A 171,660-nucleotide genomic window follows, 5' to 3' on the forward strand; every position below is an offset into this window, starting at 1 on the left:
GCAATTATAGGTGCTACTATATACAGAGATTATAAAGATAATGCACATAGTGTTCTTTACAGTTATCCTATAAAAAAGAAAGATTACTTATTTAGCAAGTTCTTAAGTAGTTTTTTACTGGTATGTTTCATTACGCTTTGTGTTGGCATTGCTTTATTAATTGCTGAACATATTCCAGGTCTAGACACTAATAAAATAGGCCCATTTAATCTACTAGGTTATATCCAAGTATTTCTAGTGTACACTATACCAAATATGTTATTCTTTGGTGCTATCGTTTTTGCTACTGTTAGCTACTTTAGAAATATCTATGCTGGATTTGTAGTCATCATCATTCTATTTCTTATACAGAATATTACGCAAAATCTTTTTAGTGGTTATTTAATTGCACTATTAGATCCATTTGGTCAAAATGCAACGATTTATGAAACTCAATATTGGACCTTACAAGACAAAAACACTAAATTAATTCCTACAATTGGAGCTGTACTATTTAATCGCTTATTGTGGTTTACTATAGCGTCTTTCATTTATATATATGTATACAAAAAATTTGCTTTCATTGAGTTACCAATACAAACGTTTTCTTTAAAAAGAAATAAGGCAAAAAGACAAAAAAAGACATTTAAAAACCATATAAATATGTCTTTACCAAAAGTAAATTATGTCTTTTCTATAAAACAACATTTAATTAATTGCTGGAAACTTTCGCATGTAAACTTTCTTTTTATTATTAAAAATTGGATGTTTTATATCATTGTAGTTCTTGGTTTATTATCTGTATTATTTACTATTGGCAGAGTTACAAATAATGAAGAGATAACTATTTTACCAGTCACTAATATTGTACTAACTATTCCTGCGTTCTTTTTTACAACTATAATCATGTTACTAACCTTTATTTATAGCGGTATGTTGATTCATAGAGACAGAACCTGTAATATAAACCAACTAATAGATACAACAGCAACAACCAATTGGACACTTTTATTATCTAGGGTTATTGCCATACTTAAAATGCAATTATTCTTATTACTAATTATGATGGCAGCAGGAATTATTATTCAACTATTTAATAATTATCATAATTTAGAAATAGGACTATATTTTGTTGATTTATTTGCAATTAAGTTTATTGGATTACTCATATGGGCCTTTGTTTCAGTATTAGTACATACTGTTTTTAAAAACACCTATTTAGGAATTTTTATTTTATTAATTGGGTGGTTTGGAATTTCTGGCATTAAACAAATAGGAATAGATAGTAGATTATTACTTTTTAATTTTACAGAACCAATGCAATATTCTGATGTCAATAAATATGGAGATCAGTTAATTCCATATTTCCTAGTTAAATTATATTGGTTTGCTTTTTCTTCATTATGTCTGGTAGTAACTTATTTTTTATGGAACCGAGGATTTGTAGAATCATTTAAAGAACGTTTACAATTCATTAAGTCTCGACTTAGTACTTCAATAAAAATTATAACTAGCTTACTTCTAATAACATTTGTCATTTCGGGTTTTACTATTTATACTGAAGAGCAAAAAAACGATGAATTGTCTTCAAGTGAACGTAATAAGGCTTTTTCTAAATTTGAAAAGGATTATGCTAAATATAAATCTATTGAGAATCAACCAAAAATCACCAATATAGATTTAAACATTTCTATTTTTCCAAAACCAAATGATTTATTAGTAAAAGGAAATTATACGCTAGTTAATAAATCATTAATACCTATCGACACTTTACTAATAAAAACAGGGTTTGATGAAACTACAACCTTTAAATTAGATAAAGCCTCTTCCGTTATAGACGAAGATACTTATGTTAAATTTACTGTATTAAAACTAGAAGAAAGTCTATTACCAAATGATAGTATTCAACTTGAGTTTTCAATAAAAAATAAACCTAAAACTCTTTTCGAGAATCACACTAATATTTTAAATAATGGTACTTTTTTTAAAAATGATATTTTCCCTAGGATTGGTTATTTCTTAAATTCTGGAAATAAACATCCAAACGATAGTACTGCGCATTACTATCATTATTATTCTAAAGATTCAGACCAAATAAATCTTAACACTATAATTAGCACTTCTAATAATCAAGTAGCTATTGCTCCTGGATATTTAAAAAAGCAATGGGAAAAGAATAATCGTAATTATTTTGAATACAAAACAGATTCTAAAATAAAAAATTCATTAAGTTTTAGTTCCGGTAACTATGAAGTATTAAAAGAACATTATAAAAACATTAATCTTGAGATTTACCATCACAACACACACACATATAACTTAAACCAAATGAAAGCTGGTTTAAAAGCTGCTATAGATTATAATACAAATCATTTTGGAGCTTATCAATTTAATGAAGCGCGTATTATAGAATTCCCCATAACCGAAGGCACTTTTGCTTCTGTAATGGCTAATAGTATTCCCACTTCTGAAATGCGTTTTATAGCAAATAATTCTAATGAAACTATAGATATTTCTTTTTATACAATTGCTCACGAACTCACCCATCAATGGTTTGGTAATCAAATTGTACCTGCAGATGCTCTAGGAGCTGTAATGTTAAGTGAAAGTATTACAGAATACATTTCTTTAAATATTTATGGAAATAAATATGGTAAAGAAAAAGCTTTAGACTTTTTAAAAATGCAACACAAACGTTACTTAAGCGGAAGAACACAAGAGCAAAAGCAAGAAACACCTTTATATTTAGTGAAGAGTGGACAACAATACCTGGCTTACGGAAAAGGAAGTATTGCTTTTAATACATTAAGCCATTATATAGGAATTAACAAAATGCACGACATTTTAAAGTCCTTTTTAAATGATTATAAATTTAAAGAAGCGCCATATCCAACATCAATTAACTTTCTTAACCGAATAAAAAAAGAAACTCCAAATACATTACACTATTTAATTGAAGATTATTTTGAAACAATAACGTTTCATGACACAAAAATTAATACAGTAAATGTAATTACAGCGCATGAAAGCTATAATACATCTATAAACTTTCAATATTCTAAATCAAGGGTACATGATAAAAGTGTTTTAAAACTAAATGATACTATAGAGATTGGGTTTTATAATTCTCAAAATAAGCTCATTTCTATAAAAACTATTTTGATATCAAAAAAAGATAATACTAAAACATTTAATCTAAAAGAAAAGCCTACTAAGGTAGTAATAGACCCTAATTATTTATTAATCGAAAAGGATAGAAATGATAATGAATATAATTTATAACATCAGAACAAATTTAATTATATTAAAAAAGCATCCTATTTAGGATGCTTTTTGTTTAATTCATTGGAAGAAATCCCATTTTACCCATTTGATAATCTCTCATAGCTTCCATAATTTCTGTTTGGCTATTCATAACATAAGGTCCATAAGTTTTAACCTTTTCATGAAAAGGAGCTCCAGATAAAAAGAGTAATTTACTTCCTTTATGAGCTTCAATATTAAAACCATCTCCATCTTGATTGAATTCTATAAGTTGATATTCATCTTGAATTAACCTATGGTTATCATTTACACTTACATTACCGTTAAGTAAGTACAATAATGATTGATGGGACTTATCTATTTCAATATTGTGTTTTCCTCCTTCTTCTATATTAATCATATAAGCATTTACAGATGTTTGGGTTCCAATTTTTCCATGTACTCCTTCAAGAGATCCAGCAATAATTTGAATATTTACTTTTTTATCTTCAGAGACAACAATATTAAACTCATCATTTTTTACATGTTGATAATTAGGTTGCATCATTTTTTTCTCCGCTGGAAGATTTAACCATAATTGTATACCTTCTAATTCTCCTCCCTTTTGCACAAATTCTTTAGATGGTCCTTCTGCATGGATAATACCTCTTCCAGCAGTTGTCCATTGGACATCACCAGATTTAACTAAACTTTCATTGCCTAATGAATCCCTATGTAGTTGTTCTCCTTGAATTAAGAAGGTAATAGGCTCAAATCCTCTATGCGGATGTGGTCCCAAATCAAATGGATTATTTTGTTCATCTATTTTATATGGACCATAATGATGTAACAGTATAAATGGATCTATCATTTCTATTTGTCTTGTAGGTAATGGTTGCCTTAATTGAATTGGCCCCATATTTACAAAATCACTTCTTCCTATTTCTTTTATTGTGTTATGTTTCATAATTAAAAATATATTTTAGTTTCCATGGAAACTATTCTAATAAAAAAATACACTAACGTATTTTGTCCAGAAGATCACTTAGTTGTTTTGCTTCTGCTTCTGAAAGGTTTGCTAATAATTTACCTTCAAAATTTTTATCAATTTCTCTAATTAAACTTAGTCCTTTCTCAGTAATTAATATATTAACTACACGTCTATCATGAGTACATGTTGTTCTTTCTATTAAAGATTTTGCACAAAGTTTATCCATTAATCTAGTAACATTAGGAGACCGTTGAACCATTCTATTTTTAACAGTCTGTACACTAATGGCTTTTTTTGCCCCTTTTAAAATCCTTAAAATATTGTATTGTTGTGGTGAAATATTAAATGGCTTAAAAAATATTATCTGCTTACTATTAATCCAACTAGCAGTAAAAAGTATATTAATATATGCTTTTAAATCATTGTCTGGAAAAGTAGAATTTATTTCTTTAGCGAGATCTCCCATTTATAATGCCTTTTTAAAATTATCTATAGCTTCGTTTAATATAATATTTAAATTGTCGTCTTTTATTCCATTTTCAGAAAAATTTTCATTGAATGATGGTAATGAAAAAGTAGAAATTAAATTTGCATTATGCCTTGGAAAACGATCACTAGCTATTTCTAAAACTGTAGTTCCACCTCTACCTCCTGGAGAAGTAGCCATTAATAACATAGGTTTATCTGACCAAAACTTTCCTTCAATACGAGATAACCAATCTATTAAATTTTTAAATACAGAGCTGTAAGCACCATTATGTTCTGCTAATGATAAAACAATGCCTTTAGATTCTTTTATAAGATTATAAAAAGCATTTGCCGTATCTGGAATACCTTCTTTTACTTCTAAATCAATTCCATATAAAGGTAAAGTATAATCATTAAGATCTACAATTTTCATCTCTTCATCATGTATTTTATTAGCTGCATAACTAGCTAATTGTTTATTAATTGATGCTTTACTATTACTACCTGCAAAGGTTAATATATATGACATAGTTTTTTTATCTTTTTATAAAGATAAGCAAAATTATATACCATGGTATATAATACGATTGTTTTTAATAAAAAATTAACTAAAATAGTTATAATGAAACTTTGTATTTTAGCTCAAAATTTAATTTAATGGACATAAACTTCAACAAAAACGAAGATCATAATAAATTACTACTCTCAGATTTACGTAAACGCTTTGCTAAAGTAAAATTAGGTGGAGGACAAAAGCGTATAGATAAACATCATGCAAAGGGGAAATTAACAGCAAGAGAGCGTATAGACTATTTGCTTGATAAAAAATCTAAGAGCATTGAAATTGGAGCTTTTGTAGGTGACGATATGTATCAAGAACATGGTGGTTGTCCATCTGGTGGCGTTGTTGTTAAAATAGGCTATGTTAGTGGTAAACAATGTATTGTTGTTGCTAACGATGCCACTGTAAAAGCTGGTGCTTGGTTTCCTATTACTGGTAAAAAGAATTTACGAGCTCAAGAAATAGCTATTGAAAATAAATTACCTATTATATATTTAGTAGATAGTGCTGGTGTTTATTTACCTCTTCAAGATGAAATTTTTCCAGATAAAGAGCATTTTGGTCGTATTTTTAGAAACAATGCAGTCATGAGTAGTATGGGAATTACTCAAATTGCTGCAGTTATGGGTAGCTGTGTTGCTGGTGGTGCTTATTTACCTATTATGAGTGATGAAGCTTTAATTGTAGACAAAACAGGAAGTATATTTTTAGCTGGAAGTTACCTAGTAAAGGCAGCTATTGGAGAGAGTATAGACAATGAAACACTTGGTGGAGCAACAACACATTGTGAAATCTCTGGTGTAACTGATTATAAGGCAAAAGATGATAAAGATGCTTTAGATACTATAAAACGTTTAGTAGATAAAATTGGTGATTATGATAAAGCTGGCTTTAATAGAATTGAGTCAAAAAAACCAAAAGAAAACCCTGAAGATATTTATGGTATACTCCCTAAATCACGTGCTGATCAATATGATATGTTAGATATTATATCTAGACTAGTTGATAATGGAGATTATGATGAATATAAAGCTGGTTATGGGCAAACTATAATCACTGCTTATGCAAGAATAGATGGTTGGGCTGTTGGTATTGTAGCAAACCAAAGAAAGTTAGTAAAAACTAAAAAAGGCGAGATGCAATTTGGTGGTGTTATTTATAATGACAGTGCAGATAAAGCCACTCGTTTTATAGCTAATTGTAATCAGAAAAAAATTCCTTTAGTCTTTTTACAAGATGTTACTGGTTTTATGGTTGGTAGTAAAAGTGAACATGGTGGTATTATAAAAGATGGCGCCAAAATGGTAAATGCCGTTAGTAATAGTGTTGTTCCAAAATTTACTATTGTAATAGGAAACAGTTATGGTGCAGGGAATTATGCAATGTGCGGAAAAGCATACGATCCAAGATTAATTGCTGCGTGGCCAAGTGCCGAATTAGCTGTTATGAGCGGTAATAGTGCTGCAAAAGTATTATTGCAAATTGAAAAAGCTTCACTACTTAAAAAAGGGGAAGAAATTACTCCTGAAAAAGAAGAAGCGCTTTTTAGTAAAATAAAAAACAGGTATGATAATCAAGTATCTCCATATTATGCTGCCGCTAGATTATGGACAGATGCTATAATAGATCCTTTAGATACTAGAACATGGATTAGTATGGGTATTGAAGCTGCTAATCATGCACCTATTGAAAAACCTTTTAACATGGGCGTCTTACAGGTTTAACAGAATTCACATTTTTTTCGTATCTTAATACTTGATAATCAACACGTTTAAGATCATGGGAACAGTTAAATCATTGAATAAATGGGCTAATACGCATACGTATTATCCAATAGATATTTTACGAATTGCTTTAGGTGTATTTTTATTTATAAAAGGCTTTCAGTTCATGCAAAACATACAAGCTTTAAATGCTATTTGTGCTCCATTAGAAAAAATAACTGGAGGTATGCTAGCCTTACATTTAATAATTCCCGCTCATCTCATTGGTGGGCTTTTAATTGTTTTTGGGCTTCTAACACGATGGGCTATGGCTGTTCAAATTCCTTTATTAATTGGAGCTATTATTCTTAATTTTATTGGTGATATGAATACTAGTAATTTAATACTTGCTTCTATTACATTACTGGTTTGTATTTTTTTCTTGTTCTATGGCTCTGGTAAACATTCTGCAGATTATTACTTGAAAATGCAACAATAGAACGCTGCTCAAAACCCATATATAAAAAAGGAGACACACTATTATGTTCCTCCTTTTTTATACCTAATATATAGAATTTCTATTTATTTTTTATTTAACATATTTACTTCTTCAATACGATCATCCAAATCATCTAAATACTTTAAAGCCAATTTATTTTCATATTCTGTATAAGCTTTAGTTGCCCATTCTTTTGCTCTATTATAGTCGCCCTTAATTTCATTATAAAAAGCCATATTATAACAAGCCTGTCCAGCAATGTCTTTATCTTTGTTATTAGTTTCTTTTTCCCACAAAACAGAAGCTTCTTCCCATTTTCCAGTTTCTACATATCGTTTAGCAATTTCAAAATTTGGGGTATCACTAGTATAATATTTGCGGTATATCTTTCCTTTATATGGTAATAACCGTGATGCGTAATCTTGAGCTATTTTTTGACTTATTTGCAATACCGATTGTTTTCTATTTTTAGCAGCTTCTATTGCTTTTACAGGGTTTATACCTCTTCCCGTTGTTCTTACTTTTTGTGAAACCTCTAACTCATCACTTATAACTCTTTTAATAGGATCGTAAATACGCCACCCTGTTTTTATTATTGTATTAATTACAACACTATGATGAATAGCAGGTACTTCTATACCTAATGGTCCTTTTACTTTAGTATTGAATGTATCGTAAGTTGCGGTTGCATCTGTATCGTATAAAGACAATACAAAAAGACCATCTATATTATTATTTGCACATATAATGCTTATCTCATCCCAAGACAATGCCGCAGGAAATACGCTACCACCAGGATTATTCTTAGCATCAATGTTTATTAATTTTACTTCAGAAAATGTATTGCTTTTAGAGACTTCAGATTTTAAAGACAAAACTGCTTGCTTTGCGCCTTCTCTATCTAAATTTGCACCTTCAATTGATAATATTTTATCTAGTTCATCTAAAAACGACTCATTTTTTGAAACAATACTTCTATCTAATATCCCTATTCTTTTAATATCTTGATGTAAATTCACTAATGCAGGCTTAGTAACTTCTGTAGAAATAGATTTTTTACTTCCACATGACGTAATTACAGAACATAATATTATACTAACGATTAAACTATTAAATTTAATTCTCATGCTTTTTGTTTTTTGGATTAATTAATAGCTAATTAAAAACAAAAAACTAGTCATGATTTCATTATGTGGACGACTAACCGATTCTTGTGGATGAATATTTCAATCAAAAAAACAGAGTCCTATTATGCTGATTGTTCTTTTGTATTTATTTTTTCTGTTTCCAGAATATCATTTTCTGAAAGAGGAAAATTTAAATTAAACTTAGTACCTACTCTTTTTTCTGAAGATACCTTTATCGTACCTCCATTCATCTTAACAAAACGATAGACTAAGCTAAGACCTAATCCAGTTCCTTTTTCTCCTTTTGTGCCTATAGTTGATTCTTTTGTATCTAGAGTAAATATATTATCTAGTTGCGCTTTTGACATACCAATACCTGTATCTGTTAAGATACAGGTAAGAGTATTTAAATCTCTTTTAAATTCTATTCTAATAATACCATTCTCTGTATATTTCAATGCATTACCTATAAGGTTTCTAAAGATGATATGAAATGCACCTTTGTCTATATTTATAGCTATTTCTTCTGAATTAACAATATTTATTTTAGTGTCTTTAAATTCCGACTGTTGTGAGAAGGTCGTTTTTATTTCATTAATTTCTTTAGTAACATACAGTAACTCTGGATTCATTTTATAACCATTCATTTGCTCTATAGACCAGCTTAATAAGTTATCTAACATTGTAGACAATCCTTGAGAGTTCTTTTGTAGCTCTTTAGAAAAAGTAATAGTCTTATCGTAATTTTTTTCTTCAATATAATGCTCTAAAATACGCCCTGAACGCTGAAAAGGAATAATCATACCTCTTAAATCATGTGCTATAATTGAAAACAATCTATTCTTGACTTTGTTTGTTGTATCTAATTCTTCTTTTTGTTTCTTTAATTTTCTAAATAACCAGTATCCTAAAATTAATAACGATAATAATATTATAGCAGTAATTAAATATAAATTCTGTTTTGTTTTTGCTTTAGCAGTTAATTGTTCTTGTTCTACTTTAGCTTTATCTAATTTTACAATTTGTAATTCTTTACTTGTAGTATTATATTGCTTTTCCAATTTAGCAACTTGAGTTTTTACATTATCACTAGAGATAGAATCTTTTATTTTATATTCTTCTCTAAGATATTTTATAGCTTTTCCTGGTTGCCCAATGGCTTCATAATAATTACTAGAATATTTATTAAAAATTTCTTTATACATTAATAAACCACTTTTATTAGCCTCATCTTCTAGAACATTTAAAAAAATCTTAGCTTTTTTGTAATTCTTTTTTTGCATATAAACATTGAGCATTCCTTGAATAGAAGAAAATTTTAAAAGGTCGTCAGATTTTTTTGAAGAGTTTGCTTTTAAAGAACTTTCATAAGATTTAGTATAATATAACTCTGCTTTCTCATAATCTTTTATATGCTTAAAATATGCAGATCCTTTATTATTATATGCATTTCCTAAAATTCCGTTATCATTGTATTTTTTTGCTAGAATTATAGCAGAATCGATAGAAACCATAGCATCATCAATCAAATTTAAAGCTAGAAGAGATCTAGATTCTCTTGAATAATTGTACATAAGTATATAATTATTACTTGCTTTTTTTGCTCTATCTCTAGCTTTCTTATAATATGTAAGAGCTGTTTCGTGTTGTTCCCATCTAGTGTAACAAAAACCTACCATATGATAATAACTCTCTAGACCATCAGCTTTTCCACTTTTTTCTGATAATTCTATTCCTTTTAGAAAACTTGCTGCTGCTGCTTCATAGTCAGATTTTCTAAGTAAGTAAGTCCCTCTATTTACATAGCCATTTTGTTCAAAAGTATTTGACTTTATTCTTTTTGAAAACACTATAGAAGAGTCCATATAAGCTATAGCATCATCATAGTTGGAACTAATGTCTGCTAAATATGCTCTTGCTTGAAAATATAAATTCCAATCCTTATTATCTGGTGTTTTATCTAATGCTGCCTTTGCTTCTTTTAGTAAAGTATTAGCTTCTTTTATTTTATTCGTTTGAGCAAAAACATAAGCTTTATTTGTATATGCGGGTATAATCTCTTTAGTTAGATTTAATTCTTTTCCAATTTTTATTGCATTAGAAAAATTAGATATCGCCGAATCATTTTTTTGTTGCTTTTGATAAATAAAACCATTGGTAATAAAAATATCTACTTTACACTTTGAGCCAACCTTAGTTAGCATACTGTAGTTATAATCAAGATAATTATTATAATTATTAATTGTATCACTTACTTTTTCCCATTCTTTACATAAATCGTCTTTGCCTTGAGCATAAAGTTGTGTAGAAATAATTAAAAATAAAATAAGGGAGGTTTTTAATGGATTTAATTTCATTTTGATATTAATTTACAAGCAAATTAAAGCTTAAAAATGAAATTAAATTCTTACTTCGTTATAAGGCGAAAATACTCGCTAAAAAAAAGGAACACTTTTGTGCTCCTTTTATACTCATTAGTGTTTAGAAAGTAATACTTCCAATCTGTAATTCATCTTCTTCTTTTTCAAGGCGATAAATTCTAATCTCTTTAGTTTCATTGTCTTTACCATAGTTTTTGAATATTGTAATCTTTACTATTGTTGGCCCAGATATTTTTTGTACTTCATCTGAAAAATAATCTAATTCTACTTCATACTCGCCTTTTAAAGCATCTTTTATTAAGTATTCTTCTGGTCCATAACCTTCTGTCATATCTTCAGATAGTCTATCTCCATAATTAGTAGATCTATTTTTATAACTTATAGCTATCTCCTTTGGATTATTTACATATAAGTCTAAATCTGTGTTATTATGATTCCAATCTGCCACAACCCTTAAACCAATTGTTATTGGTTTAATAATTTCTTTTTGAGTTTCATTTAATATTAATTTTTCTTTATGTAGCTTATATAAATGTCCTGCTTCTATAAATGCAAGATGTTCTATACCATCAAAGCGCTCATCTAAATCTTTTTCAACTAAATCCCCATTAATTATTTTAAATAATAAATCGAATGCTTTTTGATAATCACCAACATTTTCATGAGCCAATGCTAAATCTCTTGTAGACTGTGGTTCTTCTGGTCTTAGTCTTAATACTTCCTTATAGATATATAAAGCTAAATCGTATGCTCTAAAATATTCTAATTTATAGGCTAAAGCTCGTAAAACTTCATGATTGTCTAAATCTATTTCTGCAAGATTTGATGCTATTTTGATGGCTAGTGCTTTTTCTTTTTTCGCTTCAAAAAAATCAGCAACGTCTATAAAAAAAGTAGGTGTATTATAATACTCTTTACGTATGTCTAAATATAAATTATAAGCTTCTTCTACTGTTTTAGTGGTTGATAATTGTTTTAAGTAATTAGCATCTGGTGTCCATTGTTTAAATGCTACAGCTTCTTTTATTTCCTCGTTTAATTTTTGAATCTGTTCTCCATTCTTTTTTAAACCTTCTTTAGTTGTAATCACTACCGCTCCATTTACTCCTCTATTACCATATATAGCTGTAGTCGCTGAGTCTTTCAATACAGATAACGATCCTATATTATTTGAATTTATACTCCTAAAATCACTTTCACTAACAGGAACTCCATCAACAATATATAGCGGTTTCGTATTACCAGATATGGAATTTGCTCCTCGTAAGTTAATATTAGTATTTGCTATAGGTTGTACACCACCAGAATTAATCTTAATGCCAGCTACTTGTCCCTGTAATGTTTGCGTAATAGATTCTGAAGTTACTGAAGTTACTGAGGCCGTTATTGATTCTTTTTTAGTTGCTCTATAAGCTGTAATCACAACTTCATCTATTGCAGTAGAATCTATTTCCATATTAAAATTAATAACATCATTAGTATTAACAACAACTTCTTTATTTATATAACCAATAAAAGAAAAACTTAAAGCATCTCCTGTTTCTGCATTAATAGAATAATTACCATCAAAATCTGTTTGACTACCTTTAGAAGTACCACTAATTACAATATTTACTCCTGGAATTGGCAATCCTTCTTCATCTAATATGGTTCCAGAAACAATTCTTTTATTTGGATCTAAATTTACGATAGAAGTGCTTTCATTAGTATTAGACGCATTATTTACTACTGATACAGGATTTTGATTTGTTATATTATTATTAGAAGTTGCTGTTGTATTTGTTTGATTTATTGATGAAGGTTGAGTAATATTAGCTATAGCTGTTGTATCTTTTTTAGGTTTAATTATAGCTATTGGATACTTAGTATTATACCATTTTATTAAATTTTCATAGTCCTCAAAAAGCTTATTCTTTCTATCTTTAATATCTTCTAATCTGTCTTCATCTTCTTCAACTATTTGTTCCATTCTTCTTTTAAAATCTTGTCTAAGCTCTTTTGGTGGTTCTATTTTATATCTCACATAATCTTCAATTCTATCCAAAATAATCATAGATGTATACGCTGTTATTAAATGATTTTTTTTAGCTAGTTTAATAATCGCTTTCTTATTCTCTTCCTTATTTTTATTTAGATAGTTTAATTTCTTTTTTGCCCAAAGTCGTTTTGCTAGTTTATTTTGTAATGATTTATTAATATTAACTATTATAGTGTCTGTAGTCACATTACCATAACCAAATAGCAATTCTATTGGAGTTGATTCTTTAAATTTTCCTGATATAGAGAAATCTGAATTTACATTTACTCTTGTTCTTGGATATACTTCACTTATTAAATTATTGTCTTTAACACCTAAAAACTGATAGGTTTCTTGTTTAAGCGATTCTAATGCTTGTTTTGCTCCTGTTAGTCTTAGATTTATATATTTACCTCCTAACTCTATAGCCTTGTTTTGTAAAAACTCATGATTTGCAGAATTCACTGTATTAATAGTATAAATAGGTGTCTTAAAGTTAGTATTTAAATCACCTAGATTAAACATTCCATCTGTGAAGAATAAAACCTCATTAGTTTTTATATTGGTTAAATTTAAATTAGAATGACTACCAAATTTGCTATATAATTTTGAATACGATGTTCCTCCATCATAAACAATAGTCTTAATTTCCTTTTTTAAAGCTTTCCAATTCCCATTTTTTACTACAAACGTTTTTGACTTTTCTATAGTGTTACTAAAACTTATAAAGTTTACCGTTACTGTATCTAAATAATTAAAATACTTATCTAATAATTTAATTTCAGAATCTAAGTCTCTGTATTGCATAGAATATGAAGCATCCCAAAAAATAGTAATGCGTTCTGGTTTTTGTTTTAATCTTGTTTTTGCATTTAAAACTTTATATAGACTAAAGTAATTTGAATATGTAATTATATTTTCATCATTATTTACTGGTAATTCAATTATAAAAGGTGTGTTAGCAATCCAATTAGTCTTATTAACTTTTGCGCTATGAACGCCTTGTTGTGATTTAAATTTAAGTCCTATGTTTTTGCCTTCAATAATATTATACTTTTGTTTGTCTCCATAAATAACCATTTGGAATGTAAAATCTAAGGCAGTATTGAAATTAAATGGAATTTCGTAAATATGTTTTCCATTAGAGCAGTATAATTCTTGTTCAAATTCTATACGCAATTCTTTATACCCTTTTGCTGGAATAGGATATACTCTTGCTTTATAATTATTCCCTTTTGTAACTTCTAATAATCCAGGATCTATACGTTGTCTAATAGTACTTTCATAGGCGATACGCCCTAACTCTTTTTCAACAATAACCGCATCTCTCATTTTACCATTTACATCCATTGAAAACTTTGTAACAGCCTGACCTTGACCTAACGGAAAAGCTAATTCTCCTTCAAGTATTCTATTAGAGCCGTTATAAAATTTCATTGTATAACTTGTTGTTGCGATGTTTCCAATAATTTCAGATTCTACTTTAAGTGTTTTTAACTCTAAAGTAGTTGAATCATTGATTTTTACTTGTGGTATCTCTTGTGCAAAAGACTTAAAAACAAGAAGAAAAAAGATAATAAACGGAATGTTTTTCATGATGATTAGTATTTATATTCAATACTAAACTATAACCAAAGTATATGTTATAAAATGAAGAATGAGTAAACGCTTATTTTGAATGAGTAAACACTACTTTTTTTAGTAATTGTAATGTTTTTTGACGTTGAATTTTCCCTGAAGTTGCTTCTATAAATTTAGATAGATAAAGTGGTTTAAATACATTCAAAAAATGAATTTAAACCACTTTATTAACTACTATTTTTACTATAATTACTTAATCTCTGTAGCAAAAGGAAACATAAGTTGTACTCCTTTTTGCTTAGTCATTGCTTTAACTTCTTGAAGTATTTTATAATTTTCTTCTCCTAACTCTTCTTTCATTAGATCTTCTTTAGATTGGATTAATCCAAAACCTTTTAACATATCATCTAAATCTTTTTCAAAAACTGGATACTGAATTATTTTATAATCTTCTATTTCTGTAAGTTCTGCAGCATGAGCCAAAGCTGTGTCTAGACCACCTAATTCATCAACCAAGCCATTACTTAAAGCATCTTTACCTGTCCAAACTCTACCCTGCGCAATTTCATGTACAGCTTCTTGCGTCATATTACGGCCTTGAGCGACTCTATTGGTAAACAAATCGTAAATAGAATTTATGCCTTCTTTAACAAAAGCACGTTGGTTATCGCTCATTGGTTCAAATAAACTATAAGTCACAGCATTTTTATTGGTAACAACTTGCTCAGCATTTATTCCCCATTTATTTGCTAATCCTTCTATATTAGGTAGTGTTCCAAATACACCAATACTTCCAGTAATTGTTGTTGCTTCTGCAAATATCTTATTAGCATTACAAGCTATATAATAACCTCCGGAAGCAGCAACGTCTCCCATTGATACAATAACTGGTTTTACTCTTTTAGTCAATTCAATCTCTCTCCAAATTAACTCGCTTGCTAAAGCACTTCCTCCAGGTGAATTTACTCGTAAAACTATTGCTTTTATATTATCGTCATTACGCGCTTTTTCTAAAGATTTATTAACCGCACCTTGTCCAACAGAATTTTCGTCTCCTTCTCCATAGAAAATTTGACCTTCGGTATAAATTACAGCTATTTTAGCTTTTGCTTTATATGGCTTTTTGCTATACGCATATTCTGCATAATCTTCTATTTCTATAGTATTTATTTCTTTTTCATCACTTAGTCCAATTGCTTTTTTTATGTCTTTTAAATACTCATCATGGTAGGCTATTTTATCTATTAATCCAGAGTTTAAAGCAAGTTCTGGTGTTCTTGAAAGTAATTCATCTGCAATTTTATCTAGTTGCTCTGTTGAAATATTTCTGCTTTGAGAAACTTCCTCTTTTATTTCGCTCCAAATACCATTTAAATACGTGCTTATTTGCTCGCGATTATTATCACTCATTTTGTTTTCTAGATATGGTTCTACAGCACTTTTATATTTTCCTAATCTAACCACTTCCATTTTTATCCCTGATTTTTCTTGAAAATCTTTAAAATACAAACGCTCAGTAGATAAACCTTTAAATTCCATAACCCCAACAGGGTTTATATATATAGTATCTGCTATAGAATTTAAATAATAATCTTTTTGAGAATAAACATCTCCATAAGACACTATAAACTTACCAGATTCTTTAAATTTTAAAAGTGCATCTCTTAATGCTTTTGTTTGCGAAACACCAGCCATTATATAGTTGTTATCTATAGAAATACCTTTAATATTTTCGTCAGTTGTAGCGTAATCTATAGCATAAATTAAGTCGAAAAGACCATTTTTTTTGTTTTGGTCTAAATAAGAATATTCCTTAAAAGTTGTTTCTGCTGCATAATCTTTTATTGGGAAATCTAATTTTAATTCTAATACGGTATCGTTTTCAACAACTACTTTATCCTTTGAAGAAGACCCTAAAAGCAGCCCGATAATTATTAAAAATCCAAAACAAATAAATAGAAAGACAAATATACCAGTAACTGTTGATAATACACGTTTTAAAAAACTCATAAGATTATTTTTTCTTTTATTAGTATCTATTTTAAATAAATAGTTACACTTAACTCAATAACTTTAATGTTTCTCCTCTATTAATTTTATTAGAATTAGTTTCGATAAACATAGGTAAGTAATATATTTTTTTAGGTATAGAATATCTATTTAAGCTTTTAAAAATAGAATTATCTAAACTGTTTTTTTCTCCTTCGACTACAAGAATAATACGTTCTCCAAGAATTCCATCTTTTTCTGAAGCAATAAAAAACCGATAAGCGATTTTATCATGTAATTGATTTTCAATCTGCTCAGGAAAGATTTTTATGCCTCCAGAGTTAATAACATTATCTTGTCTTCCTAACCACTCAAAAGTAGTTTTAGAGTGTATTTTAACAACATCATTAGTCATTACTGTTTCTTTAGAAAGTAATGGAGCATTAATTATTAAGCATTCATTTTTATCTTGAGAAATAGAAACATTAGGTAAAGTTTTAAAGTAATTACCTTCGAGTTTTGAAGGCAATTTATTGAGATGTTTAATAGCAATATGCGATACTGTTTCTGTCATACCATAGGTTTCAAAAACTGAGGTGCTAATACCTTTAATTTTTGAAATTAAATTATTAGACACTTTCGCTCCGCCTACGATTACAATATCAATATTTTTGAGGTTTTCTATATTCGCATTTAGTTGCATTGGCACCATTGCAGAAAAATGGTAATGTTTACTTTTATTAAGAACTAGATTTGTTTTAGGTTCAATACAATCTAATTCTAAACCCAAAACTATAGCGCGAACTAACATCATTTTTCCTGCTATATAACTAGCTGGTAAACATAGGAGAGCTTTAGATGATGGTTTTAAATTAAAGAAAGTACCAGTCGCAATGGCTGAGTTTACCATTGACTGTTTATTTATAGTTATAGTTTTTGGAATACCTGTAGAACCGGATGTTTTTACTTCTATAGCATCATTACCATCTAACCAACATAATAGAAACTCACCAATTTCTTGTTCAAAAGGATTTTCTATTTTTACTAAACTATAGGCAAATGCTTTAAGCTCATTAAAATTATAATACTTTTCATTGAGCTTAAATTTATTGTGGACTTTATTATATTCTGGTGTCAACTATTCAATAACTTTATAGTCTTCGTTTGGTGGTTGTTCTACTTTTCCAAATAATTTATCTTTCCAGTTAGTCCATTTATAGACACGACTAAATATAAAAAGTATGATAGGAAATATAATAAATACTGGCAGTATTAAGTCTATAAAACCTAATTCTGGTTCGGCCACATCTTTAAAAACTGAATGTGTTTGAAACGCTGTCCAATTGGCAGTAACTAATAAAGCTGTAAATAAATTATTAGCGGCATGAAAACCTAATGCCAACTCCATACCTTCATCCATTAAAGTTAATATACCTAAAAACAATCCTGTTCCTATGTAATACACCATTATAGAATAACCTAACTTATCAACTTCAGGGTTTGCAATATGAAGCAGACCAAATACCACTGAAGTAATGATAAGTGGTACCCATTTATTTTTAGCAAGTACACCAATCCCTTGCATTAAATACCCTCTAAACATATATTCTTCGAAACTGGTTTGCAATGGAATAAGTAGTATTGCTAATACAGCTAAGACTAAGAATCTATTTAATTCAAAATTATTTAAATAGTTTTCAGGAGATAAAAAATAATCTAACATCACCATTCCTGAAGATATAATGCCCCAGAAAAAGAATGAAAACCAAATACGTTTCCAATCTACTTTAGCTCGAGACGTCGTTAATAACCTTATAGATTGTTTGTGTATAAATTTTACTGCTAAAAGTAAAAACAATAATCCTCCAGCAAAGGGTAACAGTATATATACTAGGTTTTCATTAGAATCAAATAAACTCATGAGGTAATTAACATCTTCAAGTCTTGTTAAATCTACTTCAGCATTCATCCTTTTCATAAAAACTGCAATAAGATGAGGAGCAGAAAAAATAAAAACACCTATTATTGCTATTATAACTCCTACTATATAACGCCAGAAATCGTGTAAAACTTTATAAGTTTGGGCTATGTACATAATCTATATATTAAAATTCCAATGTAAGTTTGTATTGTGTTGCAATGTACCATTTTTTACTTGTAATGGCGAATCAAAATTATTAGTAAATAAACTTCCAGTACCAAGACCTTGCGGCAATAATGATTTCTTATTATAGGTATATTGTGCTATAGCGTTTAAACCTACATTACTTTCTAAAGCGCTAGTAATCCACCAGCCAATAGTTTCTTGTTCTGCTAAAGAAATCCATTCATTACTACCTTTAAAACCACCTATAAAACTTGGTTTTAAAATAATATATTGAGGTTTTATAGTTTTAAGTAACTTTTGTTTTTCTTCTTTAGAAAAAACACCTATTAACTCTTCATCTAAAGCAATTGGCAATGGTGTATGTTCACACAAATTAGCCATATTTTCAAACTGTTTAACAGCAATAGGTTGTTCTATAGAATGCAATTTAAATTCAGATAAACGTTTTAATTTCTCTAAGGCTTCATTAGCTTTAAAAGCACCATTAGCATCAACCCTTAACTCTATATCACTTTCACTAAACTGTTGTCTAATTCCTTTTAGTAAATTAAGTTCTGTTTCAAAATCTATAGCACCAATTTTTAGTTTAATACATTTAAAGCCAGCTTCAATCTTATCTTGAATTTGTTGCTTCATGAAATGCTCTGTTCCCATCCAAATTAATCCATTAATAGGAATTGAATCTTTACCTTTTGTAAAATTTGAAGGGTCTAATACAAAATCATCATCGGCTTCAAGAGATTTAAAAGCCATTTCTAATCCAATTTGAATACTAGGAAACTCAATATTTTTTGATAAAAGATACATTAAGCCTTTCTCAATATTATTACAAGTAAATTCTAGTTGTTTCTCGTAATCTGGCCTATCGTCAATAGACAATCCTCTAAGAATTCCGCACTCACCTATTCCTCTCTTCCCTTCTTCATTTAAAATAATAAACCAAGTTTCTTTTGTTTTTAAAACACCTCTAGAGGTTCCGCTTGGTTGTTTAAAATTTAGGCAATATTTGTAGTAAGTAGCTTTCATAATTTAAAATCAAAAATACTTATTTATTTTTGTAATTTGCTTTTTGAATTAATTTATAGATATGACAGATTTCCCCAATATTATCCTATTCGCAATTCCTTTTTTTATAGTTTCTATGGCATTAGAAATTTATGTTGTTTCAAAACAAAAGGTAAAAGGCTATGAAGCAAAGGATTCCATATCTTCTATTAGTATGGGAATTGGAAATGTGATTTTAGGTTTTTTAAGTAAGACCATTGTTTTAGTCTCTTTCTTCTATATTTATGATAATTTCAGGTTATTTACTGTACCTATTGTATGGTGGAGTTTTATCCTTCTACTTTTTTTAGATGATTTTAGCTATTACTGGTTTCATAGAATCTCACATGAGTGTAGATTATTTTGGGCTTCGCACGTGGTACATCATTCTTCTGAATATTATAATTTAAGTACTGCATTACGCCAAACTTGGTCTGGTGGATTTTACACTTTTGTTTTTTGGTTATGGCTTCCATTATTAGGTTTTCATCCAGGAATGATTTTATTGCAAATGTCTATAAGTTTAATTTACCAGTTTTGGATTCATACTGAAGCTATTGATAAACTCCCTAAGTGGTTTGAAGCTATAATGAATACACCTTCGCATCACAGAGTACATCATGGCAGTAATCCTATATACCTAGACAGAAATCATGCTGGCATTTTTATAATTTGGGATAAACTATTTCATACTTTTCAACCAGAATTAAAAGAAGAAAAAGTAGTTTATGGATTAACTGCAAACATTAATACTTATAATCCAATTAAAATTGCTTTTATAGAATGGGTAGTATTATTTAAAGAAGCATTATCGGGAAAAAAGTCACTTTATAATAGATTAAGATACCTATTAAAACCACCTGGCTGGAAACATGATGGCACTGGAAAAGTATCTAACGACCTACGTAATGAATGGTTAGAGAATAATAAATTAAAATAAGTGTCCTATTCCTAAAAGTAAGGCTAAAAGCACTGTTGATAAAGCTAGTTTTTTTAATTCAGGATCAAAATCTTTAGGATCAGATATATTTTTCACACGTTTTAAATGTAGAAATAATGGTATATATGCTATAAAAAACAATAAGTTAAATGGTGATACATAATATAAAACGCCAAATACAAACGAAGCAATAATACCTCCAATTATTAAAAAATAATGATAAAATTTTGCCTTTTTAGATCCAAATTTTACTGCTAATGTAATTTTATTAGATTTTAAGTCTCCGTGAATATCCCTCATGTTATTAAGGTTCAATACACCCGCACTTAGCAAACCAATTGTAACTGCTGGCAAAATAGTAACGTGATCAAATTGTTTTGCAAATAATATATAACAGCCTATAACACTTAGTAAGCCAAAAAATATAAATACATATACATCTCCTAAACCACGATATCCATAAGCATTATTACCTACAGTATATTTCATTGCAGCTCTTACAGATAGGAAAGCTAAAAAGAAAAATAATAATGCAAGTAAAAGGTGTTTAGAGCCAAAGGCAGTAAAAATTAAAAGGACTGTAAGTACAATACAAATTAAAATATTCATACGGATAGCATGAAACATTTGGTCTTGAGAAATTTTACCACTTTGTAAAGCTCGTTCAGGTCCTATTCTGTCTTCATTATCTGTTCCTTTTTCATAATCGCCAAAATCATTAGCCAAATTAGAAAGTATTTGATAGCTAATAGTAGCTGCAATAGCTAAAATAAAAATTAATGGTTCAAATAGTCCATTATATTCGGCCAAGCAACCAGCAACTATAATTCCAGAAATAGATAAAGGTAAAGTTCTTAATCTAATGGCAGAGATCCAAACCGAAATATTTTTCATAACATCACCTGTTTATGGAATCCACTGCTTAGGAAAGTTAGGTTTACGTTTTTCTAAAAACGCATCTCTACCTTCTTTAGCTTCATCTGTCATGTAAGCTAATCTAGTCGCTTCACCTGCAAAGACTTGTTGCCCAACCATACCATCATCTGTTAAATTCATTGCGAATTTCAACATTTTAATAGATGTTGGTGATTTTTCTAATATCTCTTGAGCCCATTGGTAAGCAGTAGTTTCTAACTCATCATGAGGAATGACAGCATTTACCATTCCCATTTCGTATGCTTCTTGCGCTGAGTAATTTCTTCCTAAAAAGAATATTTCTCTAGCTTTTTTCTGCCCAACCATTTTTGCTAAATAAGCAGAACCATATCCACCATCAAAACTTGTAACATCTGCATCTGTTTGCTTAAAAATAGCATGTTCTTTACTAGCCAGCGTTAAATCGCAAACCACATGTAAACTGTGTCCTCCACCAACAGCCCAACCAGGAACAACAGCTATTACAGCTTTAGGCATAAAACGAATAAGTCGTTGAACTTCTAAAATATTTAATCTATGGTAACCATCATCACCAACATAACCTTGATGACCTCTAGCTTTTTGGTCGCCTCCAGAACAAAAAGAATACACACCATCTTTAGTAGATGGGCCTTCAGCAGATAATAAAACTACTCCAATTGACGTATCTTCTTGAGCATCATAAAATGCATCGTATAATTCTTTTGTTGTTTTTGGTCTAAATGCATTTCTAACATTTGGTCTGTTAAATGCTATTCTAGCTACTCCATTACATTTATTATATGTAATATCTTCGTATTCTTTGGCTTTAACCCATTTTATCTCACTCATTATGCTTCTATTAATCGGCGATAAAAATACACAAAATTAGGCTTTCGAATGGTTAATATTATAAAATAATCATTAAAAAGATATAGCGCTATATATAAATATATTGAAGCCTTTATAATTTATAAAATTTACTAACTTTACTTTAAAATAAAATATTATGTTAGAACAGTTTATGCAATTTGAAATTAGAAATTCTAAAGATATATATGGTGGTCTAGACCATGGAGATAATGGTGGTATCCCACCAGATAATGAGAAATAATTAATTTCTATAAGAACCTATCTTGATTCGCTTTCCTATTCTTTTTTTATTACATGGGTAACATATTCAATATCCAGTTGATATAATACTATAAATCATAAAACATTATATCATGAAAAAAAAGAATCTTAAATCATTAAAACTGAATAAAAAATCAGTTTCAAATTTACAAGGCGGTCTATCTAGTTTTCCTTCAAGAATTCCATGGGATCCGCAAACAAGAATTGCAGTGTGTCCAACTGACACTTTAAATCATACTGAATGTTGGTGTGACATTATTTAAAAATTGAAGCGAACTTAGGTTCGCTTCTTTTTTTTAAACCTAATTATTAAATTAACATTAAAGACTCTATAATTAATAACAGCATAAAACTAGAGTTTTATTAACAGCCTACTTTTATTCCATAAATAAGATAATTTAAGGTAATGAAATTTGCATATACTTTTTAATATGATTTTATTTGAATTATTAATTTTCAAACTAATAATTTAATGCTAAAAATAAAATCAAAAATTCTATCTACATTACTCATTTTATCGACCGTCTCTATTATATTTATTTCCTGTAAAAGCGATGATGATAATGATGACATTACTACTTCTAAGACCTTAACTAATGAAAATTTAGCAGGCAATTGGATTGTTAAAAATTATAACAATACTCAAGTCGTGAATACAACCGATAATTCTAATGGCCAAACAACCACTGAATCTTCAGAAACTTTGGGTCATAATTTTTCATTAACATATGATTTCTCATCTAGTTCAAATACAGTTCTCTCTTCAGGTTTTTATACGGCATCTACTTCTTTAGAAAATGGAACTACAGTTGAGTCAGATCTTAATGAAATAACAGGAATTAAATCTAATTCTAATTGGAATGTATCTAATAATATCATTTCATTAACAAATCCAGATTTCATACAAAATTTAACTGTTATAAGTTTCATTGGGAACAAATTAGAATTAGAGTTTATATACTCTTATAACCTTGATGATTCACTATATAATCATGAATATACTTTTAATTCCTCATTAGTTTTAGAGAAATTATGATGAAATAAATATTTTACTTGGTATTTTTTATCTAACCATTAGAAATTAAAAAACGGTCATTATATTGGCCGTTATTTTATTCATTTATTATGTTAGAAAAAAACAAAGAATACCAAATCAACAATATCGGTTGTATCTATGGTGTTTATTCTAATGAAGGTACAGGAGAAAGCCGTAGCTAATTAAAAGGTGAACTTTTTTAGTTGCTTTTATTATTATTATTATTCATAATCAACGTTTTAACGGTTACAAGTAGGGTTTAAAGTATCTTAACTGTTTTTTATATACTCATCAACATTATTATATAAATGAAGTGGTACGATATTATTATGATCATTATGATTATTTCTCTTTTAGTTCTAACAATCCAACAATACCTGTATTCACGAAAAAATCATTTTTAATATCTTGATGTCTTATTAATTCTTTTTTATTCAATTAACAACTGTGTTATAAATTATATATATTTATAACTATGCAGTCATATAGACATCCTATACACAAAGAACCAATTACAGATATAGAAATAAATATTTATATATATCTAATTATAATTATTCTAGTTACTTTAATTATTGCTTTCATTAAATCTTATTTTCCAAATAGTAATAATGGGGATGATTAGGAACCAATGGATTTTGATGATTTTCATTAGTACTTTCCCAAAGTCTTATTCTTTTTACAACTCTCTAAAAATCAATAATTAAAATTATAAAATTTGGTAAACGTTTAATTTTAGAAAGAATAAACTTACACATTATTGTATTTCAACATAAAAGAAATGCATTTAATCGATATGTAATTTTGGAACTTGAATATTTTTCTATTTAACTATGCTTGCATAGTACTTTTGTAGAGCAATTAATCTTAGAATATATGAAATTACGTGATAGTGAGTTATTTAGAGACTCAATAGAAAGCTACCAACTTGAAATAGGAAACTTATACTTATTTGAAAATATAGCCATTTCAGAAATTAATGAAGGAAAGCATTTATGTGTAGATACTGCAGATGATTATGTAAGTATTCTATCTGATTTCTACGGTACAGCAAAGCCTTTTGCTTACATTTCAAATAGAGTAAACTCTTTTTCTATTGCTGCAATCGATTTTCCAAAGTTTGTTAATGTATTAAAAAACTTAAAAGCGTTCTCTACTGTAAGTTATAGACGTTTTGATGAAATGAACATACAGGTAGAGAAACAATTTTGCAAATTACCTTATAAAAAATTTAAAAGCTTAATTGATGCTTACAAAATCATGAATGATTATATCATAAATGATTTATCTAGCAAAACATTAAAAACTATTTAAATTTTATAAAAAATTACCCTAAGTAAATTTACTAATTAGATTAAAGTCGTTAGCAACATCGCTTGTTAACGGCTTTTGTTTTAGTTAAAAATTAACTCATGTTAATATTGTAAGAAAAAAACTTCATTTAATGTTTTTAATCAGAAAAAACATGTATTTAATCGTGTTTTAAACTCATATTCGTCTAATTTTCAATTATTTATAAAAATCAAAATAACTTTACTGTATATTAATTTATCTATTATATCCCTTAAAATGAAAATCATTGAATCTCCTCTTTATAATCTAGTTCTGGAAACGCATAATTTAGATATAGGTATTTTTTATTTCTTTAATAATATAATTATTTCTGAAATTAAAGAAGGTGTACATATTGACTTAAAAAATTCAAAATCCTTTTTTGAAACTACAAATAAATTTTATCAAGATAGGCCTTTTGTTTACATATCGAATAGAATAAACAAATTCTCGATTTCTCCTTTAGATTTTGCAAAATTTAGTTTCGAACTAAATAATGTTAAAGCTTATTCTGCTATAGTTTATAATAGTTTTTTTGATAAAATGAATGCGGAAATTGAAAAACGTTTTTCTCACATACCGTTCTATATTGCTATAAATTTAGAAGATGCTTTTAATTGGTCTAATAATATAGTAAATGATAGGAATAGGCCACTAACTGCTTAATATTCCACTTAATTAATTAGCTAATAGTAGCTAGAATTATGAATAAAATATTCTTTTTCTAGCTGCTATTTTTTTTAACATTACTTAAACCCGTTTATTACATAAACGCTTACAATTATGACAATGATTTATTTTATCGTGATAAAGTCAACTTACTTTGTATCACAATAAACCCCAATCGCTATGCAAACTATAAGTATAAACCAAACACCATTAGCAAGTAACATTTTGTCAACTTATAAGCACAAAAAAGGAACTATATTTTTCTTTGAGAATCTTATTGTTTCAGAAATAAATGATGGTGTACATTTAGATTACGAGTCTTTAAAAGAAGTAATAGATATCATTAAATTATATTTTAATGACAAGAATTTTGGTTATATTTCTAATAGAATTAATAATTTCTCTGCATCACCACTAGATTTCTCAAAACTTGATAGTTTTACATTAAATCTAAAACACTATTGTTCTGTGACCTATAGTCAATTAGGAACAATGAATTCTCGACTTGAACAACAGTTTTGTAAACTACCATTTAAAAACTTTGACAATATTATAGATGCTTACAAATGGACAGAGTCAATGTTATTTACAGAAAATAAAACAGTCTAAACACTTCATAAAAAGAGTCATATCTCTAAAAAAATCATTAAATTTAAGAGACTTTTACTTTGTGGCTAAATAAACTATATTGATAAAGCGGTTAAAAACTCATTTTTAGCGATATAAATTTCGCTTTATCGAAGAGATATATAATATACTACTGTTTTAATGCTATAAATATTCAGAATAAGTAATTTTGATTAACCTAATCAATACCTATCGAAATGAGAATCGCAGACTCTAACCTTGCAGATTTAATTGAAGATATACATGTCTCAGAATATGGAAATTATTATTTCTTTGACGATTTTATAATCTCTGAAATCAATGAAGGCGTTTTATACAATTGGGCTGCCGCACAAGATGCCATTGAAGCGGCTTATAAGCATTATGGAGAAAATCCATCTATATGCTATATCACAAATAGAGTAAATAATTACTCGGTAAAACCTTTAGATTGGATTAAGTTTTTTAGTAGTAAAAATAAGTTGAATGGATACGCAATTGTATCTTATACAGAAAGAGGTTGGGTAAATGCTGTAGTAGAAAAGTTATTTCTAAAAACTAGAGTTGAACGTTTTTTTGATTTATACGATGCAATAAGTTGGGCAAAAAAGGTGAACTCTAGTATAAAAAACACAGAAGAAAATAATGCTGCAAATAAAGAGAAATAGTCCTTCTATTTAACTATACGAACTATTTAACTATACGAATGCCATCATTTTCAATTGAAATTTGTTTTTGTTTATACAAAGTTCCTATTGCTTTTTTAAAATTCTTCTTACTCATTTCTAAAGTCTCTTTTATAGCTTCTGGTGAAGATTTATCATGTAACGGTAAAAAGCCAGAATTATCTTGAAGTAGCTCTAAGATTTTCTTTGCATTAGGCTCTATATTTCTATATCCAATTTGTCCTAAAGAGATATCTAATTTGTTTCCTGGTCTTACTTTCTTGACAATTCCTTTTAAGGTATCACCAATGCTTAGTTCTTGAAAAATATTGTCTTTATAAATTAAACCAGAATGTTTATTGTTAACAATTACATTCATCCCAATATCACTTGGATGAGAAACAATTAAATTTACTTGATCAAACTCAGAGACTGTTAATTCTGTATTATCTAAAAATCTATTGGTTTTACTAGAAGCCACTAGCCTTTCTGTTTTATCATCTAAGTAGCAATGCACTAAATACCAACCACCTTTTTTCATAGCAAAAGCTTGTTCTTTAAAAGGGCAAAACAGTTCTTTAACCATACCCCAATCTAAAAAAGCACCATAATCATTTACCGCATTACATCTTAATACTGCAAAAGTACCTTCTGTTATATAAGGCTCATCTGTTACTGCCACCAAACGCTCTTCGTTATCTAAATAAATAAAAACGTCTATTTTATCTCCTAACTCAAAACTTTCTGGCTTATATCGGTTTGGCAAAAGCACTTCATTATCATCTGTATCACCAAGAAATAAACCAGGTTCTGTATCTCTTAAAATTTCTAAGGTATTATATCGTCCAATATTAATCATGCCGCAAAGGTAAGTATATAAAAAAAGCGTTACAACTTAAGTTATAACGCTTTTTTATATTTTTTAAAACAGATTCTATTTATAAACAGACTCTTTTTTAAAGTGTTTAGCTAGTAAATAATATACTACAGCTCTGTATTTATTTTTGTTAGAACGACCGTAAGTTTCCATAACAGAATCGATAGCTTTATCTAAATCTGCACTATCTTTTAAACCTAATTTTTTGATTAAAAAATTATTTTTCACAGTATCTAGTTCACTTTGGTCAGAACCAGAAACAGTTGCAGCATCTTTATTATAAATAGATGGTCCACAACCAATTGTAACTTTAGTTAAAAAATCCATATCAGGATTTGTACCACACTTGTCTTTAAGATCTGAAGCGTATTTAGCAATAAGATCGTCTCTTTTACTCATAATTAATAGTTTTAAGTTTTTTTATTTACCCTTAAATATACAATATTTTTGAACTAATAAATTTCTAGGGCAAAAACAATATGTTAAAAATATCGACAAAGAACCAAATACATCGTTAAACTACTTAATATAGCTAAAATACTTCAATAGAATATCATCATTATCTTGACTAGGTGTAAAAATTTCTAGCAATTTTGGTTTATCATTTTTTGAATAAAATGTGTTTAATATTAAGGCTAATTCTTCTTCATTTGAAGCACTCTCATAATTAAAATTATACATTTTACATAAATGCTCTGCCGTTAAATTATGTTTAGTTTCAAAGTAAGTATCAAAATTATTAGTGTTTTTATGTCCTGGTAAGATTCTAAAAATACCACCGCCTTGATTATTAACTATAACCACTCTAAAATTATTAGGGATATAATTATTCCATAACGCATTACTGTCGTAGAAAAAACTTAAATCACCCGTAATAAAAACTGTTGGTTTATTAGTTGAAGCTAATGCTGCTCCAATTGCTGTACTTGTACTACCATCTATACCACTTGTTCCTCTATTACAAAACACATTTAAAGATGTATTTAAGTCGAAAAGTTGAGTGTAGCGTATCGCAGAACTATTACCAACTTGTAACTGAGAAAAGTCTGGGATGCTTTTTAAGACTATGTCGAAAACTTTAAAATCACTATAAGGAATTATATTAATATAATCTTTATGCTTTTCTCTACGAGTAGCAAAGATATTAGACCAAAAATTATTATAGTTACTTTGAATGTTATCAGTTTTTGATAATAAATTAGCAAAGAATACATTTACGGGCATTTTAAATACTTTATTTAAAATAAAAAAAGTATCGTTTGCGGTATATTCTCCAATATGCCAATGTTCTTTAGGCTTAAACTCACGCAAAAACTTCTTAATCTTTTTAGAAACTACTAAACCTCCAAAAGTTAATAATACGTCTGGTTTTAATTGTTCAAATTCTTCCGTATTTAATGCGCCTATTAATTTATCTATACTTGGTATAAATCTATCGTGGTGTATATTTGAAGTTGTCTCAGTTAGTACCAAAACACTATCATCTTTAGCTAAAAGATCTAAATATTCTTGTTCTACATCATTTGGTTGGTTTACTCCTACTAAAATAAGTTTTCGTTTAGCATTACTCCATATTTCTGATAAAGCATTAAAATCTTCACTGTCATTATCTTTAGTTGCTAATGGTATAACTTTTGGACTAACAGAAAGTTCTTCAACCATTTCATACAAAGGTTCACTAAATGGCGCATTTATATGTACTGGCCCTTTTTGTATAATTGAAATATTTATAGCCTTATTTATTTGCTCTTCGTTACTCTGTTGAATTGTTTTTTGCAAGCCTAAATACTTCTCGAGTTTATTCTCGATACTTTTCATTATTGGCAATGCTTCTTCTTCATCCAATTTATTTTCTTCACTTAAATCTTGTTTTAAGTTGGCAGAATATAGAATATGATTTTTATATACATTTTCTTGGTTTATAGTTTGTCCGTCTCCAATACCAATTAAATATTTTGGTCTATCTGCACTTAAAACCACTAAAGGTATATTACTATAAAAAGCTTCACTAATTGCAGGATAATAATTAAGTAATGCGCTACCTGAAGTACAAACTACTACTACTGGGTGTTTAATTTGTTGTGCAATTCCCATTGCAAAAAATGCGGCACAACGTTCATCAACAATACTGTAGCATTTAAAAAAAGAATCGTGAGTAAAACCTATAGTTAACGGTGCATTTCTACTACCTGGGGATAGCACAATATGTTTAATATTTTTAGCCTTACAAAGCTGAATTAAGGTTTGAGCAAGTGGAATTTTTGGGTATAGCATATCTATTACAAAAATACGACATACAGTTTTTAATTGGAATTAAAACAAGACCTTTTTCATTGTAGAGGTTTTATTTACTGTTTCTTTCCATTCATTCCCAGGATTAGAATCTTTAGTAATTCCACCACCAATGTATAGGCTTGCTTTACTATCTGTTAATTGCATACAGCGTAGATTAACATATAAATTTGATACCGTTTTTATAGAAGTATATACATTATTTTCTACATTACGTCTATTAGTATTTCTAGTCGCTTTCTCTTTTATATTTAATTCTCCTAAGTAGCCTGTATAATATTCTCTATTATAATTTTCATTTTTTAAAATAAATTGTTTGCTCTCTTCTTTTGGGAATCCGCAAACTGCTGGTGTTGGATGTAACGCCTTAATAAGAGATTCTAGATTTGAATTTATAGTACCAGAAATTCTAGTTTTTATATGTAGTAAGTTACCAGCTTTAATAGTTTCTGCTGCTCCAATAATAATATTTTGTACTAGAGGTTTTAAATTATTTTCTATAAAACTAGTAACTAATTCCTGCTCTTCTATCTCTTTAGCTTCCCAATTTATTGTATTATGTCCTTCATCTTTTTGAGTACCAGCCAATGCCATAGTTGTAAACCTATTTCCTGTGATACTTATCAAAGTTTCTGGAGTAGCACCAAGCCATAATCCTACTTTTGGATGATACCAACAGTATACAAAAGCCTTAGAATATACTTTTAATAAACGTTGAAATAGTTTAATTGGATTAGCTTCAGATAGATTTATCGTTTCCTTTCTAGAAAGTACTACTTTCTTGAATTCATTATTATTTATAGCATTTATTGCTTTAGTAACTAATTGTACATGAAATGCTTTTGCATCAATTGAATTTTCGTCTTGTTCCTTATAAACATTTTCTTGTTCTTGAAAAGTAAAATTAGTTTCTATAGAAGAAGAATTTTCAATAGGAATTAATACTGTTTGCTCTTCGGTATTAAAAGGCGCAAAAACAAATCCACTATCTTTTAAGTGTTTTGAAGTATGAATATTATTATCATTTTGAAATAATCCCTTTATAGCATTTGTATTAGGTTTTCTATATAATACAAATGGTAATGCTTCGTCAAAATGAGTGTTGGCTATCTCAAAAAATTGGTCTTGCAACATGTATTACTTTTTTTTGGGCAATGTAATGGTAGATAACCGACAAATAGAAACTAAATTATCTGCTTCGTCTGTTACTTTAATATCTATTAATTGAGTGGTTCTGCCTTTATGTAAAAATGTAGCTTTTGCATAAATTAGACCTTCTTTTACACTTTTTAAATGGTTAGCCGTGATTTCTAATCCGCGCACAAACATATTTTCTGTATCTGTAAAAAGATGAGACGCGAAACTTCCAACACTTTCTGCTAATGCTGCAGTTGCACCACCATGCAATACTCCATCTGGTTGATAAACACGTGAATTAACCGGCATACTTGCTATTAAAAAATCGTCACCAAAATCTACAATTTTAATGTCTAATGTTTCCATTAATGTATTTTTCGACGCTGCATTTGCTTGCTCTAGCATTTCGGCTTTAGATAGTTTCATTAAATAAGATTATTTTAGTGCTGTAAAAATACGAAACAAAGCGAGCAATGCTAGAAAAAGAGATAACTTATACTACCAAAAAATCATATTCTACATTAAATACATTAACCGAAAAAACAGAAAATGTATGGTTTGTATGCCATGGCATGGGTTATTTAAGTCGTTATTTTATCAAGTATTTTTCTGAGTTAAATACAGACAAAAATTACATTATAGCACCACAAGCTCCAAGTTTATATTATCAAAAAAACTTTAGACATGTTGGTGCCAGTTGGTTAACTAAAGAGAATACAGTTAAAGAAACTGAAAACATAATGCAATATTTTGATGCTGTTTTAGAAGAAGAGCAAATACCAAAAAATAAAAACCTTATTATTTTAGGGTATTCTCAAGGTGTAAGCGTTTCAACAAGATATATAAAGACTAGACAATTACAATGCTCCCAGTTAGTATTACATTCTGGTGGCATACCAAAAGAATTAGTTCCTGAAGACTTTTCATTCTTAAAAGCTAAAGTATCTCTAGTTTATGGTACCGAAGACGAATACCTCAACGCAGATCGTATTATGTATGAAACAAAAAGAGCTAATGAGCTATTTGGAAACGAAGTTAATATCATACCTTTTGAAGGTAAACATGTTGTAAATGTTGATATTATAAAACAACTTACTTAATACATTTAAATAACCTTATTCCTTTTCCTAAGTATAATTACTTGTTTTAAACATTAAGAAATTATACGCTTAATAAACACCTTCTTTATAAATAATTTTGATCTATTATCAAGAACATTCTAGATAAAAGATAGATCGCTACTATCCTATTTCTTGATTTTTGGCGGTATCCGAAAAGCCATATAAAGAGTAGGTACTCACATTAAAAAACTTTTAAAATGTCAAAATTATCTAAAAAAGAGCTTGCTGCATTAGACCTGTTAATTGCTCATGTAGAAGAAAATGGAACTCAAGATCTAGCTTTTATTGGTAGTATTGTTAACGCTGCTAGTAAAGCTGTTAATGCTGTTACTAATGTTGTTTCTAACCCTGCTGTAACCAGTGCTTTAAATGTTGCTACGGCAGTTTGTCCAGTAGCGGTTGCTGCAATATTAGCAGCTAGACCAGCAGAAACTAGCAAGTTAGAATCTGTAGATGCCAAAACTACTTTAAATGAGTTAATTCAATTAAGAAAAGAGAATTCTTAATTATGTTAGTTTTTGTATTAATAGTACTTGCCATTTTTATGGTGGCAAGTACTTTATATCAGATTAAGTATTTTCAGAAATACTTAAATAAGTACGACAAACTTCAATTATTACCAAACTATTCTTTCTTTGCTCCTAAACCATATGCAAATGATTTTAGATTAGTTTATAAAATAGAAGAAGACCCAAATTCTAATTGGGAAGAACTTGATATGTATAAAGAATTTGCTTTAAAAAGAATTTTCTGGAATCCATTTAAATATTATAATAAAGGCATGATAGATATTTGCCAGCAATTGCTTGAAGAACAACATATCATACAAAATAAAGAGCAACTAAAATCATCAACTAATCACATAAATATTATTTTATCAATTTATAGATTTTTAAAACAACGAAATATTAAAGCTAGCGCTCTAAAGTTTGCTATTGTAACTTCTGAAGGTGTAAAAAACCTAAAAATTAAGAGCGTTGTATTTGATTCTAACTTACAAATTATATAATTATGGAATATTCAAATTTAATAAATATAGGTTATGCAATAAGTTTATACTTAATTTTATTCTCTACATTAATGTCTGTGCTAGAGTTAAGTTCTACGCCAAATCATTATTTCAATTTTATCTATCCAAAAATAAATACTATATCACTAAACAAAAGGAAGTGGTTAAAAATTCATAAACTACAAGTTATATCTTTACTGTTTACTGGTACTTTTTTCTTTTTAAACATGGAAGTTTTATTTAAAATTTTCTTCTTATCGCTTACTGCTCTAACGCTATATTCTTATATAAATAGAACCGCTGGAAAAGATGGTGCAGATCAATTAAGAATATTAGCGTTATTATCCTTTAGTTTATGTTTTTTATTAGATACTAATTTTGAAAAAATTGTTGCATTAGGTTTCTTAGGAGCACAAGTAGTTTTAGGATACACAACTTCGGGTATCGCGAAACTATTGTCTCCATACTGGAGAAAAGGAAATGTATTACATCTTATTTTTGGAACTTATTCTTATGGAATACCTAAAATTGCCAAATACATTAAAGCTTTCCCAAAAATAGAAAGGTTTATGTCTCATTCAGCAATATTTATTATGCTTGCAGTGCCAATAACATTTTTTATACCTAATCAATATGCTATTCTTTTTGCGCTGGCTGGTATTTTTATTTTCCATTTTGGTACAGCTGTTTTAATGGGTTTAAATGACTTTTTATACACATTTCCACTAGCATATCCTGGAATTATTTTACTACATGGATTAATGCATAATTATATTACAATATGAAAACTAATATTGTTTTTTTCGATGGTGAATGTGCTATGTGTAATGGTTTAGTTCTTTTTATATTAGAAAAGGATAAAAGTTTAAAAATGAATTTTATTTCTTTACAAACTAAAAAGGCTGAAGATCTACTTTTAAAAAATGACATTGTTATAAATAATAAAAAGATTACTACAATTTATTATTTGAGTAATGGAAAAATTAAAAGTCATTCGGATGCTATTATATCTATATTTTATGATTTGGGATCATTGTGGAAAGTATTTATAACACTTAAAATAATACCAAAAAAAATTAGAGATTTAGTATATAGGTTTATTTCTAAAAACCGTTATCTGTTTTTTGGAAAACAAGAGAGCTGTAAACTACTTTCAATTGAAAACAGAAATAGAATTATTGAATAAAAAAAATTCATCTTTTATTATATTATGATAAAGAAAAGCTGTTGAAAAAACTGGAGCTATTCTTAAAAAGATATTAATATAAGATAGATTTAAACGAAGCACCAGTTGTTATTATATTTAAAAAGTGAATCGATAAACAACTAAATTATTAAGTAAAAATGAGCTGCTATTTTAAAGGTTTTATTTAGTATTTAAATATAAACTTCTTTTTCTAAAGCTAATAGATGAGTAAGTTTACCTTCCTTATTTTTTAAAGGAAATATTTCGATGTCGCAAATATATTCCTCTCCATTTTTTCTATAATTAATTATACGCTCTTTAAAATGGATTTCTTTTTTTATGTTTTCTCTTACCGTTTTTAAAGACGCTTGACATGATTTTTCCCCTTGTAAAAATTTAGGTGATTTGCCTTTAGAAAATTTTGCAGGATAACCTGTCATTTTTACAAAACCTTTATTTACCCATTGAATTTCTTGAGTATCATTCGTTAGAACTATAGCTTCAAATGTCGTTTCATTTAAGGTTTTTTCTATATTAAAAGACCAATTGTATTGCTCTTTATACTCTTTTAATATTTCTATTTCTGTATTTTTAACAAATTCTTTTGCTTGCCTTTGAAGAAATAAGGCATAAAAATCCCAACTTTTTAAAGGTGCTCTAAGTGGTTCTTTTTTCATTTGTTTCATTTTAAAATACTTTTCTTTTATTATGAAACACGAATAGCTAAAAATCTAATATATAGAGAGCTACTAACAGGCTTCAAATCGCGAAAGCATTATTGTTATATATTAATAAAGGCAAGTAATCTGGCTTATAATAAATTAAATTATTAATTACAGTTGCGCGACAGCTTGAGATTTTAACACAATTCCTTTTATTGCTTAAAAGCAGCCTTTACCACATCAAAGATAGTTTTTATGCTATTAACTTTAATCTAAAGTGGTCAATTTTTCTTTAATCCATTCAGAAATATCTTTATAATAATTCTCACTGACTTCAGATTTTTGTTCTTCCAATAATTTCTGTGTTTTCTTAAAAAAAGTTTTAGCAACCTTTTTATCTCCCATTTTATCATAAATATCGCAAAGGTTAACATACACCCTAACGCTATTAGGTTTTTTGTCTAAAGCCATATTATAGATAGCCAAAGCTGTTTCGTAATCATCTCTATCTCTAAAATCGTTAGCTATAAAATTTAAATAACCAGCACTGGCTTTATGAACATAACCAAAGACCTTTTCTTTATCATCATAGAAATCGTCAATTCTTTGTTTTAAATTATTTTTCGAAATTTTCGAGAAGTCTTCAATTACCTTTTGATCTGCAAAGTAATTTCTACTCATACTAATTAAACCATCGCAAATAGAAGGCCCAACAATTTGCCAATGTCCAACACGCTCAATTAAACGAGGTTGCCAAGCTATTGTATTATTTGGGTATTTTTTTATTAGAGAATCTATAGTATTAACATAGCCACCAAACTCTGCTTCTCTTCTACCAACATCACCATGTGAAAAGTAGAGATATTTTCCAAAATCAGTTTTGTTTTTCAACAAAGTGTCTGCATTTTTTACAATTATATTATCTGTATCTCCAAAAGAAGGACTAATACCAATATAAGCATCAAACATATCTCTATTATCACTAAATAAAGTATTACCAACAAAAGCGCCACCCCAAGAATGACCTATAATGGTTTTAAAACCATCTGTTCTGTAATTCTTCTCTATAAAAGGAAAAATTTCTTTTTTAAAGTGCTCTTTTAGTTTAGAAGATTCTGGGTTAAACTCACTACCGCGATTGTCTGAAACAACACCAACAACTATCATTGGTATTACAGAATAATTATATACCATATAACCTATATTTCCTTTAGCAGCATCCCAAAATACTTTATGTTGTGCATCTAAAACATAAGTTACTGCATATGTAGCAGTAGAATCTTTAGAGTAAGACTTAGGCAAAAGGACTTTTACTTTTCTTTCTTTACCAAAAACCTTAGAATTAATCGTGTGTTCTATTTCTAATTTGTCTTGCGCATGTGCTGTAAATACAGATACAACCACATATAAAATACTAATAGCTTTAAAAAATCTCATGATATTAAATTTTATTTAAAATGTACAGTAAGCTTATTTAACTAAATATAAATGTTTTATATTTTAGTATATAGATTATAGTATTTAGAAAATGTTACAGTTAAAAGAAAATTAAGCACTTCTATAAGTTATTTATACATAGTAACAATTATAAATTATATTGAGTAAATAGAAGAAGTAACATCTGTTTTTAAGGGTGTTTGGTTTAACGATTGGGCTATGGTTTCGTTGTAGAATTGTCCGCTAGAACCAAGCGATTATATAAAGACAGGAATTTTCCGTAGAAAATTCTGCAACAATGAATTATAAAGGTTGTTATACACAGTTTTTTATTTATATAAATCTCCGTTTAAGTACTTTAATCCTGAATCACAAACAACAGTTACAATTGTTTTTCCTCTTCCAATAATTTTAGCTCTTTGTAAAGCTGCCCACACGTTGGAGCCAGATGTAGTACCTCCAAACACTCCTTCAATTCTTGCTAATTTTCTAGCAGTTTCATATGCGTCTTCATCTTTTACGGAAATTATTTCATCTGCTAAATCCAATCGACAAATTTCTGGAATAAATCCAGCTCCCATTCCGTCGAGCCTATGAGTTCCTGATGTATCTCCTCCAGATAATGTTCTCACATTAAATGGTTCTATAGGAATACATCTAATTCCAGAGATTTCCTTTTTGAATACTTCCGAATTTCCAGAAAAGCATCCACCAGTACCCACACCTGTTATAAACTCATCAATATTGCTTCCTAAAACATCCATTATTTCGTATGCCATTTTATGGTAGGCATTACGATTGTCAATGTTTTTAAATTGGTCAGTGTAAAACGTATTCGGTTGTTTCGCAATTTCTCGAACTCTTTCGAGTGCTTTATCAATAATTCTAGCTATTATTTTTCCATTTTCACTCGGAATCAGTTCAAGTTTTGCTCCAAACGCTCTCATAGTTTGAAGTTTTTCCTCGGCAAAAGCATCAGATGAAACAAAATGTGCTTTATAGCCTTTTGCAGAACAAATCATTGCCAAGGAACTTCCAGTACTTCCGCCAGTATAGTCAACTACAGTTCCGCCAGATTTTAATTCGCCTCTTCTTTCAGCACCTTCAATCATAGCCAGTGCCATTCTATCTTTCATACTCCCGGTTGGATTTGCTCCTTCAATCTTTACATAAATATCTGCAGAATTAGAATTGGTAAGATGTTTTAGTTTGACAAGTGGTGTATTTCCTATTCCTTCCATTTTAGTTTTCTCAAATTGCGTACAATGTTTCATCGATAAAAAGCGTTTTAATGTTTCTTATCGGATGCTAAACGAAGTTCGGCTATTTTTATAACCAAGTCAAGTTATCAAAAAATATGTATTAGTTAATCTACTTTACTTTTTACTGAAACTATAACATTAATTTCTACACCTTACGTATAGTGCAAAAATGTATTTTAGACATGAATACCTATACTATTTTTATCGCAAAATCTTCTCCATCTTACGCCCTTTTGCTAATTCATCAACTAATTTATCTAAATATCTACATTGTCTATACACTTCAAATTCATCATCTATTTCTTCTATTCGATATCCACAAACAACGCCTTTAATAAGATGCGCATTTGGATGTAATTCTGCTTTTTGAAAAAATGTTTCAAATGTTACCTTCTCTTCAATAAGTACTTGTAATTTATCTTCATCAAATCCAGTTAACCACTCTATTACTTGGTTTAGTTCTTTCTTGGTTCTTCCATTCTTCTCCAACCTATTCAAATAAAGTGGATAAATAGATGCAAAAATCATTTTTGCAACTTTTTCATTTTTTTCTGCTGTGACTTTCATTTGTATTGAATTTTGAATTAATAAGTCTACTAATTAATATAAAATGATTGCGTCTTAAATACATGCTAATTGCCTATTTAGACAATCACATTATAAGATACTTTGGAGTTCTTTCAAAATTAATTTCTGCGACTCTTCATCTAAATTGTTATTCATGCCGTCTAAAGCATATTGAATGATATGATTTTCTCTCTTGCACCAATTTATCAATCTAACGACTCCACTCTTCGTAATAATTCCATCCTTATTTTCAAATTTTGTAGGAGAAAATATGTGAACTAACTTTATATTGTCTCTAAGTGAAATAACAATTTTTCGATTATTTTCAATTTGCTGTAATCCGTATTTTAGAAACATCGATTGGTCAGAACTGACAGCCTTAATTTGAATTCCATCAAATTCTGTTTGGTCTGTTTCGTCAAAAACCCACCAGAGATATTCTTTCCCTTCCACATTCACCCGTTTTTTTCTCTTTTTACTAATTGTCATTTTATTTATCAATTAAACATAACAATATAATAAAAGTGAAAATCTTAAAAAAACGAATAAATGAAATCGTAAATTAAAATAGAAGTATTATTAATTCACCAATTTAGCAACTATATCTTTTACAGGAAGTATAGCTTTAGTATGTTCTATGCTTGGCCCTGCAACCCATACTGTTTTATAAGTGGCTTTAGTTGCTGCATTTTCGGCCGCTTTCATACCAATAGAAAAACGAATCATTTTAACCCATTTTTTTAGCTTCTTATTTTTATTTAATACAGATTCTAACCACGTTTGTTTAGTACCAATTTTCTTAACATAAGGTGTATTTATTACTGTGCATGGTGTACCAGAAATGCGTTCTGTCATCACTATATCGTCTGCCCCATAATCCACACAAGCTTGTTTGTATTCTTCTGTTACACCTGCTTCTATTGAAGCTATAAAAGGACTTCCTACAGAAACTCCTTCTGCTCCATAACTTAGCATATTATCAATATCTGCCTTACAGCCAACACCTCCAGCAGAAATAACAGGAATACTTAGCTTTTCGCTTAATTGGTTAGTTAACTCTTGCGGTGTTAAATTACCTCTATGTCCACCAGCTTCATTATTTACTGCAATAGCTGCATCTGCTCCTAATTGTTCTACTTTTTGCGCGAAACGCAAATCGGTAACATCACAAAACACTTTTATACCAACTTTATGAGCTTGCCTAATAGTTTCTTCAGGACTACCCAAAGACGTTATTATAAAATCACATCCTTCTTCACATAGCACCTCTAATTGCCCTTTATATTTAATATTTGATTTATTAACAATTAAGTTAAAACCAAACGATCCGCCTTCTACTTTATTAGCCTTTAATTCTTTAATAGCAGCTCTTAATTCTTCTAATGTTCTATAATTAAGTGCTGGAATACAACCTGCAATGCCTCCTTTCATTGCTTCTGTAACCATAGCTACATTTGAAACCAAAAACATTGGTGCTTGAATTATTGGGTATTTTATATTTAAAAGTTCTGTGAGTTTGGTATTCATCTTTATATTAAAATTAGTCATACAAATATAAGTATTAATTTATTATGCATGCATAGTTTATTATTATGCTTTTAAATAAAAAATGTAATCGAATAAATAATTATGTTTAAATAACTGAGTTAACTAAAGCTATAATTGGTTTGAGTTAAAGACATAAGGAATTATGTTTTTAAAAATAAAGCGTTAAAAAGTGCCTAAGAATACACTTAAATAAAATTATTAAAGATTAAATTTAATATTGTTTCTTAATATAAGTTTCTCGAAAAATAATAATTTCATTATCACTGACTTCTTCAAACTCTATAATTAAAGACGAAGGCTCTGTAATAAAGAGTTGTTGAATGGTAATTTCTGTACCATCTTCTTCAGTTATAATGTTATCTCTTAACGTGTAACTTTTGTTTAGTGTTTGTACACTACATTTATTACCTTTTCCACTTTTATTATAAACATAAATAATATTAGTCTCATCAAATATTATAAGATCTAATAAGTCACATTCGGTAAGTTTATAATTAATTCCATTTTGAGAAGAAGCAGTCAATTTCCATACACCTAGTAAGGAACCTATATTTAAAGTAGTATCATCGTCTATAGAATTATCTTTAGAACAAGAAAAAGAAATACTAATAAAAAGTATTATAAGTAGGTTTGTGGTTAGTTTTTTCATGAGTAAATTTGGGATTTACAGATTTTACTAATAGTTAAATATACTATTTTTTTTTAAATTAACATTTTACTCACTTTTCATAAGGTGTTGATTATAAATTTTTTACATAGAAACATCATATATTATTTGCTATATTAAAAGAAAAAACGCAATCAAATAAATGATTGCGTTTTTTATAATTTAATTCTTTCTAAAGATCCCAAAATGAATTTTAGGATAAGTAATTCTTACCATTTCTCTATTAAAAAATTGGTCTTCTTCTTACTTAACTTCTTCGAAGTCTACGTCTTCAACATTATCACCTTCAGGCTGTGCTTCTGCATTACCAGCTTCTGGTCCTGCTCCTGCTCCACCTTGAGCCTCTTGTTGTGCTTTGTACATTTCTTCACTAGCTACTTTCCAAGCTTCGTTAATTTTCTCTAACGCAGGCTCTATAACAGCTATATCTTTAGTTTCGTATGCTTTCTTTAGTTCTTCTAAAGCTTCTTCAATTGGTGCCTTTTTATCATCCGATAATTTATCACCAAATTCTTTTAATTGCTTTTCCGTTTGGAAAATCATTGAATCTGCTTCATTTAATTTCTTAGCATTTTCTGCCGCTTTTGCATCTGCTTCTGCATTTGCTTCTGCATCTGCTTTCATTTTTTGGATTTCTTCATCAGTTAAACCAGAAGACGCTTCAATACGAATATCTTGTGTCTTATTTGTTGCTTTATCTGTTGCAGAAACCTTAATAATACCATTAGCATCAATATCAAAAGTCACTTCAATTTGTGGTACTCCTCTTTGTGCTGGTGGAATCCCATCTAAGTGAAAACGTCCAATAGTTTTGTTATCTCCAGCCATTGCTCTTTCACCTTGTAATACGTGAATCTCTACAGATGGTTGATTATCTGCTGCTGTTGAAAATACTTGAGATTTTTTTGTTGGAATGGTAGTATTTGCTTCAATAAGTTTTGTCATTACATTACCCATTGTTTCAATACCTAATGATAAAGGTGTTACATCTAAAAGTAATACATCTTTAACATCTCCAGTTAAAACTCCACCTTGAATTCCTGCTCCTAATGATACTACTTCATCTGGGTTTACGCCTTTACTTGGTGCTTTACCAAAAAACTTCTCTACAGCAGTTTGTACAGCTGGAATACGAGTAGAACCACCTACTAAAATTACTTCATCAATATCATTAATTGATAATCCTGCAGATTTTAATGCTGTTTGGCAAGGTTCTATTGTTCTCTTTACTAAATCGTCAATTAACTGCTCAAATTTAGAACGTGTTAAAGTACGCACTAAGTGCTTTGGCCCACTAGCTGTAGCTGTAATATATGGTAAGTTAATCTCTGTTTGTTCAGATGATGATAATTCAATCTTAGCTTTTTCTGCTGCTTCTTTTAAACGTTGTAAAGACATTGGATCTTTTCTTAAATCCATAGACTCTTCAGCATTAAATTCATCAGCTAACCAATTAATAATTTTTTCATCTACATCATCACCTCCTAAGTGTGTATCACCATCTGTAGATAGTACTTCAAATACACCATCTCCTAATTCAAGGATAGATACATCATGTGTTCCTCCACCAAAATCAAATACAACTATTTTTTGGTCTGTTCCTTTTTTGTCCATACCATAAGCTAAAGCTGCTGCTGTTGGCTCATTGATAATACGACGTACTTTTAATCCAGCAATCTCACCAGCTTCTTTAGTTGCTTGACGTTGTGCATCGTTAAAATATGCTGGTACAGTAATTACTGCTTCTGCTACTGAAGTACCTAAGTAATCTTCAGCAGTTTTTTTCATTTTTTGTAATACCATTGCCGATAATTCTTGTGGTGTATATAAACGACCATCAATATCAACACGTGGTGTATCATTATCTCCTTTTACTACTTTATAAGGTACACGTTCTGCTTCTTTTTTAGATTCAGAATACTTATTACCCATAAAACGTTTTATAGAATAAACTGTTTTTGTTGGATTTGTTACTGCTTGACGTTTTGCAGGATCTCCAACTTTAATTTCACCGCCTTCAACAAAAGCGATAACTGAAGGTGTTGTTCTTTTTCCTTCAGCATTTGGGATAACTACTGGCTCGTTACCTTCCATTACAGAAACGCAAGAGTTGGTAGTTCCTAAATCGATTCCAATAATCTTACTCATAGTATATGTGTGTGTTTAATTTTATTAATTATTTACGAGAGGAATAAGTCAATGATTGTGCCAACACAAAATGACTGACACGATGTCATAAAACAAAAAAAGACTCATTTTAAATGAGTCCTTATATATTTCAATACGGTTTTTAATTAAGACTAATTTGCAGTTATAAATACATCAAAGAAAAATTGTCCTGCCCAACAACTAGCAGATGTGTCACCTAAACTATCTGTTCTTGTAATATTCATAGTTATAGAAGCCGCAGATTTATTAGCATAATTTAAACTAAAAGTATCTGGATAAGAACTATTATTATTTGCAGAAAAAATCATGCCTTCAGGGTTAAAGGGCAATGCAGGCGCAAAATCATACCTCACTTGTAATCTTTCAGGGTGAAATGGTGCCAATAACACTTCTTGTCCACTTATAGTTGCTGTTGAACCTATATTATCTTGAAGGTCTAATATTTCCCAAGACACAGTAGTAGGTACTCCTTTTATAGTTAAATTAAAACTACCTGTACTACCCACACTATTAGTATTACATATTGGAATTTCCATTCCGTTTACAGTTGCAATGCTTGGCACATCAGAAATTACATCGGTAGATAATGTAGTCCATTTTGCATTCCCATTTGCATCACTAATTAAAACTTTACCAACAGCTTGATTACCATCTACTATTCGTAAAGCTGCAGGTGCACTAGATACTAACGAAATGTCATCTATTCTTGCAAGGTCATCTCCTCCATCATCTGTAAAATCTTTAAAATACCTCCAACGTAATGTATGAGTTCCTGCACTTGCAAAATTATAAACATAATTAGTCCAACCTATAGTACCAGACCATGATTCTATAACTGCTCCATCTACAGAAAATTCAAGAAAGTCAAAAGTAGCTTCAGAACTTACTTCATAAAAGAAACTAAGTGTAGCGCCTCCAGCAGGTACTGCTGCGGTATATTCCATTATAGATTCTTGATCATCTGCTATATTACCAGACTCAGCGGCTTGAGTTCCCCCATTAACACTTGTACTTTGCAAAAACCAATTAGAATCACCGCTTGTTGTTAGTGGCGTTAAAGCACCTTCAAAATCTTGATTTAAAATAGTAGTAGCTGTCCCAGTACTCTCTATATGAAGTTGTGTTGATGGTGCATTGGTTCCAATACCTACATTACCAGAATTTGCATTATATATATCATTTCCATTAATTGTCCAATCATTATCAACTCCACCTCCAAAAGGTTGCCATGTAGTACCATCATAATAATAAAAACCAGGTGTATTATTAGTTTGATATATTAACAAACCTATCGCTGGTGTTGTAATTGCATTACGTTCAGTTTGCGTAAGTCTTGGTATTAAAATCCCTGATGTTGTGGACTCAATTTCTAATGCTGCACTAGAATCTGGAGTAGTAGTACCAATACCTACTTGTGCAAATAATAAAATAGGAAATAATACTATAATAATTAGTGGGGCAGTTTTCATAAAATATGACACTTTAATTAATATGATATCAATTTATCCTTTTTGTTCGTATTTTCTTATAGAACCCTACATTTTTAGTGTTTTTTTTCGTCGTAAACATAAAAAAAATCGATAATTAGCAACAAACTAATTAACGTTCGTTTGTTATTATAAAGAAACAATTTAACACATAAAATTACAATCATTTATTAGCAATAAAAACTATATTTGTTTAACAAATTAATTGAAATTCTATGGAGTTTATTTCGGTTTTCGATATGCTAAAAATTGGTGTTGGACCATCAAGTTCTCATACTCTAGGCCCTTGGCGTGCTGCTGAACGCTGGCTAAAAGAATTAAAAGATGATACTGTATTTAATGATGTTACGAGAATACAAATAGATTTATATGGTTCATTATCGTTAACAGGAAAGGGGCATGCCACAGATTTAGCCGTTATGCTAGGTTTAAGTGGAAGAGACCCTGAAACAATTCCTACTGAAACGATTGACATTATTATTGCTTCTATTGATAATACTGAAAAATTAGTTTTAGGTAATGAACGTATTATTGATTTTGATAGACCTTCAGAAATCGTTTTTAATCGTGTATTTCTTCCTTTTCATTCTAATGCAATAACCTTTACAGCTTTTAGCTTAAATACAGAAATTCATCAATCTACCTTCTACTCTATTGGTGGTGGTTTTGTTATAAAAGAAGAACCTACAAATAATGATAGCAATAAAACTACAGAACAGGAATTTCCTTATCCTGTTGAAAAGGCTTCAGATTTATTAGAGTTCTGTTTAAATAATAATAAATCTATTTCTGAAATAGTTATAGAAAACGAAAAAGTACTGCGTAAAGAAGATGCTATAGATTATGAGTTACAACGTGTATGGCAAACCATGCTTGACTGTATGTTTACAGGTTGTCATACTGAAGGAACATTACCTGGAGGACTTAATGTAAGACGTCGTGCTTTTGATATGCATAAAGGCTTAAATGTAGAAGTACCATATGTGACTCCTCAAGATTGGCTAGAAAGTATAAGACAAAGTGAAGTTAAATTTCGTCAAATTTTAAAGTGGGTAAGTTGTTTTGCATTAAGTGTAAATGAAGTAAATGCCTCACTTGGACGTGTAGTAACAGCTCCAACTAATGGTAGCGCAGGTGTTATACCATCTGTTTTAATGTACTATTTGGTTATTGAGAATCATGATGCCGATTTTAAACACATTAAACAATTTTTATTAGTTGCTGGAGAAATAGGTAGCATTTTTAAAAAAGGAGCTACTATTAGTGCAGCAATGGGTGGTTGTCAAGCTGAAATAGGAGTGTCTTCTGCGATGGCAGCAGGTGCTTTATGTGAATTACTTGGAGGCACTCCAGAACAAGTTATGATTGCTGCAGAAATAGCAATGGAGCATCACCTAGGGTTAACATGTGATCCTATTGGAGGTTTAGTACAAATACCATGTATAGAACGCAACTCAATGGGCGCCATAAAAGCAATTAATGCAGCTGAACTGGCTTTAGAAACTAATCCAGAAAATGCAAAAGTACCTTTAGATAAAGTTGTAGATACTATGTGGGAAACTGCAAAAGATATGAATACAAAGTATAAAGAAACTAGTGAAGGCGGATTAGCTATTAGAGTAAATATGGCCGATTGTTAGATTATTATTCTTGGCAGCCTTTTCTTCTACGAGTATCTACTAAGTAGAAAATTTTCCAATTATCGTCTTCTTTAATTAATTGAAAAGAATTTACACCACAATGGCTAAATTGTTCGTTAAACCAAAATTCATATTTAGTCCATACGTTAGCCATATTGCCATCTATTTGAATATTAAAACTTAATAGTTTCTCTTCAAACTTTTGATCTTTAGGAATAGAAGCTATAGATTTTATAAAATCTGATGTTTTGGTTGTAATTAACTGTACAATCCCTTCTTTATTTTTTCCAATAGATTGTAATTTCATTTCTTTATAAATCAATGATTTCATAATTGTAGTATCTTGTTTATGAAATCCTTCAAAAAAACGTTCTATAGTTTGTTTAACTTGTGTTTCGGCTTCAGTTTGGGCATTAGTATTTGTAATAAAAAGGAATACAAATGCAAAAAATAAATATTTCATAATTAAAGGATTTGACTGCAATGTATTGTTTTTCAGCAGGAAATAAAAATCAAATTATCATTTGTAAATTTAGTATTTTTACAGTCTTATCTTAATTTATAATAAATGTCTGTAGCAAAAAAAGAATATAAAAGAGTAACTGTAAAGTCATTGGTAGATATGAAGAAAAATGGTGAGAAGATTTCTATGCTCACTGCTTATGATTATACCATGGCAAAAATTGTAGACGGCGCTGGAATAGATGTTATTCTTGTTGGTGATTCAGCTAGTAATGTAATGGCTGGTCATGAAACCACTCTACCAATTACTTTAGATCAAATGATTTATCATGCTTCTTCAGTTATTAGAGCTATTCATCGTGCTTTGGTTGTTGTAGATTTACCATTTGGAAGCTACCAAAGTGACCCAAAAGAAGCGTTACGATCTGCAATTCGTATTATGAAAGAATCTGGTGGTCATGCTGTAAAAATGGAAGGTGGCAAGGAAGTTAAAGATTCTATTAAACGTATACTTCATGCTGGTATTCCTGTTATGGGCCATTTAGGTTTAACACCGCAATCTATTTATAAGTTTGGCACCTATACTGTTCGTGCTAAAGAAGAAGAAGAAGCTACTAGATTAAAAGAAGATGCATTAATGTTAGAAAAAGCAGGTTGCTTTGCTATTGTATTAGAAAAAATACCTGCAAAATTAGCTCAAGAAGTTGCTAAAAGTGTTTCTATTCCTGTTATTGGTATTGGAGCGGGTTCTGGTGTAGATGGCCAAGTTTTGGTTACTCATGACATGGTAGGAATGACACATGAATTTAATCCTAGGTTTTTACGTCGTTATATGAACTTATATGAGGAGATGACTAATGCTTTTACTCAATACGGTGAGGATGTAAAAAGTGGTGATTTCCCTAATGAAAGTGAGCAGTATTAAAATAGTTGTATCATAAATGGTAAATAACTTTCCTATATTAGAATCTGAAAGATTAATACTAAGACAATTCAACAGTTCTGATTTAGAAAATGTTTTTCAAGGACTTTCGCATCCAGATATTATAAAATATTACGGTATTAGTTTTAAAACTATAGAAGCTACAAAAGAACAGATGACATGGTTTTCTGATCTTGAAAAAAATGGTACAGGCATTTGGTGGGCTGTTTGCTCAAAAACTGATGGAGCATTTCTTGGGGCCGGAGGATTAAATAACTTAAATACAGAAAATAAAAAAGCAGAAATTGGTTTTTGGTTGCTTCCAGAGAATTGGGGTAAAGGGTTCATGTCTGAGGCTATGCTTTTAATATTTAATTATGCTTTTAATACTATAGGGTTACATAGAATTGAAGGATTTGTCGAGACAGAAAATATAAATTGTAAAAAAGCATTAGCCAAACTTGATTTTAACCTTGAAGGAACTATGCTTGACTGTGAAATAAAAAACGAAAAATTTATTAGTTTAGATATCTATTCAAAATTCAAATAAATATAATTAAAAACATTATCCAATTTTACAAAAAACCATCTATGGTTTACTACTAGAATAGTAATTAAATGTCTAAAACGCTTTCAAATAAGAATAATCTTCAAGTTATCTACGAAGATAATCACATAATTGTAGTTAATAAACGAGCTGGAGATATAGTACAAGGTGATAAAACTGGTGACAAACCATTAAGTGATGTTGTAAAAGAATATATAGCAGAAAAATATAATAAACCTGGAAATGTATATTTAGGTACAGTTCATAGATTAGATAGGCCGACAACAGGTTTAGTTATTTTTTCTAAAACAAGTAAGGCATTACCTCGATTAAATAAACTATTTGTATCCAAAGACATCTCTAAAACTTATTGGGCTTTAGTTAAAAATAAGCCTCAAAAAGAGAGTGACACTTTAATACATTGGTTAAAGAAAAACCCAAAAAACAATAAATCTACAGCTTATATTAAAGAAGTACCAGATAGTAAAAAAGCTATTTTACATTACAAAATTCTAAAATCTTTAGATAATTATTATTTACTAGAAGTAAACCTTGAAACTGGAAGGCATCACCAAATACGTTCTCAACTGTCTAATATTGGTTCTCCAATAAAAGGAGATTTAAAATATGGTTTTAATCGAAGTAATAAAGATGCAAGTATTAGTTTACATGCTAGAAACATTAAGTTTATTCATCCTGTTTCTAAAATAACACTTAATATAACTGCTCCTTTACCTAAAGATCCTATTTGGGATGCTTGTGTAAATTAATTATGAATCATATTAATTTAATTCACTTGATGCTTAGTATATCTATTACTTTAACTAGTGGGATTGTAGGCTTTGGGATTGCTGAAAAGTTAAATAAAAAAGGAGTCTTTTTTAATTTTATAAAATCTTTTATTTTAACTAAAAATATAAATTTTTATACCCTTATAGGTTTAAAGCCTTTTACTTGGATTGTAAAAAACACATTTTTTAAACATCTAAATCAAAAAATTAAAATTACTAATCATTTAAATATTGAAAAGGCTAAATATTTATTAGATGAAATTACTATTTCAGAAATATGCCACCTCATTGGATTTATAATTGTAATAATAGTTCAAATAATAATATTGTTGTTTTTTGGCTTCAACAATTTATTTGTTTTTCTTCTAATCTTAAATATATCATTAAATTTATATCCCTTCTTTCTACAAGAAAGAAATAAATTAAGAATTACAAAACTGATATCTATATACAATAAAAAGTATGATTTCTAATCTATTACAATTGCAAAAGGAGTATTTTAAAACTGGTGAGACAAAATCTGTTTCATATAGAAAACAAGTTTTAAAAAAGCTAAAAACTGAATTAATAAAACGAGAAAGTGATATTATACAAGCTTTATCAAAAGATTTTAAAAAACCAGTTTTCGAATCTGTTTTAACAGAAACTGCAGTTGTTCTTTCAGATTTAGATTTAATGATTAAAAACATTAATAAGTGGGCTAAACCTAAACGTATTACACCTGCTTTATTAAATTTCCCTTCTACAGATAAACTTTATTCTGAGCCTTATGGGCAAACATTAATTATTGCGCCTTGGAATTACCCGTATCAATTAGCTATTGCTCCATTAGTAGCTGCTATTGCTGCAGGAAATACAGTTATTTTAAAACCTAGTGAATTAACGCCACATACTTCCTCTTTATTAAAAGATATTATAAGTAATGTTTTTAAACCAGAACATGTTAATGTTGTTGAAGGTGGTGTAGATATTTCCACCAAATTATTAGCCCAACGTTGGGATTACATTTTTTTTACAGGAAGTGTTTTTGTAGGTAAAATTGTCGCAAAAGCGGCCGCAGAACATTTAACTCCTGTTACATTAGAATTAGGTGGTAAAAATCCATGCATTATTGATGAAACTGCAAATATAAAATTAACAGCTAAACGTATTGTTTGGGGTAAGTTTTTAAATGCTGGCCAAACATGTATTGCTCCAGATTATATATTAATTCATCAATCTAAAAAAGATGCTTTTTATAAAGCTTTAAAAATAGAAATTGAAAAGGCCTATACTAATACTCCAGAAACCTCTAATGATTTTGCTCGTATAGTAAATGAAAAGAACTATAACCGCTTGGCAAAAATGCTAACGAACGAAAAATGTATTATTGGAGGTAACACAAATTCTGAAACTTATTATATTTCTCCAACTGTAATAGATGAACCTAGTATAGATAGCGAAGTTATGAAAGATGAAATATTTGGTCCTATTCTTCCTGTTTTATCTTACAAAAACGAACACGAAATTGAAACGGTTATTTCTAATTATGAAAAACCATTATCACTTTATGTGTTTAGTACTAATTCTGAAAAAGCAAGACAAACAGTAGAAAAATTTTCTTTTGGAGGTGGTTGTATAAATGATACCGTAGTACATTTTGCAAATCATAGGTTACCATTTGGAGGTGTTGGCAATAGTGGTATTGGTGCTTATCATGGTAAGCAATCTTATATAACGTTCTCTCACCAAAAAGCAGTTGTAAAAAAAGGGAATTGGCTAGATCTTCCTGTACGTTATGCTCCCTATACAGGTAAACTAAACCAAGTAAAAAAAATTCTGAAATGGTTATAAAAAAGGCTCTCAAAATGAGAGCCTTTTTTGTTTAATATACTTTAATAATCTTTTTAGTGGTTTTCTTTTTGGCAGAATAGACATTAAGAATATAAACCGATTCTTGTAAATGTTCAATATTAAAAGTGGTTTGTTTTGTATCCAAATTATTTTGTTGAATCACTTTTCTACCTCTTATATCAAACAATTCAATTTTAGTAATATTATTATTTTCAGAATTTACAAAGACATCTCCATTAGACGGATTTGGATAAATACTAATAGCACTATCTTGACCATTAAAGTCTTCTACAGAAAGATTACTATCTATAGTCACTAAATAATCTTCTACTTCACCAAAAAACGTTCCGCATGGATCTGTATTATTATTATAAATATTGCTTACTCGTAATCTAATAGTTTCATTTAATACAGCATCATTAGGTACTGTAAAACTACCGGTTGAAACATTAGCAACATAATTTGACATTGTTATTGCTTCTGAAGGTTCAAATTCTGCATTATTATTAAAATCTATCCAAGCAGCAGCCACATCCTCAAGAAAAGCGTTAGATAATCTAGATGTTAATTGATATGTTGTTCCAGTATTAAGAACAATTGGTGACAAATTATCGTAAAGTGTATAAGTTGACTGCCCAGAATTATTTACAAAACTATCTAAAGTAACTTGATCTATATAATCTGCTCCTGTTCCAGATATTCCTTGAGAATTACAATAGACAAAATCTCTTTGTTCATACATAAACTTATATGTTTCAGATATATCTGCACTAGAGCCAGTAGCAATAACTTTAAAATATACTTTTGCTCCTACTGCTACATCTGGCAATGCTTGATCTGAAACCCAAATATTTCCACTAGAATTTGACATACTTATAGTATTATCAAATAATAAGTTATCTACAGAATATTTGACTTCTACTGTACTTAAAACACCTCCATAATTAATAGTAGAAGTAACAAATTGTGGCACCCCTATTTTTGGTGTATTAAGTGTTGGAGCATTAGAAATTATAGTTGTCTCAATCGATGGATAATTTTCTCTTCCAACTAAATCATACTCCCATAAACCACGACCCCATGTTACTGCTTTTATAGTATTAGCTCCATAGTTTATTTCCAACTCCTGCACTGCTACATATGGTAAATCTGTATTATATAGTAACCAATTCGTTCCATTTAATGGCTTATAGTATACACCAACTTCAGTACCAATATATATATTGGGATTAGATGTATTATCTACAACTACAGAATGAACAGGAATATCTCCCAAGTTATATGTAATATTGGACCAAGTTGTCCCTCCATCTGTTGTTCTATATACTTTTTGACTATTATTTTGATATGCAGCATTTACAATAATAAAGTCATCATCATTATTAGGATTAAATGCTATATCTTCTATATCATGATTTGGAAGAGCGCCTTGAATATCAAAAAAAGAGACACCTCCATTTATTGATTTTTCAATATCGCCTCCTTTTGTAACCACAATTATATTTGTGTTGTTTTGAGCGATTTCTGCATTTCTAATTTGACTCCAATAATTACCTGGATTAGCTGCTAAAAAATTTGGTGTACCTACATAATTATAATTCAATCCAAAATCTGTGCTAACATATACACCGTTTCGAAAATCGTATATTTTAAAATGGTCATTAGGATCATATAATAATGGAGCTTCCCACCATCCATCGGTAGCGTTAGAATCTACAATAGAGTTAGAAACGCCAGCATCTAGTGTTCTTATTCTTCCTCCAAATTGATAACTACCAATCATATAGTTTGGATTTAAAGGTAAAATAAGACCTTCCATACCATCTGCTCCATAAGCTTCAACCCATTCTGTTTCATTTTTAATTGTAGTTCCATTATCCTGAGAACCGCATATTACCACTTTGTTATTAGATTGGCTAATTCCTAGTTTATAATTTTCTCTAACTGCTGGCGATGCAGATTGCATCAAGTTCTCCCAATTAACACCTCCATTACTGCTTTTAGCTAAAAACCCATCTGTTCCAACATAAAATACTCCATTAATAGATTTCGCAACTCTTAAATCTGCATGCACATAAGAATTACTATTAAAATAATTATCTTCTAAAGTTCCAGAACCATTACTAAAATCATAAAGACTCCAATCTGTTCTTTTTACAAAATTTGCACCTCCATTTGTAGAATTAGCTATATTTAGTGCTCCTATAATTAAATTTTGGCTATTGGTATCATTTACAGCAAAACCATCAGTGCCAAAAGTTGATGCTCCAACTGAGGCAAAGGAACTTGCTTGATTTACAGATTTCCAAATCCCAGAAGATGATGCAAAAAACACAGCATCGGGCTCGTTTTCTGTTACATCAATAAGTCCGCGTGAATTGTTATTTCCTGGTATTAAAGTAGTAGAGAAAGTATCTCCTGTATTGTTTGATATATAAACAAAATCTCTTTCCTGCGAACCTCCATCATTAATATGGTTAACAGCATAAACTATAGTGCTATTTGTTGGATGAAATTTAATTTGAGTAAAATTACCTTGAGGAATAATACTAGTCCAATTTGTAAAATTACCTGTAACTTTATACAACCCTTCTGATGTACCAATAAATAACACACCAGCAATAGTTGGATGATGAACAATACTGTAGATTCTAAAATCTGATCCTAATCCTCCAAATCCTAAATTAGTTGGGTTAAATGCAGTTTCACTAAAAGTAACTCCAGCATCTAATGATTCATATATTCCATAAGAATAACCATTGCTAGCATTTCTTAAGGCTATATATACATGATTAGTATTTGCAGGGTTTACTGCTATCGAATTTACCCCGGAAGCTGGTAATATTTCTGTTCCACTTTTACTCCAAGTATTTCCTTCGTCTAGAGTACTCCAAAAACCACCACTTCTTGATCCAATATATATTTTCTGATCATTGTTAGGGTCGACATAAAGATCTTCTATGCGTCCCATTCCTGCTGCATAATGACCTGTTATATTTTCTACTACAAAAGGCCCTAACTCTCTCCAACCGCCTACTCTATTAGATTTATTAGTAATAGTATTATTCGACTTTAAGTATTTATTAAATGCCTCTGTAGCAAATGCAGGATTTACATTCATTCTATTTCCAGTTGGGTAATATTTATGTTCATTATTATTAGCCCAACGCATAAAATTTTTATAACCAGAGCCTTTTGCTTTAGCATTTATCGTTTTAAAATAAGCTTCAGCTTCTTGAACAACATCATAAAAATTAATAGCATTATCTGCCATCATCTCTTTATATTTTTGTCCAAATGAAATGAAATGAAAAGAAAAAAACACTGCGCAAAGAAGCGCAAGGTTAAGTTTATATTTAGCTTTCATAAAATTGTTTTTTTTACAAATTTATGAAAGTCCTTAGATGAAATTGCGAAATAATTACATAAAATGCATTATTTAGATAAAATAAGCATACTATTTAATAATATATTACAACTCTTTTTGACATTTAATCATTTTCATGCTTATATGGATATTCTAATTCTAAGTTAGTACCTTCTCCTATTTTAGAGCTTAGATTGTAAGACATATTAATAAGTTCTGCTCTACTCTTCATATTTAACAAGCCAGAACCTTTCTTTATAGTTTCAATATCAAAACCTTTACCATCATCACTAGCAGTGATTATTAATTTATCATTGTCATAGTTAAGCTTTACTGCTAGATTTTTTGCTTCAGAATATTTTACTGTGTTAGAAAAAAACTCTTGAAGTATTCTAAAAACTATTACTTCATGTTTTTTATTTTGAAAAGGAATGACTTCGCCCTTAACATTTAATTCAGCAGAGGCGAATTTCATTTTCTTTAATCTATTCAATTCATTTGTAATAGATTGTTCAAAACCAATATTAAGTATAACTTCATTATTTAAAGAACGAGATAATAATCTAACTTCTTTAAGGCTTTGTTTTACTGTATTAGATGCCTCAGAAAAATTTTCTTTTACATCATCACTTATTTGTGTCTTTAAAATATTTAATTGCATACTGGCTGCTGCTAAAAGTTGCCCTACATTATCATGTAACTCCCATCCAATATTTTTTAATGTTTGTTCCTGTATTTCGGTTTGCGCATTAGATAATTCTTCTTCAAAGGCCTGCTGTTGCTTAATCTTGTCTATTAACAGCTTGTTTTTTCTTTTTTGAAAAACTATAAAAAACAAAATAACTAAGGTGGTAACTATTATCAAAACACCAATCATATACACTAATAAATAGCGTTCTGCAGCTGTAGACACTTTTGGGTCTTGAAGTAATATTAATAAGTTATTCATTTTTATATTTTGGTTTAGAAACAATTAGGCCAATAGCAAAACAAGTATACATAAAGATATTTGCAAATACAAAAACACGTCGTTTTAAATACACAAAATCCCAATCTGAGTCTGTATTATAAACATCAAACAACAAAATTGGAGTTACTAATAACCACCATATAAGTAAGGCACTTAAAGCGTAAAAACTAAAAGTATTAAATGCTTTTGAAATAACGTCAGATTTAATAAACTCTAAAAGATAAAGTGCTACACAAATTAGCATTACAAGCGCTCCTGACAATTGATAAATTGCATGATGTTCTTTAAAGAATACTTGTGGGTAAATAAAAAAATGACCAAGTATTATTAAAACAAAAAGAACGGAAATCGCTTTTAGAATGATTTTAGTTTTTTTATTATTTAATAAATTATAGATATAATACATCATAAATAATATACTTCCAAACATCCAAAATAGGTTATACCATGCAGTACTATTAAAACCTATATTAATTAAAAAACGTGTAACCAAAAAGGATCTGTAGTAGAAAAACGTTGCGCCTATAGCTTCTACAAAAACAACATATATTATATAATAAACAAAAATAATTGTAGAAGTACCTCTATATTTTCTTATTGAGAAAAGGGCTGTAATCATAGCAAATAGCTCAAAACCATAAGAAATAAAATTAAAATATTTGGTTATAAATTCTAGCACATCTTAGATTTTAATTATTCTTCATTTTCTGGTTTAGAAACAATAAATCCAACTGTAAAACAACTATATAAAAATACATTTGCAAAAAACAATATGATAGTACGTGTGCATACATAACTCCAATCTTCTTTATTAAAGTACATTGAAAAAAATACTAAAGGAGCTATTATTACTGTCCATAGTAAAATAGATAGGCTTATATAAACATTAACAGATCTATAAAAATTTAAAATTTTTTCACTTTTTAAAATTTCTATTAAATAGAATAAAATACTTATTATAATTAGTATTGTACTGCATAAACTTATCCCGATTAGATTCGTTGTAAAAAAAGCATCCCATTGAGCAGCAATACTTATTATAGAAAAGATTATAAAAATAAAAGAGAGGTATTTAAGTATTATTTTAAAACTTTTATTGATTATTAATTTTGTAAAATAAAAAGCATAAAACAATGCACTTCCAATTGTCCATGTAATAGTATACCACCAATTATTACTACGCATCCAAGTGGTACTTAAATACTCCTTTATATGTGATAAAGAATCTAATCTATGTACATATACAGTATAGCCTCCAATACATTCAATAATAAATACATACCAAAGAAAATATATAAAGTACTTAACTGGAGTATTTTTATACTTAGGAAACAACAAAGCAGCAGTTATAGCAGCCATCAACTCTAATAACTTTGTTAGAGTTCCGGAAAAATCATATAAAAAATTGCACATTACAAGGCGTAATGTAGTGATTATTTAGATTCTTCTGGTTTTGAAACTATTAAACCAATGGTAAAAGTGGTATACATGAAAATATTGGCAAATAAATATATTTGCCATTTTAAAAACACAAAATCCAAATCAGACTTTGAAAAGTAAATATCAAAAAAGATTAATGGAGTTATAATCAACCACCATAATAATATAGCAGAACTAATATAAAAATTTAATGACTTATAAAAATCTAGTATTCTTTCACTTTTTAACATCTGCATAAAATATAAAACTGCACATGTTAAAATTACTATAGCACCTAGTACACTAATAATAGGAAAAAATTGAGTAAAGAATGCCTTAAAATTTAAAATTATATACAATAAAGAAAATAACAAAAATCCGATTCTACTATATTTAACAATATACTTATCTCTTTCTCTTTTTAAAATTTTCTGGTATAAAAAGGAAAAGAATACAACAGCTCCTATTTTCCATGTTAATGTAGACCACCAATGGTTAGTTTGAAATACTGTCCCTTCCAAAAAGTTTAAAAACCCCTCATTATTAATATATTTAACATATCTCGCTATGTAAGCGCAAAATACAATATACACTAAAAAATAGATGAAATATTTAGCAGCTGTATATCTATATTTTTTAAATAATAATAATCCAGTTACAGCTGCTAATACTTCAACTCCTAGTGTAATTTTCGAGTAGTTAAGTCTTAAAAATTCTTCCACTCAAACTTAATTTATTGAGGATAATTAGCACTCGGAGGATTGCCGCCGTACCCATCATTTAAACCATCTGCGCCACTAACATCACCTCCTGCTCTATAAGCAGCACCACTACCGCCTTTTATATTAAGTTTACTTGATGTTGGTACCATAAACATGGTTGTATAACCAACCACAGTTGTTGAATCTACTTTTGTATCTGGGTAAGCTCCTAAATACACACGTACACCATCCATTGGAAAACCTAAACTATCTGTTTGATGTTTAGCATATGCCAAATAATTTTCTATATCATCTAATGACCACCAAGACGATCTATTATCTGGTCGCTTTACTATTGAATCACTAATTAATTTATGTCTTGAATTAAATAAAGCATCTAAAGCTATAGCTTCTTTAGGAGTAATAATTCCACTTGGTTTAGTGATATCTGGATCTACCACATCTGGTGTTCCAAGTTTACAGCAATAAAAATACATTACTAGTGCTCCAATGATTAGGCCTAATATTAGGCTACCTAAGTTTTTCATTTTGTTTCGGTTTAAATGTTAGTAATAAGTTATTGTAAAAGGTTTTGCTATAAATAATTAGTATCATAGGGAAAAATTGATACTATGGTTTAAATCATATAAGATAAGTTTTAGTTAATAGCTTATATTAAATGTAGTAAAAAAAAACGACTATGCTTTAACTTCTGGTTTTGAAACTATTAAACCTATGGCAAAAGTTAAATACATAAACATATTTGAGAATATATAAATCCCTCTCTTTAAAAGAATAAAACTTTTATCTTCTAAAATATAATACATATCATAAAACACCAAAGGTGTTATAATTAGCCACCAAAGAAAAATAGCTGTACTAATATAAAAATAAAGAGATCTTGAAAATGTTAATAGGTTTTCATCTTTTAAAATTTGAATAAAATAAAAGCCTGAGCAGCAAATAATTAAAATAGCCCCTAATATATATAAAGTAGGAAAAGAGCTTTTAAATAAAGTCTCTGTATTATATAAAATTAAAACAGTAGCAATTACAAAATAAATTGAAGCTCCATATTTTAAAATCAATTTATGTCTTTCATTTTTTAAGATTTTTTGATAAAGAATAACAAATAAAATAACGGCTATAATATCAAAAAATATTGTAAACCACCAATAGTTTAAATAAAAAACTGATTCCTTATTAGTTGTGAAAAAAAGAAAATTATTATAATACGTCCCAATAATATCTACAAAAAATAAATAAACTAGAATAATAATAAAAAAAACAGCAGCTGTTCCTTGATGTTTCCTAATATAAAAAACACCAATTACAGCTGCTATAAATTCTATACAATGAGTTATATAAAGGCTATTTTTAAATAAAAACTCAAACATTAAATCTTCTATTGAGGATAACCCGATTGTGGTGGCTCACCATTTCCTCCTCTATCCATTCCATTAGCTCCAATTATATCTTGGTTATTTCCTTTTCCATCATCTTGAGTAGGAACCATAAAAATTGTTGTTAATCCTTTTGGATCTTCTTTTGTAGTTTCAACCCCTAAATAAAAACGAACACCATTTGCTTTTGGATTCTCTTTTTGCATTAAAGTTAAAAAATCTTGCATGTCTTGAAGTGAATACCAAGATGATCTGTTATCTGGTTGACCAGCAGCAGAATTGTTAGCGCTTTGTCTTAAGTTTGTCCAGTTATCGTTTAATTCTTGTGCTTCTGTTGAATTGATAATTCCTCTAGGTGTAGGCATAATATTATGTTATTGGTTAATAATTTAGGAAGTCTAAAATAGTAAAAAAAAGTTTACAAACCTTTTAATTTACCTAGGAAGATAAAATAAAAAACTCCAATAACACAGGATAAAAACGCATATTGGAGTTTAAAAAAGACTTTTAAGTTATTCTGAATAAGAACTTAATTATTAATTTTCTATTATATTTTAGTTAATGTAAACTCTGCTGCTGTAGGAACTCCACAAGAAGCTGTTGTATCATCTAGAACAATAATATTAAAGACACTATCATTGCCAACATTATAAGTGCCTTTAGATGGATCTGGTCCTAATAATAGTGAAGGTCCACAACCTAAGCCGGTAATTTGGTTATCTACTACATTCACTTCATCACATTTTAAGGTGAAATTGAATTCCATTGGTAGCTGACCAATAGCTAAATCTGGTAAGTAAACAGCAGAAAACTTACGTTCACCAGTACTAGATCCTAATTGAAGCGTAACTGTTACACCATCTCCAAAAACAGAACCATTAAATGCATTTGTTACATTAGAAATAAGATAATCTCCAACAAATAAAGTATCTGGTACATCGACTGCTCCTGAACAGGTTGTTATAATTGTGACTTCATTACCATATCCTGTACCTTCACTATTAGTTGCATAAGCTCTTACATAGTATGTTGTGTTTTCTGTTAGAGTATTAAGAGCAACTGTATAGTTATTTCCTGTACCTGTATTATTAATTACAGTATCGGCTGTAGTTGGGTTTGGATTTGTACCATAGACAACACCTTTGGCTGATACAGCAAAACCACCATCATTAGTAATAATACCATTAATTATTGCGGTAGTATCGCCAACAGATACAATATTAGTATTCAACATAGGGACACAAGCACCAAATCGAGGAATTCCTCCACACATATTTAATACCTCTCCTTGCTGTCCAGCTGCTATTGGCTCCCAACTATTTCCATCCCAATACAACATATCACCAAGCGTATTTCCATTAGATACGCCATTATCCGCTCTTGTTGCATGTAAAGCAAATGGTACACTTAATAATTGACTAGTATTAGTTAGTGTGTAGTTTGTTCCTCCTGTAGGGTCTATTTCTATTTTTAAAAAAAAATCGAAACCATTCCATATTACGGTAGTAAGATCTCCAGATTCTATAATTCCATTACCAATAATCAAATTTAATACACCAGTATCTCCAGTTGTTACAGTGTGTGTTTCTGTATATAATGATGATCCTGTTTCACTTCCAAAAAGTATGCTAGCTTTTACACCTATACTTTGATTAGCTATTACTCCATTACTAGCATCACGAACAACTGCTTGGTAATTAAATTTTGATGGCGATTGCCCATAAGAAGTTATTGTAGCCACAACTACAAAAATTAAGGTAAGTAGATTTTTCATTGATTAATGTTTATTTGAGGTTATTTAGTTTAGAACAAATATATTTATTTTAATAGCATTTACAAATCATGTATTTTAATAAGTTTATGATTTGACCTAGCCAACCTTCGCAATCTAGACTTCTATATTGTATAGTTACACTTATATGATTGCCATTTATAGATTCTGACTGTTCTAAATCTACAATAATACGCGAGGCTTTGGTCATTCATTATCACATATAGCATAAATGAAATTATAGAAAAAGTCAATAGAAACTACTATTAAAAACAACAATAAACAATTAAATAAAGTCTAACTTTTTTCATAACATAATTCTTCTCCATAGAACTGCAGTATCTATTATTACTAAACTAATCAATTAGCAGAAGACGTTGATGTAGCAATACCTGCATTGGCATTATGCTCTGGTATTAAGGGTGGTAAAAACTACCCTTTTACTTTAGATTTACTCATAAATAAGTTATTTATTTGTTATTTGATGACAATTGCTATCTAAATATAAGCTCTCATTATTATTGAGTATTAAATTATAAATTTCATGAACCTTTATCGATTATATATTTTCTTCCTTCTAAGTGCTACTTTAGCAATTGGTCAAAATGATGAAATAAATGAATCCTATGAATATTATATTGATATAGCCGATAAGTTAAATAGGAACTATCAATTTTCTGAAAGTATAGAAGCAATTGAAAAAGCAATACTTATATCTAAAAAAGAGAATAATCTTTATAAAAGATTAAGTTCTGAGATATCACTTGCTGAATTAATGCGAAGAACAAAAAACTATAAAAAAGGTCTTGAGATTCTATATACACAAAAAGATATAAAACAATTTCCATTACTGCAAGTTCGTAGGTTAGATCGTATGTCTGCCCTTTATTCCGAGGGTAGTTATTACAAAGAAACATTCTCAAATAATGTAAATGTTACTGATTCTGTTCAGGCTTTTCTCGAAAAAGCAATTTCAATTTCAATTAAGAATAAATTTGAAAATCATGAGGCAAGTTTGAGAAATCAAATGGGTTTATTCTTAATGCGAAAAGAAAAAAGATTACAATCAAGACCTCATTTACTAAGATCTGCAGAGTTGTTTAAAAAAATAGGTGATACGGCTAATTATTTACGACCAATGATGCATATTATGGAAAATAATATAATGTTTAATAATATGCAATCTTTCGATTCAATAGGCAAACACTTATTAACATTAACAAAAGGTAAGAAATGGTATTCTGTAGAAGCAGAATTATTTAAAAAAATTGGAGCTGGATACTTGCATCGTGGCGATTCTATTACTTATTATAAATGGTTAGATCGCGCTGGGAATAATTATATTGAATATTACAAACGTATAAATTCTGAACAAATGGCCGCGTTTAAGGTTCGTTTCGAGACAGATAAATTTAAAAGAGAAGCTTTAGAATCTAATTTAATTTCAAGTCAGAAATCAAAAAAATTGGATCAAGAAAAAAAAGAAAAAAAGAACATAATTTATTTTTCAGGAATTTTACTATTAATACTTTTTAGTGCAGGTGTTTTTATCATTCGAGAGCGTAAATTAAAACAAAAAGTACACCGTATAAATACAGACCTTGAATTTGCTAATGAGAAATATGAATTATTAATGATAGAAAGTAATCATAGAATAAAAAATAATCTTCAAATGATTATATCACTTCTTGATTATAGTAATAATGACTTTATAAATAATGGTCCAAAAGCTTTAAAACGTGTTTCAAGTAAGGTTGAAACAATAGCATCTTTGCACAAGCACCTTAACGAAAATGTGCATTTTGAAAAAGTTAGAATAGATTTGTTTTTTGAAGAAGTCATAGCCCTCTATAAAAATATTACAACATATCAATTGGTTATTAAAAGAGATATTCTGCCTTTAGAAATAAAAAATGAACGAATCGTTTATTTTGGTTTGATATTAAACGAATTGCTTTCAAATACAATAGAACACAATATATCTGATATTAAGAATGTAAACGTTGAAATTTCTATCGAAGGGGATTCATGTGTCTTTGTATATTGTGATTTTTCTCAATTAGTAGAAACAGAATCTATTGGAATGGGTATTACATTAATAAAAAAACTAATAAGGCGTGTTGGAGGTAATAATCTTTGTGTTGATAAATTAACTGGTTCGTATAAATTTAAATTCAATGTCTAAAATTGTTATTATAGAAGATGAGTTGTTTGCTGTAGAACACTTAATAAAAGTTGTAAAATCTCTAGAACACATTGTTGTAGGAGACTTTTATAGCGGAGAAGAATTTTTGGAGAACACAGATTGGAATTTCGATATTGCCATTATTGATGTTTTTTTAGCTGAAAAATTAACAGGACTTGATGTTGCTAAAGAAATGAATAAACGGTTTAAGTCATTTATTTTTCTAACAGCAAACAAAGATACTAATACACTTAAAGAAGCTGCAAGATTGAGACCTTCAGGATATTTAACTAAACCTTTTCAGGTTAATGATGTTGCCGCTGCCTTAGAAATTGTAAGTGCCAATACCGCAATACAAAAAAGTAAATCATACCTACAATTTTTAACTAAAAATGATCTTTTTATAGAACCACTTACTCAGCGTGAATTAGATATATTAAAATGTCTTTTAGAGGATTACTCAAATATAGAAATTGGTGACAAACTGTTTATTTCTTCAAACACAGTAAAATATCATGTTCGCAATATTTACCAAAAAACAATGGTTAATTCTAGAGATAAACTGCGTGAAAAAATAACGTTTTTTTTCAATCACAATAGATCCTAGATCTTGGTTATATATTACAAAGGTGGAAAAAACTACCCTAGTAAGAATAGTACGTGAGGTATTTAGTCTAAATACAGGCTTATCAATCATTTATTGGCGGTTTTAGACCACTTAATTACGCATATTGGTTAGCAACAGAAAATATTGCAGGACAAGCTAGTGGTAGAGTCATGATTCAAAACTAATGTGACAAAGGTTCTTTTTGTTTAAAAAGAGATTTCAAATTAATCTTTATTATAAGAGTTAGATTACGGAAAACCTCAAAATTGACAAAATCACCAATACATTTTAAGATTGAGATAAACCGTAATTATAATAATAATAAATACCATAATCGTTTATTATTCATTACTAATAGTAAGGTTATATCGTAAAATGTATGCAAAATAAAAGCCCTTTAAAAGGGCTTTTATTTATTGTTTTGTTAATATTAAATCTTTGGGGATTTTAAATGGCCACACGTCAGAATCTTTACTTTTAGTCCAATGTAAATCCCATTTCAACTGAGGATTACAACCTAAACTAGAACACGCAAGATATTTTAACTCTAGTCTTTGATATAAACTACGCCTATAAGTAATATCTGTTGGCTCAAAATAACCTAATGATATTTCTTTTCCACTCAAAGAAATCGAAGATCCTAAAATATAATGCTCACTAGATTCAGAATTATCGTTTAATGTATTATAAATTATTGTACCGTTATCTGTATATTTAAATTTAGCATATATTTCATCATAGTAATCACCACCTGATTCTTTATGCGTTTTTAATTCAAAAGTAACTATTAGTTCTTTTGTAACGTCTTGATATTTCCAAGTACCAATAAATTTATTTAAATCTAGGTTTAAATCTTTATAGTAATAGTATTTATTTTCATCTTCATCAAAAGAACCTAATTCACGTAATGGCACTATTGCATCTTCTTGTGCTTGATTAACACTAATATTTAATATCAAAATTAATGCTATTATTATTGTTTTCTTCATTGTGTTCAATTTTATAATTTATTCCAAAAAACTATTTGATTTTCAAATATACTCGCCTGATAAATACTTATACCTAATTTTTGACCATTAATTTTGTACTTTTTAATGAATTTGTTTATTTTTTTTATTAAACAAGCATTATCACAATTATTATTCCTCCATTCTTTTAATACTTTCTTTTCAAAATCTAATTCAAATTTTGTTTTAGTTTCTGCATTTTGTAATGCATTATTCGCATCAATAGCTAATTGTTTATCCTCTACAACTAATGCAAATGCACCTATCTCACTTAATAGAATAGAAGTTACATCTTCTGTTAAATCTGAATTAGAATTTTCTATAAACTTAATATTTCCTAAAAACTCTTTAATATCACCATCTGAAAATACAGGTGAGTTCTTATATGGCTGATCACTAGTTTCTAAATCATAAAATAATTGCTGATGTATGTGCACAGAAACAATTTCATTATCTAAATAATCTGGTGTGTAATTGACACCATTATTTAATCTTTCATTTGGTTCTCTAGGTGGGTTTTGGTATTCGTTCTCTCCTATTAATTTAAAACGTGCTCCATCTTCTTGATAATTATTACTTTGGACAGAATTAATACCAAGAACCAATTCTCCAATTTTATTTTTTATTACAGGGTTATCAGATATTTCTTGAAGTTTTTGCCTTCTTTTAATTACCGCTTTATCTATAAATGGGCTTGTAACAGTACTAGTAGTTGTTTGCGGACTACTAGTTGTTGTTCCTCCACTACCTCCACCGCCAGTTGTAATAACTGTACCATTAGTCCATCCCCCAGTTCCGCCGCCAGTAGGACTAGCAGATATAAAATTATATTGATATGTACACGAAGTAGTAACATTATCGATAACTAATTCTTGACAAGGTCCATCTGGACAATCTCCAACGTTAAAATTCCACTCAATATGATAAGTTACAGTTGTAGTACATTGATAAGAAAATGTACCTCTAGATAAATAATCAGAAGCATCAATACTTAAACTTGCTTTACGTATTTCCATATCATTATCACCAGTAAATCTATACTCAACTATTTCTGTATTATAACTACCATCTGGTTGAAGAGTAAAAACAAGATTCTCTGCAGTATCATCATCAACTGTGCCAATTACAGGAAAAGTATAAGAATGCGTATTCCCATCAATAGATTCTACATATTTTGCAAAATCAGTATCTACTGTAAAATCATATTCCGAATTATACACATCTCTGTTTTGAGAATTAGATTTAGCCTTATTAAATCTTTTTAAGTGTTTTGATAAATCAAGGTTTTTATTATAATCACTTTCTGGAATGACTTGTACTGTATAATTATTATCATTAATTATATTATTATCTTCAATAAACTTGTCATCATCATTTTGACAAGAATTAAAGAATAACAATATTCCGCAGAATAATGCTCCTAACTTCAAATAAAATTTAATGTTTTCTTTCATAGACTAGTTATAAATATGTAGGGTTAAAATTAATACGGTTATCAAATTAAAAGATTGTAAAGGTAAATCTAAATACTTTGATCATAATATTAAAACTAAATTAATCCTGTTTTATTATTTTTTAACTTAAGCAAACTTTGTTAAATTAAAATTTGATTATGTAGTAACTTGACACTATAATTAATTATATATAATCCATGTTGAATTTTAATATTTTAATTTAACCACCAACAAAAGCTCTAACTCCTTCAATTAACAAATAACCAATTCCAGCATCTATACCAACATTTGTTATTCTTTTTAAAACACCTACTCCTCTATAGATCATTTTTGCAAAAGTAAAGCTTACATGGTTCTTTATCTGTAGTTGAGTTAGTTATGATATGTTTTCATTTAAAACTTTTAATTCACCTATAATCTCATCTTCAACTTCTTCATCGTTTTCAAAATTCTCTATTAATAATACTAAAAACTTTGATAATTCTTCTTGTTTTTGGGGCTCAAGAGGTTTGTCATCATTTTCATCATTCATAAATGAAAACGATTCAAATAATTTTTCTTGATAATGATTAATATTTTTAGTAGTTGGGTGTATTTTTTGTCTTGTAGAATGAATATTTTTCACCAAATTCATACAATTTTTTAATTCATTTATAAGTCTATTATCTGTGGATGTATTCCTAGTGCTTTTAGTCGAATTACCCCTTTCGCTTGCAGGCATATAATTCAAACTATAATAAACATAATTCTTTCTAATTTTTGCTCAGAAATTGCAAAATAGTACTCTGTCGTAAAACTCATAATTATTCAATACCAATAGCAGCTTCATCATCATAAGTTATTCTAAATAAATCAGAATTAGATTCTACTTCAGAACGAATCGATGAAAATGTTCTTGCCATATCATTTAATTCCTTAGCAGGATATTTATTATAATCCATATGAAATAATTATTTAAATTTATTAAAGTATAATTACCCTAACCAGCCTTCGCGATCTAAACTTCTATATTGTATAGCTTCACTTATATGATTGCCAGTTATAGATTCTGAGTGTTCTAAATCTGCAATTGTTCTTGATACTTTTAAAATACGATCATAAGCTCTTGCTGAAAGATTTAAACGCTCCATCGCAGTTTTTAAGAGTCCTTTTGATGTTTCATCTAATTCACAATATTGACTTATTTGCTTGGTATTCATTTGCGCATTGTAATGCACAGTATTTGAAGTTTCAAAACGTTTAGTTTGTATGTCTCGAGCTTTTGTTACTCGTTTTCTTATGTCTACTGAAGATTCTCCTTTACGCGCTTCGCTTAATTTCTCGAAAGGTACTGGAGTCACTTCAATATGAATATCTATTCTATCTAAAAGCGGACCCGAAATTTTACTTAAATAGCGCTGCATTTCAGCTGGACTAGATGTAATAGGTGAATCTGGATCGTTAAAATAACCACTTGGGCTAGGATTCATACTTGCTACCAACATAAAAGATGATGGATAGGTCACAGTAAATTTTGCACGTGAAATAGTGACTTCTCTATCTTCTAATGGTTGACGCATAACCTCTAGGACTTCTCGTTTAAATTCAGGTAATTCATCTAAAAACAAAACACCATTATGACACAATGAAATTTCACCTGGTTGCGGATAACTTCCACCTCCAACTAATGCTACATTAGATATTGTATGGTGTGGAGAACGAAACGGCCTTTGTGACATAATACCTGTATCTGCTTTTACACGACCAACTACGCTATGAATTTTTGTTGTTTCTAAGGCTTCATCTAAAGTCATTGGTGGTAAAATACTTGGCAATCTTTTAGCTAGCATTGTTTTTCCTGCACCTGGAGGACCAATAAGTATAATATTATGTCCACCAGCTGCTGCAATTTCCATACAACGTTTTATAGATTCTTGGCCTTTTACATCACTAAAATCAAACTCTGGATAGTTTAAACTTTTTTCAAATTCTGCTTTAGTATCTATTATAGTTTGTTCTATAGCTTCTCCCTTATCAAAAAAATTAATAACTTCCTTAATATTATCTATTCCGTAAACTTCAAGGCCTTCAACTATAGCAGCCTCTTTTGCATTTTGCGATGGCAAAATAAAACCTTTGTATCCTTCTTCGAGTGCTTTTACAGCAATTGGTAATGCGCCACGAATAGGTTGTAAACTACCATCTAATGATAGTTCTCCCATTATAAGATAATCTTCTAGATTTTCTGCTTGTATTTGTTTTGATGCTGCTAGAATACCAATAGCTAAAGTTAAATCGTATGCACTACCTTCTTTTCTTAAGTCGGCTGGTGCCATATTTATGGTTATCTTTTTTCCAGGTATTTTATATCCATTATTTTGAAGTGCTGCCGCTATACGATAATTACTTTCTTTTATAGCGTTATCTGGAAGTCCAACTAAATGATAACCAATACCAGAATCGACATTTACTTCTACAGTAATGGTTGTAGCATCCACACCAAATACGGCGCTTCCAAAAACTTTTTTAAGCATATTGTTTGTTTAGGATTTAAATGTAAAGAAAATTAAAGCATTTTAAAACCTTGATTTCAAAATATTAATGATTATTAAGCACAATAAACTTATATAATATGGCTGGAAATCACCGATAGCAACAATAAGGCGTTCGACAACTATTTTAGTAGTATCTCAAAATCATTATTTTATTTTGCTAGATAATAAAATAGCTTCTTCATAATGATAATTTTCTTTGTTTTGAAGAATAGTATTTAAAGTTTCTTCTACATTCTTTTTATCATTTAGTTTTAAGTAAATTAAAAGTTTGTACCAATACCCTTTTGTATGTTCTTCAAATGTATTAAGGGTTATTAATTGATCAAAAGTAGCTAATGCTTTTTTGTTTTCATTTTCAAGTTCGTAGGAAGCTCCTATATACATTAAGCTATAAGGATAGAGTTTGTTATTTCTTTTAATGGTTTTAAAATACTTTAATGCACTAGTATAATTTTTATTTTTAAATGCAATTTCTCCATTAGAAAAAGCACTAGTATCTGAGTTTTTTACTATAAATGATGATAGTTCTTTATTCCAATTTGCATAATCTTTATAGTAAGAATCTAATCCAGAATTACGATTCATAAAAAACACACTAATAAATAACAATATAACAGCAGCTGGAATGTAATAAAACGGAAACTTCCGTTTTTTCTCTTCTATCTTTTCTTTTTTTTCTTTATAATTATCAAGCCCTATTTGTTTAATTTTTTTAGATGCATCTTGAAATGTTTTACTTCTAAGTTGTTCTTTTAAAGCTCTTAAGTCTTCATTCTCTTTAGTATTCCTAAAACTTACCCATTCTTCTAAGCCAATTAGAGTAATTAATTCCTGTTGTAAGATAACCTCATCTTTCAATGCCGTATTTTGTTCCATTTCTTTTTCAAAAGAAAGACGATCATCATCCATCATTCCCCCCTTTATATAATCATCAATTTGCTTTAGTAGAGCATCTGTTAATTTTACCTCCATCTCTTAATTTTTTGATATTGAGCATCAGCTTTAATAAGTTTTATAAGTTTAGATCTGCATTTAAAAACACGTTGCCGCACTGTATTAATTGACGCATAATCTTTTTCTTTTACTATATCGTCATAGCTTAATCCATTAAAATAAAGGTTTAATACCTCTTTACAGTTTAAAGATAATTTATTAAACTTTTCTATATATAAATCAAAACAGTTTTGTTCTAAAACAAATAAACTTAAATTAGTTTCTTTATCTATAAGGGTAGTAACTTCCTTTTTTATTACCTTACTATTTAAAGTTTTCTTCCATAAATTTTTACTTACTGTAAAAAAATAAGGCTCAAAAGAAAGAATTTCACTTGTTTTACCTTTTTGAGTCATAAAATACATTAAAGCATCATGAAAAACATCTAAGGCATCATCTTCGTTTCCTCTTGCAGAAATAACATATCGTTTTATCTTAGGATATAGTTTTGCATAGATTTCTTTTATTACTGTTTCGTCTCCTGCTAACAGTCCCTCTATATATCTATTAGTGATATTATTCATATATATTAAAAAAATGGGTAATGAATTTTTACTTTGTACCCAAATAAGTAAACAACAATTAAGTAAACAATTTAAAAAATGAGAAATATACAAAAACTAATAGTATCTACTTTGCTAACAATCATTTTCTCTTGTAGTAATGATGATGTATTAAAAGATATAAATAGCATTGAAAACGAAAAGACATCTGCACAACAAATGTCTAAAACCACGAATAATAATGGTTTGAAATATTCGCAATCTAAGCTTATAATTCAATACCAACCAGGGACATCCCAAGCTGTTAAAGGTAATTTGAGGGATTTTTATAATGTTGTCTCATTCGAAATCTGTAAGCATTGTCCAGATGAAATGATTGAAATGTGGGATTTTGGAGAGCCAATAGATATAGAACCCAAAAAAGAAGTTATAGAGGATAATCCAACTAATGAAGGTGGTTTTATGAATACTGCTGGTATTTATGCTATTAGGGATGTTGATTATGAATTTAAAATCCCTGCAACAAATAATTTTACTAATACTCCTATTATTTCTGATTTAGCTACTGATTATGTTTCTTTTATTAAAGGAAGCAATACTGGTATTAACATTGCTGTTATCGACACAGGAATAGATACTTCTCTTACTGAATTTGGATCACCATTTTTATACAATGCTAGTGGAACAGATTTAGAAGCAGAAGGCGTACTATCTGGTTGGAACTTTGTTGACAATACCAATGACACTTATGATGACAATTCTGGAAAACATGGTACAGTTATCTCAAAAATTATAGAACAAGAACTAACCAACTTAGGTATAGACTTTCAAATTATGCCTATAAAGGCTTTTGATGCTAATGGTGAAGGAAGTTATTTTGATGTTTTATGCGCAACTAATCTTGCCTTAAATTATACTAATGTAGTAAATATGAGTTTTGGTTGGTATGATGATAATTTTGGCGATTTTGCAAATACTATTTTTTCAAATTTACTAACTACGCATTCTAATGTTTCTGTAATTACATCTGCAGGTAACATTAGTAATAATAATGATATTAATAAACATTATCCGTCTGGATATCCTCAAGATAATCTTTTTTCAATAGCTGCTACAAAACCAGATCATTCCTATATTGCTGATTATTCAAATTATGGTGCAGTTAGTGTTGATTATTTTGCTTCTGGTCATTTTTCCCTTTCTGGGCATGACTATTATGGTACTTCTTTTGCTGCTCCCAAAGCCACCTCTTTAATTAGTTCGTTTGGAACAGAATCTTATTATATAGATATTATTTCTTCAATAAATTCAATAAGTCCTAATACTAATTTTGGGCTCCAATATCCTGTAAAATATAACCGAGTGATAATTCAATAAGCTCTTTTATAAGGACATATGATTAAAGACTGAATCTAAGCTAAAAACAAATGATTCAGTCTTTATTATTATATTTATATCTTTCCCTTTTTTTATGTATCACTCTCTCTTAAAATACTTCTTTGTTCTTTTTAGCTGCTATATAGCTAACAGTCAAATCAATATTTCCATTAAAATTGATAGTATAAAAGAAATCGATTCGCCTCAAAAAAGGATTCAAAAATTTATAACGCTTTTAGAAAAACAAGACACAACAAAAACCATAAAAGGATTAGAGAAGTTATATGGTGAAATATCTAGTGATTATATTAAAATTCAACAATATGACAGTGTTGTTTTCTATGCAAAAAAAGCTATTAAAACAAGAAAACAAGTTAAAAACAAAGACTTAGATCGGTTAAATATAGACAGGTATCGTTTAGCATATGGTTATAAGAATCTAAATAAAAAAACTAAATGGTATCAAGTATTACAACAAATTATAAAAAGTAATGGTAACGATGAATTTACGTATCGTGCTTATAGAGATATTTCTAGAATAGAAAGAGATAAAGGTGATCCTCATAAATCTCTTCAATATTTAAACGCTGCTTTGGCTAATAAAGAGTTATGCAATACCTTATATTATGAGCTCAATATTAGATTATTAATTATTACTACCTATGCTCAAAAATATGAAAGTAATTTTCAAGCTGATGAAAATAATTCTGATTTAGATATTATAAATAAACATTATCAAAGGATTGAACAACAATTTCAATTCTCAAATCTAAGAGAAGAGCAATTATTTGGTATGTATAACAACCTAGCCATAATTTTTGATGCTTTTGGAGAGCTTGAAAACGCTTTAAATTTATATAAAAAAGCCAAGGATTTTTATTTTTCTAGAGATAATAAAGTTGATGCATATAGTACTTTAATGAATATTGGTATTATTTATTCTAAACAACAAAAATTTAAAAAAGCAGCTACCTCTTTTCAAAAAATACTTAATGAAACTACTAGTATAGATCAAAAAGCAACTGCTTATGATAATTTGGGTTACTATCTAAACTCTAATTTAGCTAAAGACAAAATACCATATTTTCAAAAGGCAATAAATACAAGTTTAGGTAAAAAAATAGCGATAAATCATGCCTTTAAATTACCTAAACTAAAAACAATAGAAAACTCTGGAAACATTCAAGACATTTTAATATATGCTATAGATTTAGCACAATACCAAGTAAAAGCATTTGAACAAGAAAATGCTACTGTTCATTTAGAAAATGCAAAACAAACACTGTTACTTATTGATAAATTAGTATCACTAATTCGTTATGAGAGCAATAGTGAACAGTCTAAGTTATTCTGGATAGAAAAAGGTGTTGACTCATACATGCTTGCTGTAGAAGTTGCTTTTTTATTAAATGATCATGAACAGGCTTTTTATTATATGGAGAAAAATAAGGCCTTATTATTACAGGAAAACATAAGAATTAAACAAGCTAAAGAAAACTTGAACATTCCTAAATCTATTTCTACAAGAGGGTATCATTTATACTACAAACGTTTAAATACATATAAAAAACTTGAAGACAATCCAGATGATATAACTTCGCAACAAGCATTTACAAAACAGGATGTATTATATACCCGTTTTATAGATTCGATACAACTTAAGTATCCCGAATATGCTAAAATAAAAAAGGAAGTAGATATTGTTAATTATAAAGATATAGCAAATGGCAATACTAATTTTATAGAGTACATTCTTGATGACAATAATGGCTATGGTCTATTTTACAATAAAAATGAAACCTTACTTTTTAAAATATCTAATGTACCTGAATTCCAAAAAAAATTACATCTTTTAAAAACGTTTTTTAGAAACCCTTTATTAAATAAGGAAGAAAAAATAGCATTACAAAAGACAAGTTTTTCGGTTTTCAACACCTTATTTCCATTCCCAAATGCAAAAGAAAAACTATTAAATAAAAAACTTACTGTCATTCCAGATCAAAACCTGCAAACTTTTCCTTTTGAGGCACTATCAACTAGTCAAAAAAATACTTTGTCCGAAAGTTACTTAGTACATTCTACAGAGGTTTCTTATTTACAATCTTTCTCTGTTTTTGAACAGATTAAGAAGAAGAAAAACAATCCAAATCACAAACTATTGCTTATTGCTCCTCATCAATTTGAAAAGCATAATTTATTAGATTTAACGGGTTCTAAAGCAATAACAAAATCATTATCGCAGTTTAAATCTTCTACTATTCTGTTTGAAAAAGAAGCTACAAAAACTAACTTTCAAAAATATATTAATGATTATGAAATTATTCATATAAATACACATGCAGGTATAGATAGTCTTTCACAACCTTGGATTGTTTTTAGAGATTATAAAATGCCTTTACACGAATTGTATGGTTTGCAAAATCAGGCAGAGTTAGTTGTATTAGATGCCTGCCAAACTAACACAGGGAAACTTGCCATAGGTGAAGGCGTCATTAGTTTGTCTAGAGGCTTCTTTTTTAACGGTTCTCAAAGTGTATTAGCTTCTTTGTGGAATGTTAATGAAAAAGCGGGAAACACTATTTTAAATCAGTTTTATAAAGAAATGCAAAATGGTTACTCTAAATCTAAAGCATTACAATTATCTAAAATAAAGTATCTAAAAAATCATCAATTTTCTGAAGTATTACCTTTCTATTGGTCTGCATTTACTTTAACTGGAAGTACTAATAAAGTAATACTTCAATCTAAATTTAATTACACATATCTTTTTATTAGTGTATTTATTTTAATAGTATTAAGCATTACTATTTACTACATTAAAACTTCTTTAAAAGCAAACTAGTTTTAAAAATTTGCCTGTAGCACTTTAAAATATTCCACAATCTTACTTCTTTTCTTTTTTATTGGGTAATGAATTTTAAAAAGTTTCCCATATAGATAAATACATCTATTAGAGAAACCTGAAAAGCTTATTAACAATAGAGTAAGGATATATAAATTAAAGATTCATGAGAAAACAATTAACTATTTTATTCATATTCTCAATTCGAAAATGGCATACTTAAGCAAGACAATTTCACAAATTAGTTCTCTTATTTTTAGGCAATAAATTTTTGATTTTAATAATTATAAACCATTAAATATTTAATAATAAATGAGATAGTTTGGCAAATAAAAAGAGAAAGCCTCTACTAGGTAGAAGCTCTCACAGTTTCTGAAAACGAAATAAACATGGAGAATGCTTATATCATCTTATGGCTAAAATATAAAAATTTTAAGATTAAGGTATAAGTAGTGTTTATTTTAAGAGTGTGATGCTTAATACACTTGAAATAAGACGCGGTTACCGAAAAGCGAATGAGTAGGTATTTATTTTAAAATTAAAATTATGAAAGCATTAAATTATTACCCAATTTTAATAGTAGCCTTTGTACTAAGTATATCTTTTTACGGTTGTTCAAAAGAAGAAAATGAAGAGCAATCTATTGCGACAGAAAAAGTTTTTGATAAAATTATTAATATTACTAATAATTATATAAAAACTAATAATAGTCTACATAGTAGAGCTGATTTAGAAGAGCTTGTTAAAACAGATATAGCTGCTGGTTTAATATCTTACACTCAAGGTAATTCAACTAATGATGCTATTATTGATGGATTAGCAGCTTCTGCTAAAGCATATTTTGCAAGCGAGTTTAATCCAGGAAATACTAATGGAGATATAGGTTTATTAGATAACGAATATGATTATATTGGAAGATATCATGTTCAAATTCTAGATAACATAATTAAAGATGAATCAGGAATATACATTCAAGATGGTGTTTTAAATTATGAGCAGGTTTTAGAATATTCTAACCAATTTATGAGTTTTGAAGGTTTAAATAATTATAGTGGAGATTTTACAGATTTAAAAATTTCAGTAAACAATTCTATAACAAAATTAAGTGAAGCAGGTAATTTAGTGTCGAATTTGGTTTCCAATGAAGGCCAAGTAAATATGATCCTTAAAAATTATTTTCTAGCATTAGAAAGTTCAGGTTCTGCAAATGCTTTTGTTGAATTCTCTAAGACTATTGAAACATTAATTATTAACTCTCAAGAATTCTCTAATGAAGATAAAGAATATCTGTTAATGAATATGGCTACTTCTAGATACGATTATAGTTATTGGAAAAGTGACTTTGAGACAAAAAAAACTAACGAAAAAAACCAATCTCTAATCAACAAATATTCATTTTCTAATCCAAAAGAATATATTGGAATTGAGCACAACGAAGCTCTTATTTATGTTTTTGAAAATTTACATGAAAAACCTAAAAAAGATCAAATTAAATCAGTTGTGGAAAATTTACTTTCATCTTATTATTCAAATACTGTATCACTACCTAATTTTCCGGAGAGTTTTGACAACTTAAATTTATATGATTGGGTTGATAGTGCAGATATTTCAAATAGTTTAAAAACTGAAGTTTATAATACATTTCAAATACTCCAAACAGCTTCAAGTTTAGAAGAGATAGTTACTCTAATCAACCAAAAAGAAAGTATTGCAAGTTCATTATTTGAAGGATCTGAATTAGATTTATATTATGAACATTTAGCAGTTACTAAATATTCTGCTAATTTTTGGTATCCAACATTTGAAGGAGGATTAAATGGTGTCTCATATATTCAATTTGAAGATGATATACCTTTTCAAACAATTGACTGGTGGAAAGTTATAGCTGCAGATTGTGTAGGAGGTTTTTTTGGTGGATTAGGCGGAGCTGCAGCTGCATCTATTTTAAATATCATAGGCCAGATGTAATTATTGAATTAGCTAAAGAAAATTAAGTAAAGGGCTTCTATAAAAAAAACAGTGATATATTCTCTAATATCACTGTTTTTATTTTGAACAATCCCAGACCAAAAAGAACAAAACTTTTAAAAATTTAAATTTATTATAAATTTCACATTTATTCTTCTATATACATTTTCAAAGTATCTAATTATTCAGAATACCCATTTTTAAGTGCATAAACAGCTAAACCTACCCTTGATTTTAAATCCAACTTATCAAACAAACTATCTCTGTAGTTTTCAATTGTTCTAGGGCTACAAAACATTTTTTCTGAAATTTGCTTGTAAGTCATCTCAGTAGTTGTATACTTTAGAAACTCTATTTCTCGCTCAGATAAGTTATTTTGCAAATGCGCATTTATATTATCATCTCCAATTGATGTAAATATTTTACTTGATGCCCAATCGGGAAAATAAAATCCTTTATTAATAAGTGCTTCTAGGCCTTTTTCTAACTCAACTGGCTGAGTGTTTTTTAGCATATAACCTTTGGCTCCATTTTTAATCATTTTAATTAATGACTGCTCATCATCTTGCATACTAAGTGTCATTATCAAAATATTAGGATGATTTTCTTTAAGCCATTTTGCAGTTTCAAAACCATCCATTATAGGCATACTAACATCTAACAAAACAATATTAGGTAGCGGTTTTGTAGTTATTTTTTCTTGAAAATCTAATCCGTTTTCACTAATATGTATTACTTCATATTGATTAAAGTTTGAAATAATACTCTTTAATGCATTTGCAATTAAAACATGATCGTCAACTATAGCTATTGTATATTTCATTTACGCTGGTATTTTTATAGTTAATCTTGTTCCTTTTTTATCACTATTAAGAATAAAATCTCCTTTTAGTATTATCACCCTCTTTTTTATATTTTTTAATCCTATTCCTTGAGATTTTATATTATTAATATCAAAACCGTTACCATCATCTTTTAATATCATTTGCACTTCATTTTTTGAATTTCTTAAAATGATATCTATTTTTTCACATTGAGAATGTTTTATACTATTTTGAACAAACTCTTGAACAATTCTTAATAAAACACTTTTAATTTGATATGATACAATGTAAATTTCTAACTCATTTTCAAAAACAACTTCGCATTGTTTTAAATCACGCATTTTAATGCATTCTTTTTCAATTAATTCAGCTATTGAATTGTTTTCTATTGTGTCATCTGTTAAAGATCTAGACAAATGTCTTAATTCTATGAGTGACTCATTAATTATATCGTTAATATTATTAATACTTTTGGCAATATTTGGCGCCTTGTTTTCAAAAACAAGTTGCTGTAAATACATACTAGATAATGTGAGTTTTTGGCCTACATTATCATGTATTTCCCTACCAATATGCCTCATGGTTTGAGTTTGTATTTCTATTCTTGTTTCTAAAAGCTCTTTTTTATGAAACACATCTTTAGTCTCCAATTCATTTGTATGTGCTTTCTTTTTTATTTTATATTCTCTTATAAAAACAATTATTGCTACAATAAAAGCTATGAAAAAAATACTAAAAAGAATTAAAGATATTATGATTGTGTTTTCCCCCATATAAATGACGCTGAAAATAATAAATACATTATACAATTAGTCACTAGAAAATAGATATTATAAAGATTGAAAATTTTCAAATGGTTTTCGTATAATTCTTGACCAAATACATGATATGGATAATTTCCAACATAAAATAACACCATTCCTATATTAATATAGAACATTTTATTCTCTCTAAACTTAAGAATGTCATCATTTTTAATTTGTTTAATAAACTCTAAAACAAGTAATATTATAAGTATAATTGTCCCTACATTATTACTTAAAGAGTACGCTTCATTATAAGTATTAAAATAAACTGTAAATCCAATTATTATTGCATATGTTAAACTAGACAACAGGAACATTTTTTTATTTTTAAGAGATTTATAAGCATATAACCAATATAAAAATATAAACTGAAGCGGTATTCCTAAAAATACGGCATACTTTATTTTCTCTTGATAAGCAATTGATTCACTCCCAAACAAAAAATATTCCTGGAAAAAAATCAATACTAAATAAACTGAGAACCATTTCCAATAGCTGTTTTTTAGCTTAAAGAAATATAAAAGACCTATTAAAATGGCTGTAAATTGAACCCCAAGTAACACGTCTTTTAATATAGATTGAGTCTCTTGCATATCTAATTAATAAAAAACATTCCTGTATCAGAATATGGTGGATGTAATTGTCCATGGTTTTGCGCACTAGCTGTTGGAGTTAATGCCGATGTTCTTTGACCTTGATTAGAATTACTATCGTTATTAGAAGGATCGTAATCAGAAGTCAACCCAGTAAGATATGTTGTAGAATCTAATGGATTAAAATCGTAATTAATTTGTCCTCTCTTTATTGTAGGTATCATAACTAAAGTATGCTTCCATTCGTATTGATTGGTAAAAGTGTTATTTGAAAATCCAGATAAATCTCTATTATAGATTGAGTTCCAAGTTGGTTTTTTAGGATAACGCGAATAGTAAATTCTAACACCCAAATTTTGACTTGCAACACTTTGATCATTTATTTTAGCATTCCTTTCTATATGATACACAAACTTTTTAAGTGTTTCTAAATCAAACCAAATAGCTTCTACTCCATCATTAGGAGTATTTTGATAAATTTTTGTCATTTCATGAACTAAATCTACATCTAATTCGCTTTCATCTACTCTGGAATAATTTGAACAAATAGAAGTGTCGTTTGATGTACTTCCTGTTCCTCTAAAAAAAGAACAACTATATAACATTAAAGTAGTTATTCCAATAAACATAAGCAAAGTTAAATATCTTGTTTTCATAATTCTGTGTTTTAAGTTATTAAAAGTATTGTTTTTAATCTTCAACAAAGAAACAATTAAAGCCTAATCTCACCTCAAGTAGTACAACCTAAATATTTAGGGTTAAACAACCTAAATATTTACCGTTGTTACTTATCTATTTTTCAGGCTAAATACTCATCAATTAAAGGTATGCTTCTTATGAGATTTGTAAAACATAAACACGGAAGCTGAAAAGTGTATAGAGTAAGCAATAAAATAACATATAACATTATGCCTGTATTATATAAGCAAGAAGTGGTAAGAAAACCAGGAGGTTTTTCAAAACCTGAAATTGAGACATTAAGTTTTTTATCACATAATGAAAATCAAGAATCTAAAACCATTTTAAAATGGTGTGAACTAGGTAAAGTAAGCTATCAAAAGATGATAGACGCTATGAATAAATACTTAATAAGCAAAGAAGCTATTACTTCTATAGAACAATTTCCAGCTGACATTAAGCCCAGTTTGCAATACGCAATGGAAAATAAAGACAACTTTTCTCTAAAAACCTTTTTAAGTAAAACCAATTTTAGAAACTTAAAAAATGAAATTAAAATAACAGAAGATGGTTGTGCAGATTCTTCTTCTTCAATCTATAATTTAATGGAACGCTGTGCAAATACGGCATTAGCCATTCATAAAACCGGAAATTTTATAAATAAAAGTTTTGATGTAAAAGAAGCCTTCAAAATTTCAAATTTATTAATAGATAGTTTTATTGTTGGAAAAAAGGAATTTAATATTAATGCAACAAAATATTTAGAAAGACCATTTATTTTAAACGTTCCATGTATCATGGAATTAAAACCTTGTCTTGATAAAAAACCTATTCTAAAAACAGGCAAAGACAAACCTAACAATAATGAAAAAGATTGCCCTTGTAATGATTTAAAAGAAAAAGAACACAGTTGTAATTGCGAAAAGACAGCAACAGATCCGTGCGATTGTAAATGTGATAATAGCTGTCATGACCAAAACCCTTGTTCTGCAAAAATTGAAACTTTTGTTGCAGAACTATTTGTAGTTGAAGATGAAGTAGCCTGTTACAAACCAGGAGACATCTCTTATATAGAGAATGTAATGAAAGGAGAGAAAAAAGTTAGAAAACATCGCCATTTACAACGTGAAGAAAGCTACACAGAAACAGAAGAAGAAAATAATAGCTACACAGAAAGAAATACACAAATTGATGAACGTTTTTCATTACATAAAGAAATTGATAAAGTAATAGAAACAGATCTAAGTGTTGAAGCTGGCGCAAATTACTCTAGTAAATGGGGTACAGCAAAAGGAGCAAACAGGACATTTTCAGCCTCTTTAGATGTTAGTTACAATAGGTCTAAAAAAGACGCAAGAAAAATAGTTCAAGACCAATCAAAGAATATTATTACAAATGCCATTGAAAAGCTTGAAAAAAAAGCTAGATCATTGAATTCTAAAAGAATGATTAATGAAATTGATGAGAAAAACAAACATAGTTTTGATGGTAAAGAATTTACCGAACATGATAACGGTATTTACTTCTTTGTAAACCAAGAAAGAAAAGCACAAGTTTATAGCCATGGTGTTAGGGAAATGTTAGATTTCTATATTCCAGATCCTTCATTACGATTAAAAACATTACTAGAAAAAGAATTTGAGCTTGAAAAACCTAAAAAACCGTGTATAAATATTGAAGATATTGATCCAAAAGATTATTTAAAATATGTACAATGCTATGGGTTTACAGATTTAGAAAAACCACCTAAAGTTTTACCAGATATTATTAAATCGTACAGAGATGTTAAAGGGTTTAAAAAAAATAATTGGAGAGAAGGATGGACTACTCAATATAATATAACTATACCTAATGGCTATAAAGGAGTAGAATGGAAACTTGAATACTCAAAAAATTGGCCTGCATCTGGAAAAAGAAATGTTGAATTTGAGTTAGGAGGTAGTACACTAACAGATTACAGTTCTGGAAGAGACAATCAAGATGTTCATGGTCCAAAATCATTAAATAACATTACAGGTACTTCTGCAACTATAAATATAAAAACTAATCTTAGAAGTTTTAGAGCTTGGATTACAATAAAATATACACCAATTGAACAAGTAGATTTCCTTCCTTGGCAAATAGAGGTATACAATCGTATCATGGAAAACTATAACTCAGAGCTTGAAAAATACAATACTGCATTTGAAGAGTTTCAACGTAACAAACAAAATAAGTTTAGCCAAAACCCATTTATGCTATCTGAAACAATAAAAGAGCAATTAAAACATTCGGCCTTAGAATATATTACCTGCCAATTTTTTGATGATAAAAATGGAATGAGAAATAAAGTAAAACCATGCGGTTTACCACAAATGGATATTCCCGAAACTGAAGAATTTGGAAAAAAAGTAAGGTTTTTTGAACAAGCTTTTGAATGGAAATTTATGAGCTATATGTTGTATCCCTATTTCTGGGCAGATAAATGTAGTTGGGAAGATAAGCTTAACGAAGAAGCTCAAAATGGTTTATTTCAAAAATTTCTGCAATCTGGTTATGCAAGAATATCATTATCTATAAGACCAGGTTTTGAACCTTTAGTTCAATATTATTTAGAAGAAGGAAAAACTTGGGGTGGTTTAGGTTTACCTTCTATAGGAAATGCGTCATACCTACCAATACATCAAGAAATTAAAGAAAGTAAAGATAATTTCAATACAAACCGTAATGGTTATTTACTATGGGATTCTACATTTACTCCTACATTAAATAAAGATGAAATTATTATAAAAGAAAAAGGAAAGAACTATTATAATATTATTACAGACACAGATAGTTCTAGTCCAACATTTAACCAACTTATTCTCGATCCCTTTGATACAGCTAAAGATATAAACCGTATTGTTACTATAGATTGTATTGAATATAGAATTGTAGATATCCTTTTAGTAAATGGAGAAATAATACTTAAGCTTGATAGAGATTTAGAACATAAAGACTCTACACTTTGTCCAGATGATTTTAATAATCGTTATAAAGATAAAAACATACTTTGGAGTACAGGTGCTAAATTTGAAGGCGCGCCATGGAGCTTTACAGTTCCAACATCTTTAACATGGCTTAAAGAAGAAGAATGCTTACCATGCTACCCAATTAATTGTAAAGAAAACTGTTAAGCCATGAAATATCTAAAAGAAGCATATGCTTTGCCCAAAAACAATTATGGAGGTGAAAAAACAAAGCCAGATCCAACTAGAGAAATCAGTAAAAGATCTGATTATGTAGATATCGCTCCTGAATTATCAGCAAATGAAAAATTATTTAAAATTTCTATTGACAGTAAAACGTTTTTAAAAAATATAAATACGAAATTAAAATCACAATATGATGTAAGAGCAGATGATATATATGAACACTTTTGGTGGTTAAACTTATCAAATTGGATAAAAAAATCGCTAGATAGAAAAAAAACAGACTATAGTTCTTCTAGCTTTGATACTGAAGATTTTGATCTGGATCATAAGTCAACAAAAGGTAAAATAACTTACTCAAATGCATCAATTTCTTATTTGATAAAAAAATCTAGTTTTAAGAAAATAAAAACACTTGTCCCTGAAGAATATTCAGGGAATTTTAAAAGAAAAGTAGAATCGCAAAAAAACCAAGGAACAAATATTAATCTAAAAATTAAGGATATTGTTGATGCAGGCATTAAAGTCCCAGGAGATTATTTTGGGGTTTCAGAAGATGTTAAATTTAAAGCTACTAAAAAAACGATAAAAATTCAATACTCTGCAATTGGAAGTGTCTTTTTTGAATGGACTCCAGAAATTAATGGTTCTTCACAGAATCCTGTAGAAGAAGAATTAGAAATTGAGATTGTAATAGAAAGAACAATTTCTAAAGTAAGAAACTAATATTTAAACAAAAGAGGGCTAAGACTGCATCAATAATCTTAGCCCTTTATATTATCGAAAGTGTTTTTGAATTAAAAAAATTAGTTATTAGCTATTATTAAGATGATTCTTATGCTTAAAACTAAGGCAAAAAATTTAGAGGTGCAATTTCCTTAAAAATGTCAATTTTAGTTCTAACAATAGCATTTATATGGTACGCTACTATTTTTTGTCTACCTTCTCTAGTGTTTAATATATCTTTAAATTCTTCAAAATTATCCATAAAGAAATTTTCTGTAAGTATAGCTGGCATCTTTGTTTTTGTAAGCACATAAAAACGACGTTCTTTATCTAAATCACCATCTGAAAAATCTGTTCTTAATTTTCTATTTGGAAACTCCTTTTTATATTCTAGTCCAAATATGGTAGCAATCTTATCACTTTTAGTATCTCCAGGAGAAGTAAATATTTCACTTCCATGACCTCCACCAGCATTACTATGTACACTTAAATAAAAACTTTTACTAGCTGGATATTTATTAGCTCTTTTTACGCGAGTCTCTAAACGTACATCTCTATATTCTGGAGCTATATTTACATATGGTATTTTATAAAATGTAAGTTGCTGTATAATTCCATTTACTATTGCTCTATTAAATTCGCCTTCGTATATAATACCTTTATCATTCCAGTCTTTACGTTTTCCTGGTGTTTGATATTCTCCATTAATTAGAGAGCCATGCCCATTGTCTAGAAGTACTAACATATAAAGAGTTATTAATACTTAAAGGTACAAAATACATTGCAATAAAAAACCTTTCAAAATTTGAACTTTTGAAAGGTTTAGATTATTTTATGTAGATATATTTATTGTTTTCTTGCAATAAATAAATCTCTTTTTACTTGATCTAATTCGTTATTAGATTTTTCTAATGCCATTTTATATTCTTCAATGGTATTCTTAGCATCATTTAAATCAATTAACTCTATTTCCGATTGTTGTAAATTAGAAAAAGTATTAACTATATTAGTATACATATCATATCTAAAAGTAGAATCTTTTGTAGGAATCGATTTTTGTAATTCAACTAACTTATTACTTATTTTAGAGTTTTCATGTGGCAAATTCTGTCCTGGAACATCTAAAGAATCTATCATCCCTTTAATAGTTTCCATCTGTTCAGAGAAATTCTTTTGAAATTCCATTTCTTTTTCTACTGCTTTAACTTGAGCTTTTAATAAGTCGTTTTCTTTATTTGGTACTTTAAAATTAAAGTAAACAGCAAAAAGTATGGCTAACATTGTGATTACAAAAAGTGCTAAAAACTTAAAAAACGCGCTACGTCTTTCTTTGCTATTCTTTGGTTTCATAATTTAATTATTGTTTATTTATTATTTAATCAAGTAAAAAGCTTCTTCTATTTTTTACTTCTACGTTATCAACTACTTCTTCTTTAACAAAGATATTTGAATCTTCTTTCTTACCAATATAATCTAGCTCATTTAATTTTTTAAATAAAGATAGCATTAGTTTTGAAAAAGAAGATACTTTTAATAAAGCCTCATTAATATCTGTATGTTCATATTTAATTTCTAACATCTCTATTAACACATTCTCAAATGCACCTTGGTTAAGGTCACACCAATCGGTAAGATAATTTAATAATTCTTCTTTACCTGTACCAACATATACATCTAAACTACTTTTTATAACTCGTGCCAAACCAGATAATTTATTAATCATCACTATTGGTGGTTGGTACTTGTCTTGCATTCTAAATTCTGGAATACTTCTATTTAAGTTTTCCAAAACTCTTTGACATATATGCAAAACCATATGTGACAAATCGTTGGCTTGCTTTTTTTGATATATCTTTTGAATAATATGCATAGCATACGATTCCATCAAATTAAAAAAGGTTACAATTTCATTAAATGTAAACTTTAAATCGGCATGACTTTGAATCGATTTACAAGGCGGAATAAAATTTTCTATTAATAGAGGGACACCATCTTTTACTACAACTTTACCAATGGTAATATGGTGCAATCCTAATTCTTGTTTAGATACTTCTGCTTTAGTTAGAATATCAAGTTTATATTCTGGTAATACATTTGGATGTCTTGGAGGTTCTTCATTGGGATCTGCATTACCAACAGGAACTCTTTTATAAGGGTTTACAGTTAGTATTACATAAAACTCATTATCCTCTGTACCAATAGCATATTGATGCTTTAAAATATAACCAGATTGTTCTAAAAGCGGTTTTGTTTCTTCAGATATATTTATTTGATAACCACCAAGTGTTATTGCATGGCATTTATTAAGTATTACTTCTATTGTATTTTGTCCATCTATAGAAATAAGTAAATCTATCGAACTTCCTTGCTCGGAAAACTCAGGTAATAAGCCATAGCTTATTGGAGTTACTTGTTTTTGTTCCGAATTTTTAATAGCATAAATCATAGATTCTTCAAAATCAATAAAGTGATCTTTATTAATCTTCATTCCATCTATCCAGTTTACTCTATGTTTATTTTGTGATTTCATTATATCTTAATCATTAAAAAGTCCTGGTATCTTACAATCTATGGTAACATTTGTTATACAATTAGAACCTTTGTTGCTTCTAAAAATTTGTAGTTTTTTAATTTTTGTTCGTTTTTTACCTGAAATCTTCTCGCAAAACAACAAAAAAGTAGTGTTTTTACCATTAACAATAATAGGTTTATTAATGTCTCCACAAAAATACTCTGAAAATTGTTTTGCACTCATTTCTTCTTTTGCTACCCTCATTAATTTTTTAGAAAAATCACTCTCACTTATATACGGTATTTTTTTGATTTTTTCTGCTCCATCAGGCTTATCCTTTATTACTATATCTGGTTTGTCTTTTATTACTACTCTAGGCTTTACAAACACTTTAGGCTTATCTAAAATATCTTCCTTAACTTCCTTAATAGGAATTACATCTATAATTTTTTTAGTGATAAAGTTTTCATCACCGTTTACAATTAGCGTTATGGATTTTAACCCTGGTTTTTCGTATATGTAACTAGCATTTTTAGAAGTTGCATCTACGCCTGCATTTTCTCCAAATCGCCATTCCCATGTTGAGGCATTATCTGTTTCGTCTTTTACAATTAACTTCTGCCCTACTTTAATTGTTTTTTGAACATTAAAAACTGGATATTTTGTTGAATCTATTACTTCTTCTTTCTGTTCTATAGTTATAACTTCTGTTCTTTCACATATATTATTCACTAATAATTTAACAGTATACTCACCTGGTTCTTTATATATATGAAACGGTGTTTTTTGGCTAGACTTTGGTGTATCATCCCCAAAATCCCATTGCCACGTTTGAGCTTGTTCTGTAAGGTCTTCAAATTTAATAAGGGTTTCAACTGTACGCTCCTTTGTATTTATTGCAAAATTAACATCTTTACAAGGAGAATAGATAGAATATCTATATGCAAAAACAGATACCGATATTAGAAATACGGCTAAAAAGACATAAATAACAGATTTATCAATATGATTAGATGCGTTGCTATATTTAGTCATGACATTAGTATTAAAAGTTTCAATGCCTTAAAATTAAGACATTAATTTAATATTTTTATTTTATATGGAAATATATTTACTGATTTTTTTTCCAAAAGCAAAAGTAGATTACTATTAAGAGAATCCCATTCGTTTTGCTCTAATTTTATTTTTTTATTAGGTTCTAATTCTATTTCAATACATTGTATCATTCCTTTATGAAGGTCTATATTATTTATATAGCCCTTTTTTATTTCTACTCCAGCAATTTTATTATTGTAGAGTTCGTAGCATAACGCTTTAATATCCTCTTTGGTAACAATCCTATCTCTAGACAGTAAAGATCTTCTATAGGAATTTAATCTTTCGTCCATATTAAGGCTATTTCTACCATCAAAAGTAGTAGTCATTAAATAGCTACCTTTTTGCTTAATTCCTATAGCTTTATATACATCTATATCACTTCCAGACTTTATATTATTTGCTTCTTCACCATTAGTTGTCCAATAATCTACAAGCAAGTTTTCTTTTTTACTGTAAGGCTCTAATGTAATGTAATTAGTTTCTATAAGTTTATCTGTAGAGGAAGCTACCTTTTTTTCTAATAATGAAATTAATTGATTAAGCTTTTTTAAGTTTCCATGTAAAAAATCATTATTTAAAAATGAAAATGAAGCACTTTCATCTTTAAGCAACTCTATTAAATGTATTAAATATTCTTTTGAGCTTCTTTGATCTAATTTACCAATATTATTACCTCTTACTGTATAATTTCCTTTTCCCGTGTTTAAAACATCTTTAAGTTTTGGCAAATAAACATCTCCATTTGTATTGACTATTGATTTTACATCAAGAAAATAATCTTCAGTTTTAATAGGAAGAATGTTTATGTAATTCCTTATCTGGTATGAAAACGAATTGATTTCACGATTTAATACAGGAAAAGCATTTAAAGAACAAAATACATTTTGTAAAATAGCATTACTAAGAACTCTAGGGAATTCTACTTTAACCCATGTTATATTAGGTTGAATTTCTAATTGATTAGCAGCTATAAAATCATCTAAATCACTATAACTAGAGTCACATATATTCCTTTTAGAGTTAACAGTTATAAAATGTTTTTTATAGTAATTTAAAGTTTGAGTATTAATATTTTGAGTATTACGAGATACCTCTTTAAAAATTGATTTTAAATTAATTTTATTTAATTTATCACTATTGTAAAATCCTTCAGATATTGCAATTTCTTTATTATTTACATACCATTTTGAATGTTTTAAATAATGATAAAAAATCTCTCTGTTTTCTATGTCATCTAATTCAAAGTAAAAAGAAACATCTTGTAATGATAAAGATTCCAAATTAGTTTCAATACCTAAATATATTGTTGAAGGAGGCAGCTCTGCTTTAGAAGAAGCTTTAGTTAGTTGTTCTTTTTCCTTTTTTTCTTCTATAAATGCACATGAATTTCCACATGCGATATATTTTATATTGGCATTAACAATTTTAAAGTCTTGAATTGATGAAAAAAATATGTTTTTCAGTTTTTGAGTTGCTTTTTTATCCTCTGTCCTTTTTTTATAATAAAATTGATATTCTGGTTTTATCGTTACAAATTCATCAACTGTATTTGCATGTAAAATTGCATGCGCGGGTTTAGAACCTATAGCTGTTTCAGGAGTCATTAGTTGTACTAACTTTTCTGTAACTCTATTTTGAGATTCGTTTAACTCTGCTTCTATTTTTAATATCTCAGAAGCACATGCAGATATTAATAGAGAAATTATAGGATCAAAAGAAGTTTCAATCTCATTTGATGCAACTCCCCATATAGAAGCTGCTTTTTTAATCATACGGTTCTTTATATGTTCAAAAGATTCTGTTTTCATTTTATAATAACATATTTAATAATAAGATAATGGACCAATATAAAAGAACTCTATATATTTAAAATCTTCATTAGTTTTTTTCACCCTAGCTTTAACTACAATATCCACTCTTTTTTTTATTCTATTTAAAGTTTCATTGTTTAAAATTTCTTCCTGCTTAATTTTAGTTTCTACAACAATATTTGTTAGTCTTTTTTCATGATTTTTCAAAGAGTCTTCTAAAGATGTTTTTACCAAAGTTCTAAGCTTATTGGAACTCTTTAAATTATCAAAATCTAATTCCCATATTGAACATCCAAAAGTTTCATCAAATCCACATTCTCCAAAAGAAGAGGTGTTTATTAAATGAATGTAATGCGCTATAGATTGTTTTATATCACAAGTATCGTGCTCTTTTTTTGAAAAAAAATTTGATGGTTTTAATGGTAATTCGTAATAGCGTTTAATCATAAAAATATGTCTTAGGATAAAGATATAATAATAATTATATAACCGTGATTTTACCTATCATTTTTTTTGAAAATTTGAAACAAAAAACATGGTAATCGGAATTTTTTACATCTTATAGAATAATAGCCCCGAATATAAATTTATTTACTACTTTTATTTTATCAAATTTTTTAAACAAAGGTTAATAAATTAAACCTACAAATATTAATAAAAAGAACTCTAAATTATGCTAAAGACATTAGCCCCATTTTTAATCTTACTAATAAGCTTTCAAACATATTCCCAAAGCTCATTTAAAGGGGTTGTTACAGAAAATGATGAAACCATGTTTGTTAACGATGCTATTGTAGAAATTGAAGGAACAGCTATAGCTCAAACTACAGATTCGAATGGATCTTTCACTTTTACTGAAAAAATACCTGATGGAGAACATGTTGTTACAATTACAAAAGAAGGTTATGTAACTGGTTATTTTTTAATTGATGTAGCTTTAGGAAAAAGTATAGCAATGACCAATTCTAGTGGTAAAAAGATTAATTCCAATAGTATTATCATTAATCCAAATAAAAAAGAACGAAAAAGACGTGAAAAAGCGTCAAAAGAACAAGAAAAAATAGAGAAAAAAATACGTAAAGAAAGAGAAAAGACAATTGCCAACGCACAAAAAGAAAAAGAAAAAAGAGATAAACTGCTAGAAAAGAATAAAAAGAAATTACTTAAGCAAAAGAAGAAAAACGGTTATGATGATGAACCAGAACCTGTTATAGTTGAAGATGTACCTGAAGAAAATATAATTACGCCATTACAAAAAAAGTATAGCGAAATTTTAAATGTAAGTCCTGAGTCTATAACTAACACTAAACTCTACGAGCTTGTAGAAGAATGGAATGGTGTGCCTTATCTTCTAGGAGGTTCTACAAAAAAAGGGATAGATTGCTCTGCAATTACCCTAATGTTTAGTGCTTCTGCATTTAATATATATATAGAACGTACTGCAGATACTCAATATCTATCTGAAAACACAGAGCATTTTCGTAGAAAAGAATATTTACAAGAAGGAAACTTAATATTTTTTAATGAAACAGGAGATGAAACTAAAGATATAACCCATGTTGGCATGTATTTAGCTAATAATTATTTTGTCCACTCTTCTAAATCAACAAAAGGTGTTGCAATAAGTAATCTAGACGAACCTTTATGGAAGAAAATGTATGTAGCTTCTGGTAAAAGATCTAAAAACTAAATAATTAAGTATAATAATGGTTGCTACAGCAGAGTTAGAAAACATACTTGAAGAACTCATATCGGTATATGAGAATGTAAAGGCTGAAGTAATTATTAGTGAATTACAAAAAAATTCTAATATCACAAATAATGATATTGTAATAAAAAATAAAAGTTCATTTAGACGCTCACATAGAAGAGATATTCTAGACATAGGTAATATTGAAGATGGCTTACTTAATTTAAACTTAAGTCGTAATGGTCTGTATGATAATTTACCAGAAGGTTTATTTCATTCAAAAGATACTAGTAAAGGAAAAATAGGCTACCCAGAATTAAGAAAAAGATATAAGAAAGAAGAAAAAGAAGCAAGACACTTTTTTTCTCCTATTGAAAATGAGTTTTTTAATCAAAAATTAAATATTGAGAATAACGAGCAAAGTTTATTAAACGACTTTCTAAACTTAGATGATGATTTTTTAATTAATTTTTGGAAAGTTGACAAATCAATATCAAAGAAATACTTATTAAAGCTATTAAAATTATTACCATATAGTTATAAAATAGCAGGAGATTTAGAATTGACAACACTGTGTTTAGAAAATATAATCAATAAAAAAGTAAAAATCACAAAAACATATAGTCCAAATGTTATTAATTATCGTAATATAATAGAGGATAATAATTATCTAGGAATAAATTTTACGCTAACCAATGACTACGATACTATTTCTCAACCACTCTACCAGGTTGAAATTGGTCCCATTCGAGAGGATAGCATAGAAGATTATATTAAAAAAGATGGTGTTTTAAAATTCATTAATGTGTTTTATGACTACTTTTTCCCATTAGAAGCTGATATAAAAACAACTTTTAATGTTAACCATGTAGATGGCTTTTTATTAAATAAAGAAAAAGAACCAATAATTGGGTTGTCTACAGTAATATAATTAATAGAAAATAATGAATGCAGTAACGAACATAATGAACGGAAACATGTTTAAAGTAAGTTTAGGCATGTTTTTGATTAGCTCTATTATTTTTGGGCTCATAAAAAAAATAAGAGCTGTTTTTACTAAAAATAAAAAAGCCGCAATTCTATACATACTATTTACACTTGTTACATTTGCGTTTGCTGCTCTTCTAAGTTCTAGTTTTGTTTTAAACAATACCCCTTTAAATAGTTTTATAGCTATACAAGTTGTCTTTATTATTTTAGGTATTATTCATTTATATGTTATAGAAAAATATTTTCCAGACTTAACAAAAGATAAGTCTAAATTTTTTCATGAGTTTTTATTTACAATAGTCATTTTATGTGTAGGATTAATTGCATACATGAACGTCGTAAATAGGTTTAGACCAGATTTTAGTCTTCTTTTTCTTGGTTCTAGTATTTGCTTTTTAATACCATTTTTATTCAATAAATTATATCAATTTGCATATAACATTCCTGTTTCTGTATACAAAAAATGGATTTTCCCTTTAGATAATAGTATAAAAGACCCTACAAAACATGAACTTACTAATCCAGCTGTAATTAGTTTTGAATTTCAAAAAACTGAAGATGATAAAGAAATTACAAACTTTCGCATCAAAGCGCCTGAAAACATGGATTTTGGAAAATTGTTTTATTTCTTTATAAATGATTATAATGAAAGGCACCCAGAAAGTACTATACAATACTTAAATCCTACAACAATGCAACCACAAGAATGGATTTTCTTTTTCAAACCAAATTGGTTAGGGAATTTAAATCACATTGATTACGATAAAACTGTAGTATCCAATAATATTAAAGAAAATGATATCATTGTTTGCCAAAGAGTAAACGATTAATAAAATATAAAGGTCGCTCCTTTCCTAGAGATTAAAACCCTCAATATAACCTACTTTAATAAAGTAAAATAAAGATTAAATAAACGTGTTACTTATTAAGCTTTTATTTTTTCAAATAATTAAATAGTAAATTAATTAAATCTCTATTATTATGTCATTTAAAGCAAATTTAAAAGTAGGTGGAACACATAAACGAGTGGGTTTAATTGGCCCCCATTTTTGTAAATAACATATAAATAATCTAAGGAGCGAAATACATTCCATAGATTATATTATTTCTATTAGATTAATAAATTTTTAATATTTCGTAATCATGTCTTTTTTAGCAAAATTAACTATAGATGACCAAGAGTATAATGTATTATCATTTTCTTTTGATGTAGCACAACAAATTCACCATGGTTCGGCTAGACCTTCTGGAATGCCAATAATTAACCATTTATATGTTCAAATAGAATCTACTAGTAATTCTGGCTTTTTTGGATGGAGCATTAGCGCATACGAACAAAAAGACGGAGAAATCATTTTCTATAAGAGAGATGCTATGGCAAGCTCTCGAACATTAAAATTTACAGGTGCTTTTTGTATTAATTATAATGAAGCATTTGAAAGTAATAGTGCTAATCCAATGGTTACTAGCTTAGTCTTGGCAGTAGAATCTATTGATTTAGATGATAGCACATATACCAATCCTGCAGTTGAAAACAACTAATAACCTATAAAATTTCAAGCTATGGCAATTTTATCAACAACACACATACATATTAACGGAAACGAACTTCCATATTATAATAGTTGTAGCTTACATCAGGAAATTGGTCAACATCATACAATGGACTTGCATTGCCTACTAGAAACTATTCAGCGGTTTTGTAACGACAATAGCCAGGAAATAGAAGATTTATTAGGCTCAATTATTACCATAGAAACAAAATCTTACGCAGATATAAATTTTCATGGTATGTTAAAATTTAAAGGTATAATAACAGGTTTAAGCTATAGAAAGGGTATGTATTCTAGTGAAGGCGATTATGTTATTATTAAAGCAAAAAGCCCAACTATTATAGCTGATGATGGACCACATTACACGTCATATAATGACATGAGTTTTGTAGATATCATAGAGCAAAACTTTAGTAACTATGATACTTCTAAACTAAAAATAAATACTAGTAATTCTAAGCTTTCAGAGCCTTTAACGTATACTGTGCAATCTAATGAAAGCTGTTTTTCATTTGCGCAACGTATGGCTGCAAGACATGGCGAATGGTTATACTATAATGGGGAAGAACTTGTATTTGGTATAGAAAGCGGTGGTGAAGAATTAGATTTAATTCTTGGAAGAGATTTACAAGATTTTAATACCTCACTAACACCAATACCTCAAAATTTCGATTATTACGCTAACGACTATTTAACTAACGATGTGCATGAAACATCGTCATCTTCTACAGCTAGTTCTAGTGAAGGTAATTTTAGCGTAGTAAATGATAATTCAAATGAAATATATACTAATCCAACTAAAATATGGGTTAATTTATCTGACGACTCTAATTCTAAAAATCGTTTAGATAATTATGCAGAATTACAACAAAAGGCTTTACAAACCAATCAAGTAAAAGTTAGTGGCTCTTCAGATAATCCTGGAGTAATGCTAGCAGGTGTTATAAAAATTAATCAAAGCTCGTATAGAGTAACTAAAGTAACACACTCCTACTCTAACAATGGTGAGTATGAAAACTTTTTTGAAGCTAATTCTACTAAGATAGATGCCTATCCACTTACAGATCTTAATGCATTTCCAAAAAGTGATTCACAAACTGCTGTTGTTATGGAAAATGCAGATCCAGATGGTATAGGTCGTATTAAAGTGCAATTACCTTGGCAAAAACCTTTAGGAGAAACAACACCGTGGCTTAGAATTGTAACACCGCATTCAGGTAGTGATAAAGGTTTACATTTTATTCCTGAAATTAACGAAGAAGTTTTAATTGGTTTTGAAGGACGTAATGCCGAGGTGCCATACATAATGGGAAGTTTATATAATGGCTCTGCTAAAGCAGGAGCTTTTAAAAATGAGAATAATGACATCAAAGCAATTAAAACCAGAAGTGGTCACATAATTGAATTAAACGATGCCAATGATGCAGAATTTATATCAATATCTGATAAGAATAATAATATAATCCTTATTGATACTGCAAATAATGACATTACTATATCTGCAGGAGAAAACATGACATTAAATGCTAAAAATATGCAGATAAATGTTGAAGAAAACCTAGATGTTTCAGTAGGCAAAAATAAAACCGAAGCTATTTCTGAAGACTATTTTATAACTGCTACAAATGAAGACCGCCAAATTGGAGAAACAATTAAAGTTATTAGTAGTGAATACAAACAAGAAGCCCAAGAGATTTCAACCGATGCTAGTGGGCAAATTAAAACCAATGCTGGAGGTAAAATTACCATTGCAAGCTCTGAAACTGTTGAGTATGGCGAATAAATTTCATATTTCTAATAGACTTTTTCTAATATTAGCAATTACATTAAACAGCATATTAATAATGTCTTGTCAGAATAATAAATCTGATAAAAAAAAAAATATTAATACAACAGAAATGCAAAAATACGAATGGACACCATCTGCTTGCGCACCTAAATACAATCCAGCACAGATTCATAAAGGTCGTTTTATATTTTCGAATGGAGAAAGTATTAATATCCCTTCTGGCCATACCTTACATCAAGGTTGGGGAAAATCAGGACCAACACATATAGTCGGTGATGATTTCAAATTAATTCCATCAAAACTAGAAATAACATGGGTCTCTTATCTAGAAAAAAAGTTTTATAAAGGCATCTTTAACTTACCAAAAGAAAAGATAACAAAGCTTTTTCAAAATGGATATATAGATCGATTAGGCAAAAAAGAAACCTATAGTGAAATCAATGTAGGTATAGCACCTGGTGGAATTATATGTGTATGGCTCATAGGAAATGGATGGACAATTGAAGTTGCAAGATATAAAGGAGATGCAACAAATGTTAGTATTGAAGAATTTGCTCCTTCTGCTATTATTTCTATGGAAGACTATCTAAATTCAGTATTAGCAGAAGATTTTAATGAAGAAACAAAAGCTAAAATGGATTTAGATAATATTTCATTTGGAAAATGGGATAATTACAGAAAAAGATATCAATGGAAACCAAATATAAAGTATAAGAAAACAGGAGAATTAAAAGAAATACGAATAACGTATTATAATGGAGAAAGTATATATACTATTGGATCTAACGAAATACTAAATCAATTCCAAGATTATCCTATTCCAGATCATATTAGAATGGAATGGACTGATAAAAATGGTAATGAGTTTGGTTCCAAAATCTATTTTGATGAAGAAGAAATAATTATGGCTTTTAAAAAGGTATTTGAAGATCTTGACCATAATCAAGCAGAATTAGTTTTAGAAATTGACAAATATAATAGTGATCTAACGGTAATTCTACAAAACGAATTAAAAGCAATTCATTTAAAAAAAGCTAGGATAAAGATATATGAAACTTCAAATTAAAATATAACAAATGGCTATTGGATTAACAGCAACTTCATCAGGTGGTGCTCAAGAAGCAAGTAAAAATATGCTAAGCGGTGTAAATGTTCAAACTGCTCCTGTACATGTTGGTAACGCAGAATATGAAGAATTAACACCAGATGAAAGTGTTAATATAACTGCTGCTGTATTTTTTGATGGCACAGCTAATAATAGAGAAAACACTAATATTCGTTTAGAATATGAAAAAATGAAACGTGGAGAACCTTATAACAAAGAATTAGTTGCTAAGTATCGAGATTTTTGGTGGGGAACTCCATGGAGCCCAAATAAAACTGGTAGTTTTGATAATGATCACTCAAATATTTCTAGAATAGAACCAGCTCACGAAGCTGTAGATGAAGAAAAAGAAAAGAAGTTTTCTATATACATGGAAGGGCAAGGAACAGAAAATGGAAATTCAGATTCTACCCTTGGTTTAGCTTTAGGTACAGGATCTACAGGTATTCGCGGCAAAGTAATAAAAGCATGTGAACAAGTGGTTGACAAAATAAAAAGAACTGGTGAGAAAACTATAAACACCTTAACAATTCAAACCTACGGTTTTAGTAGAGGTGCAGCTGCAGCTAGAAATTTTATTCATGAAGTTACACAAAGAAAAGGGCAAGTAAAAAAAGTTATTACAACTGGATCTGGCCAATATGGTCCAATAACAACTACTACCATTAAATACGAAGTAGATTATGGTGCTTTAGGTGAAAATCTAAAAGATAATGACATTAAGGTTAAAAGATTAGTTATACAATTTGCTGGATTATTTGATACGGTGGCATCTTTAGGAGTTTCGCATGATAATAATACAGCAGAATTAAAATTAAATGCTGTAAAAAAGTCATTACACACGCTACAATTAGCAGCAGATGATGAACATCGTGCTAATTTTAGATTAACAAATATAAATAGTACAGGAAACAGAGGTATAGAAAAATTCTTACCAGGAGTGCATTCAGATATAGGCGGAGGCTATATACATGAAGCAGATGAAGAAGTACGACTAGATTATACATTAAGTAATCTTAATGACCTAGAACAAGAAAGACTTTTCTTAATTGAACAAGGATGGTTTCTACCTGGAGAAATAACAGTTAGTAATTTTTGGGGTACGCTTACAGGTACAAGAGAAAAATTAAGTAATCGATATAGCTATATCCCATTACAAATAATGGCAAAGTTTTCAATTGAAAAAAACGTAAATTTAATAATGAGTAAAATTACTAGGGATTATGCTATAACTCCAGAATTAGCTTCAACTAAAGATATTTTAGATGAATATGTATTTAATGATGGTGTAAAAATGTCGTATAATAATCCTGAACATAAATTATTATTAAAAACCTTAAGAAATCGTTATTTTCATTTTTCGTCACATTATAGTAGTGTTGGAATGGGACCAAATCGAGTAAATGGTAATCGTCAACGGGTAACTCAAGCAGGATAAATACAGCAAAGTAATGCAAGACGCTCCATCACATACTGCCCAAATAATTAAACTCAATGGAGAAAGAATCACCCGTACATATACTAGTGAAATAGTAAATACTATAGAAAAAGCTAAACATAAATCTTATTCTGCAGTAGGTTTAGAATTTGACTTCACTTTTTATGGAAAGGATAAAGATGGACTTTTAAATTATAATTTAGAGGTAAAAAAAAGAGTACTGCTAAATGAAAAATTGAATGCTATTAGAAAACTTAACAAAGCTCAAAAAATAGCTATCAAAGTAGCAACTATTAATAATATTTTAAAATTTAAAGTTGATAAAAACTTTAAACTTAATAAAGTTGTAAACACCAACGAAATTAGAACTAAATGGACTGGTATAAAAGCAGAGCTTTTAAACGATTTTCCAGATCTATCAAAAATGATAGCCGATTTTGATTGGCAATTAAAAGAAGAAAACATTCAACGCGTTTTTTTAGAAGATAATTTTTACAATTTCTTTTTTAGCAATGTTTTTTATGCCGAATTTGATAATAAAAAGCTTTATAATCAATCCAAAACCATTGCAAATGGCGTAAATAATATTAACATTCCTATAATAGAACAAAGAAAAATTATTAAACAAGATTTAGCATTTACCGATGTTACTATTCAATTAAATTCAGAAATGGATAGCAATAATGAAAAATTTCCAATATCAAAATTAAACACTTTTATTGGTAGTTTACCATCTAATATTGGTGAAAACTATATGCTTGACTTTGACTATAAAGGTATCTACAAAATAAAACCAGAATATGGTTTAGTAACACAAGGAACGTTAAATTATACTTTTAATGTTGAAGGCCTTTATAAAAAAACAACTACCATAACCTTTAATTTAGAAAAAGATGAGTAGTAAAATATATGTATTAGATGGCGCATTGTTAGAATGCAATCAAGGTTTTGTTCCAGCCAAATTAATGGTAACACAAAACCAAAAAGTAAAAATCCAGGGCAAATTTAAAGCCACAGATATGGATGTACAGGTGCCAGCCACTTTTGGACAATGCAAACTAAAACCCACTAATGGTGGATATTTACCATGTATGCCCGCATTACAAAAGTGGACAAAAACCACTAAAACATCAACACTAGGCGGAAGTAAAAAATTTTTATACGAAGATTCAGAATGTATGTGTGCTACTGGTGGTAAAGTAACCATTATACAGCCCATGCAAATAAATACAGCTGGTAGTGCAAAAGAAGAATTTAAAGAAATTGCCATGACCATTCCTGGTGCTATGATTGGTAACGATAAGGCACCAAAAGTAGTAGAAAGCTACTGGATGGATGAAGCAGGAAAAGAAAAAATTAATGAAATTAAATATGGTGAGAAGGCAACTATGTTTATAAAAACAGAAAATATAGATCCAGGAGAATCTATAAGCATAAAAGTAAACGATACCAATGGCAATAAGATAGATGGTAATAAAGTGCAATTAACATATACTGGAACTGTCCAAAATGATGGTATAGCTAAATTAGAATCGCTAGAAACAAAAGAAGATTGGAATAAAACTAAAGAATAATATGTCTAGAGATAGAGAATTAGTAATGGAAATAGAAGTTGCAGGACGTTCTTTTAGCAATAACAAAGAAAAATTAGTATTAGCTCCTCCTGCACCGACAAATATTCTGAAAAAATTTTTAGTCCATTTTAGACGCCCTTATGACTATGATGGCACTTATGGTTTTGATTGGCTTAGAGATGAATATATATACCCCATTAAAACTGTAGCAAAAGACCATAGTGGTAATGCATTAAATGCGCCTTTAGAACTTTGTGAAAACATTACAGAGCTAAAAGCAAAATATAAAAAACTAACAGCTCATAGTAAAGATTATTATAGCTCATGGTTAACTATGTTTCCTAATACAGCTGAAGCGAACACAACACATTCGGCATCCATTCAAACCAATGGGATAGATTTAGATATAGAAATTGAAGAGTTAGAAACATTAGTAACTGATGATACCGAAATACTTTTTGAAAATAGTAATCCATATTTGAAAATAGTCCCAGAAAAACTAATGTTAAAAGATCTCCTAGTCAGCAAACAAACTAAAAGCCTTGGAGGTACTAATACCAAAGATTATTATTTAGCTCAAAAAAAAATAAATGTAAAAAGTGATGGAGGAGTTTTTGAAAATGATGAAGAAATTAAAGTATTTGCTAAGTTAGATAGCCAAAAAGTAGAAGTTGGTAAACTTATAGTATGCAAGAATAGTGATTATAAAGACTATACAACAACAGTATATGTTATAAAATCCTATTTAAGAGACGATTCTAATTTTGATAAAACAGTAATAGATAATGAATTAGCAAAAATTGGAGGCATTCAAGGATTAGAAGATTATTTAAACCAGAAGAGTATGAATCAATCTTTAATTAAAGTAAAATTAATATATAATCAAGATAAAGATTGGGTTTTTAGAAAACAATCACTAATTAATGCTTCTAATCAACCTAAATATTCGGGAATGATAACCAATCAATCTACTATGCTTATGAATACTGGTAGGTATATGAACTACATAAATGATAGATTTAAGTTAATGTATCCTGCTCTAGTTAATAAAAATGCTATTTTCTTATACATTACGCCATTTTCATCGCCAACAGCTGGTGGTGCTGCTTATAATACTCCTATAGACAGTAAACATATTATTATATTTAAAAATAACATTGACCATTTATCATCTTATGCACACGAAATTGGTCATAATATAGGATTAGAGCATTCATTTGAAGACGATGCTACATTAACAACTGCAGACTTACTAACAAAATCTCAAGCAGATGTAGTAAAATATAATAGGGAATTAGCAAATGCTAGAACAGAAAGGGTTAAACATATAAGAGATAACCAAGCATACTATAATGCAAATCCAGTAGAGAAAAGAGAAGCAATAAGAATATTAAATCAAAATATAAAAATCTCTGAAAGGAATCTGCAAAATGCAAAAGATGAAATTATTGTAACAAATAATAATATATTAAGATTTTCGCCAAAAATGACTGAAAACATTATGGATTACGATTTATCAAATCAAAAAGTATTTTTTAAATGGCAATCTGATATTATGAAAGAAGAAGTTAAATCATATTACCACTAATAATGAAAACATTTGTAATCGTTTTTTTTAGTTTTATTGTACTATTTGGTTGTAAAACAAATCCAAGTAAGCCTCTGCCTCCAAAACTAAAAGTTTTAGATAAACAACAACAATTAAGTTCAAAGGATTCAATATTATATTGGGCTTCAGATAGCTATAATATCAACGATGATTTAACTTTCGAAAAATATTCAAGTGTTATAAAAAACTATAAAATTAATAATGGAAAACTATATGATCTAAAAAATAATATAGTTCTAGATAACATCTATATAACATACCATAAAGACAAAAAGAATACTGAAGACATCTACATAATAAAAGGACTTCCTCAAGGAGTCTATTATAGTTCTAAAGAAATATTTAAAGATTGGCGTACTTTTAAATATGATGAAAAAGGTAACTTAAATGGTTCTTTTACTATAGCTAATTACACAACAACCTTTAATGAAGGTAATGGTTATTGGAAAGACTATTATTTTAATAACGCGAAAACCAATTATGTACTTAAAGAAGAAGGAGGTATTTCTAAAAATTTTAAAGTTGGAAAATGGTCATACTATTCAAATAAAGGTCAACTTGTTCAAACTAAAGAATATAGTCTAAAAGATTCAATAGATGTTAGATTTCCGCATTGTTTATTTAATAAAAACGAACCATGCTTTTAGTAAATTATTAAAATATAAATTTCTTTATTTTAAATAATTTATCGATTTTTTTGAGAAAGAATCTACAACTTTTTATTTCAAAGCATTAGAATAAAAAAATAGCCTTTTACTTCACTAATCCTAATTTAATAGCATACTTCGCCAATCCCACCACATTTTTTACCTCTAATTTAGAGATTAGACTCTTGCGATACCCTTCAATAGTATATTTACTTAAAAAAAGCGCCTCTGCAATCTCTTGTGTTGTATATTCTTTAGCAATAAGTTCTAATATTTCTTTTTCTCTTTTACTAAGTGTAATTGCAACTTCTTCTTTTTTCTCAAAGATACTTCTAGTATAAGCTTCTTTTATGCTTGATGAAAAATAATTGGTCCCCTTTAAAATGGTCTCAATAGCCAATAACAATTCTTCTTTCTTGGCATTTTTAGGAATATATCCATTAACCTCTTGCGTAGTCAATTCATATATTTTTTGAGTTTCTGCAGACATGCTTACAATCAACGTTTTTATACTAGGGTATTCTTTTTTAATATATTTATTTAATGCTACACCATCTAATTCTGGCATATTTATATCTAAGATTGCTAAATCTATTTTTTCTTTAGTATTAATATCTAAATATTTCTTTAAAGTCATACCACTATCTGCAGTGTATACAATTTCATAATCAGATCTTTGAGAAAGAATACTTATAAGACCATCTAAAAACATTTTATGATCATCGGCTATTACTAATCTATATGGTGTTTTATTTCTCATTTTAATGGAATTTCTATTCTAACAGCTGTACCTCTATTAATAACAGAATCTATATCTATAGAAGCGTTTAATAAAGATAATCGTTCTTTAATATTTTGCAACCCAATACCACTTACTCGCTTTTGGGTATTAAAACCAACACCATCATCTTCAAAGAAAATTTCTATCTTATCTTGGTATGCGTTTAAACAAATTTCTATCTCTTTTGCTTTGGCATGTTTTAATGTGTTATTAATTAGTTCCTGTATAATTTTAAAGATTTCAGACTTTTTATTTTCATCAATTGTATTAATTTTTTCCACTTGATGTGTAATAAATAAAATATCAGTCTCTGTAGCTTTTGAAATAGTATCAATATAATCTGAAAGATATTTACTAAACTGTGTATTATTAAATTTTTTCTGTACTAAATTATGAGAAATAGCTCTTACCTGTTCATAAGTATAGTTTATACGCGGAATGAATTCTTTTAAAAGAGGTAATTCGTGTACACGTCCTTCCATTTGTAGTTTTATACCAGCTAAATTACCACCAATACTATCGTGCAACTCTCTTCCTATCCTACTACGAACTTGGTTTTGAGCCAGCATATAAGTATTTGCCAATGTCAATTCATGCTCTTTTAACAAAGTAGTAATCTTTTGTTTGTTAATAGCTTCTTTTTGTTGATTATATTTATTTTTAACTTTCAATTTTTGTGCATAAACAAAGAGTAAACCAAGTGTAGGAATTAGAATAATAAGAAAACCATAAAGAAAAATTTTCTTATGCAAACGTTCCCGCTTTATTTCTGAATTATTATCTGTTAGAGCTTCATTTAAAGTTAATATATCTTTCTTTTCGTTTACTGTTTCATAATTAGCCACTAAAGCAGTAATCTCATTTTTATGCTTTGCATTAGTTATTGAGTCTCTTAATTTATAAAAATTAACCAATGCTGTATTAGCCGATTTATAATTTTTAGTAGTGCTATATATTTCTACTAAATTATTATAAATATTTTTCTGTATAGTTAAGCTAGATATTTTTTTAGCTGATTCTAAATTGTTTAACAACATAGTAATAGCCTGATTTGGTTTTCCTAACTTAGAAATAGACATCGCTTTATGTACTTGAGCATTGATACTTTTGTCTTTAAAACCATTTGCTTCTGCAATGGTTTTACTTTTATCATAATATTCTATTGCTCTAGAATAGTTTTTTTTAATAGCATATAAAATTCCTAAATCTAATTTTACATCACAAGTAATTTCTCTATAATCGTTTTTTTTTGAAATTTTAAGGCTTTTAAACAACATCTCCATTGCATTGTCTACTTTTCCTTTCTTCTTATAGCAAAAGCCCATAATATGGTAAGCTCTAGCGATTAGTTCTTCGTCTTTAAGATGCAATAATGCTCTTTTTGTATAATACATTGAAGAGTCTACAATGTTAATAGTATTAAAATAGTTCCCTAAAAATAATTCTGCTTTAGCATTAAAAACTGGAGTATTATCTTGTTTTAATACTTGTGATAAAGTTTTATAAGCATAATTAGAGTTAGAATTTAGTGAATCTATAGCAAGTGATAATTGTTTTTCATCATTACTTTGCCCATATAATATATTTACAAAACACAACAAAAACGATATAAACTTACAGACGCTAAAACTCATGCAATTGAGAGGGATTATGAATAACTAACTATATACAAACAAAAATACATTATAATAGCTTATATTTTGTATAATTTATTAAAATCTATATTAACCTTTTTGGTTAAAAAATAGTCCACAAATTTGTATACATTCATCCACAAGTTATTTGCATTCATCCTTTAAATAATCTTTTAGCTTTTATAATTTCGTTATTTTTATTAAAATTTAAACAATATGCTTGAAGGTAAGATGACTTTATTCCATAAATAAAATAAACAATAAAAACTATATATAGTTTTATAACCTAAATGTATATCTACATAATGGTTTCTTAATATTTTGTATTTCTTTTTAAAAAAATATTATATTTTTGCTGACCTAAATTTTTATAATTTTAGTATCGCATTAAGTCATAATAACATATGAACACAATAACCAACATAATAAGTGGTAATATATTTAAAGTAAGTTTTCTCTTATTATTTGTGGGTGCTATTATTTTTGGGCTCATGAAAAAAATAAGAGCTGTTTTTTCTAAAAATAAAAAAGCTTCTATTTTATATATTATTTTTATACTAGTCTCTTTTGCGCTTGCTGCTCTACTAAGTTCAAGTTTTGTATTAAACAATACGCCTTTAAATAGTTTTATTGCTATACAAATTGTATTTATAATTTTAGGTATTATTCATTTATATGTTATAGAAAAGTATTTTCCTGACTTAACAAAAGATAAGTCTAGATTTTTCCAGGAGTTTTTATTTACAATAATTATTTTATGTGTAGGATTAATTGCATACATGAACGTAGTTAATAGGTTTAGACCAGATTTCAGCTTTCTTTTTCTTGGTTCTGGACTTTGCTTTTTAATTCCGTTTCTTTTTAATAAGGTATATCTGTTTGCTTATAATATTCCGGTATCTGTGTATAAAAAATGGCTGTTCCCTCTTGATAATAGCATGAAAGAGCCTACAAAGCATGAGCTTACTAATCCTGCTGTGATTAGTTTTGAGTTTCAAAAAACAGAAGAAGATAAAGAAATTACAAACTTTCGAATCAAAGCACCTGAAAATATGGATTTTGGAAAATTGTTTTATTTCTTTATAAATGATTATAACGAAAGACATCCTGAAAGTACTATACAGTACTTAAATCCTACAACTATGCAACCGCAAGAATGGATTTTCTTTTTTAAACCAAATTGGTTAGGTAATTTAAATCACATAGATTACGATAAAACTGTAATATCTAATAATATTAAAGAAAATGATGTCATAGTTTGCCAAAGAGTAAACGATTAACTTCAAAAAATGATATCAGAATCAAATTTAAGTTTTATTTTTATATCTATTCTAAAGTCCAATTAAATATTGACAAAAAGATTAAGGCCTAATAAAATTGGTAGTTAATAGCTAGATGAATTATAAACAAATTAAATTCTAAACAGCCTTTAATATTTCTTTACACCTGAAAACAGGGGTAGTATTTTCACTAAAAAAAGGGGATTTTAAATCAAATATAAATCTGACCTTTGAATGAGGATATATAATTAATGTTTTTTACATGATATATCTTTATTTAAATTAAGTTAAATCTAAAATTTTTTAACAATTAAAAATTAATTAAATCTCAATTATTATGTCATTTAAAGCAAAATTAAAAGTAGGCGGAAAAGAGTACAATGTATTATCATGTAACTACAGACTACACCAAGAAACTGATGCAACTGGACGTCCATCTTCTGTAACTAGAGGTGGTCAATTTGAAGTTACTGTAGAATCTACAGCAGATACTTCTCTATCTGATTGGATGTTTAACAACTTTGAACGTAAAGATGGTTCTATTGTATTCTTAAAAAGAGACACAGATGCTACAGCTAAAGAATTAAAGTTTGAAGAAGGTTATGCAATAGCATATAGTGAAGAATTTGATCATCAAGGTAAGATGCCAATGTCTGAAAAAATTACAATATCAGCTAAAACTCTTCAAATGGGTAATGGTGAACACAGAAACGAGTGGGTATAATTTAACCACTTTTTGTAAATTAATGTATAATCTAAGGGATGTATTTCATTCCTTAGATTATATTATCTCTATTAGATTAATAAATTCTTAATATTTCGTAATCATGTCTTTTTTAGCAAAATTAAATATAGATGATCAAGAGTATAATGTATTATCATTTTCTTTTGATGTTGCACAGCAAATTCACCATGGTTCGGCAAGACCTTCTGGAATGCCAATAATTAACCATTTATATATTCAAATAGAATCTACTAGTAATTCTGGCTTTTTTGGATGGAGCATTAGCGCATACGAACAAAAAGACGGAGAAATCATTTTCTATAAGAGAGATGCTATGGCAAGCTCTCGAACATTAAAATTTACAGGTGCTTTTTGTATTAATTATAATGAAGCATTTGAAAGTAATAGTGCTAATCCAATGGTCACTAGCTTAGTCTTGGCAGTAGAGTCTATTGATTTAGATGATAGTACATATACCAATCCTGCAGTTGAAAACAACCAATAACCTTAAAATTTCTAGCTATGGCAATTTTATCAACAACACACATACATATTAACGGAAATGAACTTCCATATTATAATAGTTGTAGCTTACATCAGGAAATTGGTCAACATCATACAATGGACTTGCATTGCCTACTAGAAACTATTCAGCGGTTTTGTAAAGACAATAGCCAAGAAATAGAAGATTTATTAGGCTCAATTATTACCATAGAAACAAAATCTTACGCAGATATAGATTTTCATGGTATGTTAAAATTTAAAGGTATAATAACAGGTTTAAGCTATAGAAAGGGTATGTATTCTAGTGAAGGCGATTATGTTATTATTAAAGCAAAAAGCCCAACTATTATAGCTGATGATGGACCACATTACACGTCATATAATGACATGAGCTTTGTAGATATCATAGAGCAAAACTTTAGTAACTATGATACTTCTAAACTAAAAATAAACACTAGTAATTCTAAGCTTTCAGAGCCTTTAACATATACTGTGCAATCTAATGAAAGCTGTTTTTCATTTGCGCAACGTATGGCTGCAAGGCATGGTGAATGGTTATACTATAATGGTGAAGAACTTGTATTTGGTATAGAAAGTGGTGGTGAAGAATTAGATTTAATTCTTGGAAGAGATTTACAAGATTTTAATACCTCACTAACACCAATACCTCAAAATTTCGATTATTACGCTAACGACTATTTAACTAACGATGTGCATGAAACATCGTCATCTTCTACGGCTAGTTCTAGTGAAGGTAATTTTAGCGTAGTAAATGATAATTCAAATGAAATATATACTAATCCAACTAAAATATGGGTTAATTTATCTGACGACTCTAATTCTAAAAACCGTTTAGATAATTATGCAGAATTACAACAAAAGGCTTTACAAACCAATCAAGTAAAAGTTAGTGGTTCTTCAGATAATCCTGGAGTAATGCTAGCAAGTGTTATAAAAATTAATCAAAGCTCGTATAGAGTAACTAAAGTAACACACTCCTACTCTAACAATGGTGAGTATGAAAACTTTTTTGAAGCTAATTCTACTAATATAGATGCCTATCCACTTACAGATCTTAATGCGTTTCCAGTGGCAAAAAGTCAAATGGCTAAAGTTATAGAAAATCATGATCCAGATGGATTAGGTCGTGTAAAAGTACAATTGCCATGGCAAAAAGCAGATGGTTTAACTACACCATGGATAAGAAATATTTCTCCAAGTGCATCATCTGGTCAAGGGCTTTTCTTTATACCAGAAGTTGATGACGAAGTATTGGTTGATTTTGAAGGCGCCAATGCAGAAGCTCCTTTCGTTCTTGGTAGTACTTATAACTCTGATGCTAAACCTCCGGGAGGAAGTGCTAATGAAAGTAACCACATTAAAATGTTTCAAAGTCGAAGTGGTTCTTTTTTAAAACTTAATGATGAAGATGGAAGTATAACACTACAAGATAAATCTGGAAGTTCTATAGTACTAGATGGCAGTGGTAACATTACAATTACGGCAGGAGAAACATTAACTGTTACTGCAGGAAAAGAGATGAAAACTACATCTGCAGAAGACACTACTATTATCTCTGGAAAGAAAGCAACTATTTCTTCTGAAGATACAGCTACACTTGTTTCATCAAAAGACACTGTTGTTGAAGGTACTACTGGTGTTACTGTAAAAGATGGTGTAAAAGTAGATATAAGCGCACCTAATGTTACTGCAAAAGGAGATATAGGTTTAAAAATGGAAGGTACCACTGTTGATATCAAAGGTACGGCAATGACTAATGTAAAAGGTGCTATAGTAAATTTAAATTGATAATAGTTTTGAAATGAGTAACGAGCATAATCCCATAGCACAACTTATATCTAAACTTCAGCTGAAATGGACAAATGAAGTAAGTCCGCATGAAAATATAAATCTGGCGCGTTGGATTATAAAACCAGAGCAAGCAAGGTTATATGAAGGTTTTTTAAAATTAGAATCTTCAGAGCATGGAAGTATCCCAGATATGCTACTTGTGTTTCTTACCCCATTTAATAATATAGAATCTCATAGTAAAAGTTTAATTACAGATTGGATTAAGACCTATCGAGAGAATGCAGAATTAATAGAACAGTATAAAAAAGAAAATACAACTTTCAATTGGGATATTGACAGTTTTGAAAAAAGAATAACTAATGATACTAATGCTAATAACTTATTATTAGTAGATATGTTATCTTCTTTTCAAAAAGAATTAGAAGATAAAAAACCGCTTACATTAGCCTTATTTCCTTATACAATTGAAGACACTAAAGCATATTCTAAATGGATTAATAGTATCTTGAAGTTAGGCTTACCTTTAAATGTAAGATTTATGATTTTTGATCATGCAAACGAACGTCATTTTGATATATTATGTAATAAACATGAAGCTGTTTCTAAATCATTATCTGTTCCTCTTGACTTAGAAGGAGCTATTAATAAAATAGCTAGTTCTGGAAATCCAAATGATCCCGAAGTACAATTTAGACAGTGTATTATTAAAATGTCTAAAAGTGTAAAAAACAAAGATTTAAATGATTTAAAAAAATGGGGCGAAAAAGGCTTAGAGGTTACTCAAAAAACAGGCGAAAAAGGCAGTTTCTCTAGTGCACATATAATCTATGCTTCAATGCTTTTTAACTTTAAAGAATACGAATTAATAGATGATTTATTAGCTAAAGGCTTAGCACTAGCTAAACAAGGTGCAAAAGCTGAAGACCCAGCATGCAAAACATTATTAGTTCAATATTATGGTTTTCAAGCGAGTTCAAAACAGTTTCAAAAAAAATATGAAGATGCTTCAAATTTATTTTGTAAACAAGCAGATATCGCAACAAATATAGGTTTGCCTCAACAATCATTAAATGCCTGGTGGATGGCGAGCAATGCCATAAAAAAAAGAGATAAAGCGCGTTTTAAAGCTATTGTTGAAAAAGCCTATAAAAATGGGATTAGTTTAGATAAAGACACTCTAAAATCGACAACAATGTCTTTTATAGCGGCAGACTATTATAATATTCTAGAAAAAGAACATAATGACAATGATTGCAAAAAAATAGATGATTTTATGTTAGAACTAGATGGTAAAGATTGGAGAAGTAATGTAGAATTACAGCGTAAGGCTATGGAGAAAAAGAAATTTTCATTATCTAACTTATTTTAAGTTATGTTATTAGCAAACAAACATTTAATACCAGTAATAGGAATCGATATTCATATCGTTATTATTCCACCTGGAATTCCTACACCTTTACCGCATCCATTTATAGGGATGATAATGGATCCAGCAGATTATATTCCATTTATAGGTTCTACAGTTAATGTCAATAATATGCCAAGAGGTAATAGTGGTACTGCAGGTATGTTAGGCACTATGGTACATATTCCTATGGGTGGTCCTTTTGCTATGGCTCCAATGATTGGTCATGATTCTATGAACTTTTTTGGAAGCACAAGAGTAAATGCAGATGGCTCTTATATGTCGCCTTCGGGTTATATGGTTATGTCTTGTAATGATATAGGTATGCCATTATCATTAACTCCTGGTAAAAAAATGAAACCAGTTCCTAGTCTTTATTTACCAACTTCTAGTACTATTCCTATTCCTTCTGGTCCACCAGTTATGGTTGGTGGTCCTTATGCTCCAGACCTTTTAGGTATGGTAATGGCATTAGTTATGTCTTATGGTATGGGATCCTTAATGAAAGGACTTGGTAAAGCAGCTTCTAAAGGCTTAAAAAAACTAAATCATGGTGTATTAAAAAAGTTTAAATGCACAAAAGGCCTTAGTGATAGTTTATGTAAAAAAGGGTTCGAACCAGTAGATTTAATTACTGGTCGTATGCTATATGATGGTCAAGATTTTGAAATACCGGGCATTATTCCAATAACATGGAAACGCAGTTGGTATTCAGATTCAGAATATGAAGGTCTATTAGGTTATGGTTACCATAACAATTATGATATTGCACTACATATAGAAGAAAAAGACGATGCTATTATTATGATGCTACCAGATGGTAGAGCAACTGTTTTCCCTTTGTTAATAGCTAAAGAAGAAACGTTCTATCATCGTTCGGAAAAATTAACATTAACATTTATAGATAGAAATACTTATACTGTAAAAGATCATAATACAGACTTAACCTATACTTTTAGAAAAAGAACAGAAACACTTTATAGACCTAAATCTTTAAGTAATGCCAATGGTGCAGCTATTACTTTTAACTATAATGCTGTAAACCAATTAGAGCAAATTATAGATACTGCTGGGCGCCTAATTAACTTACAATTAGATAGTAAAGGGCGTACTACAGAAATTACTGCAACTCATAATGGTAATAAGCGAAAGTTAGTTAGCTATACTTATAATGAAGATGGAGATCTTATAGCAATTACTGATGCTTTAGAGCAAACTACCAGCATGGAATACCAAAACCATTTAATGGTTAAAAAGACAGATCGTAATGGTCAAGCTTTTTATTGGGAATATAATGGTAAAACAACTGGTGCCAAATGTATTAAAACATGGGGTGATGGTGGTATATTATCTGGTACTATACAATATGAAAAAAATCATAATATTGTAACTAACTCACTTGGAGAAGAAACGATTTATTATTTTGACAGTAATAATCTTTGTACTCAAGTAACTAATCCTATAGGCTCACATACCTTTCATGAATTTACAGACTTCATGGAACCCTATAGAGATATAGATGAAGAAGGTAATGTTACTGGCTATAGCTATGATAGCCGTGGAAACCTTACGGGGTTACACCAACCAGACGGTAGTATTGTTACTTTTATATATGATGAAGAAGATAGACTTATACTAACAAAAAGCCCAGAAGGCAGTGATTATACAAAAGTATATAAAGAAGATAAATTACATGCTACTATTGCTACAAGTGGTGCTGTAACTTCTTTTATTTATAATAACAATGGTTTAATTCATAGTATTAGAAATGATGCCGGTAATGAAACCATTTTAAACTATGATGAGGATTATAACCTAAAAGAAATGTTATTTTCTAACGGCGCTAAATCTACATGGAATTACGATTCATGGGGACGTTGTACACAAGTCATTAATGCAGAACACCATAAGCAGCAATTTTTTTATGATGCACTAGATCGCGTTCAAAAAATACAACAAGCAGATAATAATACTATAAAGCTTGAATACAACGCTTACGATGAAGTATTAAGTACCATAGATTCTAAAAAGAGAGCTGTAAATTTTGAATATACGCCTATGGGTAGCCTTAAGGCTAGAGAGGAAAAAGGTAGAACAGTACATTTTAAATACAATACAGAAGAGCAATTACAAGCCATTACTAACGAACATAATGAGTACTATCGCTTTGGTAGAGATGCTAGTGGTAGTATTATTAACGAAACAGGTTTCGATGGCTTACGTAGAGATTATTTAAGAGATCGCGCAGGAAAAGTACTTAAAGTAAAACGTCCTAATAATCGCTTTACAGAATACGAATACGATAATAATGGTCGTATTATAAGAGCAGAACATCATGATGGTACATGGGAAACCTATACTTACGATCTTAATGGCAATCTTATTGAAGCCATAAACCAAAATACTCAAGTACAACTTGTAAGAGACGATGCTGGTAGAATAATAAAAGAAATACAAGATGGGCATGAAGTTATTAGTGAGTACAATAACTTAAATAGAACCAAAATTAGTAGTAGTCTTGGCGCAGATATTTCGTTAAGTCGTAATGCTTTGGGGCTTTTAGAAAAAGTCTCTGCAACTGTAACTACAGAAAATGAAGACACACGAAATACTTGGAATGCTAAGTTGGCCTATAACAGTTTAGGCCAAGAAGTAGAGCGTATATTACCTGGCAATGTAACCAGTACTATGGCATACGACTTTGCAGGCAGACCTATAGCTCAAAAAGTAACGCACGCTAATAAAGAAACAAGACATAGAACCTACGCTTGGGATGCTAACGACCAATTACAAAAAATGGTTAACCAGCTAACTAATGGTGTTGTAAGTTTTGGATACGATGATTTTGGTAGCCTTGCTTCTGCGCGTTACGAAGACCAACAGTTTGATTATAAACTCCCAGACGAAGTAGGTAATTTATATAGAACCAAAGGAAAAGGCGACCGTAAATATGCCAAAGGCGGACAATTACTTAAAGCTAATGGCAATAGCTTTAAATACGATAGCGAGGGCAACCTTGTTACTAAAATCACCAATAAAGGTGACTATAACTATACATGGTATGGTAATGGTATGCTTAAAAATGTAAAACGTCCAGACCATAAAGAAATAGCTTTTGAATATGATGCCTTAGGTAGAAGAACAGCAAAGATTTTTAATAATACAATAGAACGCTTTGTATGGGATGGTAATGTACCATTACACGAATGGAAATATAATGTAAAAGACAGACCAAAATTAATAGTAGACGAATTTGGATTACTTACAGAAAATGAACCAGAGCCTATAGAAAACTTAATTACTTGGGTATTTGATGAAGGCACGTTTAAACCTGCTGCCAAAATTACAGAACAGGACACCTACTCTATTATTACGGATTACTTGGGTACACCTGTTGAAATGTATAATAGCAATGGGGAGAAAACTTGGGAAGTTGAATATGATATTTATGGAAAAGTACGTAAACAGATAAAAGGTACTGCTGGTGATTGTCCATTTAGATATCAAGGACAATATGAAGATGAGGAAACTGGGCTGTATTATAACAGGTTTAGGTATTACTCAGCAGACGAAGGAGTTTATCTGAGTCAAGACCCAATTGGGCTTGATGGGGGAATATCAAATCATTACTCTTATTCAAGCGATTCAAATAAACTTATAGATATATTCGGATTAAGTTCAAATTCCGCTTTACTAGGAAGTAACTTAGGTCCTTCTCCTGGAGCTAATCATGATGCACACCATATTGTAATGACAGGAACTAAGAACCCTAAGATGAACTCATTAGTAGATCAAATGAAAACTCATGGAATTGATCCAGATGGTAAACAAAATGGAATATGGCTAGCTAGAACTGATGCAGATAAAATATCAGGGGTTTCGCCAAATACTTCTCATAAACAGGACGGATTACATGGAAATGCATATAAAGATGAATTGTTTGATAGATTAGATGGTAAGAATAAGAAAGATTTTAAGAAGGAAATGGCCAAAATCAAGCAAGAATTAAAAGCAGGTAGAACTTGGGATACTGCTACCCCTAAAAAACTAGGAAAAACTTGTCGATGATTAAACAGGAGTACAAAAAGATTGTTGAAATTTTTGAACAACATGAGAAATCCTTCAAAGAAAGGAAAGAAAAAATGAATACTATTCCATTTTCAAAAACAAATTGGAGTAACTCATATATAGATTTTACAACATATGAGTCAATAATTAACCAATTAAAACCTCCTAAAGTTTTTGAAAAAGAAAAAATGGCATCAATTAAAAATCACTATGTTAATGATAAATTGATTTATAGTTTTAATAAAGAAAATGAGAACTGGGGAAGTGTTTTTGTTGACTACGACAACGATAATACTAAATGGTTATTATTTTCTGAAAATTATGATGATGAAATGGTTTTACAGCAATTAAAAATAGCTTATTATCAGAATAATAGAATTATAAAAAAGATATTTTATTTATCGGATAAAGATGCAGAGGAAGAGACTTTAATGGTTGATTTATTCAATTATAATAAAGATGACAAATTAGACTCTATAATTAGGAATGGTTTTTATGAAATGAAAGCTACCGTTTTACCTGAAAGAAAAATATCTTTTGAGTATGGCAATTCAAAAGTTAAGATTTATTCAACTCAAGAAATTGCTGGCGATGTAAAAAAGCAACTGATTTATGAAGGCAAAGAGTGTTAATGTATACCTACTGGGCTAGTTTTTAATTAGTACCTAGTTAGGGGTAAGTACATTAAATATAAAGTAAAGATCTACAATAGTCCATACAGATTCTAATGAATGGGTTAAATCAACTTATCCTTTTTAAATAATTCGATTTTACTATGAAATTGTTATTCAATATTAATATAGAACATTATAAAAGTATTTTAAAAAGAAATTATATTAATTATTCTAATTCCGAATTAGGGAAAATCTTTTATGGGAAACTATCATTATTTTAAATGATAAAAATGAATCTTTATTTTTTGAAGCAGATCTATTAAGATTTTCTTATGATATTCATGATTCCTTAAATAAATAATTGACTATAAAGAAAGAGGACGAAGATAATTCCATAGAATATTTATTAAATGCGTATCAACTTTATCAATTGGAATTAAAAAAAGATAGAAAAAATGTACAGATAACATTTAATAAAATATTGAAGAATTCAAAGAACAAATTTAGAATCAAACTCTTCTATATTTAATTGAAACAGATAAAAATTTAATTTCCTATAAAAAAACTAATAATGAAAGCTATACTCTTTATAACCTTATCAATCATTTCATTTTTTTCTTATTCTCAGGAAGAAACTCCAAATTTTGTAGACACTGAGGCAAAAATAACAGAGTTAAGTTCTCAAGCAAGTGGTAGACGCTCTACAACTACTGCTACAGTAAATTTTACTACTAATACAGGAAAAAATATTACTAGTAAAGTACGTTTGTTACATATTCCTTTTCTAGGTTCTTTTAAGGAAGTTGGAGATAGTATAGCTATAAAGTATGATACCAACAATCCATACATAGTTAAAAGTAAATCCGATTCATTTATTAATACCTATGGTATTTATATCCTTATTGTTCTAGGTGTTTTCATTTCTCTTAACAGATATAGGAAAAACAAAAAAAGTGTTTCATAAATTCGATTAAACCACAGGAACTATTTTCACATGGTTATTTGTTGTTGGCTTTAATGGTCTATGTACTCTATAAACTCCAGGTGTTCTAGTTCTAAAAAAAGTATAAGTAGAATGTACTAAACCAACAGTTCCTGTAGATTCCACTACAACAGCTTCCATATTTTCGGCACAAAGTTCTCTAACACGATCTATAACTGCTATATGTTGCGCTCTTCCTCCACCGCTATTAATAGTTCCATGATTATCACACCATATTAAAACATCTTTACTTCTAAAATCCTCAAAATGTGTTCGTAAGCGTCGTCTTCCTCTTTGATAATAAGAACTTATTGTTCTTTCACTTAGACCATGAGTATCTTTAAAATAACAGTTAATAAATCCAGAACAATCTAAACCTAGATAAGTATCACAATAATTCTGTAAATTATTATTATAAGCTTGTAAATCTATTATTGCTGCTACTGCTCTTTGGCATTGCCTAATATTTGCTTTACCATGAAATGCTTTAGAAAGTGCCACTGCATCAGATCTACTATACCCATTTCTTCTCATTAAACCAGCGATTCTGTTTTTTTCTGTACTATTAGAAATACCACTTAAATAACTATGAATAGAAACCATATGGGTATTACTATCAGATATAGCAGTTTCTGTAGACATGCGTTGCGAAATGTCTACTCTTAAATTAATATATTGCGACTTATATTGTAATGGCCTCATTTTTAGCAATTTAATAAAAAAAAGATGATTATTAATTGTTTTGTTATTAATTAATGGAATACAACATTAATAGTTAACATTTTAAAGTGAAATTTTACTAATTTTCATATAATTTTCTAAATCTCTTCAATAAAAAAACCGCTTTCAAAATAATTTTGAAAGCGGTTATATTTAATTAAATATTACTAACTATTGTTGTTCGTAATCTGCATCCCATTCTGTACCATCATCTCCTTTTTGTCCATCCATTTTAATCATAAAATTCTTTGCAGGGAAATATGGTGTCATGTGTATGTCTAAAAATACACGATCCTTTTGATTAGGGTCTTGTTCAAATCTCTTAATTGAAAAGTCTTCAATTAATTTATCTGGACCAGTAATATTATCTAGGAACTTAACAATTTGTCCCATTAATTCTTTTCTTGTTTTAACGTTAAAGTTTTCAAAGGCACGACGATTTAAAAAATCCATCAACACTTTTGTTACATAATCAAATACTCTAACTACAGAATAGGTTTGTAATCCTAAATTATCTCCATTAAATAATGTTTTAGCAGAGAATGCCATTACTTTACCATACTCATTAACCATAGGTACTAATCCCATTTTTTCTAAGTGAGCAATTTCACTTTTCTTAAGGTCAAATCTTACACCATCTATTTCATTAATACCACCAAACTTTTTACCCGCGGTAACTTGAGACATTAAAGTGCTATATATTTTACCAGCTAATGCACCTGCAGGTGGAACGTATAAATCATCTTCCTCTCCTACTTCATCAACTTTTTCACGACCTACAAGCCAGTTACATGCCATTACAACATTAGACTTATATTTATCCCCGCTTGTTAAATTAGCTGCTTCAAACATTTCCATTACATCATCTGGTTCATCTAAATGTTCAAAATCTGTAACCAACATTGCTTTATTTTCATGAGCAATTTTAGCCCATTTTTCTACTACCTTGTTAGAACCCAAATAACCTGGTATTACTAATAAACCATAGTTATCTCTTAAATCTAATCTATCATAAGTAGATTTTAATTCTTCGGCAATAGCATCAATAAATCTTGTATTGTCTAAATCTTTAACCTGTTCTAATTCTGCGTTCATAATTGAGATATTCTTCAACTTATCAGACTCAGCATTTTTATAAAATAAAGCCATAGATCTATATGAACGTTCTAATTCATTAGTACTTTCCAATGCCTTATTAAGGTTCTTTTTTAATAAACTACTAGCCACCTGAGACTTCTTTTCTGAATCTTCTACCATATCAGAAATACTATCACTTCCGCCTAAAACAGATGACCAAATTTCTAAAACTTTTTTAAGCTCTTCACGATCTTCTTGCTTTGTTTTTTCTGTAAGAAATATTCTTTTTCGTGCTTTACGCTCTGGGTTCATATTCTGTACACCTTCAAGACAAGACTCAAGCAAATCAAAACCACCGTATTTGGCAAGTTTTTCACTTTTTTCTTTTAAATATTGGGCTGGATTCTCTACTGGTGTAAATTGTCCTTGTTGTTGTGGTGATGCCATAATTATTTATTTTCTTGTATTTCGGTTAGTAATGCGCGAATAGCTTCTAATAATGATTCTTTAGCTTCAGGGCTTTCTAAAGCTGTTTTCAAAATTTTATTTGTTTTAAGTTGTTTTACAATTTTTAGATATTGATCTTTTTCAGTATTTAAGCCTTTTAAGAAACTACTTTGTCTAGTAATACCTTTACCTCCAAAATCTCCTAAATTCTTAAAGTTTAAAGCCTCTTTCTTTTCTACTCCATCTGCATCTTCGAAATCTACTTCTACTTCTGGTTTATAGTGATCAAAAACTTCTTCAACGGTCTTTAAACCCGTTACAACTTCTGGTTTTATTGGTTGATCTTGTGTTAGTTTTTCTACAAAAAGGGTTCTGTTTTGAGGTATCTCCTGTAAGGCTTCATTTGCATCAGTTTTTACTTCCGTGCCGCCTAATCCATAACTGTCCATATGTTCTTGGTTTAATTAATTCAATGTTAATGTTAAATATAAGCAATTTTTAGTTACTAAAACTTATTTATATTGCCACTCTAATTCATTTTTCTTATTCATATTTAAAGTCACTTTCGCTCCTTTACTTATCTCTCCAGAAATTATCATTCTTGACAAAGGAGATCTTAAATCTGTACGAATAACACCTCGTAACGGACGTGCTCCATACTTAGGTGTAAAACCTTTTTCAGCAAGATGTGTCATTGCTTTATCTGATATTTCTAAAGACATATCTTGTTTCTGTAATGCTTTAAGTAATCCTTTTAATTGGATTTTAAATATTTTAACCACATTCTCTTTTGTAATTGGTGAGAATGGAATAATTTCTGTTAATCGACCAAGAAATTCTGGTCTAAAATAACTACCCATAATTTCTAATAAATCATTAGATTTTGGGATAATACCTTTATCGAATGAATCTACAATATGTTGACTACCAATATTTGATGTGAATAGTATAACTGCATTTGAAAAATCACCTACTTTCCCTAAACGATCACTTAACTTTCCTTCATCTAATATCTGAAGAAAGATATCGAAAACTGATGGATGCGCTTTTTCAATTTCATCAAAAAGTACTATCGAATATGGTTTTTGGCGTATTTTATTAACTAATAATCCACCTTCTTCATAACCTACATATCCCGGAGGCGCTCCATATAACAAAGCTGCAGAATGCTCTTCTTTAAACTCTGACATATCGAAACGAATAATTGCATTTTCATCTTGAAATAGAAATTCGGCTAGTGATTTTGCTAATTCGGTTTTACCTGTTCCTGTTGGACCAGAGAAAAAGAATGATCCTACTGGTAATCCCGGTTTACTAAGTCCAGATCTTGATTCTAAAACAGCAGATGTAATTACACTTATAGCATGATCTTGACCTATTACTCTTCTTTGAAGTACTTCTTCCATATTAAGCAAACGTTCTTTTTCATCTGCTTGCAACTTACCTGTTGGTATTCCTGTTTTATTAGCTATAGTAGAAGCTACATCATTTTTGCTAATACTTGTTTTTTCTTGAGAAGCTACTTCTAACAATTGAGACAATATATTTGCTAAAGCTTTAAAACCTTCTTTTGAAGTCTTTACACTATCAAAATGATTATCGTCTCCTAATTCATCAAATAATAAATAACTCAACCTATTTTTCATAGAGGCATACTGCCACGTTTGCTCTTTTATAAGCGCTTCTTCTGTTAACCCTTTATTCTTTTTTAACTCAGCTAAATGCTCGGTTATACTATTTATCTCATCTACAGACGTTTCTATCATATACTTTGCCGCAGACATTGTTCTGTCTATTAAATCTATAGCAGAATCTGGCAAACTACGTTCTTTATTATAACGTTTAGCTAATCTTATCGCTTCATGTATTGTTTCAGAATCTACACTTAAATTATGATGCTCTGTATAATAAGATACCGTATTTTTTATCATTCGGTGAGCATCATCTTCATTTGGCTCCATAAGTCTAACAACTTCAAATTGCCTTGCTAAACCTTCATCTACTTCTATATGTTTTCTAAAAGCATCATTAGTAGCTGTACCAATAACTGTAAGCTCTCCTTTTGATAATTCAGATTTTAGTAAATTGGCTAAACCTTGATTGCCTTGATTTTTATCAGTTAAATTGTTAATCTCATCTACCAATAAAATAGCTTTTGGAAATTGTTTAATTTCTTGAATCACCTTTTTCAGACGATCTTCTATTTCTCCTTTATAACCAGCTCCAGATACTAGATTAATAAAATCTAGTTCATAAATTCTAGCACTTTTTAAATGTTCTGGAACATTGTTATTTACAGATGCATATGCTAATCCATTAAACAAAACGGTTTTACCAACACCCGGATCGCCTAAAATAAGAACATTAGGTTTAGATCTACGTCCTAAAATCTCGCCTATCATTTTAATTTCTGATTCACGTCCAGAAATTTCATCTAACTCATTATTACTGGCTCCTGCTGTTTTATCTATACAATATTGAGATAAAGTACTAGTTCCTACAGCTTTTTTTTGTTGAGATGATGTATTTGAAAATGATGCATTATTTGAATCATTAGATTGGACACCTAAATTATCTATAATTTCATTTGGCGTTAAAGAAAATGATTTTAATTGCTCAAATGAGAATCCAACACCAGGAGTAGAAAGCGCAATTAGTGTAGCGTGTTCTGTGACTTCATCTAATCCTAATTTTAACTTAATATTATCAGCTTCATATAGTACATCATCAACCGATGAATCTGCTAAAGGGTTTTCTGGTACTTTATTAGTTTTTGGTAAAGACTCTAATCGTACTTCTGCCCATTCTTCTACATAATAGCCATCCTGACCAATACTTTCTAGATATTTAATCATACCTATACTTTTATGCATTAATGCTTTAAGCAAATGGGCTGCAGAATACTCTTTATGGGAATATTCTTTAGCGATAGCTTGTGCTATGTGAATTGCTTCTTTTAATGTATTAGATAATGCATATTCTGCCATAGTAATTATTTGTTAGAACTCTATTATTAATTGTTATTAAACAAAAAGGTTAACTCTCGCAGGTAGTATATTTAGATAAATAGGGAGAACTAAATTAGAAATAAAATAAGAGAAAACCAACTATTTACTCTTCACCGTTTCTTATAGTCTTTTAACGGTAAATTAATAAATTCATACTATGTGCTTTAGACAAAAAGCGCAATAAAAAAACGCATCAAATAATTTGATGCGCTTTATTTTTTAATGTAAGAAATCTTATTTTTTTAGTTTAAATTTTAATTTATATGATAAAGCTCTAGAAACATTAAATCTTTTATTAGAAAAAGGAAGTAATTATAACTATAAACTAGCTAAAGAATTAAAAGCTGAGTTAGTTAAGTTCTAATGACGTAAACTTAAAAACTCCACCATCAAACAACCCTTTATCACTTAATTTCAAGGTAGGAATTACCAATAGCGCCATAAAAGATAATGACATGTATGGTGCATGAAGAGTACTTCCCATTTGTTTAGCCATTTTATCTAATTCAGCATATTGTTTACCTATAGTTTCACCATCATGATCACTCATAATTCCTGCAACTGGTAACGCAACTGTTTTTTCTTCGGATGTATTTACAGCACAAATACCACCTTTTACTTTAATAATAGCATTAACCGCTTTACATATGGCATCATCACTAACACCAACTGCAATAATATTATGAGAATCATGACCAACAGAACTAGCAATAGCGCCTTCTTTTAAACCAAAGTTTTTAATAAAAGCAATTGCAGGTTTAGTATTATTATAACGATTAACAACTGTTATTTTTAATACATCGGTTTCGGTATTAGAAATTAGATTACCATTTTCTATTAAAGCATCTGCAATAATTTCATTAGTTACTAATTCGCCGTCTACACATTCAATAACACGAATTTTTTTAGCTGAAGATTCATATCTAAAATCTTCAACTTGTTTGGACTCGCAATTAAAGTTATTTAGGTTCTTAAAAGTAACATCTTTGATATTTACTTTACCAAAATCATAAACCAACTCTCCATTTATATATGTTTGAAGTGTTTTAAATGCTTTTAAATTGTCCACAAGAATAAAATCTGCAGTATCACCAACATTTAGTAATCCTACATCCAAATTGTAATGTTTTACGGGATTAATGCAAGCTGCTTGTAATACTTTGAATATATCTATATGCTTTGCAACTGCACGTGCACATAATGCATTAATATGGGACACTATTAAATCATCTGGGTGTTTATCGTCACTACAAAACATCATATTTTCAAAATGCTCAGGTAATAAATCTATTAAGGCTTCAAAGTTTTTAGCGGCGCTACCTTCACGAATAATAACTTTCATTCCTTTTTGCAGTTTCTCTAACGCTTCTTCGTAAGTAAAACACTCGTGATCTGTAGAAATACCGGCTGCAATGTATTTAGAGACCTCATCTCCTCTTAAACCTGGTGCATGTCCATCTACTGGTTTATTATAATGTTTTGCCCAAGCTATTTTTTTTAAAACTTCACTATCATCAAATAAAACACCTGGATAATTCATCATCTCGGCAAGGTATTTAATATCTGGATTTGCCATTAATGTTTTTATATCTTCAGAATCTATTACTGCTCCGGCAGATTCAAAATTGGTTGCTGGTACACAAGATGGCGCTCCAAAATTAAATTTAAACGGTGTTTGTTTTCCGTTTTCTATCATGAACTCCACTCCTTTTACACCTAAAACATTAGCTATTTCATGCGGATCGCTAACTGTAGCTATTGTACCATGAGTTACTGCTAATTTAGCAAACTCACTAGGTACTAACATTGAACTCTCTATATGAATATGAGCATCTACAAAACCAGGTAAAATATAGTGGTTAACATTATGGTCTTTTTCTACAATAGACTCTATTCTTCCATTTATAACAGTTATTTCTCCTTTATAAATTCTTTCGTTTTGGATATCTACTATTTGCCCTTGTATCTTCATAGTTGCAAAACTAAAGTATTTAGCCAAAAAAAGCGAGAACAAATAATGATCTCGCTTTTTTAAATTTTATTTATACTTTCTATTTCTTAAAATTCTCCAATCCTTTTTTCAACCATTCTAAATATTCGTCTTCATTTGGTGTATAAGCTGTTGTATGATTTAGTAGTTTCATGTTATGATCTAATAAGACATAAAAAGGCTGCGAATTGTTTTGGAAATTCACTGTTTGCAATGTAGCCCATTTATCTCCTATTGTTTTAATACTTTTTAAATTACCACTAGATTTTAAAAACTTAAATTGTTCATGTTCTGGTAATGCTTTTCTATCATCAACATAAAGAGAAATAATAATATAATCATCATTTAATATGTTATAAATTTTATCCTTACTCCATACTTGTTCTTCCATCTTACGACAGTTAACACATGCCCAGCCTGTAAAATCTAACATTATTGGTTTCTTTTCTGCTTTAGCAGCTGCTATACCTTCTTCAAGATCTTTATAACAATTTAAACCTAACGGACATTCTGAATCTTTCTCATAGATACTATAAGGCAATGGTGGAGGGAAACCACTTAAGAGCGTTAAATTAGCATATTTAGTATTAGACAAACCTGGTATTAAATACACAACAAAAGCCAGGACTAAAAATATAAACGACCATCTCCATTTAGTTGGTTTCTTTTTTGGTCCATCATGAGGGAATCTTATTTTTCCAATTAAGTATAATAAAAGACCTATTCCAACTATAATCCAAAGCCCTATAAATACTTCTCTTTTTAATAATCCCCAATGCTTTACTAAATCTGCATTTGATAAGAATTTTAATGCTAATGCTATTTCAATAAAACCTAATACTACTTTTACCGTATTTAACCAACCACCAGATTTTGGTAGAGAGTTTAACCATTTTGGAAACATTGCAAATAAAGTAAATGGCAACGCCAAGGCTAGACCAAAACCACTCATTCCCATTGTTAATTGTGTTGCACCTCCATCGCTAGACAATGAACTCCCTAATAAAGTTCCTAAAATTGGTCCCGTACAAGAAAATGAAACTATAGCTAAAGTTAAGGCCATAAAGAATACACCAATAATTCCTCCAATACTATTAGCTTTATTATCTAACGCTGCAGACCATGAGTGTGGTAATGTTAATTCATAATAACCAAAAAATGAAAAGGCAAAAGCAATAAATATGACAAAGAAAATAATATTTAAAGTCACATTTGTTGAGATGTTATTTAAAATTTCTGGATCTAAAGTATCTAAAACGTGAAATGGTAAGCTTAATAAAAAGTAAATTAAAAAGATAAAGAAACCATACATAATAGAGTTTGCTAACCCTTTTTGGGAATTAGCTGCACTCTTTGTAAAAAATGATACTGTTAACGGTATCATAGGAAATACGCAAGGTGTCAATAAGGCTATTAAACCTCCTAAAAAACCTAAAAAGAATATAGTTAGATTACTTTTCTCAGCAACCTCTTCTTTCTTATAATTATCCCAACCTGTAACACCTAAATCTAATGCTTTAGATTTTGCTATATCTCCATCTGTTAATTTAGCAGCATCAGAGCCTTTTAATAATTCTCCAGACAGAGAAGTTTCAAACTCAAAAGTTTCTGGTGCCAAACATTTTTCATTATCACAAACTTGAAAAAACACATTAGATTTTATAATCTTAGTTTCTGGATTAAGTAATTTTATTTTTTGCTTAAACGTTGCTTTCTTCTCAAAATATTCAACATTCATATCAAATACTTCTTCAAATACTTTTTTAGTTTTAGATTCTGAAGTTTTTCCAACTAATTCAAAGTCTTTAGATACTGTATCAAATTCAAAAATAGTTGCTATTGGTCCATCATCTGCAGCAGCTTCTATTTGAGAGTAAAAATGCCAGTTATCATCAATTATAGCAGTGTACTCAATCTCGTACTCTGTATCTGATAGTTTTTCGGCTTTAGAGGTCCATTTTACAGGTTCTAAAAGATTAGATTGCTTTTTTAGCGTGGCTATAGTACTTGGTAATTCGAAAGTTAAAATTTCACTGTCAAAAATACATTGTTTATCATCACAGGCTTGAAAGTTAACCTCTGCTTCTATCGATGTTATATCCTTATTAAGGATTTCAATTTTTTGAGTAAAAGTCGCTTCATAATCGAAATAAGTTAAATCCATTTGAAATACCTTATCAAAACTTGTAATGCTTTTACTTTCTATAGTTTTCCCCACTAATTTAAAATTCGTATCAAGAGATTTATCATCAAATACAAACTCGGTTGGGATTGCTCCTCCTTCAGGTAAATTTTGAGAATATAAATGCCAGTGGTCATCTATTTCTGCATTAAATTTTAAATTGTACTCAGTATCAGATATTTTTTCAACACTAGTACTCCATTTTACTGGATTTAATTGTGCTGTAACTAAATTAATAGAAAATAAAACGAAAATAAAAGCTAAAAACTGCCTCATTGTTGTAATGTGATTTTTAAAATATTTTTGGTTTCTTTTGTTACTTTAAAGCGATTATCTGCTCTATAATTTATCACCCAAACGACTTCATTATTAGAACACAATAACTGACATTTTTCTTTATCTAGCAAGGATAATTTCTCATCTTTAAAATATTTACTTAATTTCTTTTTTCCTTGTAAACCTATAGGATAAAAGAAATCTCCGTCTTTCCATGACCTAACTTGTAAAGGATAACTTAAAGTTTCTGCATCTACAAAAATTTCAAACTTCTGAGGTTTTGAAACTACCTTCACCTTATCAAAATATAGTACTCCATTAGGAATACCAATTGTCTTATCGTCTTTTACAATTTGAATGTCTTCGCCGTCGTTATTGTCTAAGACAGTTAAAATTAAACTGTCCCTATTTTTTATAAGTCTATGTGTCTTAGAATATATTTGCTTACCAGATTGTGCCTCTAACAAATTATAGATATCCTCAAAAGCTGTAAAACCATATTCTTTAAATATTTCATAGATATAAGCTTTAGGGTTATTCAGTTTTAAAAACTCTGGAACACTATATAAAACCTCATTATTATTAACATTCTGTATAACACTTTCTAAAACTGTTTTAAGACTTTGTTCAACAATATCTGATGTATCATTAAGATTTTTAATTGTACTCTCAAAACTATGCAACAATTGAGGGTTCACTTCTTTTAAAGTAGGAATAACTTCATGACGCAACTTATTTCTTAAATATTTAGTAGAAGCATTACTGCTATCTTCTCTCCATTTTAAGTTATACTTATTAGCATAAGATTCTATATCCTCTCTAGAAAATTTTAATAAAGGTCTAATAATATTATTATTCACTACTGGAATCCCTTTTAATCCATCTAAACCACTTCCTCGTGTTAGATTAATTAAAAAAGTTTCTAAATTATCATCTGCGTGATGTGCTGTTAATATATAATCGAATTGAAATTGATTTGTTAATTCCTTAAACCATTCATAACGCAATTTACGAGCTGCCATTTGTATAGATAGCTTTTGTTTTTTTGCATAACTTTCAGTTCCAAAATGTTGAACAAAAACTTCTAAATCTAAACTATTAGCAAGCTCCACCACAAAATTTTCATCTTCATCACTTTCATTCCCTCGCAAATTAAAATTACAATGCGCTAATGAAACATTAAAACTTAACTCATGACACATATGTGTTAGCACAACACTATCTAGTCCGCCAGATAAAGCAATAAGTATTTTACTTTTTTTTAAAAAGGGTAAGTTATTATCTGTATGTTCTTGAAATGCTTTTAGCATGAAACAAATTTAATGTTTGTCTAACCATTTAACTATCGTTTGCATCATTTCTTCTGCGTAGACATCATGATGTAATTCATGATAGCCATTATCATATAGTTTTAAATCGGCTGTATTTAATTCTTTACAGAAATCTATTGCCCCATTATGGTCTATTATTCTATCTCCTGTTCCATGGGTTATAAAAATGGGAACGTCAAGTTTTTTTGCATTATTAATTGCATATTCTCCAGCTTCTACAACAGGAAATAAATACATAGGACTTATTTTTCCATGGATTAACGGATCTTCTTGATAACGTTTTACTTCATTTGGAATACTAGAAATAGCCGCTTCTTCAATTTCACTTGGTAATGTTATAGATGGCAAAATATTAAGCATTAATTTTCCTAAACTAACTTTCCATTTAGGTGGATTAAAAGCCAAACGCAAAAATGGACTTGTAGCAATTATTCCTTTAATATTTACTTGTCGTTTTAAAGCATAGTTAATTACAATATTACCTCCTAAACTATGTCCATAAAGAAATACTGGTAATTCTGAGAATAATGTATTTGTTCTTTTAACAACTACATCAAGACTATCTAAAAGTGATTTATAACTTGGACAATGCCCTCTTTTTCCTTTAGATTTACCATGACCAAATTGATCATACGCTACAACGGCATAATTAGCTTTTAATACATGTTTTACAACAGAGTGTTCATAACGTCCTAAATGTTCTCCCATCCCGTGAACCAAAACAATAACTGCTTTTGGGGTTTCAGGTTTCCAAAATTGTCCAAATAACGTTATATTATTTAGATTAAAAGTAAATGTATTTTCCATTATTCGTTTTCTAAAACAGTACGCATTGCCTTGGCTTTTACTAAACATTCTTCATATTCTTTAAGCGGATCACTTTTAGCTGTAATAGCACCTCCAACAGAATAAGAAACATATTTTTTGGTTTCGTTATAAAGAATACTACGTATAATAACACTAAAATCGAAATTATTTTCTGGTGTTATGTAACCTACTGACCCAGAATATAACCCGCGTTTAGCATCTTCTAATTCTTCAATAATTTGCATAGCAGAAATTTTAGGCGCACCAGTCATACTACCCATTGGGAACGTTGTCTTTATAATATCAATAGGATTTATATTTTTATCTACTTTAGAGACTACAGTAGAAATCATTTGATGTACTTGATCAAAACTATATACTTTACATAGTTCTTCAACTTGAACACTGCCTTTTAAAGCCGTTTGTGACAAGTCATTACGCACCAAATCTACAATCATAATATTCTCACTACGCTCTTTCTCATCTGCAATTAAGTTATGCTTTAATGCATTATCTAAAACAGTATCATTCTCACGTTTAGCAGTTCCTTTTATTGGTTGTGATATAATTTTTTGCCCATCTTTTTTTATATAACGTTCTGGTGAAGCAGATAACATGTACTTGTCTCCTAATTTTAAAAAAGAAGCAAAAGGTGGTTTTGATATTAGATTTAACTTATTATAAGTTTCTAATGGTTCTATGTATGTGTTTTCTGCATAAAACTCTTGACAAAAATTAGCCTCGTAGATATCACCTCTATGGATATGAGCAAGCATAGCGTTTACTTTTTCGAAGTAATCATCTTTGCTTGTTCTTAGCTTTATTTTTATTGTATTGCTTGATTGTTTTTCTAACTGATGAATGTTCGTTTTTTCTATTGCTCTTAAATCAAACTCTAATTCATCATCTATAGCATTTAAATAACGTGTTTCTACTTTATTTCCTTTTATTAAAAAGATTTTTTTAGGCTGAAAAAAATACAAATCAGGAAATTGCAGCGCATCATAATTATTAGATTCTAATGCTTCAACATCATTTTTAAGATCGTAAGTAAGGTAACCAAAAAGCCAATCTTTTGTGATACTTTGATATTCTTTAAGTTTACTAAAAGCATCTGTATAATCTGTTTGAATTGCTGTAAAGGCATCTACAGCCAATACTACATCATAACTTGAATAATGTTGTTGGTATTTATTTGAATCTAGCCAAACAACATCATCAAACTGTTGTGACCATAAAAGTAATTGCGTCTTGAAATGAGCAATATTTTTAATACTATGTTTTTGGTTAGTTCTCAATAATAATGTAATGATTACAAATAACTGAAATTTATAACTGATATGAAATATTAATATTGCGTTTTAATGTTTTAAATATAATATGACACAGAAATAGTTAATTACATTATAAAAAGTAACTTTGCATCAAAATTATTACTGTGACTTTTCAAGACCTTAACTTAAATACACCATTATATAATGCCCTTGACGATTTAGGCTATACAATACCTACGCCTATTCAAGCCGAAGCATATAGCGTTGTTGCTAGTGGAAAAGACATGGTTGGTATTGCCCAAACTGGTACTGGTAAGACTTTTGCTTATATGCTGCCAATACTAAAAAACTTACCATTTTCTAAACAAGAAAATCCGCGTGTTCTTATTTTAGTACCTACTCGTGAATTAGTAGTTCAAGTTGTTGATGAAGTTGAAAAGCTTTCAAAATACATTAACAATCGTGTTTTAGGTGTATATGGAGGCACAAATATTAATACACAAAAACAAGCCATAGCTCAAGGTATAGATATTCTAGTAGCTACACCTGGTCGTTTGTATGACTTAGCTTTAAGTCGTGTTTTACAATTAAAGTCTATTCAAAAATTAGTGATTGATGAAGTTGACGTTATGCTAGATTTAGGATTTAGACATCAACTAATTAACATTTTTGACATACTACCAGAACGTAGGCAAAATATTATGTTCTCTGCAACAATGACTAAAGATGTAGATCATTTAATTAATGATTTCTTTATATCACCTTCAAAAGTGTCTATTGCTGCATCGGGTACGCCTTTAGATAACATAAAACAAGAACGTTATAATACTCCAAATTTCTATACAAAATTAAATCTGTTAAAATATATACTACAAGATGAAGATACCTATAATAAGGTTTTAGTATTTGTTGCTTATAAAAAAATGGCAGATCGCTTATTTGAAGCTCTAGATGAAGAATTTAAAGAAGAATTATGTGTTATCCACTCAAATAAAACACAAAATTATAGATTAAGAAGTATAGAGCAATTTCGCGAAGGCATTAATCGTATTTTGGTAGCCACAGATGTTATGGCTCGTGGTTTAGACATTGATAATGTATCTCATGTTATTAATTTTGATACACCAGAATATCCAGAAAACTATATGCACCGTATTGGTAGAACTGGTCGTGCTGAACGAGAAGGGAATGCATTGGTTTTTTCTACTGAAAAAGAACAACAAGCTTTAGGTGATATAGAATCGCTAATGAATATGAAAATCCCTTTGCTTGATTTCCCTGAAAATGTTGAAGTTTCTACAGAGTTAATTGAAGAAGAAAGACCACAAATAAGAGAACGTAATAATCCTCATAAACGTAGAAAAGATGAAGATGCACCTGGAGCAGCTTTTCATGAAAAATCTGAAAAAAACTCTAAAGAAAATTTAGGCGGTTCATATAAATTTAAAATTGCGGCAAAATATAAGAAACCCAAAACAAGAGGCGACAAAAATTACAATAAACGTAATAAAAGAAAATAATTCTTGAAATTTCAAATCGATTAAAGTCAAAAAAAACAGAACAACTGTTTTCACCCTTTATTAAAACCCTAAAAAACATACGTTTATCTAAAACCTAGCGTTTTAAATTAATAATCAAATTCTATTGATTAAATTTAAGTATGCAAACAGTTTTTAATTTACTATCTAATAACGAGCAATCTTACTCGCAAGCACATTTTACAAAAGTACTAGTTAATCAAAATTGGGTATTAGTAAATAAAATTAGTGAAGCCAAAACTATTTATGTTTTTCAAGAGGATAATACTTTAGTACAAAAAACAAATACTACAATATCTAAAGCTAAATGGCATTATGTTAATGAGAACTACATTAGAATTACTGATGAAGATGGCAGTATTAATGTTATAAAAATGAGTTTTAGAGATGATGATATTTTAACCTTAGACATCGATAGAAAATCTAACGAGCTAGCCGTTTTTATTAATGAAAGCGCTAATGAAATAGGCTTTAACTGTTATGATGACATTACAGATTATCTTCATGATAAATACTTAAACAAAGCAAAGAATATTATTTATAATCACCAGTATTACTATATTAATAAATCTGAAGAGTTTGGTCCTTTCACAGCAAAGCAAATTATAGACAAAACAAATCGTGGGCTTTTAAATAACCAATGTTTTATAAGAGAAACAAATGATTATGACTATTCTAAAAGACTAAGAATTATTGATTTATTTGATGCTATTTAAGCTCACTTTACTTCTTTCCTACTACAATTGTAGATAGACCAACACTATTAAAAATAACTTTATCAACTACTTTAAATAAAGGTACTAACTTATTATAAAGTTTCATTTGTCCACCAGGAATACTTTCTTTTTTCATTAAACTTCCTGTTACATACCAACCTAGAATACCAATAAAATTAAAGTGTTGTTTATGAATAATTTTAAAACTATTCGTTTTAAAGACTTTAGCCAACTTAGATTTTGTATACCTACGGTAATGTCCTAATTCTGTATCGAACTTATTAAAAAGCCCTTGATACGATGGCACTAAAATAACTAAATGCCCATCTTTTTTTAGTAGTTTTTTACAGTTTTTAATAGCTAAATTATCATCTTTAATATGTTCAACTACATTTAATGCAAAAACGGTATCATACTGCTCTAAATGGTTTTTAAATTTTTTATCAAACTCAACATCTGTTAAATTCATAACTTCGGAGCCTAAAAAATTTGAATATTGATTAAAATTACGGTTTAGTTTTTCAAAATAATTTTGCCTAATATCTGTTAATACCATTTCAAAACCATCTTCTAGAAAAAAAGTTGAAATATTACCTATACCACTTCCAATTTCTAATGTTTTCCCTTTGCAAAAAGGCTTAATGGTTTCATACATCCACCTATTAAACTTATCTGCTTTGGCAATAACATCTAACGTTGCTTCTCCAATAGCATCATTTTCTTCAAACTTTATTTCTTTAGGCATAAAAATGTATTCTTGTAATTCTAATTTGATTTATAAAAATCGTATTTGGCCAATTCTATAGCCACGATAGCTTCCCATTTCTCTTGCGTTTCTTGCTTTAAGCCATGCTTAGTCTCTTCGTCGTAGGCTTGTTGTCTTTTCTTATAATCAAAAAACACAGTAGAAAAAATAGCGCTAGCTTTTCCAGAAGCTGTAGAAGTAATATTAGAGTCTGACAATGCTTTTCTAAGTATTCTAGAGTAGATTTCTGTAATATCAAAATGGATTTGTTCATGTTTTAAAACATAATCATTACGTCCCTCTGGCAACACCCAACTTTTATCTGTATTAAAAACGGTCTGCACAAATAATTTACTATTTTTAAACACACTAATACTGCTTGACTCGTAACCAAAACCAGAATGCGTAACTGCTAAAGCATTTGGAAATTGTAATGTATCTGGCCGACCTTTAAAATCGTCCCATGTTAATTTTCTATTTGATGACCATGTAATTTCTTTCTCATAATCTTTAGGGTTATCTACTTTATAGATATTAGCCCATAGTCTATCGCATGTACTCAAACTATTTGCTGGCTTGTATTTTGTTATTTTAACCAAATTAGCACCAGCTTTTCTTGCCAATATTTTTAAATTTTTAACACCTTCATAATAGGAACAGTTATTTGAAAATCCATTATCTATTGCTTTAATTTCCCCTATTAATTCTGCGCTAACCTTTTGCTCGTCTACAACAGAAAGCACTACAACTAAGGTGTTCTCATCTAATGCCGGTAAAGTTTTAACTATATTAGATTTTAATTTGGGTGCACATGAAATTACGCTTAAAAACACCAGCAATAATAACGTTTTTTTCATATTTAATTTTTACCAAAAATAAAAAGAAAAAACGAACCTTTATGATACAGTATCAAAAAGATTCGCTTTATAAATTAGTCTATTTTAAATGACTTTGTTTTAGATTATTCTGCTTGTACCCATCTCAAAACTAATATTCCAATTCTAGAAATCACAAAAGTAATTAACCCAAAAGTAGCTGTTAATAAAGATACTTTAAGTCCTCCAGCAAAAATTGCTGGATTTGCTTCCCCTAAAGCTTGTAAAGAATCAAAAGCAGTAATTATTCCTATTATTGATCCTAAGAAACCTAAAACTAAACCTAAAAGCCCAGAATCACTTGTAAGCTTTAACATTTTTTTAGATTGTCCGTTATTATTTTTAAGATTCAAAAAGCCTTTAATAATAAAGAATACAGATAATAATAAGCAAATTAAAATAAGTGACATAAATAATGGTCCGCCCTCGTTAAAACGGTCTATAAATTGAATTGCGAGTAAAGTGTTTGTTAATTGCATAGTCTATAAATTTAGTTATTGTTTTTTGATTATGTAGCAAAACTATAAAGGATATCAAAGCAGAATTATTTTTTGCGACTAGTAACTGGATTAACTAGCTATTTAACATGTTGCTAAAACCAGACTTAAATCTGTCATTCGTCTACAAAACCAAGAATCACAATAAAAAAATATTATTATTGTACTACTATTTATAAATAATGCTAACAAAGAAATTCATTTTAAAAAAAATAGGCCAAGGATTACTTCATATTCTTTTTTGGTTTGGAGTTTTATTATTCTACACCTTTTATTTTGGAGTTGGTAGCTATCACTATGTAAATGCCTTATCATTTTCTCTTTTTTTAATGCCAGTAACCATTACTACTACTTATGTTTCTATTTATAAACTTATCCCCGATTATTTAAACACTAAACGTTATTTACTTTTTACATTATATAGTACATACACATTAATAATTTCTACATATTTAATATTCCTTTCTGTATTTTTTAGTATTACTTTTTTATTAGATTTTGAATATGATAAAATGGGGCCTATTAACAGAAACTTACTCTTTGTAATAACCGGTGTTTTTTTAGTAGTTATAATTGTCAGTGCATTTAAACTATTAAAAGAGAATTTAAAAAACAGCGCAAAAACTAATGCTTTAGAAAAAAAAATATTAGAGACTCAACTAAAATTAAAAGAGCAAGAACTCAATTATTTAAAAATGCAAATTCACCCACATTTCTTATTTAATACTTTAAATACTATGTATGGTTTTGCCTTAAAAAAAGCAGATGAAACACCAGAAATGATATTAAAACTTTCTAATTTATTAGACTATTTATTATATCAAGTAGACAAACCTTTTGTAAGTTTAACCGAAGAAATAAATCATCTAAAAGATTATATAGCACTAGAACAATTACGCTTTAATGACACCTTAGAAATTTCTTTTTCGTCTAATGTCATTAAAGACACAATTAAAATAGCTCCAATGTTATTAATACCTTTTGTTGAAAACAGCTTTAAGCATGGTTTTATAAAAAATGGAACGCTTAAAGTTAATATTACTATTTCTTGTAAGGATGCTGTATTAGTTTTCAATATAAAAAACACTGCACTCAATAATATTAATAATGCTTATGGTATTGGTTTAAATAATATTAAAAAGAGATTAGAATTATTATATAAAGACCATTACAATCTTAATATTAATGAAAAGGATAATTACTTTGAAGTAAAACTAAAATTAAATACTAAAAACTTAATACCAAATGTCTAAATCAATCTCTTGCATTATTGTGGATGATGAACTTATTGCAAGAGAAATTATTGCTACGCACCTCTCTAAAATTAAAAATATAGAAATAATACAAAGTTGCAGTAATGCTATTGAAGCCTTTAATTGTATTAGTAATAATACAATTGATTTGGTTTTTCTAGATATTAATATGCCTGAAATATCTGGTATTGCATTTGCCAAATCAATAAATAAAGATATTAAAGTTATTTTCACAACTGCATATAGAGATTATGCTGTAGAAGGTTTTGAATTACAAGCAGTAGATTATTTATTAAAACCTATTGCTTTTGAGCGCTTATTAAAAGCAGTAAATGCGTATTTTGATGTTTATAAATCTAAAGATCAAGTATCTAACAAGACAGAAGCATCTGTTGATTTTATGTTTGTACGATCTGATAGACGCATGCTTAAAATTGATTTCTCAAGTATTATTTACGTTGAAAGCTATAGCGATTATATAAAAATTCATTTACCAAATAAAACTATTGTAACAAGAGAAACTATAAGTGCTATTGAAGCTAAGTTACCTAAACAGCAATTTATACGTATACATCGTTCGTATATTATATCTTTAAAACATATCACTGCTTTTACTAATGAGCATATTACTATTAATACTATAGCATTGCCAATAAGTAGAAGTTATAAAAAGGAAGTTCTAAAATTATTAGAACAGTATTAATTAAAAAATAATGTAACTATTTCTAAACAATTAGAAATAAACATTAAGAAAACATAATTTATTTAATAAATTAGTAAATATACAGGAGAGAGATAGTTACCTATGGTTACTATATATCCTTGTTGTATGCAATTTAAAAAAATGAGAGTATTAAGTATAATTTTAGTCTTATTAGTAGTTTGTTCCTGTCAATTAAAAAAGGAATCTAAAAAACTGAACTGCATTCAAAAAAAGATTATGTTTTAGAAGAAGATGATGGAATATTTGCTGAAGTATTTGACTCTACAAATGTAAACCCAAATCGATATACAGAGAACAATACTATTTATCGAGAAGATGCAGAATTTATCTACTCATTGGTTTGTATTTGCTAAATTAGGTGGTGATACACATAACTAATCTTATACAATTACGTTAGCACAAATTAAAAACTAGAATGGGAATATTTGACATCTTTAAGAAAAAACCAAAGTTTAATGATGAAGTATTTGGAGAATTAGGGTATACCATATTCAAAGATCCTTCAAAAAATTTTTATGCCGGAGAAGTTACCTTTCAAGGAAAATTGATCGGAATTAGTCTTAACGCAGATGAAAATGGACCAACAAATGATCAAAAAGAATTCTTTAAAAAATTGGATAAGGAATACTCTAATATCAAAGAGAGTCTAATATTACCTTTCTTAAAGAAAGAACTAGAAGATAATATTGATGACACAGGACTTAATAATTTCGATAATGAGTTCAAGTTTGACGGAATTTCAATCGGACGAATTAAAAATGAAAAAACTGAATGGTCAATAACCTATGATTCAAAACCAATGAGGCACTATGTTTCAATTGACTTTGAAGAAATGGAACCTAAGCATATGACCATTGACGGATAAAAAACAACTTGTGCTAACACGATATATAACAAATAGGGCGGTTAGTGTTTAACCGAAAAGATAGTTGTCAATTTGCAAAGTCACCAAATCTTTTGTATTTGGTATTAATAAAGAAAAATTAAAACAAAACACAAAAGTTTTGGCTTGTGGTTAAACCGAAAATAATAGCTTGTTTCCTGCACTACTTGTCATATATTTAACGTTAGCCACAATTAGAAAAAAATGACAATGTTTCCAGTTATAGCCTCTACAATTTCAGAAAAAGAATTAGGCGAATTTGCAAAAGAAAGATACGGACTTAATGAAAATTATGACTGTAAACTATTTAGGACAGGGATGAACCATACTTATTTTCTTTCGGACAACGAAACAAAATATGTTCTAAGAATTTATAGCCATAATTGGAGGTCAAAATCTGATATTATTGCAGAGATAGAGCTATTAAACTTATTAAAAGAGAATAATTTAAGTGTCTCTTTTCCAATTCAAGATAGAAATGGAGATTTTATTCAAGAAATAAATGCACCAGAAGGAATTAGATACATAGTTCTTTTTTCGTTTGCAAAAGGAGAGAAAATTAGATTTACCAACAAAGAAACTTGTTTTGTAATTGGTTCATTAATGGCTAAAATCCATAATCTTACATCAAACACAACCATCGACCGAATTTCTTATGATAAAGAGTCACTTATAAAATTACCTTATGAACACTTAAAAGAGCACTTTTCAGAGAAATTACCAGAAATGGAATTTATTAAAGGGATTGATCAATTCTTTAAAAAAACTGATTTTGAAAACAGTAGAAATGGAGTCGTACATATGGATATTTGGTATGATAATATGGCGATAACTAATGAAAAGGAAATTACATTTTACGATTTTGATTTTTGTGGGAATGGAATACAAATTTTAGATGTTGGCTATTTTTGCAAACAACTATTTCACATTGAAACTGACAAGAAAGAATACGAATTAAAAATGAATCATTTTTTAGAAGGTTATCAAAGTATTAGACCATTATCTGATGATGAATTGAAATTAATTCCTAAAGCAGGATTAGCTGTTTTTGTTTTTTATCTTGGTGTTCAAGCACAAAGGTTTGATTGGTCGAATATCTTTTTATCTGAAAACTATCTCAAAATATTTTATGTAGGAAGACTCAAGTCCTGGATTGAATATAATAATATCGAAAAAATAACTGTGGTTAACAATGTATAAAAACATAGGGCATTACTGTTAAATCAAATGCTCTGTAAATATTTACAAAGTTAGCCAAATATAAAATTTGGTGTTTATAGGAGAAAAGATACAAGCAAAACATTTATTTTAGCTAACTAACAGACCGAAACGAAAGTGCTTATCACCTGCCCTACGTTTCTTATACTAAACGTTAGCAACAATATTGGCATGAATAAATCTATTAATGACTTAATTTCTAAACTAGAATTAAAACCACATCCTGAAGGTGGTTTTTTTAGAGAAACTTATCGTAGCAATGGAGAAATTAATAAAGACAGTCTAGATCAAGACTATAAAGGAAATAGAAACTATTCTACATGTATTTATTTTCTATTAACCTCAGACAACTTTTCTGCATTTCATAGAATAAAACAAGATGAAATTTGGCATTTTTATGATGGCTCTCCCATAAATCTACATATCATTTCTAATATAGGAGTATATACCAATCACGCCATTGGTATAGATTTTCAAAAAGGAGAAGTCCCGCAATTTGTTGTTCCCGGAGGAAGTTGGTTTGCTGCGGAAGTTGTAAATCAAAATGACTATTCTCTTATTGGCTGCACAGTATCGCCTGGGTTTAACTTTGAAGACTTTGAATTAAAATCTAGAAATGATTTAATAGCCTTATTTCCTGATAAAGAAGAAATTATCTCAAGGTTAACCCATCATTAAAATACAATTAGCAACAACTTGTAAAATAAATTACTTCTGAATTTCCTAAACCGAAATTCCTACGAATTAATTAACTTAGCTACTAAGTGGAAAATGAATAACGCCCCTTTCCTTAACTAAATCATAGATAAAAATGTTAACGGCAAGTTGACTAAAAAATGAAAATAGAGATATTACCAAACGAAGGATTTAAATTTAACTCTGATATTTTCTATTGGAATGATGACAGAAAATTAGTTAGAGAAAAACTAAAGAATCAACACAAAGAAGATGATAAATTGATTGAAATGCCTCAATTTTTCAATGGTGATACAAGTTATGATATTGACCAAAAAAGAGATGTTTATCAAGACACCAGCGGAACGAAAAATTGTTTCCTTTTAAGTTATGACAAAGACAATCAACTTATTGAATTAGAAGTTCATTCGGGAATTAAAGTTTGGATTGATAATATCGCGCTGGAGTTTGAAAAGGATATTAAAATTTATTTAAATCAACTGAATTCAAAAGGATATGACTTTAAAGAAGTTGAGCAAGGAAATTATTTGTTTGAAAAACTAAAAATAACAATTGCCGATTCTGAATCGATAGGTGGAGATGGAAACGGATTGTCTTACCTTTATTCAGGACAAAGTATTGAACATTTGATTGATAATTAAAAACCTGTGTCTTACACGATGTATAAAACAAAATTGAGTAAAAAAACTATAAATGAAACAATTAAATCATATAATTAAAGAAACTGTTCCGGTAATAATTGGAATTTTGATTGCTTTATTTATCAATAACTGGAACGAGGATAGAAAGGATAAAAAGTATCTGAATCAAATATTTTCATCAATCCAAAAGGAACTAGAAGAAAGTCTCCTAGATATAGAAAGAGTAATTCCAAAGCAAATGGCATCTGCAGACAGCATACAGAAATACTTGAATAACGAAAAAGTCTCTATATACGATGTAATTACTAGAGCTAATGGTGTTCATGCCGCAAGAATAAAAACGAATGCATGGAAGGCTATTGCTAATTCTAAAATTGAATTGATAGCATATGATAAACTATCTACATTAGCAAATATTGAAGATAGAAAAGAAAATCTAAGATGGAGGCTTGAAAAACAAATGGATTTTATGTTTCAAAACATGGAAAAGACTGATAAGGCAAAGAAGCAAATGCTAATGATGACAATTTTAGATATAGTTGGTGCAGAAAAAGAGCTACAATCTGAAATCGAAGACCTATTAAAAAATGAAGCTATTCTCAATAACAATAATTAAAAGAGAAAGTTCATAAGGCGGAACCAATAGCACTGCATATAAAAAATAGCGGTTAAAGTCCTTAAGTTAAAAAACATAAATTAAAGATAATTGTATAACCGAAAATTATTGCGTAAAATACGCTACTTTTCATACACCAAACGTTACCGCCAATTCCCTAAAATGAAAAAAACGATATTATTTATAATCCTGAGCGCTATATTACTGAGTTGTAATGCTCAAGTAAACACTGAAAACAATAAAGAAAAAATCAAAAAAGCACAAACAGAAATTACCCCAGCTCTTGAATATTTTTTATCTGATTGCTTAGTAAATAAAGATTGTAACGACTGCGTAGAAGATTTAGTTTCTAAAGCAAAAAATGAATATCAAAAATATCTAATTGGAGGAGCTTTATACACTATTGACTCAAAGACCTCTTATAAATTACATAAATCAGCTTATGAAAAGTACCCAAATGAACTAAACTTTAATTTAGAATATGCAATTGAAAGTCATAGAATTGGTGATTACCAAACCGCAATTAAGCATTACGAAGTTTATAAGCAGGCAATAGAAAAAGATTACAGAGTTGATGTTTGGTTAAGTGAATGCTATTTAAATATAGATAATTATCCAAAAGCAATTGAACATTGGAAGAAAGCAAATCATCCAAAAAATAATACAGGAATTGACAAAGCTATTTATATCATCCACGGACAAGTTGACCAAATTAAAAAACGTTCAGATTTAATAGCCAAAACTAAATCTAAAGATTCTAAAAGCGCATACGAGTTGATATTTCTAGATATGAATTGGGAATTAGATTGGTGGAATAATAATATTCAAGAATACTTTTTAGAAAAAGATATAAATACAATTAAAAGTACTTTTGGTCCTAATAGTAAAGAATACTTACAACTATCTGCTTATAAAAAAATTAAGCACCTATCTAAAAAATCAAATTATAAAGATTCTATTAAAACGGCATTACTAGATTCGAAATTGATTCTTGACAATGCTCCAATGCCAATTAACGGAAAAGTCGCTTCAGATTTACTAAGAATTTCATTTATCAACAGATTACTTGATGAAAAAAAGTTCTTTGAAAAGAGAGGTCAAGAAATGATTAATTTAGCCGACAAATATAAAGATGAAGAGCTTCTTAATATTTATGCATACCTAGAATCTGTTGCTACTGGACACGTTTCTGAACAAACAGATAAAAAAGGGTGGAACGAATACCAAAGTGAGAAATTTGCGATAAGCTATTTTATAGGATTAGCAAACAAAAACAAATATGATAACCCTGATTTAGAAAAAGCTTTGGCTGACTTTCCTAATTCCTCAAAAATTCATTGGGTAAAACTTAATTGTGCAAAAATTGAAGGGAAAGATATAAAGACTGATTTAATAGAGGTTTTGAAAAAGGAATTCAAAACTTTAGGTTCTGACCAGAATAAATATTCTTATGGACTGAAAAACTATTTTTATTTACTAGAAACCGAAATATAACTAAAAGTACAATCTAAGGAGAACAAAAAATAAAAACCATTACTAACAACACATTTAATTAATTGCCGGATGTTGTTTAATGATTATCACTTAAATTCGGCAGAATTTACTCTACACTGCTACTTTTTGCTATCTTAGTGCATACCTACAAACTTAGACAAAGATGTTGTAACACCTATCAAAACGAACGAATCTAACTTTCGATAATTAAAAACTAAAAGAAATGGGTAAAAAAGGATCAATGCCAAATTTCAAGACCATTGACGACTATATTAATAGTCAATCTCTAGAAGCTCAATTAATTTTGCAAGAGCTAAGAAACTTGATAAAGGAAACTGTTCCAGAAACGGTTGAAATACAAAATTATAAAGTTCCTTCTTTTACACTTATTCCAGGAACTAAACCCGAAAAACAAATAATGATAGTAGCCTATGCTAAATATGTTAGCTTTTATCCTTATCAAGCTACAGTTGAACATTTTATAGACGAGCTAAAAAGCTTTGAATTAGGTAAAGGAACTATTAAGTTTCCTTTTAACAAACCTTTACCAAAACAACTTATTAAGAGAATGGTAATTTTTAGAAAGGAAGAGCTTTTAAATAAATAAGAAGATTACAAAACACATGCTACAACAAGTATAAAGCCAATTCTTGAAGACTTTCCAATTGCAAAATCTAACGAGACTAAACAATGAACATTTCTTTTTTGCTATCTTAGTAATTGAAGTGACGAGTCATACACAAAACATTGTAACCAATAAAAAAGAATCACAATGAAAGACATCTCTGGAATCGATGAAAATGGCAATCCTAAAAATGGCCCTTTTAAACTATTCTTCAAGAACGGACTTATCTCTTGTCAAGGTGAGTTCGACAACGGAAAGAAATCAGGAAAGTGGAAATACTTTCTAAACAATGGCCAGATGCAATCCTCTGGCAGTTTCAAGGACGGAAAGATTGTTGGTAAATGGAAATGGTTCTTCAAAAATGGCGAACCGCGTGGAACAGGCGGCTTCAACGATAAAGAACAAAAACACGGTGTATGGAAACGATATCATGCTAATGGCCAACTCTGGGACGAAGGTCGTTTTGAACACGGCAAAAAAACGGGCACTTGGAAAGTCTATAATGACGCTGGCGAACTCCTAAAGACACAAACTTTCAAGTAGCTAAACCACGTAATGAAATTATAAACATTTTTTAAGCTATTTGAGAAAAAATATGAGAATATTATTAATCTTAATATTTACTTCAAATTTCACTTTTGCCCAATATTGGGGAGGACAAGAAATTAATGAATCTGATTTAACTAATTGGATACCAAAATTAGAAATTGAATACGCTGGAACATATCATTTCGGAGAAAGTGAAAGTGAATCTGATTTTCACTTATTTTTCTCAGGAGATTGTATTATTGGACAAGTTCAAAATGGCTATTGGGAAGAAAATACTGGAATTTGGAAGAGTAATTATATAACTCTAACGAATATCTCGATAGATAAAAAAGGAAAACTTACTAGCGACCAACATTCTGGACAATTTATTAGATACAAAACAGAATCTGGTGACTACGCAAAAGGATTAAGAATTAATAACCCTTGGACCAGTTGGATTGAGGATAGTGAATTTGAAATTGGAACTAGAACTCAACTTAAGTTAGAAAACATCTATTATGGAAAGTATAGTAAAGCATCTTCTAGAAAATTAAACATTGATGAATTAAATCAAATGAGTTCACGAGATTTGAAATTAATGAGAAATGAAATTTTTGCTAGATATGGCTATACTTTTAAAAAAGGAGGCGAAATAGACAAGTATTTTAGAAAACAAGAATGGTATAAAGCTGAACATAAAAGTGTTCAACAATTTTTGACAGAAATTGAGTTGTATAATATTAAGCTAATTAAACAGAAAGAGTAAAACGGCTTACAACGCTGTATATAAAACAGAACTAATAAGTGCTAAATCGAAAAGTTTGTGTTTATTTACAAAATCCTCCAATTTTTTAAATTTAGCTTATAATATAGAAAAATTAAAAACAAAGCATAAAAATTAAACGCTGTATTTATCCAAAAAGGTAGTATCTTTTAGACGTTACGTTTCATAAACATATTAGCCTTCCTTCCACTTAAGGCCAGGTATAATTTAATTTGATCAGTATACTTTCAATTAAGACGCTTAGATATAATTTCTTTATATTTTCTACTAGAAATAATAACATCTGTATTAGCCATTGTAATCATGAAAGTATTATTATTTAAATACTTATAATCCTTTATAAAGCTGGTGTTAATTATAAATGAACGATGAACTCTAATAAAATTATTGGGCAATTGTTGCTCTAATAAATTTAGGGCTGCCCTGTAAAGTAACTTCTTCTCTTTTAAGTGCAATTCTGCATAGATAGTACTTGCTTCAATATAAAGAACCTCTTCTACATGTATTTTATACTCAAATCCTTTTTCTTTCAGACTGAATTCTGTTAAATGCGGCGATAGATTATTATTATATTCTTGATATAATGAAGTGAATTTTTGACTAAACTCTGCTTGTTGTCTTATTTCGACTTCATTTTTAGCACGCTGCAAAACTTCAAAAAAGCGATCGTCTTCATACGGTTTTAATAAATAGTCAAAAGCTTCTAATTCAAAGGCCTTAAGCGCATATTCATCATACGCCGTTGAAAATATGATTAGTGAATTTGTTGTTTTTAATTGAGCAGCAACCTCTACTCCACTAATTCCAGGCATATTAATATCTAAAAAAATAACACTTGGTGTTTGATGCTTTAAAAACTCAAGAACTTGCTTTCCGTTTTTGCACTCATAAATCACCTCCACATCTGAATCTTGTGAAATTAAGCTCTTTATATGTCTTCTTGCATGAGGTTCATCATCGACAATCAAAATAGATAAACGCATAGTTAATTTTTATTTTTAATAGTTATGGTTACTATATATTCATCAATTCCTTTTTTTGTATGTAAAATATAATTTTCTCCATAAACTTGCTGCAATCTCATGTCTAAATTTTGAAGTCCAAAATTAGTAGATACTGGAGCGTTTAATTTTTTGTTTTTAGCAATAGTATTAGATAAGCTAATTATAAAGTCACCCTCTTTTTTTAAAGCATTTAATTTAATAGTTCCTTTACTTTCAATATGTACAATGCCATGTTTAAAAGCATTTTCTATTAGGGGTTGAAGCACCAGAGTGGGCACCATTATTTCTCTTATTGCATCTTCAACATTTATCTGAACTTCTAATCTATCGTGAAAGCGTTCCTCTTCAATTTCTAAATAATTTTTAAAATAATCTAGTTCTTCATCAAAAGTTATAAGTTGTCGTTCTCTTTTGTCTAAAATTTTACGCAATAAATTAGTGACCTTAATAACCATAGATCTTGCTTTTTTATCATCGTAACCAATAAGTGTATTAAGTGTATGTAATGTATTAAATAAAAAGTGAGGGTCTAATTGATTTCTCAAAGTTTCTAGCTGTGAAATATGTAATTGATTTTCAAGTGAAATAACTTGTAAGTTTTGTTTTTGCAACGACTGATATCCATCTATTATCTTAAGAATTAAGCCTATAATAACAACATCAATGCAACGTATAATAATTGATTTTAAAATATAAGGCTGAAAATCAAGATAAGCATCAGATACACTAAAGTTCGAATAGATTAAAGGTATTGAGTAATAAATAACATTACTGATTACTAAATTAAATAGAACAAGTAAAACTAATGATATTAAGCGTTCAAGAACTTGTATTGATACTGATCTTTCTTTTTCTAAAGGCTTTATTAGTGCATTTATATAATCAAGTAATAAAGCCCATAAAATATAAATAGAGCTAAATAAAACTATGCGACGTATAAAAAAAATTGTATTAGTAATTTGTTCTGTATCATTTATTCGCATGATAACAGCTACCATAAAAAGTAATGCAGTTATGTAGACATATTTTTTAGGAAAACCTGTTTTAACTCGCCTTAAAATTTTCATAAGATAAAAGTAGTTAAATAAAATGTTGTTTGCCTAATTCTAAATTGCTATTAAAATCTTTAAATGTCACTCACAACAAAAGGTTTTTTAACATTGGACTTACTCAATAAATTTGGTTCATATTCAAAAAATAATAAAAGAAATGAAAACATTAAATTTATCACTCGTATTTGGTTTATTAGTTATTGTAAATAGCTTTAGCCAAGAAAAGTATGCATCAAATGAAACAAAAGAAGTAATTGAAAAAATGATTAAAGCTCATGGAGGTTATGATCAATGGAAGAGTCTTAAAACCTTAAGTTTTACAAACTCTATGTACAGCGAATCTTTAGGGTTTGTTAGATTTTGGGTTGCAGATCAAACAATTGATATGCAAACGAGACGTTCTTACCAATACTGGCCTCTATTTGGCTCACAAATGACCTATGATGGCAATAAAGTATGGACTACAAATTGGCAATCAGGAAATCCGCCAAATCATCAGCACTCTGTGTACTATTACTATGTAAACCTGCCATGGTTAACACAAGATAACAATGTGATTTTAGGTAAGGTTACCCAATTAAAGCATCCTGCTTTTAAAAATGAAGTTTATAAAATTAAAATGAGCTTTACAAAATCTCCAACATTAGGAAAATCTGCTAAAGACACCTTCACACTATATATAGATAAAGAAACTTATATTCTTAGTGGTTATGAATATACTGTAAGTTATGGTCCTTTATTAGATGTATTAAATGTACCTGTAACACAAAAGTCTTATGGACCTATATTAAGAATAAACACTTATACTGGAGATATTAATGGCTTAAAATTTCCAATGCTAATGACTACAAAAAGTCTTGATTTAAAACAACAATATGGTGATCATGCTATTTATGACTATAAAGTAAATGAAGCGTTTGATGAGCAAAAAATGATAAAACCAGAAAATGCAGTTGTAGATACTTCTGAAGATAAAAGAAAATCAGCAAATTAAAACACTTTGAAATATTGAGGCTATAATTCTTACATTTTATAGCCTCATTTTTATGAAACAAGCAATTATTTACTATGCACTAATATTTACAATAGTTATTGTATTATTTTTAAATTGATAATAAGTATCATTATTATCAAAAACAGTTTTACTAATATCTATATCTAAATATTTTTTATCTTAATTCATTACTAAAGCTATGCAAAGAGACTATCTACTATGAATTCAACAGCATAAAATCGAAGTCTAAAGCTTCATAGAATTTATCGTAGAAAAGAGAAGATATTCGAAATCTAGGTTTCTACGTGTATAATAACCTTATTCTTCTTTTGGGTTTTTATGATTTATTTATCTAATTTAATGAATAGATAACTTAAGACGTGCATAATTAATTGCTAATTATTGCCTACTTAAGAAAAATCTTCTCAGGTTTTCTTTAAGTTATAATCGTATTGTGTAAGCTTAACTTCTTTGTTCTCTTTTTTATAATGAGTTGATTTTGTGCCAACTTATTTCAGGACAGAAAAAATATAAACAAAAAAGCGAATCTAAAATAGATTCGCTTTTTTGTTAAAATTCGTCTTCAAAATCTTCGTCCCATTTAAACTGATTTACAATCCAGCCTTTTTCTGTTTTGTAATAAATAAATATAAACCTTAAAGCAGATACTCTGTATAGTGAAAAATATGTTTCTCTTATTGTTATATTTTCTAAATTACTATAATTAATCTTCTTAATTCCTTTTGCTTTACCGTAAATACTTTCAACCGTATTAAGCCCTTTAATAGTTTTCTCCTCTATTAATTCTACTTCTGTTTTAGGAATTGGCCAATAATCATTTAATAATAAAAAAGCTTCAGATACTTTATTCTGGTTAAATAATAACATTACATTTTCTGAAAAATCTTGAATTTCTTTTTCAGAATTAAAATATTTTTCTTGTCCATAAGATTTTACTCCTATAGAGCATATAATAAAAAATAATATAATTTTTTTCATATTAAACATGTAAAGCACCATCTCCAACTGCTAAAGCAGCTTCTTTTATTGCTTCAGTAAATGTAGGATGCGCATGAGACATTCTTGCTATATCTTCTGCACTTGCTCTATATTCCATTGCAACTACAGCTTCTGCAATCATATCTGCAGCTCTAGCACCAATCATGTGCACGCCAAGAATTTCATCTGTTTTTTCGTCTGCAAGAATTTTTACAAACCCGTCAATATCCATACTTGCTCTACTTCTACCTAATGCACGCATTGGGAAAGATCCAACTTTATAAGCTATACCCGTATCTTTTAACTCTTCTTCTGTTTTTCCTACAGCGGCAACTTCAGGCCAAGTATACACAACACCAGGGATTAAGTTATAATCTATATGTGGTTTTTGTCCTGCAATAGTTTCTGCCACTAAAACACCTTCTTCTGATGCTTTATGCGCTAACATTGCCCCTTTTACAACATCACCAATAGCATAAATATTACTAACATTAGTTTGTAAATGCGCATTAGTTTCTACTTGCCCGCGGTCAGTAAGTTTTACTCCAGCAGCTTCTACATTTAAACCATCTGTATATGGACGACGCCCTACAGAAACTAAACAATAATCGCCTCTAAACTCTACTTCTTCTCCTTTTTTATTATCAGCTTTTACAACAACCTCATCACCTACACGTTCCACAGATTTTACTTTGTGAGACATATTCATTTTAAATTTCGCTTTCTTAAAAACTTTATTAAGCTCTTTAGATAATGCTTTATCCATTGTTGGTATAATGCGATCCATATACTCTACAATAGATACTTCTGCTCCTAAACGCTTATATACTTGACCTAATTCAAGGCCAATAACACCACCACCAATTACAATTAAATGCTTAGGTATTTCTTTAAGTTTTAAAGCTTCAGTAGAAGTAATAATTCTTTCTTTATCAATATTTATAAATGGCAAGCTTGATGGTTTAGAACCAGTAGCAATAATAGTATTAGCTGCTTCAATTTCTGTAGCATCTTTACCAGTTACTTTTATATGAGTAGCATCTATAAAACTACCAACGCCTTCGTAAACATCAATCTTATTTTTTTTCATTAAAAAATCGATTCCACCAGTTGTAGTATCTACTACTGTTTGTTTACGAGCAATCATTTGTTTTAAGTTCACCTTAACTTCACCAGGAATATCAATACCATGCTCTTCAAAATGCTTTACTGCATCTTCGTAATGATGAGACGAATCTAAAAGTGCCTTACTTGGTATACAACCTACATTAAGGCAAGTACCACCAAGTGTTGAATATTTTTCGATAATTGCTGTTTTCATTCCTAGTTGCGCGCAACGTATTGCTGCTACATATCCTCCAGGGCCAGAGCCTATAACGGCTACATCGTATTTACTCATAAGTTTTATTTTTTTTCGCTATTTGCGGAAATTTATTTTTAAAAACGATTACAAAAATACAATTTTGGTTGACTAATCACGAATGCAAATGATGAATTTTAAATCTATAGTTTTTTGAAGATAATTACACCTGAATCTACTAGTAATTAAAAGCTGAAAATGCCTATTCATAGAACTTTTTTCTTTAGAATAGGCATATTTAGAAATATAGTGATTAATAGCTTTGTAAAAATCAACAAACTTTAGAGTCTACACAATACTCAAATTGAGTATTTAAATAAAAAATCAAATTAGATTTTTATTAATTTTCAACATTCCAATTAACTCACCTGTAGAAGAAATTTTTAACTTTTTAAGAATATTCCTTCTGTGTGTATCTACAGTATGTGGACTAATATTTAGCTTTTGAGAAATTTCTTTACTGGAAAAATTTAAAACTAATAAGCGAATAACGTCACGCTCTCTATTACTTATCCCGCTAGATAAGAGTTTTTGAGAAAAATTATTAAAATAAATGGTTTCATATTCGTTTTGAGCATTTAATAATTTTGCACTTGCAGTAATCCCCATTTTAACATTAGCATCTAAAACAGTATAGTGAGCTAAACCTATAATGGGCTTCTTTCTAGAATCGAACATTAACGGTGTTGTATTTTGCACAATATTTACATAAACATCGTCTGCATTTTTTAGCCTATAATTCCAAGTATAATTCGCATTCTCTCTTTTATCTCTTGGTATTTCATTTAAGGTAAATTCCATCAAATGATTTAAAGCACTTAACCAAACTTCAACGTCTTCTGGATGTATTCTTCCCCAAAAATATCTCATCCCTTTAGCTTTCAATATATCGGGATCTAAGCCTAAACAAGGACCAAAATTTTTACTTATATACTCAAATTTAAATTCTTGTGTATTAGTCACACAAAAAAAAGTAGAACTATATGGTAGATATTTATCTAACTCAATAAGTTTATTTATATGTATTTCCAGTGAAGGTTTATCGTATGACTCAAAAACAGACTTGTATTGGTCTTTAATTTTATAAAATTCCATAAATAATGATTAATAGCGCTACGAAGTTATAAAAATTAAAGAAATATCCTACTAACTAGGAAATCCTAACATTTCTCCCATACCAACAGTAAATAGCCAACAACCGTAAATAGCATGTTCAATACTTACTAATATTGTAGATTTTGTTTTATGAAAAGTGAATGCAAATAATAAACCGCCTAGAAAAGTAAGTATAATAACTAAAGTGTTTTTAAAAAATAAATGAGCTAGAGAGAATACTATAGCATTTATAAAGAAAAACAGTTCTTTGCTTTTAAACAAATTCTCATAACGCTGAAAATAAAAAGTCCTATATATTAGTTCTTGAGGATAAACAGAAAAAACACTATAAACAAAAAGAATAGCGACCCACATTAAAGGTTTTTCTCTTAAAACAATAAATAAATTTGAAGATTTTGTGTAATACACATATAATGTAGTAATAGCAATTATAACAATTAACTTAAAAAATGTCTCTTTAAAAAAACGATTCCAATTAAGATTTTTAGCTATTTTAAATTTATTATTCTCTACTCGCAATAAGACATAAATAATATAAAAAAAACCTAAAATACTTATTATCATTTTAATCCAAATAGAAAAAGCTATTGCAAAACTCACAGGGATTATAATAAATATTAAAAAGAATTCTAATAATCTATATTTTATTGATTGCATACTATAATATATCAAAATTAAACTGAAATTGCTGTTGTATGTTTTACTTCGTTAATCATAAACATACTGTGAGTACTTCCAATATGATTAATATTTGTTAATTTATTAACCATAAACTCTCTAAAAGCTTCCATATCTTTTACTAATACTTTTAATAAATAGTCATAATCACCACTTATATGATAACACTCTAAAACTTCCTCTAAATTAGTAACTTCTTTTTCAAATTTAACGACATAATCTTGAGTATGCTGCATTAATTTTATATGACAAAAAGCAACAAACGATTTATCAATAGCTTCTTTCTTTACCAAAGCTACATATTTATTTATAACACCACTATTTTCTAACTTTTTAATACGTTCGTAAACTGCCGTAACAGACAAGTTTAATTTATTAGACAATTCTTTATTTGTCTGTTTGCTATTTTCTTGTAAAAGTTCTAATATTTTTTTATCAATACTATCAAATTGCATAATCGGAAAATTTTCAGTTTTTGTAAATATAATTTATTTTTTTGATTAAAATTAAACTAACCAAAGGACATATAATAGTTTTATTTTCTAAAAAAATAGGCTTTCATTGATATATACCCTGCAATACCATAGTTTTGCCTTTATTGAATCACAATTCTATGAAGGACTTTATAATTATTGGTGCTGGACAATCTGGCCTATCAATAGCATATTATCTAACCCAACAAAAAAAAGATTTTGTTATACTAGATGCAAATGAAGAAGTTGGTGCGCCTTGGTTAAAACGATGGGATTCATTAAAACTGTTTACGCCTTCTGAATTTAATCATCTACCTGGCATGAGTTTTCCTCATAAAAAAGGACACTATGCTAACAAATATGAAGTAGCCGATTATTTAAAATCTTATGTTTCAAAATTTAAGATTCCAGTAAATTTTAATCAAAAAATAATTGCTTTAAAAAAAGAAGGTGATCACTTTATTTTAAAAAGTAAAGATCAAACTTTTAAAACTAAAAATGTTGTAGTATCTACTGGGCCTTTTCATACACCATATACACCATCGTGTCATGAAAAAATTTCAGGTAGCGTTTATCAAATTCATAGTGAACACTACAAAAACCCTAATCAATTACAAAAAGGAGATACTTTGGTTGTTGGTGCAGGAGATTCTGGTGTACAAATTCTAAAAGAAATCTCAGAGACTAATAGAACCGTTTATTTTTCAGGAACTACAAATATTGCAACACTTCCTCAAGAAATTTTAGGAAAAACTTTGTGGTGGTGGTTTAAAAAAATTGGTTTTTTAAGTGCCAATAAACATTCATTTATTGGAAAAAAAATAAGAACTGGTAGGCAACCCGTTATTGGAACTAACGTAAAGAAGTTATTAAATAAACAAAACGTAGTTTGTGTAGGCCGCACTTTAAATGCAAATGAAAATGAGTTAGTTTTCGAAAACAAAACCACTTCTTCTATTAAAAATATTATTTGGGCTACTGGTTTTAAGCCAAATTTTAATTGGATTGAAAATGAACAGTTAGATAGCAATAATTATCCAAAAAACTATAGAGGCGTTAGCAATACTAAAGGGTTATATTATTTAGGCTTACCATGGCTTCATACTAGAGGTTCTGCAACACTTGGTGGTGTAAAAAAAGATGCGAAATATTTAAGTAATTATATAAAAAAACAAGCGATCTAATTTAATAAAGGTTCTTTATGAAAAAAAGTTATCAAAATATAGAACATAAAAGAGAAGATGGAAGTATCTGGTTTAATGACTTAAAGCGAAAACGAGAAGAAGGTCCTGCTTTAAATAAACACCGCTATACAGAATTTTCAGATGCAACCAAATCTGTTCACGCTGGCCAATATGATGATCCAAACACTGGCGCTTTAGGCACACCAATATTTCAATGCTCTACATTCTATTTAAAAGAAACCTCATACCAGGCAATTGAAGAAGGACGAGGAAGAGATGAAATGATTTACACGCGTTATGGTAATCCATCACAATGGAGTGTTCAAGAAAAACTATCTGCTCTTGAAAATGCTGAAAGTTCTATTGTCTTTACCTCTGGAATGGCTGCCATTTCTTCAACACTTCTTGCTATGCTAGATAAAGGAAGTCATATTGTCTCCTCTAGAGATATTTATGGAGGAACATATAATTTTTTATATGAAGATTTAGACCGCTATGGCATGTCTGTAACATTTACATCTCCTACAAACATTAAAGAGATCGAATCTGCAATACAAGAGGATACTAAAATCTTATATTTTGAAGCGCTAACAAATCCGTTACTTAAAATCACTCCAATTAAAGCGTTAGTCGCATTAGGAAAAAAATACAACTTACGTGTTATTATAGACAACACTTTTTTAACACCTTATAATGTAAAACTACTAGATTTAGGAGTAGACTTAGTTGTAAATTCTGCTACAAAATACTTAAATGGCCATTCAGATTTAATTGGAGGCACAGTTTCTGGTTCTCGAAAACTTGTAGATCGTATTTGGCCGCAAATGCTTAAAAATGGAGGTTCTATGGATCCTCATGCTTGTTTTCTATTAGAACGCAGTTTAAAAACATTTGCATTACGTATGAAAACTCATAATGCAAATGCTATGGAGCTAGCAACTTATTTAGAAGCTCATACTAAAATTAAAAAAGTATACTATCCAGGTTTAGCCTCGCATGAACAACATAGTCTAGCTAAATCTCAACTAAAAGGAAAAAACTCTGGAATGATTAGTTTTGAAATTGAAGGTGGCGATACAAAAGCCCATCAATTACTAAGCTTCTTAAAACTACCAAAAGAAGCTACAAGTCTTGGAGGTGTTGAGAGTTTAATATCATTGCCATATAATACTTCGCAAGCTTCATTAACAAAAGAACAACAAAAAGCTATTGGAATCAATGATGGACTCATTAGATTATCTGTAGGAGTTGAAGATATTAATGATATCATTTCAGATTTTAATCAAGCTATTTCAAAAACATTTAAATCTTAATTACTATGCTAAACAATATTAATATTGCTGGGTTAAGCGAATACACAAATGAAGTAAAAGAAAATAATATTCAAGGAAAAGCATCTTATGGTGTTGAATTAAACTGGGAAAGCGGAACAAAAACTACAGTTTCGACAAAAAACATGATTCTAGGTGAACATAAATTAATTAGAGATTTTAATTTCACAATTGATGAACCTACTCAATTATTAGGTGTAAACTGTGCACCAAACCCTGCAGAATATATGCTTGGAGGATTAGCAGGTTGCATGGCAGTAACATTTATGGCAGGAGCAACTGCAATGGCTATTGAAATAGACCAATTAAAATTAGAAATTGATGGCGAATTAGACCTACAAGGCTTTTTAGGATTAAATACAAATAGTGACGCTGGTTTTCCTGAACTAAAATTTATTTTTCATGTAAAAGGAAATGGTACTCAAGAACAATATAATACATTAATGAACCGAGTAACAAAACATTCTCCAAATTTTAATACTATAAGAAACGAAGTTAAAATGGTAGGAGAATTAAAAGATAATGCTTTAAAATAAAAATATACGAAAGACTTATTTCCATTCAGTTGTGAACTCCGAAATCAAAAAAGCATTAATAATTCCTCCTTTAAATTCGTGTTCATTAGTAAACAAGGTGTATAAAAGCACCTTTTTTTTATCTTTCAATTCGGTTTTAAAATCATCTATAAGTTGATTTTGAATAGGCATCCATATTTTAGATTTCCCAATATTAAATTCAAGTTCTTTAGAAACCAAACCATTCAAAACTTCTGAACTTCCCATTTTTTATCTTAAAAACTCTTTTCATTGAATTAAGAACTTTAGAGTCAATCTCCCTTTCATTACCTGTAAACTCTGCTATAAACCTAAACTTTTCCATTGCTACATAATAATGTCCTTTACTACTATCTTTTTCTACCTCTTTAGCGTAGTCAATTTCCGATTGAATAATTTTTGCTGCACTTTCATATTTATAGTTTTTATCCCAATTTTCAAATCCATTTTGTGAATAAATCCAATTTGATATGAGTAAAAATAATATTAAACATTTTCTTGTCATAGTACTATATTCTTAATTTTAAATTCCTTTCATTCGCTTCCATAGGTTTGACATAGCTTCATCCATTTCGCCAACTTCTGGTTCAAAAGGTTTCATGTCTAATCTATCATCATTCTTAAAGAGAGCTAAACCAAAAATAGATTTATACCCGTTTTTTGTTTTTACCAATGGATAACGTAAATCCTTATATAAATAAGTATTTTTAGATATTTTATCAACACTAAAATAATCATTACTAAACCATGCCAAATCTTCAATATCTTTATTCTGCGCTTTAGTAATTGCTCGTGTTTTTGGTAGTTCTTGCCAATCTGAAAAACGATTAGAATTATCAAATAAAGAATAAAAAGCAACTTGATAAGACGTTTCTGTTTCTGCTATACCATACCATAACACATTATTTAATATTGAAGGTTGAGAACTAAAACGAGAGTACTCAATATTCTTTTCGGCTAAAGATTTTTTAAACACATAATCTATGTATAGCTTATTACCTATAGTAAATACCATATACATAGAACTTATTACAATGCCATAGTTTAACCATTGCTTTCTTCTTTTTGAAGCTCTTTTAAAAAACATTAAAACAAGCATGCAAATTAGAAAAGGAGCTGTATACATTGGATCGGCAACTGCTATGTTATTAAAGGCTACGCGATAGTTAGAAAATGGTGCAAACAATTGCGTTCCATATGGCGTAAAGCAATCTAAAATAGGATGTGTTAGCAATGACCAAAAAAACAACTGAATCCAATCTATAAGAGCTGTTGTATTAAACCTCTTCCCAGTATTATATAATTTATACGCTAGGAAACCAAAAAGAAAAGTTCCAATAATAGAAAATAAAATAGAATGCATGAATCCGCGATGAAACAACATAGCATCTATTTCATTGTTATATAATAATGCACCTAAAAAAACATCTAAATCTGGAATAGTACCACCAATAGTTCCAAAAAGCAAGGCTTTATTTCCTATTTTCTTTCCTAAAACAGCTTCTCCACAAGCAGCTCCAAGTACAATTTGAGTTAATGAATCCATATAAAAGGCTAATTTACAGTAACGAAATGAATTTGCATAACATCTTACAAAATCGTAACATTACATCTCTTAAAAAATAACAACTATGCAAGACGATAATCTTTCGGAAATAGATATCAAAGACCAGAAAATAATTGACAATAAAGAATTAAACTTATACGAAGCTTTAATTCCGGTTGTGATTTTAATGGGATTGTTAGCTTATAATATCTTTTTTGTTGAAGATCAAGAATGGTTTGGTGGTTATACCAATCAAATTATCTTATTAATGGGAGGTTTTGTGGCTATGATTGGAGGTTTTATGAATAAGGTTCCTTTTATGGTTATGGTTAAAGAAGTGTGGGAAAATCTAAAGAGTGTTTTTGTTCCTTTAATGATATTATTTCTAGTTGGAGCATTGGCTGGAACTTGGCTAGTAAGTGGTATTATACCAGCTATGGTTTATTACGGTTTACAAGTATTAAATCCCTCTATATTCTTACCCGCTTCTGTTATAATAGCCGCAATCATTTCTATTGCTACTGGTAGTTCTTGGACCACGTCTGCTACGGTAGGTATTGCCTTAATAGGTATTGGAAGCGCTTTAGGAATTCCCACAGGAATGATAGCTGGAGCTGTTATTTCTGGCGCTTATTTTGGAGATAAAATGTCTCCGTTAAGTGATACAACAAACCTTGCTCCTGCTATGGCTGGAACAGATTTGTTTACACATATTAGATACATGACAATAACAACAGTACCAACAATTATTGTTACACTTATCATTTTTGCTATTTTAAGTACAACTATAGATACTACAGGTAGCGCTGATATTAGCGGTTTATTGGCAACAATAGATTCTACTTTCAATATCACACCATGGCTATTTGCAGTGCCGTTAGTGGTAGTTGCTTTAATATTATTAAAAACAAAACCTCTTATTGCTTTAGGTTGTGGCGTTGTATTAGCTGCTATTTTTGCTTTTATTTTTCAACCAGACATTTTAGGAAGTTTATCTAGCTCTAAATTTGGATCTATTACAAATGCAGTATTAACAGATACTAACATAACTACTGATAATGAAAAATTAAATGATTTATTTAGTTCAGGCGGTATGAAAGGTATGCTTTGGACAATATATCTTATTTGTTGTGCTATGGTATTTGGAGGTATTATGGATGCTATTGGAGCATTATCTAGAATTACAAAAGCATTACTTTCTGTAGCTACAACAGTTTTTGGTTTATTTGCCAGTACAGTATTAAGTTGTTTAGGTTTAAATGCTATTGCAAGCGACCAGTATTTAGCCTTAGTTATACCTGGGAAGATGTTTAAAAAAGCATATGAAGATAAAGGTCTTGCGCCTGAAAACTTGAGTCGTACATTAGAAGATTCAGGAACAGTAACTTCTGTATTAATTCCATGGAATACTTGTGGTGCCTACCAATCTGGCGTTCTAGGTGTTGGTGTTGGAGAATATTTTATGTATGCCTTTTTCAATTGGTTAAGCCCATTCACAACACTTTTATTTGCTGCTTTAAACTTTAAAATAAGACAAATCACTTCTAAATAAGAAGTAACTAACTCATTTTCAGTCCATATTATTTAAATCTATACTACAATAAAGATTTACGTTTTTTTAATGTGCAAAAATCGCTATTACATAGTATATTTGCGCCTTGAAAATTGAATTATTAATTTATTAAATTTAAATACATGGCATTAGTAGGAAAACAATTTCCAGATCTTACTGTAGACGCAATCGATAGCTTAGGTCAAAACAGAAAAATCAATGTTTTAGAAGAAGCAAAAAAGAATAACAAAAAAGTAATTTTATTCTGGTACCCAAAAGACTTTACTTTTGTTTGCCCAACAGAATTATATGCTTTTCAAGCTGCTGTAGCTGAATTTGAAAAACGTAATACTATTGTTATAGGTGCTTCATGTGATACTCCAGAAGTACATTTTGCATGGTTAAATACTGCTAAAGATAATGGTGGTATTCAAGGTGTAACATATCCATTAATTGCAGATAGTAACCGTAACTTAGCTTCTACACTAGGTATATTAGACATTACTAACGAGCAGTACAATGAAGAAACTGGTGTTGTTACTGTTGAAGGAGACAATGTAACTTATAGAGCAACTTATTTAATTGATGAAGAAGGTACTATTTTCCATGAAAGTATTAACCACATGCCTTTAGGAAGAAACGTTTCTGAATTTATTCGTTTAGTTGATGCTTATACTCACGTACAACAAAATGGAGAAGTTTGTCCTGCAAACTGGAAAGAAGGAGAAGCTGCAATGAGAGCTAATAGAGAAGGTGTTGCCGAATATTTATCTGCGCACGTGAACTAAAAACATATTCGTTTTTTACATAAAAAAAGCCACTTCAAATTGAAGTGGCTTTTTTATTTATATCTCGTTATAATTTACCTTAAATCGAAACGATCTAAGTTCATTACTTTTACCCAAGCTGCTACAAAATCTTTAACAAATCGTTCTTCTCCATCATTAGCTCCATAGACTTCAGCAACTGCTCTTAATTCTGTATTAGAACCAAAAATTAAATCGGCTCTAGTTCCAGAAAACTGCATTGCTCCAGTTCTTCTATCTCTGCCTATAAATTCTTTCTCATCTATAGAAGCAGCTTCCCACGTTAATGAAAAATCAAGAATATTAGTAAAAAAGTCGTTAGTTAGATGTCCTACATTTTCAGTAAAAACACCGTGTTTAGATCCATCGTAATTGGCACCAATAACTCTTAAGCCACCAACAAGAGCGGTCATTTCTGGTATAGATAAAGTAAGTAAGTTTGCACGATCTACTAATAAATCTTCTGCCGCAACATTTAATTTAGCATTTATATAATTTCTAAACCCATCTGCTAATGGTTCTAAATAGCCAAACGATTCTAAATCTGTTTGCTCTTGAGACGCATCACCTCTACCCTGACTAAATGATACATTTACATTATATCCTGCATTTTTAGCTGCAGTTTCAACACCTGTATTACCAGCAAGTACAATTAAATCTGCCATAGAGATTGTTCCGCTAAACTCTTTTCTAATACCTTCAAAAACGGTTAAGACTTTATTTAATTCTACAGGATTGTTTACTTCCCAACTACGTTGGGGTTCTAAACGAATACGTCCTCCATTAGCACCACCTCTCATATCTGAACCTCTATATGTAGAAGCAGAAGCCCAAGCTGTTTTTACTAACTCAGACACAGTTAAACCAGAAGCTAAAATCATTTTCTTTAAAGATTCAATATCTCCATCACTTAATGTGTATTCTACTTTTGGAATTGGATCTTGCCAAATTAATGTTTCACTAGGCACTTCAGGACCTAAATAACGATCTATTGGTCCCATATCTCTATGTGTTAATTTAAACCAAGCGCGAGCAAAAGCATCTTCAAATGCTGCATGATCTTCATGAAAACGTTTAGAAATCTTTAAAAAATCTGGATCCATTTTTAAAGCCATATCTGCAGTAGACATCATTAAAGCTTGCTTACCATTAGCATCACCTGCTTTTGGAGCCATACGCGCATTAGATGCCTTTGTTGGTGTCCATTGATGAGCTCCAGCAGGACTCTTAGTTAATTCCCAATCGTAATTTAATAACACATCAAAATATTCATCATCCCATCGCGTTGGGTTTGGAGTCCACGCACCTTCTAATCCACTAGTAATTGTATCATCTAAAACACCAGTTCCAAATGTATTTTTCCAACCGGTACTCATTTGCTCAATAGAAGCCCCATGTGGTTCTACACCTACATATTTATCTGGATCTGCTGCACCATGTGCTTTACCAAAGGTATGACCACCAGCTACTAAAGCAACTGTCTCTTCATCATTCATTGCCATACGACCAAAAGTAATTCTAATATCATGCGCAGATTTTAAAGGGTCAGGGTCACCATTAGGTCCTTCTGGATTTACATAAATAAGTCCCATATGCACAGCTCCTAAATGACCTTCCAAGTCACCATCGCTAGTATCATAACGGTTATCATTGTCTAACCATCCTGTTTCACTACCCCAATACACGTCTTGTTCTGGTTCCCATACATCTTCTCTTCCGCCAGCAAAACCAAATGTTTTAAATCCCATAGATTCTAAAGCACAGTTTCCTGCAAGAATCATTAAATCTGCCCAAGAAATTTTATTTCCATATTTCTTTTTAACTGGCCATAATAACAAGCGCGCTTTATCAAGATTACCATTATCTGGCCAACTATTTAAAGGCGCAAAACGATGTGTTCCAGATCCAGCTCCTCCACGACCATCTCCTACTCTATATGTCCCTGCACTATGCCATGCCATACGAATCATAAAGCCTCCATAATGACCATAGTCTGCTGGCCACCAATCTTGTGAATCTGTCATTAAATCAATGACTTCTTGTTTTAAAGTAGAAAAATCAACACTTTTAAAGGCCTCTGCATAATTAAAGTCATCACCCATTGGATTATTCTTTAAAGCATTTTGTCTAAGAATATTTAATTTTAATTCATTAGGCCACCAGTCGCGATTACTTGTACCACTACCTGCGGCTTCTTTTTGTGTACCGTTAAAGAATGGGCATTTACTAATATCTCCATTATTGTTATGTTCCATATTTTTAATTGATTTTTAGTTTTTAATTTTAACGTTCCTAAAATTAGTCAATTATAGGTTTCATTCAACATTCTAAAAATTGATTGTCCTTATTTTGCAATAGTTTTTAATTATAAAAAACAAATAAAATCATAAATATTACTTATTTTACTATAATAAAATTATTAGTTTCTTAAGTTAATAATTTAAGTAGAATGTCTATTTTTAGATTTCAATTAAAACTTATAACAAATGGCATCAATTACATTAGGTGGTAATCCAGTAGAAACTTCAGGAACGTTACCAAAAATAGGAGAAAAAGCTCCAAATTTCACTTTAACAACTACAGATTTAGCTTCAAAATCATTAGAAGACTATAAAGGAAGTAGAGTTGTTTTAAATATATTTCCAAGTATAGATACAGGTACTTGTGCTAAATCTGTGAGAGAGTATAATAAAGAAGCTTCAACAATGGAAAACACTAAAGTTTTATGTATTTCTAGAGATTTGCCTTTTGCTCAGGCTCGTTTTTGTGGTGCTGAAGGTCTTGAAAATGTTGAAAACCTTTCAGATTTTAAAGATGGTAGCTTTGGAAAAGCTTATGGCTTAGATTTTACAAATGGTCCATTAGAAACATTACATTCGCGTTGTGTAGTAGTTCTTGACGAAAATGGAATAGTAAAATATACCGAGCAAGTTCCAGAAATTGTTGATGAACCAAATTACAAAGCATCTTTGGAATCACTTTCTTAAATGAATAAAAAAAAAGACTCTTTTATAGTAAATAGAATTAAAAGTGTAGGCTATGCCTTTAAAGGCGCCTACCTTTTAATTACTACTGAAGCCAGTTTAAAAATTCAGTTTGTCATTGGTATTATAATGACCATTGCAGGATTATATTATAACCTTTCTGCAACAGAATGGTGTATTCAAATATTAGTAATAGCACTAATTATGGCTATAGAAGGAGTAAATACTGCTATTGAAGAGATTGCAGATTTTATTCATCCAGATCGTCATCCAAAAATTGGTTTGATTAAAGATTTGGCAGCTGGTGCTGTATTTATTGTTGCAATTGCTGCAGTAGCAATAGGATGCATTATCTACGTCCCAAAAATTTTCTGAAACACTTTTAAACACAATTACTAATTAGGAAAACCGTTAGTTATTTGTATTTTTGTTTCACTCTAAAAACGCATAATGGCGAAAGCAAAACCGAAATCTAAACCAAAAAAGACTAAAAAAAAACGAAGTTTTAAAAAACCAAACTTAAAACTATCAAGTCAACAAAAGTTAATATTTGGAAGTCTATTGGTGCTTTTAGGCATCTTAATTTTCATTGCTTTTCTTTCTTTTCTATTTACAGGTAAAGCAGATCAAAGTATAATTGGAGAATTTCCTTCAAGGTCTATAGATACTAAAAACTGGGCAAGTCAATCTGGCGCTTGGCTAAGTGATTTTTTTATTCAACGTGGTTTTGGTATAGCTTCTTTTATTTTTTCGGGATTAATATTCTTAACTGGAATATATATTCTTTTAGATTTAAAAAAAGGAAAACTTCGCCAACATTGGTTTTGGGGAACTTTGGTAGTTATATGGGTTTCAGTTTTATTAGGGTTTATTTCCCCAGAAAATGGAATATTAAGTGGAACTATTGGGTTTGAAATTAATAATTTCCTTCAAGACTTTATTGGTAAAATAGGAGTTGTATTACTACTAATTTTTGTTTTTATAACCTATTTAGCAACACGTTTTAAATATACACCTGAAAGTATTGGCGCATTATTTAAAAACGCAAAAAAAGATATCAAATCTGAATTTGAAGAGGCTTCAAAAGAAACTATTGTACCTATTGATAATGCCTTAACAGAAGAAGCAGAAGCAATAAAATCGGCCTTTGAAATTAAAACAGAAGATTTACAACCTACTATTTCTAATCATTCTAAGTTAAAAACAACGTCTGATTTAGATGTAAAAATCCCTGAAAAAGAAAAGCCTATAGTAGAAACTTCGAAAATGGAAATTGAAATACCAAAAGAAGAACCTGAAGTAGAGATTGAAGTAGAAAGAGTAATTGAAGAGAAGTCTGAAACAGATAACCTGTCTGATAAATTAGTAGCAGATTTTGGTCAATTTGATCCTACATTAGAATTAGGTAATTACCAATTCCCTCCTTTAGATTTATTAAAAAAATATAATAATGAAGGCGTTACAATAAATCAAGAAGAACTTGAAGAAAATAAAAATAGAATTGTAGAAACTTTAAACAACTACAAAATTGGAATTGCTAGTATTAAAGCTACTATTGGTCCAACTGTTACATTATATGAAATTGTACCAGAAGCAGGTGTACGTATTTCTAAAATTAAAAATCTAGAAGATGATATTGCCTTATCATTATCTGCATTAGGTATTAGAATTATTGCTCCAATTCCAGGTAAAGGTACTATTGGTATAGAAGTTCCAAATAAAAATTCTACTATAGTTTCTATGCGATCTGTTATCGCTTCACAAAAATTTCAAAAAACCGAAATGCACTTACCAATAGCTATTGGTAAAACAATAAGTAATGAAACTTTAGTTATCGATTTAGCAAAAATGCCTCACTTATTAATGGCTGGGGCAACAGGGCAAGGAAAATCGGTAGGATTGAATGCTGTTTTAACGTCTCTATTATATAAAAAGCATCCTGCAGAAGTTAAATTTGTATTGGTAGATCCTAAAAAGGTAGAGCTAACATTATTTAATAAAATTGAACGTCATTACCTAGCTAAATTACCAGATGAAGCTGAAGCCATTATTACAGATAATACTAAAGTAATTAATACACTTAATTCATTATGTATTGAAATGGATAACCGTTACGAGATGCTTAAAAATGCATTATGTCGTAACATTGTAGAGTATAATAAAAAATTTAAAGACCGTAAATTAAACCCAAATGATGGTCATGCCTTTTTACCATATATAGTATTAGTGGTTGATGAGTTTGCAGATTTAATTATGACAGCTGGTAAAGAAGTAGAAACTCCTGTTGCCCGTTTAGCTCAATTAGCACGTGCAATTGGTATTCACTTAATTATAGCTACACAACGACCATCTGTTAATGTTATTACAGGTATTATTAAAGCAAATTTCCCTGCTCGTATAGCTTTTAGAGTATCTAGTAAAATAGATTCTCGTACTATTTTAGATGCTGGAGGAGCAGATCAACTTATAGGTCGTGGTGATATGTTATATACCCAAGGTAACGATATGATTCGGATACAATGTGCCTTTGTAGACACGCCTGAGGTAGAAAAAATAGTTGATTTTATTGGAGCTCAAAAAGCTTATCCTGATGCTTACTTACTTCCAGAATATGTAGGAGAAGAAGGTGGCACGAGTATTGATATAGACATAGCAGATAGAGACAAACTATTTAGAGAAGCTGCAGAAATTATTGTAACGGCGCAACAAGGTTCGGCATCTTTATTGCAACGAAAATTAAAACTAGGCTACAATCGTGCTGGTCGTTTAATAGATCAATTAGAAGCAGCTGGTATTGTTGGTGGTTTTGAAGGTAGTAAAGCTAGACAAGTATTAGTTCCTGATTTAGTTGCTCTTGATCAATTATTAGCAAACGAAGGTCAATAAAGCTAGGTTTCTATTAAAATAGAAGTACAAAAAATTTAAAAAAAATATAATGAAAAAATTATTTATCCTACTATTAATTACATGTTCAACAACTTTTGCTCAAAATGATACTAAAGCAAAAGCACTCTTAAATGAAGTTTCAGAAAAAGTAAAAGGCTACGATAACATTGCTATCAAATTTAAATATGTTTTAGAAAATGTTTCAGAAAATATAAAACAGGAAACTCATGGAGATGTTACTATGCAAGGTGACAAATACAAATTAAATATTCTTGGCATTACAAGACTTTTTGACGGTAAAAAACTACATACAATAAGCCCTGAAGATGAAGAGGTAACTGTTTCATCAGAAAATAATGATGAAGAAGGCACTATTACACCAAGTAAAATGTTATCCTTCTACGAAGATGGTTTTTCTTATAAAATGGATATTATACAAAATGTACGTGGCAGAAAAATTCAATATGTAAAGTTAACTCCTATAGATTCTAAAGCAACTATAAAGTATATTCTTTTAGGTATAGATGCGCAGACGAAACATATTTATAATTTAATAGAAATAGGTGAAAATGATACAAAAACGACTTTGACTGTTAATTCTTTTAAAACAAATGAACCTATATCAAAAACCTTGTTTACCTTTGACCAAAGTAAGTACAAAGATTACTACATCAATAAATTAGATTAGGTCAATTAGTGAAAATACTGGATAGATACATATTAAGTTCTTATCTAAAAACTTTTATCAGCGTGTTTGTAATTCTCATGCTGATTTTTGTATTACAGGCTATTTGGCTTTATATAAAAGAGTTAGCTGGTAAAGATTTAGACCCTACAACTATTGTAAAGTTTCTATTTTATATTACACCAACTCTTATTCCTCTAATTTTACCGCTTACTATATTATTATCTTCAATAATGGTATTTGGTAATTTTGCTGAGAATTATGAATTCGCAGCAATGAAATCTACTGGTATTTCATTACAACGTGCCATGTCTGGTTTAAGCATTTTTATCATAGCCTTAGGTATTACTACCTTTTTTTTTAGTAATAATGTTATTCCTTGGGCAGAATATAATAGTTATAATTTAAGAAAAAACATAGCAAAAGTAAAACCTGCTATGGCTATAGCTGAAGGACAGTTTAATCAAATTGGTGATAATTTCAATATTAAAGTATCTAATAAAACTGGAGAACGTGGTCAGTTTTTAGAAAATGTTATTATCCATAAAGGTCAAAAATCTAAGCCAGGTAATTATACTACTATCATTGCAGAAACTGGAGAATTGGTAAGTGCAAAAAAATCTGATGTTTTAAAACTTGTTTTACACAATGGCTATTACTATGACGATACACCTCCAAATGAATATAAAGAACGCTTAAGAAAGCCCTTTGCAAAAAGTACATTTAAAAAATATACTATAAATATAGATTTATCCAAACTTAATGAAATTGACTTAGATGAGAAAAGTACAGATAACAAATACTCTATGCTTAGTATTTCTCAATTAAACTACACTACAGACTCATTGCATTTAGGCCGTCAAGAAAAATATTCTATGTTTTCTAATAGGTTATACGATCGCACAAATCTTAGTACAATAAATTTAAATGTAGATACAAAAAAGGATACTATTTTTAATGGTGAAATAATAGACTTATTTATATTACCTAAAAGAAAAATACAGCTATTAGATTATGCCATAAATGCGGTTTCTCGAACTTCTAAGATAATAGAGACTAATGGAAACTCAATTAAAACTAAAAGTATTTGGTTAAATAAACATATTATAGCATTGCATGAAAAATTTGCTTTAGCATTTGCCTGCGTTATTCTCTTTTTTGTTGGTGCGCCACTAGGTGCATTAATAAGAAAAGGAGGTTTAGGTCTACCTATGGTTATAGCAATTGTTCTTTTTTTAACATATCATTTTATAGGTATTTTTGCAAAAAACAGTGCTAAAGATGGCTCTTTCAACCCAGTATTAGCAACATGGTTTTCTACATTAATAATGCTTCCTTTAAGTATTTTTTTAACAAGACGAGCTACTGCTGATCGTGGTATTCTTGAATTTGATCATATTACTATTCCTATAAAAAATTGGTATAATTCACGCTTTGGAAATAAAGACGAATCAAAAACTATAGCATTAAACAATAATAAAATCACTTCTTTCGATAAAGAATTTAAAAATATCTTTACAATTGAAAACATAGAAGAAAATGATTTTATAATTCCATTACATGAATTATTGGTAGAACATAATATTAATGGTACTAATATTTATAGACAAAAAGGAGATTCTAAAACTTATTTATTTCAGTTTGAAGAACAGTATAATTATAATATTTTTTTAACAGATTTAAAAAATAGAATTCCTAGGCATTCAATAGTTACAACAGAGCATGAATTTAAAAAACCATATTTAAAAACCGAATTTAACGATTACTTATATTTTGTAGTTAATGAAGACAGTGAGATCGAAGAAAACAACTCTTTTACTAAAGCAACTAATGTAAAAGAAAAAAAATCTCTATTTAATGCTGCAATAGGCACTTTAGTATTTGCAATAATTTGCTTAGTTCTCCATTTTGTGTTCGCAAATAATAAATTACCGCAATTTGCTTCTGCAGCGATACAATTAGCTCCAATTGCATTTATTGTATCAGTTTTCTACTTTATAAAAAGTAAGCGTATTAGGTAAACTTACTCCAAATATTTTATCTATTTAGAAATAAAAAAATCAAATCTCATTTAGCTTAATAATCACAAATTAGCAATATCTTTGCTTTAGTTAAAGGTATTGATATGATTACAAAAACTGAAGCGAAAAAAACTTTTAAATTAGACACTATACAAGAAGCTATTAATGATATTAAAGCTGGTAAAATAATTATAGTTGTTGATGATGAAGACAGAGAAAACGAAGGTGATTTTTTAGCTGCTGCTGAACTAGTGACTCCAGAGATGATAAATTTCATGGCAACTCACGGTCGTGGTTTAATTTGCGCTCCTTTAACAGAAAACAGATGTAAAGATCTAGGTCTACATATGATGGTAAGTAATAATACCGACCCAATGGAAACAGCTTTTACAGTTTCTGTAGATTTAAAAGGCGAAGGCGTTACTACAGGAATTTCTGCTAGTGACCGCTCAAAAACAGTAAAGTCTTTAGTAAATAAAGACACTAAACCATTCGATTTGGCAAGACCAGGACATATTTTTCCTTTAGTAGCTAAAGAAGGTGGTGTTTTACGACGAACTGGGCATACAGAAGCCGCAATAGATTTTGCTAGATTAGCTGGTTTAGAACCTGCAGGAGTAATAGTAGAAATCATGAATGAAGATGGTTCTATGGCACGTTTACCACAATTAATAGACGTTGCAAAAAAGTTTGATTTAAAACTTGTTTCTATAGAAGATTTAGTAGCCTATAGAATGGATCATGATTCGTTGATAGACAAGAAAGAAGATTTCAATATTGAAACTAGATTTGGAAGTTTTAGATTGAGAGCCTACCAGCAAACAACAAATAATCAAGTACATATAGCATTAACAAAAGGAGATTGGGCAACTAACGAGCATGTACTTACTAGAGTAAACTCTACTTTAGTAAATAATGATATTCTTGGAACACTTACTAATAATGCCGATGAAAAATTAGACGATATGTTTCGTGTTGTAAGTAAAGCAGGTAAAGGAGCTATTTTGTTTATAAACCAGCAAGCACAATCATTAAACTTATTAAAGCGATTAACTATTTTAAAAGACAATCAAATTGAAGGAAAAATATCTAAAGCTCCTGCCATAAATATGGATGCTAAAGATTTTGGAATTGGAGCTCAAATATTACACGATTTAAATATTCATAAACTAAAATTAATATCTAACTCGCAACAAACTAAGCGTGTAGGTATGATAGGTTACGGTTTAGAAATTGTAGAGTATGTAAACTATTAAATATATTTAGTTTTCATAAAAAAAGGAGTGTTTACAATTATGTAAACACTCCTTTTTTTATTGATTTTATAAGGAAGATTTAATAGCTTCTACCATTTTATTTGCTCTTAGCTTAATGTCTTCTTCCGTCCAAGATAGCTTAATTAAACATGAAATATTCCTTCCAATATAATGATCACTATTACTAAAATCTGTAGTCTTAATATTTGATAAGGCATCATTCATTTCTTGAGATAAAGGAAATAATGATTTCGCATCTTTTAAATGCTCCCATTTACGAACATAATGCCAATTGTTATCATAATAATTCCAACACACATCAACTCCTTTTTCTTTAAATACCTGTATGGTTTTCCTAGCCGTTTCTAGATCTGGCAAAAAGAAATTTAAAAAAGAATAACTCTCTTCTCCGCCATCTGGTACTGTTCTAAATGTTACTTCTGGAATTTGAGACAAAGCCGTTCTTATTATAGTATAGTTTTGTTTTTGAATCTCTAAAAACTCTGGTAAACGTTTAATTTGAGCCAAACCAACAGCTGCATGTAATTCTGAAATTCTAAAATTATAACCTAGAAAAGGATGTGTTTCTGCTCCTCTATCATTTCCTATATGATCATGCCCATGGTCGCTATAATGATCAGCATTTAAATAATATTTTTCATTATTAGTAATAACTGCTCCACCTTCACCACAAGTTACGGTCTTAACAAAATCGAAAGAAAAGCAACCTAAATCACCTATGCTTCCTAATGGTTTTCCTTGGTATGTTCCTCCTATTGCTTGACAAGCATCTTCAACTAAAATTAAATTATGAGTATCACAAACTAATTGTAATGCCGTCATATTTGCCATACTACCACACATTTGCACAACCATTACTGCCTTCGTTTTTTTTGTAATAGCAGCTTCAACTGCTTTAGCATCTAATCCTAATGTATCATCTATATCTACCAAAACAGGAATAGCGCCTAACATCATTATTGCTTCAAAGCTAGCTACAAAGGTAAATGTTGGCATAATAACCTCATCTCCTGCTCCAACTCCCGCACTAGCTAAAGCAACAGAAACCGCAGCAGTACCACTAGATACTAATTGGGCATGTTTAGTTTGCAATGTTGTTTGTAGTTGTGCTTCTAAAGCTTTTGCTTTCCAATGGCCATTACGCATACCATCAAACCCATAACGCATTAATACCCCGTTATCTAAAACGTCTTGTAATTCTTTTCTTTCTTCCGCTCCAAAGCGTTCAAATCCTGGCATTTTTATTAGTTTTATTAAACTCAAAAGTAATTGAAAATAATCAATAAAAAAAGCCTCTTAAACTAAGTTAAGAGGCTTTTTAATAAGGTATAAAAACCTTTAATATTTTCCTAAAACAGAATCTACAAATGCATAATGTCTATCTGTTTCTCTTAAAAAGGTATAACCAGATAATTCTCCTATAACACTTAAGTTTTTATCAAGAGCTACAATATTAGGATAACCACCACTTTTATTATATATTTTTACTAATTCTTTATTTTTTTGTTTTTGTTCTGGTGTAATAATATCTATACGTCTCGGCATATCTACCATTAACAAAACAAAGTTTTTTGATTTTTCTTCAAATTTATCTGTATTAAAAAAGTCCTTCTTTAAAGATTTACATGGACCACACCAATCGCTTCCTGTAAAATACATTAAAATAGGTTTTTTGGAATTAGCAGATTCTTTTTTAGCTTGTTCAAAATCTGTTAACCAATTAAGGTTAGAATAGTCTTCTTCTTGTGAAAACCCCAGTGAACAAATACACAAGGCAAATAGTAGGAATATGTTTTTCATTTGTTTTTAGACTTATAACTTTACAATAATATAAAAAATATATAATATAACAATAATCTTGCCAACTTATTGTATTATAACATAATAACACTATCACTTAGGTCTTTACGAACCTTCTTAAATCCTGCAAACATATCATTATCAGAACGGTACCCAATTGGCATTACTAAAACAGCGCTTAGGTTTTTCTCTTTTAAATTCAAAACAGCATCATAATCTTCTGGAGAAAACCCTTCCATTGGGCAGGCATCAATATGTTCTAAAGCGCAAACAGTTAATAAGTTCCCCATGGCTAAATACGCTTGTTTAGTAGCCCATAATGCTATATCTGCTTGAGATTTGTTTTTAAAATCTTCTATTAAAAAGTTTTTAAATGGCTCTAAAATACTATCTGGAGTATCTCTAATATTCTTAATACGTTGGAAGTAAGATTCTATATAGGCTTTATCTATAATTGTTTCAATACAAAAAACCAAAACATGAGAAGCTTGCGCAACTTGTTCTTGATCCATAGAATGTTTCACTAACTTCTTTTGAAGTTTTTTATCCTTTAAAACCAATAACTTTATAGGCTGCAAGCCATACGATGTTGCTGTTAAATTAAAGGTTTTTAAAAGTATATTTAGTTTTTCTTCCGAAATTAATTTCTCAGAATCAAATTGCTTTGTGGCATAACGCCATTGTAAGGCTTCTATTACGTTCATTGAATCGTTTTATAACTTTCTGCAAAAATAGAATTACATTCGCAAATAAGACTATAAAGTACCATAAATTAAAATGATATTACTATAAATATGAAAACTACAGAAGAACTAATTAACACCTCTGAAACTAGAATTTTCAAAGCTATTTTCCCCAATACTACTAATCATTACAATACGCTTTTTGGAGGTACTGCGCTACTCATGATGGATGAGGCCTCATTTATTTGCGCCACACGTTTTAGCAGAAAAAAGGTAGTTACCATTTCTACAGATAAAATAGACTTCGAAAAACCAATACCGGAAGGTACAATTGTAGAATTAGTAGCCAGAATAGATAAAGTAGGAAGAACAAGTTGTACTGTAAAAGTGGATATTTTTATGGAAAACATGTATAGTTATAAAAGAGAATTATCTGTTACAGGTTTCTTTAAGTTCGTGGCAGTCAACGCAGAAATGAAACCTATTCCTATTTTAGGATAATTATTTTAAAAAAATCGCAGTTTTTATTTGAAAAGAACTAAAAAGGACACTATATTTGCAGCCGCATTCAGGCAAATAGCTTGATGAGGCACTCAAGGAGAAATGGCAGAGTGGTCGAATGCGGCAGTCTTGAAAACTGTTGAGGGTCACACCTCCGGGGGTTCGAATCCCTCTTTCTCCGCAAAAACCCTTGTAATCATAAGATTCACAAGGGTTTTTTTATTTTTAAGGAAATAATAAAGGGAATGTGTTTTTTAAAATTATATTGTATTTAACATAAAAGTTCTAATTAAATTAATTGGAAAACTCTCTTTTATATGATTTCCTCTTTTATTTAATCAAATACAATAAACAGAATAATTATCTTCTATCTTTTTCACTTCTATATCTTGGACTCCTACTTTAACCTTAACGATATCTCCATTAAACATTTTTAACATTAATTATTGAGAAGAATAGAAATAAAAAATACTTGGGTAGTGATAAATTGTTTAAAATCTATTAGATTTATAAGTATATAAGAAATATAATAGCAATTGCTATTACATAATTGTTGTATGCCATTAAAACCAAACTGTGTCAAAAATAAAAATTAAAGGAGCAAGACAGAATAATCTAAAGAATATAGATTTAGAAATTCCTCGAAACAAAATTGTAGTTTTTACAGGTTTGTCAGGTTCTGGAAAATCATCTTTGGTATTTGAAACTATCACAGCAGAAGCACAACGACAACTTTACGACACCTTTAGTACGTTTGCAAGAAGCCGATTGCCTAAATATGAACAAGCCGATTACGATGCTATCGAAAATCTATCGCCTGTCATTCTTTTAGAGCAAAAAAGAATTGTAGGAAATTCACGCTCAAATGTAGGAACACTTTCAGAAATATCATCATTTTTAAAATTACTTTATTCTCGAATTGGCAAACCAGAAGTTGGAATGTCTAATCATTTTTCACCAAATTCACCCGAAGGAATGTGTCCTACTTGTGGTGGTGTTGGCTCTATAAATGATTTAGGTATTGATAGCATTTTAGATAAAGAAAAATCCTTGCAACAAGGAGCAATTCTCTTTCCCGATTTTAAAGTAAATTCATTAGCTTGGAAAATAGTTGCTAATTCAGGTTTCTTCGATTTAGACAAACCTTTAAAGGATTATACTGAAAAAGAAATCGACATTTTACTTAATGCAGACGGATTAAAGTTCACATTAGGTGGAAATGATAAAGGTTTTGATGCTAACTTTAATGGAGTTATTACCAAAATTAAACGAGGATATTTAAACAAAGATTTCAATACCTTATCCAAAGGAAGACAAAAAATAATAAAACAATTTGTTACTTCAACCACTTGCACCTCTTGCAATGGAGCAAGACTTAAACAAGAAGCGTTAAACTGTAAAATCAACGGGAAAAATATAGACGATTTAGGTAAATTTCAACTTACCGATTTATATAATTTCTTAAAAACGATAGAAAGCAAAGTAGTAGAAACTGTTTTAGAGCAACTATTAAAAAGAACAGATAACCTCATTAAAATTGGAGTGGGTTATCTTAACCTCTCTCGAAATACAGGCACGTTATCGGGTGGCGAGGCTCAACGTGTGCAATTAGCAAAACAATTGGGTAATAGTTTAACCGAAATGTTGTATGTGTTAGACGAACCAAGCGTAGGTTTACACCCAAGAGATGTAGATTTGGTAGGTAAATTATTAAGAAATTTATGCAAACAGGGCAATACTATTTTAATGGTTGAACACGACCCTGATTTAATAAAAATTGCCGACCACGTTATAGATATGGGTCCAAAAGCAGGAAGTCAAGGCGGAAAAGTTGTTTTTCAAGGAAGTTTCGATGAATTAATTGGTGCTGATACTTTAACAGGAAAATACATAACGCACAAAATTCCTGTAAAAAAGAAATTTAGACAATGGAGAGATTGTTTTGAAATCAAAAATGCAACAGCAAATAATCTTAAAAATATCTCGGTTAAAATTCCAAAAAATATTCTCACTTGTATAACTGGAGTAGCTGGTTCAGGTAAAAGTTCTTTAATTCATAAAGAATTTTTAAACAAACATCCTGAAGCTATTGTAATAGACCAAAAACCTGTGGGTAAATCTATTCGGTCTACACCAGCAACATATACTGGTGTATTTAATGATATAAGAGAGTTATTTGCAAAAACAAATCCTAATACAGACGCATCTTTATACAGTTTTAATAAAGACGGCTCTTGTCAAAATTGTAAAGGGCTTGGGCAAATTACTATGGATTTAGCATTTATGGATGCCATAAAGACAACTTGCGAAAAATGTCAAGGAAATCGCTATGAAAAAGAAGTTTTAAAATATCAATTAAATGGAAAATCTATTGTTGATGTGTTGGCATTAACGATGAATCAAGCCATAGACTTTTTTAAAGATAAAAACATTCTGAAAAAACTAAACATTCTGCAAGAAGTTGGGTTAGGTTATTTACAACTTGGGCAACCACTTTCAACATTATCAGGTGGCGAATGTCAACGCGTTAAATTAGCAAGTGAATTACATAAAGAAGGAAATATTTATATTCTTGACGAACCAACAACAGGATTACATTTATCAGACATCACAAAAATCATTGAATTATTAGAAAAATTAGTCAATAAAGGAAATTCCGTTATTGTAATTGAACACAGTTTAGACATAATGAACAATGCAGATTGGATAATAGACATTGGACCAGAAGGTGGAAAAAATGGTGGCGAATTAATGTTCGAGGGTACACCAATAGAACTGCAAGAAAATAACAATGGATATACATCCCAATTTTTGAACAGATATAACAAGAATAACGGCATACAACATTGTGTATAAGTAATAGCGGTTTAAGTGATGAAACGAAAGTATTAACATAAAACAAAGGTCAGTGTAAAACTAAAAAGTTAGTGAGTAGAAATCCGCTACTACTCATACACTAGACCGTTGTGCACAAGTGCTCACTCGAGCTCAAAAAAGTGTATATTAAATGTAAAAAAATACTCTGCTCCTTTCTGATTTCACTTAATCCCTAAACGGATTTAAAACGCACTCAGCCTTTTTAATCGGATATTACTCTTGCTTTTATACGCTGATTTTACTCAACCGTG

The 171,660-nt window shown here is 29.3% G+C and carries 157 protein-coding genes, 1 tRNA gene and 1 riboswitch (1 of these 159 cut by a window edge); of the genes, 76 read left to right on the top strand and 82 right to left on the bottom strand.

All coding sequences use genetic code 11. From position 1 onward, the window contains the following. Positions 1-3,261, top strand: partial view of a M1 family aminopeptidase gene (locus Q0997_RS09425; protein WP_299887922.1) — the 3' portion only. It extends 225 nt beyond the left edge of the window; 3,261 of the gene's 3,486 nt are visible here — the last part of the coding sequence; its start codon lies beyond the left edge, outside the window; its stop codon occupies positions 3,259-3,261. Positions 3,262-3,316: 55 nt separating this feature from the next. On the opposite strand, the gene Q0997_RS09430 is transcribed toward Q0997_RS09425, so the two are convergent. The 3 genes from Q0997_RS09430 to Q0997_RS09440 are packed head-to-tail and all read right to left on the bottom strand — an operon-like array spanning position 3,317 to position 5,210. Continuing rightward, positions 3,317-4,189 carry a pirin family protein gene (locus tag Q0997_RS09430; protein ID WP_299887925.1) on the bottom strand — a complete coding sequence of 291 codons (873 nt, stop codon included), beginning with the start codon at positions 4,187-4,189 and terminating at the stop codon, positions 3,317-3,319. Positions 4,190-4,241: 52 nt separating this feature from the next. Beyond that, on the bottom strand, positions 4,242-4,679 hold the full coding sequence (locus Q0997_RS09435) for a MarR family transcriptional regulator (protein ID WP_299887927.1): 438 nt from the start codon (positions 4,677-4,679) through the stop codon (positions 4,242-4,244). After that, on the bottom strand, positions 4,680-5,210 hold the full coding sequence (locus tag Q0997_RS09440) for an NADPH-dependent FMN reductase (protein ID WP_299887930.1): 531 nt from the start codon (positions 5,208-5,210) through the stop codon (positions 4,680-4,682). Positions 5,211-5,338: 128 nt separating this feature from the next. Here Q0997_RS09440 and Q0997_RS09445 point away from each other — a divergent pair, with 128 nt between their 5' ends. Together Q0997_RS09445 and Q0997_RS09450 are read left to right on the top strand one after the other, a co-directional pair. Next, positions 5,339-6,967 carry an acyl-CoA carboxylase subunit beta gene (locus tag Q0997_RS09445; RefSeq protein ID WP_299887933.1) on the top strand — a complete coding sequence of 543 codons (1,629 nt, stop codon included), beginning with the start codon at positions 5,339-5,341 and terminating at the stop codon, positions 6,965-6,967. A 55-nt stretch (positions 6,968-7,022) separates the two neighbouring features. Next, positions 7,023-7,445 (top strand): DoxX family protein, encoded by a 423-nt coding sequence (locus Q0997_RS09450; RefSeq protein ID WP_299887936.1) that lies wholly within the window; start codon positions 7,023-7,025, stop codon positions 7,443-7,445. An 83-nt stretch (positions 7,446-7,528) separates the two neighbouring features. Here Q0997_RS09450 and Q0997_RS09455 read toward each other — a convergent pair whose 3' ends face one another. The 7 genes from Q0997_RS09455 to Q0997_RS09485 all read right to left on the bottom strand — a co-directional run bounded on the left by Q0997_RS09455 (position 7,529) and on the right by Q0997_RS09485 (position 19,673). Beyond that, on the bottom strand, positions 7,529-8,572 hold the full coding sequence (locus Q0997_RS09455; RefSeq protein ID WP_299887938.1) for a DUF6340 family protein: 1,044 nt from the start codon (positions 8,570-8,572) through the stop codon (positions 7,529-7,531). 122 nt (positions 8,573-8,694) lie between these two features. Then, entirely contained in the window at positions 8,695-10,929 is a 2,235-nt protein-coding gene (locus Q0997_RS09460; protein ID WP_299887941.1) for an ATP-binding protein, read from the bottom strand. Positions 10,930-11,053: 124 nt separating this feature from the next. Next, on the bottom strand, positions 11,054-14,566 hold the full coding sequence (locus Q0997_RS09465) for a VIT domain-containing protein (protein ID WP_299887944.1): 3,513 nt from the start codon (positions 14,564-14,566) through the stop codon (positions 11,054-11,056). A 234-nt stretch (positions 14,567-14,800) separates the two neighbouring features. After that, the gene (sppA, locus tag Q0997_RS09470) at positions 14,801-16,561 is read right to left on the bottom strand and encodes a signal peptide peptidase SppA (RefSeq protein ID WP_299887947.1); all 1,761 of its coding nucleotides are present in this window, start codon (positions 16,559-16,561) and stop codon (positions 14,801-14,803) included. 49 nt (positions 16,562-16,610) lie between these two features. Continuing rightward, positions 16,611-17,678 (bottom strand): AMP-binding protein, encoded by a 1,068-nt coding sequence (locus Q0997_RS09475; protein ID WP_299887949.1) that lies wholly within the window; start codon positions 17,676-17,678, stop codon positions 16,611-16,613. After that, positions 17,679-18,635 (bottom strand): CPBP family intramembrane glutamic endopeptidase, encoded by a 957-nt coding sequence (locus Q0997_RS09480; protein ID WP_299887952.1) that lies wholly within the window; start codon positions 18,633-18,635, stop codon positions 17,679-17,681. Positions 18,636-18,638: 3 nt separating this feature from the next. Continuing rightward, positions 18,639-19,673, bottom strand: coding sequence for an o-succinylbenzoate synthase (locus tag Q0997_RS09485; RefSeq protein WP_299887955.1), 1,035 nt, complete (start codon positions 19,671-19,673; stop codon positions 18,639-18,641). Positions 19,674-19,734: 61 nt separating this feature from the next. Here Q0997_RS09485 and Q0997_RS09490 point away from each other — a divergent pair, with 61 nt between their 5' ends. After that, entirely contained in the window at positions 19,735-20,631 is an 897-nt protein-coding gene (locus Q0997_RS09490) for a sterol desaturase family protein (protein ID WP_299887958.1), read from the top strand. On the opposite strand, the gene menA is transcribed toward Q0997_RS09490, so the two are convergent. After that, positions 20,623-21,525 (bottom strand): 1,4-dihydroxy-2-naphthoate octaprenyltransferase, encoded by a 903-nt coding sequence (menA, locus tag Q0997_RS09495; protein WP_299887961.1) that lies wholly within the window; start codon positions 21,523-21,525, stop codon positions 20,623-20,625. The two genes, Q0997_RS09490 and menA, sit on opposite strands and share 9 nt — an antisense overlap. 12 nt (positions 21,526-21,537) lie before the next feature. Then, on the bottom strand, positions 21,538-22,377 hold the full coding sequence (locus Q0997_RS09500; RefSeq protein ID WP_299887964.1) for a 1,4-dihydroxy-2-naphthoyl-CoA synthase: 840 nt from the start codon (positions 22,375-22,377) through the stop codon (positions 21,538-21,540). A 374-nt stretch (positions 22,378-22,751) separates the two neighbouring features. Here Q0997_RS09500 and Q0997_RS09505 point away from each other — a divergent pair, with 374 nt between their 5' ends. The 7 genes from Q0997_RS09505 to Q0997_RS09535 all read left to right on the top strand — a co-directional run bounded on the left by Q0997_RS09505 (position 22,752) and on the right by Q0997_RS09535 (position 26,970). After that, the gene (locus tag Q0997_RS09505; RefSeq protein ID WP_299887967.1) at positions 22,752-22,922 is read left to right on the top strand and encodes a hypothetical protein; all 171 of its coding nucleotides are present in this window, start codon (positions 22,752-22,754) and stop codon (positions 22,920-22,922) included. Between the two features lie 209 nt (positions 22,923-23,131). Then, the gene (locus Q0997_RS09510) at positions 23,132-23,695 is read left to right on the top strand and encodes a hypothetical protein (RefSeq protein ID WP_299887970.1); all 564 of its coding nucleotides are present in this window, start codon (positions 23,132-23,134) and stop codon (positions 23,693-23,695) included. A gap of 475 nt (positions 23,696-24,170) precedes the next feature. Beyond that, positions 24,171-24,320: a hypothetical protein gene (locus Q0997_RS09515; RefSeq protein WP_299887973.1), complete on the top strand. Its 150-nt coding sequence runs from the start codon at positions 24,171-24,173 to the stop codon at positions 24,318-24,320. A 251-nt stretch (positions 24,321-24,571) separates the two neighbouring features. After that, complete coding sequence (locus Q0997_RS09520) at positions 24,572-25,009, top strand: hypothetical protein (protein ID WP_299887975.1); 438 nt, start codon at positions 24,572-24,574, stop codon at positions 25,007-25,009. 255 nt (positions 25,010-25,264) lie between these two features. Next, on the top strand, positions 25,265-25,693 hold the full coding sequence (locus Q0997_RS09525; protein WP_299887978.1) for a hypothetical protein: 429 nt from the start codon (positions 25,265-25,267) through the stop codon (positions 25,691-25,693). 183 nt (positions 25,694-25,876) lie between these two features. Beyond that, positions 25,877-26,305: a hypothetical protein gene (locus Q0997_RS09530; protein ID WP_299887981.1), complete on the top strand. Its 429-nt coding sequence runs from the start codon at positions 25,877-25,879 to the stop codon at positions 26,303-26,305. 215 nt (positions 26,306-26,520) lie between these two features. Then, complete coding sequence (locus Q0997_RS09535) at positions 26,521-26,970, top strand: hypothetical protein (protein ID WP_299887983.1); 450 nt, start codon at positions 26,521-26,523, stop codon at positions 26,968-26,970. A gap of 22 nt (positions 26,971-26,992) precedes the next feature. Here Q0997_RS09535 and Q0997_RS09540 read toward each other — a convergent pair whose 3' ends face one another. The 5 genes from Q0997_RS09540 to Q0997_RS09560 all read right to left on the bottom strand — a co-directional run bounded on the left by Q0997_RS09540 (position 26,993) and on the right by Q0997_RS09560 (position 31,699). Further along, positions 26,993-27,826, bottom strand: a complete 834-nt coding sequence (locus Q0997_RS09540; RefSeq protein ID WP_299887986.1) for a S1-like domain-containing RNA-binding protein — start codon at positions 27,824-27,826, stop codon at positions 26,993-26,995. Between the two features lie 75 nt (positions 27,827-27,901). Then, complete coding sequence (locus tag Q0997_RS09545; RefSeq protein WP_299887989.1) at positions 27,902-28,243, bottom strand: DUF2853 family protein; 342 nt, start codon at positions 28,241-28,243, stop codon at positions 27,902-27,904. Between the two features lie 120 nt (positions 28,244-28,363). Continuing rightward, positions 28,364-30,118 carry a 2-succinyl-5-enolpyruvyl-6-hydroxy-3-cyclohexene-1-carboxylic-acid synthase gene (gene menD, locus Q0997_RS09550; protein ID WP_299887993.1) on the bottom strand — a complete coding sequence of 585 codons (1,755 nt, stop codon included), beginning with the start codon at positions 30,116-30,118 and terminating at the stop codon, positions 28,364-28,366. Positions 30,119-30,157: 39 nt separating this feature from the next. Then, on the bottom strand, positions 30,158-31,270 hold the full coding sequence (locus Q0997_RS09555) for a chorismate-binding protein (protein WP_299887996.1): 1,113 nt from the start codon (positions 31,268-31,270) through the stop codon (positions 30,158-30,160). Positions 31,271-31,273: 3 nt separating this feature from the next. Continuing rightward, positions 31,274-31,699, bottom strand: coding sequence for a hotdog fold thioesterase (locus Q0997_RS09560; RefSeq protein WP_299887999.1), 426 nt, complete (start codon positions 31,697-31,699; stop codon positions 31,274-31,276). A gap of 47 nt (positions 31,700-31,746) precedes the next feature. On the opposite strand from Q0997_RS09560, the gene Q0997_RS09565 reads away from it, so the two are divergent. The 5 genes from Q0997_RS09565 (at position 31,747) to Q0997_RS09585 (ending at position 34,589) form a co-directional block, all read left to right on the top strand. Then, the gene (locus Q0997_RS09565) at positions 31,747-32,373 is read left to right on the top strand and encodes an esterase (RefSeq protein ID WP_299888002.1); all 627 of its coding nucleotides are present in this window, start codon (positions 31,747-31,749) and stop codon (positions 32,371-32,373) included. Between the two features lie 218 nt (positions 32,374-32,591). Continuing rightward, complete coding sequence (locus tag Q0997_RS09570) at positions 32,592-32,900, top strand: hypothetical protein (RefSeq protein ID WP_299888004.1); 309 nt, start codon at positions 32,592-32,594, stop codon at positions 32,898-32,900. A gap of 2 nt (positions 32,901-32,902) precedes the next feature. Next, on the top strand, positions 32,903-33,403 hold the full coding sequence (locus tag Q0997_RS09575; protein ID WP_299888006.1) for a hypothetical protein: 501 nt from the start codon (positions 32,903-32,905) through the stop codon (positions 33,401-33,403). A 2-nt stretch (positions 33,404-33,405) separates the two neighbouring features. After that, entirely contained in the window at positions 33,406-34,188 is a 783-nt protein-coding gene (locus Q0997_RS09580; RefSeq protein ID WP_299888009.1) for a hypothetical protein, read from the top strand. Continuing rightward, positions 34,185-34,589, top strand: coding sequence for a thiol-disulfide oxidoreductase DCC family protein (locus Q0997_RS09585; protein WP_299888011.1), 405 nt, complete (start codon positions 34,185-34,187; stop codon positions 34,587-34,589). Before Q0997_RS09580 ends, Q0997_RS09585 begins: the two co-directional genes overlap by 4 nt. Before the next feature lie 191 nt (positions 34,590-34,780). Here the strand turns inward: Q0997_RS09585 and Q0997_RS09590 are convergent, their stop codons facing one another. From Q0997_RS09590 to Q0997_RS09630, 9 genes are all read right to left on the bottom strand, one after another. Continuing rightward, positions 34,781-35,266: a PAS domain-containing protein gene (locus Q0997_RS09590; protein WP_299888013.1), complete on the bottom strand. Its 486-nt coding sequence runs from the start codon at positions 35,264-35,266 to the stop codon at positions 34,781-34,783. A 101-nt stretch (positions 35,267-35,367) separates the two neighbouring features. Further along, a riboswitch (cobalamin riboswitch) is annotated at positions 35,368-35,500 on the bottom strand. 18 nt (positions 35,501-35,518) lie between these two features. After that, complete coding sequence (locus Q0997_RS09595; RefSeq protein ID WP_299888016.1) at positions 35,519-36,688, bottom strand: alpha/beta hydrolase-fold protein; 1,170 nt, start codon at positions 36,686-36,688, stop codon at positions 35,519-35,521. 329 nt (positions 36,689-37,017) lie between these two features. After that, positions 37,018-37,962, bottom strand: coding sequence for a PLP-dependent cysteine synthase family protein (locus Q0997_RS09600; protein ID WP_299888019.1), 945 nt, complete (start codon positions 37,960-37,962; stop codon positions 37,018-37,020). A gap of 189 nt (positions 37,963-38,151) precedes the next feature. Further along, positions 38,152-38,517, bottom strand: coding sequence for a DUF2200 domain-containing protein (locus tag Q0997_RS09605; RefSeq protein WP_299888021.1), 366 nt, complete (start codon positions 38,515-38,517; stop codon positions 38,152-38,154). A 90-nt stretch (positions 38,518-38,607) separates the two neighbouring features. Next, positions 38,608-39,006 (bottom strand): hypothetical protein, encoded by a 399-nt coding sequence (locus Q0997_RS09610; protein ID WP_299888024.1) that lies wholly within the window; start codon positions 39,004-39,006, stop codon positions 38,608-38,610. Between the two features lie 90 nt (positions 39,007-39,096). Then, positions 39,097-40,065: a nitronate monooxygenase gene (locus Q0997_RS09615; protein WP_299888027.1), complete on the bottom strand. Its 969-nt coding sequence runs from the start codon at positions 40,063-40,065 to the stop codon at positions 39,097-39,099. Positions 40,066-40,276: 211 nt separating this feature from the next. Continuing rightward, on the bottom strand, positions 40,277-40,714 hold the full coding sequence (locus tag Q0997_RS09620; RefSeq protein WP_299888030.1) for a lipocalin family protein: 438 nt from the start codon (positions 40,712-40,714) through the stop codon (positions 40,277-40,279). 261 nt (positions 40,715-40,975) lie between these two features. Beyond that, on the bottom strand, positions 40,976-42,880 hold the full coding sequence (dnaK, locus tag Q0997_RS09625) for a molecular chaperone DnaK (protein WP_299888033.1): 1,905 nt from the start codon (positions 42,878-42,880) through the stop codon (positions 40,976-40,978). Between the two features lie 152 nt (positions 42,881-43,032). Beyond that, positions 43,033-44,370: a hypothetical protein gene (locus Q0997_RS09630; RefSeq protein WP_299888036.1), complete on the bottom strand. Its 1,338-nt coding sequence runs from the start codon at positions 44,368-44,370 to the stop codon at positions 43,033-43,035. Positions 44,371-44,603: 233 nt separating this feature from the next. Here Q0997_RS09630 and Q0997_RS09635 point away from each other — a divergent pair, with 233 nt between their 5' ends. Then, positions 44,604-46,028: an L-serine ammonia-lyase gene (locus Q0997_RS09635; protein ID WP_299888038.1), complete on the top strand. Its 1,425-nt coding sequence runs from the start codon at positions 44,604-44,606 to the stop codon at positions 46,026-46,028. A gap of 4 nt (positions 46,029-46,032) precedes the next feature. Here Q0997_RS09635 and Q0997_RS09640 read toward each other — a convergent pair whose 3' ends face one another. Next, complete coding sequence (locus tag Q0997_RS09640) at positions 46,033-46,491, bottom strand: nuclear transport factor 2 family protein (protein WP_299888041.1); 459 nt, start codon at positions 46,489-46,491, stop codon at positions 46,033-46,035. A gap of 105 nt (positions 46,492-46,596) precedes the next feature. Here Q0997_RS09640 and panB point away from each other — a divergent pair, with 105 nt between their 5' ends. The 5 genes from panB to Q0997_RS09665 all read left to right on the top strand — a co-directional run bounded on the left by panB (position 46,597) and on the right by Q0997_RS09665 (position 50,583). After that, positions 46,597-47,415 (top strand): 3-methyl-2-oxobutanoate hydroxymethyltransferase, encoded by an 819-nt coding sequence (gene panB, locus Q0997_RS09645; protein ID WP_299888044.1) that lies wholly within the window; start codon positions 46,597-46,599, stop codon positions 47,413-47,415. A gap of 16 nt (positions 47,416-47,431) precedes the next feature. Then, on the top strand, positions 47,432-47,962 hold the full coding sequence (locus Q0997_RS09650; RefSeq protein WP_299888047.1) for a GNAT family N-acetyltransferase: 531 nt from the start codon (positions 47,432-47,434) through the stop codon (positions 47,960-47,962). 68 nt (positions 47,963-48,030) lie between these two features. Beyond that, positions 48,031-48,729: an RluA family pseudouridine synthase gene (locus tag Q0997_RS09655; RefSeq protein WP_299888050.1), complete on the top strand. Its 699-nt coding sequence runs from the start codon at positions 48,031-48,033 to the stop codon at positions 48,727-48,729. Between the two features lie 2 nt (positions 48,730-48,731). After that, a complete protein-coding gene (locus Q0997_RS09660) occupies positions 48,732-49,223 on the top strand; it encodes a hypothetical protein (protein WP_299888053.1) in 492 nt (163 codons plus the stop codon). Then, entirely contained in the window at positions 49,213-50,583 is a 1,371-nt protein-coding gene (locus Q0997_RS09665; protein ID WP_299888056.1) for an aldehyde dehydrogenase, read from the top strand. Before Q0997_RS09660 ends, Q0997_RS09665 begins: the two co-directional genes overlap by 11 nt. 31 nt (positions 50,584-50,614) lie before the next feature. Here Q0997_RS09665 and Q0997_RS09670 read toward each other — a convergent pair whose 3' ends face one another. The 10 genes from Q0997_RS09670 to Q0997_RS09715 form a co-directional block, all read right to left on the bottom strand. Next, the gene (locus Q0997_RS09670) at positions 50,615-53,950 is read right to left on the bottom strand and encodes a GEVED domain-containing protein (RefSeq protein WP_299888059.1); all 3,336 of its coding nucleotides are present in this window, start codon (positions 53,948-53,950) and stop codon (positions 50,615-50,617) included. A gap of 124 nt (positions 53,951-54,074) precedes the next feature. Next, positions 54,075-54,899 carry a histidine kinase gene (locus Q0997_RS09675; RefSeq protein ID WP_299888062.1) on the bottom strand — a complete coding sequence of 275 codons (825 nt, stop codon included), beginning with the start codon at positions 54,897-54,899 and terminating at the stop codon, positions 54,075-54,077. Then, positions 54,892-55,599: a hypothetical protein gene (locus Q0997_RS09680; protein WP_299888064.1), complete on the bottom strand. Its 708-nt coding sequence runs from the start codon at positions 55,597-55,599 to the stop codon at positions 54,892-54,894. The genes Q0997_RS09675 and Q0997_RS09680 overlap by 8 nt, the downstream gene beginning before the upstream one ends. A gap of 14 nt (positions 55,600-55,613) precedes the next feature. After that, positions 55,614-56,333 carry a hypothetical protein gene (locus tag Q0997_RS09685; protein WP_299888067.1) on the bottom strand — a complete coding sequence of 240 codons (720 nt, stop codon included), beginning with the start codon at positions 56,331-56,333 and terminating at the stop codon, positions 55,614-55,616. Positions 56,334-56,353: 20 nt separating this feature from the next. Continuing rightward, a complete protein-coding gene (locus tag Q0997_RS09690; protein WP_299888068.1) occupies positions 56,354-57,061 on the bottom strand; it encodes a hypothetical protein in 708 nt (235 codons plus the stop codon). Positions 57,062-57,072: 11 nt separating this feature from the next. Beyond that, the gene (locus tag Q0997_RS09695) at positions 57,073-57,588 is read right to left on the bottom strand and encodes a hypothetical protein (protein ID WP_299888071.1); all 516 of its coding nucleotides are present in this window, start codon (positions 57,586-57,588) and stop codon (positions 57,073-57,075) included. Positions 57,589-57,738: 150 nt separating this feature from the next. Next, positions 57,739-58,437 (bottom strand): hypothetical protein, encoded by a 699-nt coding sequence (locus tag Q0997_RS09700; protein WP_299888074.1) that lies wholly within the window; start codon positions 58,435-58,437, stop codon positions 57,739-57,741. A gap of 8 nt (positions 58,438-58,445) precedes the next feature. Next, positions 58,446-58,808, bottom strand: coding sequence for a hypothetical protein (locus tag Q0997_RS09705; protein ID WP_299888076.1), 363 nt, complete (start codon positions 58,806-58,808; stop codon positions 58,446-58,448). Positions 58,809-58,990: 182 nt separating this feature from the next. Continuing rightward, positions 58,991-60,217, bottom strand: a complete 1,227-nt coding sequence (locus tag Q0997_RS09710) for a hypothetical protein (RefSeq protein WP_299888079.1) — start codon at positions 60,215-60,217, stop codon at positions 58,991-58,993. Between the two features lie 49 nt (positions 60,218-60,266). Further along, the gene (locus Q0997_RS09715; protein WP_299888082.1) at positions 60,267-60,425 is read right to left on the bottom strand and encodes a hypothetical protein; all 159 of its coding nucleotides are present in this window, start codon (positions 60,423-60,425) and stop codon (positions 60,267-60,269) included. Positions 60,426-60,758: 333 nt separating this feature from the next. Here Q0997_RS09715 and Q0997_RS09720 point away from each other — a divergent pair, with 333 nt between their 5' ends. Continuing rightward, on the top strand, positions 60,759-62,399 hold the full coding sequence (locus tag Q0997_RS09720; RefSeq protein WP_299888086.1) for a sensor histidine kinase: 1,641 nt from the start codon (positions 60,759-60,761) through the stop codon (positions 62,397-62,399). Then, positions 62,392-63,006, top strand: coding sequence for a DNA-binding response regulator (locus tag Q0997_RS09725; protein ID WP_299888089.1), 615 nt, complete (start codon positions 62,392-62,394; stop codon positions 63,004-63,006). Before Q0997_RS09720 ends, Q0997_RS09725 begins: the two co-directional genes overlap by 8 nt. Positions 63,007-63,419: 413 nt before the next feature. Here the strand turns inward: Q0997_RS09725 and Q0997_RS09730 are convergent, their stop codons facing one another. The 7 genes from Q0997_RS09730 to Q0997_RS09760 all read right to left on the bottom strand — a co-directional run bounded on the left by Q0997_RS09730 (position 63,420) and on the right by Q0997_RS09760 (position 69,518). Continuing rightward, entirely contained in the window at positions 63,420-63,995 is a 576-nt protein-coding gene (locus Q0997_RS09730; protein ID WP_299888092.1) for a DUF6705 family protein, read from the bottom strand. 11 nt (positions 63,996-64,006) lie between these two features. Further along, the gene (locus tag Q0997_RS09735; RefSeq protein ID WP_299888095.1) at positions 64,007-65,467 is read right to left on the bottom strand and encodes a hypothetical protein; all 1,461 of its coding nucleotides are present in this window, start codon (positions 65,465-65,467) and stop codon (positions 64,007-64,009) included. Between the two features lie 376 nt (positions 65,468-65,843). After that, on the bottom strand, positions 65,844-66,092 hold the full coding sequence (locus tag Q0997_RS09740) for a hypothetical protein (protein ID WP_299888098.1): 249 nt from the start codon (positions 66,090-66,092) through the stop codon (positions 65,844-65,846). A gap of 178 nt (positions 66,093-66,270) precedes the next feature. Next, positions 66,271-66,408: a hypothetical protein gene (locus Q0997_RS09745; protein WP_299888101.1), complete on the bottom strand. Its 138-nt coding sequence runs from the start codon at positions 66,406-66,408 to the stop codon at positions 66,271-66,273. Between the two features lie 33 nt (positions 66,409-66,441). Next, positions 66,442-67,980, bottom strand: coding sequence for a YifB family Mg chelatase-like AAA ATPase (locus Q0997_RS09750; protein WP_299888104.1), 1,539 nt, complete (start codon positions 67,978-67,980; stop codon positions 66,442-66,444). 165 nt (positions 67,981-68,145) lie between these two features. Beyond that, positions 68,146-68,973 carry a hypothetical protein gene (locus tag Q0997_RS09755; RefSeq protein WP_299888107.1) on the bottom strand — a complete coding sequence of 276 codons (828 nt, stop codon included), beginning with the start codon at positions 68,971-68,973 and terminating at the stop codon, positions 68,146-68,148. Further along, positions 68,964-69,518, bottom strand: coding sequence for a sigma-70 family RNA polymerase sigma factor (locus Q0997_RS09760; RefSeq protein ID WP_299888110.1), 555 nt, complete (start codon positions 69,516-69,518; stop codon positions 68,964-68,966). Before Q0997_RS09760 ends, Q0997_RS09755 begins: the two co-directional genes overlap by 10 nt. 78 nt (positions 69,519-69,596) lie before the next feature. Between Q0997_RS09760 and Q0997_RS09765 the strand changes: the two genes are divergently transcribed. The 3 genes from Q0997_RS09765 to Q0997_RS09775 all read left to right on the top strand — a co-directional run bounded on the left by Q0997_RS09765 (position 69,597) and on the right by Q0997_RS09775 (position 75,684). Next, on the top strand, positions 69,597-70,874 hold the full coding sequence (locus Q0997_RS09765) for a S8 family serine peptidase (RefSeq protein ID WP_299888113.1): 1,278 nt from the start codon (positions 69,597-69,599) through the stop codon (positions 70,872-70,874). A 94-nt stretch (positions 70,875-70,968) separates the two neighbouring features. Continuing rightward, complete coding sequence (locus Q0997_RS09770; protein WP_299888116.1) at positions 70,969-73,716, top strand: CHAT domain-containing protein; 2,748 nt, start codon at positions 70,969-70,971, stop codon at positions 73,714-73,716. 546 nt (positions 73,717-74,262) lie between these two features. Continuing rightward, positions 74,263-75,684 carry a hypothetical protein gene (locus tag Q0997_RS09775; protein WP_299888119.1) on the top strand — a complete coding sequence of 474 codons (1,422 nt, stop codon included), beginning with the start codon at positions 74,263-74,265 and terminating at the stop codon, positions 75,682-75,684. A gap of 181 nt (positions 75,685-75,865) precedes the next feature. Here Q0997_RS09775 and Q0997_RS09780 read toward each other — a convergent pair whose 3' ends face one another. From Q0997_RS09780 to Q0997_RS09795, 4 genes are read right to left on the bottom strand one after another with little or no spacing between them, the layout of a single operon-like run. Beyond that, positions 75,866-76,507 (bottom strand): response regulator transcription factor, encoded by a 642-nt coding sequence (locus Q0997_RS09780; protein WP_299888122.1) that lies wholly within the window; start codon positions 76,505-76,507, stop codon positions 75,866-75,868. Next, entirely contained in the window at positions 76,508-77,281 is a 774-nt protein-coding gene (locus Q0997_RS09785; RefSeq protein WP_299888125.1) for an ATP-binding protein, read from the bottom strand. It lies immediately after the preceding gene. Continuing rightward, a complete protein-coding gene (locus Q0997_RS09790; protein WP_299888128.1) occupies positions 77,260-77,907 on the bottom strand; it encodes a hypothetical protein in 648 nt (215 codons plus the stop codon). Before Q0997_RS09790 ends, Q0997_RS09785 begins: the two co-directional genes overlap by 22 nt. A gap of 2 nt (positions 77,908-77,909) precedes the next feature. After that, positions 77,910-78,563: a hypothetical protein gene (locus tag Q0997_RS09795; protein WP_299888131.1), complete on the bottom strand. Its 654-nt coding sequence runs from the start codon at positions 78,561-78,563 to the stop codon at positions 77,910-77,912. A gap of 252 nt (positions 78,564-78,815) precedes the next feature. Between Q0997_RS09795 and Q0997_RS09800 the strand changes: the two genes are divergently transcribed. Further along, on the top strand, positions 78,816-81,740 hold the full coding sequence (locus Q0997_RS09800; RefSeq protein WP_299888134.1) for a hypothetical protein: 2,925 nt from the start codon (positions 78,816-78,818) through the stop codon (positions 81,738-81,740). Positions 81,741-81,743: 3 nt separating this feature from the next. Beyond that, positions 81,744-82,481 carry a hypothetical protein gene (locus tag Q0997_RS09805; RefSeq protein WP_299888137.1) on the top strand — a complete coding sequence of 246 codons (738 nt, stop codon included), beginning with the start codon at positions 81,744-81,746 and terminating at the stop codon, positions 82,479-82,481. 121 nt (positions 82,482-82,602) lie between these two features. Here Q0997_RS09805 and Q0997_RS09810 read toward each other — a convergent pair whose 3' ends face one another. The 6 genes from Q0997_RS09810 to Q0997_RS09835 all read right to left on the bottom strand — a co-directional run bounded on the left by Q0997_RS09810 (position 82,603) and on the right by Q0997_RS09835 (position 88,349). Next, positions 82,603-83,226 carry an N-acetylmuramoyl-L-alanine amidase gene (locus Q0997_RS09810; RefSeq protein ID WP_299888140.1) on the bottom strand — a complete coding sequence of 208 codons (624 nt, stop codon included), beginning with the start codon at positions 83,224-83,226 and terminating at the stop codon, positions 82,603-82,605. Between the two features lie 101 nt (positions 83,227-83,327). Then, the gene (locus Q0997_RS09815; RefSeq protein WP_299888143.1) at positions 83,328-83,831 is read right to left on the bottom strand and encodes a type VI secretion system transmembrane protein TssO; all 504 of its coding nucleotides are present in this window, start codon (positions 83,829-83,831) and stop codon (positions 83,328-83,330) included. 25 nt (positions 83,832-83,856) lie between these two features. Continuing rightward, positions 83,857-85,011 carry a hypothetical protein gene (locus Q0997_RS09820; RefSeq protein WP_299888146.1) on the bottom strand — a complete coding sequence of 385 codons (1,155 nt, stop codon included), beginning with the start codon at positions 85,009-85,011 and terminating at the stop codon, positions 83,857-83,859. A gap of 6 nt (positions 85,012-85,017) precedes the next feature. Then, positions 85,018-86,028: a PKD domain-containing protein gene (locus tag Q0997_RS09825; RefSeq protein WP_299888149.1), complete on the bottom strand. Its 1,011-nt coding sequence runs from the start codon at positions 86,026-86,028 to the stop codon at positions 85,018-85,020. A gap of 41 nt (positions 86,029-86,069) precedes the next feature. Beyond that, on the bottom strand, positions 86,070-87,899 hold the full coding sequence (locus Q0997_RS09830; protein WP_299888152.1) for a type VI secretion system baseplate subunit TssF: 1,830 nt from the start codon (positions 87,897-87,899) through the stop codon (positions 86,070-86,072). A 15-nt stretch (positions 87,900-87,914) separates the two neighbouring features. Continuing rightward, the gene (locus Q0997_RS09835) at positions 87,915-88,349 is read right to left on the bottom strand and encodes a GPW/gp25 family protein (protein ID WP_299888155.1); all 435 of its coding nucleotides are present in this window, start codon (positions 88,347-88,349) and stop codon (positions 87,915-87,917) included. Between the two features lie 226 nt (positions 88,350-88,575). Between Q0997_RS09835 and Q0997_RS09840 the strand changes: the two genes are divergently transcribed. The 11 genes from Q0997_RS09840 to Q0997_RS09890 all read left to right on the top strand — a co-directional run bounded on the left by Q0997_RS09840 (position 88,576) and on the right by Q0997_RS09890 (position 100,297). Next, entirely contained in the window at positions 88,576-89,592 is a 1,017-nt protein-coding gene (locus Q0997_RS09840; RefSeq protein WP_299888158.1) for an NlpC/P60 family protein, read from the top strand. A 16-nt stretch (positions 89,593-89,608) separates the two neighbouring features. Continuing rightward, a complete protein-coding gene (locus Q0997_RS09845) occupies positions 89,609-90,523 on the top strand; it encodes a hypothetical protein (protein WP_299888161.1) in 915 nt (304 codons plus the stop codon). Between the two features lie 13 nt (positions 90,524-90,536). Beyond that, positions 90,537-91,412, top strand: a complete 876-nt coding sequence (locus Q0997_RS09850) for a TssN family type VI secretion system protein (protein WP_299888164.1) — start codon at positions 90,537-90,539, stop codon at positions 91,410-91,412. A 313-nt stretch (positions 91,413-91,725) separates the two neighbouring features. Further along, on the top strand, positions 91,726-92,124 hold the full coding sequence (tssD, locus tag Q0997_RS09855) for a type VI secretion system tube protein TssD (RefSeq protein WP_299888166.1): 399 nt from the start codon (positions 91,726-91,728) through the stop codon (positions 92,122-92,124). A gap of 21 nt (positions 92,125-92,145) precedes the next feature. Beyond that, positions 92,146-93,918: a phage baseplate assembly protein V gene (locus tag Q0997_RS09860; RefSeq protein ID WP_299888169.1), complete on the top strand. Its 1,773-nt coding sequence runs from the start codon at positions 92,146-92,148 to the stop codon at positions 93,916-93,918. Beyond that, positions 93,908-94,990 (top strand): DUF2931 family protein, encoded by a 1,083-nt coding sequence (locus tag Q0997_RS09865; protein WP_299888172.1) that lies wholly within the window; start codon positions 93,908-93,910, stop codon positions 94,988-94,990. The genes Q0997_RS09860 and Q0997_RS09865 overlap by 11 nt, the downstream gene beginning before the upstream one ends. A gap of 10 nt (positions 94,991-95,000) precedes the next feature. Beyond that, positions 95,001-96,467: a DUF2235 domain-containing protein gene (locus tag Q0997_RS09870; protein WP_299888175.1), complete on the top strand. Its 1,467-nt coding sequence runs from the start codon at positions 95,001-95,003 to the stop codon at positions 96,465-96,467. A 13-nt stretch (positions 96,468-96,480) separates the two neighbouring features. Beyond that, positions 96,481-97,368, top strand: a complete 888-nt coding sequence (locus Q0997_RS09875; protein ID WP_299888178.1) for a hypothetical protein — start codon at positions 96,481-96,483, stop codon at positions 97,366-97,368. Further along, positions 97,361-98,041 (top strand): PAAR-like protein, encoded by a 681-nt coding sequence (locus Q0997_RS09880; protein WP_299888181.1) that lies wholly within the window; start codon positions 97,361-97,363, stop codon positions 98,039-98,041. Before Q0997_RS09875 ends, Q0997_RS09880 begins: the two co-directional genes overlap by 8 nt. A 1-nt stretch (position 98,042) precedes the next feature. After that, entirely contained in the window at positions 98,043-99,629 is a 1,587-nt protein-coding gene (locus Q0997_RS09885; protein ID WP_299888184.1) for a matrixin family metalloprotease, read from the top strand. 2 nt (positions 99,630-99,631) lie between these two features. Continuing rightward, positions 99,632-100,297, top strand: coding sequence for a hypothetical protein (locus tag Q0997_RS09890; RefSeq protein WP_299888187.1), 666 nt, complete (start codon positions 99,632-99,634; stop codon positions 100,295-100,297). A gap of 106 nt (positions 100,298-100,403) precedes the next feature. Here the strand turns inward: Q0997_RS09890 and Q0997_RS09895 are convergent, their stop codons facing one another. Continuing rightward, positions 100,404-101,057: a response regulator transcription factor gene (locus Q0997_RS09895; protein WP_299888190.1), complete on the bottom strand. Its 654-nt coding sequence runs from the start codon at positions 101,055-101,057 to the stop codon at positions 100,404-100,406. After that, the gene (locus Q0997_RS09900) at positions 101,054-102,712 is read right to left on the bottom strand and encodes a tetratricopeptide repeat-containing sensor histidine kinase (protein WP_299888193.1); all 1,659 of its coding nucleotides are present in this window, start codon (positions 102,710-102,712) and stop codon (positions 101,054-101,056) included. Before Q0997_RS09900 ends, Q0997_RS09895 begins: the two co-directional genes overlap by 4 nt. A 404-nt stretch (positions 102,713-103,116) precedes the next feature. Between Q0997_RS09900 and Q0997_RS09905 the strand changes: the two genes are divergently transcribed. The 8 genes from Q0997_RS09905 to Q0997_RS09940 all read left to right on the top strand — a co-directional run bounded on the left by Q0997_RS09905 (position 103,117) and on the right by Q0997_RS09940 (position 114,083). Further along, positions 103,117-103,992 (top strand): TssN family type VI secretion system protein, encoded by an 876-nt coding sequence (locus Q0997_RS09905; protein WP_299888196.1) that lies wholly within the window; start codon positions 103,117-103,119, stop codon positions 103,990-103,992. A gap of 337 nt (positions 103,993-104,329) precedes the next feature. Then, a complete protein-coding gene (tssD, locus tag Q0997_RS09910; RefSeq protein WP_299888199.1) occupies positions 104,330-104,716 on the top strand; it encodes a type VI secretion system tube protein TssD in 387 nt (128 codons plus the stop codon). Between the two features lie 103 nt (positions 104,717-104,819). Then, entirely contained in the window at positions 104,820-105,221 is a 402-nt protein-coding gene (gene tssD / locus Q0997_RS09915) for a type VI secretion system tube protein TssD (protein ID WP_299888202.1), read from the top strand. A gap of 17 nt (positions 105,222-105,238) precedes the next feature. After that, entirely contained in the window at positions 105,239-107,029 is a 1,791-nt protein-coding gene (locus Q0997_RS09920; protein WP_299888205.1) for a phage baseplate assembly protein V, read from the top strand. A gap of 13 nt (positions 107,030-107,042) precedes the next feature. Next, entirely contained in the window at positions 107,043-108,401 is a 1,359-nt protein-coding gene (locus Q0997_RS09925) for a hypothetical protein (protein ID WP_299888208.1), read from the top strand. A 3-nt stretch (positions 108,402-108,404) separates the two neighbouring features. Further along, on the top strand, positions 108,405-112,505 hold the full coding sequence (locus Q0997_RS09930; RefSeq protein ID WP_299888211.1) for a DUF6531 domain-containing protein: 4,101 nt from the start codon (positions 108,405-108,407) through the stop codon (positions 112,503-112,505). Continuing rightward, complete coding sequence (locus Q0997_RS09935; RefSeq protein ID WP_299888213.1) at positions 112,502-113,137, top strand: hypothetical protein; 636 nt, start codon at positions 112,502-112,504, stop codon at positions 113,135-113,137. The genes Q0997_RS09930 and Q0997_RS09935 overlap by 4 nt, the downstream gene beginning before the upstream one ends. Before the next feature lie 553 nt (positions 113,138-113,690). Continuing rightward, positions 113,691-114,083: a DUF3592 domain-containing protein gene (locus Q0997_RS09940; RefSeq protein WP_299888216.1), complete on the top strand. Its 393-nt coding sequence runs from the start codon at positions 113,691-113,693 to the stop codon at positions 114,081-114,083. A 6-nt stretch (positions 114,084-114,089) separates the two neighbouring features. Here the strand turns inward: Q0997_RS09940 and Q0997_RS09945 are convergent, their stop codons facing one another. The 9 genes from Q0997_RS09945 to Q0997_RS09985 all read right to left on the bottom strand — a co-directional run bounded on the left by Q0997_RS09945 (position 114,090) and on the right by Q0997_RS09985 (position 127,237). Beyond that, positions 114,090-114,803 carry a hypothetical protein gene (locus Q0997_RS09945; RefSeq protein ID WP_299888218.1) on the bottom strand — a complete coding sequence of 238 codons (714 nt, stop codon included), beginning with the start codon at positions 114,801-114,803 and terminating at the stop codon, positions 114,090-114,092. Between the two features lie 189 nt (positions 114,804-114,992). Then, on the bottom strand, positions 114,993-116,345 hold the full coding sequence (locus tag Q0997_RS09950) for a DUF5458 family protein (RefSeq protein WP_299888220.1): 1,353 nt from the start codon (positions 116,343-116,345) through the stop codon (positions 114,993-114,995). Between the two features lie 2 nt (positions 116,346-116,347). Next, on the bottom strand, positions 116,348-116,794 hold the full coding sequence (locus Q0997_RS09955; protein WP_299888223.1) for a hypothetical protein: 447 nt from the start codon (positions 116,792-116,794) through the stop codon (positions 116,348-116,350). Positions 116,795-116,857: 63 nt separating this feature from the next. Further along, positions 116,858-119,332, bottom strand: a complete 2,475-nt coding sequence (locus Q0997_RS09960) for an ATP-dependent Clp protease ATP-binding subunit (RefSeq protein WP_299888225.1) — start codon at positions 119,330-119,332, stop codon at positions 116,858-116,860. A 370-nt stretch (positions 119,333-119,702) separates the two neighbouring features. Beyond that, on the bottom strand, positions 119,703-121,325 hold the full coding sequence (gene ade / locus Q0997_RS09965; RefSeq protein WP_299888228.1) for an adenine deaminase: 1,623 nt from the start codon (positions 121,323-121,325) through the stop codon (positions 119,703-119,705). Between the two features lie 79 nt (positions 121,326-121,404). Continuing rightward, positions 121,405-123,801, bottom strand: a complete 2,397-nt coding sequence (locus Q0997_RS09970; protein ID WP_299888230.1) for a protein-disulfide reductase DsbD domain-containing protein — start codon at positions 123,799-123,801, stop codon at positions 121,405-121,407. Then, on the bottom strand, positions 123,798-125,111 hold the full coding sequence (gene tilS / locus Q0997_RS09975) for a tRNA lysidine(34) synthetase TilS (RefSeq protein ID WP_299888233.1): 1,314 nt from the start codon (positions 125,109-125,111) through the stop codon (positions 123,798-123,800). The genes Q0997_RS09970 and tilS overlap by 4 nt, the downstream gene beginning before the upstream one ends. 9 nt (positions 125,112-125,120) lie before the next feature. Then, the gene (locus Q0997_RS09980; protein ID WP_299888236.1) at positions 125,121-125,939 is read right to left on the bottom strand and encodes an alpha/beta hydrolase; all 819 of its coding nucleotides are present in this window, start codon (positions 125,937-125,939) and stop codon (positions 125,121-125,123) included. Further along, entirely contained in the window at positions 125,939-127,237 is a 1,299-nt protein-coding gene (locus tag Q0997_RS09985; protein WP_299888238.1) for an anthranilate synthase component I family protein, read from the bottom strand. Before Q0997_RS09985 ends, Q0997_RS09980 begins: the two co-directional genes overlap by 1 nt. 140 nt (positions 127,238-127,377) lie before the next feature. Between Q0997_RS09985 and Q0997_RS09990 the strand changes: the two genes are divergently transcribed. Together Q0997_RS09990 and Q0997_RS09995 are read left to right on the top strand one after the other, a co-directional pair. Beyond that, entirely contained in the window at positions 127,378-128,733 is a 1,356-nt protein-coding gene (locus Q0997_RS09990; protein ID WP_299888240.1) for a DEAD/DEAH box helicase, read from the top strand. Between the two features lie 140 nt (positions 128,734-128,873). Then, on the top strand, positions 128,874-129,467 hold the full coding sequence (locus Q0997_RS09995) for a hypothetical protein (RefSeq protein WP_299888242.1): 594 nt from the start codon (positions 128,874-128,876) through the stop codon (positions 129,465-129,467). Between the two features lie 7 nt (positions 129,468-129,474). On the opposite strand, the gene Q0997_RS10000 is transcribed toward Q0997_RS09995, so the two are convergent. From Q0997_RS10000 to Q0997_RS10010, 3 genes are all read right to left on the bottom strand, one after another. Then, complete coding sequence (locus tag Q0997_RS10000; RefSeq protein ID WP_299888245.1) at positions 129,475-130,212, bottom strand: bifunctional 2-polyprenyl-6-hydroxyphenol methylase/3-demethylubiquinol 3-O-methyltransferase UbiG; 738 nt, start codon at positions 130,210-130,212, stop codon at positions 129,475-129,477. Between the two features lie 20 nt (positions 130,213-130,232). Next, entirely contained in the window at positions 130,233-131,069 is an 837-nt protein-coding gene (locus Q0997_RS10005; protein ID WP_299888248.1) for a hypothetical protein, read from the bottom strand. 104 nt (positions 131,070-131,173) lie between these two features. Then, positions 131,174-131,566: a MotA/TolQ/ExbB proton channel family protein gene (locus tag Q0997_RS10010; RefSeq protein WP_299888251.1), complete on the bottom strand. Its 393-nt coding sequence runs from the start codon at positions 131,564-131,566 to the stop codon at positions 131,174-131,176. A 200-nt stretch (positions 131,567-131,766) separates the two neighbouring features. Here Q0997_RS10010 and Q0997_RS10015 point away from each other — a divergent pair, with 200 nt between their 5' ends. The 11 genes from Q0997_RS10015 (at position 131,767) to Q0997_RS10065 (ending at position 141,028) form a co-directional block, all read left to right on the top strand. After that, the gene (locus Q0997_RS10015) at positions 131,767-132,837 is read left to right on the top strand and encodes a sensor histidine kinase (protein ID WP_299888254.1); all 1,071 of its coding nucleotides are present in this window, start codon (positions 131,767-131,769) and stop codon (positions 132,835-132,837) included. Beyond that, on the top strand, positions 132,830-133,540 hold the full coding sequence (locus Q0997_RS10020) for a LytTR family DNA-binding domain-containing protein (protein WP_299888256.1): 711 nt from the start codon (positions 132,830-132,832) through the stop codon (positions 133,538-133,540). Before Q0997_RS10015 ends, Q0997_RS10020 begins: the two co-directional genes overlap by 8 nt. Before the next feature lie 436 nt (positions 133,541-133,976). Beyond that, entirely contained in the window at positions 133,977-134,426 is a 450-nt protein-coding gene (locus Q0997_RS10025; protein WP_299888258.1) for a hypothetical protein, read from the top strand. A gap of 228 nt (positions 134,427-134,654) precedes the next feature. After that, entirely contained in the window at positions 134,655-135,644 is a 990-nt protein-coding gene (locus tag Q0997_RS10030; protein WP_299888260.1) for a phosphotransferase, read from the top strand. A 189-nt stretch (positions 135,645-135,833) separates the two neighbouring features. Further along, positions 135,834-136,340, top strand: a complete 507-nt coding sequence (locus Q0997_RS10035) for a cupin domain-containing protein (RefSeq protein ID WP_299888262.1) — start codon at positions 135,834-135,836, stop codon at positions 136,338-136,340. 158 nt (positions 136,341-136,498) lie between these two features. Beyond that, positions 136,499-136,999, top strand: coding sequence for a hypothetical protein (locus tag Q0997_RS10040; protein WP_299888265.1), 501 nt, complete (start codon positions 136,499-136,501; stop codon positions 136,997-136,999). Positions 137,000-137,051: 52 nt separating this feature from the next. Further along, positions 137,052-137,615 (top strand): DUF6090 family protein, encoded by a 564-nt coding sequence (locus Q0997_RS10045; RefSeq protein WP_299888267.1) that lies wholly within the window; start codon positions 137,052-137,054, stop codon positions 137,613-137,615. 162 nt (positions 137,616-137,777) lie between these two features. Continuing rightward, positions 137,778-139,109: a hypothetical protein gene (locus tag Q0997_RS10050; protein ID WP_299888269.1), complete on the top strand. Its 1,332-nt coding sequence runs from the start codon at positions 137,778-137,780 to the stop codon at positions 139,107-139,109. 223 nt (positions 139,110-139,332) lie between these two features. After that, positions 139,333-139,716: a DUF1801 domain-containing protein gene (locus Q0997_RS10055; protein WP_299888272.1), complete on the top strand. Its 384-nt coding sequence runs from the start codon at positions 139,333-139,335 to the stop codon at positions 139,714-139,716. Between the two features lie 165 nt (positions 139,717-139,881). Beyond that, on the top strand, positions 139,882-140,277 hold the full coding sequence (locus Q0997_RS10060; RefSeq protein ID WP_299888274.1) for a hypothetical protein: 396 nt from the start codon (positions 139,882-139,884) through the stop codon (positions 140,275-140,277). 52 nt (positions 140,278-140,329) lie between these two features. After that, positions 140,330-141,028, top strand: a complete 699-nt coding sequence (locus tag Q0997_RS10065; protein ID WP_299888276.1) for a YARHG domain-containing protein — start codon at positions 140,330-140,332, stop codon at positions 141,026-141,028. Positions 141,029-141,273: 245 nt separating this feature from the next. Here Q0997_RS10065 and Q0997_RS10070 read toward each other — a convergent pair whose 3' ends face one another. Beyond that, complete coding sequence (locus tag Q0997_RS10070) at positions 141,274-142,029, bottom strand: LytTR family DNA-binding domain-containing protein (protein ID WP_299888277.1); 756 nt, start codon at positions 142,027-142,029, stop codon at positions 141,274-141,276. A 2-nt stretch (positions 142,030-142,031) separates the two neighbouring features. Then, the gene (locus Q0997_RS10075) at positions 142,032-143,117 is read right to left on the bottom strand and encodes a sensor histidine kinase (protein ID WP_299888280.1); all 1,086 of its coding nucleotides are present in this window, start codon (positions 143,115-143,117) and stop codon (positions 142,032-142,034) included. A 142-nt stretch (positions 143,118-143,259) separates the two neighbouring features. Here Q0997_RS10075 and Q0997_RS10080 point away from each other — a divergent pair, with 142 nt between their 5' ends. Next, on the top strand, positions 143,260-144,096 hold the full coding sequence (locus Q0997_RS10080) for a hypothetical protein (RefSeq protein ID WP_299888283.1): 837 nt from the start codon (positions 143,260-143,262) through the stop codon (positions 144,094-144,096). Between the two features lie 570 nt (positions 144,097-144,666). Here the strand turns inward: Q0997_RS10080 and Q0997_RS10085 are convergent. From Q0997_RS10085 to Q0997_RS10105, 5 genes are all read right to left on the bottom strand, one after another. Then, a complete protein-coding gene (locus tag Q0997_RS10085; protein ID WP_299888286.1) occupies positions 144,667-145,095 on the bottom strand; it encodes a hypothetical protein in 429 nt (142 codons plus the stop codon). Between the two features lies 1 nt (position 145,096). Next, a complete protein-coding gene (lpdA, locus tag Q0997_RS10090; protein ID WP_299888289.1) occupies positions 145,097-146,494 on the bottom strand; it encodes a dihydrolipoyl dehydrogenase in 1,398 nt (465 codons plus the stop codon). A 285-nt stretch (positions 146,495-146,779) separates the two neighbouring features. Next, positions 146,780-147,550, bottom strand: a complete 771-nt coding sequence (locus tag Q0997_RS10095) for a response regulator transcription factor (protein WP_299888292.1) — start codon at positions 147,548-147,550, stop codon at positions 146,780-146,782. Positions 147,551-147,601: 51 nt separating this feature from the next. Then, positions 147,602-148,228, bottom strand: coding sequence for a CPBP family intramembrane glutamic endopeptidase (locus Q0997_RS10100; RefSeq protein WP_299888295.1), 627 nt, complete (start codon positions 148,226-148,228; stop codon positions 147,602-147,604). 17 nt (positions 148,229-148,245) lie between these two features. Beyond that, positions 148,246-148,704, bottom strand: coding sequence for an Lrp/AsnC family transcriptional regulator (locus Q0997_RS10105; protein ID WP_299888298.1), 459 nt, complete (start codon positions 148,702-148,704; stop codon positions 148,246-148,248). A gap of 158 nt (positions 148,705-148,862) precedes the next feature. Between Q0997_RS10105 and Q0997_RS10110 the strand changes: the two genes are divergently transcribed. From Q0997_RS10110 to Q0997_RS10120, 3 genes are read left to right on the top strand one after another with little or no spacing between them, the layout of a single operon-like run. Further along, on the top strand, positions 148,863-149,906 hold the full coding sequence (locus Q0997_RS10110) for an NAD(P)/FAD-dependent oxidoreductase (protein ID WP_299888300.1): 1,044 nt from the start codon (positions 148,863-148,865) through the stop codon (positions 149,904-149,906). Positions 149,907-149,923: 17 nt separating this feature from the next. Next, the gene (locus tag Q0997_RS10115) at positions 149,924-151,219 is read left to right on the top strand and encodes an aminotransferase class I/II-fold pyridoxal phosphate-dependent enzyme (RefSeq protein ID WP_299888303.1); all 1,296 of its coding nucleotides are present in this window, start codon (positions 149,924-149,926) and stop codon (positions 151,217-151,219) included. 5 nt (positions 151,220-151,224) lie between these two features. Next, entirely contained in the window at positions 151,225-151,773 is a 549-nt protein-coding gene (locus Q0997_RS10120; RefSeq protein WP_299888306.1) for an OsmC family protein, read from the top strand. Positions 151,774-151,788: 15 nt separating this feature from the next. Here Q0997_RS10120 and Q0997_RS10125 read toward each other — a convergent pair whose 3' ends face one another. The 3 genes from Q0997_RS10125 to Q0997_RS10135 are packed head-to-tail and all read right to left on the bottom strand — an operon-like array spanning position 151,789 to position 153,337. After that, a complete protein-coding gene (locus Q0997_RS10125) occupies positions 151,789-152,019 on the bottom strand; it encodes a hypothetical protein (RefSeq protein WP_299888309.1) in 231 nt (76 codons plus the stop codon). After that, positions 151,982-152,296, bottom strand: coding sequence for a hypothetical protein (locus tag Q0997_RS10130; protein ID WP_299888312.1), 315 nt, complete (start codon positions 152,294-152,296; stop codon positions 151,982-151,984). Before Q0997_RS10130 ends, Q0997_RS10125 begins: the two co-directional genes overlap by 38 nt. 18 nt (positions 152,297-152,314) lie before the next feature. Next, positions 152,315-153,337 carry a metal-dependent hydrolase gene (locus Q0997_RS10135; RefSeq protein ID WP_299888315.1) on the bottom strand — a complete coding sequence of 341 codons (1,023 nt, stop codon included), beginning with the start codon at positions 153,335-153,337 and terminating at the stop codon, positions 152,315-152,317. Between the two features lie 85 nt (positions 153,338-153,422). Between Q0997_RS10135 and Q0997_RS10140 the strand changes: the two genes are divergently transcribed. Continuing rightward, positions 153,423-154,889, top strand: coding sequence for a Na+/H+ antiporter NhaC family protein (locus tag Q0997_RS10140; RefSeq protein ID WP_299888318.1), 1,467 nt, complete (start codon positions 153,423-153,425; stop codon positions 154,887-154,889). A gap of 143 nt (positions 154,890-155,032) precedes the next feature. Further along, the gene (locus Q0997_RS10145; RefSeq protein WP_299888321.1) at positions 155,033-155,677 is read left to right on the top strand and encodes a peroxiredoxin; all 645 of its coding nucleotides are present in this window, start codon (positions 155,033-155,035) and stop codon (positions 155,675-155,677) included. 74 nt (positions 155,678-155,751) lie between these two features. On the opposite strand, the gene katG is transcribed toward Q0997_RS10145, so the two are convergent. Next, a complete protein-coding gene (katG, locus tag Q0997_RS10150) occupies positions 155,752-157,950 on the bottom strand; it encodes a catalase/peroxidase HPI (protein ID WP_299888324.1) in 2,199 nt (732 codons plus the stop codon). A 231-nt stretch (positions 157,951-158,181) separates the two neighbouring features. On the opposite strand from katG, the gene tpx reads away from it, so the two are divergent. From tpx to ribB, 6 genes are all read left to right on the top strand, one after another. Beyond that, on the top strand, positions 158,182-158,682 hold the full coding sequence (gene tpx, locus Q0997_RS10155) for a thiol peroxidase (RefSeq protein ID WP_299888327.1): 501 nt from the start codon (positions 158,182-158,184) through the stop codon (positions 158,680-158,682). Then, a complete protein-coding gene (locus tag Q0997_RS10160) occupies positions 158,683-159,054 on the top strand; it encodes a diacylglycerol kinase (protein WP_299888330.1) in 372 nt (123 codons plus the stop codon). 75 nt (positions 159,055-159,129) lie between these two features. Further along, the gene (locus Q0997_RS10165; protein WP_299888333.1) at positions 159,130-161,565 is read left to right on the top strand and encodes a DNA translocase FtsK; all 2,436 of its coding nucleotides are present in this window, start codon (positions 159,130-159,132) and stop codon (positions 161,563-161,565) included. A 49-nt stretch (positions 161,566-161,614) separates the two neighbouring features. Then, positions 161,615-162,253 (top strand): outer membrane lipoprotein carrier protein LolA, encoded by a 639-nt coding sequence (locus tag Q0997_RS10170; protein ID WP_299888336.1) that lies wholly within the window; start codon positions 161,615-161,617, stop codon positions 162,251-162,253. 8 nt (positions 162,254-162,261) lie between these two features. Continuing rightward, positions 162,262-164,271 carry an LptF/LptG family permease gene (locus Q0997_RS10175; protein WP_299888339.1) on the top strand — a complete coding sequence of 670 codons (2,010 nt, stop codon included), beginning with the start codon at positions 162,262-162,264 and terminating at the stop codon, positions 164,269-164,271. A gap of 104 nt (positions 164,272-164,375) precedes the next feature. After that, a complete protein-coding gene (gene ribB, locus Q0997_RS10180) occupies positions 164,376-165,527 on the top strand; it encodes a 3,4-dihydroxy-2-butanone-4-phosphate synthase (protein ID WP_299888342.1) in 1,152 nt (383 codons plus the stop codon). Positions 165,528-165,593: 66 nt separating this feature from the next. Here the strand turns inward: ribB and Q0997_RS10185 are convergent, their stop codons facing one another. The 3 genes from Q0997_RS10185 to Q0997_RS10195 all read right to left on the bottom strand — a co-directional run bounded on the left by Q0997_RS10185 (position 165,594) and on the right by Q0997_RS10195 (position 168,052). Beyond that, on the bottom strand, positions 165,594-166,787 hold the full coding sequence (locus Q0997_RS10185) for a DegT/DnrJ/EryC1/StrS aminotransferase family protein (protein ID WP_299888345.1): 1,194 nt from the start codon (positions 166,785-166,787) through the stop codon (positions 165,594-165,596). A 99-nt stretch (positions 166,788-166,886) separates the two neighbouring features. Continuing rightward, entirely contained in the window at positions 166,887-167,348 is a 462-nt protein-coding gene (locus tag Q0997_RS10190; RefSeq protein WP_299888348.1) for a thioredoxin family protein, read from the bottom strand. A 74-nt stretch (positions 167,349-167,422) separates the two neighbouring features. Further along, entirely contained in the window at positions 167,423-168,052 is a 630-nt protein-coding gene (locus tag Q0997_RS10195) for a nitroreductase family protein (RefSeq protein ID WP_299888351.1), read from the bottom strand. A 90-nt stretch (positions 168,053-168,142) separates the two neighbouring features. On the opposite strand from Q0997_RS10195, the gene Q0997_RS10200 reads away from it, so the two are divergent. The 3 genes from Q0997_RS10200 to Q0997_RS10210 all read left to right on the top strand — a co-directional run bounded on the left by Q0997_RS10200 (position 168,143) and on the right by Q0997_RS10210 (position 171,388). Further along, entirely contained in the window at positions 168,143-168,532 is a 390-nt protein-coding gene (locus tag Q0997_RS10200; protein ID WP_299888353.1) for an acyl-CoA thioesterase, read from the top strand. A gap of 96 nt (positions 168,533-168,628) precedes the next feature. Continuing rightward, positions 168,629-168,713, top strand: a tRNA-Ser gene (locus tag Q0997_RS10205). Positions 168,714-169,108: 395 nt separating this feature from the next. Next, positions 169,109-171,388, top strand: coding sequence for an excinuclease ABC subunit UvrA (locus Q0997_RS10210; protein WP_299888356.1), 2,280 nt, complete (start codon positions 169,109-169,111; stop codon positions 171,386-171,388). The last annotated feature ends 272 nt before the right edge of the window (positions 171,389-171,660 follow it).

The organism is uncultured Lacinutrix sp., assembly GCF_947500325.1.
Classification (GTDB): domain Bacteria; phylum Bacteroidota; class Bacteroidia; order Flavobacteriales; family Flavobacteriaceae; genus Lacinutrix.

What these genes read in the sequence shown, in the direction of transcription:
- Q0997_RS09725 (WP_299888089.1), top strand. Translation starts at nt 62,392, where the DNA reads ATGTCTAAAATTGTTATTATAGAAGATGAGTTGTTTGCTGTAGAACAC.
- Q0997_RS09545 (WP_299887989.1), bottom strand. Translation starts at nt 28,243, where the DNA reads ATGAGTAAAAGAGACGATCTTATTGCTAAATACGCTTCAGATCTTAAA.
- Q0997_RS09450 (WP_299887936.1), top strand. Translation starts at nt 7,023, where the DNA reads ATGGGAACAGTTAAATCATTGAATAAATGGGCTAATACGCATACGTAT.
- ade (WP_299888228.1), bottom strand. Translation starts at nt 121,325, where the DNA reads ATGAAGATACAAGGGCAAATAGTAGATATCCAAAACGAAAGAATTTAT.
- Q0997_RS09455 (WP_299887938.1), bottom strand. Translation starts at nt 8,572, where the DNA reads ATGAGAATTAAATTTAATAGTTTAATCGTTAGTATAATATTATGTTCT.
- Q0997_RS09920 (WP_299888205.1), top strand. Translation starts at nt 105,239, where the DNA reads ATGGCAATTTTATCAACAACACACATACATATTAACGGAAATGAACTT.
- Q0997_RS09735 (WP_299888095.1), bottom strand. Translation starts at nt 65,467, where the DNA reads ATGAAAGAAAACATTAAATTTTATTTGAAGTTAGGAGCATTATTCTGC.
- Q0997_RS09790 (WP_299888128.1), bottom strand. Translation starts at nt 77,907, where the DNA reads ATGCAAGAGACTCAATCTATATTAAAAGACGTGTTACTTGGGGTTCAA.
- Q0997_RS09515 (WP_299887973.1), top strand. Translation starts at nt 24,171, where the DNA reads ATGCAGTCATATAGACATCCTATACACAAAGAACCAATTACAGATATA.
- Q0997_RS09575 (WP_299888006.1), top strand. Translation starts at nt 32,903, where the DNA reads ATGTTAGTTTTTGTATTAATAGTACTTGCCATTTTTATGGTGGCAAGT.
- tpx (WP_299888327.1), top strand. Translation starts at nt 158,182, where the DNA reads ATGGCATCAATTACATTAGGTGGTAATCCAGTAGAAACTTCAGGAACG.
- Q0997_RS09860 (WP_299888169.1), top strand. Translation starts at nt 92,146, where the DNA reads ATGGCAATTTTATCAACAACACACATACATATTAACGGAAACGAACTT.
- Q0997_RS10080 (WP_299888283.1), top strand. Translation starts at nt 143,260, where the DNA reads ATGAAAACATTAAATTTATCACTCGTATTTGGTTTATTAGTTATTGTA.
- Q0997_RS09435 (WP_299887927.1), bottom strand. Translation starts at nt 4,679, where the DNA reads ATGGGAGATCTCGCTAAAGAAATAAATTCTACTTTTCCAGACAATGAT.
- panB (WP_299888044.1), top strand. Translation starts at nt 46,597, where the DNA reads ATGTCTGTAGCAAAAAAAGAATATAAAAGAGTAACTGTAAAGTCATTG.
- Q0997_RS09720 (WP_299888086.1), top strand. Translation starts at nt 60,759, where the DNA reads ATGAACCTTTATCGATTATATATTTTCTTCCTTCTAAGTGCTACTTTA.
- Q0997_RS09490 (WP_299887958.1), top strand. Translation starts at nt 19,735, where the DNA reads ATGACAGATTTCCCCAATATTATCCTATTCGCAATTCCTTTTTTTATA.
- Q0997_RS09460 (WP_299887941.1), bottom strand. Translation starts at nt 10,929, where the DNA reads ATGAAATTAAATCCATTAAAAACCTCCCTTATTTTATTTTTAATTATT.
- Q0997_RS09770 (WP_299888116.1), top strand. Translation starts at nt 70,969, where the DNA reads ATGTATCACTCTCTCTTAAAATACTTCTTTGTTCTTTTTAGCTGCTAT.
- Q0997_RS09785 (WP_299888125.1), bottom strand. Translation starts at nt 77,281, where the DNA reads ATGGGGGAAAACACAATCATAATATCTTTAATTCTTTTTAGTATTTTT.
- Q0997_RS09430 (WP_299887925.1), bottom strand. Translation starts at nt 4,189, where the DNA reads ATGAAACATAACACAATAAAAGAAATAGGAAGAAGTGATTTTGTAAAT.
- lpdA (WP_299888289.1), bottom strand. Translation starts at nt 146,494, where the DNA reads ATGAGTAAATACGATGTAGCCGTTATAGGCTCTGGCCCTGGAGGATAT.
- Q0997_RS09465 (WP_299887944.1), bottom strand. Translation starts at nt 14,566, where the DNA reads ATGAAAAACATTCCGTTTATTATCTTTTTTCTTCTTGTTTTTAAGTCT.
- Q0997_RS09755 (WP_299888107.1), bottom strand. Translation starts at nt 68,973, where the DNA reads ATGGAGGTAAAATTAACAGATGCTCTACTAAAGCAAATTGATGATTAT.
- Q0997_RS10110 (WP_299888300.1), top strand. Translation starts at nt 148,863, where the DNA reads ATGAAGGACTTTATAATTATTGGTGCTGGACAATCTGGCCTATCAATA.
- Q0997_RS09655 (WP_299888050.1), top strand. Translation starts at nt 48,031, where the DNA reads ATGTCTAAAACGCTTTCAAATAAGAATAATCTTCAAGTTATCTACGAA.
- Q0997_RS10105 (WP_299888298.1), bottom strand. Translation starts at nt 148,704, where the DNA reads ATGCAATTTGATAGTATTGATAAAAAAATATTAGAACTTTTACAAGAA.
- Q0997_RS10060 (WP_299888274.1), top strand. Translation starts at nt 139,882, where the DNA reads ATGAAAGACATCTCTGGAATCGATGAAAATGGCAATCCTAAAAATGGC.
- Q0997_RS09890 (WP_299888187.1), top strand. Translation starts at nt 99,632, where the DNA reads ATGAAAACATTTGTAATCGTTTTTTTTAGTTTTATTGTACTATTTGGT.
- Q0997_RS09840 (WP_299888158.1), top strand. Translation starts at nt 88,576, where the DNA reads ATGCTAAAGACATTAGCCCCATTTTTAATCTTACTAATAAGCTTTCAA.
- Q0997_RS09710 (WP_299888079.1), bottom strand. Translation starts at nt 60,217, where the DNA reads ATGAAAAATCTACTTACCTTAATTTTTGTAGTTGTGGCTACAATAACT.
- Q0997_RS09905 (WP_299888196.1), top strand. Translation starts at nt 103,117, where the DNA reads ATGAACACAATAACCAACATAATAAGTGGTAATATATTTAAAGTAAGT.
- Q0997_RS10130 (WP_299888312.1), bottom strand. Translation starts at nt 152,296, where the DNA reads ATGACAAGAAAATGTTTAATATTATTTTTACTCATATCAAATTGGATT.
- Q0997_RS09930 (WP_299888211.1), top strand. Translation starts at nt 108,405, where the DNA reads ATGTTATTAGCAAACAAACATTTAATACCAGTAATAGGAATCGATATT.
- Q0997_RS09955 (WP_299888223.1), bottom strand. Translation starts at nt 116,794, where the DNA reads ATGGACAGTTATGGATTAGGCGGCACGGAAGTAAAAACTGATGCAAAT.
- Q0997_RS09565 (WP_299888002.1), top strand. Translation starts at nt 31,747, where the DNA reads ATGCTAGAAAAAGAGATAACTTATACTACCAAAAAATCATATTCTACA.
- Q0997_RS10190 (WP_299888348.1), bottom strand. Translation starts at nt 167,348, where the DNA reads ATGAAAAACATATTCCTACTATTTGCCTTGTGTATTTGTTCACTGGGG.
- Q0997_RS10135 (WP_299888315.1), bottom strand. Translation starts at nt 153,337, where the DNA reads ATGGATTCATTAACTCAAATTGTACTTGGAGCTGCTTGTGGAGAAGCT.
- Q0997_RS09670 (WP_299888059.1), bottom strand. Translation starts at nt 53,950, where the DNA reads ATGAAAGCTAAATATAAACTTAACCTTGCGCTTCTTTGCGCAGTGTTT.
- Q0997_RS10145 (WP_299888321.1), top strand. Translation starts at nt 155,033, where the DNA reads ATGGCATTAGTAGGAAAACAATTTCCAGATCTTACTGTAGACGCAATC.
- Q0997_RS09700 (WP_299888074.1), bottom strand. Translation starts at nt 58,437, where the DNA reads ATGTTTGAGTTTTTATTTAAAAATAGCCTTTATATAACTCATTGTATA.
- Q0997_RS09580 (WP_299888009.1), top strand. Translation starts at nt 33,406, where the DNA reads ATGGAATATTCAAATTTAATAAATATAGGTTATGCAATAAGTTTATAC.
- Q0997_RS09940 (WP_299888216.1), top strand. Translation starts at nt 113,691, where the DNA reads ATGAAAGCTATACTCTTTATAACCTTATCAATCATTTCATTTTTTTCT.
- Q0997_RS10035 (WP_299888262.1), top strand. Translation starts at nt 135,834, where the DNA reads ATGAATAAATCTATTAATGACTTAATTTCTAAACTAGAATTAAAACCA.
- Q0997_RS09825 (WP_299888149.1), bottom strand. Translation starts at nt 86,028, where the DNA reads ATGACTAAATATAGCAACGCATCTAATCATATTGATAAATCTGTTATT.
- Q0997_RS09925 (WP_299888208.1), top strand. Translation starts at nt 107,043, where the DNA reads ATGAGTAACGAGCATAATCCCATAGCACAACTTATATCTAAACTTCAG.
- Q0997_RS10100 (WP_299888295.1), bottom strand. Translation starts at nt 148,228, where the DNA reads ATGCAATCAATAAAATATAGATTATTAGAATTCTTTTTAATATTTATT.
- Q0997_RS09765 (WP_299888113.1), top strand. Translation starts at nt 69,597, where the DNA reads ATGAGAAATATACAAAAACTAATAGTATCTACTTTGCTAACAATCATT.
- Q0997_RS09705 (WP_299888076.1), bottom strand. Translation starts at nt 58,808, where the DNA reads ATGCCTACACCTAGAGGAATTATCAATTCAACAGAAGCACAAGAATTA.
- Q0997_RS09875 (WP_299888178.1), top strand. Translation starts at nt 96,481, where the DNA reads ATGCAAGACGCTCCATCACATACTGCCCAAATAATTAAACTCAATGGA.
- Q0997_RS10120 (WP_299888306.1), top strand. Translation starts at nt 151,225, where the DNA reads ATGCTAAACAATATTAATATTGCTGGGTTAAGCGAATACACAAATGAA.
- Q0997_RS09810 (WP_299888140.1), bottom strand. Translation starts at nt 83,226, where the DNA reads ATGTTAGTACTTCTAGACAATGGGCATGGCTCTCTAATTAATGGAGAA.
- Q0997_RS09775 (WP_299888119.1), top strand. Translation starts at nt 74,263, where the DNA reads ATGAAAGCATTAAATTATTACCCAATTTTAATAGTAGCCTTTGTACTA.
- Q0997_RS09500 (WP_299887964.1), bottom strand. Translation starts at nt 22,377, where the DNA reads ATGAGTGAGATAAAATGGGTTAAAGCCAAAGAATACGAAGATATTACA.
- Q0997_RS10040 (WP_299888265.1), top strand. Translation starts at nt 136,499, where the DNA reads ATGAAAATAGAGATATTACCAAACGAAGGATTTAAATTTAACTCTGAT.
- Q0997_RS09685 (WP_299888067.1), bottom strand. Translation starts at nt 56,333, where the DNA reads ATGTGCAATTTTTTATATGATTTTTCCGGAACTCTAACAAAGTTATTA.
- Q0997_RS09780 (WP_299888122.1), bottom strand. Translation starts at nt 76,507, where the DNA reads ATGAAATATACAATAGCTATAGTTGACGATCATGTTTTAATTGCAAAT.
- sppA (WP_299887947.1), bottom strand. Translation starts at nt 16,561, where the DNA reads ATGAGTTTTTTAAAACGTGTATTATCAACAGTTACTGGTATATTTGTC.
- Q0997_RS10095 (WP_299888292.1), bottom strand. Translation starts at nt 147,550, where the DNA reads ATGGAATTTTATAAAATTAAAGACCAATACAAGTCTGTTTTTGAGTCA.
- tssD (WP_299888199.1), top strand. Translation starts at nt 104,330, where the DNA reads ATGTCATTTAAAGCAAAATTAAAAGTAGGCGGAAAAGAGTACAATGTA.
- Q0997_RS09885 (WP_299888184.1), top strand. Translation starts at nt 98,043, where the DNA reads ATGTCTAGAGATAGAGAATTAGTAATGGAAATAGAAGTTGCAGGACGT.
- Q0997_RS09505 (WP_299887967.1), top strand. Translation starts at nt 22,752, where the DNA reads ATGAAAAAAAAGAATCTTAAATCATTAAAACTGAATAAAAAATCAGTT.
- Q0997_RS10010 (WP_299888251.1), bottom strand. Translation starts at nt 131,566, where the DNA reads ATGCAATTAACAAACACTTTACTCGCAATTCAATTTATAGACCGTTTT.
- Q0997_RS09665 (WP_299888056.1), top strand. Translation starts at nt 49,213, where the DNA reads ATGATTTCTAATCTATTACAATTGCAAAAGGAGTATTTTAAAACTGGT.
- menD (WP_299887993.1), bottom strand. Translation starts at nt 30,118, where the DNA reads ATGCTATACCCAAAAATTCCACTTGCTCAAACCTTAATTCAGCTTTGT.
- Q0997_RS09950 (WP_299888220.1), bottom strand. Translation starts at nt 116,345, where the DNA reads ATGGCATCACCACAACAACAAGGACAATTTACACCAGTAGAGAATCCA.
- Q0997_RS09960 (WP_299888225.1), bottom strand. Translation starts at nt 119,332, where the DNA reads ATGGCAGAATATGCATTATCTAATACATTAAAAGAAGCAATTCACATA.
- Q0997_RS10185 (WP_299888345.1), bottom strand. Translation starts at nt 166,787, where the DNA reads ATGCCAGGATTTGAACGCTTTGGAGCGGAAGAAAGAAAAGAATTACAA.
- Q0997_RS09830 (WP_299888152.1), bottom strand. Translation starts at nt 87,899, where the DNA reads ATGAAAACAGAATCTTTTGAACATATAAAGAACCGTATGATTAAAAAA.
- Q0997_RS09525 (WP_299887978.1), top strand. Translation starts at nt 25,265, where the DNA reads ATGAAAATCATTGAATCTCCTCTTTATAATCTAGTTCTGGAAACGCAT.
- Q0997_RS09800 (WP_299888134.1), top strand. Translation starts at nt 78,816, where the DNA reads ATGCCTGTATTATATAAGCAAGAAGTGGTAAGAAAACCAGGAGGTTTT.
- Q0997_RS09730 (WP_299888092.1), bottom strand. Translation starts at nt 63,995, where the DNA reads ATGAAGAAAACAATAATAATAGCATTAATTTTGATATTAAATATTAGT.
- Q0997_RS10065 (WP_299888276.1), top strand. Translation starts at nt 140,330, where the DNA reads ATGAGAATATTATTAATCTTAATATTTACTTCAAATTTCACTTTTGCC.
- Q0997_RS09590 (WP_299888013.1), bottom strand. Translation starts at nt 35,266, where the DNA reads ATGAAAAAAGAACCACTTAGAGCACCTTTAAAAAGTTGGGATTTTTAT.
- Q0997_RS10195 (WP_299888351.1), bottom strand. Translation starts at nt 168,052, where the DNA reads ATGAACGTAATAGAAGCCTTACAATGGCGTTATGCCACAAAGCAATTT.
- Q0997_RS09970 (WP_299888230.1), bottom strand. Translation starts at nt 123,801, where the DNA reads ATGAGGCAGTTTTTAGCTTTTATTTTCGTTTTATTTTCTATTAATTTA.
- Q0997_RS09675 (WP_299888062.1), bottom strand. Translation starts at nt 54,899, where the DNA reads ATGAATAACTTATTAATATTACTTCAAGACCCAAAAGTGTCTACAGCT.
- Q0997_RS09805 (WP_299888137.1), top strand. Translation starts at nt 81,744, where the DNA reads ATGAAATATCTAAAAGAAGCATATGCTTTGCCCAAAAACAATTATGGA.
- Q0997_RS09570 (WP_299888004.1), top strand. Translation starts at nt 32,592, where the DNA reads ATGTCAAAATTATCTAAAAAAGAGCTTGCTGCATTAGACCTGTTAATT.
- Q0997_RS09595 (WP_299888016.1), bottom strand. Translation starts at nt 36,688, where the DNA reads ATGAGATTTTTTAAAGCTATTAGTATTTTATATGTGGTTGTATCTGTA.
- Q0997_RS10200 (WP_299888353.1), top strand. Translation starts at nt 168,143, where the DNA reads ATGAAAACTACAGAAGAACTAATTAACACCTCTGAAACTAGAATTTTC.
- Q0997_RS09615 (WP_299888027.1), bottom strand. Translation starts at nt 40,065, where the DNA reads ATGACTAATTTTAATATAAAGATGAATACCAAACTCACAGAACTTTTA.
- Q0997_RS09540 (WP_299887986.1), bottom strand. Translation starts at nt 27,826, where the DNA reads ATGATTAATATTGGACGATATAATACCTTAGAAATTTTAAGAGATACA.
- Q0997_RS09935 (WP_299888213.1), top strand. Translation starts at nt 112,502, where the DNA reads ATGATTAAACAGGAGTACAAAAAGATTGTTGAAATTTTTGAACAACAT.
- Q0997_RS09635 (WP_299888038.1), top strand. Translation starts at nt 44,604, where the DNA reads ATGGAGTTTATTTCGGTTTTCGATATGCTAAAAATTGGTGTTGGACCA.
- Q0997_RS09555 (WP_299887996.1), bottom strand. Translation starts at nt 31,270, where the DNA reads ATGTTGCAAGACCAATTTTTTGAGATAGCCAACACTCATTTTGACGAA.
- Q0997_RS10030 (WP_299888260.1), top strand. Translation starts at nt 134,655, where the DNA reads ATGTTTCCAGTTATAGCCTCTACAATTTCAGAAAAAGAATTAGGCGAA.
- Q0997_RS09820 (WP_299888146.1), bottom strand. Translation starts at nt 85,011, where the DNA reads ATGAAATCACAAAATAAACATAGAGTAAACTGGATAGATGGAATGAAG.
- Q0997_RS10020 (WP_299888256.1), top strand. Translation starts at nt 132,830, where the DNA reads ATGTCTAAATCAATCTCTTGCATTATTGTGGATGATGAACTTATTGCA.
- Q0997_RS10015 (WP_299888254.1), top strand. Translation starts at nt 131,767, where the DNA reads ATGCTAACAAAGAAATTCATTTTAAAAAAAATAGGCCAAGGATTACTT.
- Q0997_RS10025 (WP_299888258.1), top strand. Translation starts at nt 133,977, where the DNA reads ATGGGAATATTTGACATCTTTAAGAAAAAACCAAAGTTTAATGATGAA.
- Q0997_RS10140 (WP_299888318.1), top strand. Translation starts at nt 153,423, where the DNA reads ATGCAAGACGATAATCTTTCGGAAATAGATATCAAAGACCAGAAAATA.
- Q0997_RS09440 (WP_299887930.1), bottom strand. Translation starts at nt 5,210, where the DNA reads ATGTCATATATATTAACCTTTGCAGGTAGTAATAGTAAAGCATCAATT.
- Q0997_RS09630 (WP_299888036.1), bottom strand. Translation starts at nt 44,370, where the DNA reads ATGAAAACTGCCCCACTAATTATTATAGTATTATTTCCTATTTTATTA.
- Q0997_RS10075 (WP_299888280.1), bottom strand. Translation starts at nt 143,117, where the DNA reads ATGAAAATTTTAAGGCGAGTTAAAACAGGTTTTCCTAAAAAATATGTC.
- Q0997_RS09865 (WP_299888172.1), top strand. Translation starts at nt 93,908, where the DNA reads ATGGCGAATAAATTTCATATTTCTAATAGACTTTTTCTAATATTAGCA.
- Q0997_RS09650 (WP_299888047.1), top strand. Translation starts at nt 47,432, where the DNA reads ATGGTAAATAACTTTCCTATATTAGAATCTGAAAGATTAATACTAAGA.
- menA (WP_299887961.1), bottom strand. Translation starts at nt 21,525, where the DNA reads ATGAAAAATATTTCGGTTTGGATCTCTGCCATTAGATTAAGAACTTTA.
- Q0997_RS09535 (WP_299887983.1), top strand. Translation starts at nt 26,521, where the DNA reads ATGAGAATCGCAGACTCTAACCTTGCAGATTTAATTGAAGATATACAT.
- Q0997_RS10000 (WP_299888245.1), bottom strand. Translation starts at nt 130,212, where the DNA reads ATGCCTAAAGAAATAAAGTTTGAAGAAAATGATGCTATTGGAGAAGCA.
- Q0997_RS09660 (WP_299888053.1), top strand. Translation starts at nt 48,732, where the DNA reads ATGAATCATATTAATTTAATTCACTTGATGCTTAGTATATCTATTACT.
- Q0997_RS09560 (WP_299887999.1), bottom strand. Translation starts at nt 31,699, where the DNA reads ATGAAACTATCTAAAGCCGAAATGCTAGAGCAAGCAAATGCAGCGTCG.
- Q0997_RS09795 (WP_299888131.1), bottom strand. Translation starts at nt 78,563, where the DNA reads ATGAAAACAAGATATTTAACTTTGCTTATGTTTATTGGAATAACTACT.
- Q0997_RS09815 (WP_299888143.1), bottom strand. Translation starts at nt 83,831, where the DNA reads ATGAAACCAAAGAATAGCAAAGAAAGACGTAGCGCGTTTTTTAAGTTT.
- Q0997_RS10170 (WP_299888336.1), top strand. Translation starts at nt 161,615, where the DNA reads ATGAAAAAATTATTTATCCTACTATTAATTACATGTTCAACAACTTTT.
- Q0997_RS09845 (WP_299888161.1), top strand. Translation starts at nt 89,609, where the DNA reads ATGGTTGCTACAGCAGAGTTAGAAAACATACTTGAAGAACTCATATCG.
- tssD (WP_299888166.1), top strand. Translation starts at nt 91,726, where the DNA reads ATGTCTTTTTTAGCAAAATTAACTATAGATGACCAAGAGTATAATGTA.
- Q0997_RS10045 (WP_299888267.1), top strand. Translation starts at nt 137,052, where the DNA reads ATGAAACAATTAAATCATATAATTAAAGAAACTGTTCCGGTAATAATT.
- tilS (WP_299888233.1), bottom strand. Translation starts at nt 125,111, where the DNA reads ATGCTAAAAGCATTTCAAGAACATACAGATAATAACTTACCCTTTTTA.
- ribB (WP_299888342.1), top strand. Translation starts at nt 164,376, where the DNA reads ATGATTACAAAAACTGAAGCGAAAAAAACTTTTAAATTAGACACTATA.
- dnaK (WP_299888033.1), bottom strand. Translation starts at nt 42,880, where the DNA reads ATGAGTAAGATTATTGGAATCGATTTAGGAACTACCAACTCTTGCGTT.
- Q0997_RS10115 (WP_299888303.1), top strand. Translation starts at nt 149,924, where the DNA reads ATGAAAAAAAGTTATCAAAATATAGAACATAAAAGAGAAGATGGAAGT.
- Q0997_RS09640 (WP_299888041.1), bottom strand. Translation starts at nt 46,491, where the DNA reads ATGAAATATTTATTTTTTGCATTTGTATTCCTTTTTATTACAAATACT.
- Q0997_RS09620 (WP_299888030.1), bottom strand. Translation starts at nt 40,714, where the DNA reads ATGAAAAAACTAACCACAAACCTACTTATAATACTTTTTATTAGTATT.
- Q0997_RS10055 (WP_299888272.1), top strand. Translation starts at nt 139,333, where the DNA reads ATGGGTAAAAAAGGATCAATGCCAAATTTCAAGACCATTGACGACTAT.
- Q0997_RS10160 (WP_299888330.1), top strand. Translation starts at nt 158,683, where the DNA reads ATGAATAAAAAAAAAGACTCTTTTATAGTAAATAGAATTAAAAGTGTA.
- Q0997_RS09510 (WP_299887970.1), top strand. Translation starts at nt 23,132, where the DNA reads ATGCTAAAAATAAAATCAAAAATTCTATCTACATTACTCATTTTATCG.
- Q0997_RS09760 (WP_299888110.1), bottom strand. Translation starts at nt 69,518, where the DNA reads ATGAATAATATCACTAATAGATATATAGAGGGACTGTTAGCAGGAGAC.
- Q0997_RS09850 (WP_299888164.1), top strand. Translation starts at nt 90,537, where the DNA reads ATGAATGCAGTAACGAACATAATGAACGGAAACATGTTTAAAGTAAGT.
- Q0997_RS09485 (WP_299887955.1), bottom strand. Translation starts at nt 19,673, where the DNA reads ATGAAAGCTACTTACTACAAATATTGCCTAAATTTTAAACAACCAAGC.
- Q0997_RS10070 (WP_299888277.1), bottom strand. Translation starts at nt 142,029, where the DNA reads ATGCGTTTATCTATTTTGATTGTCGATGATGAACCTCATGCAAGAAGA.
- Q0997_RS09520 (WP_299887975.1), top strand. Translation starts at nt 24,572, where the DNA reads ATGAAATTACGTGATAGTGAGTTATTTAGAGACTCAATAGAAAGCTAC.
- Q0997_RS09750 (WP_299888104.1), bottom strand. Translation starts at nt 67,980, where the DNA reads ATGCTTAAAAAAGTTTTTGGAAGCGCCGTATTTGGTGTGGATGCTACA.
- Q0997_RS09605 (WP_299888021.1), bottom strand. Translation starts at nt 38,517, where the DNA reads ATGAAAGTCACAGCAGAAAAAAATGAAAAAGTTGCAAAAATGATTTTT.
- Q0997_RS09445 (WP_299887933.1), top strand. Translation starts at nt 5,339, where the DNA reads ATGGACATAAACTTCAACAAAAACGAAGATCATAATAAATTACTACTC.
- Q0997_RS09895 (WP_299888190.1), bottom strand. Translation starts at nt 101,057, where the DNA reads ATGAGAAATAAAACACCATATAGATTAGTAATAGCCGATGATCATAAA.
- Q0997_RS10165 (WP_299888333.1), top strand. Translation starts at nt 159,130, where the DNA reads ATGGCGAAAGCAAAACCGAAATCTAAACCAAAAAAGACTAAAAAAAAA.
- Q0997_RS10125 (WP_299888309.1), bottom strand. Translation starts at nt 152,019, where the DNA reads ATGGGAAGTTCAGAAGTTTTGAATGGTTTGGTTTCTAAAGAACTTGAA.
- Q0997_RS09980 (WP_299888236.1), bottom strand. Translation starts at nt 125,939, where the DNA reads ATGGAAAATACATTTACTTTTAATCTAAATAATATAACGTTATTTGGA.
- Q0997_RS09480 (WP_299887952.1), bottom strand. Translation starts at nt 18,635, where the DNA reads ATGTACATAGCCCAAACTTATAAAGTTTTACACGATTTCTGGCGTTAT.
- Q0997_RS10085 (WP_299888286.1), bottom strand. Translation starts at nt 145,095, where the DNA reads ATGAAAAAAATTATATTATTTTTTATTATATGCTCTATAGGAGTAAAA.
- Q0997_RS09600 (WP_299888019.1), bottom strand. Translation starts at nt 37,962, where the DNA reads ATGAAACATTGTACGCAATTTGAGAAAACTAAAATGGAAGGAATAGGA.
- Q0997_RS09585 (WP_299888011.1), top strand. Translation starts at nt 34,185, where the DNA reads ATGAAAACTAATATTGTTTTTTTCGATGGTGAATGTGCTATGTGTAAT.
- Q0997_RS09835 (WP_299888155.1), bottom strand. Translation starts at nt 88,349, where the DNA reads ATGATTAAACGCTATTACGAATTACCATTAAAACCATCAAATTTTTTT.
- Q0997_RS09995 (WP_299888242.1), top strand. Translation starts at nt 128,874, where the DNA reads ATGCAAACAGTTTTTAATTTACTATCTAATAACGAGCAATCTTACTCG.
- Q0997_RS09530 (WP_299887981.1), top strand. Translation starts at nt 25,877, where the DNA reads ATGCAAACTATAAGTATAAACCAAACACCATTAGCAAGTAACATTTTG.
- katG (WP_299888324.1), bottom strand. Translation starts at nt 157,950, where the DNA reads ATGGAACATAACAATAATGGAGATATTAGTAAATGCCCATTCTTTAAC.
- tssD (WP_299888202.1), top strand. Translation starts at nt 104,820, where the DNA reads ATGTCTTTTTTAGCAAAATTAAATATAGATGATCAAGAGTATAATGTA.
- Q0997_RS09945 (WP_299888218.1), bottom strand. Translation starts at nt 114,803, where the DNA reads ATGAGGCCATTACAATATAAGTCGCAATATATTAATTTAAGAGTAGAC.
- Q0997_RS10005 (WP_299888248.1), bottom strand. Translation starts at nt 131,069, where the DNA reads ATGAAAAAAACGTTATTATTGCTGGTGTTTTTAAGCGTAATTTCATGT.
- Q0997_RS09745 (WP_299888101.1), bottom strand. Translation starts at nt 66,408, where the DNA reads ATGGATTATAATAAATATCCTGCTAAGGAATTAAATGATATGGCAAGA.
- Q0997_RS09610 (WP_299888024.1), bottom strand. Translation starts at nt 39,006, where the DNA reads ATGACAATTAGTAAAAAGAGAAAAAAACGGGTGAATGTGGAAGGGAAA.
- Q0997_RS09880 (WP_299888181.1), top strand. Translation starts at nt 97,361, where the DNA reads ATGAGTAGTAAAATATATGTATTAGATGGCGCATTGTTAGAATGCAAT.
- Q0997_RS09900 (WP_299888193.1), bottom strand. Translation starts at nt 102,712, where the DNA reads ATGAGTTTTAGCGTCTGTAAGTTTATATCGTTTTTGTTGTGTTTTGTA.
- Q0997_RS09715 (WP_299888082.1), bottom strand. Translation starts at nt 60,425, where the DNA reads ATGACCAAAGCCTCGCGTATTATTGTAGATTTAGAACAGTCAGAATCT.
- Q0997_RS09695 (WP_299888071.1), bottom strand. Translation starts at nt 57,588, where the DNA reads ATGAAAAACTTAGGTAGCCTAATATTAGGCCTAATCATTGGAGCACTA.
- Q0997_RS09870 (WP_299888175.1), top strand. Translation starts at nt 95,001, where the DNA reads ATGGCTATTGGATTAACAGCAACTTCATCAGGTGGTGCTCAAGAAGCA.
- Q0997_RS10050 (WP_299888269.1), top strand. Translation starts at nt 137,778, where the DNA reads ATGAAAAAAACGATATTATTTATAATCCTGAGCGCTATATTACTGAGT.